The sequence below is a fragment of the Desulfoprunum benzoelyticum genome (assembly GCF_014201505.1).
Lineage (GTDB): Bacteria > Desulfobacterota > Desulfobulbia > Desulfobulbales > Desulfocapsaceae > Desulfoprunum > Desulfoprunum benzoelyticum.
The window spans coordinates 171034-395805 of sequence record NZ_JACHEO010000002.1; the positions used below are offsets into that span (position 1 = coordinate 171034).

205 protein-coding genes, 2 tRNA genes and 1 pseudogene (1 of these 208 only partly in view) are annotated in these 224772 nt (G+C 58.5%); 115 read left to right on the forward strand and 93 right to left on the reverse strand.

Annotation, left to right across the window (positions count from 1 at the left end):
* The 3 genes in view from HNQ81_RS03245 to HNQ81_RS03255 are tightly spaced (at most 52 nt apart) and all read left to right on the forward strand, a layout consistent with a single transcriptional unit that may run on beyond the window.
* Nucleotides 1-928, forward strand: the 3' portion of a protein-coding gene (locus HNQ81_RS03245; RefSeq protein ID WP_183348270.1) for an XrtA system polysaccharide chain length determinant. It extends 653 nt beyond the left edge of the window; the window shows 928 of its 1581 coding nt (coding positions 654-1581); its start codon lies off the left edge, out of view; its stop codon occupies nt 926-928.
* 26 nt (nt 929-954) lie between these two features.
* Nucleotides 955-1881, forward strand: coding sequence for an ExeA family protein (locus HNQ81_RS03250; protein WP_183348271.1), 927 nt, complete (start codon nt 955-957; stop codon nt 1879-1881).
* A 52-nt stretch (nt 1882-1933) separates the two neighbouring features.
* Nucleotides 1934-2851, forward strand: coding sequence for a polysaccharide biosynthesis tyrosine autokinase (locus HNQ81_RS03255; protein WP_183348272.1), 918 nt, complete (start codon nt 1934-1936; stop codon nt 2849-2851).
* 418 nt (nt 2852-3269) lie between these two features.
* On the opposite strand, the gene HNQ81_RS03260 is transcribed toward HNQ81_RS03255, so the two are convergent.
* From HNQ81_RS03260 to HNQ81_RS03285, 6 genes are all read right to left on the reverse strand, one after another.
* Nucleotides 3270-5075 (reverse strand): YgiQ family radical SAM protein, encoded by a 1806-nt coding sequence (locus HNQ81_RS03260; RefSeq protein WP_183348273.1) that lies wholly within the window; start codon nt 5073-5075, stop codon nt 3270-3272.
* Nucleotides 5075-5923, reverse strand: a complete 849-nt coding sequence (lgt, locus tag HNQ81_RS03265; RefSeq protein WP_183348274.1) for a prolipoprotein diacylglyceryl transferase — start codon at nt 5921-5923, stop codon at nt 5075-5077. The genes HNQ81_RS03260 and lgt overlap by 1 nt, the downstream gene beginning before the upstream one ends.
* Before the next feature lie 14 nt (nt 5924-5937).
* Nucleotides 5938-7827 (reverse strand): tRNA uridine-5-carboxymethylaminomethyl(34) synthesis enzyme MnmG, encoded by a 1890-nt coding sequence (gene mnmG / locus HNQ81_RS03270; RefSeq protein ID WP_183348275.1) that lies wholly within the window; start codon nt 7825-7827, stop codon nt 5938-5940.
* A complete protein-coding gene (locus HNQ81_RS03275) occupies nt 7820-9358 on the reverse strand; it encodes a TrkH family potassium uptake protein (protein WP_183348276.1) in 1539 nt (512 codons plus the stop codon). The genes mnmG and HNQ81_RS03275 overlap by 8 nt, the downstream gene beginning before the upstream one ends.
* A gap of 12 nt (nt 9359-9370) precedes the next feature.
* Nucleotides 9371-10714, reverse strand: coding sequence for a Trk system potassium transporter TrkA (gene trkA, locus HNQ81_RS03280; RefSeq protein ID WP_183348278.1), 1344 nt, complete (start codon nt 10712-10714; stop codon nt 9371-9373).
* 76 nt (nt 10715-10790) lie between these two features.
* Nucleotides 10791-11624 carry a class I SAM-dependent methyltransferase gene (locus HNQ81_RS03285; RefSeq protein WP_183348280.1) on the reverse strand — a complete coding sequence of 278 codons (834 nt, stop codon included), beginning with the start codon at nt 11622-11624 and terminating at the stop codon, nt 10791-10793.
* A 348-nt stretch (nt 11625-11972) separates the two neighbouring features.
* Between HNQ81_RS03285 and rpmH the strand changes: the two genes are divergently transcribed.
* From rpmH to mnmE, 6 genes are all read left to right on the forward strand, one after another.
* Nucleotides 11973-12110 carry a 50S ribosomal protein L34 gene (gene rpmH, locus HNQ81_RS03290; RefSeq protein ID WP_183348282.1) on the forward strand — a complete coding sequence of 46 codons (138 nt, stop codon included), beginning with the start codon at nt 11973-11975 and terminating at the stop codon, nt 12108-12110.
* On the forward strand, nt 12070-12468 hold the full coding sequence (gene rnpA / locus HNQ81_RS03295; RefSeq protein ID WP_240191773.1) for a ribonuclease P protein component: 399 nt from the start codon (nt 12070-12072) through the stop codon (nt 12466-12468). The genes rpmH and rnpA overlap by 41 nt, the downstream gene beginning before the upstream one ends.
* Nucleotides 12469-12501: 33 nt before the next feature.
* The gene (gene yidD, locus HNQ81_RS03300; protein WP_337833418.1) at nt 12502-12696 is read left to right on the forward strand and encodes a membrane protein insertion efficiency factor YidD; all 195 of its coding nucleotides are present in this window, start codon (nt 12502-12504) and stop codon (nt 12694-12696) included.
* 74 nt (nt 12697-12770) lie between these two features.
* Nucleotides 12771-14444, forward strand: a complete 1674-nt coding sequence (yidC, locus tag HNQ81_RS03305; protein ID WP_183348286.1) for a membrane protein insertase YidC — start codon at nt 12771-12773, stop codon at nt 14442-14444.
* Nucleotides 14445-14501: 57 nt separating this feature from the next.
* Entirely contained in the window at nt 14502-15509 is a 1008-nt protein-coding gene (locus HNQ81_RS03310; RefSeq protein ID WP_183348288.1) for a Jag family protein, read from the forward strand.
* Between the two features lie 62 nt (nt 15510-15571).
* Nucleotides 15572-16960, forward strand: a complete 1389-nt coding sequence (gene mnmE, locus HNQ81_RS03315; RefSeq protein ID WP_183348290.1) for a tRNA uridine-5-carboxymethylaminomethyl(34) synthesis GTPase MnmE — start codon at nt 15572-15574, stop codon at nt 16958-16960.
* 25 nt (nt 16961-16985) lie between these two features.
* On the opposite strand, the gene elbB is transcribed toward mnmE, so the two are convergent.
* Both elbB and HNQ81_RS03325 read right to left on the reverse strand, forming a co-directional pair.
* Nucleotides 16986-17648 (reverse strand): isoprenoid biosynthesis glyoxalase ElbB, encoded by a 663-nt coding sequence (elbB, locus tag HNQ81_RS03320; RefSeq protein WP_183348292.1) that lies wholly within the window; start codon nt 17646-17648, stop codon nt 16986-16988.
* Nucleotides 17649-18696: 1048 nt separating this feature from the next.
* Nucleotides 18697-20982 carry a tetratricopeptide repeat protein gene (locus HNQ81_RS03325; RefSeq protein WP_183348294.1) on the reverse strand — a complete coding sequence of 762 codons (2286 nt, stop codon included), beginning with the start codon at nt 20980-20982 and terminating at the stop codon, nt 18697-18699.
* A 257-nt stretch (nt 20983-21239) separates the two neighbouring features.
* On the opposite strand from HNQ81_RS03325, the gene HNQ81_RS03330 reads away from it, so the two are divergent.
* From HNQ81_RS03330 to HNQ81_RS03350, 5 genes are all read left to right on the forward strand, one after another.
* Nucleotides 21240-21959: a polysaccharide biosynthesis/export family protein gene (locus HNQ81_RS03330; RefSeq protein ID WP_183348296.1), complete on the forward strand. Its 720-nt coding sequence runs from the start codon at nt 21240-21242 to the stop codon at nt 21957-21959.
* Between the two features lie 38 nt (nt 21960-21997).
* Complete coding sequence (locus HNQ81_RS03335; protein WP_183348298.1) at nt 21998-23524, forward strand: outer membrane beta-barrel protein; 1527 nt, start codon at nt 21998-22000, stop codon at nt 23522-23524.
* Nucleotides 23525-23561: 37 nt separating this feature from the next.
* Complete coding sequence (locus HNQ81_RS03340; RefSeq protein ID WP_183348300.1) at nt 23562-24227, forward strand: exosortase C-terminal domain/associated protein EpsI; 666 nt, start codon at nt 23562-23564, stop codon at nt 24225-24227.
* Complete coding sequence (locus HNQ81_RS03345; protein ID WP_183348302.1) at nt 24224-25072, forward strand: exosortase/archaeosortase family protein; 849 nt, start codon at nt 24224-24226, stop codon at nt 25070-25072. The genes HNQ81_RS03340 and HNQ81_RS03345 overlap by 4 nt, the downstream gene beginning before the upstream one ends.
* Nucleotides 25073-25327: 255 nt before the next feature.
* A complete protein-coding gene (locus tag HNQ81_RS03350) occupies nt 25328-26152 on the forward strand; it encodes an XrtA system polysaccharide deacetylase (RefSeq protein WP_205240295.1) in 825 nt (274 codons plus the stop codon).
* A 140-nt stretch (nt 26153-26292) separates the two neighbouring features.
* Here HNQ81_RS03350 and wecB read toward each other — a convergent pair whose 3' ends face one another.
* Nucleotides 26293-27399: a non-hydrolyzing UDP-N-acetylglucosamine 2-epimerase gene (gene wecB, locus HNQ81_RS03355; RefSeq protein ID WP_183348304.1), complete on the reverse strand. Its 1107-nt coding sequence runs from the start codon at nt 27397-27399 to the stop codon at nt 26293-26295.
* 76 nt (nt 27400-27475) lie between these two features.
* Entirely contained in the window at nt 27476-28747 is a 1272-nt protein-coding gene (locus HNQ81_RS03360; RefSeq protein ID WP_244960468.1) for a TIGR03790 family protein, read from the reverse strand.
* Between the two features lie 141 nt (nt 28748-28888).
* Here HNQ81_RS03360 and HNQ81_RS03365 point away from each other — a divergent pair, with 141 nt between their 5' ends.
* Together HNQ81_RS03365 and HNQ81_RS03370 are read left to right on the forward strand one after the other, a co-directional pair.
* Complete coding sequence (locus HNQ81_RS03365; protein WP_183348306.1) at nt 28889-30202, forward strand: VanZ family protein; 1314 nt, start codon at nt 28889-28891, stop codon at nt 30200-30202.
* 1 nt (nt 30203) lies between these two features.
* Nucleotides 30204-31292: a CapA family protein gene (locus tag HNQ81_RS03370; protein WP_183348308.1), complete on the forward strand. Its 1089-nt coding sequence runs from the start codon at nt 30204-30206 to the stop codon at nt 31290-31292.
* A gap of 46 nt (nt 31293-31338) precedes the next feature.
* Here the strand turns inward: HNQ81_RS03370 and HNQ81_RS03375 are convergent, their stop codons facing one another.
* The 22 genes from HNQ81_RS03375 to HNQ81_RS03475 form a co-directional block, all read right to left on the reverse strand.
* Entirely contained in the window at nt 31339-32601 is a 1263-nt protein-coding gene (locus HNQ81_RS03375) for a right-handed parallel beta-helix repeat-containing protein (protein ID WP_183348310.1), read from the reverse strand.
* A gap of 44 nt (nt 32602-32645) precedes the next feature.
* Nucleotides 32646-33239 carry a tetratricopeptide repeat protein gene (locus HNQ81_RS03380; RefSeq protein WP_183348312.1) on the reverse strand — a complete coding sequence of 198 codons (594 nt, stop codon included), beginning with the start codon at nt 33237-33239 and terminating at the stop codon, nt 32646-32648.
* A gap of 72 nt (nt 33240-33311) precedes the next feature.
* On the reverse strand, nt 33312-34097 hold the full coding sequence (locus HNQ81_RS03385) for a M55 family metallopeptidase (protein ID WP_183348314.1): 786 nt from the start codon (nt 34095-34097) through the stop codon (nt 33312-33314).
* Nucleotides 34098-34213: 116 nt separating this feature from the next.
* Complete coding sequence (locus tag HNQ81_RS03390; RefSeq protein ID WP_183348316.1) at nt 34214-35587, reverse strand: phenylacetate--CoA ligase family protein; 1374 nt, start codon at nt 35585-35587, stop codon at nt 34214-34216.
* Between the two features lie 93 nt (nt 35588-35680).
* Nucleotides 35681-36688, reverse strand: a complete 1008-nt coding sequence (locus HNQ81_RS03395) for a polysaccharide deacetylase family protein (RefSeq protein ID WP_183348322.1) — start codon at nt 36686-36688, stop codon at nt 35681-35683.
* A gap of 118 nt (nt 36689-36806) precedes the next feature.
* Nucleotides 36807-38066 (reverse strand): carboxylate--amine ligase, encoded by a 1260-nt coding sequence (locus tag HNQ81_RS03400; protein ID WP_183348324.1) that lies wholly within the window; start codon nt 38064-38066, stop codon nt 36807-36809.
* A 73-nt stretch (nt 38067-38139) separates the two neighbouring features.
* Nucleotides 38140-39234: a glycosyltransferase gene (locus HNQ81_RS03405; RefSeq protein WP_240191771.1), complete on the reverse strand. Its 1095-nt coding sequence runs from the start codon at nt 39232-39234 to the stop codon at nt 38140-38142.
* 179 nt (nt 39235-39413) lie between these two features.
* Nucleotides 39414-40532 (reverse strand): glycosyltransferase family 4 protein, encoded by a 1119-nt coding sequence (locus HNQ81_RS03410; RefSeq protein WP_183348328.1) that lies wholly within the window; start codon nt 40530-40532, stop codon nt 39414-39416.
* 254 nt (nt 40533-40786) lie between these two features.
* Nucleotides 40787-42103, reverse strand: a complete 1317-nt coding sequence (locus tag HNQ81_RS03415) for an O-antigen ligase family protein (RefSeq protein ID WP_183348330.1) — start codon at nt 42101-42103, stop codon at nt 40787-40789.
* Between the two features lies 1 nt (nt 42104).
* On the reverse strand, nt 42105-43391 hold the full coding sequence (locus tag HNQ81_RS03420; protein ID WP_205240294.1) for a glycosyltransferase family 4 protein: 1287 nt from the start codon (nt 43389-43391) through the stop codon (nt 42105-42107).
* Entirely contained in the window at nt 43388-44779 is a 1392-nt protein-coding gene (locus tag HNQ81_RS03425) for a polysaccharide deacetylase family protein (RefSeq protein ID WP_183348332.1), read from the reverse strand. Before HNQ81_RS03425 ends, HNQ81_RS03420 begins: the two co-directional genes overlap by 4 nt.
* Before the next feature lie 12 nt (nt 44780-44791).
* Nucleotides 44792-46549, reverse strand: coding sequence for a carboxylate--amine ligase (locus HNQ81_RS03430; RefSeq protein ID WP_183348334.1), 1758 nt, complete (start codon nt 46547-46549; stop codon nt 44792-44794).
* Between the two features lie 9 nt (nt 46550-46558).
* Nucleotides 46559-48106, reverse strand: a complete 1548-nt coding sequence (locus HNQ81_RS03435) for an oligosaccharide flippase family protein (RefSeq protein WP_183348335.1) — start codon at nt 48104-48106, stop codon at nt 46559-46561.
* A 162-nt stretch (nt 48107-48268) separates the two neighbouring features.
* Nucleotides 48269-49663, reverse strand: coding sequence for an ATP-binding protein (locus HNQ81_RS03440; protein WP_183348337.1), 1395 nt, complete (start codon nt 49661-49663; stop codon nt 48269-48271).
* Between the two features lie 182 nt (nt 49664-49845).
* Nucleotides 49846-50064 (reverse strand): winged helix-turn-helix domain-containing protein, encoded by a 219-nt coding sequence (locus HNQ81_RS03445; protein ID WP_240191827.1) that lies wholly within the window; start codon nt 50062-50064, stop codon nt 49846-49848.
* A 224-nt stretch (nt 50065-50288) separates the two neighbouring features.
* Complete coding sequence (locus HNQ81_RS18010; protein ID WP_353740478.1) at nt 50289-50456, reverse strand: nucleotidyltransferase domain-containing protein; 168 nt, start codon at nt 50454-50456, stop codon at nt 50289-50291.
* 108 nt (nt 50457-50564) lie between these two features.
* Nucleotides 50565-50861 (reverse strand): type II toxin-antitoxin system RelE/ParE family toxin, encoded by a 297-nt coding sequence (locus tag HNQ81_RS03450; RefSeq protein WP_183348341.1) that lies wholly within the window; start codon nt 50859-50861, stop codon nt 50565-50567.
* Complete coding sequence (locus tag HNQ81_RS03455; RefSeq protein ID WP_183348343.1) at nt 50849-51034, reverse strand: hypothetical protein; 186 nt, start codon at nt 51032-51034, stop codon at nt 50849-50851. The genes HNQ81_RS03450 and HNQ81_RS03455 overlap by 13 nt, the downstream gene beginning before the upstream one ends.
* A 266-nt stretch (nt 51035-51300) precedes the next feature.
* Nucleotides 51301-51519: a winged helix-turn-helix domain-containing protein gene (locus tag HNQ81_RS03460; RefSeq protein WP_183348345.1), complete on the reverse strand. Its 219-nt coding sequence runs from the start codon at nt 51517-51519 to the stop codon at nt 51301-51303.
* A gap of 221 nt (nt 51520-51740) precedes the next feature.
* The gene (locus HNQ81_RS03465; protein WP_183348347.1) at nt 51741-52958 is read right to left on the reverse strand and encodes a TIGR04063 family PEP-CTERM/XrtA system glycosyltransferase; all 1218 of its coding nucleotides are present in this window, start codon (nt 52956-52958) and stop codon (nt 51741-51743) included.
* Nucleotides 52959-53068: 110 nt separating this feature from the next.
* Nucleotides 53069-54331 carry a TIGR03087 family PEP-CTERM/XrtA system glycosyltransferase gene (locus tag HNQ81_RS03470; protein WP_183348348.1) on the reverse strand — a complete coding sequence of 421 codons (1263 nt, stop codon included), beginning with the start codon at nt 54329-54331 and terminating at the stop codon, nt 53069-53071.
* A complete protein-coding gene (locus HNQ81_RS03475) occupies nt 54328-55323 on the reverse strand; it encodes a FemAB family XrtA/PEP-CTERM system-associated protein (RefSeq protein WP_183348350.1) in 996 nt (331 codons plus the stop codon). Before HNQ81_RS03475 ends, HNQ81_RS03470 begins: the two co-directional genes overlap by 4 nt.
* A 467-nt stretch (nt 55324-55790) precedes the next feature.
* Between HNQ81_RS03475 and HNQ81_RS03480 the strand changes: the two genes are divergently transcribed.
* Entirely contained in the window at nt 55791-57173 is a 1383-nt protein-coding gene (locus HNQ81_RS03480; protein ID WP_183348352.1) for a TIGR03013 family XrtA/PEP-CTERM system glycosyltransferase, read from the forward strand.
* A 175-nt stretch (nt 57174-57348) separates the two neighbouring features.
* Here HNQ81_RS03480 and HNQ81_RS03485 read toward each other — a convergent pair whose 3' ends face one another.
* Nucleotides 57349-57651, reverse strand: a complete 303-nt coding sequence (locus HNQ81_RS03485; RefSeq protein ID WP_240191824.1) for a HigA family addiction module antitoxin — start codon at nt 57649-57651, stop codon at nt 57349-57351.
* Nucleotides 57652-57662: 11 nt separating this feature from the next.
* Nucleotides 57663-57941, reverse strand: coding sequence for a type II toxin-antitoxin system RelE/ParE family toxin (locus tag HNQ81_RS03490; RefSeq protein ID WP_183348356.1), 279 nt, complete (start codon nt 57939-57941; stop codon nt 57663-57665).
* A gap of 441 nt (nt 57942-58382) precedes the next feature.
* Between HNQ81_RS03490 and HNQ81_RS03495 the strand changes: the two genes are divergently transcribed.
* Nucleotides 58383-58592 carry an addiction module protein gene (locus HNQ81_RS03495; RefSeq protein ID WP_183348358.1) on the forward strand — a complete coding sequence of 70 codons (210 nt, stop codon included), beginning with the start codon at nt 58383-58385 and terminating at the stop codon, nt 58590-58592.
* 550 nt (nt 58593-59142) lie between these two features.
* Here HNQ81_RS03495 and HNQ81_RS18015 read toward each other — a convergent pair.
* Nucleotides 59143-59289: pseudogene (locus HNQ81_RS18015) on the reverse strand (hypothetical protein); the annotation flags it as partial.
* A 178-nt stretch (nt 59290-59467) separates the two neighbouring features.
* On the opposite strand from HNQ81_RS18015, the gene HNQ81_RS03500 reads away from it, so the two are divergent.
* Nucleotides 59468-59758: a nucleotidyltransferase family protein gene (locus tag HNQ81_RS03500; RefSeq protein WP_183348360.1), complete on the forward strand. Its 291-nt coding sequence runs from the start codon at nt 59468-59470 to the stop codon at nt 59756-59758.
* A gap of 68 nt (nt 59759-59826) precedes the next feature.
* Nucleotides 59827-59889 carry a hypothetical protein gene (locus HNQ81_RS18020; protein ID WP_205240349.1) on the forward strand — a complete coding sequence of 21 codons (63 nt, stop codon included), beginning with the start codon at nt 59827-59829 and terminating at the stop codon, nt 59887-59889.
* Here the strand turns inward: HNQ81_RS18020 and HNQ81_RS03510 are convergent.
* Nucleotides 59861-60067 (reverse strand): hypothetical protein, encoded by a 207-nt coding sequence (locus tag HNQ81_RS03510; protein WP_183348669.1) that lies wholly within the window; start codon nt 60065-60067, stop codon nt 59861-59863. The two genes, HNQ81_RS18020 and HNQ81_RS03510, sit on opposite strands and share 29 nt — an antisense overlap.
* Nucleotides 60068-60174: 107 nt before the next feature.
* Here HNQ81_RS03510 and HNQ81_RS03515 point away from each other — a divergent pair, with 107 nt between their 5' ends.
* The 5 genes from HNQ81_RS03515 (at nt 60175) to HNQ81_RS03535 (ending at nt 62797) form a co-directional block, all read left to right on the forward strand.
* Nucleotides 60175-61395, forward strand: a complete 1221-nt coding sequence (locus tag HNQ81_RS03515; protein WP_183348364.1) for an AAA family ATPase — start codon at nt 60175-60177, stop codon at nt 61393-61395.
* Nucleotides 61388-61864, forward strand: a complete 477-nt coding sequence (locus HNQ81_RS03520; RefSeq protein WP_183348366.1) for a hypothetical protein — start codon at nt 61388-61390, stop codon at nt 61862-61864. The genes HNQ81_RS03515 and HNQ81_RS03520 overlap by 8 nt, the downstream gene beginning before the upstream one ends.
* Nucleotides 61865-61941: 77 nt before the next feature.
* On the forward strand, nt 61942-62235 hold the full coding sequence (locus HNQ81_RS03525; RefSeq protein ID WP_183348369.1) for a hypothetical protein: 294 nt from the start codon (nt 61942-61944) through the stop codon (nt 62233-62235).
* The gene (locus HNQ81_RS03530) at nt 62219-62548 is read left to right on the forward strand and encodes a helix-turn-helix domain-containing protein (RefSeq protein WP_183348371.1); all 330 of its coding nucleotides are present in this window, start codon (nt 62219-62221) and stop codon (nt 62546-62548) included. Before HNQ81_RS03525 ends, HNQ81_RS03530 begins: the two co-directional genes overlap by 17 nt.
* 12 nt (nt 62549-62560) lie before the next feature.
* Nucleotides 62561-62797, forward strand: coding sequence for a sugar transferase (locus HNQ81_RS03535; RefSeq protein ID WP_275888864.1), 237 nt, complete (start codon nt 62561-62563; stop codon nt 62795-62797).
* A gap of 461 nt (nt 62798-63258) precedes the next feature.
* Here the strand turns inward: HNQ81_RS03535 and HNQ81_RS03540 are convergent, their stop codons facing one another.
* Both HNQ81_RS03540 and HNQ81_RS03545 read right to left on the reverse strand, forming a co-directional pair.
* Nucleotides 63259-63567 (reverse strand): addiction module antidote protein, encoded by a 309-nt coding sequence (locus HNQ81_RS03540; RefSeq protein ID WP_183348375.1) that lies wholly within the window; start codon nt 63565-63567, stop codon nt 63259-63261.
* A gap of 2 nt (nt 63568-63569) precedes the next feature.
* Entirely contained in the window at nt 63570-64025 is a 456-nt protein-coding gene (locus HNQ81_RS03545; protein WP_240191823.1) for a type II toxin-antitoxin system RelE/ParE family toxin, read from the reverse strand.
* Here HNQ81_RS03545 and HNQ81_RS03550 point away from each other — a divergent pair.
* Nucleotides 64024-65241 (forward strand): molybdopterin molybdotransferase MoeA, encoded by a 1218-nt coding sequence (locus HNQ81_RS03550; RefSeq protein WP_183348378.1) that lies wholly within the window; start codon nt 64024-64026, stop codon nt 65239-65241. The genes HNQ81_RS03545 and HNQ81_RS03550 overlap by 2 nt on opposite strands.
* Nucleotides 65242-65245: 4 nt before the next feature.
* Here the strand turns inward: HNQ81_RS03550 and HNQ81_RS18025 are convergent, their stop codons facing one another.
* A complete protein-coding gene (locus HNQ81_RS18025) occupies nt 65246-65674 on the reverse strand; it encodes a nucleotidyltransferase family protein (protein WP_353740479.1) in 429 nt (142 codons plus the stop codon).
* A 163-nt stretch (nt 65675-65837) separates the two neighbouring features.
* Between HNQ81_RS18025 and HNQ81_RS03555 the strand changes: the two genes are divergently transcribed.
* The gene (locus HNQ81_RS03555) at nt 65838-66191 is read left to right on the forward strand and encodes a helix-turn-helix domain-containing protein (protein WP_183348380.1); all 354 of its coding nucleotides are present in this window, start codon (nt 65838-65840) and stop codon (nt 66189-66191) included.
* Between the two features lie 39 nt (nt 66192-66230).
* Nucleotides 66231-67226, forward strand: coding sequence for a Crp/Fnr family transcriptional regulator (locus tag HNQ81_RS03560; RefSeq protein WP_183348382.1), 996 nt, complete (start codon nt 66231-66233; stop codon nt 67224-67226).
* 409 nt (nt 67227-67635) lie between these two features.
* Here HNQ81_RS03560 and mutM read toward each other — a convergent pair whose 3' ends face one another.
* Both mutM and HNQ81_RS03570 read right to left on the reverse strand, forming a co-directional pair.
* Nucleotides 67636-68466, reverse strand: a complete 831-nt coding sequence (gene mutM / locus HNQ81_RS03565; RefSeq protein WP_183348384.1) for a bifunctional DNA-formamidopyrimidine glycosylase/DNA-(apurinic or apyrimidinic site) lyase — start codon at nt 68464-68466, stop codon at nt 67636-67638.
* Nucleotides 68459-69244 carry a 4'-phosphopantetheinyl transferase family protein gene (locus tag HNQ81_RS03570; RefSeq protein WP_183348386.1) on the reverse strand — a complete coding sequence of 262 codons (786 nt, stop codon included), beginning with the start codon at nt 69242-69244 and terminating at the stop codon, nt 68459-68461. Before HNQ81_RS03570 ends, mutM begins: the two co-directional genes overlap by 8 nt.
* A gap of 107 nt (nt 69245-69351) precedes the next feature.
* Between HNQ81_RS03570 and HNQ81_RS03575 the strand changes: the two genes are divergently transcribed.
* Nucleotides 69352-70110 (forward strand): CvpA family protein, encoded by a 759-nt coding sequence (locus HNQ81_RS03575; protein WP_183348388.1) that lies wholly within the window; start codon nt 69352-69354, stop codon nt 70108-70110.
* A gap of 38 nt (nt 70111-70148) precedes the next feature.
* Nucleotides 70149-70904, forward strand: a complete 756-nt coding sequence (locus HNQ81_RS03580; protein ID WP_183348390.1) for a UPF0280 family protein — start codon at nt 70149-70151, stop codon at nt 70902-70904.
* Between the two features lie 70 nt (nt 70905-70974).
* Here HNQ81_RS03580 and rfbD read toward each other — a convergent pair whose 3' ends face one another.
* Together rfbD and rfbA are read right to left on the reverse strand one after the other, a co-directional pair.
* Entirely contained in the window at nt 70975-71868 is an 894-nt protein-coding gene (rfbD, locus tag HNQ81_RS03585; protein WP_183348393.1) for a dTDP-4-dehydrorhamnose reductase, read from the reverse strand.
* 7 nt (nt 71869-71875) lie between these two features.
* A complete protein-coding gene (rfbA, locus tag HNQ81_RS03590) occupies nt 71876-72757 on the reverse strand; it encodes a glucose-1-phosphate thymidylyltransferase RfbA (RefSeq protein ID WP_183348394.1) in 882 nt (293 codons plus the stop codon).
* Nucleotides 72758-72874: 117 nt separating this feature from the next.
* On the opposite strand from rfbA, the gene HNQ81_RS03595 reads away from it, so the two are divergent.
* From HNQ81_RS03595 to HNQ81_RS03640, 10 genes are all read left to right on the forward strand, one after another.
* Nucleotides 72875-74233, forward strand: a complete 1359-nt coding sequence (locus tag HNQ81_RS03595; protein WP_183348395.1) for a phosphohexomutase domain-containing protein — start codon at nt 72875-72877, stop codon at nt 74231-74233.
* A gap of 355 nt (nt 74234-74588) precedes the next feature.
* Nucleotides 74589-75998 carry a mannose-1-phosphate guanylyltransferase/mannose-6-phosphate isomerase gene (locus HNQ81_RS03600; RefSeq protein WP_183348396.1) on the forward strand — a complete coding sequence of 470 codons (1410 nt, stop codon included), beginning with the start codon at nt 74589-74591 and terminating at the stop codon, nt 75996-75998.
* Between the two features lie 556 nt (nt 75999-76554).
* Nucleotides 76555-77751, forward strand: coding sequence for an ammonium transporter (locus HNQ81_RS03605; RefSeq protein ID WP_183348658.1), 1197 nt, complete (start codon nt 76555-76557; stop codon nt 77749-77751).
* Between the two features lie 84 nt (nt 77752-77835).
* Nucleotides 77836-78174, forward strand: a complete 339-nt coding sequence (locus HNQ81_RS03610) for a P-II family nitrogen regulator (RefSeq protein WP_183348397.1) — start codon at nt 77836-77838, stop codon at nt 78172-78174.
* 7 nt (nt 78175-78181) lie between these two features.
* Nucleotides 78182-80770, forward strand: a complete 2589-nt coding sequence (gene glnD, locus HNQ81_RS03615) for a [protein-PII] uridylyltransferase (RefSeq protein ID WP_183348398.1) — start codon at nt 78182-78184, stop codon at nt 80768-80770.
* 174 nt (nt 80771-80944) lie between these two features.
* Nucleotides 80945-82273 (forward strand): type I glutamate--ammonia ligase, encoded by a 1329-nt coding sequence (glnA, locus tag HNQ81_RS03620; RefSeq protein ID WP_183348399.1) that lies wholly within the window; start codon nt 80945-80947, stop codon nt 82271-82273.
* A 151-nt stretch (nt 82274-82424) separates the two neighbouring features.
* Nucleotides 82425-82898 carry a DciA family protein gene (locus HNQ81_RS03625; RefSeq protein WP_183348401.1) on the forward strand — a complete coding sequence of 158 codons (474 nt, stop codon included), beginning with the start codon at nt 82425-82427 and terminating at the stop codon, nt 82896-82898.
* A gap of 142 nt (nt 82899-83040) precedes the next feature.
* Nucleotides 83041-85371: a cysteine--tRNA ligase gene (gene cysS, locus HNQ81_RS03630; RefSeq protein ID WP_183348403.1), complete on the forward strand. Its 2331-nt coding sequence runs from the start codon at nt 83041-83043 to the stop codon at nt 85369-85371.
* Nucleotides 85372-85492: 121 nt separating this feature from the next.
* A tRNA-Arg gene (locus HNQ81_RS03635) sits at nt 85493-85569 on the forward strand.
* A 290-nt stretch (nt 85570-85859) separates the two neighbouring features.
* The gene (locus HNQ81_RS03640) at nt 85860-86063 is read left to right on the forward strand and encodes a hypothetical protein (protein WP_183348405.1); all 204 of its coding nucleotides are present in this window, start codon (nt 85860-85862) and stop codon (nt 86061-86063) included.
* Between the two features lie 44 nt (nt 86064-86107).
* On the opposite strand, the gene HNQ81_RS03645 is transcribed toward HNQ81_RS03640, so the two are convergent.
* A complete protein-coding gene (locus HNQ81_RS03645) occupies nt 86108-87376 on the reverse strand; it encodes a hypothetical protein (RefSeq protein ID WP_240191657.1) in 1269 nt (422 codons plus the stop codon).
* 615 nt (nt 87377-87991) lie between these two features.
* Here HNQ81_RS03645 and HNQ81_RS03650 point away from each other — a divergent pair.
* The 3 genes from HNQ81_RS03650 (at nt 87992) to HNQ81_RS03660 (ending at nt 89437) form a co-directional block, all read left to right on the forward strand.
* Nucleotides 87992-88570 carry a nitroreductase family protein gene (locus tag HNQ81_RS03650; protein WP_183348407.1) on the forward strand — a complete coding sequence of 193 codons (579 nt, stop codon included), beginning with the start codon at nt 87992-87994 and terminating at the stop codon, nt 88568-88570.
* Nucleotides 88571-88705: 135 nt separating this feature from the next.
* Nucleotides 88706-89275, forward strand: a complete 570-nt coding sequence (locus tag HNQ81_RS03655) for an O-acetyl-ADP-ribose deacetylase (RefSeq protein WP_183348409.1) — start codon at nt 88706-88708, stop codon at nt 89273-89275.
* Between the two features lie 72 nt (nt 89276-89347).
* Nucleotides 89348-89437, forward strand: a tRNA-Ser gene (locus tag HNQ81_RS03660).
* Nucleotides 89438-89615: 178 nt separating this feature from the next.
* On the opposite strand, the gene HNQ81_RS03665 is transcribed toward HNQ81_RS03660, so the two are convergent.
* The 6 genes from HNQ81_RS03665 to HNQ81_RS03690 all read right to left on the reverse strand — a co-directional run bounded on the left by HNQ81_RS03665 (nt 89616) and on the right by HNQ81_RS03690 (nt 96409).
* Complete coding sequence (locus tag HNQ81_RS03665; RefSeq protein WP_183348411.1) at nt 89616-90674, reverse strand: ABC transporter permease subunit; 1059 nt, start codon at nt 90672-90674, stop codon at nt 89616-89618.
* On the reverse strand, nt 90649-91662 hold the full coding sequence (locus tag HNQ81_RS03670; RefSeq protein WP_205240189.1) for an ABC transporter permease subunit: 1014 nt from the start codon (nt 91660-91662) through the stop codon (nt 90649-90651). The genes HNQ81_RS03665 and HNQ81_RS03670 overlap by 26 nt, the downstream gene beginning before the upstream one ends.
* Nucleotides 91663-91691: 29 nt before the next feature.
* The gene (locus HNQ81_RS03675) at nt 91692-93257 is read right to left on the reverse strand and encodes a sugar ABC transporter ATP-binding protein (RefSeq protein ID WP_183348415.1); all 1566 of its coding nucleotides are present in this window, start codon (nt 93255-93257) and stop codon (nt 91692-91694) included.
* Nucleotides 93258-93345: 88 nt separating this feature from the next.
* On the reverse strand, nt 93346-94452 hold the full coding sequence (locus tag HNQ81_RS03680; protein ID WP_205240190.1) for a DUF3798 domain-containing protein: 1107 nt from the start codon (nt 94450-94452) through the stop codon (nt 93346-93348).
* Nucleotides 94453-94469: 17 nt separating this feature from the next.
* Complete coding sequence (locus HNQ81_RS03685; protein WP_183348419.1) at nt 94470-95609, reverse strand: double-cubane-cluster-containing anaerobic reductase; 1140 nt, start codon at nt 95607-95609, stop codon at nt 94470-94472.
* Nucleotides 95610-95659: 50 nt separating this feature from the next.
* A complete protein-coding gene (locus HNQ81_RS03690) occupies nt 95660-96409 on the reverse strand; it encodes an acyl-CoA dehydratase activase (protein ID WP_183348421.1) in 750 nt (249 codons plus the stop codon).
* A gap of 521 nt (nt 96410-96930) precedes the next feature.
* On the opposite strand from HNQ81_RS03690, the gene HNQ81_RS03695 reads away from it, so the two are divergent.
* The gene (locus HNQ81_RS03695) at nt 96931-98163 is read left to right on the forward strand and encodes a glycosyltransferase family 4 protein (protein WP_183348423.1); all 1233 of its coding nucleotides are present in this window, start codon (nt 96931-96933) and stop codon (nt 98161-98163) included.
* On the opposite strand, the gene HNQ81_RS03700 is transcribed toward HNQ81_RS03695, so the two are convergent.
* Nucleotides 98111-99013, reverse strand: coding sequence for a protein phosphatase 2C domain-containing protein (locus tag HNQ81_RS03700; protein ID WP_183348425.1), 903 nt, complete (start codon nt 99011-99013; stop codon nt 98111-98113). The two genes, HNQ81_RS03695 and HNQ81_RS03700, sit on opposite strands and share 53 nt — an antisense overlap.
* Before the next feature lie 187 nt (nt 99014-99200).
* Between HNQ81_RS03700 and HNQ81_RS03705 the strand changes: the two genes are divergently transcribed.
* The 5 genes from HNQ81_RS03705 to yedF all read left to right on the forward strand — a co-directional run bounded on the left by HNQ81_RS03705 (nt 99201) and on the right by yedF (nt 104170).
* Nucleotides 99201-100250, forward strand: coding sequence for a GNAT family N-acetyltransferase (locus HNQ81_RS03705; protein WP_183348427.1), 1050 nt, complete (start codon nt 99201-99203; stop codon nt 100248-100250).
* A 9-nt stretch (nt 100251-100259) separates the two neighbouring features.
* Nucleotides 100260-101414, forward strand: a complete 1155-nt coding sequence (locus tag HNQ81_RS03710; RefSeq protein WP_183348429.1) for a hypothetical protein — start codon at nt 100260-100262, stop codon at nt 101412-101414.
* Nucleotides 101415-101815: 401 nt separating this feature from the next.
* A complete protein-coding gene (locus HNQ81_RS03715) occupies nt 101816-103093 on the forward strand; it encodes a double-cubane-cluster-containing anaerobic reductase (protein ID WP_183348431.1) in 1278 nt (425 codons plus the stop codon).
* A 119-nt stretch (nt 103094-103212) separates the two neighbouring features.
* A complete protein-coding gene (locus tag HNQ81_RS03720) occupies nt 103213-103452 on the forward strand; it encodes a hypothetical protein (RefSeq protein ID WP_183348433.1) in 240 nt (79 codons plus the stop codon).
* 97 nt (nt 103453-103549) lie between these two features.
* Complete coding sequence (gene yedF / locus HNQ81_RS03725; protein ID WP_275888808.1) at nt 103550-104170, forward strand: sulfurtransferase-like selenium metabolism protein YedF; 621 nt, start codon at nt 103550-103552, stop codon at nt 104168-104170.
* A gap of 37 nt (nt 104171-104207) precedes the next feature.
* Here the strand turns inward: yedF and HNQ81_RS03730 are convergent, their stop codons facing one another.
* The 5 genes from HNQ81_RS03730 to HNQ81_RS03750 form a co-directional block, all read right to left on the reverse strand.
* A complete protein-coding gene (locus tag HNQ81_RS03730; protein ID WP_183348436.1) occupies nt 104208-104678 on the reverse strand; it encodes an HAD family hydrolase in 471 nt (156 codons plus the stop codon).
* Complete coding sequence (locus HNQ81_RS03735; RefSeq protein ID WP_183348438.1) at nt 104675-105388, reverse strand: phosphate ABC transporter ATP-binding protein; 714 nt, start codon at nt 105386-105388, stop codon at nt 104675-104677. Before HNQ81_RS03735 ends, HNQ81_RS03730 begins: the two co-directional genes overlap by 4 nt.
* Nucleotides 105389-105395: 7 nt before the next feature.
* Entirely contained in the window at nt 105396-106286 is an 891-nt protein-coding gene (locus tag HNQ81_RS03740; RefSeq protein WP_337833417.1) for a PstA family ABC transporter permease, read from the reverse strand.
* On the reverse strand, nt 106274-106996 hold the full coding sequence (locus tag HNQ81_RS03745) for a PstC family ABC transporter permease (RefSeq protein WP_240191658.1): 723 nt from the start codon (nt 106994-106996) through the stop codon (nt 106274-106276). Before HNQ81_RS03745 ends, HNQ81_RS03740 begins: the two co-directional genes overlap by 13 nt.
* 137 nt (nt 106997-107133) lie before the next feature.
* A complete protein-coding gene (locus tag HNQ81_RS03750; RefSeq protein WP_183348442.1) occupies nt 107134-107964 on the reverse strand; it encodes a phosphate ABC transporter substrate-binding protein in 831 nt (276 codons plus the stop codon).
* Nucleotides 107965-108743: 779 nt separating this feature from the next.
* Between HNQ81_RS03750 and HNQ81_RS03755 the strand changes: the two genes are divergently transcribed.
* From HNQ81_RS03755 to HNQ81_RS03795, 9 genes are all read left to right on the forward strand, one after another.
* Complete coding sequence (locus HNQ81_RS03755) at nt 108744-109760, forward strand: transglutaminase-like domain-containing protein (protein WP_183348444.1); 1017 nt, start codon at nt 108744-108746, stop codon at nt 109758-109760.
* 45 nt (nt 109761-109805) lie between these two features.
* Nucleotides 109806-110330, forward strand: coding sequence for a hypothetical protein (locus HNQ81_RS03760; RefSeq protein WP_183348446.1), 525 nt, complete (start codon nt 109806-109808; stop codon nt 110328-110330).
* Between the two features lie 67 nt (nt 110331-110397).
* The gene (gene yedE / locus HNQ81_RS03765) at nt 110398-111489 is read left to right on the forward strand and encodes a YedE family putative selenium transporter (RefSeq protein WP_183348447.1); all 1092 of its coding nucleotides are present in this window, start codon (nt 110398-110400) and stop codon (nt 111487-111489) included.
* Between the two features lie 11 nt (nt 111490-111500).
* Complete coding sequence (locus tag HNQ81_RS03770) at nt 111501-111725, forward strand: sulfurtransferase TusA family protein (RefSeq protein WP_183348449.1); 225 nt, start codon at nt 111501-111503, stop codon at nt 111723-111725.
* Nucleotides 111725-112273: a putative Se/S carrier protein gene (locus HNQ81_RS03775; protein WP_420842279.1), complete on the forward strand. Its 549-nt coding sequence runs from the start codon at nt 111725-111727 to the stop codon at nt 112271-112273. The genes HNQ81_RS03770 and HNQ81_RS03775 overlap by 1 nt, the downstream gene beginning before the upstream one ends.
* A complete protein-coding gene (locus tag HNQ81_RS03780; RefSeq protein ID WP_183348453.1) occupies nt 112267-113148 on the forward strand; it encodes an NAD(P)H-hydrate dehydratase in 882 nt (293 codons plus the stop codon). The genes HNQ81_RS03775 and HNQ81_RS03780 overlap by 7 nt, the downstream gene beginning before the upstream one ends.
* Nucleotides 113141-114190 carry a selenide, water dikinase SelD gene (gene selD / locus HNQ81_RS03785; RefSeq protein WP_183348455.1) on the forward strand — a complete coding sequence of 350 codons (1050 nt, stop codon included), beginning with the start codon at nt 113141-113143 and terminating at the stop codon, nt 114188-114190. The genes HNQ81_RS03780 and selD overlap by 8 nt, the downstream gene beginning before the upstream one ends.
* Nucleotides 114191-114506: 316 nt before the next feature.
* Nucleotides 114507-115661: a cysteine desulfurase family protein gene (locus HNQ81_RS03790; protein WP_183348457.1), complete on the forward strand. Its 1155-nt coding sequence runs from the start codon at nt 114507-114509 to the stop codon at nt 115659-115661.
* 465 nt (nt 115662-116126) lie between these two features.
* Nucleotides 116127-116888, forward strand: a complete 762-nt coding sequence (locus HNQ81_RS03795; RefSeq protein ID WP_183348460.1) for an Lcl domain-containing protein — start codon at nt 116127-116129, stop codon at nt 116886-116888.
* Nucleotides 116889-116952: 64 nt separating this feature from the next.
* On the opposite strand, the gene HNQ81_RS03800 is transcribed toward HNQ81_RS03795, so the two are convergent.
* Nucleotides 116953-118119, reverse strand: coding sequence for an NAD-dependent epimerase/dehydratase family protein (locus HNQ81_RS03800; protein WP_183348462.1), 1167 nt, complete (start codon nt 118117-118119; stop codon nt 116953-116955).
* Between the two features lie 575 nt (nt 118120-118694).
* On the opposite strand from HNQ81_RS03800, the gene HNQ81_RS03805 reads away from it, so the two are divergent.
* The 11 genes from HNQ81_RS03805 to HNQ81_RS03855 all read left to right on the forward strand — a co-directional run bounded on the left by HNQ81_RS03805 (nt 118695) and on the right by HNQ81_RS03855 (nt 135966).
* Complete coding sequence (locus HNQ81_RS03805) at nt 118695-119705, forward strand: hypothetical protein (RefSeq protein WP_183348464.1); 1011 nt, start codon at nt 118695-118697, stop codon at nt 119703-119705.
* A 664-nt stretch (nt 119706-120369) separates the two neighbouring features.
* Nucleotides 120370-122226 carry an AMP-dependent synthetase/ligase gene (locus tag HNQ81_RS03810; RefSeq protein WP_183348466.1) on the forward strand — a complete coding sequence of 619 codons (1857 nt, stop codon included), beginning with the start codon at nt 120370-120372 and terminating at the stop codon, nt 122224-122226.
* Complete coding sequence (locus HNQ81_RS03815; protein ID WP_183348468.1) at nt 122223-124610, forward strand: 3-hydroxyacyl-CoA dehydrogenase/enoyl-CoA hydratase family protein; 2388 nt, start codon at nt 122223-122225, stop codon at nt 124608-124610. Before HNQ81_RS03810 ends, HNQ81_RS03815 begins: the two co-directional genes overlap by 4 nt.
* Nucleotides 124611-124646: 36 nt before the next feature.
* On the forward strand, nt 124647-125819 hold the full coding sequence (locus HNQ81_RS03820) for a thiolase family protein (RefSeq protein WP_183348470.1): 1173 nt from the start codon (nt 124647-124649) through the stop codon (nt 125817-125819).
* Between the two features lie 24 nt (nt 125820-125843).
* Nucleotides 125844-127622: an acyl-CoA dehydrogenase FadE gene (locus tag HNQ81_RS03825; protein ID WP_183348472.1), complete on the forward strand. Its 1779-nt coding sequence runs from the start codon at nt 125844-125846 to the stop codon at nt 127620-127622.
* 173 nt (nt 127623-127795) lie between these two features.
* Nucleotides 127796-128737 (forward strand): MBL fold metallo-hydrolase, encoded by a 942-nt coding sequence (locus tag HNQ81_RS03830; RefSeq protein WP_183348474.1) that lies wholly within the window; start codon nt 127796-127798, stop codon nt 128735-128737.
* Between the two features lie 10 nt (nt 128738-128747).
* Nucleotides 128748-130748: an oxidoreductase gene (locus tag HNQ81_RS03835; RefSeq protein ID WP_183348476.1), complete on the forward strand. Its 2001-nt coding sequence runs from the start codon at nt 128748-128750 to the stop codon at nt 130746-130748.
* Nucleotides 130745-131263 carry a DUF4442 domain-containing protein gene (locus HNQ81_RS03840; RefSeq protein WP_183348478.1) on the forward strand — a complete coding sequence of 173 codons (519 nt, stop codon included), beginning with the start codon at nt 130745-130747 and terminating at the stop codon, nt 131261-131263. The genes HNQ81_RS03835 and HNQ81_RS03840 overlap by 4 nt, the downstream gene beginning before the upstream one ends.
* A 57-nt stretch (nt 131264-131320) precedes the next feature.
* Entirely contained in the window at nt 131321-133030 is a 1710-nt protein-coding gene (locus HNQ81_RS03845; RefSeq protein ID WP_183348480.1) for an acyl-CoA dehydrogenase family protein, read from the forward strand.
* 24 nt (nt 133031-133054) lie between these two features.
* Complete coding sequence (locus HNQ81_RS17905) at nt 133055-134233, forward strand: 4Fe-4S dicluster domain-containing protein (protein WP_183348482.1); 1179 nt, start codon at nt 133055-133057, stop codon at nt 134231-134233.
* Between the two features lie 80 nt (nt 134234-134313).
* Complete coding sequence (locus tag HNQ81_RS03855) at nt 134314-135966, forward strand: fatty acid--CoA ligase (protein WP_183348483.1); 1653 nt, start codon at nt 134314-134316, stop codon at nt 135964-135966.
* A gap of 93 nt (nt 135967-136059) precedes the next feature.
* Here the strand turns inward: HNQ81_RS03855 and HNQ81_RS03860 are convergent, their stop codons facing one another.
* A complete protein-coding gene (locus HNQ81_RS03860; protein ID WP_183348484.1) occupies nt 136060-136458 on the reverse strand; it encodes a helix-turn-helix domain-containing protein in 399 nt (132 codons plus the stop codon).
* 473 nt (nt 136459-136931) lie between these two features.
* On the opposite strand from HNQ81_RS03860, the gene HNQ81_RS03865 reads away from it, so the two are divergent.
* The 6 genes from HNQ81_RS03865 to HNQ81_RS03890 all read left to right on the forward strand — a co-directional run bounded on the left by HNQ81_RS03865 (nt 136932) and on the right by HNQ81_RS03890 (nt 142991).
* Nucleotides 136932-138917 carry a heterodisulfide reductase-related iron-sulfur binding cluster gene (locus tag HNQ81_RS03865; RefSeq protein ID WP_183348485.1) on the forward strand — a complete coding sequence of 662 codons (1986 nt, stop codon included), beginning with the start codon at nt 136932-136934 and terminating at the stop codon, nt 138915-138917.
* Nucleotides 138918-138982: 65 nt separating this feature from the next.
* Nucleotides 138983-139756 carry an electron transfer flavoprotein subunit beta/FixA family protein gene (locus HNQ81_RS03870; RefSeq protein ID WP_183348486.1) on the forward strand — a complete coding sequence of 258 codons (774 nt, stop codon included), beginning with the start codon at nt 138983-138985 and terminating at the stop codon, nt 139754-139756.
* A 9-nt stretch (nt 139757-139765) separates the two neighbouring features.
* Nucleotides 139766-140683, forward strand: coding sequence for an electron transfer flavoprotein subunit alpha/FixB family protein (locus HNQ81_RS03875; protein WP_183348487.1), 918 nt, complete (start codon nt 139766-139768; stop codon nt 140681-140683).
* A 10-nt stretch (nt 140684-140693) separates the two neighbouring features.
* Nucleotides 140694-141005 (forward strand): hypothetical protein, encoded by a 312-nt coding sequence (locus HNQ81_RS03880; RefSeq protein ID WP_183348488.1) that lies wholly within the window; start codon nt 140694-140696, stop codon nt 141003-141005.
* A gap of 68 nt (nt 141006-141073) precedes the next feature.
* Nucleotides 141074-141487 (forward strand): acyl-CoA thioesterase, encoded by a 414-nt coding sequence (locus HNQ81_RS03885; protein WP_183348489.1) that lies wholly within the window; start codon nt 141074-141076, stop codon nt 141485-141487.
* Nucleotides 141488-141776: 289 nt separating this feature from the next.
* Complete coding sequence (locus tag HNQ81_RS03890) at nt 141777-142991, forward strand: OmpP1/FadL family transporter (RefSeq protein WP_183348490.1); 1215 nt, start codon at nt 141777-141779, stop codon at nt 142989-142991.
* 75 nt (nt 142992-143066) lie between these two features.
* Here the strand turns inward: HNQ81_RS03890 and HNQ81_RS03895 are convergent, their stop codons facing one another.
* On the reverse strand, nt 143067-143936 hold the full coding sequence (locus HNQ81_RS03895) for a radical SAM protein (protein ID WP_183348492.1): 870 nt from the start codon (nt 143934-143936) through the stop codon (nt 143067-143069).
* Between the two features lie 102 nt (nt 143937-144038).
* Here HNQ81_RS03895 and HNQ81_RS03900 point away from each other — a divergent pair, with 102 nt between their 5' ends.
* Nucleotides 144039-146063 (forward strand): FAD-dependent oxidoreductase, encoded by a 2025-nt coding sequence (locus HNQ81_RS03900; protein WP_183348494.1) that lies wholly within the window; start codon nt 144039-144041, stop codon nt 146061-146063.
* A gap of 84 nt (nt 146064-146147) precedes the next feature.
* On the opposite strand, the gene HNQ81_RS03905 is transcribed toward HNQ81_RS03900, so the two are convergent.
* The 6 genes from HNQ81_RS03905 to HNQ81_RS03930 all read right to left on the reverse strand — a co-directional run bounded on the left by HNQ81_RS03905 (nt 146148) and on the right by HNQ81_RS03930 (nt 151736).
* Nucleotides 146148-146645 (reverse strand): hypothetical protein, encoded by a 498-nt coding sequence (locus HNQ81_RS03905; protein ID WP_183348496.1) that lies wholly within the window; start codon nt 146643-146645, stop codon nt 146148-146150.
* A gap of 57 nt (nt 146646-146702) precedes the next feature.
* Nucleotides 146703-147182, reverse strand: a complete 480-nt coding sequence (locus tag HNQ81_RS03910) for a hypothetical protein (protein ID WP_183348498.1) — start codon at nt 147180-147182, stop codon at nt 146703-146705.
* A gap of 106 nt (nt 147183-147288) precedes the next feature.
* Entirely contained in the window at nt 147289-147603 is a 315-nt protein-coding gene (locus HNQ81_RS03915; RefSeq protein WP_183348500.1) for a hypothetical protein, read from the reverse strand.
* Nucleotides 147600-147989, reverse strand: coding sequence for a HEAT repeat domain-containing protein (locus tag HNQ81_RS03920; protein WP_183348502.1), 390 nt, complete (start codon nt 147987-147989; stop codon nt 147600-147602). Before HNQ81_RS03920 ends, HNQ81_RS03915 begins: the two co-directional genes overlap by 4 nt.
* 139 nt (nt 147990-148128) lie before the next feature.
* Nucleotides 148129-149931: an ABC transporter ATP-binding protein gene (locus HNQ81_RS03925; RefSeq protein ID WP_183348504.1), complete on the reverse strand. Its 1803-nt coding sequence runs from the start codon at nt 149929-149931 to the stop codon at nt 148129-148131.
* The gene (locus HNQ81_RS03930; protein ID WP_183348507.1) at nt 149928-151736 is read right to left on the reverse strand and encodes an ABC transporter transmembrane domain-containing protein; all 1809 of its coding nucleotides are present in this window, start codon (nt 151734-151736) and stop codon (nt 149928-149930) included. The genes HNQ81_RS03925 and HNQ81_RS03930 overlap by 4 nt, the downstream gene beginning before the upstream one ends.
* 255 nt (nt 151737-151991) lie before the next feature.
* Between HNQ81_RS03930 and HNQ81_RS03935 the strand changes: the two genes are divergently transcribed.
* The 14 genes from HNQ81_RS03935 to HNQ81_RS04000 all read left to right on the forward strand — a co-directional run bounded on the left by HNQ81_RS03935 (nt 151992) and on the right by HNQ81_RS04000 (nt 163927).
* Entirely contained in the window at nt 151992-152678 is a 687-nt protein-coding gene (locus HNQ81_RS03935) for an ABC transporter ATP-binding protein (protein ID WP_183348509.1), read from the forward strand.
* Complete coding sequence (locus HNQ81_RS03940) at nt 152678-155185, forward strand: ABC transporter permease (protein ID WP_183348511.1); 2508 nt, start codon at nt 152678-152680, stop codon at nt 155183-155185. The genes HNQ81_RS03935 and HNQ81_RS03940 overlap by 1 nt, the downstream gene beginning before the upstream one ends.
* A gap of 157 nt (nt 155186-155342) precedes the next feature.
* A complete protein-coding gene (crcB, locus tag HNQ81_RS03945; RefSeq protein ID WP_183348512.1) occupies nt 155343-155726 on the forward strand; it encodes a fluoride efflux transporter CrcB in 384 nt (127 codons plus the stop codon).
* A gap of 14 nt (nt 155727-155740) precedes the next feature.
* Nucleotides 155741-156058 (forward strand): DUF190 domain-containing protein, encoded by a 318-nt coding sequence (locus HNQ81_RS03950; protein ID WP_183348514.1) that lies wholly within the window; start codon nt 155741-155743, stop codon nt 156056-156058.
* Nucleotides 156058-157296: an MFS transporter gene (locus tag HNQ81_RS03955; RefSeq protein ID WP_183348516.1), complete on the forward strand. Its 1239-nt coding sequence runs from the start codon at nt 156058-156060 to the stop codon at nt 157294-157296. The genes HNQ81_RS03950 and HNQ81_RS03955 overlap by 1 nt, the downstream gene beginning before the upstream one ends.
* Nucleotides 157293-157970, forward strand: coding sequence for an arylesterase (locus HNQ81_RS03960; RefSeq protein ID WP_183348518.1), 678 nt, complete (start codon nt 157293-157295; stop codon nt 157968-157970). The genes HNQ81_RS03955 and HNQ81_RS03960 overlap by 4 nt, the downstream gene beginning before the upstream one ends.
* A gap of 13 nt (nt 157971-157983) precedes the next feature.
* Complete coding sequence (locus tag HNQ81_RS03965; protein ID WP_183348520.1) at nt 157984-159402, forward strand: sigma-54 interaction domain-containing protein; 1419 nt, start codon at nt 157984-157986, stop codon at nt 159400-159402.
* Between the two features lie 209 nt (nt 159403-159611).
* Nucleotides 159612-160010 carry a NifB/NifX family molybdenum-iron cluster-binding protein gene (locus HNQ81_RS03970; protein ID WP_183348522.1) on the forward strand — a complete coding sequence of 133 codons (399 nt, stop codon included), beginning with the start codon at nt 159612-159614 and terminating at the stop codon, nt 160008-160010.
* Between the two features lie 407 nt (nt 160011-160417).
* Nucleotides 160418-160837 (forward strand): DNA-binding transcriptional response regulator, encoded by a 420-nt coding sequence (locus HNQ81_RS03975; RefSeq protein ID WP_183348524.1) that lies wholly within the window; start codon nt 160418-160420, stop codon nt 160835-160837.
* Nucleotides 160834-161697, forward strand: a complete 864-nt coding sequence (locus HNQ81_RS03980; protein WP_183348526.1) for an ATP-binding protein — start codon at nt 160834-160836, stop codon at nt 161695-161697. The genes HNQ81_RS03975 and HNQ81_RS03980 overlap by 4 nt, the downstream gene beginning before the upstream one ends.
* Nucleotides 161694-162584 carry a 4Fe-4S binding protein gene (locus HNQ81_RS03985; protein ID WP_183348528.1) on the forward strand — a complete coding sequence of 297 codons (891 nt, stop codon included), beginning with the start codon at nt 161694-161696 and terminating at the stop codon, nt 162582-162584. The genes HNQ81_RS03980 and HNQ81_RS03985 overlap by 4 nt, the downstream gene beginning before the upstream one ends.
* A 34-nt stretch (nt 162585-162618) precedes the next feature.
* The gene (locus tag HNQ81_RS03990; protein WP_183348530.1) at nt 162619-162999 is read left to right on the forward strand and encodes a NifB/NifX family molybdenum-iron cluster-binding protein; all 381 of its coding nucleotides are present in this window, start codon (nt 162619-162621) and stop codon (nt 162997-162999) included.
* 25 nt (nt 163000-163024) lie between these two features.
* Nucleotides 163025-163384, forward strand: a complete 360-nt coding sequence (locus HNQ81_RS03995; RefSeq protein ID WP_183348532.1) for a NifB/NifX family molybdenum-iron cluster-binding protein — start codon at nt 163025-163027, stop codon at nt 163382-163384.
* Between the two features lie 69 nt (nt 163385-163453).
* Nucleotides 163454-163927, forward strand: coding sequence for an iron-sulfur cluster assembly scaffold protein (locus HNQ81_RS04000; protein WP_183348534.1), 474 nt, complete (start codon nt 163454-163456; stop codon nt 163925-163927).
* Between the two features lie 141 nt (nt 163928-164068).
* Here HNQ81_RS04000 and HNQ81_RS04005 read toward each other — a convergent pair whose 3' ends face one another.
* Nucleotides 164069-164818 (reverse strand): UPF0149 family protein, encoded by a 750-nt coding sequence (locus HNQ81_RS04005; RefSeq protein ID WP_183348536.1) that lies wholly within the window; start codon nt 164816-164818, stop codon nt 164069-164071.
* Nucleotides 164819-165086: 268 nt separating this feature from the next.
* Between HNQ81_RS04005 and HNQ81_RS04010 the strand changes: the two genes are divergently transcribed.
* On the forward strand, nt 165087-166511 hold the full coding sequence (locus tag HNQ81_RS04010) for a pyridoxal phosphate-dependent decarboxylase family protein (RefSeq protein ID WP_183348538.1): 1425 nt from the start codon (nt 165087-165089) through the stop codon (nt 166509-166511).
* Nucleotides 166512-166539: 28 nt separating this feature from the next.
* On the opposite strand, the gene HNQ81_RS04015 is transcribed toward HNQ81_RS04010, so the two are convergent.
* The gene (locus HNQ81_RS04015) at nt 166540-167967 is read right to left on the reverse strand and encodes a sigma-54 interaction domain-containing protein (protein WP_183348540.1); all 1428 of its coding nucleotides are present in this window, start codon (nt 167965-167967) and stop codon (nt 166540-166542) included.
* 477 nt (nt 167968-168444) lie between these two features.
* On the opposite strand from HNQ81_RS04015, the gene HNQ81_RS04020 reads away from it, so the two are divergent.
* The 4 genes from HNQ81_RS04020 (at nt 168445) to HNQ81_RS04035 (ending at nt 172169) form a co-directional block, all read left to right on the forward strand.
* Nucleotides 168445-169605 (forward strand): citrate/2-methylcitrate synthase, encoded by a 1161-nt coding sequence (locus HNQ81_RS04020; RefSeq protein ID WP_183348542.1) that lies wholly within the window; start codon nt 168445-168447, stop codon nt 169603-169605.
* A 177-nt stretch (nt 169606-169782) separates the two neighbouring features.
* Nucleotides 169783-170259 (forward strand): SET domain-containing protein-lysine N-methyltransferase, encoded by a 477-nt coding sequence (locus HNQ81_RS04025; protein ID WP_183348550.1) that lies wholly within the window; start codon nt 169783-169785, stop codon nt 170257-170259.
* A gap of 8 nt (nt 170260-170267) precedes the next feature.
* Entirely contained in the window at nt 170268-171464 is a 1197-nt protein-coding gene (locus tag HNQ81_RS04030; RefSeq protein WP_183348552.1) for a diaminopimelate decarboxylase, read from the forward strand.
* 156 nt (nt 171465-171620) lie between these two features.
* The gene (locus HNQ81_RS04035; protein WP_183348554.1) at nt 171621-172169 is read left to right on the forward strand and encodes a DUF2058 domain-containing protein; all 549 of its coding nucleotides are present in this window, start codon (nt 171621-171623) and stop codon (nt 172167-172169) included.
* A 9-nt stretch (nt 172170-172178) separates the two neighbouring features.
* Here the strand turns inward: HNQ81_RS04035 and HNQ81_RS04040 are convergent, their stop codons facing one another.
* Nucleotides 172179-172787 carry a hypothetical protein gene (locus tag HNQ81_RS04040; protein ID WP_183348557.1) on the reverse strand — a complete coding sequence of 203 codons (609 nt, stop codon included), beginning with the start codon at nt 172785-172787 and terminating at the stop codon, nt 172179-172181.
* The gene (locus HNQ81_RS04045; RefSeq protein ID WP_183348559.1) at nt 172711-173697 is read right to left on the reverse strand and encodes a metal-dependent hydrolase; all 987 of its coding nucleotides are present in this window, start codon (nt 173695-173697) and stop codon (nt 172711-172713) included. The genes HNQ81_RS04040 and HNQ81_RS04045 overlap by 77 nt, the downstream gene beginning before the upstream one ends.
* Nucleotides 173698-173823: 126 nt before the next feature.
* Between HNQ81_RS04045 and HNQ81_RS04050 the strand changes: the two genes are divergently transcribed.
* On the forward strand, nt 173824-175179 hold the full coding sequence (locus HNQ81_RS04050) for a DEAD/DEAH box helicase (RefSeq protein WP_183348561.1): 1356 nt from the start codon (nt 173824-173826) through the stop codon (nt 175177-175179).
* Between the two features lie 226 nt (nt 175180-175405).
* On the forward strand, nt 175406-177208 hold the full coding sequence (gene typA, locus HNQ81_RS04055; RefSeq protein WP_183348563.1) for a translational GTPase TypA: 1803 nt from the start codon (nt 175406-175408) through the stop codon (nt 177206-177208).
* A gap of 189 nt (nt 177209-177397) precedes the next feature.
* On the opposite strand, the gene HNQ81_RS04060 is transcribed toward typA, so the two are convergent.
* The 6 genes from HNQ81_RS04060 to glgX form a co-directional block, all read right to left on the reverse strand.
* On the reverse strand, nt 177398-177829 hold the full coding sequence (locus HNQ81_RS04060) for an NUDIX domain-containing protein (RefSeq protein WP_183348665.1): 432 nt from the start codon (nt 177827-177829) through the stop codon (nt 177398-177400).
* Nucleotides 177830-177992: 163 nt separating this feature from the next.
* On the reverse strand, nt 177993-178565 hold the full coding sequence (locus HNQ81_RS04065; protein ID WP_183348565.1) for a 5' nucleotidase, NT5C type: 573 nt from the start codon (nt 178563-178565) through the stop codon (nt 177993-177995).
* A gap of 12 nt (nt 178566-178577) precedes the next feature.
* Nucleotides 178578-179531, reverse strand: a complete 954-nt coding sequence (locus tag HNQ81_RS04070) for a ketopantoate reductase family protein (protein WP_183348567.1) — start codon at nt 179529-179531, stop codon at nt 178578-178580.
* A 5-nt stretch (nt 179532-179536) separates the two neighbouring features.
* Nucleotides 179537-180352: a DNA-binding protein gene (locus HNQ81_RS04075; protein WP_183348569.1), complete on the reverse strand. Its 816-nt coding sequence runs from the start codon at nt 180350-180352 to the stop codon at nt 179537-179539.
* 39 nt (nt 180353-180391) lie between these two features.
* Nucleotides 180392-180946 (reverse strand): GDSL-type esterase/lipase family protein, encoded by a 555-nt coding sequence (locus HNQ81_RS04080; RefSeq protein ID WP_183348571.1) that lies wholly within the window; start codon nt 180944-180946, stop codon nt 180392-180394.
* 147 nt (nt 180947-181093) lie between these two features.
* Nucleotides 181094-183217, reverse strand: a complete 2124-nt coding sequence (gene glgX / locus HNQ81_RS04085) for a glycogen debranching protein GlgX (RefSeq protein ID WP_183348573.1) — start codon at nt 183215-183217, stop codon at nt 181094-181096.
* 153 nt (nt 183218-183370) lie between these two features.
* On the opposite strand from glgX, the gene HNQ81_RS04090 reads away from it, so the two are divergent.
* The 3 genes from HNQ81_RS04090 (at nt 183371) to HNQ81_RS04100 (ending at nt 185980) form a co-directional block, all read left to right on the forward strand.
* Nucleotides 183371-184312, forward strand: coding sequence for an Lcl C-terminal domain-containing protein (locus tag HNQ81_RS04090; protein WP_183348575.1), 942 nt, complete (start codon nt 183371-183373; stop codon nt 184310-184312).
* A gap of 269 nt (nt 184313-184581) precedes the next feature.
* Nucleotides 184582-184977 (forward strand): response regulator, encoded by a 396-nt coding sequence (locus HNQ81_RS04095; protein ID WP_183348577.1) that lies wholly within the window; start codon nt 184582-184584, stop codon nt 184975-184977.
* A 46-nt stretch (nt 184978-185023) separates the two neighbouring features.
* Nucleotides 185024-185980 carry a YbgA family protein gene (locus HNQ81_RS04100; RefSeq protein ID WP_183348579.1) on the forward strand — a complete coding sequence of 319 codons (957 nt, stop codon included), beginning with the start codon at nt 185024-185026 and terminating at the stop codon, nt 185978-185980.
* A 304-nt stretch (nt 185981-186284) separates the two neighbouring features.
* On the opposite strand, the gene HNQ81_RS04105 is transcribed toward HNQ81_RS04100, so the two are convergent.
* On the reverse strand, nt 186285-187352 hold the full coding sequence (locus tag HNQ81_RS04105; protein ID WP_183348581.1) for a D-alanyl-D-alanine carboxypeptidase family protein: 1068 nt from the start codon (nt 187350-187352) through the stop codon (nt 186285-186287).
* Nucleotides 187353-187605: 253 nt separating this feature from the next.
* Between HNQ81_RS04105 and HNQ81_RS04110 the strand changes: the two genes are divergently transcribed.
* Nucleotides 187606-189303, forward strand: coding sequence for an AMP-binding protein (locus HNQ81_RS04110; protein ID WP_183348583.1), 1698 nt, complete (start codon nt 187606-187608; stop codon nt 189301-189303).
* An 8-nt stretch (nt 189304-189311) separates the two neighbouring features.
* Here HNQ81_RS04110 and HNQ81_RS04115 read toward each other — a convergent pair whose 3' ends face one another.
* The 5 genes from HNQ81_RS04115 to HNQ81_RS04135 form a co-directional block, all read right to left on the reverse strand.
* Nucleotides 189312-189944 carry a site-2 protease family protein gene (locus tag HNQ81_RS04115; RefSeq protein ID WP_183348585.1) on the reverse strand — a complete coding sequence of 211 codons (633 nt, stop codon included), beginning with the start codon at nt 189942-189944 and terminating at the stop codon, nt 189312-189314.
* A gap of 62 nt (nt 189945-190006) precedes the next feature.
* Complete coding sequence (locus tag HNQ81_RS04120) at nt 190007-192712, reverse strand: CBS domain-containing protein (protein ID WP_183348587.1); 2706 nt, start codon at nt 192710-192712, stop codon at nt 190007-190009.
* 91 nt (nt 192713-192803) lie between these two features.
* Nucleotides 192804-193892 carry a site-specific tyrosine recombinase XerD gene (gene xerD, locus HNQ81_RS04125; protein ID WP_337833419.1) on the reverse strand — a complete coding sequence of 363 codons (1089 nt, stop codon included), beginning with the start codon at nt 193890-193892 and terminating at the stop codon, nt 192804-192806.
* A complete protein-coding gene (gene rpsU / locus HNQ81_RS04130; protein WP_353740480.1) occupies nt 193801-193992 on the reverse strand; it encodes a 30S ribosomal protein S21 in 192 nt (63 codons plus the stop codon). Before rpsU ends, xerD begins: the two co-directional genes overlap by 92 nt.
* A gap of 208 nt (nt 193993-194200) precedes the next feature.
* The gene (locus HNQ81_RS04135; RefSeq protein WP_183348589.1) at nt 194201-195586 is read right to left on the reverse strand and encodes an FAD-binding oxidoreductase; all 1386 of its coding nucleotides are present in this window, start codon (nt 195584-195586) and stop codon (nt 194201-194203) included.
* Between the two features lie 123 nt (nt 195587-195709).
* On the opposite strand from HNQ81_RS04135, the gene HNQ81_RS04140 reads away from it, so the two are divergent.
* Complete coding sequence (locus tag HNQ81_RS04140) at nt 195710-196663, forward strand: D-alanine--D-alanine ligase family protein (RefSeq protein WP_183348591.1); 954 nt, start codon at nt 195710-195712, stop codon at nt 196661-196663.
* 38 nt (nt 196664-196701) lie between these two features.
* On the opposite strand, the gene fdhD is transcribed toward HNQ81_RS04140, so the two are convergent.
* A complete protein-coding gene (gene fdhD, locus HNQ81_RS04145; protein ID WP_183348593.1) occupies nt 196702-197469 on the reverse strand; it encodes a formate dehydrogenase accessory sulfurtransferase FdhD in 768 nt (255 codons plus the stop codon).
* 309 nt (nt 197470-197778) lie between these two features.
* Between fdhD and HNQ81_RS04150 the strand changes: the two genes are divergently transcribed.
* The 4 genes from HNQ81_RS04150 to mobB all read left to right on the forward strand — a co-directional run bounded on the left by HNQ81_RS04150 (nt 197779) and on the right by mobB (nt 203093).
* The gene (locus HNQ81_RS04150; protein WP_183348595.1) at nt 197779-198921 is read left to right on the forward strand and encodes an ABC transporter substrate-binding protein; all 1143 of its coding nucleotides are present in this window, start codon (nt 197779-197781) and stop codon (nt 198919-198921) included.
* Nucleotides 198922-198975: 54 nt separating this feature from the next.
* The gene (locus HNQ81_RS04155; RefSeq protein WP_183348597.1) at nt 198976-201414 is read left to right on the forward strand and encodes a cache domain-containing protein; all 2439 of its coding nucleotides are present in this window, start codon (nt 198976-198978) and stop codon (nt 201412-201414) included.
* 105 nt (nt 201415-201519) lie between these two features.
* Nucleotides 201520-202212 carry a response regulator transcription factor gene (locus HNQ81_RS04160; protein WP_183348599.1) on the forward strand — a complete coding sequence of 231 codons (693 nt, stop codon included), beginning with the start codon at nt 201520-201522 and terminating at the stop codon, nt 202210-202212.
* A gap of 212 nt (nt 202213-202424) precedes the next feature.
* The gene (gene mobB, locus HNQ81_RS04165; protein ID WP_183348600.1) at nt 202425-203093 is read left to right on the forward strand and encodes a molybdopterin-guanine dinucleotide biosynthesis protein B; all 669 of its coding nucleotides are present in this window, start codon (nt 202425-202427) and stop codon (nt 203091-203093) included.
* Between the two features lie 16 nt (nt 203094-203109).
* Here the strand turns inward: mobB and serS are convergent, their stop codons facing one another.
* Nucleotides 203110-204387 carry a serine--tRNA ligase gene (gene serS / locus HNQ81_RS04170; protein ID WP_183348601.1) on the reverse strand — a complete coding sequence of 426 codons (1278 nt, stop codon included), beginning with the start codon at nt 204385-204387 and terminating at the stop codon, nt 203110-203112.
* Nucleotides 204388-204551: 164 nt separating this feature from the next.
* Here serS and tatC point away from each other — a divergent pair, with 164 nt between their 5' ends.
* Together tatC and HNQ81_RS04180 are read left to right on the forward strand one after the other, a co-directional pair.
* Nucleotides 204552-205247: a twin-arginine translocase subunit TatC gene (tatC, locus tag HNQ81_RS04175; protein WP_183348602.1), complete on the forward strand. Its 696-nt coding sequence runs from the start codon at nt 204552-204554 to the stop codon at nt 205245-205247.
* A gap of 326 nt (nt 205248-205573) precedes the next feature.
* On the forward strand, nt 205574-205906 hold the full coding sequence (locus HNQ81_RS04180) for an FtsB family cell division protein (RefSeq protein WP_183348603.1): 333 nt from the start codon (nt 205574-205576) through the stop codon (nt 205904-205906).
* A 27-nt stretch (nt 205907-205933) separates the two neighbouring features.
* Here the strand turns inward: HNQ81_RS04180 and HNQ81_RS18030 are convergent, their stop codons facing one another.
* Together HNQ81_RS18030 and HNQ81_RS04190 are read right to left on the reverse strand one after the other, a co-directional pair.
* Nucleotides 205934-206146 carry an FmdB family zinc ribbon protein gene (locus HNQ81_RS18030; RefSeq protein WP_183348604.1) on the reverse strand — a complete coding sequence of 71 codons (213 nt, stop codon included), beginning with the start codon at nt 206144-206146 and terminating at the stop codon, nt 205934-205936.
* A 148-nt stretch (nt 206147-206294) separates the two neighbouring features.
* Entirely contained in the window at nt 206295-206666 is a 372-nt protein-coding gene (locus HNQ81_RS04190; protein WP_183348605.1) for a helix-turn-helix domain-containing protein, read from the reverse strand.
* 403 nt (nt 206667-207069) lie between these two features.
* Here HNQ81_RS04190 and HNQ81_RS04195 point away from each other — a divergent pair, with 403 nt between their 5' ends.
* A complete protein-coding gene (locus HNQ81_RS04195; RefSeq protein ID WP_183348606.1) occupies nt 207070-207876 on the forward strand; it encodes a uracil-DNA glycosylase in 807 nt (268 codons plus the stop codon).
* 124 nt (nt 207877-208000) lie between these two features.
* On the opposite strand, the gene HNQ81_RS04200 is transcribed toward HNQ81_RS04195, so the two are convergent.
* Together HNQ81_RS04200 and HNQ81_RS04205 are read right to left on the reverse strand one after the other, a co-directional pair.
* Entirely contained in the window at nt 208001-208573 is a 573-nt protein-coding gene (locus tag HNQ81_RS04200) for a hypothetical protein (RefSeq protein WP_183348608.1), read from the reverse strand.
* A gap of 25 nt (nt 208574-208598) precedes the next feature.
* The gene (locus tag HNQ81_RS04205; protein WP_183348610.1) at nt 208599-208997 is read right to left on the reverse strand and encodes a hypothetical protein; all 399 of its coding nucleotides are present in this window, start codon (nt 208995-208997) and stop codon (nt 208599-208601) included.
* 246 nt (nt 208998-209243) lie between these two features.
* Between HNQ81_RS04205 and HNQ81_RS04210 the strand changes: the two genes are divergently transcribed.
* The 3 genes from HNQ81_RS04210 to HNQ81_RS04220 all read left to right on the forward strand — a co-directional run bounded on the left by HNQ81_RS04210 (nt 209244) and on the right by HNQ81_RS04220 (nt 213377).
* The gene (locus tag HNQ81_RS04210; protein WP_183348612.1) at nt 209244-210560 is read left to right on the forward strand and encodes an FG-GAP-like repeat-containing protein; all 1317 of its coding nucleotides are present in this window, start codon (nt 209244-209246) and stop codon (nt 210558-210560) included.
* A gap of 192 nt (nt 210561-210752) precedes the next feature.
* Nucleotides 210753-211886, forward strand: coding sequence for a hypothetical protein (locus HNQ81_RS04215; protein WP_183348613.1), 1134 nt, complete (start codon nt 210753-210755; stop codon nt 211884-211886).
* Between the two features lie 126 nt (nt 211887-212012).
* The gene (locus HNQ81_RS04220; protein WP_275888854.1) at nt 212013-213377 is read left to right on the forward strand and encodes an MFS transporter; all 1365 of its coding nucleotides are present in this window, start codon (nt 212013-212015) and stop codon (nt 213375-213377) included.
* Here the strand turns inward: HNQ81_RS04220 and HNQ81_RS04225 are convergent.
* On the reverse strand, nt 213363-215210 hold the full coding sequence (locus HNQ81_RS04225; protein ID WP_183348617.1) for a hybrid sensor histidine kinase/response regulator: 1848 nt from the start codon (nt 215208-215210) through the stop codon (nt 213363-213365). The genes HNQ81_RS04220 and HNQ81_RS04225 overlap by 15 nt on opposite strands.
* A 242-nt stretch (nt 215211-215452) precedes the next feature.
* Here HNQ81_RS04225 and yoaA point away from each other — a divergent pair, with 242 nt between their 5' ends.
* The 3 genes from yoaA to HNQ81_RS04240 all read left to right on the forward strand — a co-directional run bounded on the left by yoaA (nt 215453) and on the right by HNQ81_RS04240 (nt 219548).
* Nucleotides 215453-217420 (forward strand): DNA repair helicase YoaA, encoded by a 1968-nt coding sequence (yoaA, locus tag HNQ81_RS04230; protein ID WP_183348619.1) that lies wholly within the window; start codon nt 215453-215455, stop codon nt 217418-217420.
* A gap of 28 nt (nt 217421-217448) precedes the next feature.
* A complete protein-coding gene (locus tag HNQ81_RS04235) occupies nt 217449-218447 on the forward strand; it encodes a polyprenyl synthetase family protein (protein WP_183348621.1) in 999 nt (332 codons plus the stop codon).
* Between the two features lie 138 nt (nt 218448-218585).
* Entirely contained in the window at nt 218586-219548 is a 963-nt protein-coding gene (locus HNQ81_RS04240; RefSeq protein WP_183348623.1) for a Gfo/Idh/MocA family protein, read from the forward strand.
* Here HNQ81_RS04240 and HNQ81_RS04245 read toward each other — a convergent pair.
* From HNQ81_RS04245 to mtnA, 5 genes are all read right to left on the reverse strand, one after another.
* The gene (locus HNQ81_RS04245) at nt 219542-219916 is read right to left on the reverse strand and encodes a diacylglycerol kinase (protein WP_183348625.1); all 375 of its coding nucleotides are present in this window, start codon (nt 219914-219916) and stop codon (nt 219542-219544) included. The genes HNQ81_RS04240 and HNQ81_RS04245 overlap by 7 nt on opposite strands.
* Before the next feature lie 146 nt (nt 219917-220062).
* A complete protein-coding gene (locus HNQ81_RS04250) occupies nt 220063-221352 on the reverse strand; it encodes an IMP cyclohydrolase (RefSeq protein WP_183348627.1) in 1290 nt (429 codons plus the stop codon).
* A gap of 107 nt (nt 221353-221459) precedes the next feature.
* Nucleotides 221460-222497 carry a bifunctional UDP-N-acetylglucosamine diphosphorylase/glucosamine-1-phosphate N-acetyltransferase GlmU gene (locus tag HNQ81_RS04255; protein ID WP_183348629.1) on the reverse strand — a complete coding sequence of 346 codons (1038 nt, stop codon included), beginning with the start codon at nt 222495-222497 and terminating at the stop codon, nt 221460-221462.
* Between the two features lie 208 nt (nt 222498-222705).
* A complete protein-coding gene (locus tag HNQ81_RS04260; protein ID WP_183348631.1) occupies nt 222706-223353 on the reverse strand; it encodes an L-fuculose-phosphate aldolase in 648 nt (215 codons plus the stop codon).
* Nucleotides 223354-223375: 22 nt separating this feature from the next.
* Complete coding sequence (mtnA, locus tag HNQ81_RS04265) at nt 223376-224509, reverse strand: S-methyl-5-thioribose-1-phosphate isomerase (RefSeq protein WP_183348633.1); 1134 nt, start codon at nt 224507-224509, stop codon at nt 223376-223378.
* Nucleotides 224510-224772 lie beyond the last annotated feature (263 nt).

Below are 224772 nucleotides of genomic sequence, written 5' to 3' on the forward strand. Positions count from 1 at the left end.
ACAGTACCAGGCCAAGCAGGAGAGCATTCAGGATCTCGAGAAGACGGCGGCCCTGGTCCAAGATCAGATAACTAACCTCCGCAGAATGATAACGTCCCAGACCGATCTGCTCGCGGCCGACGACACGAACTGGGCTGCCGGGGGGGGAATGCAGGACAGTTTGATCGAGCTCAGGGAAGTGTTGAAGAATCTCCAACTCAAGTACACGGAAAATCATCCGGAGGTCAAGCGAACCAAAAAGCGGATTGCCCGATTAGAACAAGAACTCGCGAATGGTGGAGGACAGCAGGCAGGGATTGGAGACGGTCCATCGGCACTGTCGCCGGATTCAACTGATCCGATCCTCCTTCAACTCAAGACCCAACTGAAGAACATCCAACTGAGTATCCGAAATATCGAAGCAGAGAAAGAATCGCTGAGAAAAAGCATATCCCAGTACGAGGAGTGGGTCGCTGCCGCGCCGGTACGCGAGGCGGAGTGGTCGGCCCTGACCCGCGAGTATGGCGAGTTGAAACGGCATTACGATATGCTCGTGTCTTCGGATCTCCAGGCCAAGTCGATGCTCAACCTCGAAAAACAACAGAAGGGCAGCCAGTTCAAGATCGTCGATTCCGCCCGGGTCCCGGAAAAGCCGATCAAGCCCGATTTTGTCAAGATCCTAGCCGTGACACTGTTCTGCAGTCTTGGCCTCGGTTTCGGCGTTCCCTTCGTCTGGGATTTCCTCGATCCGTCGTTCCGCGACCAGAACGACATCGAGACCTATCTCGGGGTGCCGGTCCTGTGCACCATTCCCCTGATCGAAACCGAACGCGAGAAAACCTGGGGCCGGAGAAAGTTCCAGATCGGGTTGCTGGCCGCGGTCGCAGCCTGTGCGGCGATCGCCGTGCTCTTTGCCTATTGCTGGCGGCGAGGCCTGATCGTCGTCTAGCCGGTACCATACTTCAGGAAGCCGCCATGTATCGACAACACTTTGGTCTGCTGCACAAGCCGTTTGAGCTGGTTCCCGATGCCGGGACCCTCTTCCTGAGCGAATCGCACAAGGAGGCCCTGTCGGTGCTGCGCTATGGTGTCGTCGCCAACAAGGGCTTTCTGGTTCTGACCGGCGGCATCGGTACCGGCAAGACCACGCTGGTCAATGTCCTGGCGGCAGGTCTCGATTGCCCGCACCACCTCTGCGTGCTGTCCAACCCCACCCTGGAAATCGCCGATTTCTACTATTATCTGGCATCGAAGCTGGAATTGCCGTTCGATGGCAACAAGGCCAAATTCCTGATCCTGTTTTCCCGGTTCATCGAGAACTGCCGGAAAGAGCAGCGCCGGGTCCTGCTGATTTTCGACGAGGCCCATGCCCTGCCGTTCGAGCTCTTTCAGGAAATCCGCTTCCTCGCCAATCTGCCGCCGGAGGATCAGGTCGCCCTCAGCATCTTCCTGATCGGTCAGCCGGAACTGCTCGACCGTCTGACCGACGAGCGACTGCTCCCGCTCCGGCAACGTGTCGCCATCCGCTTCCATATCGAACCCCTGTCGATGGACGACACCCGGGAGTACATTTTCTTCCGCCTTGAACGGGCCGGGGCGGTGAGGAGGCAGCTCTTTACCGAAAAGGCGTTGGAACTCATTCACCAGGCGACGGGAGGCAACCCCCGGCTGATCAACATCCTTTGCGACAACGCGCTCGTCAGCGCCTTTGCCGCCGATGCCCTGGTGATCGACGACGCAATCATCCGCTCCTGTGTCGCCGAGTTGGCGATCCCGGGAGAGCAGGCGTCTTTTTCGCTGCCTCAACCTGACCGACGGATGAAACCAGGATGGATTGCCGCCGGCATCGCCCTTCTTGCGGCTATGGGCCTTGGGCTGTATCTTGCGTATACCAACGGATAAATTCAACAATGGCAGCGCCTGATCTTATAGCGGGCTTGAACTGGAGAACAGCATGGGAAAATTTACGCAGGCCCTCGAGAAATCGGGAGCTGGCACTACCACTACAGAAGAACGGCGTGATGCGGAACAGCGCGATACGGAAAATCGCGGTGTAGCACGGGCTGCTGTCGAGCCGCGGGCGGAAGTGCAGACTGCTGCGCCTGCGACGACGCGACCATCAGGCCGATCAACGCCGCAGCCTTCCGGCCGGTGGGATGAACGGCTCAGCCAGGCCGTGAGTTTCTCGACCGAGACGGCCGAATCGTTTCGGGTCCTGCGCTCGCGGATTCTTCATCCCGATACCGGTACCGCCCCGTGCCGCACCATTATGGTGACGTCGACCGCCCCGAAGGAGGGGAAAAGTTTTGTCGCCGCCAACCTCGGCATCGTCATGGCCCAGGGGGTTGATGATCAGGCCCTGCTCGTCGATTGCGACCTGCGTCGGCCGATGCTGGCCAGTCTCTTCGGCCTGTCCCAACAGCAGGGGCTGTCCACCTTTCTGCAGACCGGGGGCGATATCGCCGACCTGATCGTCACAACCTCAATCAATAAGTTGAGCATCCTGCCAAGCGGCAAGCCACCCGTCAACCCGGCGGAGCTGCTCGGCTCGGCCCGGATGGACGGGCTGATCCGGGAGCTGGCGGAGGGATACGATGACCGCTTCGTGATCTTCGACACCCCGCCGATCCTCGCCGCCTCGGAGGTCATTGTGCTGGCGCAGAAGATCGACGGGGTGGTGCTGGTCGTGCGCCAGGGTGCCTCGAGCCGGACCCAGATCAGGAAAATCATCGACCTGATCGGCAAGGACAAGGTCATCGGCATCGTCTTCAACGGCTATGAACGCCGCTACCTCGAGGAGAAGATGCTCGGGCAGTATACCTACTACGGTTCCTATGATAAAACGGACACAGCCCAGCCTGGAGTAAAATGAAGGTCTGAACACCTTGCCATCTCGACCTTACCCGGCTGCCATTTCGACCTTTGCCCGCTGTTATCACGACCTTTGCCCGCTGCCATCACGACCTTTGCCCGCTGCCATCACGACCTTTGTCCGCTGTCATCTCGACCTACCCCCATTGTCATCTCGACCGGAGGGAGAGATCTTAAACAGCCCCTGGAGCAATTTTCAGCAGTAAAAAACAAGATTTCTCGCTTCGCTTCGAAATGACAGAGGGGGCGTGATCCCATCCTTCGCCCTACCGGGAACAACGAGATTTCTCGCTATCGCTCGAAATGACAGGAAAAAAGGTCGAAATGTCAGGGGTGGGTCGAAAAGACAGGGAAAAAGTAGAAATGACAGGGAGAAAGGAGCAAACACGATATCATTTCCGGTCGCGGGGGTGAAGTCGTCACCCCCGCGGTTTTCGGCGTGCCGGTCCTGCAGTTCTCAGATATTCCCTCTCGATGATCTCCCGCTGTTTTTTCCGCTCACTGCTATTTTTCGGCACGGTCAACGGTGCTTTGGTGTCGCGGCGGCGGCCGGTGACGTACATCGCGGTGGAGATCGTCCCCGGGGTCGGGGTGAAGTCCTGAAAGGCGCGGACCTGGAGGTCGAGGGCCCGCAGATCGTTGACCAGCTGCCGGACCTGGCGCTCGCTGCAGCCGGGATGGGCGGTGATGATATAGGGCGAAAACCGCAGATCCCGGCCGAGCTCGCCGGCAATCCGGCGGCAGGTCCGGATAAATTGGCGCAGCACGGCGTGCGGTTCCTTGTGCATCAGGGTAAGCAAGTCGGCATCGGTATGCTCCGGGGCGATCTTCAGCGCCCCCGGGGTATGGCGCTTTATGATCCGCCGCAACAGGGCCGGGGTCTTGAGCAGCAGTTCCATCCGCAGGCCGGAGGAGATGAAGACGTGTTCGACGCCGGCAACCCTGGCGACCTCGTGCAGCAGCTGCAGAAACTCCGCTTCCGCCACCTGGAGCTTGGGGCAGACCCGCGGGTAGAGGCAGTCGTTTCTGGCGCAGCCGCCGATCGCGCAGCTGGTGCCCCAGAGATTGGCGGTCGGCCCGCCGAGGTCGCTGATGGTTCCGCCGAAATCGGCCATCGCGCTCAGCTGTTGGGCCTCGCTGACGATCGACTCCCGGCTGCGGCTGATGACCTTCGGTCCCTGGTGCCTGGTGATCGCGCAGAACGAACAGTTGCCGGAGCAGCCGCGGACAATGGTGATCGAATCGCGGATCATCCGGTAGGCCGGGATGTCGGGGGCGGCGGGATGGGGCCGGCGGCTGAAGGGCAGGGCATAGAGGGCATCGAGTTCGCGGCTGTCGAGCGGGGCGGCCGGCGGATACTGGAGCACCCAGTGGCTCTGCTGGCGCTGGAGCACGATCGTGCCGGCGGCGGCCCGGGCATGGCGGTCGAGCTCCAGTTCCTGGTCGAGGAACAGGGCGGGATCGCGGCCGATGTCGGCCCATGACGGCAGGACCAGGTAAGGATCGCCCGGAGCGCCGGTGAAATCGGGCAGCTCCTGCTGCAGTTCTTTTTCGCTCAGGCGGCGGCAGGTGCCGGGGATTCCGTCCGGGATTGCCTCGCCGCCTGCGATCCGCTCGGCGATCTCCAGTACCGCCCTCTCCCCCATCCCATACACCAGCAGATCGGCCTTGGCGTCGGTCAGGCACGAGGCCCGCAGCTTGTCCTGCTTGTAGTCGTAGTGGATGAAGCGGCGCAGCGAGGCCTCGATCCCGCCCAGGACCAGCGGTGTCGCGCCGAAGGCGGCGCGGGCCAGCTGGGCATAGAGCAGGACGGCGCGATCGGGGCGGCGGCGGTTGGCCCGCGACCGTTCCTCCCCGCGCCAGGGGTTGCCGGCCGGGGAAAAGGCGTCGAAGTCCCTGACCTTGCCATTGCCGGAATAGTTGGCGACGATCGAATCGAGGTTGCCGCCGGTGATGCCGCAGAACAGGCGGGGCGGCGGGAACTGGCGAAAATCGTCGGGCCGGTCGTAGCGCGGCTGCGGCAGGATCGCCACCCGATAGCCCCGGCTGTCGAGGAGCCGGGCGATCAGGGCGACGCCGAAGGAGGGGTGATCGACGTAGGCGTCGCCGGTGACAAGGAGGATGTCGAGCTCGTCCCAGCCCCGCCGTCGGCATTCCTCCCAGTTGATCGGCAGGGGGCGGCGGTCGTCGGCATGGGTGACCGTGGGCTGCGGCGTCGACAGCATCAGGGACGTTTCCGATCGGAAGCGACGGCAACCGATCCCCCCCTGTTCTTCTCCTGCCGGACCCGCAACAGCCAGAGAAGCAGGCCGGCGATCACCATGATCAGGCTGAGGCTCTGGCCCATCGTCACCAGTCCGAACAGAAAACCGATCTGCGGATCGGGCTCCCGGAACTGCTCGACCACCATCCTGAATATCCCATAGGCGACAAGGAACAGGGCAAGAACGCTGCCGTGCGGCCAGCCCGGCCGCCGCTGCCACGGTCGGCCCTTGACCGCCCACAGCAGTACAAACAGTACGACTCCTTCGAGCAGGGCCTCGTAGAGCTGGGAGGGGTGGCGCGCCACCGGGCCGCCGTCGGCGAAGACCACGCCCCAGGGCGCAGCGGTCGGCCGACCGAACAGCTCGCCGTTGATGAAATTGCCGAGCCGGCCCAGGCCCAGACCGATGGGGATCGTGGCGCCATAGATGTCGGCGCCCTTCCAGAAATCGAGCCCATAGCGGCGGCAGAACAGCCAGCCGCTGATGATCAACATGATACAGGCGCCGTGGAACGACATCCCTCCCTCCCAGGTGGCGAGGATCTCCAGGGGATGGCGGAGGTAGTAGCCCGGGTTGTAGAACAGGACGTAGCCCAGGCGGCCGCCGATGATCACCGACAGGATCAGGACGAGGTTGAGGTTTTCAAAATGCTTTCCCAACTCCGTGTAGTGGTGGCGGCGGATCTGGTGCCGCACCAGGAAGTAGCTGGCGGTGAAGCCGAGGACGTACATCAGGCCGTACCAGCGGATCTGCAGCGGGCCGAGGGTGAGGAAAACCGGGTCGAGAGTGTGGACGAAGGGTGTCGGCATGGTGAATGAAGGGTTCAGTTCTGGGCCTTGAGCCGTTTGATGTGGACCTGCAGCACGGAAATGGCGGCCGGCGTGATCCCGGAAATGCGGGAGGCCTGGCCGAGCGAGCGCGGCCGCACCCGGCTGAGCTTCTCGACGACCTCGTTCGACAGGCCGGACAGGGCCTTGTAGTTTATGTCGTCGGGCAGCAGCAGCGATTCCATCTTGCGGAAACGCTCCACCTGTTCATGCTGCCGCTCGATATAACCGGCGAATTTGATCTGCAGCTGGATCTCGTCTTTGACCGGCGATTGCGCCAGCGCCGCGACATCCTGCTGTTCGGCGGGATCGAGCGGCAGGGCGGCGAGGTCGGCGATCGTCAGGCCGGGCCGCCGCAGCAGCTCGGTCAGACTGTTCTTCTGCTTGATCGCGGTCTGGCCCAGCGCCGCCAGCGCCGCGTTGACCGCGGCCGTCGGTTTGACGGCAACGGCGTCGAGCAGGGTCATGCCCGCCGCCATCCCCTCCTCCTTGTGGAGAAAGCGCTTATAGGACTCGTCGTCGAGCAGGCCGACCCCATGGCCGATCCGGCTGAGCCGGGTGTCGGCGTTGTCCTCCCGCAGCAGCAGCCGGTATTCGGCCCGGGAGGTGAAGAGGCGGTACGGTTCTTTGGTGCCGCAGGTCACCAGGTCGTCGATCAGGACCCCGATGTAGGCCTGGGAGCGGTCGAGGACCAGCGGCTCCTTGCCCTGGATGTAGCGGACGGCGTTGATCCCGGCCATCAGGCCCTGGGCGGCGGCCTCCTCGTAGCCGGAGGTGCCGTTGATCTGGCCGGCGAGGTAGAGACCCTCGAGCCGTTTGGTCGCCAGCGACGGGTGCAGTTCCAGCGGGTCGACATAGTCATATTCGATGGCGTAGCCGGGACGGATGATCTGGGCCCGCTCCAACCCCTTGATGCTGTGGACCATCGCGGTCTGGGTGGCGAGCGGCAGGCTGGTCGGCAGGCCGTTGGGGTAGACCTCGACCGTGTCCAGCCCCTCCGGTTCGAGAAAGATCTGGTGCCGCCCCTTCTCCGGGAAGCGCATGACCTTGTCCTCGACCGACGGGCAGTAGCGGGCGCCGATCCCTTCGATGACGCCGGCATACATCGGCGACTGGTCGATGCCCCGGCGGATGATCTCGTGGGTCCGCTCGTTGGTGTAGGTGATGTGGCAGGGCAGCTGCGGCAGGGTGTAGCGGCCACTGGAGGCAAAGGAGAAATGGGCCGGCGGGTCGTCGCTGTACTGGGCCTCGAGTTCCGAGTAGTCGATGGAATGGGCCGCCAGCCGCGGGACGGTGCCGGTCTTCATCCGGCCGACGGTGAAGCCCTGGTCCTTGAACCAGGCGGCGAGCCGGGTCGAGGGGGCGTCGCCCAGCCGCCCGGCGGCAAAGTTCTTCAGGCCGATGTGGACCAGGCCGTTGAGAAAGGTGCCGGTGGCGACCACGACCGCCCGGACCCGGATCTCCTGGTCGATCGAGGTCCGGAGGCCGACGATGCGGCCGTTGGCGACCAGCAGGCTGTCGACCGTGGCCTGGCAGAGAGTCAGGTTGGGCTGGTTCTCCAGCACCGCCTTCATCCGCAGGCGGTAGAGCAGGCGGTCGGCCTGGGCCCGTGACGAGCGGACGGCCGGGCCCTTGCTGGTGTTGAGGCGGCGGAACTGGATGGAGGTGGCGTCGATGTTCTTCGCCATTTCGCCGCCGAGGGCGTCGATCTCCCGCACCAGGTGGCCCTTGGCCAGGCCGCCGATCGCCGGGTTGCAGGACATGGCGCCGATGGTGTCGGCGTTGATGATGGCGACGAAGGTGCGGCAACCCATCCGGGCGGCGGCCAGGGCCGCTTCGCAGCCGGCATGGCCGGCGCCGATGACGGCGATATCATACTCATTCATGGAGGTTGTCTTTCGATGTGGTGATTCGGGCAGCAGGACCCGATTGCCTGTTGTCCAGGGAGAAGGTGCGAAGGGACGGCTTGCGCGCCATCCGCCAGAAGACCGGCGTCAACAGCACGACGACGGTGTAGAGTTCGAGCCGGCCGGCCAGCATGCAGACGATCAGGATAATCTTGGCCAGCTCCGGCAGGGTGCTGAAATTCTGGGTCGGGCCGACGATCTTGAAGCCGGGGCCGACATTGCTGAGGGTGGTGATGACCGCACTGGTGCCGGTGAGGATATCGACTCCGGTGGCGGTGACGACGATACTGGCCAGGAAAAAGAAGACCAGGTAGAGGGCGAAGAAGCCGAGGATGGCGATCAGGATCTCCTGGGGCACCCGTATCGCCCCCAGCTTGATGGTCTGCACCTGGTGCGGATGAACGAGACGGCGGAGCTGGAGCAGGGCGTATTTGAACAGCAGCAGGATCCGCACGCTCTTGATCCCGCCGGAGGTGGAGCCGGCGCAGCCGCCGATGAACATCAGGACGACGATGACCATCAGGCACACCGGCGGCCAGAGATCGTAGTCGGCGGTGCCGTAGCCGGTGGTGGTGACGAGGGAAGCGACAATGAACATCGCGTCGCGGAAATTTCCGAGGATATCATGGACCGGATCGGCCACGGTGACGGCGACTGTGATGATCAGGGTCGAGACGAAAACGATGGCAAGATAGAAGCGCAGCTCCTCATTCTTGAAAACGGTCCGGAAGTTGCCGGTCATGGCATGAAAATGGAGGGTGAAGTTGATCCCGGCGAGCAGCATGAAGACGATGATCACCCCCTCGACGTAGGGCGATTCGAAGTAGGCGATGCTTGCGGTATGGGTCGAAAAGCCGCCGGTGGCGAGCGTCGTCAGCGAGTGGCAGACGGCGTCGAAAAAGCCGATCCCCCCGGCCATGAGGAGAATCGTCTCCACCAGGGTGAAGAAGACATAGACGGTCCAGAGGATCCGGGCCGTCCCCTGGATGCGGGGGGCCAGCCGGTCCTTCGTGGGGCCGGGCATCTCGGCATGGAACAGCTGGGTGCCGCCGACCTTCAGCAGCGGCATGACGGCGATCGTCAGGACGATGATCCCCATGCCGCCGAGCCACTGGGTCAGGGAGCGCCAGAACAGCAGACTGTTCGGCAGGTCTTCGACGGTGACGAGGATCGTCGAGCCGGTGGTGGTGAACCCCGACATCGCCTCGAAATAGCTGTCGACAAAGGACGGGATCTCGCCGGAAACAGTGTAGGGGAGGGCGCCCAGGAAGGCCATCGCCAGCCAGCTCAGGGTGACGATGGCGAAGCCCTCGCGGTAGCCGAGGTCTTCCTCCGGCGGAAAGAGCAGCAGCAGCAGACCGCCGCTGCCGGCGCCGATCAGCGACGACAGCACGAAGGACCGGAGCATCCCGTCGTCGTAGTAGAGCGAAAAGGGAATCGGCACGATGAGGGTCAGGGACAGCAGCATCAGCAGCTTGCCCAGCAGGTTGAGTACACCGCTCGTCCGCATTGCCTGTTCTTCCTATTCGAAGTACTGCTCGAGCACTTTCACGGCGTCGCGGGTGAAGAAGACGACGAGATTGTCATCCGCCTGGACCCGGGTATTGCCGGAGGGAATGAGGATCTTCCGCCCCCTGACGATGGCGCCGATGATCGCCCCCTTCGGGAAGTCGAGATCCTTGAGGGCGACATTCTCAAAATTGCGGTTCATCGGCACCTTGATCTCCATCGCCTCGGCATCGCTGTTCATGATCGTGGCGACGGTCCCGACCGCTCCCCGGCGAACGAAGCGCAGGATCATGCTGGCGGCGACCTGGCGGGAGGAGAGGGCGATGTCGATGCCAAGCGAGCCGAGCAGTGGCACGAAATCGTGGCGGGTGATCTTGGTGATGCACTTTCTGGCGCCATGATATTTGGCGAGAAGACTCGACATGATGTTGTTCGAGTCGTCACTGGTCAGCGAGATCACCAGGTCGGCCTGGTCGATCCCCTCGTCGAGCAGGTCATGGGAGTCGAGCCCGTCGATGTTGAGGACGGTCGTCCGCCCCAGGTTTTCGGAGAGGAACTCGCAGCGCTGGCGGTTGTTTTCGACCAGAAAGACCTCGATGTTGAGGTCTTCCAGGGCCCGGGCGACGGCATAGCCGATCCGGCCGCCGCCGATGATGAAGACCTTGTGCGGGGTCCGGCTGCTGAGGTGGAAGAATTTCTCGACCCGGAAGATGTCCTCGCGCCTGACCATGATGTAAATCTTGTCGCCGGCCTCGATGGCATCGTCGCCGCGGGGGATGATGGTGTCCTTGCCGCGGATGATCGCGGTCATGATGAAGTTATGGGAACCGTGGACCTTCATCAGTTTGTTCAGCGTCATGCCGAGGCGGGGATTGCCCGCCTTGATCTGGTAACCGAGCAGCATCAGGCGGCCGTCGGCGAACTTGGCCATGTCGAAGGCGGCGGAGATGTGGCAGAGGCTGACGATTTCATCGGTCATCGCCTGGTCCGGGCTGATGATCATGTCGATGTCCAGGACCTTCGTGTCGGGGAACATGCCCTCTTCGAGAAAGTCCTGGTTGCGGACCCGGGCGATCCGGGTCTTGACGTTGTACTGGCTGGACATGATGCAGGCGATCAGGTTGACCTCGTCGCTGTCGGTGACGGCGATGAACAGGTCGGTCTTGGCGATCCCGGCCTCGGCGAGGATCCGGGCCGAGGCGCCGCTGCCGTGGATGGTCATGATGTTGAGATCGCGTTCGATCCGCTTGAGCTTCTTCTCGTCGGTGTCGATCAGGACGACGTCCTGGTTTTCCAGCGAGAACCGCTCGCAGATATGAAATCCGACCTGTCCGGCGCCGACGATTATGATACGCATGGGTGGAGACCTCGGGCGGCAGCGGCCGGGCCAGGGTTGGCGCCCTGCGGCCGGGAGGATGAACGATACAGCGGCATCATCGTTTCTTGTCCCACCAGATGCAGGCCCATTGCGGGCGGAAGCCGCGGTCGACAACGATCCGGCCATCGTCGCCGGGGCGGCTTTTTTGCGCCAGGTGCAGGCGGAGGGCCGATTCCTCCGCGGGCGACATGTCCCTGATCATCCAGCGATAGGAGTCCATGGCTTCGTCAAGATCGGCAAACGCCGTCTCCCGGTCAAGGCCGATGATGTCGACATTGGCATGGATCCCCATGGAGTAGAGGGTGTTGAGGACGTAGATGTAATCCGGTCCGCACTCGAACGGCCGGCCGACGGCGGCAAAGGCCTCGGGGTCGAAGGGCGTCGGGGCGATCCGGTCGACGATGATGACCAACTCCGCGGCATAATCGTCGAGACGCTGCAGGGCCGACCTGAGGTCGGCGACGGCCAGGGAGCGGGAGGCGATGGCGATATCGTGCCGCTGTATGCCCAGCGACGCCCAGTCGTCCTCCCAGCCGGCCTGGATGGTCGTGATGTTGGTGATGTCCGCCGCGGCTGCCATCTGCCTCAGGGCGGTCAGCATGCCGGCGGAAAAATCGATCGCGGTGACCGCGCTGACCTGCCTGGCGATCGGCAGGGCGAGGGTGCCCGAGCCGCAGCCGACATCGAGGACCGTCGCCGTCGGGGCCAGGGGGATATGGGCCAGGACCAGCGAGGCGAAGGGGGAGGACTGATTGCGGGCAGCGAAGGAAACGGCTTTTTTGTCCCAGTCGGCGGCGCTGCTGTTGCTCCATGATTTCCTGGAGCGGGCGTTGCGCCAGAGCTGGTCCCAGTCGAGGGCGGAGTAGGTGGCAAGGGGGTCTGCAGTCATAGGTTTTTTATGGGGACAACGGATGGCAACGAAGGGGGCGACAGGGAGTGGGTTCCCGGCATTGAGACGGAAAAACTGCACTCAACAGTAGCATACTGCAGGTTCTTGTGCAAGACGAGGGCAGTGGGCCTGGTGAAATTATTTGACAGTATTCGGCTTCTATGATTAATATACGTCTTTTGTAATTTTCTGATTTCCTGTCCTTCCCGTCGGAAGGTTCTGGTAACGGCAACAGTAGCGGCAAGAGATCTTCGGTCGGCAGAATACCTGCCGGACAGGCCGGCCGGGATCTTTATCACTTTCAAAAGCCCCATGGATCGCATGGATGTACAGCAGAGGGATTAACTCATGAGTAAACGCACCTTTCAGCCCAGCAACTTGAAATGCAAACGAACCCACGGTTTTCGCGAGAGAATGCGGACCCGTTCCGGCCGCGCCATACTCAATGCCCGGCGGGCAAAGGGGCGGAAACGTCTTTCAGCCTGATCCCTTGAAACAGCATGGACTTCCCAAGCAATCCCTGATTCGCAAGGGATGGGAGTTTGACAAGGTGTACAGTCAGGGAAAGCGCCTGCACGGCAAGGGGTTTTCGCTTATCTGCCGTGCAAACACCGAAGGGCGCAGCAGGATCGGCATCAGCGTGCATGGAAAAATCAGAGGGGCTGTGAAGCGCAACCGGATCAAGCGGATCATTCGCGAATCGTTCCGCCTCGACAGGGAACTGTATCCGCCCGCTGCGGATATCGTCTTCGCCGTTCGCCCTGATTTTTCCCTGTCCGCACCTGTTGATATCAGCCGGTTCGTGGCCTCACTCGCCGGCAGACATACGAACCGGGAGGTCTGAGTGGGCATTTCTCAGGCAGCCAGACGTTTCCTTGTGGTCCTCGTTCGAGGATACCAGTACCTCATCTCCCCGCTGTTCCCCCCATGCTGCCGCTTCACCCCTACCTGTTCCGCCTACGCAATTCAGGCAATTGAAAAATATGGAGTCTTCCGGGGTTCATTCCTCTCTCTCCGCCGCATCCTTCGCTGTCACCCTTTTTCCGAGGGCGGCTACGACCCTGTCCGGTAAAACCGCGTTGAATGTCGGCCCCCGGGCCGACATTTCACCGGTGTGCAGGCGGATCAACATCAGACGGTACATGCATGGATACCTATAGGGCCTTCGTGGCAATCATCATCTCCTTCGTCATTCTGCTCGGATATCAATATCTCTTTGTTGGATTCGGCAACAAATCCCCGGCGCCGGTGGAGCAGACGCAAGAGCAGCCGGCGGTCGTCGCCCCCGGGACGACGGCCGATACCGCCGCGGCGCCGACCGCGCCCCCGGCCGAAGCGGCAGCCGCGGTCGTCCCGACCCGGCCGAGTCGCCCGGCCCGGGAGATCATCGTCGAAACCGATCTCTACAAGGCGGTAGTGACCGAGGACGGCGGGGCGCTCAAAAGTTTCGTGCTGAAAGAGCATGCCGAGAGCATGGCCAAGGACTCGCCGGGCAAGGAACTGCTGATGGCCGCTGCCGACCAGGGAATGCCGTTGAAATTTTCATGGGGAAGTGCCGCCCCGGCCGACCTGCTGTATGACAGCGCGGCCCAGGAGGTCGTCTTCGGCAAGGACGGCAAGGCCGAGCTGATCATGAAGGCCGGCGCCGGCAACGGGCTGGAGATCGAGCGCAAATTCTCTTTTGATACCAAGAGCTACCTGATCGATCTGGCCGTCAAGGTCACCAACACCTCCAACCAGCCGCTGCAGGGCATTGCCCAGCTGCATCAGGTAAACAGCCCGTTCGAGGGGAAAAATGCCTCCAGCACCTTTCTCTTTACCGGCCCCTCCGCCTTCATCAACGGCCAGCTCCATGAAATCAAGGCCAAGGAGTTCGCCGACGGCGCCAAGACGATCTCCGGCAAGATCGAGTGGGCCGGGTATGCGAGCAGCTATTTCCTCTGCGGCATCCTCCCGGTGGCCGACAGCGGGGTCAACTTCACGATGCAGGGAACGGACGCCGTCGCCGCGACCACCGTTGCCGGCAACCTCGACACGCTGCAGCCGGGGCAGGCGAAAGAGTACGCCTACCGTGTCTTTTACGGGCCGAAGAAGCTGACGCTGCTGCAGGACCTCGGCTTCAACCTTGACAAGGCCGTCAATTTCGGCTGGTTCGACGTCATCGCCAAGCCGACGTTGTGGCTGCTCAACTTCTTCTATGGTTTCGTCCGCAATTACGGCATCGCCATCATCCTGGTGACCGTCCTGTTCAAGGCCGTGTTCTGGCCGATTACCCAGAAGGGTATGAAGTCGATGAAGAACATGCAGAAACTGCAGCCGAAGATGGTCAAGATCAAGGAGAAGTACAAGGACGATCCGGCCAAGATGAACCAGGAGGTCATGAACCTCTACAAGACCTACAAGGTCAACCCCCTCGGCGGCTGCCTGCCGATGGTCCTGCAGATTCCGATCTTCTTCGCCCTGTACAAGGTCCTGCTGCAGTGCATCGAGTTGCGCCATGCCCCGTTCATGCTGTGGATCACCGATCTGTCCGCCCCCGATCGGCTGTGGATCGGGTTCGATCTTCCCTATCTCGGCGGGCTGCCGGTCCTGACGCTGCTGATGGGGGCCTCGATGTTCCTGCAGCAGAAATTGACGCCGACGACGGCGGACCCGACCCAGGCCAAGATCATGATGTTTCTGCCCGTCGTTTTCACCTTCATGTTCCTCAACTTCGCCTCCGGCCTTGTGCTGTACTGGTTTGTCAACAACCTGCTGGCGATCCTGCAGCAGTACATGATCAACCGGACCAGCAAGCCCGTGCCCGAAAAGGCGCGATGAGCGGCCGACAGGCAGTGAGACTACGCTGAATCGAGAATAACCTGGAGCAGATATCCGATGTCGTCGAAAAAGAAAGATTATTATGGCAAGGAAGTTACGGATGCGATCAGGCAGGCCTGTGCCGAATTGAACGTGCCGCAGGAACAGCTGGATATCGAGGTCGTCGAGATCGGCTCGACCGGGATCTTCGGTCTGCGCCGCAAGAAGGCCCATATCCGGGCGGCGGTCAAAAGGATCGAGCCGGCAGCAGGGAGGAGCGCCGAGCCGGCAGCCGGCGTCGAGCCGACAGGTGACGTCGAACCGGTAGCGGTGAGCGTTGAGCCGGCAGCCAGCAGCGAGCCGCCGCCACCGCCGCCACCGCGTCCGCCGGCACGGAAAAAGGAAGAGAGACCGGTCGGGCGGCCGCGGAACGAGGCCCCGGCCAGGGAAAAGCCGGCGGCCGCGGCCGAAGCGGCCGTCGTCAGCCCGGCCGAGGAACCCGTCGATGAGATCCCGACGGAGGAGGAAGAGGCGGGTGAGGCCAGCGCCGAGGCGGTTGCCCTCGTTCAGGCGGAACTGACGACCCTTCTCGAGCTGATGAAGTTCCCGTCCCGGGTCGAGGTCGAGGTCCACGGCCTGGCGGTGGTCTGCACCATCCACGGCGAGCACGAGGCGGAGTTGACCGGCCAGGACGGCAAGATTCTCGACAGCCTCCAGTACCTGCTGCGCAAGATCGTGGCCCGCAAGACCGAGGAACGGCTGCGGGTCTCGATCGACGTCGGTGAATTCCGGCAGAAGCGGATCGAGGAACTGCGGGAAAAAGCCCTTGAACTGGCGGCCCTGGTCAAGGAGGACGGCAAGACTCAGACCATCCCCGGCCTCAATCCCTCCGAACGGCGCGAGGTCCACATGGCGCTCCAGGAGGACAAGGAGATCCGCAGCCGCTCCGTCGGCGAGGGCCTGTTCAAGAAAATTCTGATCTACAAGCCGGGCAAGGGCGGCAAGCCCGGCGGCCGCAAAAAGCCGGCCCCGCGGGGACGGAAAGGCCGGGGCAACGGCTCGCCGGCCGATGAGAATGAGAGTTGACCGGCGCGCTCTAACCTGATTTCATCGACTGCCGGTGCCGGTCACCGGTACGTGGTGCCGTGATGCCTGCAGACAGAACCGAGGACACCATCGCCGCCATTTCCACCCCGCCGGGGTCGGGAGGGATCGGCATCATCCGGATCAGCGGCGCCCAGGCCCTGGCGATCCTGCAACGGCTGTTCCAGCCCCATGACCGCGGCTGCCGCTTCCGCAGCCACCACCTTCACTATGGCCATATCGTTCAGCCAGGCGCAGATCGGATTCTCGATGAGGTCCTCGCCGTCTACATGCCGGCCCCCCGCACCTATACCCGCGAGGATGTCGTCGAAATCCACTGCCACGGCAGTTATCTCCTCCTCAGCCGGATCCTCGAGCTGATCCTGGCCGCAGGCGCTCGCCTCGCCGATCCCGGTGAATTCACCAAGCGGGCCTTTCTCAACGGCCGGATCGATCTGACCCGGGCCGAGGCGGTGATCGATATCCTGGCGGCGAAGACCCGCAAGGGCATCGACCAGGCCCAGGCCCAGCTGGCGGGGGCGCTGTACCAGCGGATCGAGGCGATCCGCCAGGGGCTGATGCAGATGAAGGCCTATATCGAGGTGGCGATCGATTTCCCCGATGAGGACGCGGAGATCGTCGACCTCGGCGGTCTGCAGCAGATTCTGGAGCAGCAGGTCGCCCAGCCGCTGCAGAGGTTGATCGCCTCGGCCGACCAGGGGCGGATCCTGCGCGACGGCATCTCGGTGGTCATCGCCGGGGTCCCCAATGTCGGCAAATCGAGCCTGCTCAACGCCCTGCTGCAGGAGGAGCGGGCGCTGGTGACCGCCATCCCGGGGACGACCCGGGATTCAATCGAAGAGTACCTCGACATCGAGGGCATTCCGGTGCGGATCATCGATACCGCCGGGATCCGCGATCATGCCGAGGAGGTCGAGGAACTGGGGATCAAGCGGGCGAAAGTGCTGCTGCAGCAGGCCGACCTCGTGCTGTTCATGGTCGACGGCAGCCGCGACCTGAGCGAGGCCGACCTCCGCCTTCACCGATTGGTGGCGGCCAAGCCGCTGATCGTCGTGATCAACAAGGCGGATCTGTGTCAGGATGGGGTCAGGGACTTTGCGGCGCAGGGAATCACCGGCGCCGCGGTGTGGATCTCGGCCCGGCGCCAGACCGGGATCGAGGATCTCAGGCGGGCGATCTTCGCCGCCGTGGTCGGCGGTCGCGACCAGTGGCAGGAGGACGGTTGCGCCCCCAACCTGCGGCACCGCCAGGCCCTGCTCCGGGCCGAGGCCGCCGGCAACCGCATTGCCGAATCACTGGCGGCAGGCAGCAGCTGCGACCTGATCGCCGTCGATATCCAGGAATGCCTGGAGCAGCTGGGGGAGATCGTCGGTCTCACCACCGCCGATGACATCCTCGACGTCATCTTCACCCAGTTCTGCCTGGGCAAATAGCTGCTCCCGCCGCCTCTTCAAACGCTTATTTCTCGATCATCTCCAACAGGGCCAGGACCAGCCGTTCTGCGCCCTCGCCGATCTGGTCCACCCGGGCATCGAGCATATAGCATGGCGTCGTGACGACCCGGTTGGCGGTATCGACGGCGATCTCGCCATGGGTGGTGTTCTGGTGGCGGCCCCCCATCCGGGTGATATGGCCCGCCGTTTGAACGTCGCTGCCGATTGTCACCATGACGTTGGGGAGGAGGCGGGCGAGGATGACCGGGGCGATGCACAGCGCCCCGATCGGCTTCTTTGCCAAGTACATCGCCTGGACCGCGGCGGCGACCGACTCATCGACCGTGCACTCGGGGCCGTCAAAGGCGTAGGTGCAGAGGTTCTTCGCCGCCCCGAAGCCGCCGGGCAGGATCAGGACGTCGTGGGCCTGGGCGTCGAACTGGGCCAGGCTCTTGATGTCGCCCCGGGCGATCCGGGCCGCCTCGATCAGGACGTTGCGCTCCTCCGCCATCTCCTCGCCGGTGATGTGGTTGAGGACGTGATGCTGTTTCTTGTCCGGGGCATAGCACTGGTAATCGGCCCCATGGCGGTGGATGGCCCACAGGGTCAGGGTCGCCTCGTGGATCTCGGCTCCGTCCTTGTTGCCGCATCCGGCGAGGATGACGGCGATCGATGGTTTTCTGCTCATGATGGTTCTCCTTCTTCATCTGACTCCGGCGGCAATCGGGCCGTCCGGCAGCTTTTGCTTCCTTCTGTTCCTGAACCACTTCTCATTTCTTGCCATCTCGACCTGCGCCTCTGTCATCTCGACCTTCCCGGTAGGGCGAAAGCCGTTATCCCGTCCCCGCTGTCATTTCGTTTTTTTCTCTCTGTCATTTCGAAGCGAAGCGAGAAATCTCGGTGTTCCCGTCAGGGCGAAGGTCGCGACGACACTTCCGCGGTCATTTCGAAGCGAAGCGAGAAATCTTTCTTTTCCTGGCCATGAGTCCTGGTCATGCCCTGTTTAAGATCTCTCCCGTTGGTCGAGATGACAGCGGGGGAAGGTCGAGATGGCCGGGCCAAAAATTGGAAAACAGCCTTGTTCCTGTCATTTCGTTTTCTTCCTCTGTCGAACATTTTTCTTGTCATTTCGAGCGAAGCGAGAAATCTCGGTGTTCCCGTCAGGGCGAAGGTCGCGACGACGCCCCCGCGGTCATTTCGAAGCGAAGCGAGAAATCTTTCTTTTCCTGGTCATGAGCCCTGGTCATGCCCTGTTTAAGATCTCTCCCGTTGGTCGAGATGACAGCGGGGGAAGGTCGCGATGGCCGGGCCAAAAATTGGAAAACAGCCTTGTTCCTGTCATTTCGTTTTCTTCCTCTGTCGAACATTTTTCTTGTCATTTCGAGCGAAGCGAGAAATCTCGGTGTTCCCGTCAGGGCGAAGGTCGCGACGACACCCCCGCGGTCATTTCGAAGCGAAGCGAGAAATCTTGTTTTTCCTGGTCATGAGTCCTGGTCATGCCCTGTTTAAGATCTCTCCCGTTGGTCGAGATGACAGCGGGGGAAGGTCGAGATGACAGCGGGGGAAGGTCGAGATGACAGCGGGGGAAGGTCGCGATGACAGCATGGGAAGGTCGCCATGACAGTGGGCGAAGGTCGCGATGACACCCCTCTCCGGCATTTCTCGCTAACGCTCGACAAAGAGACAGATCGAGATGACAAGGGTTGCAAGGCTTCATCACCACGTTATGCCGCCCTTCATTGTGCAGAAGACTCCCACTGCTTCAGCAAACCCTCCGCCTCACCCCGTTCCTTGAACTCCTCCTTCGTTGCCAGCGCCTTCTGCAGCGTCGCGATCGCCTGCTCCTTGTCGCCTTTGCCGTACTGGGCCTGGGCGAGATGCATGGTGATGACCGGGTCATCGGGGCGGTTGTCGAGGGCCAGCTGGAACTGGGCGATGGCCAGCGGGTAGGACTGACGCTTCAAGTGGACGAAGCCGAGGGTGTCGGCGATATGCGGCTCGTCGGGCATCGCCTGCTTGGCGAGCATCGCCAGGCGCAGGGCCTCGCCGAGATCGCCGTCCTTCTCCGAGGCGATGATCCAGGCGAGATTGTTGTTGGCGGCGGCGGAATTGGGGTCGAGCGTCAGGACCTTCTTGTACTTGTCCTTGGCCTCCTGGTGCTTGCCCTGGATTTCATACAAAGTGGCGAGCCCCATGTTGGCCGGCAGCGAATCCGGCTGCTTGGCCAGCAACTGCGACAGCTCCGCCACCGCCTGCTCGGTCTTGCCGAGCGAGGCCATCAGCCGGGCGGTGACGATGTACGGCTGCGGGTTGTTCGGCGCCAGTTCCTGGGCCTTGTTGAAGGCGGCGATGGCCTCTTCGTTCTTCTTCTGCCGGGCCAGCAGGTCACCGAGCAGCATGTAGTGGCCGCCGGCCTTGGGGGCCTTGGTGATATGCTCCTGAACGAAGGCCGTGGCCTTGGCCAGATCCTTGTCGGCCGTCAGGGCGGTCAGAAAGGCCAGGGCCCGCGAGTTGTCGGGAGTGGTCTCGAGAAGGCGGGCGAAGGTCTCTTTGGCCTTGTCCTTGTCCTTCAGGCCGAGGTAGGCGAGACCGAGGTTGCCGAGGAGATCGGGATCGTTCGGCACCTGTTTCAGCATGCTCTCGATCAGCGACACCGCCTCCTTGAACTTCTTGTCCTGGGTCAGGGCCTTGGCCAGGATCTTGGCGGCCGCGAAGTTGCGGGGGTCAAGCCGCAGGGCTATCGTCGCCTCCTTGCCGGCGGTCTCACTCTCACCCTTGATCAGGGCGAGCTGGGCGGCCAGCGCATGGTAGCGGCTGACGCCGGGACCATTCTGGACCGCCATCCCGATCGACTTCTGGGCCAGTTCACTCTCGCCGAGCCCGAGGTGGGCGACGGCAAGGTAGAAGTAGGGTTCGGGCCATTTCGGGTAATTGGTCGTCAGCGGCGTCAGGATGTCGACGGCGTCGCGCTTCTTGCCGTCCTTGAGCAGGAACCGGGCCTTAAGCAGGTTGGCGCCGCCATGGTCGGGATTCTTGGCGAGGATGCCGTCCATGACCGTTTTCGCCTCGTCGGCCTTCTGCCGATCGAACAGCAACTCGGCCAGGGCCGCCTGGTATTCGACCGTGTCCGGTTTGTCCTTCAGGGCGGCGCGGAGTTCCTGCTCGGCCTCCTCTCCCTGGTTCTGCGACTTGTAGAAATCGACCAGCATCAGCTTGAAGCGGACGTTGTCGGGTTCGAGGGCGATCGCCTTCTTGATCTCCGCGATCGCCTTGGCCGGCTCCTTCTTCGACTGGTACATCGACGCCATCATCAGATGCGACTGAGGGTCGTCCGGGAACTTCTCCTGGATCGTGGCCAGCAGTTTTTCCGCCTCCTCGTTCATCTTCTGCTGCTGGAACAGAAGGAGCAGGGTGCGGTAGTTGGCGAGTTTGTCCGGGCCCAGTTCGATCGCCTTCTCGAACATCGCCCGGCATTCCTGCCATTTCTGCTGGGCGCCGTAGATCCGGCCGCGGATATTGTAGAAGCGGTCGGTCTCGCGCTGCTTGTCCTCAACCTTGGCGACCGCCGCCTCCGCCTCTTCGAAGTTGCCGGCGATCAGCTCGATGTTGGCGAGCAGGGCCAGGGCATCGGTGTGCTGGGGATCCTTGGCCAGGACCTGGTCGACATATTTGCGGCTCTCGTCCTTGTTGTTGGAGAGCAGCAGGAATTCGGCGACCTTGATCGCGGCATCGAGGTTGTTCGGGTCGAGGCCGGCGGTCCGCTGCAACTCGGCGAAGGCATTGCGGGGATCGTTCTGCTGCAGGTAGAGGAGGCCGAGCTGGTAGCGGGCGTCGGCGAATTTCGGGTCGATCTGGATGGCGTTGCGCAGTTCGATGACCGCGGCGCTGTTCTCTTTCTGCTTGATATATTCCATGGCCTTTTGATAGTGCTTGTCCTTTTTGGCCTCGGGATTGGAGCAGGCGGCAACGGAGAGCAGCAGAATTCCGAGCAGGACAAAGAGCGGGAACCGGGGTGATTTCATAATCTGGGCCTGTGGTGGTGGGTGGATGTGTCGTTTATAGAAAAAATGGCTTGCCAAATGCAATAACAGAAGGCAGATATGACACCAGTGTATAAAAAAAACTCACGATTTCAAATTAAAAAGATTATTCTTCCGCCAATGCGATGTGTTTTGCTGGAAAATATTCCGGATATGCGGAATTCACAAGACGCCAACTGGTATGAATAGGTGAATCAAAAGATTTTTTCCCGCCAACTGAACATGATAAGGAGATCCCGATGAAGAAGATGGCCGCCGTCCTGTTCCTGATGTTCCTGTCTGCCGTCGTGATGCCGACGATGGTATTCGCCGCCCAGTCGACCGCCGATGTCCCGGCAACCGAAGAACTGAAGGCCAAGGCCCGGGCCGACATCCTGGCCGGAGCGAAGGAGGGCGCGGCGGGTACCGACTACCTGATCGGCGCCGGCGATATCCTCGGTATCAGTGTCTACGGCGAAGGCGACATGGCGGTGGCCCCGGTCCAGGGCACGGCGGGGGAAGAAGAGGGCGAAGGGGCCAAGGAAACCGGTAGCGGGGTCCCGGTCAGGATCGACGGCAAGATTTCCCTCCGCCATGTCGGCGACGTCGAGGCGGCCGGGCTGACCTTGACCCAGCTGGCCGATTACCTGAAAATCGTCTACGCCACGGTGTTTGATGATCCGGTATTGACCACGGTTTTGGTGCAGAGCAACAGCCAGCGCTATACGGTGATGGGCAAGGTGGCGACGCCGGGGGTCTTCCAGATCACCTATCCTGTCAATATCGTTCAAGCCGTCGCCCGAAGCGGCGGCTTCACCGAGTGGGCCAACTCGAAGATCACCCTGGTGCGCAAGGATGGCCCCAAGGACAAGCTGTTCGAGGGCAATACCTTCAAGTTCGATTATAACGGTTTCATGAAGGGCAAGAATCTGGAACGCAACATCCAGGTGCTGCCCGGCGACACCCTCATCGTTCATTGACGCAAGGGCAACAGAGAACTCTCACCGAGGTGGATAACATGAAACGATACAGCCTTCCTGTTCTGCTTGTCTTGTTCACCATGTACCCGTCGGTGGATGGCAATGCCGCCGTGGTTGCCGTGCGGGGAGGACTGAGTACCGGCGTTGACATCTACGACCGAAGTGACAAGGGATCTTCTACGGCTCTCGGGGAAGAGGGAGAGGCGGTCTCTGCCCTCATTGTCGAGGAAGATGACGAGGATGATTATCAGCGGATTTTTGTCCGGCCGTCGATCGCCATCGACAGGAGCACGGAGCGAAGTTCCCTTGTTTTCAGCTACCAACCCACCTTGTATTATGACTTCGACAACGAGGACGAGGATGTCAACCACGGTGCTTCCCTGTCTTTCCGGAACCAGATGAGCGAGGCCTGGACACTGTCGGTGATAGACAGTGTGCTGCAGTCCGACATCGCCGAAGATGTGGCGGTGACGGAGCCGATAGCGGCGACGCCGGAATCAGGGGCAACGGCACCACCGACGACCGCCGGGCTGAGTGAGAGCGATCGGATCTCGGACGAAGAGGGGCGACGGAAGTACACAACCAACACCCTGCAGGTTCTGTCCGATTACACCTATGGCCAGGGCAGCCTGTTCTCCATGGGGTATGCCTATAATATCCTGAGGAACGACGATGCCGGTGATGATGATTATCAGGATTTTGACCGTCATCAGGTCAGTCTTTCGCTGGCTCATCGCTGGAACAGGCTGTGGAGGTCGTCGCTGAGCGGGCAGTATGTGCGTGGACTCTTTGATGAACCTGATCGGGATATTGCCGAAACAGCTGCGGAAATACAGACGGTGGACGTACCGGAGGAACCGTCCGAAGATCTCGATGAATACGGAGCTGGAATGGGTGTTTCCTATGAAGGTATCGTTCATCAACCGTTAAGCCTTGCCTATGGGCTTTCAGCCTCTGATTACGATGACGAAACCCAGAACGACTCCGAGATCCACGACCTGACCTTCGGCTGGCGTTGGCATCGTTCTCCCCATGTCACCTACAACGCCGGAGCCGGTCCTTCCTATGCGAGGATCGACAGACAGGACGACACCTGGGGCTACAACGGCGAGATCGGTGCCGATTACGCCATCGAACGCGGCAGGTTCCACATTGCAGTGGAAAAGGGCATGGAGCGTCAAAACTTCAGCGGCGAGGTCGACGAAAATGGTCTGATCGATTACTGGGACGGCCGGGCCGATTTTTCCTATCAATTGTTCGAATCGACAAGCGTGGCAGTGTTTGCCGGTTATCGCTACGAAGACCAGGACGAGGTCGTCCCGGGAAGCGCAGCGTTACCGCCGCCGCCCGATGCCGCCCAAATGCTGGAAAACGACCTCGTCGAAACGGTGAACAGCCAACGGTTGTATGCCGGCTGCTCGGTCAGCTATTCCTTCCGGCAGAAATACAATCTCAATCTCAGCTACCGGTATACCGACCAGACCTCCGATGATCCGGGAGATGAATACGAAGCGCATCAGATCATGCTGACACTGTCCTATGCTACGGATTTCTGGCGCTGGTAATTCGAGCATATATTGGGGGCAATGAGCGGCTATAGCAATGGATAACAAAATTTCCACAGTAAGGATTGTCGTTGTTTTTGCCATGTTCGCTCTCACATGGTACTTCCTCCACTCCACTGCAGCAGTTGTTCCGGTAGCGATCAAAAAACCTCTTGCTTCCTTTCCGCACGTTATCGGCGAATATCGACTCGGCAATTCTTTTCAGTCCTCAGCGGATGTCATCGAGCTGCTCGGCGTCGACGATTACATCCAGTACAACTATGTTTCTGCCGCCGGAGAGCGGATCAATTTGTATGTCGGTTATTATCAGGCCGTTGGCGTTCACGGAGGCTATCATTCACCCAAAAATTGCATACCGGGTGGCGGCTGGGGGATCGACAAGGTCAAAACTGTGGAGCTCGAAAAGGGCATCGAAGGAAGGTCTCGAGCGACTGTTTCCGAGATGGTTATCCGCAATGGTGCGGAATACCAGGTGGTGCTGTACTGGTACCAGAACAGGGGCCGGATTATCGCTTCTGAATATTGGGAGAAAATCTACCAGGTGCTGGATGCCCTGTTGATGAGACGGCGGGACGGGACGTTTGTCCGGATCATGGCCTATGCCCCGAATGGCGATATTGCCGCTGCTGAGGCCAAGGTGAAAAAGTTTGCTGAGCACGTCATCCCGTTGCTTGAACATCACCTGCCGGGAGCGAGGATATGATGATCGGTGAAAAAACCATGGACAATCGATCTCCCTTGATCCCGCTTCTTCTCGTCCTGGGCGGGATCGTCGTCCTCTACTACCCCTTCCTGCAGACCCTCTTTGCCGACTGGGGCACCAACGATGATTACTCGCACGGCTATTTCATCCCGTTCATCTCCGCTTACATGATCTATTCGGTCAAGGACAGGCTGAAGGAAACACCAATTTCTCCGGACAGCAGCGGCATTGTCCTCATCGCCGCGGGTCTTGCCCTGCTCGTTGTCGCCAAGATCGGGGCCGAATATTTTCTCCAGCGATTTTCTCTGATTGTCGTTCTGCTCGGGCTTGTCCTGTTTCTGCTCGGCAGGCAGCATTTCAAAATGCTGCTCTTGCCGATTCTCTATCTTATCTTCATGATCCCGCTGCCGGCAATCATCTGGAACAAGATCTCCTTCCCGATGCAATTGTTCGGCTCCTATCTCACCGAACAGGTCATTCGCCTGTTGGGCATCCCCGTCTTTCGGGAGGGCAATATCCTCCACCTGACCGAAACAACCCTGGAGGTGGTGGCCGCCTGTTCCGGCCTGCGCTCGCTGGTTACCATGTTTGCATTGAGCGGTTTGCTGATCTGGATTTCGGATTTGAGTTCAGGCAGGAAGTGGCTCCTTTTTCTGGCTGCCGCACCGGCGGCCATTATCGCCAACATCATCCGGCTGACGACTACGGCAATGCTCGCATCGGTGTATGGCTCGGTGGTCGCCCAGGGATTCCTGCACGATTTTTCCGGCCTCTTCACCTTTGTTGTCGGCCTCGGCCTGCTGCTGCTTGCCAATAAGATTCTTAACAGAAAAACAACCCATTGAGAGATTTGTAAGACAACCAAACTGTTTGCGGGCAAATTCCCGGTAGGGCAAAGGCCAAGATGCCGCCCCCGCTGTCATTCCGAGCGTCAGCGAGAAATCTCGTTGTTCCCGATAGGGCAAAGGCCAAGACGCCGCCCCCGCTGTCATTTCGAAGCGAAGCGAGAAATCTTGTTTTTCCCTGCAAAGATTTCTCCATTGCAGTTGAAATGGGCAAACTCCAAACGTTAATTTTGAAAGTGACTCAAGTGGATCGTTATGAAACAGATTACCAACTACATGACGATCGATGTTGAGGATTATTTTCAGGCCGCCGCGTTTGAGAAGATTGTCCGGGTTGATGCATGGGACAGCTTTGAGTCGCGGGTAACGGCAAACACCAGGCGAGTCCTCGAGGTCCTGGCGGAGCATGACACGAAGGCCACGTTCTTTGTCGTTGGATGGATCGCAGAACATTTTCCCGATCTCGTCAGAGAGATTGCCGAGGCGGGCCATGTGATCGGCTGCCATAGCTATCTGCACCGGAAAATCTACACGATGACCCCGGATGAGTTTCGGGAAGATACAAGCAAGGCCAAATCGATTCTTGAGGATATTTCCGGTCAGCCGGTTCTCGGCTATCGGGCCCCCAGCTATTCGATCACCAGAAAATCCCTGTGGGCGCTGGACATACTGGCTGAACTCGGCTTCACCTACGATTCGAGCATCTTCCCGATCATGCACGACAATTACGGTATCCCGGATGCGCCGCGGTTTTCCTATCGGCACCCGGGGATGAACATGGTCGAGTACCCCATTTCGACGGCTCTGCTGCTGGGACGGAAGGTACCGGTCTCAGGCGGGGGATATTTCCGCCTGTTCCCATACTGGTTCACACGACGGGCTCTCGAGACGATCAACCGCAAGGAGAGCCAGTCGTTTGTCTTTTATCTCCACCCCTGGGAAGTCGATCCTGGTCAGCCGCGTTTCAGAAATGCATCGCGGTTATCACGATTTCGCCACTACAATCATCTGGAAGATACCGAAAGGCGATTCAGGAAACTGCTGCGTGACTTTGCATTCATACCTTTACCGGTAGAATGAACCTGATCGATTGTGACGAAGTCTTCAGAGAATGCAGGTCTGATGTAGTAGCCGCCAGGCTCGACAGGCGCTGACCCCGGTCGATGCCCTGGCGCAATTTCAGACCTGCCGGCCGGGCTGTGCAATCGGCAACTTTATGATCAGCACGGTTTTTCCAGCAGCACCTGGATAATTCTCTCCGCCGCATGACCATCCCATTTTTCCGGAACCAGTCCCCGGGGAATTTCTCCGTTCAGAATCCTGTGCGCCTGCTCGAGAATTTTTTCCTTGCTATTGCCGACCAAGGTGTTCGAGCCGACCTCGCAGGTGATCGGCCGTTCGGTGTTGGGCCGCATGGTGATGCACGGGATTCCCAGGACCGTGGTTTCTTCCTGCAGACCGCCGCTGTCGGTAAGAACGAAACGGGCGTTCATATTGAGATGAAGAAATTCGAGATACCCGAGGGGGGCGGTGATCCAAAGCCCCTGCACCTTCGGACCGGTACTGAAAAAACCATCCAGGCCGAACTGCCCGGCCATCTTCCTGGTACGGGGATGAATCGGAAAAACGATGGGGATTTCCCTGGCGATCTCGGCTAGAGCTTCGAGAATGCCGGTCAATACGTTCTTGTCGTCGACGTTTCCGGGACGGTGCATGGTCAACGTCGCGTAACCTTGAGGTGCTAGCCCGAGTTGACGGCCCAGATCGAGGGTCGCCGCCATCGCCCGGTGTTTGAGCAGAGTATCGATCATCACGTTGCCGACGAAAAATATCTTGTCGGCCGGGACCCCCTCGGCGGCAAGGTTTTCGTCGGCAAAATGGTCGGTGGTGAACAGATAGTCACAAAGGACGTCGGTACAGAGGCGATTGATCTCTTCGGGCATCGACATGTCGCGAGAACGCAGACCGGCTTCGACATGAGCGACCTTGATGCCGAGTTTTTTGGCGGTAATGGTACAGGCCATGGTCGAATTGACATCTCCCACCACAATCACCAACTGCGGTTTTTCCCGCAGACAGATTTTCTCGAACTCGACCATGATCCGCGCCGTCTGCTCGGCATGAGAACCGGAGCCGACCCCCAGGTTGATGTCCGGGGTCGGCATGCCGAGATCGACAAAAAAAGACTCGCTCATTTTTTCATCATAATGCTGCCCGGTATGGACCAACAGATGCTGGAAGTGGTCGGGGTACGAACGCATGGCCTCGATGATCGGGGCCATTTTCATGAAATTGGGGCGGGCGCCGACTACGTTGATGATTTTCAAGAAAACCTCCGAAAAGATAAGGGGTGTCGTGGAAACGCCGGGATGTTCCTTGTGAGCATGAAAAAACCGTTGTCTCTCATTCTTGCCGTCGTGGAAACGGCCGGTACAACGGATCTCCGACAAGGACCATCTGCCAGGACAGAAAGGGGAGACTGAAAAAATAGGATTCGACCAGAGTATGCGAGCCGTCCATGAGCAACCCGAAAAAAGCTTCCGGCGACGGGAACGCCTGAACATACGGTTCCCCCACTGGACCAAGCGTCGCCGCGACCCCGTCTTCCAGCATCCGCTTGCACCAGGCCTGACTCGAGCCGGGGCGCAGTGTCCCGCATTCACCGCTGGCAATGTGGTAGCCGACCGCGCCCCTTTGCCAGTCAAACGCATCGACATAGCGGGACAGACTGTACCAGCCGCAGTAGAGGGCGGCACCTGGAGCCTCTCCCGGTTGAAAGAGGGTCTGCCGGTCATCGACGATCACCGGCAACCGTCGAGATGCTTTCACCCCTGCCGCCGCCTGGTGGATGGAATTGTCATAGAAGGCGTAACCGGTCAGGGATTCTTGTTTTTCCGGCTGTTTCCAGCGGGCGTCGAAGTAGGCGGTTCCTATGAGGGTTGCCGTTTCTGTCGCCAGGCTATCGTCGATGATTCTCCTGACGACCTGCTCAGTCGGCCCGTCGAGACGGGCGATCATCAGCACCTCGTCCTTGCTTACCGGCAGTAATTGCCCTGCGGCGCCGAGAAAAAAAGGATTGACGACCCATCCATCCAACGGATAGATCTCGGCCAGCACCAGCGCCAATTCCGAATCAACCGCGGCCCGGTATTCCTTTTTGCCGATCGTGCGTATTTTTCTGTCGAGAACGGCAATTTTTCCATTGAGATCTACCGCAGTCGGACTTTTTTGGTCGTCTATTTCTCTCAACTGCGTCCGGATATCATTTTGTTCCGTCTGCAGCTGGGTGAGCTGTTTTTTTTCAGCCTTGTCCAAGGCCGGGGGCTCGACCTTGAGCGGCACCCCAAACATGGTGACGAGACAACGGACCGGAAGATGACCGGTCCTTTTGCGGAGAAATTTCCGGACCGGTTTGGCAATTTCTTCGTCGTAAACTTCGCGTGAGCAGAATTCTTTCTCGGTGGTATTGATTTTGACCAGATTCTCCCTGGGAATGCCGCGTTTTTCCATGTAGTAGCGAGCCAGGTCGACACCCTCCCCGATAAAGCGGTTGGCCACTACCACGACCTCGGCCGGTTCCAGGGCGACAACCGTGGTGGGAACAAGCACAGATATCAGGAAAACCAAACGGCAAAAATTTTTCATCGTCACCTGCCGGGAATAGAGCGTTATCATTCGTCCGGCTGCTCTTCTATCGTACAAGCGTCGGCGGAACGACACCGGAAAAAGCTTGCTCTCCCCACGTTCTCTGGTAGCCTGTCTACCGGACAGGGGACGCGTCGGCAATACCATATCAGACATTTTTCAAAGCTCCGGATGGACAGGTCTTCCACTTCCCTCAAGCTCCTTACCATCCTGGTACTCCTTTACGGCGGCTTGCTGATTTATGCCAGCCTCATGCCTTACAATTTTACATCAAGCGTGGACCTTAGCCAACTGTTCCATGTCAGGATCTGGAATTACTGGCCCTTCAATCCCTGGGCCCGCTTCAGCGGCTCGGATTTCCTCAGTAATCTGGTCCTCTATGTTCCTCTGGGATTTCTCCTGGCGACCAGGCTTTGTTTCACCCGCATTGGCCGGCTCATGAGCTTCGGCCTGACGGCCCTGGTCTGCTCCTGCTTGAGCGCAGGGATCGAAACGCTCCAGGGCCTGACAATCTCCCGTATACCGAGCGCCACCGACTGGGTGCTCAACAGTGTCAGCGGACTGCTTGGCGCCGGCGTCGGCGTGTTCCAGGGACAATCACTGTGGGACAGAACGACCTCGTGGCTCAAGGACCGCTGGCACAGTCATCCTCTCGACATTGTGACCCTGAGTTACATGGTTCTGCTGGCAGCCGACGCCTTGTCTCCTTTTCTGCCGACAATCCTGCTCTCGCAGGTTTGGCGCAACCTGGAAAATTCCCATTTCGGTATCGCCGAAGGGCTTGCCCAACATCCCTGGCACTGGTGGCTGATAACCCGAGCCCTGATGTACCTGATCCTGACTTTCCTGCTGGCGGCCTGGGGAGGAACCGGCCACCGCCAGCGGGAATGGGGCAAAGCCATGTTCCTGGCGATTTTGTTCTCTCTCGGCCTGGAGCTGATGAAACCCATGATTGTCTCCCGGGTCATCAATGTTGCCAATATCGCGATCGCCGCCGGTGGTGCCGCCCTCGCCGCCGGGATGGGATCGCTGTGCGCCGAACGGCTGTCCCGCAGGCGAAAGCTCGATCTTGCCATCCTGGCTCTGCTGGGCTACGAGTGCTATCTGGCCTGGACTCCGTTCAACTTTATCTGGAAGCTCGAACCGGCACTCCGAAAACTTCCCTCGGCAGTCGAGCTGCTCCCGCTTTATCACTACGCAATGGGGGCCTCTCTGAACCATGTCAGGCTGTTTGTCCAGGCTATCGTTTTACAGGGAATTCTGATATATCTGCTGAGGATGCGGTTTTTCCGGTTTGAACAGTGTCAGGCCCGACTTGCCCTGGCCGTGCTTCTCGCCGCCGTGCTCGGGTTTTTACTGGAAGGAGGGCAATTGTTCTTACCCTCTCGCACTCCGGCGATGACCGATATCTATTGCTTCATGATTGGCGCCGCCTGTGGGGCCCTGCTGCCTCGCATGCGCCAGCGTACAGAGGAACTTCCCTGATATGACGGAAAGCTCATCGACCACCATCCGCCTCGCCGCCATCGGCGATCTGCTGCTCACTACCCGGCCGGGCGAGGCTGTGGCGGGGCGGGGGTTGGAGGCCTTGTCGCCGGAAGTGCGCCGGCTTTTCGCCTCCTGCGATATCGTTGTGGCCAACCTCGAATGCACCCTGCCAGGACGAGACAAGGTCCCCACCGAGCCTCGGGTTTTCACCAGCGAAGACCAGGTGCGCGGGCTGGCGGCAGCCGGGATCAACGTGGTGACCCTGGGCAACAATCACGCCTTCGATGGAGGGGATGAAGGGTTTCAACGTCTTACGGCTGTGCTGGATTCCGATGACATCGCCTGGTGTGGCGCCGGATCCACAGCGGCTGACGCCGGCCGCCCCCTCCTGTTGCATATCAACGGTATCCACATTGCAGTAATCGGCGTCGTTGATGCCTCAAGCGGCATGTGTCGCTTTGCCGGTCCCGCCTCAAGCGGCGTCACTCGCCTCGACCGTGAAGCCCTTTGTCTGCAGATTGAAGCCCTGCGTCAACATGTGGACCATGTCGTCATCGTGCCCCATTGGGGGGAGGAGCGCTTCCAGATGCCCTCTCCCGCCCAGGTTGGACAGGCCCACGCTTTTATCGATGCCGGGGCGTCGATGATCCTGGGGCATCATCCCCATGTCGTTCAGGGCATGGAGTGGTACCGAACGTTCCCCATTGTCTATTCACTCGGCAACTTTCTGGCCAATCATGTGTATTGGGAAAATGGTGATTTTTTGACGTGGAACCATTACGAACGGACCGGCTGCATCCTGCTCGCCGAATTAGGTAAAGACAAGGTTCAAGAAGTGCGGCAGATTCCGGTATTCGATGATGGAGAGACCATCTCTCTCGACACCGAGGGGCAGGGAGAACGGTATCTCAACACTGCCAATCGGATGGTGCTCCACGGGATAACTTCTTCTCGCTACCGGCGCGAGAATTTTCGGGTTCGCTTCCTGTTGCCGATTGTCGCTCAGCTGCGGTGGAAAAATCTGCGTCGGTTGCGGCCGGCGCATTTCCGCAAGGCGTGGAGACTTTTTTCCAACGGGTTGAAATAAATTCTATCCGGAAGGAGTAAACTGCGTCGAAACACCACCACCGATGTCACCTGATAAAACGGTCCAAAAATTGAATGGCCGTTTTCTTCGGTGCAATCACCGGCGGTACCATGACGTCACCGAAATCCTGTTTCATCTGCCACGGTGCATATTCCCAAGGCCCCACCTGCTTGATGCGGGGATCGGTGCTCCCGGGCGTCAAGGGGCCTTCTCCCTGGTCGGCAATCATTGGGTCGAGGTCGTACATCCCGTCCTTCTCCGATGTCGGCAGGATCGGTTTACGGCTGCTGTCCGACCGAAACCAGGCGTTGTCTCGGAAGATGAAACTGTCTGGATCGGTCCCGCGCCCAACGTTGAACATTGTGCCGACCCGCTCATCGGTCACTACCATGTTGTTTGCAAAAAAGCCGTTGCCGCTCGGCTTGAATCGTTGGTCCTTGGTTTCCTGAAGGATGCGTCCGATCCATTTTCCCGGCAGGAAAAAGAGGTTGTGGTGCACTTGGCTGTCCTGGGCGGTTACCCACGCCACATGGGCTTCGCCGCCGATGAAGGTGTTGCCGGCGATGGTGACATCCCTGGCCTCATAGTCTGTAATGGCGGGTCGGAAATATTGCAGCCCAGTGGACCCACCCAGATTGATGGCCCGTTCGCCGGCATTGCGGAAAAGAGATGTCTGCACCAGAATGAAACGCGATCCCCCCTTGATCTGGATGCCGTTAGCATTGCGAAATCCCTTTCCCCCCAACAAACGGCACTTCTCGATCAGCCCATTCTGACAGCCCACCAAATCAATGGCCGAACCGCCCCAGCTGGCAATGCGACAGTCGCGGACGACAAAATGTTGAACTCCGGACAATTTCAGGGCATCGGCATTGCCCTTGGGTCCGATATTGCGGATCTCGAGGTTTTCCAAGAGCAGGTGGTGCGAGGGGGTTTCGACGTTGCCGCCATCGTCGATGTTGATGCCGTTTTTGGGAAACCCTTGAAAAATCAGATTGCTGAGTTTGACATACGAACAGTTGCTCAGCTTGGCCCCTTCGCCAAAACCTGTAAATACCGGTGGGTTTTCGGGATCAGTGCCGGAGATGACAATCGGGGCCGCAGCGGTACCGTGAATGGCTTCTAGATAAAAACCCTTCGAATACACACCGGATGCAATCAAGATTGTGGTTCCGGGCACGATCTGGAACAAAGCCTTTTTCAGTTCTTCGTGGTTGGTAACGGTAATGGTTTGTGGTGAGGCAAGTGCGCAGAGAGTCGACCAGAAAAAAAGAACGAGGGACAGAAATAATTGGAGATGGAGGCGCATGGGAGGGCTCCTTGGAGTGCTGAGTGCTGAGTGCTTTAGAGATTCTAATTGGAAAACGGTTTGTGAGGTTGTATTGGCTCGCCCACCATTATCTGCTGTTGGAGTTTTCTCAGTTTCCCGTCCCAGTGGGAATTCGTCGCAAGTCCCTTCCTTATAGCTTGCAGGGCCAAATCTCTTCTGCCCATCAAGGTATACGCTTCGGCAAGGTACGACCAGACTTTGCCATCTTCAGGCGCTTTTCGGAGAAAAGTCTTATAATCTTCAACGGCCTTCTGCATATAACCCAAGGCCATATAGCAATCAGCTCGAAACCGCACAGCATGCGGGTATCTTCTTCCCGCTCTGTTCATCACCACTGACAAATCTTTGAGTGCCCTTCCGTATTGTCCTGCCCGCCCCCAAACAGCAGCACGTCCGTAATATAATTCCGTATTCCCTGGGTACATTGTGATCGCCTGATTGTAAATCTTTAAAGCGGCCACGTTATTTCCCTGACGACTGTAGCTTTCAGCTTTACGGATAGAGGCATTCACTCTCTCCTTATTGGTACTGGCCAGGGAGGGATCAGCCCTCACCAACAGCCCGCCAAAGAGCAACGACACCAACGCCAACATAAAAATATTTTGTAACGAGCTCATACTAGAAATCCTTGTCTTATAACCTTTCAGCAAACCAACAAACTATCTACAAAAGAAAGTTTCTGGCTTTTTTCAGCATCGCCATTCCAACATCGTGCCCAGTTCTGTCTTCAGTTTGAGGCCACCGGCGTATCGCCATCCCTGTCGTCGAATCCGTGCCTTCAACCCCTGAATATATTTCTTGAATTCGATTTCAATCGCCACAGGATGTTGAAAGGTAAAGGCTTGCATCTCCCTCAGCCGTTCAACTGCACGACAAACCGTCTGATAAATTTCCTTCTCCACCACTACGGGGTGCTTGCTGTAGGCACAGTTGCGACCGTAACCTTTTTTCGTCACGACTGTCCCAATCCAGGGCATGAAGCGCGAAGCCTCGTCACATCCCTTATCGTCACTGGCAACCAGTATCAGCAGCACCCCCAGTTCCCCAGCCACCGAGGCGTCAAGGGCCATTTCGCCCACCTCCTGCCCATGCACGCGAATGGCGCGATAGGCAGCCGGGCTGTAGGTGTGAGCAAGGACGGCGTCAGGCGTCCCCTCCATGGCGTGATACCCAATCATCAGCACCCCGACGTAACTTTCGTCCAACTGGGGGAACCGCCGGCCGAATCTGGTCCCCAACACTACCTCGCAACGGTGATCGAGGCGGTCAAAAACTAGATTAGAGCCAAACCCGTGATTGTCCCACACTACCACTTGAGTCGCGCCGACGTCAAAAAGGGCCCGCGCCGCCGCGTCGGTTTCGCGGGTGGCTTGCTCCCGCGCAAAAACCATATCCCTGGAGTTGCTGAGTGCATGGCCAGGCTCGCCCACCACACAAGCCGGACCATCGCAATCAACGGCGATCATGAATTTCATAAACGATTCCCTATAAAGCGCTAAGGACTGAATGCTGGGGACTGAGCGCTGAGGACTGAGTAATACCAACACACCGCAAGGATCGATTTTTCAACTCAGTCCTCAGCACTCTGCACTCAAAACTCTCTCTTCCCATATAGTTCTTCCGCCACCTTGCTGATCACCGGCCGGTATTTGCCCGAGCGGGCCGGGGCGATGTCGGCGACGATTTCCACTTGAATCTTGTCGTCCCCACCCAGGCGTTGCGCGGCCTTTTTCTTCACCAGTTCAATGCCGTCCGCCGGGAAGCGGTCGTCCACCGCCAGACGGATAAGGATCTCGCCGAGTTTCTCCTGCACGACCTGGAATTTGACGATCCCCGGCACCGAGCGGGCGATGTAGATGAAGGAATAGCCGACTACCCACTTGCCGGCCTTGGTTACTACAAACTCGACCGCCCGGCCGCCGCTGATACGCACGCTGGAGAGGTTGCGCCCGCAAGCGCAGGGCTGCTGCGAAAGGGTCACGATGTCGCCGGTGCGGTAGCGAATGATCGGAAAGGCCGGGCCGACGATGTTGGTCACCACCAGTTCCCCCTCGCCGTCGGTCGGTTGGAGGGTTTCGGGATCGATGGTTTCGAGGATCAGCTGCTCGTCCATGCAATGCATGGTGCCGTGCTCGCACTCGTGGCCTATCAGTCCGGCCTCGCGCAGACCGTAGGAATCGCGTACCGGCACGCCGAACCCGTCGGCGATCAGTTGCCGGTCGACATCGGAGAGCATTTCACTGGTGGTGATGATCACCGTCAGCCCGCGTCGGTGCAACTCCTTCAGATCGAGGCCGAGGGAGTCTGCCATGGTCACGGTCAGTACGAAAGTGCTGGGATAACCAAAGATGCACCTGGGGCCCCAGGCCAACCAATCCGCATAGTTCTTTTTCAGTCGCTCCGGGTTGACTTCGAAGCCGTTGGTCAAACCGTCATTGATGAGCCAGTCGCGTATTCGCTTGATCCGGTCCTGTTTGCTGAGTTCGACTGGCGAGCCCCAGTAGTAAAGCTCCTTTTCCCCTCGACGGACCCCGACCCACTCGTGTCCCCGCATGCGCGCCGCGTTGATGTGCGCCTCGCGGGTGGATGAAGTGTAGAATTCGAGAGCCTCGTTGGTCGAGCCGCTGGTGCGCACCATCTGCACCCGCTTGCCTTCCTCACGCCAGACCATCTCCTCCCGGCGATGGCGCAGGGTATTCTTCTCCAGCAGGGGAAAGCGTCGCAGGTCGTCCAGAGAACGGATCTCCTCGGGGCGTATCCCGTGGGCATCCATCACCTTCCGCCAATAGAGGGTGTGTTCATAAGCGCTGCGGACCATCGTCTGCAACCGCTCCAGACGCAACTGTCGTAACCGCTCCGGCGACCAGCGTTCGCTTGCCAGCAGCTCGTCCAGAATCCGGAAACTGGAACGGCCAAGGGCGAGTTCCTGAAGATGAAACAGATTGCGCGCTATGATTGGGAGCATGGAATATCTCCTGGGTGATTAGGACTTAGTGCTGAGTGCTGAGTGCTGAGACAGTTCTACTCAGTCCTTAGCACTAAGTCCTTAGAACTGACTTTAATACCAATAAAAATTGTTCAATCCCTGCACGATCTTGCGAAGCATGGCCCGGGGTGGATTGTTGACCAGGCAGGGAGCCACCGTCTTCGGCTGGTAGCCCTCCTCCTGCACCAGCCGCCCGAGTTCGGCGAAGGTGCCGGGGGGATAAAGGCGGCGGTTATCGTCGAGCCATGCGCAGAAGCGCTCGAAGCGCCGCGTCACCACCCGGTTGAGCTTGCCGTCGCGGTACTGCTTATCCCGCACCTTGAAGAGGCTGAAACTGTGCAGGATCAGCACCGCGTCGCCCCCGGCGTCGCAGATCATCTGTACCGCCTCCCGGCATTCCTCGAAAGAGGAGCCCATGAGATCCACCGGCTTGGCCGGGTGCATGCCCGGCAGCTTCGGCTGCTCGTAGGCGGACAGGGCCACCTCCAGCACATCGCCGAACCACTTGGCGCCGTTATACCGTTCGGTTTCCCGAAACCGGCATTGTCCGCCGACATAGGGGAAGGTGTAGCTGCTATCGATCCACAGCCCCGCTTCCGCCAAGGCCGCCAAGGTCTCTTCCGAAGCGCCCATGTTGCCCGCCCGAAAAGCGATGGGGCGGGTGCCGGTCCAGGCCTCCAGCAGATCGGCGCCCCGCACGATCAGCTCTTTTTGCCATTCCCGCGGCAGATCGGCCATCTGGTCGGTTTGCAGGAAAGGATTGCCCGTCCGATGCAGACCATAATGGACATGATTGGGATGAATATGCAATTGCACATCCTGTCCATGTTCCACCAGATAACGGGCTACCGGTTCGGTTTCTCCCGGCCAGCCGAGGTCGTCGTTGAAGGGTTCTAGGAAAAAGGTGGCCTTGAGGTCATGCCGAGAGAGGATTTCGCAGATCAGCGGTACGCCCAACTGCCGCCCGCCATACTCACCCATCATTCCCAGCCGGGGCGGAATCGGACGCAGCGCGGGATCGCCCCAGGCACCGCCCATGGAACATTCGACATCGAAGGTTATAAAAACACCGGGAGACATGAAACCTCTCTTCGCCACGGACACACAGTTCCCGGCGGACAATTTCTTTGAAACACGCTATGTTTGTATCGTTTTTCCTTTTTTGTCCGTGTCTTTCCGTGTGGGTCCTTAGACCGTATCATGCCTTTCCTTCCGGATTCCCGATAATATCATGTCCACGAGCCCCAAGTTTTTTGACCATCTGTTTAAAATCGACCAAGAATGGTTTGATATCCGATAGCAGGAATGAATCATCCCTGGTCCAGGGGCCGCAGTTCCAAAGGAAAGTCGCCACAGCAACGACAGGATGAAGGGATGACTGACCGGGTGGCAACAGATCGCCTCGAAGATGACCCAGCAGCCAGTTGGCACTACCGCCAAGGATCCGGGAACGAAGTCCGACGCGATACGAATTCTTTGCCATTTTTTCCGGTTCGAAATGACTCTGCCACAACAGGAAAGGGGCTTCGAAGCCGGCCATGATCACCGTCGGCAGGCCGCCGCTGAAGCGCGGGTTGATTTCCAGAAAGATGTACTTGCCCGTCGCCGGGTCATAATGGAACTGGACGCCGGCAATCCCCTGCCAGTTCAAGGCCTGCAGTAACTTTACCGTATCGTCAATGACCGGTTGGTGATGGCAACTGACTCGCTGCACCGTCACCCCGCCGGCCAGTGGCATGTGGTGCTCGCCGATATAATCCCCTGTGCCCACGGGTTGTCCGTCGTGCATGAGGATCTGCACATGCTCCTCGACCCCGGGATGGTATTCCTGGACGATGACGTTGTCGGCAAAATTCCTGAACTGATTGTACCAGCGCTCCAAGGCTGTCTTATCTTCCGCGTAGGCGGTCTTCAACGGCATCTTGCCGGCGTCGATGTTCTGCCGGCGGGTGCGCAGTACTAGAGGGAATTGCAGCGCCATCCCGCCGTGTGCCTCCATCAGTTCATCGAGGCGCATCCCCTTGGCTACCGGAATCCCCAGATCAACGCAGAGGGTTTGCAGATAGTCCTTGTCCGTCGACTTGTCGAACAGTTCGCGGCTCGGCGAAAAAAGGTGTATCCCCGGCTCGAACCGCTCGCGCATCGAGATCAGGGCGTTGTGGTAGCCTTCGGAGACCGGCATGATCGAACCGACATCGAGTCGGTGGACCAGGGCTTCGATCTCGTCGGCGAACCCCGCCTCGCTCGGCCGATGCTCCAGCAGCCAGGCGCTGGCGGTATAACGGCTGTGCGCCGACTGCCCCTCGGGGGTGTTGACGATGGCATGCACAGTCAGGCCATTGCGGGCCAGGCTGCGCACCACCCACAACCCTACCTGGGTATCGCCGACAATCGCCAGTACCCGCCGTTTTCGATCCGGGTCGATCAGGGACGGGTTGATCGGTTTGGCACATTGCATAGGTGCTCCTATTCAGGCATCTCCAATATTTTCAGCGTATCTAATTCAATGCAAAAACAAAAGGGGGGCTTATTCATTTCGACGCGGTTCTTAGAACTTCTCTCACTTCTTCGGCTACCCCTTGCCAGCTTCGCACCTTGCTGACCCGCACGACCTCCTCGGCATGCCAGGCGCGGCTCAAGACCTCGGCGATGGCCTGCCATAACGGTTCGACCTGTTTAGCCGGAACGATCTGTCCCGCATGGGGGACGGGGAGGATATCAGGGACGGCGCCGACGTCGGTCGCGATAACCGGCGTCCCGCTTGCCAGGCTCTCCAGCACCGCATTCGGGCAGCCTTCCCGGTAGGACGCCAGGACACTTACATCGGCGGCGTTATAATACAGGGGAATTTTATCATAGGGTTGCCGCCCGGATAAAATCAACCGGTCTTCAACACCGACCGAGCGAGCCACCTCCCGCAACTTCTCCGGGGTGCCGCCCTGAGCCTCGCCGCCAACGACAAGAAGTTGAACATCCTTTGGTAGATGGACAAGAGCACGAATTACTTCGTGATGTCCTTTGCGGTGACCGAGATGCGCCACGGTGACCAGCAATCGCCCCTCTCCCGGCAGACCCAGCTGTTGCCGGCAATGCCGCCGATCACGAGGTTTGAAATGCTCCCGGTCGACGCCGTTGCTGATGACATGCAGGCGCGCGCGGGGAACTCCCAACTTATGAGCCTCTTCGGCCATTTTCGACGAGACGCTGATCACCGCTGCCGCCCCTTGCAAGGCCTTCGAACATTGGCGGGTCTGGGACGGCACTTTCAAGCATTCATAGATTTTTCCCCGCAAGGTGATGACGTAGGGGATGCCCAACTCCCGGGCGAGAACCGCCACTCCCACCCCGTCGGGCCAGACGAAATGGGCATCGAGCACATCGGGCCGCCACTCGCGGAGAAGATTCCTCAGCCAGGGCTTGAGACCGAGGGCGTAGAAGCTGGCGTCGGCGTTCTTGAAAAAGCGGGGAATGTAGAAAAAACGCGGACGATGAACGTGCAAGCCGCGCCAGGGTTGCGCCTGGGGATGGCCGCACTCCCTGGTAAGGCCGGGAAACCAGGGGACCGGAGAACAGACCCGCAGCTCTTCCAGGCGCGCCAGCGCCGCCAGCCGCTGATAGACGAACATCCCCCAGGTGGGATTGTCCTGATTTGGAAAACAGTATGAAAACGAGAGAATTTTCAACAGACCCCCTGAATATCACATTCTCAGTGCTGAGGACTTAGGACTGAGTGCTGAGTAAAAACAGCTTCCACTCAGCACTCAGCACTGATTTTTCCTAAGCACTCAGCACTAAGCCCTCAGCACTAAGCCCTCAGTACTTTCCCATACCATCCCACATACTCATCCACCATCCGCTCGACGCCGAAGGCCCGTTCCACATGCGCCTTTCCGGCGGCAGCGAGGTTTTCGGCCAGAACGGGTTCGGTGGCCAGTCGGGCCATGGCCGTCGCCAGTTGCGTCGGTTGCGCGGCGTCGACCAGCAGTGTTTGTTCGCCCACCGCGTCGGGAATCCCGCCAACCCGCGTTGCCACGACCGGCAGACCGGCCATCATCGCTTCGAGGATGACCATCGGCAGCCCTTCGCTGCGGCTGGAGAGGACGAAGGCATCGGCGGCGGCGTAGAGGGTGGCGGTGTCTTGGCGAAAGCCGAGAAACCGGCAGCGGTCCCCCACCTGCCGCTCGTCGATCCGGAGCAACAGCATGCGGCAGTAATCGCTTTCGTTCAGGGTGCCGGCAACGACAACCCGCGCATCCTGTCCCGGCGGCAGCAGGGCCACGGCGTCGATGAGGTCTTCGAAACCCTTTTCGGGGCGGGGATTGCCGACTGCCAGAAAGAGAAAATCCCCAGGATTGCAGCCAAACTCTGTGCGTACCCGTTCGCGGTTGGCGGAGTCACAGGGAGCGGCGGGCACTCCGTTGGCAATCACCTCAATCGGCTTCTGCCAGTTCAAATATTCCCGGTGACGCTGGGCGACCTTTGCCGAAACGGCGGAAAAAGCGGTGAGGAACCGGACAAAGAAACGGTTTCTCGACCTCAGGCTTTCAAAGCCTTCGTAGAGCAGGCCGTGGGCGGTAAAGAGAAGCGGCTTCCGCCCGGCCAGAACATTGGCGGCGGCGGCATAGGGGAGACTGGCGTAGTCGTGCACATGGATGACCGAGGGATTGAAGCGGCTCAGTTCCCGGTGCAGACGCCAGACCGCACCGAGATCCTTGCCGCTGAAACTGTTGAGGGCCACCAGACGCACTGCCGTTCCCTCGAATTCGGAAGCGAGCAGGCCGGGACCTTGCAGGCAGATGACCAGCACCGGGATATTCCGCGCCGCCAAGCCCCTGGCCAGATGCACGACCACCCGCTCCATGCCGCCGGGGCGGAGTTCGGAGAGGATCAGGGCGAGGCGAAGATTTGCGAATGAAGAAATCAAAAGAACCTCGAATCTTTGGACCAGAAAACCAGTCCCACGCAAAGACGCCAAGACGCGGTTAAGACCTTCAAAACTTAGGGGCCGTTACGAAATAACCGTTACATTTTTCACCATTTCGTTACGGCCCCTTATGCCGAAAAGGTATTTCTGCGTAACGGTTATTGTTTGACGACGGCTTAGAGTCGTATTGCCTTTACCACGTCTTTGTGGCTTGAGGGTGCGGAGCGAACGGGCGTAAGACACAGGTTGTTGGTTTACACCATCGGCCGCCCACCAGCCTGCACCTCCCCCATGATGTGATTATCGTAAGCACGGCGCAGACAAATCGGCAGCATGAGCAGCAACCAGACAACTTCGATATAAATCATGGTGATTGCGATCCCGCAGGTGAGAATGACAACCAGCGAAACAACCAGAGCAAAGTAGAATTGATTAAAATCTTCTGCTTTCTCCGCCACAAGATTAACTGCACCGTCATGCACTTTCTTCAGATTTCCGTAAGCCTGCCAAAGCAAAAACAAAAATAACGAAATTCCGACCACCCCCAGTTCGGCGGCGCATTTCACGTAGGTACTATGGGAATCCTTGCCTTCATACTCGGGGATATATTTGCCGATAGTCTGGTACCAGTTACCGGGCCCAATGCCAATCGGGTTGTTGGCAACCATCTTTGCCCCCGCCTTCCAGAGCTCAATCCGACTGGAAGTCGAGGAGTCCATGGACTGCTGATCGGTTGTAATCGTCAGAATCCGCTCAATGAAAAAAGCGTCGGATAGATAGAGGCCGCCAAGGCCGCCCAAGATCAGCAGCAAGATGATTTTTTTCCGCAGTTTTTTCGGGGCAAACCAGAGAGCCGCGACAGCCCCCATAGCCACCCCCAGAAAGGCCCCGCGACTGCGGCAGAGAATGATGGCGTTGGCGGTGAAGGCGCCACAGGCCAAGGCGTAGAGTTTAACGAGCCAATGCTTGCTGCGCAGAAACTGGATGCCGATGATCGGCAGGATCGCCGCCATGAACGCGGCAAAAAAGTTGGCTTCGTCAAAATCGGCCCCGCCAATCCCCTCAAGCCGCCCTCTGACAAAGCGCCCGTAGGGGGTCTGCCAGGCTTTTATGCCCAGAATCAAGCCGACCGTCGCCAGCACCCAGAACAGGCCGTTGAGTTTTTTGAGGTCGGTAATGACATGGGTCATCATCAGGGTGAAGATCACGATCTTGGTGAGTTTGAACGCAGGATGGTCAACACTCCCGTAACGACCGACGGTTTCGGGGCTTACAAAAAACAGCAGCCAGACCAAGGCTAAAAAGGCAAGCAACGTCTTTTCCTGCGGATAAAGAAGGGCGTCGCCGAACCGCAGTTTTTTCCACTGCAAAACTATGCCGGCCATGGTTGCCAGGGCCAGGGTGAACGATACGCGCAAACCCATATTGGCAAAGGGCTGCCCCCACCACTGCCCGCTGGGGTTGATGCAGTAATCGGCCAGATAACCGTAAATGCCGAGATGCGGCAAAAAAAACGCGCCGACAACGCAAAAGCCGAACAGGCCGATAAAGAGCAATCCCTTCGATGACATGCTAACGGCCCCCCGCCATAACGCCTACGCCAGAAACCAGCTTTTCCAGTTCGGCAACTTCAACCCGCATCCGCTCTTCCCATGTCCAGAAAGTTTCGGACAGCTTCTTCTGCGCTTGTCCGAGGCGCTCTCGCAACTGTTCATCCCGGCAGATTTCAGAGAGAAGGTTGCCCAGAGTTTCCGTATCGTCCTTTTCGGTCAACAGGGCATTTGCACGATGATGCAGCAGGTCGGACGTCGACGAGTCGTTGACCGAGACAACCGGCAGCCCGGCCCAGGCCGCTTCGTACAGGGGGTTGCATCGGTTAGTGACGTCGTTGGTCAGCATGAAAACGTCGGCGGTGTTCATCAGGGCCCAGATGTCGTCATGGGCCACGGCCCCCAGCCACACCACCTGATCCGACACCTTCAGTTCAGCGGCCAACGTGTGCAAATTCTCTTTTTCCGGGCCGTCGCCGGCAACCACCAGCTGACAATCCACGCCCGTCCCACGACAGACAGCCAAAGCCCGCAGCATCCGGTCGATGCGCTTCCAGTAACTCAGGCGGGAGCAGGACACCGCCCACCGGCTCTCCAATCTGAGGTTGAGGCCGAAACGGGCGACCAGATCGGCGCGGGTGACTTGTGGGGGCTGCGAAGGGGGTTCGACACCATTCTGCCAAAATCGGAAACGGTGGTCGGGTATTCTGAACTTGCGTGCCACTTCATCGCCTCGGGTACCGTCATTGGCGCAGATCAGCAACGCGGATGGAACCAGATAACCGGCGACGGCGGTCGGGTAGCGCAGGCTGACGAGAGGCCTGTTCATTAAATCGGCGAGGAAGGTGCCGTAAAGGCGGGTGACATTGGGCACCTTGAACCAACGGCCGAGCAAATAGCCAGCCAGCGCGGCGTATTGATTGTGGGCATAAACCAGTTGCGGCACGAACCCATTCCGCCGAACCTGCATGGCTTTCACCATCAGGCTGGTAGTCAATCCCAGCAGCATGGTGACATTCAAAATCCACCGAAAACCGAAAGGAATGGAATCCCCCTTGCCGCGAGCCTGTACCCGCAGTTTCTTTAACGGCAGCAACCATCGGCAGGGGGCGAAATGCAACACAAATCCCTTATCCGCAGGAACAAACATCGGCTTATCGTCATCGGAAAAAGGATCATATTTCGGTAACACCAGTTGGAGGTCATGCCCGGCTGCGAGGTGCCCCTTCAATGTTTCGCGGAGGGAGGGCATGCCGCCTTTGCCGTCCATGGACCAAACGGGAAGTGCGGAGATATGTAAAAAGTTCAAACTACTGCCCCCTTCGCCTGTACATCAGTCGTATTCAATTGGTGAATCATTTTCCGTTTGCGCTGATATTCACGGCGCCAATTGCCAAGCCTTTTCCGCAAATTTTCTTTCTCAGGAGGGCAATCGGCGACTTCCCCAACATTGGCAAAGGGAATATGCGACAAGCTGATTTTTTTATAAGAATCCAACAAGTCAAGACTGACGCCCGCCTGAAGGTCTTGCCCACTGACAAGGAACTTACAATCAGCTGCAACTTGAATGCTCCAATATACATCGGGACTCGCCCGGTAATGCGTGGCAAAGAGTCGGTTGCTCGCTTTGTCGAATTCGATGTTAGCCGTAGCACTGTCACGCCTGCGCCACCATGCGGCGATATCCGCCATATTGCCAGTACAAACGTCCTTATAAGACAGCGCCTTCTGGCAGATGCGCTTGACTAATTGAGGGCAATCACCTATGCGCCCTGGCATATCGGGATGGCCATAAATGAACATGGGCTCACAGGAATGATATTTCTTTTCCAACAATTGCTCGAAAAAACGGCCCACTTCTTCCGAACCGAGCTCAAAACCAAACTTGGGGAAGCGATCTCCGAGACAGTGAAAAGGGATCTCGACCATGCTGTAAGCTTCGGAATCATTCTTTGGCAGGAAAAAGGGGTAGTCATCATGACCGACACCAAACGAACTTGTGTATTGATACCCCTTTTCTTCCAATACCTCATACATCGATGGATGCCAGAAACTGGCTGGGCCGACAAATCCCTTAGGGATAACCCCCACTCTGGATAACAAGGCTTCAGTCAATTCAAGATTTTTTCGATTACGCTTTTTGTCGTTGAAGACATAATGTAGGAAGGTATGGTTGCCAACTTCGGTCTCCAAGTTAATGACTTCTTTTAAAAGGTGTTCTTTCCCCACATAGGCCTTTCCGCAAACGAACAAGGACAAACTCTTCGACCAAGGACGGATGATGTCAACGAAACGCAATAAACTCGCCTCATCGCCGGCATCCATATCTGCACGAAAGCTAAAAAAACTCCGACATCCATTCGGCCAATACCATTTCTGGATCAGCGGTATACCAGAAGATTTCAGTGTTTTAAAAATTTCGATATTTATTTCGTTATGTATTTTTTTTGTGGAACGAAGGGGCAAATTTTCCCAAATGAAAGATGGAAAAAACTCATTTAAGAAAATGTAATTTTTGTCAACATGGGAAATCTTCTGAATTGCCAATCTATGGGATGACATAGTGATTGCGTTAGAGAGAGCTTGTTTTTTGAAATCATTTAAGGAGTTCAAAAAACAAGTCCCATCGACCTGAAATAATTCCTTCAGGACACGACTATTCTCGACTTCATTCGATTTGAAACGATCCAAGACCATATATTGTCTTATTTAGAGAAGCTCCAATTTAATAAATTCTTTGCCGAAGATTACTCTCCTCCATAAATAACCAATTTCGGAACATCCTGTACTTTTCAAGGCTTTTATTTGATAGAAATTGTTTTTCCTAACGAAAGATATAATGCTCTTATAACCTTTCTCTAAAACAAATGACTCAACAAACTTACGATAATTACTGCTAAAACCTATATTTCGAAATTGTTCTAAAACATATGCACGGCAACTACAAATTTCATCGGATTGATACGCGGCTTTTTGTTTTTCTAGAAAGAATTTGTCTTTTTCTGTGAGCCAAAAAAAAGAACAGGGAGTATTTGGCGTATCTTTCACGTACCCGAGAATTAGAAAATCACCAGAGTTAATACGACTTAAGAGCGAGCCATAATCATTTTCATTATAGTGAGGTTTGAATCTGCGAATAAACTCGTGTATGTCTTCCGGATTAGCCTCTTTAAAAGATAATTTATCTACAACTGAGGGAAGATTATCCTTGTCAATATTCTTTTTAAAAATGATGTATTTTTCAGAAAAATAAAGTTTTCGCGACTTTTTCTTTGAAATCTTGATTATCCGATCAACCACGTTGGTATACTTTCTTTTAATTCGTCTAAATAGTTGGATCATAAATGGTAGCGGATCATCAACGGCAAATATCGCGCTTGTGACTGGCGGTCGAATTGACCATAACCATGCCCACAGCGAAAGATTGCCATTATTTCTATCTATCTTCGCTGATTCAAAATCTGACGACCACCTTATCCATCGTCTTGAGATCTTCTTTGGTATGAATTCAGAAAAAGGCAAACCCAAAGCATCCAGATAATTCATAAACGGTATAGGCAAACCATTCCCTTCGGCAAAACCATTATTCCAATCGAGCCTGCCAACAGTTGGTTCAATCAGGTAAAACTTCCCATCGCGGGGGTCTCTTTTCATTTCCATCGAACAAGGCCCAACAAAATTGATCCTTTTGAAGAACCGTGTTGTGATCTCCTCAACCTCCGGGCTGCTTACAACTTCGCAAGAAGAGGTGCTTCCGCAAAGGGGGGGGTATTGCCTGATCTTTCGGCCACACAATGAGGCGGCCAGCTTGGTATTTTTTTTGTAATATTGAAAACAGAAATATAGATCCGAATCACTGCCCGGAATATACTCTTGGATGATTGCCTGGGGCTGGTACTCGGAAAATTTCCCATAGCTCTCAAGCATCTCGTCGCTGTCCTTTGCAACAAACGCCTTACCCGAAACATTTGCTATATAGCTATCATTTCTATACTCAGGCTTGACGATGACGGGGTATTTCACATTGTCAGGCAATTGCGTAATTTCATCGAAATTTCTAATCGAGAAAGATTTTGGAACGGCCAAACCGAACTCTTCGGCCATTTGGAAAAAGGTGGTTTTGCACAAGGCCTTTTTAACGGTATCAGCGGCTGGCATGGCAAGGTGGTAATACTTTTTCACTTCTTCAAGCCTATCCGCTAAAGCGAGAACTGTTGCGTCCCGAACCGGAAACAAAACAGGCTTATCGGTAAAGCTCCCCCCCCGATTCACCAGTTCTTCAACAAGAGCGCTTTCACTCCCACAGAAAAACCATTTTTCAGAAATGAAACGACTGAATAGATTCGCCGACCTGTCCGTATCGGTAACGACAACAACTTCGACACCGCGTCGGCCAAGAGAACGAGCTATTCCCAAACCGTTACCACTGATACCAAGAACGATAGCTTTATTTTTATAATCAAACATATGACTCTCTTACAATTTAGTATATTTTACTCGTTTAAATTTAGTATTAATTTTTTTTCTGTAATCGTCTGGAAGCAAAATGAAATAAAACAAAGGCACCCATAACAATAAAAGGATGAACACGTGAGTGAAAAATAAAAGCCATGTCTCTGGGTACCAAATTTTTATAGAAAATGAACAAATCAACGAAAACAAAACTCCAGCAACAATACCAGGAATAACTGAAGATAAAATAAACCTACTTAAAGGGATATTGCCGTTTTTGCTAAGATGATATGGAACCAATATTGTTGGGACGAGAAGACGCCCAACAAGCGTCCCCAAGGCCACACCGGCCAAACCCAAGTCAAGGGCTAAAACGAAAAATATTGAAAAAAACAGGTTCACCAAAGCTTCAGTGAAGGTAATCGCTGCGTTAAACCTCACATATCCAAGCGCAGCAAGATAACCTTTACATGGATTTGTGAACAATACAGGGATATTTGCAATCGCAAGGACAGTCATAACCATCGCTGAAGATCGCACAGAATTTAAGTCGAAGTTGTCCTGCAACATCCATAAATTCACGAAAGGTTCTGAATAAAATGCGTAGCCGATGTAAATGACAAGACCAACACTGAGTGAAACACGGACTTGCCGATAAAAAAGATGTTTCGCTTCGCCATCAAGACCTCTCGCAATACTTTTCTGTATAGAAGGAAATATAGTGCTATTTATTATTTTAAGGAATGAATAAGTATATAAAATCAGCATTCCACCAACACTATATTCTCGAACTGCCGAAACACTTATAGCTAATCCGACTATGATAAGATCACTTTGTCCTATAATTTTGACCGCTGAATTTGAAATTGCAGCAGGGATTCCATAGCTGAACAGCTCTCGAAATCTTTTTCGTGTATACAAAAAAGGGAAAATCCTCAGCCCTTTATGAACCCAGCCGGCACAAATCCGGTTGCCGATAACCGCGCAAACATTCCCCGCCATAATGGCGAAAACCAACCCCCAAAGCCCCCACCCCATCCCTAGGACATAGACTGTCCCAACTGTGCGCACCAGTAGCACTACCATATCGACCCCACGAGCAATATCGAATCGATCATGGGCCGCAAGCACACTTGAATTAATGGCAGCAATTGCGGACAACCAGACATTTACCACCATTAACGGCAAAAGCACCCTGACCGTATCGTAATGTTCAGGGCCAATCTCTTTAAATAAAATCGGGAAGAACCACCCAAGGGATATCCCTACCACCAGAATCAACCCACCAACCAGACTAAAAAAACCAAATCCGGCACGGATGGTTTCATCCACCCCAACTGGATCGTCTTTCCCTAGATACAGTGCCACATGCCGCCCGACACTGGCCCGCACCCCCAGATCGAAGATCCCCATGTACCCGGTGAGAACACTGAGCAGACTCCAGATGCCGTAAGACACGGCGTCGAGCTTACCGACGATGTAGGGCGAGAGAAAGAACATCACCAGCAAGGTGCTGGCATGGCCCCCCCAGTTAAACGCCAGATTACGAAGATGTTTACGGGCACTGCTCATAAATAGTCAAAAACCTCATTCAGTCACGGACGTTCACAGACAACACCAGGCAAAAAACCAAATTTTGAACATCTTTTTCCGATCCGCTGAAGGCACGGAAGGCACAGAAAAAAGTCAAAAACCGAAAAAATTGCTTTTTAGGCTTCTCCCTTCCATTGATTTTCACCCTTCCACACAGTAATACCCCCCGGTCTTGGGTGGCCCTTTGAAAACGATGCGATTTTCCGCACGCAGATGCTTCAGCCAGCGCTCTATGGTTCGTTGTGGGATATTCAAACGTTCTTTGATAGCAGCGGAATTGACCCCGGGATTTTCTCTAACAAACTGCAAAACATCATTCACTCCGCCACTTACTCCGCCATTCACTCCGCCACTTACTCCGCCACTTACTCCGCCACTTACTCCGCCATTCACTCCCTCAGGCCCTTGGGTCGCCTGAGCGAAGGTTGCCAGCACACCACCGGACGTCTCTTCCAGTGTGAAAGAAACATCCGGATAGATTTTGAGCTCTTTACGGATCCGGATCAAACCGCTACCGTATTTTTCAATATTCTTAGTCAGATAGAATGCTTCGGCAAGCAGTTTGTTGCGGGTTTGCGATTGGTAGTGGTCCGTGGCCAACTCGGCAAGCGTCAATCCGCCATAGAGATTTCCCGGGCTGAAAATGGTCAACCGATCATCGTGGATTTTGACCTGAATGTCGGATGCGTTGGCATAATCCCTGTGCACTACGGCATTGAGCAGCGCTTCCCGCAGGGCTGGCAAGGGGTAAGCGAAACGCTCTTTACGCTGCAAGCCGCCATCGAAATGGAACGATACGCTGACATGAGAAACGATAAAGAGCATGGCCTGTTCGACGGCTTCGAACAGGGTGTCGGTGATCTGGCGATCATCGATGATCAGGGTCGGCGTCTTGAAACGGCCGATATGAATGTGGTGGCGCAGCGGCTTTTCCGCAAAGAGCAGCATGGCCGCCCAGGTCGGCCTGTTGTCCTTGATCAGTTTGAGCTTTTCCAGCGCCGACAGCGGCGAGTTGTCGAGGGTGAACCGCCCGCACTCGTTGACCGTGGCGATGAAGGTGTCGATTTTGTCGATGGACAGGGCATCGAGGCTTTCTTGCGCGGCCGGGTAGGAATCCCAGGAGAGTTGCAGGGATTGCATGTAAAGATTGGTAATCTCGGACAGCCCGAGCTGGTGGTTCGAAGAAGACACTCGCCGGAAATATTTCCCCTTGGTGTTGATGGGCTTCACCGGATATTCGTGAACACGCAGTATGACAACGGTCTTGCCGGCAAGGTCAAACGGCAGGATGTCCGGAATGATGGACGGGCTGGTGGCGGATTTGACCTGGCCGAGCCAGTCGTTGAGCGTTTCCTTGCCGACCGTTACCCCCCTGACCGCACCATCATCGGCAACACCCACCAGAACGGTTCCTCCCAGGGTGTTGGCGAAGACGACCAGGGTCTCGATCGTTTCCCGATCGAATGTAGAATTGAATTCTACAGTCAGAGACTCGCCTTGCTGGATCATTTCAAGGATTTTGTCGGTACCGTTCATATTTTACCTGTACAACGTCCTGAAATAGCCAAAATCAACCTTTAAACGTGGTAAGGGCGGATAATGAAGGATTGTAAATTTTCCAAAGCAAATCCGGTTTGTCCTGCTTTCATCCGAACATTTTAAAGCCTTTTCTGTCCACAAAACAACTGAAGATATTGAAAAAAATCAAAAACCGCAATCTATCCAGCGACAACCTGCCAATGCCCACCTTTGGCCGGGCCGACACGTTTGAGGTAGCCCTGCTCCTTCAAAAGACCAATTTGCTTTTCAACGGCTGTCGTACTCAGGCCAAGTTCCTGAGCAAGCTTTACAGTGGTGATCTCTGGATTTTGTTGAATCCGAGAAAGAATGGCATACCTGGTTTCACCCAACATTTCACCCAACATTTCACCCAACATTTCAACCAACTCGGGGGTATCCTGGGGGAATGCCTGTTCCGTTCCCTTATAACGAAAGACCATCCGCAGAAAGTTTTATACAGTCGATCGCCGTCGCTAGATATACGATTTTGTCTTTCACAGGGCTTTGGCCTCGTCGAGCACCCGCTGCCGCAGGTGTTTGTTTAATGGGCGGAAACTGACAACATCAACCTTACGTTCGAGGATTCGTGACAGCTCGTCAATCAATGCAATTTGGTCAAAGAGCGTCGAACCAGGGAGAAAATCGACCAGAAAAAATCGACATCGCTGGCGTCGTGATCTTCGCTACGTGCTACGGAGCCGAAAAGTCGAACATCCGTCGCATGATGCCGGCGAGCGGTGGTCAGAATCGTTTCTTTTTCTTGTCGCAGCTTTTAGTATAGTTGGCCCAAGCGTCATCCTCCTCTCTCGCCGTCATTTATCGCAAAACCTGCTCCGTCCACGGAAGTCACGGAAAAATCCGGAAACGAAACCTTGAATCAAGGCAAATACCGCACGATATCCAGTGCTCCATGAAAAACACCCAAAATCACAACATCCCTCCCGGTGGCCCAGAGATAGGCAATCCGGTAATGCCCATAAAGGAGGATTCTGATTTCGCCCTCGGGTTCCATCCGATAGCAATGGCCAACCCTTGGAAAATCTGCCAATATTTTTGCCTTCTGGACAATACCGGCAATAACCCTGGCGGCTGCCGGCGGGTTGTCTTCGGCGATATAATCGTGGATATCGCGCAGCCAACGTTCGGCTTCGGCCGTCCAGACTACTTTTGCCATGTACGAATCCGTCGCTCTAACTCATCCCCGGACAAAACCCGCCCTTCACGAAAATCCACCAGGCCCCGATTGACCATACGCTCAAAAGCCAATTCCCGAAAAATCTCTTCAAATGAGGCATCATCGGGTTGCGACTGAATAACTTCTTTCATACGCTCTTTTACCGTTGCCATAGATACTCTCCGCATTAATTCAAAAATGCCCTCAAAATTGTTTCCGTACTCTCCGTGTCCAGAACCAGCATTACAGTTTCTCTTCGCGCTCTGCGTCGCGATCCAACATTAGCCTATCAATCCAATAACTGGGTTTCCTCCGTTACTGAACCTTCATTCCTTTCCCCGATACTTGCACATAACCTCGGCGTTTATCCTATGCAAAACCAAGATCTTTACCGCAAAGCCTTTTTGTCCACAGAAAATTATGAAATCGCAGAAAAAAATCAAAAACCCACAATCAACCAGACAACAACCTGCCAATGCCCGCCTTTGGCCGGCCCGACACGTTTGAGGTAGCCCTGCTCCTTCAAAAGACCAATTTGCTTTTCAACGGCTGTTGTACTCAGGCCAAGTTCCTGAGCAAGCTTTACAATGGTGATCTCTCGATTTTGTTGAATCCGAGAAAGAATGGCATACCTGGTTTCACCCAACTTTTCACCCAACTCGGGGGTATCCTGGGGGGAATGCCTGTTCCGTTCCCTTATAACGAAAGACCATCCGCAGAAAGTTTTATACAGTCGATCGCCGTCGCTAGATATACGATTTTGTCTTTCACAGGGCTATGGCCTCGTCGAGCACCCGCTGCCGCAGGTGTTTGTTTAATGGGCGGGAACGGCTCATGTGTTGCCCTCCTTTCCCCTGTGCGCTCCGTGGACAAAAAACCTTACACCCCTCGCGCGACGCGGGCGCGGGCGTAGATGTCGTGGTAGACGGCGGTGGTCTTTTCCCAGGTGTGGTGCCGGGCCACCCAGTCGCGGCCCTGGCGTTGCAGGGTCTCGCGCAACTCGCCGTCGGTCAGAAGGTGTTTCAGCTCCCCGGCCAGGGCCGCCTCGTCGCCGGCTTTGAAGAGCAGGCCGGTCTGGCCGTGGCGGATCAGCTCCTTGTGGCCGCCGACGTCGGAGGCGACCAGGGCCTTGCCCATGGCCATCGCTTCCAGCGGTTTCAGGGGGGTGACCAGCTCGGTGAGGCGCATGGAGTAGCGGGGATAGGCGAGTACGTCGATCATCGAATAGACCCCGGGCACCCGTTCGTGGGGAATGCGGCCGGGCATGATGACGCGCTTGCCGAGTCCAAGGGCGGCGACCAGCTGCTTCAGCTCTCCTTCCATTTCGCCGCCGCCGACTAGAAGCAGCACGGCGTCCTGCTCTTCCTTGGCGATGCGGGCGAAGGCGCGCACCAGCAGGTCGAGCCCTTCGTAGCGGTAGAAGGAGCCGATGAAGCCGATGACCTTTCTGCCGGCCGGATTCCACTGGCGCAGATACTCGGCATCGGGCGGGACCGGCCGGAAATCCGTTATGTCAACGCCGTTGAAGACCGGGGTGATCTTCGAGGCGGGGATGTGGCGCCGCACCAGATCCTGTTTCAGGCCGTCGCAGAGAATCGCCACCTGGTCGGCGCGGGTGCAGACCATGGTTTCGATGCGCTGGGTCAGCTTGTATTTCCACGAGCCTTCGGCGTAGGTGCCGTGATCGACGGCGGCATCTTCCCAGAAGGCGCGGATTTCGTAGACCACCGGCAGCCCGAGCCTGCGCCCGGCCCACAGTGCCGGGAGGGCGTTCAGCACCGGCGAATGGGCGTGGATGATGGCGGGGCGCTCGGCCTTGGCGACCTCCAGAATCCGCCGGGAAAGGACGTGCATCAACCGGGCTTCACCGATGAAGGGCAAGGAAAACCCGGGAGTCGCGCCGCTGCGGTAATAGGTGAAGCCGTTGATCTCTTCCCTCCGGGGCGCTTCTCCCTTCAGGTCGGCCTCGTGCTTGGGCGAGGTGACGATCACCGGCTCAAATCCCATGTCCCGCTGGGCGCGGAACAGGCTCTGGCTGCGGAAGGTGTAGCCGCTGTGCAGCGGCAGGCTATGGTCGAGAACGTGCAGAATTTTCATCGAAAAACCTCAATAAAAGGACTGAGTGCTCAGGACTGAGTGTAAAGGCAGTGCTGAGTGCTAAGTAAAATGCTCACCCAACCTGCAACTCAGCACTCAGCACTCAGCACTCAGCACTCAGCACTGCCTTTACACTCAGCACTATCTTTATACCCAGCACCGCCTTGAATAACCTCATCCAACCGTTTCAGATGCGCGTCCCAGGAATGGGCGCGTTCCACGTAGGCGCGGGCGTTTTGGCCGATGGCCCGTTGCCGGACGGGATCGCGCAGCAGGTCGACAACCGCCCTGGCCATTGCCGCCGCGCCGTCGGCGACGACGAGGTCCTCGCCGATCACGGCTTTGAGCCCGGTCGCCGCGCCGCTTGTGGCCACAACCGGCTTGCCCATGGCCATCCCTTCGAGCACCTTGTTCTGGATACCCCGGGCGATCGTCAGCGGCACCACGCAGAGGGTGGCGCCGGCCAGATGGGTGCGCATGTCGGGGATGGTGCCGGTGACTTCGACAGCGGGGATATTCTTCAGCGCAAGCACGGCTTCGGTCGGGTTGCGCCCGGCAATGCAGAAGACGGCATCCGGAACAGCCTGTTTCACAACGGGGAAGACCTCGCGGGCGAACCAGACCGCCCCTTCGCTGTTGGGCCAGTAATCCATGGCTCCGGAGAAGATCAGCCGCGCCGGCGGCGCCGGATCGGTCGCGGAGACCGGCGCCGGGAAGAAATAGTCGAGATCGACGCCGTTGGAGAGGGCTTCGACCTTGTCGACCGGCCCGTATTTGACCAGCACGGCCTTTTCCTCCTCACTGACCACAAAGGTTCGGTCGAATGCCGCGACGATCCGCTGTTCAAAGGGGAGCAGCAACCGCGCCTCGCGCCGGTAAAGCCAGGCCATGGGACCGCGCTGCCTGGCGGCGTATTCCCGCCATTTCTCCGAGTCGATATCGACCAGGTCGGCGAGCAGCACGGCCTGTTGCAGCGCCGACAAGTGGCGGGAGCGGAAGACGTAATCGGCGGCGGAAGAACAGAAGCACAGCACCGCTGTGACCGAACGGCGATCGAGAAAGCCGTCGATTTCCCGTTGCAGCGCCCGGGAATAGAAACACGGCAGGGTGCAGGGACGGCCCGTCAACAGGGCGCCGACCGCCCGGGCCTTCATCGCCAGGGGCGGGCGCACCTGAAAGAAAACCTGATGTACCATCCCTTTGAGCGCACCGACATGGCGCACATCGGCGGGATCGTCGATCATGCAGGCCACCGTCACCCGATAGCTTTTCGCCAGATGCCGCACCATGTGATAGGAGCGGATCTTGTCCCCCTTGTCGGGGGGATAGGGAATGCGGTGGGCGATAAAGAGCAGGTCGGCTTTCTGCGTCATAGGGAAATATATTTCCTGATCCGGGGACCAAGCCAGTTGGCCCCGGCCTCGGGGAGTCTGCTCCACAGAGCAGCAGCCAGTTGTCGATTTTTGGAAGGCCCGGTCGGTTCCATTTCTTTTATTGGCGACGATTCTTCACCTGCTGCTTTGGGCTCATACCAGAAAAGCCGTTGCGGAACGGCGCCCCACTGTTGCTTGAACAGCCAGGTTCCCTCACCCGGTGTGGAACGCCCGAAGTCGAACCGCTTGAATCCGTTGTCGGCGGCAAAAGCAAGAAATGTCCAGTACAGCAGCATATTGGGATTTAACCGGTTAAACCGGCGTAACGACGATGCCCAGGGAATTGTAACGGTGGTCGAATGCAGCAGGAGAATCCCGGCGGCGGCGGGAGTCCCGTCGGGAGTATGCACCAGGGCAACCCGGATCCTTTCTCCGTACATCTCGACTATTGCTTCAATCCATCGACGGCTGTGAACCGGCGAACCCAGATCCCGCATGTTTTCAGCAAATATTTGATAAAATCCCGGCACCAGTTCTCCGGTTCCCATGCTGACGGTCAATCCGTCTCGAACCGGCTTTTTTATCTGGCTGCGCAATTTCGATTTCAATCCCGCCAGCAGTCGCTCGGAACTCTCCGGCAGTTCCAGTACCATGCGGACTTTTTCTGTTTGGTTGTTTCCGGCGAAGGAGAGTGGACAGACGGAACGAATCAGACAGTCGGAACCTTTTTCCCGGGCGGAAACCAAAGCCTCGTCTAAAAGTGCGTGAGCGACTGCATCGCTGTCGGCAAGTATTCCGCCAGCGTCACAATAGGGGAGGGAGATCAAACGTTTACGCAGCAGCGGAACGCGGAAATCGATCAAAGGGAATACGCCGCATACCTTCCCGCTGTCTTCCGCCAGCAAATACACCCGCCGGAAGCCGTAGGCCTGTTCAACAGCCTTGCCCCAGGCAAAAAGCTGGTAGGCCGTACCCGCGGGATGTGCGAGCACATACGTATCCCATGGATCTTGATCGGACTGTGTGGCAGGGCGTATGTGTATACGACTCATCAATGGGCATCTTGGGCGTTCTGTTAACAGTTTGGTTATGAGCCTTATCTGAAAATGATCAGTATGCCTGCAGGCTGAAAACTTTGATCCTCTTGTTTGATACTAGCTTTTAAAGGTAGTTTCCGCACTTTTTTTCTCCTGCTACTTCAGACATTTCTGGAACAGGAGTGATTCGGAGAGTTGCCCATCCGTCAAGGGGAAAGTCCTCTGCCGCCGGCAAAAGAAACAGGTTTCGACTCACAAGATCTCTTGAATCCAAAAATGCGAAAAACTCGGCAGTTAGCAAGGAGATGCCCCATCAAGCTTGTGCAATCCTTGACAGGTACACCTATCCCCTTGTTATAATGAATAGTCGTAATTTGTTGACAGCATGATGACCATGATAATCTTCCCGTGTGAGTGCATGTATGCCGATTATCTTCAATCGTTACTATTCCGGCAGGAATATGAGCTTCTTCTTTGGGGAAGGTATGCTCATGTGGCTGTCGATCATGGTCGTGCACTGGTTCTTCAAGGGAAACGTCATCTTTCGGATTGATTTCTTTGATTGTTTCCGGCAGGCGTTGATCGTCGTCATTGTCTTTCAGTTGTGCTTGTATTTCTTCGACCTGTATGACCTGAGCAAGGATACATCGATCCCCGACACCGTGACCCGGATCACCCAGGCCTTTGGTTTCGGCTGCATCATCCTCGGTGTCATCTATTTCGTAGTACCCGGTCTGCAAATCCCGATAACCGAGTTCTGGGCGGGGTATCTCGTTATCTGCCTGTCGATTGTCGCCTGGCGTTCCGCCTATTACTATGTTTTGCGCAAAAGAATGTTTGTGCAGGATATCGCCATTATCGGCACCGGCAAACTTGCCTCCGACATTGCAAAAGAAGTCCAGGATAAACGAGATGCAATATATAGGATATTGGCTTTCATTGGGCCGGATCGACCCGATTTCAACCACCTCGATGCCCCGGTTTTCGCCGAGTTGGGGGAGTTTCTTGCGACAGTCAACATCAAGAAAATCGCCCGTATCATCGTCGCCCCTGATGACCGGCGGGGCACAGTTCCGGTTCAGGATCTCCTGCGACTCAAATTGCAGGGTGTGGAGATAGAACAGGGTATTGCCTTTTATGAAGGGGCGGCGGGAAAAATCCTGGCCGAGAAACTCAATCCCAGTACAATCTTTTTTTCCAAGGGTTTTGATCTGTCACGGCTGAAACGGGCCATAAAGAGAACCATCGATCTCGTTGTCTCGGCGCTGCTTTTAGTTATGACCGCGCCGATCATTCTGATTTCGGCCATTATCATCAAACTTGAATCGGCCGGCCCGGTTTTTTACCTGCAGGAGCGGGTTGGGGAACACAGCCTGCCATTCAAGGTCATCAAGCTCCGTTCGATGCGCCAGGATGCCGAGAAGAATGGCGCTGTCTGGGCTTCCGTCAACGATCAGCGGGTGACCCGGTTCGGCGCCTTCATCCGTAAGGCCAGGATCGATGAACTGCCGCAGTTGTGGAATGTCATCAAAGGCGAAATGAGCCTGGTCGGCCCGCGCCCCGAGCGACCGGTTTTTGTTGAAGAGTTGGTGAAGGTCATTCCCTACTACAATATCCGCCATACGGTGAAACCCGGGGTCACCGGCTGGGCCCAGGTCTGTTATCCTTACGGCGCCTCGACCGAAGACGCCCTGAGAAAACTGGAATACGACCTGTACTATCTGAAGAATATTTCGGTGGCCCTCGATTTGTTCATCTTGTTCAGGACCGTCAAGACCGTGCTTTTTCAAAAAGGCGGGCGGTGATTGGGTTCCTCGTTCGGGGCGGAGTTTTCAGTATCTGGCTGTTGTTTTTCAATATCTTGGGGGTGCTCTCCCCACCTCGCCATTTACGGGATGACAAGATGAATTAAAATCACAATCAACTGGGTGGTGTTCCAGTTGGCCCCGTCTACACTTTTGAACTATCAGCGCCCTCGGATCACGCAGCCTGAAAGTCCCTGGGCTTGACAGTCTTCTCGATCTCTTCGCCCACCGCAGCCTGTGCCACCTTTACATCGTAACTGCTTTGCAGATTCATCCAGAAATCGGGCGAGGTGCCGAAAAATCGAGCCAGACGTAAGGCTGTATCGGCAGTGATGCCTCGTCGCTCACTCAATATCGCGGTGATCCGGTTGGCGGGTACATGCAGCGCTTTCGACAAGGCGTTGGCAGACACGTTCAGCTCTTCCAGTTCACCTTTCAGGATCTCGCCGGGATGGATTGGGCGCATCTTATTGGCCATGTTCATTTCCTTCAGAGGTAATCAACGATTTCAACGTTGTAGGCATCAACGTCTTTCCACTCGAAGCACACGCGCCACTGGTGGTTGACGCGAATACTGTATCGCCCGCCACGGTCACCGGTCAATGCCTCGAAGCGATTGCTCGGCAAAGCCATCAAATCATGGATGGTCTTGGCATTGTCCAAAATCTGGAGTCTTTTTTCTGCCTGTGCGGAACAGGATTCGAATTTCCTGACTCGTTTTCCTTCAAAGAGGGCTTGTGTATCCCTGCAGCGGAATGATTTGATCATAAATGACTGTAAGGTGTTTTATGTTGTACGTCAAGCGTACATCTATTTGAATATATACTATTACACATGCTGACTGTTGAACATATATGATACCTCCAACCCCTGACGCTTTGTACACACGGACACGCAGGGATGCTTCCATGCCTGTTTGAGATCTCTCACTGCGTTCGAGATGACAGAGGGGGAAGGTCAAGATGACAGCGGTGGAAGGTCGAGATGACAGCGGGCGAAGGCCGAGATGACGGAGCAGATAAGGGCGACAAGGCGGGGGAAGGTCGACCGACCGGCCTCGATGGAACAGGCGTTACGCTCTCCCGCCCAGATTCACGTGACACTCCACTTCGAGAGATTATAGTATTCACCACGCATCATATTCTATGATATGATTTCAATTCCGAGGGATTGATGGACTAATCATAGAATAACGGGAGGGAGGAGGTCATGCGCGGCAAAGATATACTGAAAGAGGCCTTAAACCTTGATCCGGCCGAAAAGTTTATTGTCGTTGAGGGTTTACTGAAAAGCCTGGATGAACCTGACTCTGAATTGGATAAGATATGGGCGGACGAAGCCGAAAGGAGATTGGAGGCCTATAGAGATGGGAAACTCAAAGGCATCCCAATGGAAGAAATCTTCAATCCACTGAAATGAAGGTAATTTTTTCTGAACTTGCCAAGTTGGAACTGGATGATGCCTGTAGTTTCTATGATCTCCAAATGTCTGGGCTTGGTTTAAAGTTCAAAGAGGAAGTCGGAAAGGCAGTCAGACGGATCGCGGAATTCCCCACGGCGTAGTCGATTGAATGTGGAGAAATTCGTAAGGGATTACTCCATATGTTCCCTTATAAGCCCCTTTATTCTATAGAAAAGGACCATATTTTCATTATCGCGGTGGCTCATCAGCATCGTAGGCCGACGTATTGGCAGGGGCGATGAGATCGAGATAAAGGGATGACTGTGTTGCCTCGTTGAGCGCCAGCGAAAAATCTCTTTGTTTCCGGAAGGTTGAAGATCATGATCCCGCCCCCCCCGTTGTCATTTCGAAGCGATAGCGAGAAATCTCGTTTTTCATGGCAGGAGATCTCTCACTGCGTTCGAGATGACAGGGAGGGAAGGTCGAGATGACAGGGAGGGAAGGTCGAGATGACAGGGAGGGAAGGTCGCGATGACAGGGAGGGAAGGTCGCGATGACAGTGGTGAAATCATTCTCCGGCCGGCCGAGTTTTGCGCTGCCTCGTCGAGCGGTTGATTTTTTTCGTCCTGCCCGCTGTCAGCACCTCCGGGAGGAGGTCGGGATGGCGATCGAGCAACTTCAACAGCAGGACGGTCGATTTGGCCGGTTGCCTGACGCCGCGTTCATACTAGTATTCACCACGCATCACACTCTATGATATGATTTCAAATCCGAGGGATTGATGGACAAATCATAGAGTAGCGGGAGGGAGGAGGTCTTGTGCGGCAAAGGCATATTGAAAGAGGCCGAGAAAATGAAACAGATATATGTACCTTTGACATCTTGAGGCGGCGATGAAGCAGAAAGAAATACTTGAAGGCTTGCGTGCTTATAAAAAGAGATTTTCAAAGCAGTACGGGATACTCGATATCGGTGTTTTCGGTTCCGTTGCGCGAGGTGACTATGACAATGAAAGCGATGTAGATATTGTGGTTCGCCTTCAGAAGCAGGATCTCTTTCTTCTTGCAGGATTGAAATATGATTTGGAAGAAACGTTTCATCGCCCGATCGATATTGTTGCCTATCGTGATACCATGAATCCTTTTTTAAAGAAGAGAATCGATAAAGAGGCCTTGTATGTATGACAAGGAATTGGCGTTGGAGATTCTGAGGCAGATTGAAGAGGCAGCTGGTTTGGAAAAAGGCGAAAGGAATGCGCGATATCCTTACCCATCATTATGCCGATATCAATGCTGAAGCAGTTTTTCATACCTGACGAGATAAAATTCCGCAACTCCTTCAAACGATAAAAAATATTCGAAACGACCAGGAAAAGGAGAGAGGTCCATTTTTGGAGCAACAATCCCAAAGGAAGAAATCTTCAATCCACTGAAATGAAGGTCATTTTTTCTGAACTTCCCAAGTTGGAACTGGATGATGCCTGTAGTTCCCATGACCAGGCCAACCCGTTGGTTTCTGCAGTGTGGGTTGCCGGTCAGGCCGATTGCCCCAACGTGACTGAAGTGCCTGGCATGAGCTAAAGCCTGAAGAGGGATACCCCATGAAACTCAAACACCTGACCCTGGAAAACTTCCGCGCCTGCGAACAGCTGGATCTCGAGCTGGGCAGCCGGCTCACGGTTTTACTGGGGAACAACGGCAGCGGCAAAACCTCCGTGCTGGACAGCATCGCTATCGGCCTGGGGGCGGTGTTGACGCACCTTCCATCCGTGTCCGACATAACCTTCAGGAAACAAGGTGATATTCGTCAGCAGCACAACCTGCTGGCGCCCTACACCCGCATCGGCCTTGAAATGTCCTCCGGTCTGCGGTGGGATCGAATCCAGCGGCGGGACAAAAGCCAGGCCACGGCCAAAGCTGTACCGCCGGCAACAGGGTTGAAAACACTGGAGTCCTATCTGGACGAAACCGTGATAAATCCCCTGAATGCCGGTCAGCCGTTTCAACTCCCGATGATGGCGTATTATGGGGTCAGCCGCGCAGTGCTCGAGGTGCCGCTGCGCCGGAAAAACTTTCCGAAAACACACACACGGCTGGAAGCACTCAGCCAGGCGTTGGCAGCACAAAGCAGCTTCAAGTTGGCATTCATCTGGTTCTACAACAAAGAAAATGAAGAGCATCGCCTGCAGAAAGAGCAGCGCAGCTTTGAGGTGACACTGCCGGAGCTGGATGCTGTGCGCCGCGCCATCGGCATCATCTTTCCGGACATCAGCAATCCCCACATCGAACTGAGCCCGCTGCGGTTTGTCGTCACCATCAACGGTGAAACGCTGGACCTGATGCAACTCAGCGATGGCTACAAGACGCTCCTGGGCCTGGTCATCGACCTGAGTATGCGCATGGGGCTGGCCAATCCGCATCTGACAGACCCGCTGAGCGCTGAAGCCATCGTGATGATCGATGAAGTGGATCTGCACCTGCATCCCTCCTGGCAACAGCGGGTGATGGCCGACTTGCTGCGGACCTTCACCCGAACACAATTCATCCTGACGACCCATAGCCCCTTTGTCGTTGAAGCACTGAATAATCATCTGAAACGTCACCGGTTGGGCAGCGGATTGACGGATGTTGATGAAATCGACAAGCTGCTGCCGCTGCCCGCTGATCAGGTTCGTGTGTACTTGATGGAGAACAGTACCCAAAGACCGTTGATCGACAGTGAAAGCGGGTTGATCGATGACACCCTGCTGGCGTATTTCAACCAGATCAATGTCTTGTACGACCGGATGCGTGATATCGAATGGAATCGGCGCAATGATTGACACGAACCCGTTCAGCCATTGCGAATGCAGGCGCATGGGCAATAGCCAAACTTTGTGCCGGTCTGAATTAACGCTTGAAGAACAAGGCAAAAAAGTCTGCCTGAGTGTTCGCGGGGGTGAGGAGGCCAAAGTTCTGGTGCTGGACGGCTGTGTGTTCACGGACAACAACCCGAAGTGCGATGCCTTGTATCTCTACAAAAGTCGCAATCGCAAGATTGCAGCGTTGGTGGAGCTGAAGGGCGCCGGCGATATCCCGCACGCCTTTGAGCAGCTTACATACACGAAGAGGCAACGGCCGGAGTATGCGCAACTGAAAAACCAGCTGGACCAGTCCGGGCCGGGAACGCTTTTTGAAAAATCTTTTATCGTGACGAACGGCATGCTGTCCAAACCTGAAATTGAACGGCTGGAGAACCAGCATCAAATACGTGTCAGCGCGGTACTGCACTCGGAACCGGGTAAGTTTTGAGCAGGCTGGCCACACCCTGGATCCTGTCTGGCTGATATGGGCGACGCGTGGACACATTAGTTGAACGTGGGTAAAAAATGATGAAATTAACCCGTATTCGTTCGGCCGATGAATCGTGTTTGTGGGCAAACCTGAAGGAGGCGTTGTATTCTTGTCGTTTCGAGTGTGTTGCCTTTCATCGCGACTTTCCCCCGCTGTCGATCGCCAGGGGGAACGCAGTGGATGAGGTCATCACCGTCGATCCCTCCGAGACCGAGGTCCCGGCCGGCCTGCTGAGGGACTGGTCGTTACCTGGTGTTGTTCGACTTGACGGCGAGGTGCGCATCGTCGAAATCCAGGAGGTAAAGAAACGCGATGAATGTACATACTGATATCCAGATCATCCACGACCGCAACGGTGCCCCCGCCTTCGTGGTGTTGCCGTATGCCGACTGGCTGGCCAGTCGCGACCGCCAGGAAAACCTTGTCCCCAACGAAGTCGTCAATCTCACCTTCGATCACGACTGGTCACCGATGCGCGCCTGGCGTGAACACTTCGGACTCACCCAGGCCGAGGTTGCGGCAAGGGCGAACATGACCCAGGGAGCCTACGCCCAGATGGAAAACAGCGCCAAACCACGCCGCGCCAGCCTGAAAAAGATAGCCGAGGCCATGGGGCTGACTGTCGAACAGCTCGATTTCTAAGTATCCCAGCCGCTGTTCCCCGTGCTGGCTCTGCTGATCAAGCTCGATTCGCCGTGGCCGATATTTTATGCCCAGCTGCGGATCGGCTGGGGCAACGTGCCGTTTCGGGCCTGGAAGCTGCGGACGATGGTGGACGGCGCCGACCGGAACAACGTCCACTGGACCACCGACAATGGCAGCCGGATCACCCGGGTCGGCCGGTTCGTGCGCAAGACCCGGCTGGATTGGGAGCGGATGATGGCTGCATGAGATCTCTCCCGCTGGTCGAGATGACAGCGGGGGAAGGTCGCGATGTCAGCCACTATCTGTCATTTCGTTTTTCCCCGCTGTCGAGCGAAGCGAGAAATCTCGTTGTTCCCGCAGGGCGAAGGCCATGATCCCGCCCCCGCTGTCATTTCGAAGCGAAGCGAGAAATCTCGTCTTTTCGTTGAGATCTGATCCTGTTGGAGATCTCTCACTGCGTTCGAGATGACAGCGGGGGAAGGTCGAAGTGACGGGCTGGGAAGTTTGAAGTGACTGGGGATATAGGGTTGGAAGGACAAGGTAGGCAGAAGTTCGATCTGGGAAAGGCTCGGTCGATAAGGAAAATCCGAGTATTATGAAGCCATAATCCGAGAAAAAGAATGCCAAATTCCGAGAAACACGAGAACATATTAGGCAAATACAAGACGATATGAGTAAAGCCTGTCATTTCCACGTTTTCTATGATGTCAATGGTCCGCAGTCTCCGGAGCGGAATTCTGCAGTAAGGTCATTTTACATCCCAGGGCCTCGATGACCTTTTTGATGGTATCGAATTTCGGTGTGCTGTTTGGTGACAGAGCCTTGTAGAGGTTCTGGCGGCTCAGGTTGCTCTTGCGGGCGATACTGCTCATGCCCTGGGCCTTGGCGACATTGCCGATGGCGGTGATCAACAATTCGGTGTCGCCTTGCTCAAAGGCTGCTTTAAGATATTCATGGATCATCTCGGGACTGTCCAGATATTCACTGGTATCCCATTTCCTTGTTGTTATTTTCATCTTTATGCCTCCAATTCGGTTAGTACGATTTTCGCTTTTTCGATGTCTTTCTGTTGGCGCGATTTATCTCCGCCACACAGGAGAATGACAACTTTGTCACCCTTGATGGTGTAGTAGGCGCGAAAGCCGGGTCCGAAGAAAAAACGCAGCTCAAATAAACCCCCACCCAAGTTTTTATGGTCGCCAAAATTGCCGAGTTGGATATGATCAAGCCGGCTGATAATCCTGGCTCGATGACGGACATCTGTTATCCCGGCGAGCCATTTATCAAAGATATTGGTGGTCTCTATCTCGTATCTCATGATGATACTGTCGCACATAAGAGACAGTTTGTCAATGCGTGGGACGCAACAACGAAAATGACGGTTTTGTCGTGACAGCGCTCCGGGCGGACAGCCGACGCCCCAACACATCAATTGCTGTCGTTTCCCGGCAGGAAGAATCTTACGTGATGCCATGTCCCTTTTTCCACATGTTGATGAACTCATAGCCGAAACTATCATCCCGCTGTCGGGGGAGATCTGCCCTGTCGTTGCGTCCCCCGGTCGGGTTGCTTCGCGGCCGCTTCTGGCCAGGGTTCCGCAGCCGGGTTATGATCAGGCGACCCGTGACGGTTTTGCGGTTGGCGCCGGTGGGGACAACGTTGTTGATGGCAGAAGGTTCCGTATCGACGGCGAGGCGCCGGCCGGGGACATTCAGCGGCGCGTCTTGGCTGCCGGCCAGGCCTGCCGGATCATGACCGGCGGCATGGTCCCGGACGGGGCCGAGCGGGTCGTGCCGCAGGAAGACTGTGTGGTCGATGGCGGCATGGTCCTGGTGTCCGCCCGGGGGCTGGCACGAAAGAAAACCTTTATCGACAGGCAGGGGAGCCAGGTCGCCGTAGGTGAGCTGCTCGTTGATCAGGGGAGCATCCTGCAGACTGAGGATTCTGCTCTACTGGCTTCCTGCGGCCATACAGAAATCGAGGTTTATCGTCGGCCGCGGGTCGGTTTCTTCTGTACCGGCAGCGAACTGGTCGAATCGGCGGCGCAATTGGTGCCGGGCCTGAAGGTCTCGTCCAACCGCTATCTGCTCGAGGGATTGATCCGTCAGTTTCTGGCCGAGCCGGTGAATCTGGGGGTTGTCCCGGATACGGCCGGGGCCCTGGACGAGATCCTGGCGAAGATCGAAACCGCCTCCCTTGATGCAGTGATCAGTACCGGCGGCATGGGGCCAGGCAAATACGACCTGCTGGAGGATGCCTTCCGCCGGGCCGGAGGCAAGGTTGTATCACGCGCGCTGGCGATGCGGCCTGGGGCCTCGACGCTGGTCGGCCGGTTGGGGCGGACGGTGTTTTTCGGCCTGCCCGGCCCGCCCGGCGCCGTCCGGACCCTGATGAACGAACTGGTGGGACCGGCCCTGCTGCAGCTGCAGGGGGTGGCGGATTATGCCCCGGTGACTCTGTCGGCCCGGCTGCAGCAGCGGGTAGAGATCAGAACCAGGGAGGTGCTGCAGATCAAGCCCGGTGCGTTGAACATGACGGCGAAGGGGCTGGAGGTTCGACTGGCGGGGCGGCTGGAGCCGCCGACGTGCTTTATCCTCTTCCCGCCGGGCTGCGGTGTTCTCGAACCAGCCACGGAGGTCGAGGTCCATCTCGCCTGGTCACCGGAGGTGGCGAGATTGTTTCGGGGATGATCCCCTAGGAGACTCGGACGGCCTCCCGCAATATTCCTTCCCGCAGCTGTTTTTTCAGTACACCTTCGGTGACAAGGTCCACTGGTTTGCCCAGAAGATCTTCCAGATACTGTTTCAGTCTGAGGAATTCGAATATTCCCGGAGTCTGGGAGAATTGTACAAGAATGTCGATATCGCTTTCTGCCCGGCGAGATCGTCGCTGGGACGATAGAAGGGGAGAATTTCTGGCAATACCTGTGCTTTGTGGTCCGCGAGGAATGCGCCAAGGTCGTCGAGGCGCTGAGGGGATCGGCAGGTCATGCAGGAATATGAGCTGTAGCTTGCTTGATACTATAAAATGGTATAGTATATGACATGGACAGTTACGTTTACCGGCAAGGCGAAGAAACAGGCAGATAGGCTTCCAATGAGAGTCCGGGAGGTGCTGTTTCAGTTAGTCAGTGAAATAGGAGCAAGAGGACCGGGCCAGGGTGATTGGCCTAACTATTCCAAACTGTCCGACGGTCGGCACCATTGCCACTTGAAGAAAGGAAAACCCTGCTATGTGGCGATCTGGAGAGAAGATAAAGGGCAAACTCGGATTATCGAGGTGATCTATGCAGGAACCCACGAAAAAGCACCATATTGATAACGAGATGATAACTCTGCGCCTCAAGGTCCATCGAAGGAATGCACCACAGGTCGAGGAGTTTGCACGCAAGATAGAAGCCGGCGAGGAACGCACCTACAGTATCGAGGAAGTTTTCCCCGATCTGATCGATAAGGGTGGCTTTGTCGCCCTTCGCGCCTACCGAACGCGAGAGGGGTTGACACAACGGCAACTCGCCGAGAAGACTGGCATACCGCAGCGGCACATCTCCGAAATGGAAAACGGCAAGCGAGTCATCGGCAAAGAGATGGCCAGGCGTTTGGGAACGGTGCTCGGAGTCGACTTCCGGGCTCTGCTGTAAAGATGTTGGATAAAAACAATTTCTTGAAAAGGTCAGGCCATGCCCGAGACTTCCGCCAGTTCCGCCTCGCTCTCCGCTGAAGACAAACGCCGCCTGGTCGGCAGGCTCGTCACCGAGATCGAGACCGCCCTGAAGGCCCGCGACTTCCTTCGCGCCGACATCCTCCGCAATCAGCTCATGGACGCCGATCCGATGGCCCTCAGCGAGATCATCAAGATCAACGGCCTGATCGAGGAGGCAAAGACCGCCGCCTTCGACCGCGACCATCTCGCGATCTGGAACAAGCTGTACGACAACCTCAGCGAGGAGGAGCGCAACGGCCTGTTCTACAGCATGAAGAAGATGGTGGTGCCGCCGAAGAAGCTGCTGTTCTCGCATGGGACCAGGAGCGACCGCATCTTTCTGATCGAGAGGGGCCAGGTGACGATCTTTTTCCCCAAGGATGGTCAGAATATCATCCTGGCCCAGATGGGACGCGGCGACATCCTCGGCGGCTGCACCTTCACCACCATCTCGCTGTGCCCAGTCTCGGCCGTCACCCACACCGAGGTCCACCTGATGTGCCTGGAGGGTGGCGCCACCCGGGAACTGGACGACAAATTTCCCGGACTGTTCGACAAGCTCATCGATTTCTGCACCGCCAGCGGCCGGGTCGACGAGATCGTCCGCAACAAGAAGATGGAAAAACGGGAATTCGTCAGGTATCTGGCGGAGGGGGTGGTGGCGGCGACCGTCCTGACCGCCGAAGGGCAGAAGACCGATGCCGCTTTTCGCGGCGACCTCACCAATATCTCGATGGCCGGCGCCTGCTTCGCCGCCCGGATCAGCAAAAAGGCGACGGCCCGAGCGCTACTGGCCCGGCACCTGCACCTGTCATTTGCCTGCGGCGTCAATGACAACCCGACCACCTTCAAGGTGGTCGGCCGGGTGGTTCGGGTCTCGTCGCACCTGTACGACGACTACAGCATCCACGTCCGCTTCACCAGGCAGCTGCCGGAGGAACTGATCGGGAAAATTGCGCCGGGGGAGGTGTGAGTGGAGGCTGGGGGGTTAAGCCGGTGTACAGCCTTCACCCTGTCATTTCAAAGAGAAGCGAAAAATCTCGTTGTTCCTGTTAGGGCAAAGGCCGAGATCCCACTCCCGCTGTCATATCGAAGCGAAGCGAGAAATCTTGTTGTTCCTTTGCCGGAGCTCATTCCAATCCCTGTTTAAGATCTCTCCCTGCGGTCGAGATGACAGCGGGGTAGGACGAAACGACAGAGGGACAAAGTCGAGATCACAGAACAGGAAAGGGTAAAAAGGCAGGGGATTGGTCGAGGCAAAAGTGGTGAAAACCCTCAAGGCCAGTGCATGAAGGCCGAATGCTTGTTCCCGTTAGGGCAAAGGGCGTGATGCCGCCCCCGCCGTCATTTCGAAGCGAAGCGAGAAATCTTGTCCTCGCAGCTCACTTCTGGCATTTCGAACAGAAATAACTGGCGCGGCCGCCGATCTGGACCTTCTCGATCGGGCGTCCGCAGGTCGGGCAGGGTTCGCCCTGGCGGTCGTAGACCTTGAAGTGGACCTGGAAATAGCCGCTTTTCCGCTCGGCGTTGAGGAAATCGCTGATCGTCGAGCCGCCGCAGTCGATGGCCTGCTGCAGCACCAGGCGGGTGTGCTGGACGATCCGCCGCCACGCCGCCGGGCTGAGCGTGGCGACACTGCGGGCAGGGCGGATGCGGGCGGCGAACAGGATCTCGTTGGCGTAGATATTGCCGATGCCGGCGACGGTTGTCGTGGTCATCAGGAAGGTCTTGATCGGCTGCTTCTTTCCCGCCGCTTTGTCGATCAGGTACTGGGCCGAAAAGCCCTCGCCGAGCGGCTCGGGTCCGGTTGCTTTGAAGAAGGTCTGGTCAAGAGCCGCTGCCTCCTCGCCGCTGAAGACGTGAATGGCCCCGAACCGCCGGCTGTCGTTGAGGCGCAGGTCGAGGTCGTTGTCGAGCAGCAGGCTGAGATGGTCGTGGCGGACGGCGGGGACCTCGAACGGGAAGAAGCCGAGCCTGCCGGTCATGCCGAGATGGATCAGCAGCCGGGCCCCGTTGTCGACGGTGATGATGAGGTACTTGGCCCTCCTGGCGACATCGACCACCGTGCGGCTCAGGATATGGCGGAACATCTCGGCAATCGGTATCCGGGTGCGCAGGTCCATGCCGCTGTGGCGGATCTGGACGATTTTCCGGCCGGTGAGATGGGGACGGAGACCTTGGCAGACAACTTCGACTTCCGGCAGTTCAGGCATGGGCGTTTCCTCCGTGGGTGAGTACGACGCTGAGACAGAGATCTTCGAACCGGGTCGTCAGGACCGGCAGATCCCGCGGCGATTGCGGGGCGGATGGGTCCTGACCGAGAACGAGCACGGTGCAGTCGCCGGTGGTCGCTTCGCAGCGGCGCAGGACCAGTTCGAGAAAGCCGGGCATCCGCTCCCTGCCGACCGCCTTGCGGGCCGCTTCCTTGGCCGTCCACAGCAGGTTGAGGCGGGGGATGGGCTGGAGATCGGGGAGATGGCGCTGCAGGATCTGCGCCTCCTGCGGTTGGCAGAAGCGGGCGCAGATGCGCTCCAGCGTCGGCGAGTCCTCCTGGATATCGATGCCGCAGGCCGCAGCGGCGACGAGGGCGGCGGCGTAACCGCCGCTGTGCGAGATCGACAGATCGATTCCGCTGACCGCGGCGAACGGGCCGGCGATCTCGGGGCGGCCGCTGGGCAGGTTGGCGATCATGATATCCCGGGCATCGGGGAGCGGCAGCTGCGGCAGAAACTTTCGGAGATATGCGCTGGTCGCCTGCTTGGCGCAGATCCGGCCGGTGAGCCACTGGGCCCGTCGCTTCGGCAGGGTGTAGGCGGCAAGGGCGGCCAGTTCCGGATCGGCCAGGACGACAGGGCCCGATCCCGGAGGTCGGGCCAGGTACGCATCGGGGTTGACGACCGCCGCCAGGGACAGGGCCGCCGGGTGATGAGAGAAGACAACGGGCAGGGTCTTTTCGAGCAGGGACAGGGTGGCGGCGGGAGATTTCGGCATCGGCAGAAGGTTAAAAACAACTTGCTATTTCAACGGTTTTTGCTAACTACTAAGAAAATTCGCGGTCTCAACACACATATGTGCACTATCCTGATTCAAGGTGATGTATGGAAATCGGCGCCAATCTGACATTGTACGATCTGCTGGTCCTGGGCCTGCTCCTCCTCCTCGTGGCGCGGGGGCTGTGGCTGGGCTTTCTCAGGCAGATCATCGGTCTTGTCGCCCTGTATTTCGGCTATATCGTCGCCAGTCAGTATCATGACAGACTCTTTCCCTTTTTACGAGATCTTTCCGGAAATCCCAAGGTTGTTTTCTTTGCCGCCTATGCCCTGCTGTTTGCCGCGACGTATATCGTCGCCGTGCTGGCCGGCAAGGGGCTGAACTACGTCATCAAGGTGTCGATGGCCGGCTGGTTCGACCGCCTGCTCGGCGGTGTCCTGGGACTGGCCAAGGGGATCCTGCTGGTGGTGCTGATGCACATGGTCCTCGGCACCGTCCTGGCGCCGGAAAACCAGCTGCTGCGCAACTGCGAGACCTGCGATGAGCTGAATGCGGCGACCGGGCTGGCCCTGGAGCTGATCCGCAACGAAGAGGCGCGCAAGGCCTTGATGCAGCAGGTCCCGGCGATCTCGGTCGATACCGTCAAGGACTATATCGCCCCCGGGGCGAAGGTGCCGCCGCCGACCTACCCCCCGCCGGAGGGCGCCCGGCCGGCGCCGGTCCCTCCGCCCCCGTCTCCCCCGGCGTCAAGTTCGACCGGCGCCGAGTCGCGAGGATCGTCCTTCTGGGATGAACCCCCGGCCGATAAGGCCGCCGTCGCCCCTTCGGCCCCCTCCCGTCCAACCGCACCCCCGCCGCAACCATAGAGTATGAGGTGGCCGGGGCTCTTCCTCGGCAGGTCAAGATGACAAAAGATCCCCACAGCTATCGGCAACGGGCGTATCGCCAGGTGCAGGCGCCGGCGGATCTCGTTGCCTCCTACGTCCGGGTGTCCGAAACCGATCTCCATATCCTCGCCGATCGCCCTGTCGAGCGGGAGGCCATGGAAACCGTCCTCCAGTGCCGGCTGGCGATCGAGAGCTATGCGGCGCGGCGCCCGGCATTTTTTTCTTCGCTTTTTCCCCTGCCGCCCGATCCGCTGGCTCCGCCGCTGATCCGTGAAATGCTGGCGGCCGGGGAGGCGGCAGGCGTCGGGCCGATGGCGGCGGTGGCCGGCGCCATCGCCGAACACGTCGGCCGTAGGCTGCTGGGGTGCGGGGTGCGGGAGATCATCGTCGAAAACGGCGGCGATATCTTTCTGCGCCGCCGGCGCGACTGCACCGTCGCGATCTTTGCCGGCCGGTCGCCGTTGAGCGGCCGGATCGGCCTGCGGATCGCTGCCCGGCAGATGCCGATCGCCGTCTGCACCTCGTCGGGAACCGTCGGCCATTCCCTCAGTTTCGGCGATGCCGACTCCGTCACCGTCCTGGCCGCATCGACGCCGCTGGCCGATGCGGTCGCGACCCGGCTGGGCAACGAGGTCGGGCGCGGCGGTGGCGGCGAGGGCGGGATCCGGCAGGCGTTGGAAGTTGCCGGCAGTTTTGCCGATAGCATCGGCGTGGTGGTGATCTGCGGCGGGTTGATGGGGGCGGTCGGCGATGTCGAACTGGTCCGATTGTAGCTGTGGCTGAAGCTTGAGCGGGCAACAGCGGCTACGGGCCGGGGCAGGGAACGAGCCTGCCGGCCGTGTCTTACTGCTGTCGCAGTGCCGCCCTCGCCTCGGCGATCAGGGCCTCCCGGAATTGGCCGACAAAGGTGTCGACATCCTGCTGCCAGGTCCCGAATGTGGAGATGCCGGCCAGATCCAGCCGGGTGTTGGCGAGGATCGAATTGGCCGGACGGTGGGCCAGGGTCGGGTAATCGGCCGTCGTGCAGGGCACGAGGTTGTGCGGCGCCCCCATGGCCTGAAGGAAGTAGCGGGCGGCGTCGTACCAGGTGGAGTGGCCGTCGCTGGTGGCGTGGATGACCCCGGTCATCTTCGTGTGCAGCAGTTTCTGGATCTGCAGCGCCAGGGTGTAGGACCAGGTCAGCGAGCCGTACTGGTCGTTCACGACCTTCAGCGGCCGCTCGGGATCGGCGAGCGCCAGCCGCAGCATGGTCTTGAGGAAATTTTTGCCGTAGGCCGAATAGAGCCAGGCGGTGCGGAGGATGATCGCGTTGCCGCCCTGGGCGGTGATGTACTCCTCGCCCGCCAGTTTGCTCCGGCCGTACTGGGACAGCGGGTTGGGCGGGTCGTCCTCGCTGTAGGACTGCGGCGCCGGTTTTCTGCCGTCGAAGACGTAATCGGTGGAGATGTGGATCAGCCGGCAGTTGCTCCGGCAGGCGGCGATCGCCAGATTCTTCGGCCCTTCGGCGTTGACCTTCCACGAAAGGTCGAGCTCGGTCTCGCAGGCGTCGACGGCGGTATAGGCGGCACAGTTGATGATGACCTGCGGCCGGACTTCGTCGATGTAGCGGTCGACGCTGGCCGGGTCGCCGATGTCGATCTGCGGGATATCGCACCCCAGGGTCTGGTTGTCGGCGGACAGAATGTTGCAGCAGTCCGAGCCGAGCTGGCCGCGGGCGCCGATGATCAGTATCTTCATTTTTTCCTTAACGTGCATTCTTCATCTCGGCCACGACATCGGTGATATACTGGCCGTATTGGTTCTTCATCAGATCGTCCGCGAGGTGGAGGAGCTGGTCGAGGGTGATGTAGCCGAGCTGGTAGGCGATCTCCTCGATGCAGGCGATCTTCAGCCCCTGCCGTTCCTGCACCGCCTGGACGTAGCTGGCCGCCTGCTGCAGCGATTCGTGGGTGCCGGTGTCGAGCCAGCAGAAGCCGCGGCCGAGCGGCTGGACCTTCAGGGTGCCGCGGCGCAGGTACTCGTTGTTGATATCGGTGATCTCGAGTTCGCCGCGGGCCGACGGCCTGACCTGCCCTGCGATGGCGACGACCTCGTTGTCGTAGAAGTAGAGGCCGGGGACGGCATATTTTGACTTCGGCCGCTGCGGTTTCTCCTCGATGCCGATGACCTGGTTGGCGGCATCGAACTCGACCACCCCGTAGCGTTCGGGGTCGCTGACCATGTAGCCGAAAATCAGCCCGCCGCTGGTCAGTTGCGAGCTTTCCCTCAGGATCCTGGTGAAGCCGGGGCCGAAGAAGATGTTGTCGCCGAGGATCAGGCAGACCGGATCGCGGCCGATGAATTCCTTGCCGATGATGAAGGCCTGGGCCAGTCCTTCCGGGCGCGGCTGCTCGGCGTAGCTGATCGCCAGCCCGAGCTGCGAGCCGTCACCGAACAGCTCGCGGAAGCTGGGCAGGTCGTGCGGGGTCGAGATGATCAGGATCTCCCGGATGCCGGCGAGCATGAGCACCGACAGCGGGTAGTAGATCATCGGCTTGTCGTAGATCGGGATCAGCTGCTTGCTGATGACCCTGGTCAGGGGATAGAGCCGGGTGCCGGAGCCGCCGGCGAGGATGATGCCTTTCATAATGCTCTTCGTTGCTGAAACGGTGGAAAGTCCTTGCTGCAGGCGAAATTGTCTTTTAGTATCGCCCAATAAGACTGTGAATATACCGAACCCCCGACGAAAAGGAAACGCAAAAAAATGGACTGGTCGCCGCCGCCGTGCTTCAAGGCCTACGATATCCGGGGCCGGGTCCCCGCCGAGTTGAATCCGCCGCTGGCCTACGACATCGGTCGGGCCTTCGCCGCTGTCCACCAGGCCAAGAAGGTCGCGGTGGGCCGCGATATCCGCCTGTCGGGCCAGGAACTGTCCCGGGCGCTGATCGCCGGCCTGACCGATATGGGGACCGATGTCCTCGACCTCGGAATCTGCGGCACCGAGGAGATCTACCACGCCGCCTTCAGCCTCGAGGGCGAGGGCGTCGACGGCGGCATCATCGTCACCGCCAGCCATAATCCCGCCGACTACAACGGCATGAAATTCGTGACCCGGGGGGCGCGGCCGGTGACCGGTGAGTCCGGCCTGCGGCAGATGGCCGAAAAGATCAGCCGGGGAATCCTGCCGCCGCCGACGGACTCCAAGGGGCGGTATGGAGAGCGGTCGCTGCAGGCTGAATACGTCCGCCACCTGCTCGGCACCATCGATTCCGCCGGCCTGCAGCCGCTGAAGATCGTCGTCAACAGCGGCAACGGCTGCGCCGGGGCGATCATCGACCTGCTGGCGCCGCAGCTGCCGTTCGACTTCGTCCGGCTCCATCATGATCCCGACGGCACCTTCCCCCACGGCGTCCCCAACCCCCTGCTGCCCGAATGCCGAGCCGAGACGGCGCGGCTGGTGCTGGAATCGGGCGCCGCTCTCGGCATCGCCTGGGACGGCGACTTCGACCGCTGTTTCTTCTGGGATGAGCACGGCACCTTTATCGAGGGCTACTATATTGTCGGCCTCCTCGCCCTGGAGATGCTGGAGCGGGAGGCGGGGGCGAAGATCCTCTACGACCCCCGCCTGACCTGGAACACCGAGGAGCTGGTGCGCGCCGCCGGCGGGGTGCCGGTCATGACCCGGACCGGCCACGCCTTCATCAAGGAGCGGATGCGCCGCGAGGACGCGATCTACGGCGGCGAGATGTCGGCCCATCACTACTTCCGCGATTTCGGCTACTGTGACTCGGGGATGATCCCGTGGCTGCTGATCTGCTCCCTGCTCAGCCGCCGCCGGGCCACCCTGTCGAGCCTGGTGGCCGAGCGGATGCGGGCCTACCCGGTGTCCGGCGAGATCAACTTCCGGGTTGGCGACCCCGATGCGGTCATTTCGACGGTGGAGCAGCGGTATGGCCACGGGACCATCGATCGGACCGACGGGCTCAGCATCGCCTTCGCCGATTTCCGCTTCAATATCCGCAAGTCGAACACCGAGCCGCTGCTCCGCCTCAACGTCGAGACCAGGGGCGATGCGGCCCTGCTGGCCCGGGTCCTGGCCGAGCTGCGGGGGCTGATTCATTGAAAATGGGAGTACTCCACCGGCAGGAAAGGACAAGATTTCTCGCTTCGCTTCGAAATGACAGGGGAAAAAGCTCGATATGACAGCGGGGGCGGAATCATGCCCTTCGCCCTGCCGGGAACGATGCGATTTCTCCCAGTCGCCTCGACCTGCCCCCGCTGTCATCTCGACCAGAGGGAGAGATCTTAAACAGGCCTTGGAATGATTCCCTACCGGAAACGACAAGATTTCTCGCTTCGCTTCGAAATGACAGCGGGGGCGGGCGTTTCGCCCTTCGCCCTGCCGGGAACGATGCGATTGCTCGCTGGCGCTTCGAAATGACAGAAGAATTCTCATATATCTTAGCAAAGGTTTGAACATGACATCCATCCAGCCGGTCATACTGGCAGGCGGCACCGGGTCGAGATTATGGCCCCTGTCCCGCGAACTCTACCCCAAACAGCTGCTGCAACTCATCGACCAGACCTCGCTGCTGCAGACGACCCTGCTGCGGGCCGCCCGGCTGCCGGCGGTACTGCCGCCGCTCATCGTCGTCGGCGAGGAGCACCGCTTCATCACCCGGACCCAGGTCGACGAACTGCAATGCTTTGACGAGTACACCATCCTCCTCGAACCGCTCGGCCGCAACACCGCCCCGGCCGTCTGTGCCGCCGCCGAATACAGTGGCCGCCACAATGCCGCCGGGACAGTCCTGCTGGTCCTGCCGGCCGACCACATCGTCAGGAATCAGCCCCGGTTCCAGGAAGTCGTGGCCGAGGCGGCGGAACTGGCGGGCCGCGGCGCGATCGTCACCTTCGGCATCACCCCGCAGTACCCGGAGACCGGCTATGGCTACATCGAGCGGGGAGAGCAGGGGGAGGTCGTGACCTTCAAGGAGAAACCGGACCGGTCGACCGCCGAACAGTATCTCGAGAGCGGCCGGTTTTTCTGGAACAGCGGGATGTTCGCCTTCACCGCCGAATCCTTCCGGGCCGAGATGGAAGAGCATGCCCCGGCGATTCTGGCGACCATGGCGAAGGCCGTGGCCGAGGGAGAGCGCGACGGCTGCTTTTTCCGCCTCGACCGCCAGCAGATGGAGCGCTGCCCCAGTGATTCCATCGACTACGCCTTGATGGAGAAGACCGCGAAGGCGGCGGTGGTGGCGGCCGACCTCGGCTGGAGTGATATCGGCTCCTGGCAGGCCCTGTGGCAGGTGCTGGACAAGGATGATGCCGGCAATGTCTGCCAGGGCGACGTCTATCTCCAGGACACGCGCGATTGCCTGATCCGCTCCGAGGACATGCTGGTTGCCGCGGTCGGCCTCGAGAATACGCTGATTGTCGAGACCGCCGACGCCCTGCTGGTGGCGCCGCTGTCGCGGGCGCAGGACGTCAAGCAGGTCGTCGAGCATCTGAAGCGGACCAGGCGCAAGGAGTTTTTCAGCCATTCCACGGTCTATCGGCCCTGGGGCTGCTACACCGTGCTCGAGGAGCAGCCCCGCTACCAGATGAAACGGATCACGGTCAACCCCGGGGCCAAGCTGTCGCTGCAGATGCACCATCATCGCTACGAGCACTGGGTGGTGGTATCGGGCACGGCCCGGGTGACCAACGGCGATTCGGTCATCCTCCTGCACGAGAACCAGTCGACCTACATCCCCGCCGGCACGGTCCATCGGCTGGAGAATCCCGGGGTCATCGCCCTCGATCTGATCGAGGTCCAGATCGGCAGCTATCTCGGCGAGGACGACATCGTCCGCTACGAGGATGTTTACGGCCGCCAGCAATGATGGCAAGCCGGTCCCTGGTCATCGGCTCCATGCCTGACCAGGGACCGGCATCGACCCCGCCGCGGCGCGACCGAACAGTCGCCTCCGGTTGCCGCCCGGTGAAGTGGAGCCCTACCTCTCCGTTCCCATTGATCACGGTGCAATCCACAAGGTGGAGCGCATCGCCCCTGGTCGCTCTTGTCGTTTCCGTTGCCGCCATGTCCTGAATTTCTGAAGACGGTTTCCGGGCCGCGTTGCGCCCGCTGGTTCCCCGGCGAGATCGGCCCCGATCGACAGTGGAAAGCGGTGGCTAACGGTGGAGCTAAAATATAAAAAATACAATATTGTAAAACAATATATAATAATATTACAAAAAAGTATAAATGGGCAGGCCGGATAATCCCGCAAACGATATAAAAAACCAGTAAAAAAAGTATATTGGGTTATAAATTCTCTTCAGGCACACTTCTTGTATTAAAGATACCAGCCGATTGAAAGAAAGTTCAATCGTGCCGTTCCCGCGACAACGGGATCTTTAATAAGAATGGAAAACAGCACAGAGGAGAAGTGTATGGAACTGAATACCGGAGATACCGCTTTCATGCTTATCGCCACGGCCCTGGTCATGTTTATGACCCCCGGCCTGGCCTTGTTCTACGGTGGTCTTGTCCGCAGCAAAAACGTGTTGGCAACGATCATGCAGAGTTTCCTCTGTCTGGGAATCGTGTCGCTTATCTGGGTGGTCTACGGCTATTCCCTGGCGTTCGGGCCCGATGTCGGCAATGTCATCGGCAACCTTGATTTCGTGTTTCTGAACAATGTCAGCTGGGAGACGGGGGCCGGCAGAACGATTCCCGACATCCTGTTTTGCGCCTTTCAGCTGATGTTCGCGATCATCACCCCGGCCCTGATCACCGGCGCCTTCGCCGAGCGGATGAAATTCCCGGCCTACCTGCTCTTCGTCGCCGCCTGGGTCAGCCTGGTCTACTTCCCGGTCTGTCACTGGGTCTGGGGCGGCGGCTGGCTGGCGGATCTGGGCGCCCTCGACTTCGCCGGCGGGACGGTTATCCACATCAATTCGGGGGCTGCGGCCCTGGTGTGCGCGATCGTCATCGGCCGGCGCCGGGGATATGGCCGGGATGCGATCCATCCCAACAACCTGCCGATGACCGTGCTCGGCGCCGCCATTCTCTGGATCGGCTGGTTCGGATTCAATGCCGGCAGCGCCCTGACGGCTGGGCCGATTGCCGCCCTGGCGCTGATGACGACCCAGCTGGCGGCCGGCGTCGGGGCCCTGGGCTGGGTCCTGGCCGAGTGGAAGATCCAGGGCCGGCCGACGACCCTCGGCGCGGCCTCCGGCGCCGTTGCCGGTCTGGTCGCCATCACCCCCGGCTGTGGTTTCGTGACCCCCGTCTGGGCGGTGGTGATCGGCGGGGTTGCCGGAGTCCTCTGTTATCTCGGGATTATCCTGAAGACCAGGATCGGCTATGACGATGCCCTCGATGTCGTCGCCGTCCACGGCCTCGGCGGGCTGTGGGGGGCGCTGGCCACCGGGGTCTTCGCCTCGGTCGGCGCCAAGGGCCTGCTGTACGGCAATCCCCATCAGCTGACGGTGCAGGCCATCGGCGCCGGGGCGGCAATCGTCTACTCGGTGGTCGTGACCTTTGTCATCCTGAAAGTGATAGACGCGATAGTTGGTCTTCGTGTAGATAGTGAAGGTGAACAGCAGGGTCTCGATGTCGTCGAACATAGTGAGGTAGGCTACAGCATCTGATGCGCCGGGACCTGCCTTGGAGCAGCAATTTTCCTCTCCCCTGTTCGACTCCATGCAGGGGAGAGTCCTTCAGAGAGGACGATTATGAAAAAGATTGAAGCGATCATTAAGCCGTTCAAGCTGGACGATGTCAAAGATGCCCTCAACGAGATGGGCCTCAAGGGGATGACGATCTCCGAAGTCAAAGGGTACGGCCGGCAGAAAGGGCACACGGAGATCTACCGCGGGGCCGAGTATGTCGTCGACTTTATCCCGAAGATCAAGATCGAGATCGTGCTGCCGGCGGATCAGGTCGACCTCGTCGTCAACAAGATCCGGGCGGCGGCCAATACCGACAAGATCGGCGACGGCAAGATCTTCGTGCTGCCGGTCGAGCGGGTCATCAGGGTCAGGACGGGCGAAGAAAACCGTGACGCGGTCTGATCGGTAGATGGCCGTTCATCTTCGCACCGAGCGCGAGGCCCTCGAGAAGCTCTGGGAGCAGGGGCTGAGCGGCAGGTCCCTGCTTCTGCACCATAGCCGGCTGGTGGACGAGTTTATTGTTGGTTGCTTTGCCGGCGCCGCCAGGAACCTGCCCCCCGAAACCGTCGCTCTCGTGGCCCTCGGCGGCTACGGTCGGCGCGAGTTGTTCCCGTACTCCGATATCGACCTGATGCTGTTGTACCGTCCTGATTTTCGTGACGGGGTCAGGGCGATTGCCGACGCCGTCCTCTACCCCCTGTGGGACAGCGGCATGGAGGTCGGGCATGGGGTGCGGACCGTCGAGGAATCGCTGCAGCAGGCCGGCGAAGACTACTTCTTCCTGGTGTCGATGCTCGACGCCAGGTTGATCGCCGGTTCGGCGGGGCTCTTCGGCAACCTGCTGTTGCGGTTCCGGGACGAGTATATCGAAGGCCGGCGGGATGTCTTTGTCGAGAAGATGAAGGAGCATCGCCGCCGCCGCAGACAGCGCTACGGTCATCACAGTTATCTCCTCGAGCCCCATATCAAGGAGGGCAAGGGCGGGTTGCGGGACGTCCAGGCGATGGTGTGGACGGCGAAGGTCGTCTTCGGGCTTTCCGATATCGAGGACATCTTCGACGCCGGTCTGCTGTCGCCTGAGGAACAGAAGGAGTTCACCGCCTCCTGGGACATGCTGATCCGCCTGCGCAACCGCCTCCATTACGTCAGCCGGCGCAAGAACGACCAGCTCTATCTCGAGCAGCAGGTCGAGATGGCGGAGGCCTTCGGCTATACGGGCAACGATGCGGTGCTGGCGGTAGAGAATTTCATGCGCGATGTCTATCGGCAGCTGCGGGTCGTGGCGGTGACGACCGATCTCTTCTTCGATCATGTCGACGAGGTCCTGGGACTTGCCGGCAAGGGGCCCCTGTCCGCCCCTGACAAAGAGATTGAGAAGGGGATCGAAATCCGGCTCGGCTCCATCCACCTGGTCCTGCCCCAGCAGCAGCTGGAGGCACGGCCGCACGTGCTGATGCGCCTGTTCCTGGCGGCGGCCCGGGCCGGCCTGCCGCTCCACCATCGGACCCAGAAGGTCGTGATGGCCAACCTGGCCCTGATCACCGACAAGATCCGGATGTCGCCAAGGATGTCGAAGGCCTTCATGGCGCTGCTGGTCGAGGCGGAGAACATCTTTCCGGTGCTCGAGACGATGCTCGAGACCGCCATGCTTCAGACCTATATTCCCGAATTTTCACGAATAGTGACCTTGGCCCAGCATGATGTCTACCATATCTACACCGTCGATCGGCACTCGCTGCAGACGGTTGTCGAGCTGCGGCTCGTCGCCGCGGAGCAGGAGACCGTTTATCGGCAGATCGCTTCGCCCCAGATTCTGTGCCTGGCGGCCCTGCTGCACGATATCGGCAAAGGGGCCGGGCGGGATCACAGCGAGGAGGGGGCCGGAATCGCTCTCGCCGTCGGCCGGAGGCTGGGGTTGTCGTCGGCCGAATGCGATCTGCTGAGTTTTCTGGTGCGCTATCATCTCTTCATCCCGGAAAACGCCCTGCGCCGGGATCTCAACGATGCCGCCTTCATTCAACGTTGTGCCGAGACGATCGGCGACATGGAGCGTCTGGCGATGCTGTATCTCCTGTCGATCGCCGATTCCCGCGCCACCGGACCGTCGGCTTGGAGTGACTGGAAGGCCACGCTGATGCAGGAGATGTTTCTGCGGGTCTTTCCGTATCTCGATTTCTCCGCCGGGCAGACCACGGATCTGGTGGAGATCGTCCGCCATGAGGAGCAGGGGGCGGATTGGCTGCGCGACCAGGTCGACGATCTGCTGGCCGGTGAGGCCCGCCCCCTGATCGATCTTGCCAGCCTGTCGTCGGATTACATCCTTAGTTTCGCGCCGGAGAAGGTCGTCGATCATGTCCGCCTTCACCGCGACAATTACCGCCTGCTGCGGCAGAAGTCGCTGGTCCTCGCCCAGGATCATGGCGATCTCTGGGAAATCCTGGTGCTGTCGAGCGACCGGCCGGGGTTGCTGGCGAAGATCTGCGGGGTCGTGACCCTCAACAATCTCGCGGTTGTCAAGGCCCAGATCTTTACCTGGGATGACGGCACGGTCGTCGATGTCCTCGATGTCCGTCCTGTCGACGGCCTTCGTTTTGCCGAGAAAGACTGGCGGGTCATGAACGCCGATCTCGATGCGGCGATCACCCATCGCTTCGACCTCGGCCATCGGTTGCTGAAAAAGCTGGCATCCGGGAACGGGCGGCGGTATGACCGCAGCGGCAGGATCTCGCCGCGAGTCATCATCGACAACGACAGTTCCGATGTCTATTCGGTGATCGAAATCCATTCGGCTGATCTTCCCGGCATGCTGTACCGGATCACCCAGACCCTTGCCGATTTCGGCATGAATATCCGCCGGGCGTATATCGCCACGGAAGTCGAACGGTTGATTGACGTCTTTTATGTCCTCGACGCGAAGGGGCGGAAGATCATCGATGCCGGAATCCAGCGCGAGGTTGTGCACGGCCTGCTCTACACCCTGGGGCTGAAGGAAGCGTAGACGGGAGCTTGCGGCCTGTGTGGGAGATGTTCCTGGGTCAAAAAATGACAATCATGTAATAAAAAATTATTTGTTTGTTGCAAAAAAGGTAATAAATGTTAATTTGGCATCAAGCGAACGCAGTCTGTTGCGATTGATGTCGGCAGTTCAAATCAAGATAAGGAGACGCACACAATGACCAGAGACGAGATACTGGAAATCATCGAGGACGAGAATATTCATTTTTTTCGCCTCCAGTTCGTCGACATCTTCGGCTTCATGAAGAATGTCGCCCTGCCCAAGAGCCAGATCGGCAAGGCCCTTGACGGCAATATCATGTTCGACGGCTCGTCGATCGACGGCTTTGTCCGCATCAACGAGTCGGACATGTATCTCAAGCCCGATTACAACACCTTCGCCGTGATGCCCTGGCGCAGCCGGAACGGCGTCGCCGCCGCCCGCATCATCTGCGATGTCTACAAGCATGACAATACCCCGTTCGAAGGCTGCCCCCGGGTCAACCTCAAGCGGGTGCTGGCCGAGGCCAAAGAACTCGGGTACACCATGAATGTCGGCACCGAGGCCGAATTCTTCCTCTTCGAGCAGGATGAGAAGGGCTTGCCGACGACGGTGACCAACGATGTCGCCGGCTATTTTTCCCTCGACCCGGAGGATAAGGCCAACGACTGCCGCCGCGAGATCATCGAGACCCTCGAGCAGATGGGTTTCGAGATCGAGGCCTCGCACCATGAGGTCTCCGAGGGGCAGCACGAGATCAACTTCAAATATGCCGATGCCCTGACCGCCGCCGACAACACCGTGACCTTCAAGTGGGTCGTCAAGTCGATCGCCCAGAAGTACAAACTCCACGCCACCTTCATGCCGAAGCCGATTTTCGGCATCAACGGCTCGGGGATGCACACCAACCAGTCGCTCTTCAATCTCGACGGCACCAACGCCTTCTTCGACGAGAGTGATCCGCTGCAGCTGTCCAAGGTGGCGTACGCCTACATCGCTGGGGCACTGAAGGGAGCGCGCGGTTTTGCCGCTGTCACCAATCCGCTGGTCAACTCCTACAAGCGGCTGGTCCCCGGCTATGAGGCCCCGGTGTACGCCGCCTGGTCGGCCTCCAACCGCTCGGCCCTGATCCGCATCCCGGCCTCCCGCGGTCTTTCGACCCGGACCGAGATCCGCTGCCCGGACCCGACCTGCAACCCCTATCTCGCCTTTGCGATGATGCTGAACTCCGGGCTCGATGGCGTCAAAAACAATCTCACCCCGCCGCCCGAGGTCAAGAAGGATATCTTCAAGATGACCGCCGCCGAGATGGTGGAGGCGAATATCTCCGTCATGCCGGGCAGTCTGAAAGAGGCCATCGATGAGTTGAAGGCCAATCCGATCTCGAGGCCGACTCTTGGCGACCATATCTACGAAAAATATGTTGCCGCCAAAGAGAAGGAGTGGGACAGTTACAGGATAGCCGTCACGGATTGGGAGATCCGGGAATATCTCTCGGTGTACTGATATTCTCTGACCCCGTTCTGGTCTGAAGCATCTGGCCCGCATGTCGTGATGATATGCGGGCCTTTGTCGTTGCTGGGCGCCGCTCAGGGTTGCCAATCTCCGGTTTTGCCGGTAAATGAAAGAGAAGAGATACCGGCGATATGGAGGAGCGATGCCGTCAATCAAAAAAAAGAGCCAGCCGGCCGTTGCCGACATACTGCCCCGCCTGGTCCGCCAGAACGGATGGGAGATCCAGCTCGATCTCCATTCCATGTTCGGCAACTGGTCGGCGATCGTCGATCCGGAAACGGCGGAACACTGCCGACCGCTGAAGATCAGGCGCGGGGTTCTGTGGCTGGAGGTGGAGAATTCGGCCTGGTTGCAGCAGCTGCGCTTTCAGAAATACCAGCTGCTGGAAGCGATCAATACGACTCTGACCAGATCGCGGATCGACGATATCAAGTATGTCCTTCCCGAGGGGAAACATGCGGTCAAAGAGCAGCCGGACGCCCCGGTGCGGTTCGTGCCGCCGCCGGCGGCGGAGGTCACGGCGTTCAGGGGCCGGATCTCGTTCATCGACGATGAGCAATGTCGGGAGGCGCTGTTCAAATTCTGGTATCTGGTCCGGGCCTGTCGCCGGAAATAGGTTCGCCGGGCCGCTGCAGAATTGACTTGACCGCTGACCGGAAAGCGGTATCTTCGTTGGCACAGTCCGGCAGTTCAGGGCGGATGCATCCGGCCGCAAGACCCCGTCTTTCGGCACTTATCGTTTTTTTCATGGTTGGAAAATGCCTTACTCTACTATTCTCGAAGCAATCGGCGATACGCCTATCGTCCGCATCAACCGTCTCTTTGGCAGTGATACCGTCTCCATTTACGGCAAAATCGAGTCGAGCAACCCCGGGGGCTCGATCAAGGAGAGAATCGCCCTGTCGATGATCGAGGCGGGCGAGGCGAGCGGCGAGCTGACCAAGGACAAGATCGTGCTCGAGGCGACCAGCGGCAATACCGGGATCGGCCTGGCCATGGTCTGTGCCGCCAAGGGATACCGGTGCGTCCTGGTCATGCCGGAATCGGCCTCGATCGAACGGCGCAAGATCATGCAGGCCTACGGCGCCGAGATCCTGCTGACCCCGGCCAAGCGCGCCACCGACGGCGCGATCGAGAAGTCCTATGCCCTGGTCAGGGAGTTCCCGGACCGCTATTTTCTCACCGACCAGTACAACAATGACGCGAACTGGAAGGCCCATTACAACAACACTGCCCCGGAGATCTGGCGCCAGACCGAGGGCAAGGTCACCCATATCGTCGCCACCCTTGGCACGTCGGGGACCGTCATGGGGCTGTGCGCCTGGTTCCGGGAATTCCAGCCCCATGTCGAGATCGTGGCGGTGGAGCCGTATCTCGGCCATAAGATCCAGGGGCTGAAGAACATGAAGGAATCCTACAAGCCCGGGATCTTCGACAAGAGCGTGCCGAGCCGCATCGTTCACATCAACGATGACGATGCCTTCCGCATGGCCCGCAGTCTCGCCCGTCAGGAGGGGATCCTGGTGGGGATGAGCAGCGGCGCGGCGATGTCGGCGGCGATCGAACTGGCCAGGGGGCTGGCTGCCGGGATGGTGGTCGCCATTTTTCCCGATGGCGGCGAGCGCTACCTCAGCACGCCGCTGTTTACGCCCCCGAAAAAAGTCGAGGAGAAAAAATCCCAGCTCAAGTTTTTCAATACCCTGACAAAGAAAAAGGAGGTGTTCGTCCCGCAGAAGGAAAGACATGTCACCTTCTATTCCTGCGGCCCGACGGCCTACGAACCGGCTAACCTCCTGCTCTGCCGGCGTTTTGTCGTCTCCGACCTGATCACCCGCTATCTCGAGGCCAAGGGCCTGACGGTGGAGTCGTATATGAATTTCACCGATCTCGACGACAACACGATCGCCGGGGCCGAGGCCGCGGGCCAGCCGCTGGTGGAGTTCACGCAAGGGTATATCGAAGATTTCATGCGTGATATCGATGCGCTGGGGGTAAAGCGGGCGACCGGCTATCCCAAGGCCTCGGAACACGTGACCGATATGATCGAGATCGCCCACAAGCTCATCCACAAGGGATTTGCCTATGAAAAACACGGGTCGATCTATTTCGACATCTCCAAATTCAAGAATTACGGTCGCCTTTCGGGGATCGATCTGAGCAAGATTCAACTGGGCAAGACCGTCGACCTCGATAACTATGAAAAAGACAATCCCCGCGATTTCACCCTGATGAAGCGATCGACCCTGGCCGAGCTGAAAAAAGGGATCTTTTTCGAGACCGACTGGGGCAACACCCGCCCCAGCTGGCACGTCGAATGCCCGGCCATGGCGACGTGTCATCTTGGCGAAACCCTCGATATCCATACCGCCAGCCGCAACCTGATCTTTCCCCATCATGAGAACGAGATCGCCATTGCCGAGGCCCTGACCGGCAAACCCCTGGCCCGTTTCTGGCTCCATTCCGAGCTCGTGCTGGTCGACGGCAAGATGATGTCGAACGACGCCGGCAATGCCGTCACCCTGCGCGACCTCCTCGATCGCGGATTCACCGCCCGCGAGGTGCGCTTCATGCTGCTGTCGGTGCATTACCGCAAACCTATCAATTTTTCGTATAAGCGCCTGGAGAATGTCCGTACGGCCCTGCGCCGCCTCGATGAGTTCACCTGCAGACTTCTCTGCCTGCCGGCGGGAAAGCCGCACCCGGAGATCACCGCCTTCGTCTCGGCGATGGAGGAGCAGTTTTTCGAGGCGATGGATGATGACCTCAACGTCTCCAAGGCGATGGGGGCGATCTACAACTTCATCGCCAGGGCCCATCCCGCCCTTCAGGTCAACAATCTCGATCTCGACCAGAAAAATTACATCCTCGACAGCCTTGACCGGCTCAACCAGGTGCTGCAGATCTTCCGCCTCAAAGGCTGCCAGCTGGTACCTGAGGTCAACGCCCTGATCCAGAAGCGCGAGCAGGCTCGCGCCGACAAGGACTGGCAGGCGGCGGACGCCGCCAGGGCCGAACTGGCGGAGAAGGGGGTCATTGTCATCGACACGGTCAACGGGCCGATCTGGAAGAGGGTGGCGGAGGTCGAATAACAGAATCGTGTTGATTTTTGGGGGTGTTTGGTTAATATGTCGTCCGTGATCCTGTAGGGACGATCATTCTTCCTTTTTTGTCGGCGGCACGTGCGCCGGCAATTCAAATTTGTACTCCATTGCGCCCGTAGCTCAGCTGGATAGAGCAACGGACTTCTAATCCGTAGGTCGCAGGTTCGAATCCTGCCGGGCGCGCCAATAAATATAAGGAGTTACGTCGATGCGGCGTAACCGCTTTTTCATTTTCAGGTCGATTTGTACAACCCCTGTACAACTTTTTCCCACTTTTCCCGGAGCGATAGTGCCTTGTAGGCAGCACTCCTGTCACGAAATGAATCTGTGCTTCGGCATCACCGCTTTCCAGGAATTACATCCATAAATACGAACACATAGGTCTAACACGCACAGTTCTGGTCCTACCCGGCCTGTCCTGTCCGAGTGAATCCCGCCACCAGAAATGCAAGGCGCTGAGGGTGTTGAGAAAATCGGTGGAATTCGCCAAGAAGTTAATGAAGCAGGGGATGCCTGAACTGATACACGCTATTGAGAAGGGAGCAAATCCAGCGGAAGCATCGGCGAGGTTGAATATGTCCAACAGCAGTGGCTGTAAAGATAACTTGCGCATCGAGCAGCCAGCCGTTTCTCGCGTTATATTCTTTTTTGATCTATCCTCGGTATCCCTTAAAGAGTAGATATTGATTGAGATTTGTCGAACCAGTGCGATTTGGCCCGCCGTTCAACCGAAGTAAAGAATGTTGACCAGATTGGCAATAAGCCACATGGCGACAACATAGTGAACGTTGTTCAACAGTATCGACCGCGGCGATACATGGTACCGGCCGGTCAAAACCAGGCCGACCCCGGATAGTGGACTGCTGCCGGTTGAGATTGCCCAGCTTGTGAGAAACAGGAACCCGAGCCGGGAATGATCGGGGTGCAGGGGCAACAACAGAGGGCTGACGATGGAAATACCGACCAGCGGGTGCACGCCAATCAGACCCAGGCCGATGAGCACTGCCGAGACCAGCGCAAACAGCCAGTGGCTGAATGTTTGCCCGGCGAAATTGAAAATTTCCGGATAAACATGGATGACCGAGGTGATACCAACCGAGAAGACTCCGGCGGCGAGAAAGAGGACAAACTGGCTGATCGTGGAGATGATCCGATTGGAGATAAAATCGTGGAGATTCGCCAGCCGCGGCCTGTTGCGCATCAGTAGAATCGCGGCCGGGGGCGAAATCAGGCAGATCAGCAGGATCATGCTGACCTCGGGAAAAAAATGGTGGCCGATGATTACCGCCACTGCGAGCAGAAGCGGTACAGCCAGGCTTTCCTTGCGCACCGGATAACCGGTGAATTCGCTCCTGCGTATAAACACGATCTCGCCAATCGAATAGCAGATTGCAATGCCGCACATGACGAGACCTGGCAAGAGCGTGCGGTAATATTGCATATCCGGGGCGTAGGTCAGGGCAACGCCGGCGGCGATAAAAAACGGCGACCACCAGGCTGCGGCACAGAATGAGCGGGCGAGCACAATCGTCTGTGCAATGGTCAGCGTGTTGTTGCGCTGCAGACGATCTCCAAAAACAAACAGAATCGAGAGGTTGATGACCGCACCCAGCAGATTGGTGCCGACCGCGGTGGTTACCATGGCCTGTTTTCCCTTTGGCAGGCTGTCATCCTCGACCGCGGGGTTGGTTAAGGCCAAAAAGGATACAGCGATAAACATCGGCAGTAACTGCAGATTTTGCGTCAAAATTTTTCCCCAGCCCAAGAATACTCCATGCCAGGCTGAGAATACTAAAGCAGAGATGCCGACGATAAGAAGGAAATATCCCTGGTTGCGTGAGGCTGCAGGAAGTCTGTTCCATTCCACGATCACTACCAGCCAGGCCATTATGGCAACCGCGATAAAAAGAGACGGGTTGATGCTGCTGATGAGAAAAAGCAGCAAGGTGGCGAGGATGAACCATCCGGTATAGCGTTGCAAGGCGGCAACCATGGTTGTCAATCAGGAACTGGAAGTTGAGGTGTGATGCTGATGCCGACAAAAACTGAAACTGGAGTTATAAATCTGCTCATGGAAGCAGGCAAGCAGGAAAACAGAGGTGGTTCCTTTGTTTGAACAACAATCAGCAAATCTTCCACGTAACGGCTTGTTCAACTTTTTGGGGCCATTTCTCTTTTCGACCGACCTGCGCCGATAAACTCTGTGGTGCTCTCGCGGTATCGTATCCCTTTGTATTGCGATTTTTTCCATTCCGGCATACCATCAGCTCGTTCATTTTATCGAATCCGTAGGTCGAAATCTGTACAACTCCTGTACAATTATTTTCGGGATAGAGCGTGAAACTCTGTCATGAGTGGTATCCGATAACCACCTGAAAGTCAGTAAATGGTGGTTTTCAGTGAAGATGCGGGAAAGCAGAAAAAAACACATTGCTAATCCGTAGGCCGCAGGTTCGAATCCTGCCGGGCGCGCCAGTTTACAGGGGTTTAAGACGATTTGACTTGGCCCTCATGCAACCATCGCCGATCTGCTCACGCGCCGGGGAGGCAGCCGGCTCTCCCAGATGTTCACGGCTTTCAGATGCCTGGCGGTAAAGAGGAGGCATACATGCTGAAGGATCTCGTACAGGCAAGTCGAAGTTATCGCCGATTTGATCACCACGCCCCGGTTTCGATCAACACCCTCGAAGAACTGGTGGGGCTTGCCAGGCTGTGCCCTTCGGCGGCCAACAGACAGCCCCTGCGGTTCATTCTGAGCACCGCTGCCGCCGACAATGAGGCGATTTTTGCCTGTCTGAAATGGGCGGCCTATCTTACCGATTGGGACGGTCCGGCGCCGGCGGAGCGGCCGTCGGCCTATATCGTCATGATCAATACGGCCAAGGAGTGGGAGTTCGCCAAATTCGACCTGGGCATCATGGCCCAGACCATGCTGCTGGGTGCGGCGGAAAAGGGGTTGGGCGGTTGCATGATCGGGGCGCTGAACCGGGAAAAACTGCGCGCCCACTTTTCTCTGCAACCGGAAATGGATGTCAGCCTGGTTCTGGCGCTCGGCAAACCCGTGGAGGATGTGCGTATCGTCGATGTCCAGGAAGGCGGCTCGATCCGATATTATCGCGATGATGCGGGGGTTCACTACGTGCCGAAGCGGGGCCTGGCCGAGCTGATCTTGGATAAACGCTGTTAACTCGAGGTCACAAGCACCTCTCATTGAACGACGTGTTGAAACTTCCGGGGCTGCTTCTCTCATGTGCACAATGATTGTCCTGTCGCCTTGTGATTGAAGAGTCAAAAAAACTGCCGCAACAACAGGTGGATGCGTATGAAAGCTGAAGATTGTATCGTTATCCAGAAGGTCGATATCACGACACTTGCCGTCGATGCCATCGTCAATGCGGCCAATTCGTCCCTGACGGGAGGCGGCGGTGTCGATGGGGCCATCCATCGGGTGGCCGGCAAGGAATTGCTTGCCGAGTGCATGAGGCTCGGCGGTTGTGCGACGGGATCGGCCAAGATCACCGGGGGGTATAATCTCCCGGCCAGGTACGTCATCCATACCGTCGGGCCGATCTGGCGGGGAGGCAAAGCGCAGGAGAGTATCTTGCTTGCCTCCTGTTACAGTGAGAGCCTGAAGATTGCCGAGGAAAAGGGTCTGGCGACGATCGCCTTCCCGGCCATCAGCTGCGGGGTGTACGGGTTTCCCATCCCGGCGGCCTGCGCCATCGCGATCGCAACGGTCTGTTCTTATCTCGGCACAGCCCATTCCCTGCAGAAGGTCATCTTCGCCTGCTTCAACGATGAGGTCAAAAACGCGTTGGAAAGAGCCCTGCGGGACCGGGTTGCGGCGACGATCGCCTCAACCGGGGGCCCTGGGAACGGCAGACCCCGATGATCTCGAAAACGACAAACGTCGTTCAATTTTCTTGAAGATTGTCGGCGTTGCTGGTATCAATATGCGCCGAGCGGAGAAGTGCCGGAGCGGTTGAACGGGACGGTCTCGAAAACCGTTGTGGGGGTGACTCCACCCAGGGTTCGAATCCCTGCTTCTCCGCCAGATTGAAATTCCAAGACGTCCGAAAACATCCATCAAACCCGTATCCAGCAATGGTTAGCGGGTTTTTTGTTTCCTGCAATATCCAAGGCTGTCCCCTGCAACAGACAAGCAGTTGTCGGCATACATGTTGGAGCAAGAGCCCGTAGCTGGTTCTTGCTCCAACAAATTTTTCGAGCCTTTATTTCCAGGGCCCTCGCGGTAATTTATCGCTATTCTTCGCATTGAGGACCAGGGCGACGGCGATCGTTCCATAGGCAACGAAGCTCCGGAAATATTCACCGAGGGCGGGGTTGCCGAAGAGATTCTGACCTGCCTGGGGCGATACCACGAACAGGGTGTGGAACAGGACGATACCGAACAAGGCATGACGGACCTTGGCCCTGGTGACAGTCGCCCCGCCGGCGAGCAACGCCGCGCAGGAAAAGATATCGGTGTTCAAGTGGGCGGTGTAGACATTGAGCATGCCGATATTCTGAATGAAAATGATGTGACCCAGGCAGGCGATGACGGTGGAGAGGATGATCGCCTTGATCCTGATCAGACGGGGATCGAGGCCAAGGGCCTCCACTCGGTTGCCGCTGAAACCGACGGCGGAGAAGTGTCTGCCGAGGCGGGTATGCAGGATATAGTTGACGCCCAGAGCCATGAAACAGACAACGAGCAGCATGAACAGCGGCACCTCGATTTCCCCGAAGCGCAAGACCCAGATGGAGTCGAGCAGGTTCCGGAAGCGATCGAGATCGACCATGTTGCGGATGCCGACTCCCCGCGACAGCATCATCTCGGGGTTGCGGGGGGTGATGATGGTGCCGTAGCCGACCATGAATATCAGCTGATACATACTGGTGGCGAGGAAGCCGATCAGGATGGTGGTGATCATCTCCCGTCCCCGGGCCCTGTTCAGACAGAGCCCGATCAGATAACCCAGCAGAATGGAGAGAGCGACTCCGACGATCATGATCAGCGCCAGGCTTTCCAGCCCGCCCAGTTGATAGTCGACGGCCAGGATCAGGCCGACCTGGGCGCAGATGGCACCGACGACGATGGCGAAATTGAGGCCCATGCCGGCGGTGATCGGAATGATCAGGGCGAGGACCATGACGCCGTCGCGGATGAAGCGGGTGATGACCTCGTTGCAGACGAAGACCGGTCGCATCCCGGAGACTGCAAGTGCCGTCAGCGAGAGGACGACGAAAACCGCCGTTACCGGATTATAATGTCTCAGAAGGCCTTGCATGGCGTCCTCCGTGGTGGAGCATGGCGAAGAGGATGACGCCGGTAGTCATCATCAGCCGGAAGATCTCGGCCATCTCCGGCACCAGCAGATCGTTGGCCAGCGGTCCGGAGAGGACATACATCGTGTGAAAGAGGAATGTGCCGGCGACGACCTGGGCAACCGTCGCCCGGCCGGTCGTGCTGCCGCCGATCAGGATGGCGGATGCTGCCGGGAAGGCCATCATCATCGGGGCGTCATACAGTTCGATGAAACCGTAGCTCTGGGCGTAGACGCAGATACCGACCGCACCGATGACGGTGGACAGGATGACCGCCAGCCGTCGCATCCGGTCGACATCGATCCCGCAGAGTCGGGCATACCCCTCGTTCTCGCCGATGGCGAGGATAGCCAGGCCTGGCGTTGTCTTGAAAAAGAGATGGACGAGGAGGCAGCACAGGCCGAAAAACAGCAGCAATCCGCAGGGAATGGTCAGCGGACCGATCTCCAACGGCATCCATGTATTGAGAATTTTAGCGAAATAGCTTTTCAGGCCGATGGTCGGCCGCATCCCTATGCCGCCGATCGGCCACAGCATTGCCGGGTTGGTGAAGGGGGCGGTCGCCCAGAAGAAATTTGTCAGCGGAATGAAGGAAAAGCCGATAAAGGTCGCGGTAATTTCCTCCCGGCCCCGGACTCGGTTCAGCAGCCGGCCGTAAACTTCACCAAGGCAGACGGCGATGACAGTGGAGAGCGCCAGGGCCATCGTGAACCCGAGAGAACCTGTCAGCCGCCAGTTGACCGTCAGGCACAGACCGAGCAGCCCGGCGACGATAGCCACCGGCAGCCCGAAATTGATACCGATGCCGACATTGAGCATCGGCACCAGCGACAGGACGAGCACCCCGTTCATTGCCAGCCTGACCAGGGCGTCATTGATGACCCACGGCAGCGGTATTTCCAGCAGCAGTGCCCCGCCTGCCATCGCGCACAGGAAAATGGCGATCACCATTTGGGGAACGTGACGGGCACGAACGATCATCAGTGCAGGACTGGCTTGCCGGAGATGGCCCGGGAAAACAGCAGGTCGTCGGCGGTCGGTTCGAGGATGGCATGAAGTCGTCCCTGGTAGAGGACGGCGATGCGGTCGCAGACCCGCCGCAGTTCTTCCAGTTCGCTCGAGGCGATGACGATGGTCGTTCCGGCGCGGTCGTTGATTGCCAGGAACATATCGAGGATGCGTTCTTTGGCAGCGATATCGACTCCTCGGGTCGGCTCGTTGACGACCATCAGCCGGGGCGAGAGGGTGAGGGCATGGGCGATCCGGACCTTCTGCTGATTGCCGCCGCTCAGTTCCCCCACCGGTTGGGCCGGACCGGTGCAGCGGATGTCAAACTCCCGTATGCAGCGTTCGCCATGCCGGCGGATGGCCCGGCGATCCGGCAGGCGCAGGCACCGCGGCAGCGAGGGGTGAAGGAAGCGGTTGTCATGCTGCAGGGCGGAAAAGGCGATATTGTCCATGATCGAATGCCGTGGCAAGAGTCCGAGCCGGTTGCGGTCCTCGGACAGGAAAAAAACACCGCGGGCGATCATCGCGGCGCTGGAGGATGGGGGGTTCGTCGCGCCATCCAGCTGCAGGCTGCCGCGGAAAGGGAGTTGCCCGATCACGCCGGCGCCGAACGCCAGTTTGCCATGTCCGGACAGACTGATGAGGCCGAGGATCTCGCCGCGCTGGACATCGAGGTCGAGGCCCAGCAGTTCTTCTCCGGCCATCGCGACCTGGAAATCCCGGATGGTCAGGATCGGATCGTCAGTCGGTCGGGAGCGGAACCGGCCAGCCTTGGTCACGCTTTCCCGGAGCATCAGGTGGGTGATGGCGCCAAGGGATGCCGTGCGGACATCGCAACAGCCGACAGTCCTGCCTTCCCGAAGGATCGTCAGACGGTCGCAGAGGCCACGGATCTCCGGGAGCCGATGGGAGGTGAAGAGAATGGCGACCCCTTTGTCCGCCAGGTGGCGCAGCGTCGCCAGGAAGTTTCCGGCGTCGGCGGTGTTCAGTACCGCGGTTGGCTCATCGAGGAGCAACAGTCTCAGATTGTCGCGGGAGATCTCCCGGGCGATTTCGATGAACTGCCTGATATTCAGGGCGAGGTTGCCGGTTTTCTGGCGCGGATCGATCTTGAGGTCGAGGTATTCGAGCGCCCGACGCGCCTCGTGGTCGTTCTTCCGCGGATCGAGCAGGGAAAAATCACGGGGAAAGAGCGTATCGGTGAGGGCAAATCCCTTTTCGCGGCTGAGCAGGATATTCTCGGCAACCGTCATTTCCGGGATCAGGGCGAACTCCTGGTGCACCATGCCGATTCCGGCTGCGATCGCCTGGGCAGGAGACGTGAAACGAAAGGGCTTTCCGTCGAGAAAACAGCTGCCATTGTAACCGCCTGTTTCGTGGATGAATGAGCTGCCGAACAGGATATGGAGCAGGGTGCTCTTCCCCGATCCGTTCAGGCCGATCAGGCCGTGAATTTCCCCGGCGGCGATGCTCAGGCTTACCTCACTGAGGGCCGAGTGAGGGCCGAAGGTTTTGCTGATTCCTCTGAGTTCGAGCATGCAGCCGGCTGTTCTCCTCCGGTGCGACCCCGCAGAGCGAAGGCCACACCGGGCTGGAGATCTGATTGAATGGGACGTGGCAACCTGATCAATAGATGATCGAATCCATGATGATCAGGTAGTAATTGTCGATTTCCGGTTTCATCTTGTTGAAGGCGACCTCGACCCCGGCGACTTTTTTGGCGGTCTTCTTCATTTCCGCCATGTCGTAGTTCTTGACCTTGCCTTCGATCTTTTCGATGGCCAGCTCGGTGGAGAATTCCGGGAAGAAGTAGCCTACCGGCACGGGCCAGGTGGAGAGCCGGCCGGTCATCCCCGCAGCGGCGGCCTTTTCCTTGATCGTCGCATTGATCTTGTCGAAATTGCCTGCGTCTTCCTTGGGGATCGCCAGTTCCATTGCCGCCGGATAGCCCTGGGTCGGGGTCGGGCAGCACTGTTCGGGCATGATGAACTTCAGCTCCAGGGCCTTGGCGATGATTACGTCCTGCATCGGGCAGTTGGTGCCGAAGACGGCGGTGTCCTTGCCGTACCTGGCGATCTGGCGTGGAATGTCCTCCTGCAGGAACTGCAGCATCGGCGACGGTCCGGCACCGGTGGTCGGGTCGGGGGTGGTGACCTCGACGAACTGCATGCCGAGTTTCGCGCAGGTCGCTTTCATCATGTCGTGCCGTTTGGCGATGACCTCCTTGGCCATGTGGGTCGGGAACGAGTAGTGAATGAAGGTCTTGGCCCCCATCTTCTGGGCCTTGGTCGGGATGCTGATACCGCGCTGGACCCAGTCGGTGTCAAGCGCCAGATCGACATACTTGGCCATCATGTCGGGATCGTCCCAGATCGGGGCGGTTATCACCACCATCTCCGGGCGTTTTTCCTTGATCTTCTGGATGGCCGGGAGAATGCCGGAGTAGCCGGCGCAGATGACGATGGCCTTGACCTCGGGGTCGTCGCCGAGGCCGAGGATCTGGGTGATGGCGGTCTCCTGTTCTTCGCTGAAGTTGTTGGGGAGAGTGATATGCCTGATCATCCCGGGATGCTTGGCGGCGGTGCGCTCCGCCCCGCGGAACTCGTCCTCGCTGGCGGACAGGGTCGGCGTGACGATCCCGATCTTGTAGGTCCCGGTCGCAGCCGCTGTGCCTGCCAGCAGGCACAGGGACAGGATGAGGATGATGGTGGTCATGGTCAGGTTGCGCAGCATGTGTTCCTCCATTGAGATTAGTTGAGCAGTTCGAGAAAGGCCTCGATCCGGGTCTTCAGCTGTCCGGTATCGTTTTCCGAATAATCGGTGATCACGTGCAGGTATGGCAGGCCGGTTGCCTGGACGCATTCCTCCACCTGGAAGGATTCCACGTTATAGGTGTGGCAGCCGTCCCAGGTCAGCTCGACCACCCCGTCGATGCGGTAGTCGCGGATGATGGCCAGCAGCAGGTCGAGCCGGGCCTTATTCGGGGTCATGCAGGCACAGGGGATGCTCAGGTAATTGGCGGCGAGATTTTTCAGGGGGTCTCCCTGTTCCGGCACCAGGCCGCCAACGGTCTTCAGCCCACCACAGCTCTCCATGGCCACCACGATCCCGCCGCAGTCCTCGAGGAGATGGAGAACTTTCCGGTTGGTGGTTGGGCAGCCGGTCAGCAGAATGCGCGGCCGGCCGGCAACCGAGGCGATGTAGTCGTCATCCTTGTCGCGCTCCTTGATCTCGCCGAGCGCCGCCGTGATTTCAGCTATCCGGGTCTCGAGATTCAGTTCGAATCCGGCGACCGAGGTGACCGTGTCCAGTTCCCGGCCGGACAGCAGGGGGATTGGGCCGGTGTTCAGCAGAAACGCCTCGTGCACGATCGTGCGCAGCCGGTTGTACAGCCTGATCTGCTTCCTGATGGCATCGTCGGTGATAACGGTTCCAGTTTCTTCTTCGAGGATGACCTTGATTCTCCGCAGTTCGCCGAGCCAGTAGGCATGGCTTTCGGCGGTGGCCGAGGTCTGCGGCAGCTGCAGCAGGTACAGGGGACGCTTGCGGCCGAGGAGTTCGAACATCTTCTTCTTGCCATCGCAGGTGGCATCGGCAATCAGCAGGTCGGTGGCCCGGAAGTAGGGGCAGCTGTCACCGATGGCATGGCCGTAGCTCGACTTGATCAGGGCGCAGAGGTTGCGGGGCAGATGCTGCTCGGCAAGCGGGATCGGGAAGTCGGAGCCGGAGCAGAGGGCGACCGGGATCGCGCCGGCGGCCGCGATCAGCTCCTTCGGGGTGAAGGCGCAATAGACGCCGACCACCTTCGCCCCGGCGGCGCGGGCCGTCTCGGTGTCGCGGATCACCCGTTCTTCGATGCCGCCGAGGTAGTGATCGTCATATATGGTCATGCCGTACCTTTCGTTGGAGTTTGGTGTCGCTGATCCGAACAACCCGAACATCAGGCGCCTTCCTCGAGGAGCAGTGCCGCGCCGAGGGCCCCAACCATCTGCGGGTTGTCGGGGACGATGACCGGCACCTGCAGATCTTTTTCCAGCAGATGCTGGATGCAGCTGTTCCTGGCCACCCCACCGGCGAAAAAGATCGGGCCGCCCGGCCAGAGTCGCCGTATCATTCCCGCTGCGCGCTTGACCACCGCCAGGTGCAGCCCGAGGGCGATATCTTCGCGATTTTCTCCCCGGCTGATCAGCGAGGTGACTTCCGATTCGGCAAAGACGGTGCACATGGCGTTGATGGTCAGCACCTTGCCGGCCTTCAGGGCGGAGGGGCCGAATTCTTCGAGGGAAAAATTCAGGGCCTCGGCCATGACTTCGAGGAATTTGCCGGTGCCGGCGGCGCAGCGGTCGTTCATCTCGAAGCGCTGGACCTTTCCCCCCGGGCCAAGGATGATGCACTTGCTGTCCTGGCCGCCGATATCGAGGATGGTCGTCGCCTCGGGGAAAAGATGGCGGGCGCCGCGGCCGTACGCCTTGATCTCGGTCACGGTCTTCGCGTCATAAGCGACTTCGAACAGATTGCGGCCATAACCGGTGGCCATGATCCGGTCGAAACTGACGCCTGCCAGCACGTTCTCGATCTGCCCTCGAGGATCGAAGGTTGTGGGGGCCTGACGAATCTCTCGAATTGCCCCATCTTCAATGACCACGCACTCAATCGTTCGCGATCCGATGTCTATCCCTGCGCTGAGCATAGCTGTATCCGTTTTTTGGCTCGTGTCGATGGTGAGCTGCCGTTGTCGGTGGTACCAGCTTCAGGTCTTCCTTTTGGCGAGGGGCAGTTGCCCCGCCGCACCGGGCCAGGGGGAAGACCTTGGCGTTGGCATTCAGCAGACAGTGACAGACAATCAGGATTTTTTTGCTGCGATGCATTGTTTTCCCATCATGGTGGAGATCGGTGTGGAGAAGGACTTAGCATAAGATGCAACGATATGTCCAATTGTCAATTTGTATGATTAAGCACGGAACGATCGGAAGAGTTGAGTTGGAAAGATGCTCGGTCGGCAATGATGGGATTGGCGCTTCGGGGTGGATAGACGAGGATGATATGGATGGTGCCGCTGACGAAATCGGAAGAAGAGATGGAACACGATCAACTCATTAGATAATTCGATTTGTCAAAGGGAGGTTGGTCCATTATGTACGGGGTAGAGATACTGTGACAGGACTGCCCTTGCTGTGTTGTCAGTCACCCCGGCCTCCTTCTGGATCGTTCATGAATATCCTCCATGTCATAAGTCAGCACCCGGCAAGCACCGGCAGCGGCATCTACCTGCAGAACCTGCTGCGCCAGGCCGTTGCTGCCGGGCACCGCAATTTCCTGGTCGCCGGCATTACCGCCGGTGCCATCCCGGTTCTCGACGGGATCGACGGCCTCAGTTGCCGCTTCGTTGCCTTTGATGGCGGTGATCTTGAGTTCGTCATACCCGGGATGAGCGATGTCATGCCGTATGCCAGTTCGTGCTTCAGCGAGCTGACTGCGAATGAGATAATCAGGTATCAACGGGTATTCGCAGAGAGAATCAACGAAGTGGCGCACTCTTTTGCCATCGACATGGTTCACAGTCATCATCTCTGGCTGGTCAGTGCCGTCGCCAGGCGGACATTGCCGGATGTGCCGATGGTAACCTCCTGCCACTCGACGGATCTGCGCCAGTTTGTCAAATGCCCGCATCTGCGGGACAAAGTCCTTGGAGGGTGCAGGAAAATCGATCGTATACTCGCCCTGAGTACTGGACAGGCGGACCAGATCGTCAGCCTGTACGGGATTGATCCAGAGCGGATCGATGTCATCGGTTCCGGCTTCGACGATCACCTCTTCACGTTCAGCGAGAAAACGGGGCAGGGACCGGTGCAACTGCTCTACGCCGGGAAACTGAGCTACGCCAAGGGTGTCGACTGGCTGTTGCGGGTGTGCGCCGGCCTTGATGTCGATGATGCGCACCTGCATCTGGTCGGGGCCGGTTTCGGGGAGGAAGGTGAACGGTGTCTGGACCTGGCCCGTCGGTTGGGGAAGCGGGTGACGGTGCACGGAACGCTGAGCCAGCCGCAGTTGGCTGAGCTGATGCGGCGTTGCCATGTCTTTATTCTGCCCTCTTTCTACGAGGGGCTGCCGCTGGTCCTTCTCGAGGCGTTGGCCTCGGGTTGTCGGATCGTCACCACGGCGTTGCCCGGCTGCCGTGAACTGCTGGCCGGCGCCGCCGCCGATCTGGCCGCCTTTGTCGACCTGCCGGCAATGGCGACGATCGACCGGCCGGACCCCGGCGATTGGAACAAGCTGGATGGCCGGCTTGAAGGGAGCATCAGAGATATGGTGCGCCGTGTCGCTGTTTCTCCCACTCCGTCATTGCAGGAGATAACAGCCATCATCGGCAGGGCGAAATGGGGACTGGTGTTCAGCAGGATTGAGGCAGCTTACACTCGGGCGAGGCACCGCCATCAACCGTAATGGCGATTGCGGCAATGTCGTCATGCATCTTGAAACGGGGATAGCAACGGCAGACCGGATCCCTCTGCTGCACAGTGCGGACATGGTTCCGGATGGCGCTGAGGCCGCCACGGCAGTACATATCGGCGAAGGATTGCCAGTCGGTAACGCCCGTGGGATCGGCCTTGGGGAGCATCAAACCGTCGGTGAACAGCAGGATATCGGCAACGCCGGCGAGGCTGTGATGTCCGTGCCGGAGAAAGCTCATCGCTTCCGGTTCGCCGTTGAGCACACCGTAGCTCACGTTCATCTGCAGCCGAACCTTGGCGATCTGCTCGGCAAGCTGGGAATGGATGGGCTGGCCGGAGTCGGGTGACTGTTGCCAGAGTGTCAGGGTTTCGCTGTCGATATCCAGTTCCGGGGAAAGCAGGCTGTGGCTGCCGTCGTGATGCAGTAGCATGATCATGCAGTCGCCGGTGTGGCAGTATTCGAAGGATGATCCGTGCAGGCGGATGGCCGCGAGACTGGTCGACCACAGGCGGAGCCGCTGGTCCGATGGAATGCGGTCGTGCCCCTGGGCAGTGCGGATGCGATAGTTGGCCACTTCGGCGGCCTGTGCCAATGGGCCGACATGATGACGGAAGGTCTCTGCGGCGATACTGGCGGCCTGGAATCCGCCCGAGATGCCATTCCGAGCGTAACTTTTCTCGAGGCTGGTCGCTCCATCGAAGACGCCACAGAGATTGCCCTCGCTGAGCAGGACATCCTCGTTGCAACTCCCACTGCCTTGTTCGTGGATGGTCGTCATGGTAAAGGACGGTGACGATGCGACCGGAAATGAAGTGGCGAACTGATCGGTTGATAGGTACATGTCGATCCCATGGTTGAGTCAATTTGATAATCACTTTAATGTTGAACGGGCAGGAGGACAAATCTCTTGTTTCGATAGGTGGCGGCCGTTGCATCGGCTCAATGCATACCAAGGATCGCGATTGCGTGGGACATGATGAGCTCAAGGCTTATCAGCGTTTTCAAAGTCGGCATGGGTGGTTTTTTATATGATTGAAATTGTAGAAAATCCATGTCCTGAGGGTTGGCGTGATTACTGCGCCCGGCATCCGTCGGCGCAGTTCGCTCACCTCTGGGAGTGGGCGACGGCCCTGGCCGCCGTTTATGATCTGCCCGCATTTTTTCTGCTTGCCCGCCAGACCGGGATGCCGGCAAGCCGCGCAGGTCTCCTCCCGCTGGTACACTTTGCTCCCCCCGATGGCCCGGCCCGCCTCATCTCGTTACCGTATACCGACGGGGCGGGAATCCTTGCCGACGACCAGGCCGCCGGCAACCAACTGCTGGCTGCCGCCCTTGACCTGGCCGAGAAACTTGACGCGCCTCATCTCGAACTGCGGCAATACGGGCAGGCTTCGTTCGATCCCAAGATAGCTGAACCCACCTGGCTGTATCACGCCCATGCCTTCAAGGTCGGACTGCAGCGCCCTCTTCCTGCCGCAACGGCCGCGTTGTGGGACGGTCTGGCGGCCAAGGTCCGGAACCAGGTGCGCAAGGCCTGGCGCTGCGGTTGTGTCGGGCGGGTCGGTGGCATGGAACTGCTCGATGATTTCTATGCCGTCTTCTCGGAAAATATGCGCGACCTCGGATCACCAACCCATCCGGAGAACCTGTTTCGCCGGGTCCTGGCCGAGCACCGGCTCGGGGCCCGCTGCCTGGTCATCTATAATCAGGATCTCCCGGTGGCGGCGGCGCTGGTTTTCACTCTGGGCGACACCCTCGGCAACCCCTGGGCTGCCTCGTTGCGGAGGTATCGCCCTCTCTGCCCGAACATGCTGCTCTACTGGCTGATGCTGTGCCAGGGGGTTCGCAGTGGCTGCCGTCGTTTCGATTTCGGCCGTTCCTCGCAAGGAACGGCGACCTGCCGGTTCAAACTGCAATGGGGGGCGATGATGACACCACTGACCTGGCACGTTTTTTCGCGGCCGGCCCATTGCTGGCACCCGGCTGACGAGACACTGGTCGACGAAGCCTGGAAAAGCATGGATCTGGCCGCTTCGCGCCTCCAGGGACCGGCGATCCGCCGCTGGATCAGTCTTTAAGGGGCGGCGATGATACTCCATCAATCCGAAGAATGTACTGTCGCCCTGCCGCTGCCGCTCTTCCTCGTGGTTGAGGATGTCGGCTGGTGGGAAGGGGAGGATGGTTCGGGCCACAACGAGCCCTATCGTAACGCCTTGTGCCGCCGCCACTGTCTGGCGGATTACCAGGCCCTGGTCGAGTTGTCCGAGCGGTTGTCAATGCGCATCGTCATCGCCATGGTGATCGGGGAATGGGATCGAACCAATCTGCTCAGAGATGTTGCCGGGGCGACCTGGATGGGCCGGGCCTGGGACAATCGCCGCAATCAGGGGCCCTGGCTGGATCAAACGGCCGACTATCTCCGCAGTTGTCAAAAAAATCTCGAGCTGGCGGTGCATGGCCTGTGCCATGAGTTCTGGCACAATGGCAAGATGCAGCGGGCCGAATTTCATGACAATGACGGCTATATGCGGCCCCGGGAGATTGTCGTCAACCATCTCCAGGCCTATGCGACAATCCTTGAGCAGAATGGTTTCCTGGATTTTCCGCGGCTCTTCGTCCCTCCGGCCCTGAAACATAGTTTCGGCAACGGTGAGGACTCGATGCAGGCGGTGCTGAAAAACTTCGGTATTACCCATGTGACGACGAGATTTGCCAAAGCACGGCAATACAGCCCTCCAATTCATGCCAGGATCACCTGGGAATGCGGGGTGGCGATACTCGAACGCGGGCTTTCGCCGGTGGCATGGCACCAGATGGCGGCAGTCCCGGAAACGCTGGCGCTCAATCCGGTAGTCGCCCTGCACTGGGGCAACCTGCTGCACGCCGATCCCGAGCGCAATGGGGAAATCATCGCGCGGTGGGCGGCAAGGCTTCTCGCCGAGGCCACAGGCTTCAGGAGGATGCTGTCCGCAGATGTGGCCGATTGCTGGCGTCAGGCCGCTGTCTATTACTGTGCCCGTGTTCGCCTGGATGACCGGGCAGTAGTCATCGATCTCCGAGGCCTGTCACCGCTTCCCTCGCTCAACGGTCCCTTTTCTTTGAAAATAAAGGAAAAGCGTCAGAAAGCATGGCGGTGCAGCGGCGCAGAGGTCATCAGCTGCCGCACCGACCAGGATCGCATCAGCACCGTCAGGCTTCAGCCTCTACCTGGATGTCTGGAGATCCGTATCGATCTGTTATGAGCGAGCGTTTTCCCGGTTCTGCAGGGCGGCAATCCTGCCGCCGGATTTGACACGCCATTCCCCTCCCTTTCCCGTCGATCAAGAGTCCTGAATCCCCCCTGGTACTGCCGGCAAATTGATTCCCGGAAGCATGTATCCCTCGTTTCTCCCCTTTCGATACAAGGGAAAATGGCAATGACTGGTGGGTTTATTATAGAAATTATCTATTTGACATATCTTATTAAACTCATAGAATCGAATGGTCTGCCATCAAGGGTAATGCATGAGCATACACCGCTGAAGTGTTATGAGCAGTTCCAAGCACTCCTCGCGAAAGTTTGATCGGCAGACCATGCTCATATGTCGATCAGGGAAAAGAATGCCGAATTCCATCGGAGCCAGAGTGAAAAGGGGGAAAGAAGATGAGTGACGATTATCGATCGATGTGGGCTGATCTCGGACTTGATCTGGCAGCGCACGATATGCTGCTCGGTGTTCTGGGTGAGGCGTACGGCAAGATGTATCTGACCCAGGCCAACCGCCCTGCGGGGATGAGTTATTTCGATTTTGTCATGAGTGAGGTGCATGGCCTGCGTATCAAGGAACTCATCGATGAAAAAAAGGCAGGCCGCAAGATCATCGGTTCATATTGCGTATTTGTGCCGGAAGAGATCGTCCTTGCCGCCAACGCCACGCTCGTCGGCCTGTGTTCAGGGGCCGATTTTGCCATGGAGGAAGTGGAGAGACTGCTGCCGCGCAATACCTGCGCCTTGATTAAATCGGCCTTCGGATTCAAGCTCGGCAAGGTCTGTCCGTACCTGGAGAGCGCCGATATGATTGTGGGCGAAAACACCTGTGACGGCAAGAAGAAGGCCTACGAATCATTGGCGCAACTGGTGGATAACCTCTATGTGATGGATCTGCCGCAGGTCAAATCCGACAAGGGCCGGGATCTGCTCAAGGCTGAATATCAGCGTTTTCAGAAGGCCGTCGAAGAGCTGACCGGTTCCCCGATAACCGTTGCTTCATTGCAACAGGCGATCCGGACGGTCAATGCCAAGCGTGCGGCCATTCATCGGCTGTCGACCCTGAGGAAGGCCGATCCGGCACCGATTTCAGGCATGGATGCCCTGTTGGTCAATCAGGTCTTTTTCTATGATAATCCTGCCCGCTTTACCGACGCTGTCAATAAAATCTGTGACGAACTGGAGCAGCGCATGAAGGCCAAGTCAGGCGTTTTTCCGACAAAAAATCCCCGTGTTATCGTTGCCGGCTGTCCTCAGGCGGTGCCTAACTGGAAATTGCCGATGCTCGTCGAAACCGCCGGTGCGGTCATCGTCGGCGAGGAGTCCTGTGTCGGCGAGCGGGGAACCCGTAACCTCACCGACGAAGCCGGCAATTCGGTGGATGAACTGCTCGACAACATCGTTGACCGCTATTTCCAGATTGACTGCGCCATTTTTACCCCTAACCGGGATCGGCTTCATCATATCCTGGAGATGATCGAAAAGTATCAGGCTGATGGCGTGATTCATTATGGGCTGCAATTCTGCCAACCCTACCTGATGGAGGCGTTGCCGATTGAAAAGGTTCTGGCGGAGAAAGGAGTGCCCTGTCTGCGCATTGAAACCGATTACAGCATGGAGGATATCGGGCAGTTGAAGACCCGGATTGAGGCCTTCGTCGAACAACTCAGTTGATCGACGTCTGCTGCTCGATGCTGCGGTTGGCCTCAGCAAGAGATCAAGCGGTAGAGACAAAAAAGGCCGTTTGCGGACCGGTGACGGCACCTCATTCGAAGAACATGCCGGGATGACAAATGAACTTTGTATTTATCTGCCCTGAGACAAACGCCATCTTTGCAACAGAAGATTTTTCGCTGGCGGAGAATCATGGTGTGCAAACGGACCACAATGGCGGCAAGGTGTTGCATGCCACTGTGGTCCTGAACTCGCCATGCCCGTATTGTCGGAAGATCCACAGGTACAGAGCCAAGGATCTGGCCTGCCCCTTTCATGCCAACTCGGGGGCATCGATTCAATTGGCGGATCATGACTGATCCCGTAACGGTGGAAACACGTTACCCGCCAATGATCTGAAGGTTGACGGATGTGGAATTTACAAAAAAACGTTTATTGTCAGGCAAATAGAGAGGTATGGAAATGGCAAGGACACTCGATGCCCGGGGGCTGGCATGTCCGGCGCCGGTTCTGATGGTCAAGGATGCAATAGAAAAGGAAGACCTTCTCGAACTGACCGTCATGGTCGACAATGAGGCTTCACTGGAGAATGTGACCAGGTTCTGCGAATCGCGGCAGTATGCGGTCACGAGCACCAGCCAGGGTGATGGGTATGTGCTGGCGGCCCATCGCGAACAAAACGCACCGACAATCACAGGGAAAGATGATGCTGGAACAGATTCGCCTCCAGTCACGAGACCGAAAACCTTCATTATGGTGGCCGGTGACAAGTTGGGGTCGGGCGATGACGAACTCGGCCGCAAACTGATGCTCAGTTTCATAAAAACCGTCAAGGAAATGGAAGATGACCTCTGGCGGCTGGTGTTCGTCAACAACGGGGTGAAACTGACGATTGATACCTCTCCGGTTCTCGCAGATCTGCAGGCCTATGAACAGGCAGGTCTCGTCATTCTTGTCTGCGGCACCTGCCTTACCCATTTCGATCTTATGGAGGCGAAAAAGGTTGGCCAAACGACCAACATGTTGGACATTGTTACGGCCATGCAACTGGCCGACAAAGTCATAAGCATCGGCTGAATAGCCAAGCTGAAAATCGATGGAGAAAAACCGGGCTTCAGCAGCGCAGGGTGGCCGTAATACGCTGGGGATGCAACAGGAGATTCAACGCATCGATAATACTCGGAATAACGATATCCGCAGCGACAAGCGCCGGCGGTGCGGCCCCTTCCTGTTGGAACACGGCGATTCCCAGGCCAGCCTCCTTGAGCATGAGCCGATCGTTGCGGCCGTTGCCGATACAGACTGACGCCTTGCTCCCCAGGCGCCGCACATAACCGACCTTGCCTTCCCCTTCGTTGCCCGGAGACAGGACATGGACCGTGAAGGCGTAGCCGGCAAAGGCATGGCGTACACTGCCGTAGGTGTCGGCGGTAACAATATGGATCTGGAGATGTTCGGCCAGGAGTCCGAGGAGCTCGGCAACCCCGCTGATCAGCCGACCATCAAATGCCAGGGTGCCGTTATAATCGAGGACGAGGTGCTCCAAGCGCAGCTGGTCGAAACCAGGGATGTTGATCTCGATCATGCCTTCTCCCCCTTTCTGACCAGCGTGCCGTTGTGCAACTCGATGACAGTGTCGGCGATCCGCGTCACCTGGTTGAGATAATGGGAAACGAGCAGGATGGTGCAGTTCTTTTTCAGTTCCAGGAGCAACTCTTCGATTGCCGCGGCGGTGGCGTGATCCAAGGCAGAGGTTGGTTCATCGAGCAGCAGTACTTCCGGTTGCAGAATCAGGGCTCGCGCAATGCACAGCCTCTGCTGCTGTCCTCCCGACAGATCAAGGGCGGAGGAATGAAGCCGGTCATGCACCTCGTCCCAGAGTCGCGCCTTCCGCAAACAATCCTCCACCTGGGCCCTGATCGTCTCTTTTGTCAAGCCTCCCTTGAGTTGTAAGGGGAAGGCGACATTCCTGTAGATGCTCATCGGCAGCGGGTTGGGAATCTGGAACACCATGCCGACCTGCCTGCGCAGCCGGGTGACCGGGTAGCCCTCCCGGTAGATATCATGAAAACTGCCGTCGAAATTCATTGCAACCGTTCCCTGCAGGCTGCAGCGGGGAATGGCTTCCCAAAGGCGGTTCAAAGTCAGCAGAAAGGTGGATTTGCCCGAGCCTGACGGCCCGACGATGGCGGTTATTTCCCTTTCGGCGAACTCAATCGAGGTTTTATGCAGAATCGTCCTGCCATTATAGGAGAAACAGAGGTTTTCCGTTCTGATTTTGACCGCTTTTTCCATTGCGACACTATGCCCTGTACAATGCGTGATATGAGACCTGCCTCTTGATGACGAAAGCCGTCAGAAAAAGAACCATGCAGATACAGAGGAGAATAATCGCCGCCCCGTATCCGGTCGCCAGTTCCTCCCTGTCGGTATACTGGGAGGATATATAATAGATGTAAAACGGCAGGGCCTCGTAATGGGAGAAGAGGGAGCGGGGTACCCCGGCAGAGGCGACGACCCCGGTCAGCATGATCACCGCGGTATCTTCCGCGCATCGTCCGATCGCCAGTATGACCCCGCTGACGATCCCCGACAGGGACTGCGGCAGGAGGACATGGGTGATATTCTGCAGTTTGCTTGCCCCGAGCGAGAGCGCAGTCAGTCTGGCGGACAGCGGCAGCCCCTCGAGGGCCATCTGGGTGGTGCGGATGATGTAGGGCAGCACCAGAAACGCCAGGGCGATACTCGAGATCAGCAGGCAGGGATGAATGGAGCCGGGGAAAAGCCGGTTCAGGAATATGGCTGCGGAAAAGCCAAACAGGCCGACGACGATGGAAGGCAGACCGGCCAGGATGTCGAAAAAGAGATTCAGGAATGCCTTGGTCCCTGCCCCGGCATACTCGGCCAGGTAGATTCCGGAGGCCATCCCGATGGGAATCGCCCAGCAGACGGAAAGAACAATGAGAGACAGGGTGCCGACCACGGCGGGAAACAGCCCGTTGAAGACATGGCGCTTCATGAGCAGGGCGTCGAGCGGGGGAGTGGCGCCGAAGATCAGGGAAAGACTGATGCTTCTCCATCCGTGGACGAACAGATATCCGATAACCGCGATGACCGCCCCGAGAAGCAGGACACCGCAAAGCCAGGAAAATACCAGCACTCCCGCTTCCTGCAGTCGTCTCACCTCGCCCACCTCTCTCTCCCGACCCCCAGCAGGCGGACAGCCATCACTAAAATGGTGGTGAAGAGATAAAGAAAAATGCCGCAGGCGAAAATCGCCTTGAACTCCAGACTTTCATAATCCGCGGCAAAAACCAGGGCGATGTGCGAGGTCAGTGTCCTGGCGGAGTCCAGCAGCGAGTTTGGGGTCTGGACGGCGTTGCCCGCGATCATCAGGGCGATAAGGGTATCGCCCAGGGCCCGCCCGAGAGCCAGTGTAAAACCGATGACGACCCCGGGCCAGGAATTGGGCAGAGTGACATGGAAAAATTTCTGGATCTCGGTCCCTCCCACCGCCAGCACCGCCTTTCCATAGGAATCCGGAACCCGGGCGAAACTTTCGCAGAAGAACAGGATCATGGTAGGCGAAACCAGCAGGGTCAGCATCAGCGCCGCTGAAAGCACGCACATCCCCGAACCGGCGGCAAAAAATTCACGCACCAAGGGGACCAGAAGAAAAATGCCGACAAAACCGTAAATGACGGTAGGGATGCCGGTCATCATTTCCACCATTTTCCGCAGGAGCCAACTGACCGTCCCCCTGCTCACCACACTGATCAGGATCGCACAGCCCAGGCTCAACGGAAAGGCAAAGAGCATGCTGAGCAGGGATATGGCCAGGGTTCCGACAATCATCGGTTGGATGCCGAATTGGCCAAGGTGGGGCGCCCACGGTTGGGTCATGATGGAAAAAATTCGGCCCTCCGCCAGGAGCGGAAGGCCGAGTGCCAACATGAATCCGAAAATAACGACGGTCAGCAATGCACTGAAATATGCCGAAAAAACAAAGAAAATCTCGACGGCGTGTTCCTTGGTCCGCCTCATTGTACCGAAATGAAGCCCTTCTCCACGACGATCTGCTGCCCTTCCTCGGTAAACAGGTAATCAATGAATTTTTTTACCAGGCCGGCCGGCTCGCCCTTTGTGTTGCTGAACAGACCGCGGGCGACAGGATATTTCCCTTCCTTGACATTCTCCATGGATGGCTCGATGCCGTTGAAGGCCACCGGGGCCACTGTCTCGTCGATGTGCCCCACGGAAACATAGCCGATACCGTAGGGATCCTGGGATACCGCCCCCTTCATCGCGCCGTTGGAAACGATAACATTGGCGGTGGCGGCGATATCGCCCTTCTTCAGGGCTTTTTCCCAGAATACCTCGCGGGTGCCACTCGCCTCGTCCCGGGTATAGAGATTGATCTGCTTGTCATCTCCTCCGACCTCTTTCCAATTGGTGATCTTGCCGGCAAAAATCGCCGCTGCTTGATCCTGGCTGAGGGAACGGATTTTGTTTGCCGGATTGACCACAATGGCAACTCCATCAATGGCCCATTTGAACATCTGCAGGCTGTATTGCTTCACCTCGTCTTCCGTGGGAGTGCGTCCGGTGTTGCCTATGTCCACCAGTCCCTCTCCTACCTGCTTTACACCAACGCCGGATCCGCCGCCGGCGATGCTGATCTGGATATCCGGATTCAACCCCATGATGCGGGCCGCCGCCTCCTTCATCACCGGGATGTGGGCCGTACCACCGGCGATCCTGATCTCACCCTTTTCCCCTTTGAAGGCATCAAGTGCCGCAGCAAAGGCCCCTGAACAGAAGAACAAAGACAGCGCCACCAATGCAAAAACTGCAGTTACTCTTGTTTTCATTTTTCCCCCATTCGATAGAGTTATCAACTATTTAACAGAAAAATTATAATTCAATCTCAATATTTACGTCTTTCCAGCTTCGCCCATCTCCGCAATTAATTTATTGTATTTTATTACATAAGAATCTCGTCACGATTTCAATAACTGGACAAGTCAATTTTGAGACAACAGTACAACGTCAAAAATCAACAGGCGGAAATCTTTTATAAGGGAAAAAAATGATGCATTCAAACAGGAAATTTCTATTAAAAAAACGATTGCTATCGTTATTAACGATATAAGGCAGTTTTTTCGCTATAAAATGACCTGCAACAGGAGGTTCGAAAAGGATGATGTGACTCAGGGGTTACGTGGATTTTTCTCAGAAAACCAGCATGTTTTGCGGCAGAAATGCGAGTTGGAACGACTCTTGGGGGAAAAAACTGCATGGCTGATGTCCTTACCATGAAGGCTTGTATCGTTGGTTGTCCAATTTTTCCAGAGTGGTTTTTTGAACGTGTGCGGGGCCAGGTCGCTTGGAAGCCGAACATCATCAACTGAGTATTTTACACATGGGATCATTTCTTTTTTTGTTTGGAATAAGTCAAGGCAAAGGGATAAAAGCCAATCCCAAACAGAGAATTAATAGGATATTCCTGTTTGACAGATCTTAAAGCCGAATAGTATCTTTTCCCGGAAATGGTGATGGGAAGAATCCGTTGCTGTTTTTTGTTTGGGAAGCCCTGATGTGATTGATCAGTGCGCGAAAAAATGAATCTTCAACTATTGGTGGGAATTTTATGAAGAGAACGCTGTCGGTTGTTCTTGTTTTCATTCTGGCCCAAGTGGCTTCCGTCGCCTTGGGCGCGCAAAGCCATTCCGGGGTCGTCACTCTGAACGTCGATCTCTCCAGCCAAGCTCATGGCCAGGAGGCCAGGCTGTGGATACCCTATCCGGTTTCCGATGGCCATCAAGTGATCTCCGACATCCAGGTCGTCGGTGATTATGCATCTTCTGGAGTGTATACCGACCGCACTTTCGGCACCCCCATACTCTATGCCCAATGGCCGAAAGAGGCGAAAAGCCGCACGTTGACCTTTTCCTTTGCCGTGGAACGCCAGGAAATCCGCCAGACCGGCTTTCCGACCACCGAGCCGGCATGGAATCCCGCCGATTATGCCGAATATCTGAAACCGACCAGCCTCGGCCCCGTCGACGGCGAGGTCAAGAAGCTGGCGGATTCGATCACTGAAAACAAAACCACTGTCCTGGAAAAGTCCAGGGCCATCTATGACTGGATTGTCGACAACATGTACCGTGATCCCGAAACGATCGGCTGCGGCAAGGGCGATGTCTGCCTCCTGCTGAAAAAACCCGGTGGCAAATGCACTGATATCTCCTCTGTGTTCATCGCTCTGTGCCGCGCCGCCGGGGTACCGGCTCGAGAAATATTCAGCGTCCGGCTCGGCAAAAAAGCCGAGGAGGACATCACCACATGGCAACACTGCTGGGCAGAGTTTTTCCTCCCCGGTTACGGCTGGGTCACTGCTGATCCTGCTGATGTCCGCAAGGCCATGCTCGTCGAAAAACTCGAGCTCGACAACCCGAAGTCCAAAGAATACCGGGAATTTTTCTGGGGCGGCATCGATCCCTACCGGGTGGTTCTTGCCCAGGGACGTGATGTGCAGCTCAACCCGCCCCAGTCAGGACCGGCCCTCAACACCTTCGGCTATCCCTATGCCGAGGTCGGCGGCAAGGTCCTGGATTTCTACAAATCTAAGGAATTTGTCTACAGCTACACATTCAAAGAAAAATAATTTTCATCCGGTAATCCCTGGATTTGCCTTGCCGGGAGACAACATATGAAGACAGTATTCATCAGCCCAAAAGTTGAGCGCAGAATAGAGGAACTCAGGAATGCCGGCAAAGCTGGAAGGAATGTAGCGCATAAAGCTGCGGGCATCATTGAAAGCCTGACCTCGGGCGAACTCAGCAGTCACCGGGATGCCGCCAACAGTTACACCCGGAAAGGCGAAAAAAGGATCAGGAAGTCCCGCAAATTCGCATTGGGCTTCGGGTATCGCCTGATAACCTTGCAACGTGGCGCCAAGTTTTTTGTCCTGTTATTGGGAACCCACGATGAGAGTCAGCGCTGGCTGAACAACCACCGCCGAATAAAAGAAATTCATGTTGGCAAAGGTGAGCGATACGAAATAGCAGTTGATTCTTTATCCAAGGAAATTGCAGGTTTCACGGATTCTGCAAAGTGGGAGGTGGACGACGAAGAGGACATCCTGGCAAATCTCACAGACCAAGATCTGCGCCGGGTGTTTTGCGGACTGGTGGAAGGGGCGAGAAAGCGGGTCTTGAAGGCTCAAGGTTTTTGAAAAAGAGGGTCTGATTGGCCTTACAATACGGGCACCATTAACACAGAAGGCGGAGAGGAAAACATTGATGAACGGGAAAAACATTTTTGCGACACGATGGGGAATCATAGGGGTAGGCGCTTGCATCGGCATTCTGGCCCCGTTGTTGCAAAAGCTGGGCAATCCGGGCAATATGGGAATTTGCGTGGCCTGCTTCGAGCGTGATATCGCCGGCGGATTAGGCCTGCATCGGGCAGCGGTGGTGCAGTACATCCGTCCCGAGATTATCGGCTTTGTGCTGGGGGCGCTCGTCGCCGCCTACCTGTGCAAGGAGTATCGACCGAGAGCTGGATCAGCACCCATCGTCAGATTTGTCCTTGGCGTGTTTGCCATGATCGGTGCCCTGGTTTTCCTCGGGTGTCCCTGGCGGGCGATGCTCCGTCTGGCCGGCGGCGACGGCAATGCCATCCTTGGACTGGCGGGACTGACCTTCGGCATCTGGATCGGCACGTTGTTTCTGAAAAACGGCTACAATCTCGGTCGCAGTCAGACAACCCATACCACAGCCGGGTGGATGCTGCCGTTGATCATGATCGGTTTCCTTGTTCTGCTGCTGATATTCCCCCAGATCGAGGGTCAGGACAAGAATGGGGTACTCTTTTACAGCCTGAAGGGGCCAGGCTCCATGCATGCGCCCCTGCTGGTGTCACTGGCCGTGGGACTCGGCATAGGTTTTCTGGCTCAACGCTCCCGTTTCTGCACCATGGGCGCCATCCGTGACGTGGTGCTCTTTGGGCAGACGCACTTGCTTTCCGGCTTGCTCGCCCTGCTGGTTTCTGCCTTCCTGACCAATCTCGCGCTCAGCCAGTTCAAGATGGGGTTTGCTGGTCAGCCGGTAGCCCATACCCAGCATATCTGGAATTTCGCCGGCATGGCCTTGTCCGGGCTTGCTTTTGCCCTGGCCGGCGGGTGCCCGGGGAGGCAGCTTTTCCTTGCCGGTGAGGGTGACGGGGATGCGGCGGTATTTGTCATGGGAATGATTGTCGGCGCCGGTATTGCCCATAACTTCGGGCTGGCAAGTTCACCCGAAGGCGTTGGCGCATACGGGGTCCCCGCAGTCATAGTCGGATTCCTGGTTTGTTTATTCATCGGGTTTACCATGAGAAGAAAGAGCGCATAAGGAGGATAACAATGGCGGCAACAGTCGATGCTAGGGGCCTTTCATGCCCTCAACCGGTGATAATGACCCTGGATGAAATCAAGAAGGGGCAAAGCAATGAAATCATCATTCTGGTGGATACCGATACCTCAAAGGAAAACGTAACGAGGGCGGCAGAGAGCCAGGGATTCACGGTCGATAAAGTGACTTCCGAGGGAGAAGGGTATCGTATCAGTATAACCAGGGGCCAGGCGTGATCGATTTTTTGCGAAAGAGAAAAGAGGGGCGTGTCACCAAAAAGAACCAGGGCGCATCAGCTGGTCGCGGGATTCTGGTTTTCGAAAATACCAGCGACGTGATTCAGGCGGAAAATGTTCTGAAGAAAGCGAACTGGTCGGTTCGGGTGATGGGTCCGCCTCCGGAGATTCGAACCGGCTGCGACCTGGTCATCGAATTTCCGCTGATCGAAGAACTGAACATCAGGCGGGAACTCAAACAGGTCTGCATTGAGCCGCTTTCGGTCGTGCCGGTCACGGCCCCGTTGCTGGAGCCCGTCGACCTTTTTCAGACCAAGGATTTCGGCGATTACCTGATGGTGCGGGCGGCCAATATGAAAATCACCGTTGCAAAAAAAGATTTTACAATAGTGAATATTTCAGGCGGTGGGTGCCCGGACGTGCCCTATTTGGCCCAGGAAATGGTGGGGAAAACCTTGGCGGATGCTCCCCGACCCAGGGATTTGGGGCATACCCTTTGCGGGTATGCCCTTGAACTGGCGTACGAGGAACTGCGTCGAAAATGGTAGGCATTGTCGGTACAGTCCCAGACCTGCAGTTTCCGCTTTGCCACGGACCGGCTAAGCTCATCGGCGGCCGGCTGAACATCGGCGGCCGGGACATCCCCGTCAACCGGGGTACGCCCGCCCTCCTTGCCGCTGCTCTGAAGGCGGCAGAGTGGGCTGGCAGTCGGGAGATATACGCTTTTTTGGTCGGGGATATCGGCCTAGGCGAGGGAAGCCGAAAACTGTATGCATTTCTTGTCGACCACTTGGCGGAATACAGTTTTGAGGTCCTGACCTTCCATTATGTCCAGCCGGATGTGGATTGGCACGCAAAGATTCTTTTCGCCATCGAATCCATGAAGCAGCGGCCGATACTGATTGCCGATGCCGGCTTCATGTATGCCGCCAAAATGAGCGGCCAAGCCGCCAGCTATGATTTTTTCACCCCCGATGTCGGCGAGTTGGCCTTTCTTGCCGATGAACTCGCGCCGCACCCCTTTTACACCCGCGGCTTTATTCTGCACCAGAACAATCAGGTGCCGGACCTGATCCGTCGGGCTTACCAGCACGATAACGCAGCTGCCCATCTTGTGGTGAAAGGCCAGCCAGACTATATCACACAAGGTAACGAGGTATACGCAACGGTCGATCACCCCTCCTTTGCCGCCATGGAAGCAATCGGCGGTACGGGCGACACCTTGACCGGACTGCTGACCGTATTGTGCAGCGCCAGATTCGAGTTGACGGAGGCAGCGGTACTGGCCGCCAGGGTCAACCGTTGGACCGGCGTCTTTGCCGACCCGAATCCGGCAACGCAGATTATCGAGCTCATCGAGACTATTCCTCGCGCCCTGACAGGGGTGATGGAGCATTCACACACGGAGAAGCCCCATGGCTGAAGTCAAAAAAACACGGCTGACCGAGACGGTAACCGGTTCCGGCTGAGCCTCCAAGCTGCCTCCAGGGGACCTGGACAGGGCATTGTGCGGCTTGGTGTTTCCTACGGACGAAAATGTGCTCATCGGCCTGGACCGTGCGGATGATGCCGGCGTGTACAGAATTACCGATGAGATCGCACTTATTCAGACAGTGGATTTTTTTACGCCCATCGTTGACGACCCGTACTGGTTCGGCCAGATTGCCGCCGCCAATGCGCTGAGCGATGTCTACGCCATGGGCGGCGTCCCGAAGACCGCCATGAACCTGGTGGCGTTTCCGGCAAAGGAAATGGATCTTTCCGTGCTGCGGCAGATCATCCAGGGCGGCATCGACAAAATCAAAGAGGCTGGCGTCGTTCTCCTCGGCGGCCACAGTATCGTAGACAAGGAACTCAAATACGGCCTATCGGTGACTGGGGTCATTCATCCTGACCGGGTGCTGGCCAAGAAAAATCTGCGATCGGGCGATCGGCTGGTACTGACCAAGCCGCTTGGCACCGGGATCATCAATACGGCCATCAAGGCTGCCCTGGCCTCTCCCGAACTTACCGACAAGGTGACTCGCTTCATGGCCGCGCTCAACCGGGATGCCGCCCGGATCATGGCCCAGTTCGATATCGGCGCCTGCACTGACGTAACCGGCTTCGGCCTGCTCGGCCATCTGGCCGAGATGGTCTGCGGATCGGGTACGAGCGTGCGGGTGGAGTCCGGCTCGGTTCCGGTTATCACTGAGGCGCTGGAATTTGCCAGCATGGGGTTTGTCCCCGCCGGGGCGTACAACAACAAAACATTCCGGGAATATATGGTCTCCTTCGCCGAAAACGTGCCGCGCACGTTGCAGGACATCTGTTTCGACCCCCAGACCTCAGGGGGGCTGCTGATCAGCGTCAGTGAAACACATGCCCTCGCGCTGGTGCAGGCATTGAAGGCCGGCGGCATAAAGGACGCCGCGCTGATCGGTGAGGTCCTTGCCTACCCGGAAGAGAAAATATGGGTGGTGTAAATTTTAAGTTAGCTGCAACTGCAACGCTATACCAGATCAGGTGCAGTCCGGTGATGGCGCATGAGATAACACATCTACAAGGGAGGCAGAGATGAAACTCGGGGCTCGCAAAAGAATCCGCGCCAAGTAGCACGGATTGCGGCATCCACCTGCGTTTCACCCCGGACATGCGGGACCGGATCGAAAACGCCCTGAGCGGTAGACTGGAACGGTTTCAAATTTTCATCCCGGAGCCATGAAAAAGCTGCCTTCGACACCCTTTCACATCATGACCCTCAAACATAATCAGCACAGATCCTGAATACATGGAGGCTGCATGACCCACCCCATTTACCTGGATTACAACGGAACCACCCCCCTTGATCCCGAAGTGTACACCGCCATGTGGCCCTTTTTTGAGACAGAGTTCGGCAATCCGTCAAGTTCCCACTGGTACGGGATCAAGCCGAGGCAGGCCGTGGAGGCGGCCCGACGGCAGGTGGCCGCTCTGCTTGCCTGCCAGCCCGAGGAGGTTTTCTTCACCTCCGGCGGCACTGAATCGAACAACCACGCGATCAAGGGCATGGCCCGGGCGCTGAAGAACAGAGGCCGCCATATCGTCACCAGTACCATCGAACACCCGGCCGTACTGGAGGTATGCAGTTATCTGCAAGGGGAAGGCTTTGCAATCACTTTCGTGGATGTTGACAGCCAGGGGATGCTCGACCCAGAGTGGATTCGGCAGGCCCTGCGTCCCGATACCATCCTGGTTTCCGTTATGCATGCCAACAACGAAGTGGGTACGGTGCAGCCCATTGCCGCAATCGCCGAGCTGGCCAGGACACGCGGCATTGCCATACACACCGACGCGGCGCAGTCGCTGGGCAAAATACCGGCCGATGTGCAGATGCTGGGCGTTGATCTGCTCTCTGTTGCCGGCCACAAGCTGTATGCGCCCAAGGGAATCGGCGCCCTGTATCTGCGCAAAGGATTGACTCCGGAAAAATTCTGCCACGGCGCCGGTCAGGAAAAAGGTTGGCGGGCCGGCACGGAAAACGTGGCGGGGATCGTCGGGTTGGGCAAGGCCTGCGAAATTGCCGGCAGAGACCTGGCGACAAGCATGACCCGCATGCAGGACCTGCGTGACCAGCTGCATAAAGGTATCGCCGCACGAGTGGCCGATGTCCGTCTCAACGGGCACCCGGACCACCGGTTGCCCAATACCCTCAGTCTGTCGTTCAGGGGAATCGAGGCCGATCGGCTCCTCGAGGAAATCGGTCTTGACGTGGCTGCTTCGGCTGGAGCCGCCTGCCATTCCGGTACCGTCGCCATCTCGCACGTGCTGGCGGCCATGCAGGTGCCTGCCGATTGGGCGCAAGGAACCCTGCGGTTTTCTATAGGCCGTATGACCACTGTCGCGGAAATCGAACGGGCCGCGGATGTGGTAGGTGCGGCAGTGGCCCGACTGCGCAAGGTTGGCGGAATCATCTGAGACCTCCCTCAACTCAGCACTGATTCCAGTTGACTTCAAGATGGTTCCTGTCCAAGGTCAATCGGTTGAATTTCCGATTGCTTGTTGTCGATAGGCAAGGGCTGAAACCCTAAACTCCAGAGAAATTCAGAAACGCAATCTTCGGGTCATCTTCGATGGATGGCACTACCATCCTGCTGCTGTAGTACATCCAGCAGTTCACTTTGTTGGTATGTGCGAAGGTGAAAATATAAATAATATTGAAATATCGATATATTGAATATTGTCTTCGAATCCCTGCTTCGCCGAAATATGATTCAATGGTATTCGCCAACGACCGAAGAACCCGCATCCAGCAATGGTCTGCGGGTTTTTTGTTGACCGGCGGGCTGCAGGGTGATTTGCTGATGTTCACTCGTTGCTGATATCTTGTAGACGCAGTTCCTTTATGGGCGATCACGGACAACTATTACACAGGTGAGGATCATGAAAAACAGATCGATATGGGTACTGATACTGTTCCTGCTGATTGGTCTCGGGGCCTGCGGCGGCAATCAGTCGGCGGTCGAGGGGAAACTGGTTGACTGGAACGGCAAGCCGGTCGCCGGCGTGAAGATCTCCGCCAATCAGGTGCAACCCCTCAAAGGCTATGCCCGATTGGAGGCGGTGACCAGGTCCGACGGCACCTTTCGGTTGGACGGATTATATCCATCGTCGAAATATGTACTCAAACCCCAGTCCGACAAATGGACCTGCAATACCGCGGTCGAATTGGCCAGCGCCCCGCAGGGCGAGACGGCCCTGCTGCCCGAACCGATCAAGATCACCGAGGCCTTTTTGAAGGAAGGCGGTATCCCGGTGGTCGATCTTGCCACCGGAGCCACCCGGTTCACGGTTTCTGCGGACGGGGTGATAGCCGACTTCAGCACCGGCCTCGAATGGGTAATCGGTCCGGATCAGGATACCAGTTACGCCCAGGCCGAGCAGTGGGTCGCCGGATTCACAGCAGCCGGAGGCGGCTGGCGGCTGCCGACGAGGGCGGAATTGCAGGGCCTGTATCAGCCCGACGCCGGTGAACGCAACATGGCCCCGGCGTTCAAGACGACCGGTTGGTTGCTGTGGGCGGAACCGCGGGACGCCGCCTCGGCGTGGGCCTTCAATTTCAAGAATGGCAGCGAGTACTGGTACTACCGTGATTCCTCGGACGGCAACCGGGTGTTCGGGGTGCGCGCCAAGCCGAAGCAATGATGGCAATCGCCGGGCCTCGGCTATGCCCCTTCGGCTCCTTGTCCGTAGAAGAAGTGAGGCCTTCTTACTGCATCGGTGCTGCTTCCTGTGACCCGTTCCTCTGTCTCTTCATGTCCGAAAACGGGCCGATCCCCTGGGAATGGACCGTTTCGAGGAGGAGTTCAGGGGTATGGACGAAGGCGTGGCCGAGCGCTGCCTCCTTTTCGACGCAATCCTTGAAGGTCTTTATCAGGTTCTCGTGACTCCAGCGGGTCAGGTAATAGACCAACAGGTCGGGCAGGCGGGTGAATATGGTCTCATTGGGCATCGGGTCGACGAAAGACGATTCCTGCAGCCGTTTGCTCGCCAGGGTCTGCGGTTTGTAAAAATTGTCGAGAAACATCAACTCGGGCGGCATGTTCGCCTTCAGGCCGATGCGGCGGAGCATTCTGAGGAGGACATTGAGCCCCTTCTGACCGCTTTTCGCCATCCAGTACGGCACATAGACCTCTTTGGGCAGGCTCAGCTGCAGATACGATTTGATCGTCAGTATCAGGGTTGCCAGGTCGACCGGATTTTTATCGACGAAATTATAGGTCCGGCCGCTGAATTCGGCCCGGTTCGCCAGGGCATGGTGGATGAGGAACGGCAGCTTCCGGGCGTTGCTGTACGAATGGAAGGTGTGCCGCTTGGTGAACAGGGCCGGCATCGCTTCATCGGCGATGGAGAAGAACATCCGGTGAAACCCCTGGATCTTGTGGTCATGGGCGCCATAGACGATGGCCAGACGGATGCAGGTGTAATCGAGTCCCTCCTGTTCGGCCATGCGCCGCAGGGTCAGCTCGGCCATCAGTTTGGATTTGGCGTAGTTGCCGAGGTTGGGCGAGAGGGGCAGCGTGTCCTCTTCCCGCAGGTTTTCACCGGTCGGCATGGTTGCCGACGAGCTGATATGGATATAGGGGATGTTGAGGGCGGTCGCGGCCCGGGCGAGATTGACGGGACCGAGATAGTTGACCTCATAGGCCAGTTGACCGTCCGCCCCGAGACTGGCCATGGCGGCATTGATGACGAAATCGGGATTGACGTCGGTCAGGTACTGGCGGATATCCTTATCGTCGCGGATCGATAATTTTTTGCTGCTTGGGGCGCGGATATCGATCGTCTCGGCGTATCTGGTCTTGTAGAAGTTGACGATCGTGCCGCCGATGAGACCGGAGCCACCGATCAGGACACCGATTTTTTTGTTGCCCATCTATGTATTCCTCGCTTCAGTAACAAATCCGGGACCGGCCGGAACCATCCGGCCTCCGATGAAGAGTTGGATGCCCCATGTTGTCGAGCAGCGCAAAGGCGGGCTTGCCCTGCCGCAGGACCGGCTATGACCTGTACCGCTCTTGCTGTGCAATTACCCTGGCGTGTCGTTTTGCCGAAGGGCAATCTATCGTTTCTGATGATCTGGATATGCTGCGTCCATCCGCATGAAAGCCCCCTCGAACGGAGTGCCGTGGCGCCAGGCGGCTATCGCCGTCGCTTTGAGCCGGCAATGAAATGCAGAGAGGGTATTTCAGTTTTTTATAATACAGCTTGCTGCCGGTTTTGAGAAAAAGAAATACGGTACGCGGTGAGAAAAAACGGTGGTGGGAGCCATTGCCGGCGGCCGGCCATTGCGCGGATTGCCGCAGTCATAGTCGTGGCGGTGCCGGGCGCCCCTTGATTTCCGCCCGGGGATGGCGATCTTTACTTTCAGGATCTGACTGAAGGGTGCGGCCGATTCGACCGGGACGCCGGCCGGTTCGATGGGCAGCCACAACCGCAGCGTGAGGGGCGATGTATCTTGCCAAAATCCGCCAGGGCCAGGAGATACGGTATGTGCTCCGCCAGTCCTATTTCGATCGGCGTCGGGACTGCTTCGTTTACCGGCAGATTTTTGATCTCGGACCGCGACCGGATGATTATATCGAGCATACCGGTCAATGGTCGCCGTCCTTCGATGAAAAATTGGAAGAGGCGGTCGCCCGGGCGGAGCCCGGCAGGATGGCAGCGGTGCAATTGGAACAACTGCTGTGGCGGTTTTTCACCACTGCGGAGCAGGAAAGGCTCAATCGCCATTCACGGCGTCAGCCTGTCAAGCTCATGCCCTTTACGGCGGAGGACGAAGAGCGACTGCGCCGGGAAATCCATCTCTTTGATCGTCGGCGACTCTATGGCCTTCGTTACGGGGCAGTCGATCAGACCCGCATTGGTCGTCTGCCCAAGAAGCTGTGCCGCCCCCTGTTCGGTCAGTGCCGGGATGAACGGGAGTTCTACTTTGCCGAGCAGGAAAAGGTCCTTCGTCCCCTCGAGTACCGCACCTATGTCTTCGCCGTATTCGACCTGCAACGGTTCTTTGACCAATCCTTCGCCCGTTTTCTGCCGCAGGCCCTGGATCAGGACGTGATGGCCGACCGCCTGATCGATGAAATATGCCGGTTGAATGGCGATGAGGGCTTCTGGGGGGAGGTCCGGGAGCAAGGGAGTCTCCATCCCCACCTCCAGCGCTATCTGGTGATGTTCTTCGATCACGGGTATCCGCCAAGGGCGTTCATCGATGATTTCGCCCGGGATTTTATCAACCGGCACCGACAGTTCCGCTGGCCGGAGTGGAGACCGGAGGATGCGACGGAGGTTGCCGCGATCTTCGGCCGGACCCTGGAAGAACTGCGGTCGATGCCGACCAGGGACCTGGCTCGTCTCTTCCGCCAGAAGGCCAAGGAACTGCACCCGGATGCCGGCGGTGACCACGAGCGCTTTGTCCAGCTGAACGAGGTGTACGAACGGGTCAAAAAACGGTTCGGGTGACCATGACGCCAGGTGGGCGAGGTGTAGCCGTGTGCCTGCCCATGGCGGTCATGTTGGGGGCGACGCCGCTGGTTCTGTGGTCCAATGAAAGGCCACGGTGAGGTCAGCCGGTCGACCCCGGGGAATGCCTCTACCCATGATGTCGCCGATCCGTCGGCATGCCAGCCCATGCGATGGCATCGATTGTGCCGAAATATTCGGTATCAATACGATTTTCAATCAGATAAGTTGAGTTGCCGTCGTCCGGCCGAGGTCCTTTGCGACCGCTTCCGCCGTGTCGGCCGCCAGGGCGACAGCCATGATCGGGACCAGCGCCGGCCGCGACAGGGAAGGCTGCGGGCAGGGTCATGGTTTACGTAAAACGTTTTGGGGAGCCTCGGAATAAAATTCACTGGCGAGGACGGGCAGCGACGATTTTTTTCAGACCGGAATCACCGGCGCCATCAGTCCAACACTAACAAATTTCACGGAAAACAAAATTTTACGATGCTCTCTGAAGGGACTGAGTGGTTCTTTGAAAAGCAAATTTTCCGAGGAACAAAATTTCAATAGAGGTTGACTTAAACGTAAGGGTAAGGTATAGGAAAAAAAATGCACATGATTTCTTCGGCATTGTTGTGAGGGTGGTAGTCTCAGAGCGCCATTTTCTTTATGGAGAAAATCCATGGACCTTCTCTCGTACCAGTCAATTCCCGCGATTCTCAGGGAAAACGCAGTAAAGTTCGGCGACAAGACTGCCATCTCCTTCAAGAAGAATGGTGTCTATACCTCCCTGACCTATGCCCAGTTCTACGAACGAGTGCTCCTGCTTGCCCGCGGGCTTGGCAAGGTCGGCGTGCAACGGGGTGACAAAGTGGCGGTTTTTTCGGAAAACCGTCTCGGCTGGGCCATCTCCGATTTCGGCATCCAGAGCGCCGGGGCGATCACTGTCCCGATATACGCCACCAACACCGGCAAGCAGGCGGCATACGTCATCAATCACAGCGAAGCCAAGGTCGTCTTTGTTTCCACCAAGGCCCAGTACGAGAAATTGCTGTCGGTTCGGGACACGATCCCGAATGTCGAATTGATCGTCTCCTACGAGCGGTATATCGGCGACCGCACGTTCCCGGCCTTCACCCAGAATCAGCTGTCCGAAATCGAGGCGCCGCTGACGGCGGAGGAGCGGAATCGGATCGAACAACAGATCGACGCCATCCGCCATGACGACATCATCACCATTATATATACCTCAGGGACGACCGGGGTGCCGAAAGGGGTTATCCTTACCCAGGGTAATTTCCTCTGCGACTGCGACTACGGGATGCGTCAGCTCGGCGGTCTCGGCAGCAACGAGACCTTCCTCAGTTTCCTGCCCCTGAGCCATGTTCTGGAACGGACCGCCGGCTACTATGCCGCCCTGCTCAGCGGCAACCATATCGCCTTTGCCGAAGACGCCAAAAAAGTCATGGAGAACATGGTGGAGATCCGGCCGACGGCGATGGTCAGTGTCCCGCGACTGTTTGAGAAGATCCACTCGCGCATCCTCGACAGCGTCCACCAGTCGAGCCCGTTCAAGCGCAACCTTTTCCACTACGCGCTGAAGATCGGCGGTGAGTATGTGCGGACGAAATATATCGACAAGAAACCCGTCGGCCTCCTTGGTCTGCAATACCGCTTTTTCGATCGCCTCGTGTTCAGCAAGGTCCGGAACCGATTCGGCGGGCGCCTGCGGTTCTTCATCAGCGGCGGGGCCCCGCTCGACAAGACGATCAACGAATTCATGTGGATCCTCGGGATGCCGGTCTTTCAGGGCTACGGTCTGACCGAGACCAGCCCGGCGGTCACCCTCTGCTCGATCGATGATATCCGATTCGATTCGGTCGGCAAGCCGCTGCACAAGGTCGAGTTGAAACTGGCCGCAGACGGCGAACTGATGATCAAGGGGCCGATGGTCATGCAGGGATATTACAAGAACGAGGAGGCGACGAAGGAAACCTTCGAGGACGGCTGGCTGAAGACCGGCGACATCGCCACGATCGACGCCGACGGCTTCGTCTACATCATCGACCGCAAGAAGGAGCTGATCGTCACCGCCGGCGGCAAGAACATCGCACCCCAGCCGATCGAGAACGACCTGCGGCTCGACAAGTACATCTCCCAGGCCATCGTCTTCGGTGATCGCCGGCCATATCTGGTGGCAATCCTGACCCCCGATATCGAGCGGCTGCTCGATTTCGCCAAGGAGAAGAAGATCCAATATCTCGATTTCGACGAGCTGGTCAACAACGATAAGGTCAAGCAGCTGTTCAGCGCCCGGGTCGAGGCGATCAACAAGCAGTATCCGCCCTACAAGACGATCAAGCACTTCGCCTTGGTCGCCCGGGACTTCTCGATCGAGGGCGGCGAACTGACGCCGACACTGAAGCTCAAGCGCAAGGAGATCTTGAAAAAATACGCAGACATCGTTGAGGAACTGTACACAAAGAATGAGAGCGTTCTCGTCTTTCACCCGAAATCAACACATGGAGAAGAACAATGAGGCAGATCAATAGAGCCGCGGTCCTGGGTGCCGGCGTCATGGGCGCCACCATTGCCGCCCATCTGGCCAATGCGGGAGTCGAGGTCCTGATGCTCGACATCGTCCCCAGGGAACTGAACGAGCAGGAGGCGGCCAAAGGGCTGACCCTGGAGAGCCCGGCGGTCCGCAACCGCATCGCCGCAAACGGCCTCCAGGGACTGATCAAGATGAAACCGGCGCCGTTCTACCTGCCGGAATACCTCAACCTGATCCAGGTCGGCAACCTCGAGGACGACCTGGCCAAGCTGGCGACCTGCGACTGGATCGTCGAGGTCGTGGTCGAGTACATGCCGATCAAGCTCGAGCTGCTGCAGAAGATCGCCCCGCACATCTCCGCCACCGCGGTCCTCAGCACCAACACCAGCGGCCTGTCGGTCAACGAGATGGCCCAGGTCCTGCCCGACGACCTCAAAAAGCGCTTTCTCGTCACCCACTTCTTCAACCCGCCGCGCTATATGCGTCTGATGGAGATCGTCCCCTGCCGGGAGACCGATCCCCAGGTCGTGCAGGACCTGGCCGATTTCCTCGCTACCCGTACCGGCAAGGGCATCGTCTACGGCAAGGATACGGTGAACTTCATCGCCAACCGCATCGGGGTGTATGCGATCTACAAGGGCATCCAGCACATGATGGATCTCGGCATGACCGTCGAGGAGGTCGATGCGATGGCCGGCCCGGTCACCGCCCGGCCGAAGAGTGCGGCCTTCCGCACCGCCGACCTGGTCGGTCTCGATACCCTGGCCCATGTCGGCACCAACTCCTACAACCTGGCGCCGAACGACGAGGAGCGCGAGGTCTTCAAACTGCCGCCGTTCATGGCGAAGATGATCGAGAATAAGCAGCTCGGCAACAAGACCAGACAGGGTTTCTACACCAAGAAAACCGTCGACGGCCGCAAGGAGATTCTCTATTTCGACTATACGACCGGCGAGTACAAGCCGATCGCCAGGCCCAAATACCCCTCGGCGCTGCTGGTGAAACAGATCGACGACCCCGGCCAGAAGGTCAAGACGGTCCTCGGGGCCAGGGATACCGGGGCCGAATTCGCCTGGCGGAGCATCCGCGACACCCTGATCTACGCGGTCAACCGGATCCCCGAGATCGCCGATGACGTCGTCAACGTCGACAACGCGATGCGCTGGGGCTTCAACTGGGAGATCGGGCCGTTCGAGATGTTCGACGCCATCGGCGTCAGATCCTTCGTCAAGCGGGCCGAGGCCGACGGCGTCAAGGTCCCGGAGCAGCTGAAGAAGGTTGAGTCGTTCTATCGCTACGGCGAATCGGGCCGCAAGGAATTCTACGATTTCGCTACCGAGGGCTATCTGCCGGTGCCGGTGAAACCGGGCCAGATCCGCCTGGAGATCCTCAAAAAGGCCGGCAGGGTCGTGGAGAAGACCGCCAACTGCTCGGTGGTCGATCTCGGCGACGGCGTCTTCGGTTTCGAGTTCCACTCGAAGATGAACGCCATCAGCGGCGACATCCTCGCCATGACCCACAAGGCGGTCAAGCGGGCCGAGCAGGAAGGGGTCGGCCTGGTCATCGGCAACCACGGCGCCAACTTCTCGGTCGGGGCCAACCTGATGATGCTGGCCGTCGCCATCGCCGAAGGGGCCTACGATGACATCAACATGACCATCCGCTCGTTCCAGAAGGCGACGATGGCGGTCAAGTACGCCAAGGTGCCGGTCGTTGCCGCCCCGTTCAACATGGCGCTGGGCGGCGGGTGTGAGTTCTGCCTCCATGCCGATGCCGTCAATGCCTATGCCGAGACCTATATGGGTCTGGTCGAGATCGGCGTCGGCCTGCTGCCGGCCGGCGGCGGCACGAAGGAGATGTGTCTGCGGGCGGTCGAGCTGGCGCAGCAGTACAATACCGATCCTCAGCCGTTCATCTTCAAATATTTCGAGCAGATCGCGGGTGCCAAGGTCTCCATGGGGGCCGCCGAGCTGTTCAATATGGGCTATCTGCGGCGGGGTGACAGCATCACGATGGATATCGACCGGCTGATCGCCGATGCCAAGCAGAAGGTCCTGGCCCTGGCCGTCAACTACCGGCCGCGGCTTCCGGCCGTGAATATCCCGGCTCCCGGCCGCGGCATCGCCGCCAGCATCAAGAGCCAGTTGTGGAACATGATGATGGGCAAGTTCATCACCGAATACGAGTTGGAGATGGGAACCCTGATCGCCCAGATCATCTGCGGCGGCGACGTCACTGCCGGCACCCTGGTCTCCGAGGACTACCTGCTGCAACTGGAAAGAGAGGGCTTCCTCAAGCTCTGCGGCAACAAGAAGACTGTCGAACGGATCCAGCACATGCTGAAGAAGGGCAAGGCCCTCAGGAACTGATTGAGCCGATAACGTATTCCTACAGAGAGGATAGATATGAAAAAAGCATATATTCTGGCAAGTTACCGGACTCCTGGCTGCCGCGCCAAGAAGGGCAAGTTCAAGGACGTACGGCCTGACGATCTGGCCACCCTGGCGATCAAGGGACTGGTCGAACGATCCGGCATCGACCCGGCTACCGTCGACGACGTCTACATCGGCTGCGCCTTCCCCGAGGCCGAGCAGGGCATGAACCTCGGCCGCATCGCCGCCCTCAAGGCCGGCCTGCCGGTGGAGGTGCCGGGGCAGACCATCAACCGTTTCTGCTCCTCCGGCCTGCAGACCATCGCGATGGCGGCGGAGCGGGTCATGCTCGGCTTTGACGACTGCATCATCGCCGGCGGCGCCGAATCGATGTCCAGCGTGCCGATGGGCGGGCTGAAATACTCCGCCAATCCGGGAATGATGGTCGATTGGCCCGAGTCGTACTCGTCGATGGGAGTGACCGCCGAACTGGTGGCCGAGCAGTACGGCATCGACCGGGCGATGATGGACACCTTTGCCGCCGCCAGCCATCAGAAGGCCGCCGCGGCGATCGCCGAAGGCCGGTTTACCGATGAGATCATCCCGGTGGAGATCGAAAAAGAGACCCTGGTCGGTGGCAAGATCAAACGGGTCAAGGAGCTGGTCTCCGTCGACGACGGCGTTCGCCCCGGCACCACGGTCGAGACCCTGGCCAAGCTGCGACCGGTGTTCAAGATCGGCGGCCCGGTGACCGCCGGCAACTCGTCGCAGACGACCGACGGCGCCGCCTTCTCGCTGGTGGTGTCGGAGGAGTACCTGCAACGGCTCGGCAAGGACCCGATGGCCCGTTTTATCGCCTTTGCGGTCAAGGGCGTGCCGCCCGAGGTCATGGGCATCGGCCCGATCGCCGCGATCCCGGCGGCGCTGAAGCTGGCCGGAATGAAACTGGAAGACATCGACCTGTTCGAGCTCAACGAGGCCTTTGCCGCCCAGGCCCTGGCCTGCATCAAGACGCTCGGCATCAATCCCGAGATCACCAACGTCAACGGCGGGGCCATCGCCCTCGGCCACCCCCTGGGCTGCACCGGCGCCAAGTTGACGGCGACCCTGCTGCACGAGATGGGTCGGCGCAAGTCCCGGTACGGTATCGTTTCGATGTGCATCGGCGGCGGCATGGGCGCAGCCGGAATCTTCGAGAGACTATAAATTCAAATTACAGGAGTTACCACCATGGCGGCACATATAGCAAAAGGCGGCGAGTACCTGATCGCCGAAACGGTCTGTACTGATATCTTCACCCCCGAGGATTTCACCGATGAGCAGCGCTCGATGGCCGATACCACCGAGCAGTTCGTGGCCAATGAGATCATGCCCAATATCGACGAGATCGAGCACCAGAATTTCGCTCTTGTTGTCGAGAAGATGAAAAAATGCGGCGAACTCGGCCTGTTGATGATGGATGCGCCGGAAGAGTACGGCGGTCTCGAACTCGACAAGGCCTCGACGATGCTCGTCGCCGAAAAGATATCCTATGCCGGCTCATTCTCGGTATCCTTCTCGGCCCACACCGGCATCGGCACCCTGCCGCTGATTTACTACGGTACCACGGCCCAGAAAGAGAAGTACCTCGGCAGAATCATCAGCGGTGAGTGGTGCGCCGCCTACTGCCTGACCGAACCGGGTTCGGGCAGCGACGCCCTTGGCGCCCAGGCCACCGCCATCCTGTCGGAGGACGGTAAGCACTACATCCTCAATGGTACCAAGCAGTTCATCACCAACGGCGGCTTTGCCAACCTGTTCACGATCTTCGCCAAGATCGACAAAGAGCATTTCACCGCCTTCCTGGTGGAAAAGGATTTCCCCGGCCTCGTCGTCGGTCCCGAGGAGAAGAAGCTGGGGATCAAGGGGTCGTCCACCACCCAGATCATCCTCGATAATTGCAAGGTGCCGGTGGAGAACCTGCTCGGCGAGATCGGCAAGGGCCACAAGATCGCCTTCAACGTCCTCAACGTCGGCCGCTTCAAGCTCGGGGCCGCGGTCACCGGCGCCGCCAAGATGGCCCTTTCGGTCGGCATCAAGTACGCCAACGAGCGGACCCAGTTCAAGCGCCGGATCAGCAGTTTCGGCGCCATCGCCGAGAAGATCGCCGATCTCAACGTCGACATCTTCGCCTCCGAGTCCCTGGTCTACCGTCTTGCCGGACTGCTCGACCGCAAACTCGAGACCATCGAGAAGGGAGGGGCGAACTATTATGACGAGTACCAGAAGGGGATCGAGGAGTATGCCTCCGAGTGCGGCATCGCCAAGGTCTTCTGCAGCGAGGTCCTGGCCAGAACCGTCGATGAGGTCGTCCAGATTCACGGCGGCTACGGTTTCGTCAGCGACTACCCGGCCGAACGCTTCTACCGCGACGAGCGGATCAACCGGATCTTCGAGGGCACCAACGAGATCAACCGCCTGCTGATCCCCGGCATGATCCTGCGCAAGGCGATGAAGGGCGAACTGCCGCTGCAGGCCCATGCGATGAAGGCCTTCGAGTCGCTGATGACCCCGAGTTTCGAGGAGATCGACGAGGATCAGCTCTTCGCCCGGGAAAAGGCCCTGCTGAACAATCTCAAGACATTGTTCCTGATCCTGTCCGGCATCGGCGTCCAGAAGTATATGGACAAGATCGCCGACGAGCAGGAGATCCTCATCGCCGCCGCCGATATGGCGATCCAGATCTTCGCTCTCGAGAGCGCGGTTCTGCGGGCCGAGAAGATCTATGCCGCATCGACGGCCCGCAAGCAGGAACTGCTGCAGGCGGCGGTCAAGGTCTTCGCCTTCACCGCCACCGAGGCGGTCGGGACGGCAGCGAAGAAGGGCGCGTTCTACATCGAGGAGGGCGACAACCTGACCATGGTCCTGTCCGGCATCCGGCGTTTTGCCAAGTATGACGCCACCGGCCTGCTCGCCGCCAAGCGGGCCCTGGCCAAGGCCGCCTGCGAGGAAGAGAAGTACCTTTTCTAGTCCCTGGGGAATATGCTCGACATGGATTGATACAGCATATTTCGTGAATGGGCCGGTCCCGCCCGTCGGGGCCGGCCCCTGCAAGCAGCCCGGGCACCGGTTACTCCTCCACGCGCCGGTCCCGGGCTGTCTTCAGGAATTTGTCCCTCTCGCAGATGCGGCAGCAGACACTGATGCAGATCATCCAGCACACCATCAACACTCCCTATATCGTCGGGCCGGTCCACTGCTATACGGCGGAACTGGGCGGCGACCTGGTCCTGTTCGACACCGGCCCCCCCACCGAGGAGGGCCGGCACTATCTGCAGAAGCATGTCGATCTTCAGCGTCTGCAGCACATCATCGTCACCCACTGCCATATCGACCACTACGGCCAGTTATTCTGGCTGTCGGAGCAGACCGATGCGGCGATCTATCTGCCCTACCGCGACAGCCTCAAGGTCGGCGACGAGCGGTTGATGGAACGGATGAGCGTCCTGCTGACGGAGATGGGGTTCGATGCCGAATATATCGCGTCGTTGCAGGAGTTTCTGCAGCGCAACGTTCTCTTTCCGCCTTTTCCCGAGGACTGTCTGATCGTCGAGCACGATTTGCCGGAGCATCTCGGCATAACGGTCCTGAACTGCCCGGGTCACTCGCAGAGCGACCTGGTCTTGGTCGGCGACGAGTGGGCGGTGACCGGCGACATCCTGCTGCGCGGCATCTTCCAGTCGCCGCTGCTCGATATCGATCTTCAGAGCGGCGGTCGCTTCCGGAACTACGAGGCCTACTGCGCAACGCTGCTGAAGCTGGCCGACCTGCGTGACAAGCGGATCCTGCCGGGGCATCGGTACACGGTCGAGAGCGTCGATACCTGCATCCGCTTCTATGTCGCCAAGATGCTGCAGCGGGTCGAGCAGCTGCGGCCCTATCGCCGTGAGGAGAATATCGCTGCGATCATTGAGAAGCTTTTCGGGGGGACGATGACCGAGTTGTTTTATGTCTACCTCAAGGCCTCGGAGATCGTTTTCATGAAGGATTTTCTCGAACAGCCGCAGCAGCTGCGGGAGTCGCTCGAAGCGATCGGGCTGTTCGATGACATGGCCGAGCACTTCTGTCGTGCCGTCGGCCTGTAAGGAGACACACATGTCCGATTCCCTGTTTACGCCGATCGCGATCGGCGGCCTCTCCATCAAGAACCGCATCCTCATGCCGGCGATGCATATGAATATGTGCCGGAACTTCGAGGTCAGCGACCGGCTCATCCGTTTCTATCGCGAACGGGCCGAAGGCGGCGCCGGGGCGATTGTCGTCGGTTATGCCACCGTTGATGAATATTCGGGGGGGCCGGGCAATATCGGCTGTCACCACGACGATCACATCCCCGGCCTGACGCGGCTGGCGGCCGCAATCAAGGAAGGTGGGGCCCGGGCGGGGATCCAGTTGAACCACGCCGGTCGCTACAACCCCTCCTTCTTCCTCGGCGGCCGATCGGCGGTGGCGCCGTCGGCGGTGCCCTCGCGCCTGACCCGCGAGACTCCGCGGGAATTGAACGGCGACGAGATCGCGGCGACGATACGTCGCTTTGCCGACGCCGCCGGGCGGGCCAGGGAGGCGGGGTACGATCTGGTCGAACTCCTGGCCGGGACCGGCTACCTGATCAGCTCCTTCCTCTCGCCGCTGACCAATAAGCGGGAGGATGGCTACGGCGGCAGCCTCGAGAACCGGATGCGGTTCGGACTCGAGGTGCTGGAGGCGATAAAGGCGCGTCTTGGCGGAAAGGTTCCGGTCATCGTCCGGGTCAACGGTAACGACTTCATGGAGGGCGGCATCGGTCGTCCCGAGCAGCAGGCCTTTGCCGCCGCCCTGGTCGCCGCCGGCGCCGATGCCGTCAGCATCAACGTCGGCTGGCATGAGGCCCAGGTGCCGCAGATCGTCGCCAAGGTGCCGCGCGGGATCTTTGCCTACATGGCCCGCGACATCAAAAAACAGGTGGCGGTGCCGATCATTGCCGGCCACCGGATCAACGACCCGCAGACCGCCCGGCGCCTGCTGAACGAGGGGTTCTGCGACCTGGTCGCCGTCGGCCGGGCCCTGATCGCCGATCCCCGTTTCCCGGAAAAGGCGGCGGCCGGTCACGACGACCGGATCGTCCACTGCGTCGCCTGCGCGCAGGGATGCTTCGACCATATCTTCAAGAACAAGGCGGTGGAATGCCTGTGCAATCCCCGGGCCGGCCATGAGAACGAGGAGATGGATCCGGCCGCCGTACCGAAGCAGGTCATGGTGATCGGCGGCGGCGCGGCCGGGATGTTTGCCGCCATTGCCGCCGCCGAAAAAGGCCACAGGGTGACCCTGCATGAAGCCGGCCTGCGGCTGGGCGGTCAGCTGCGTCTGGCCGGCCGCCCTCCCGGGCGGGAGGAGTTTCTGGTTCTCGCCGATGACCTGGAGCGGCAACTGGCCACAGCCGGTGTCGAGGTCAGGATGCAGTCGAGCGTCGATCGCCGGCTGCTTGAGCTGCAACGTCCCGATGTCCTGGTCCTGGCCACGGGCGGCGAGCCGATCGTGCCGCCGATCCCCGGCGTGGACCTGCCCCATGTGGTCCAGGCCTGGGATATCCTTGCCGGCACCCGAGCGGCGGGACGAACGGTGGCGGTCCTCGGCGGCGGTGCGGTCGGGGTTGAAACGGCGCTGCTGCTCGCCGAGGAGGGGACGCTCTCCGGCGACGAGTTGAAATTCCTGCTGGTCCACGGGGCCGAGAAACCCGAAGAACTGCTGCGGCTGGCCACCGAACACGACCGTGAGATCCAGCTGATCGAGATGACCGGTGCGATCGGCGCCAACTTCGGTAAGACCACCCGCTGGGGTATGCTCCAGGACGTCGAACGCTATGGCATCAAGCCGCTGGTCGGGGCCAAAGTCCTGGCCATCACCCCGACCGGCCTGCAATTTGAGCAGGGAGAGCAAATCGTCGACCTGGAGGTCGAGACGGTCGTGCTGGCGGTCGGCACCAGGGCCCGCACTTCCCTCCAGCAGGTCGCCGAGGAACTCGGGCTGCGCTGTCTGGCGGTAGGTGATGCCGTGACCCCCGGCACCGTGTTCGAAGCCAGCCATCAAGGGTGGCAGGCCGGGAGGACCATTGAATGAACGGTTTCGCCCTGCTGCCGAAACTGACCGCCCGGGCCAAAACCTCTCCCGGGTGGTTGCGGCTGCTCAACCTCCTGCTCGGCCGGATCATCCCCTTCAACCGGCCGCACGGGTTTGTCATCGAGGAACTGCGGGACAACTATCTGCGCACCACCGCCCCCTATCGCCGCAGCAACCACAACCATCTGCGCGGCATCCACGCCTGTGCCATCGCCACCATCGCCGAGTTTTCCGGCGGCTACCTGCTGCTCAGCCGCCTCGACCCCCGGAAGTACCGGCTGATCATGTCGCGGATCGAGGTCGATTATGTCTACCAGGCCAAGGACCGGATCGTGTCGGAAAGCGATCTGCCCGAGGAGCGGCTGCAGCGGGAGATCATCGAGCCCCTGCAGGAACAGGAGGCGGTCACCATCCGGATGGAGAGCCGGATCAGCGATGTCCAGGGCAACCGGATCGCCACCGCCGTCACGATCTGGCAGGTCAAGGGCTGGGACCTGGTACGGACCAGAATCTGAACTCAACCAGAGATGGGTGGCGGCCCGGCTGAAGCTGCTGCCGAAAGGAGAATGACAATGCTGCTGTTCAACCCGCAAGACTACCACCGCGACCATGCCGACCCGGAATCGCGGCAGCTCGTCGAGAAAACGATCGCCTTCTTCGAGAACAAGGGCCTGCGCCGGATCAAGGAGGATGACCAGGCGATGGTCTGGTATGAAGATTTCCTGAACTTTATCAAGGAGGAAGGGATCTTCGCCAAGCTGCTGACCCCGGTCGCCTACGCTGAGGGAGACCCGGGCCGGCGCTGGGACATGTGGCGGATCAGCGAGTTCAACGAGGTCCTCGCCTTTTACGGTCTCTGCTACTGGTACGCCTGGCAGGTGACGATCCTCGGCCTGGGGCCGATCTGGATGGGGAGCAACGAGGGGGCCAAACAACGGACGGCACGATTGCTGGCGGCGGGCGGGGTCTTCGCCTTCGGCCTCTCCGAGAGGGCCCACGGCGCCGATCTCTACTCCACCGAGACGACCCTGACCCCGGCCGGCGACGGCCGCTGGCTGGCCAACGGTTCCAAATACTATATCGGCAACGGCAACTGCGCCGCTCTGGTCTCGACCTTCGGCAGGATCGCCGGGACCGGCGAATACGTCTTTTTCGTCGTCGATCCGCAGCAGCCGCAATACCAATGCGTGAAGAAAATCGATACCTCGGGGGTCCGCCAGGCGTACGTCGCCGAATACAGCCTGCACGATTACCCGGTGGGTGAGGCCGACATTCTGTCCCGCGGCGAACTGGCCTGGAACTCGTCGCTCAACACCATCAACGTCGGCAAGTTCGAGCTCGGCTGCGCCTCGATCGGCATCTGCACCCATGCCTTCTACGAGGCCCTCAACCATGCCGCCGGCCGCAATCTCTATGGCCGCTACGTCACCGATTTTCCGCATGTCCGGCGTCTCTTCACCGAGGCCTACGCCCGCCTGACGGCAATGAAGCTCTTCGCGATGCGGGCCGCCGATTACATGCGGGCGGCGAGTGACGACGACCGCCGCTACCTCCTCTTCAACCCGATCGTGAAGATGAAGGTCACCGGTCAGGGGGAGAAGGTCATCGCCCTGCTGCACGAGGTCATCGCCGCCCGGGGATACGAGCAGGACACCTACTTCGAGATGGCCCTGCGCGATATCGGCATGCTGCCCAAGCTCGAGGGCACCGAGCATGTCAACATGGCGCTGATCATCAAGTTCGTCAAAAACTACTTTTTTGATCCCCGGGACTATCCGGAGGTGCCGCGGCGGGCCGAGGCCGGCGACGACGGCTACCTCTTCCGCCAGAGAACCGGCGCTCTGGCGCAGGTGCGCTTCCCCGATTACCGGCTGGCCTATGCCGGCGTCGAATCACTGAACGTCGCCGTCTTCCGCGACCAGGTCGAGCTGTTCCGCCGCCTGCTGCTGCAGGCGCCGCCGACTCCGGAACAGGTCGGCAATATCGACTACATGCTGGCCGCGGGCCAGCTCTTCACGCTGATCGTCTATGCCCAGCTGATTCTGGAAAACGCCATGATCCATCAGCTCGACCCCGATCTCCGCGACCAGATATTCGCCTTCCTGATCAGCGACTTCTCGACCTTCGCCCTGCAGATGAATCTCAATTATGAAAATACGGCGGAGCAGGGAGCAATCTACTCCTCAATGATGCAAAAACCTGTTATGAACAAGGATTCGGCGGCCCGCGTCTGGGCAGAGCAGGTCTATGCCCTGCGGGACCGCTATACGATGCATGAATGATAGCAACAGCAAGGGGATACAGGCGTGGGTCACCATCATGAAGGCAAGAGCGATATCGTCCCGCTGATCGACCGGCTCAACCGCTATCCGATCGGATTGCCCGACAGCGAGACCCTGCGCCGGATCCTGGCGATCCTTTTTTCCGCCGACGAGGCCTACGTCGCCTCCCGTTTTCCCCTCACCGAGGCGACACTGACCGAACTCGTGCGGGCGACCGGCTGGGAACGGGAGCGGCTGACTCCCGTCCTCGAGAACATGGCCGACAAGGGCCTGATCATGGATCTGGTGTACGGCCATCGCACCTATTACCTGCTGCTGCCCGGGCTCATCGGTTTCTTCGAGTTCACCTTCATGAAACAGCGTCAGGACCTGCCGGTCGCGGAACTGGCCCAGCTGATGCATGAATACCTGTTCGAGGACCCGGACAACCGGATGGGCCGGGAATTCTTCGGCGGCGCCACGCCCTTGACCCGGGCCCTGCCGTATGAGGAGCATATCCCGGTCGAATCGGTCGTCACCACCTGGGAAAGCGCCCGCGAGATCATCCGTCGGGCCGGGTACGGCGCCGTCGGCATGTGCTACTGCCGCCACAAGAAGGAACATCTCGGCAAGACATGCGACAAGGGGGCCCCGACGAGGGAGATCTGCATCTCGCTCGGCAGCGCCGCCCGGTTCATGGTCCGTCGCGGTTTCGCCGAGGAGCGCTCGGTTGCGGAGCTGCTGGCGGTCATCGATCGGGCCAGGGACCTGCGTCTGACCCACATCACCGACAATATCCGCCACAAACCCTCCTTTATCTGCAACTGCTGTTCCTGCTGCTGCGAACTGCTGGGCGGGGTGATGCGGGGCTTTCCGAACGGTATCGCCAAGAGCGGGTACACCATTGCCGGCGACACCGAAAAATGTCTCGGCTGCGGCCTCTGCGCCAAGGCCTGCAATGTCCAGGCAATAGAGGTGGTCGGCGGCGACAACGGCAGCAGAAAGAAACGGATGCAGGTCAAGGCCGGCCACTGCCTGGGGTGCGGCGCCTGTATCCCGGCCTGCCCGACGGGGGCGCTGTCGTTGGTGCCGGCCGCCCGGGCACCGGTGCCGGAGAAAAAGAAGGATCTTTTTGTCCGGATACTCAAGGACAAAAAACGGTTCTCCCCCTACGTCGTCGCCGGCATGAAGGCCAAACTGGGGCGGATGTTCGGCCTGGGATGATCTTCTTGGCCGGGAGCCAAGGAATACAGGCGCGAGAGTTGGTCTCGCGTTAAGACACTATTGATTCAGAAGAGGATATCATGACAGAGCGAACGTATGCTGCCGGCCAGGCCTACACCTACCCCCTCATCATCAAGAAACTGCTGCAGACGGCGTTGGTCAACGCCACCGACGAGGAGATTGTCTACCGCGGCGAGCAGCGTTATTCCTATCGCGATCTCAACACCCGCATTCACCGGCTGGCCGGCGGGTTGACCGCACTGGGGTTGAAACCGGGCGAGGTGGCGGCAGTCTTCGACTATGACAGCCCCCGCTATCTCGAATGCTTTTTCGCCATCCCGATGATGGGATCGGTGCTGCAGACCGCCAACTGGCGGTTGTCCACCGACCAGATCGTCTACACGATCAACCACGCCGAGGCCTCGGTCATCATCTTCAACAGTGATTTCATGCCGATAATCGAGGCGATCAGGCCGGCGTTGACCACGGTGCGAAAGTACATAATGATCCGTGAAGGGGAGAGTACGGCCGATGCCTTCCGTTTTGACGGCGAATATGAGGCGATGCTCCAGAGTGCGGACGATCATTTCGATTTTCCGGACCTGGATGAGAATACCCGGGCCACGACCTTCTACACCACCGGTACGACCGGCGACCCGAAAGGGGTTTACTTCACCCACCGTCAGTTGGTGCTGCACTCGATGTCGCTGGCGATCGCCGCCGGCAGTTACGACAACGAGGGGCGTTTTCGCTCGAACGACGTCTACATGCCGTTGACCCCGATGTTCCATGTCCATGCCTGGGGCGTACCCTACGTCGCGACGATGCTCGCCACCAAGCAGGTCTATCCCGGCCGCTACGAGCCGAAGAAGATCCTCGAGTTGATTCGGAGCGAGAAAGTCACCTTCTCTCACTGCGTGCCGACGATCCTGCAGATGCTGATGACCGATCCGGACTGTCGTTTGACCGATATGTCGAACTGGAAGGTCATCATCGGCGGCTCCAAGCTCTCCAAGGGCCAGGCCAAGGCCGCCCGCGCCCTGGGGATGACGGTGTTCACCGGCTACGGCATGTCAGAGACCTGTCCGATCATCTCCCTCGCCCTGCCGAAAAAATACATGGCCGATTGGGACGATGACCGAATCCTCGATGTTATCACCAAGACCGGCGTCCCGATTCCGCTGGTCGAGATCGAGGTCGTCGACGAGGAGGACCGGCCCAAGCCGCACGACGGGGAGACCTCCGGCGAAGTGGTGTTCCGGGCGCCGTGGCTGACCGAGGGCTACCACAAATCACCGGAGAAGACGAGGGAGTTGTGGCGCAACGGCTATCTGCACTCGGGCGATGTCGGCCACATCGATGGCGATGGCTACCTGCAGATCACCGACCGGATCAAGGATGTCATCAAGAGCGGCGGCGAGTGGGTCAGTTCGCTCGATCTCGAGAATATCCTCAGTCAGCATGAGGCGGTTCTCGAGTCGGCCGCCATCGGCATTGCCGACGCCAAGTGGGGCGAGCGGCCGCTGATGCTGGTCGTCCTCAAGGATATGTTCAAGGGGCAGGTAACCGAAGGGGATTTGAAGGCCTACATGAAACAGGCGGTGAAAGAAGGGCGTCTGCCCGGTTATGGTGTCCCGGACAATATCGTGCTGCTGGATGCCCTGCCGAAGACCAGTGTCGGCAAACTCAACAAGAAACAGATGCGTCTCGATTTCACCGGTCCTGTGATGTAGAAGGGAGAGCGAACTGCGACCGCCCGGCGGGGAGGATTCCAGGGGAATCCACGTCGCCGGGCGGCATAAGAAGTGCGCGCCGATCCGCGGTCGTCAGTTCGTATCGGCCTTGGCGAGCAGGTCGGTGATACGAACCCGGTATTCGACAATGTCCTGACGTAATGACGAAAGACTGGCGATCTTGTCGTCGACCTTGGCGATGTGCTGATCGAGGATCTCGATCAGTTTCGGGGTGATGGTTTTGAAATTCTGGGCGTTTATATCGAAAATATTGGACAGTTCCTGGATCTCTTTGAGTGAAACGCCCATATCTTTCAGTTTGAGGATGAATTTGAGGCGCAGGATGTCGTCTCGGGTGTAGGTTCGGGTCCCGCCTATCAGTCGGTTCGATTTGCCCATGACGCCGATCTCTTCATAGTAGCGGATGGTACGGGTGGTGATCCCGAGTGTTTTTGCCAGTGCGCCGATTTGGACTGATTCTTGGGAATTCATGATCTTTCCTTTCAGGAGTTCACGCTCCGGCATCTCTGTATGGCAGCGTCACAGCAAACCTCAAGAGCCTGTCTCCAATGAAGGTCGCTGTTCCATACGATGTTTTACCTTTACGTAATCTATGGACTCACCATAGCATGCTTTTTCCTGGTATGTCAAATTTTTTATTTTTTGAAAAATAGAGTTAAACCATGGAGATGGTTTATAAAGTCAAAGAATGGAGGGAAAAATCTTGACCCTTACGTAAACTTTAGATATATAGGCAAAAGAATAAACCAGATCCCCGCGGCGCACGATGTTCGGCATGGAAGGAAGGAGTTTGCCGTCACAGAAGAACGGCGGATGAGGCGTGACGCCAAAATCGCCGGGATCCACGCACAAACAGGCGAGATCCGGCGGCAGGTCATCGGCACGGCCCTGACCCGCTGAAGGCGGCAACGAGAGGAATGAACGGTTCGATGATGGAGACAACGATGGAATTCACACGTGAGATTTACTGGAATGTCGGCCATGGCGCGGCTACCCTGGTGCCGATGTACCTGCTGGTAATCATCGCCCTGGCGGTACTGGTGTATGGTTTCCGGCAGCGGATGGCGGTATACCGGCAGGGCCTGCCGCTCGATCGCACCGACCAGCTGGGGGAGCGGGTGGTCGCGATGCTGAAGAATGTCCTGCTGCAGACGAAGGTCACGCGGGTCCTCTGGCCCGGCCTGCTGCACGGCCTGTTCTTCTGGGGCTTCTTCCTGCTGCTGATCGGTACGACCCTGATCGTCATCCAGGCCGATTTTACCGACCTGCTGTTCGATATCAAGTTCCTTACGGGCACCTTCTACAAGATCTTCTCGATCGTTCTCGATCTCGCCGGCCTGGTCGCCATCGTCATGCTCGGCGGGCTGCTGTTCCGACGCTACGTCCTCAAACCGGAGGGGCTGATCACCAAGCCCGACGACGCGATCATGCACGGCCTGATGCTGACCATCCTGATCACCGGCTTCGTCATCGAAGGGGCGAGGATGGCGGTCACCGAAATGGGGACGCCGCTGGCCCCGTGGTCGCCGGTCGGCATGGCCTTTGCCGGTCTGCTGTCGGGGGCCGGGGAAGAGACCCTGCTGACGATTCACAAACTGACCTGGTGGTTCCACCTGCTGCTGGTCATGGTCTTTATCGGGCTGATCCCCTTCACCAAGTTCCGCCACATCCTGACCACCAGTGCCAACTACCTCTTCGCCGATCGCGGGCCCAAGGGCAAGCTGGTCAGCCTCGACCTCGAGAACGAGGCGTCCGAGACCTTCGGCGCCACCAGTCTCAAAGAGTTGACCTGGAAAGATATCTTCGATGCCGACGCCTGCACCCTGTGCAAGCGCTGCCAGGACCGCTGCCCGGCCTATGCCACCGGCAAGCCGCTGTCGCCGATGACGGTCGTCAACCAGATCGGCGAGGCGGCCTTCACCGCCCCCGACAGCCAGCTGATCGAGCTGATCGGCCGGGATGTGCTGTGGTCCTGCACGACCTGCCGGGCCTGCCAGGAAATCTGTCCGGCAGCGATCGAGCATGTCGGCAAGATCGTCGAGCTGCGGCGGAGCATGGTGCTGATGGAGGGTGAATTCCCCGGCGACGAGGTCATGGCGGCGATGGAGGCCACCGAGGTCAACGGCAATCCGCTGGGCATCGGTTACGCCTCGCGCGGCGACTGGGCCGAGGGCCTGGGAGTCAAGACCGTCGGCGAGGACGGCGATGTCGACATCCTCTACTTCGTCGGCTGCTACGCCTCCTTCGACAAGCGTAACATCGCCGTCGCCCGCAGCTTCATCAAGCTCTGCCAGGCAGCCGGGGTGAGGGTCGGGATCCTCGGCAAAGAAGAGAAATGCTGCGGCGAGCCGATGCGGAAGATGGGCAACGAGTACCTCTACCAGACCCTGGCCACCGAGATGGTCGAGCTGATCAACGGCAGCGGGGTGAAGAAGGTCGTCACGACCTGCCCCCACTGCTACAACACCCTGGCCAAGGACTACCGCGATATGGGGCTGGAGGTGGAGGTCGAGACCTATACCGTCTTCCTGCAGGGGCTGCTCAATGCCGGCCGGCTGAAGATTGAGGCTCAGGGCCTGACCTGCACCTACCACGATTCCTGCTACCTCGGCCGCCACAACGATATCTACGACCCGCCGCGGGCCCTGATCCAGGCGGCCGGCGGCACGATCGTCGAGATGACGAAGAACCGGGCCGAGGCCTTCTGCTGCAGCGCCGGCGGCGGCCGGATCATGGCCGAGGAGAAGCTCGGCGAGCGGATCAATATCCGCCGGGTGCAGATGGCGACGGCCACCGGGGTCGGGGTGCTGGTGTCCAATTGCCCGTTCTGCCTGACGATGTTCGAAGACGGGGTCAAGGGAGCCGGTGTCGAAGAGTCGCTGCGCCCCCGGGATATTGCCGAGATTCTGGCGGAACGGATCGCGAAATAGGTTGCCGGCCGCTGCCGGCGACATCAAAAAAGGGAGCTGTCCCACGAAGAACTGGAGGAGATACAATGAAGATTCTGGTGTGCATCAAACAGGTTCCGGACATGGAATCGAAATTCAAAGTGGCGGCGAGCGGCAAGTGGTATGACACCGCCGATCTCGCCTGGCGGATGAACGAGTATGACGAGTATGCGGTCGAACAGGCGGTGCAGGTCAAGGAGCAGGTGGGGGATGCCGACCTGACCGTACTCTGCATCGGCGGCGAGCGGGTCAAAGAGACGATGAAGAAGGCGCTGGCGATGGGTTGCGATCGCGGGGTCCATGTCGCCGACGACAAGGCGGCGGAGAAGGAGCCCTTCGAGATTGCCGGGATCATCGCCGAGTTTGCCCGGGACAAGCAGTTCGATCTGATCTTTACCGGGATGCAGTCGCAGGATCGCGGCAGTGCCCAGGTTGGGGTGCTGACCGCGGAGATGCTGGGGATTCCGAGCATCTCGACGATTGTCCAGTTCGCCTACGCCGACGGCCGGATCGAGACCAGGCGTGAACTGGAAGGCGGGGTCAAATCGATCGTGAAGGCCGCGGCTCCGGCCCTGGTGACCTGCCAGCTCGGCCTCAATACCCCCCGTTATCCCACCCTTCCCAATATCATGAAGGCAAAGAAGAAGGAGCTGCTGTCGCTGCCCGTGGCCGACCTGTTGAAGGTCGATGCCCGCCAGGAGACGGGGAAGATGTACTTCCCGGTGAAGAAGGGCGGCGGACTGGTGCTGGAAGGAGAGATCGGGCAGCTGGTCGACCAGCTGATCCAGATACTGAAGGAAAAAACCGGCGTTCTGGCCTAGGAGGGAACGATGAAGATATTGCTTGTTGCGGAATACAGGGATGGCAAGCTGCTGGGCAGCGTCAACGAACTGATCGCCTTTGCGGCGAAGATGGGCGCCGACAGCGCGATGTTTGTCGTCGGCAGCGAGGCGGCGCTGCCGGCCTACGCCGGAAAACTCTATCTGGCCGATGCGTCGGCCTGCGGCGAGTTCAATCCGGATGTCCACAAGCAGCTGTTGCTTGATGTGGTGGCGAAGGAGCAGCCGGAGATGATCGCCTTCAGCCATTCGTCCTACGGCTGGGACCTGGCGCCGCGGCTGGCCTTCGCCCTGAAGGCGGCGCAGGTGTCGGAGGTCGTCGAGGTCGAAGACGGGGTGCTGGTGGTGCCGGCGTGCAACGCCAAACTGCGCCGTACCGTCGCCTCGAAGACCGGGCTGACGGTGGTGACCCTGCAGGCCGGGGCCTTCGGCCTGACCGAGGCGCCGTCCGGCAGCCCGACGGTCGAGAAGGTCGGCGTCGCCGGTGGCGGCAGGCTCGAATTCGGCGGCTATGAGGCAGCCGAGGCGGGCGGGGTCGATCTGACCAAGGCCGAGATCATCGTCAGCGCCGGCCGCGGCATCGGCAAGCCCGAGAACGTCGAGATGATCGCCGCCCTGGCCAAGGCGTTGAAGGGCGAATACGGGGCGAGCCGCCCGGTCGTCGACTCCGGCTGGGTCGAGCACAAGCGCCAGGTCGGGACCACCGGCCAGACGGTGACGCCGAAGCTCTATCTCGCCTGCGGCATCTCCGGGGCGATTCAGCACCTCGCCGGGATGAAGAAATCGGAGTTCATCATTGCCGTCAATACCGACAAGGATGCGCCGATCGGCGATGTCGCCGACGTCCTGGTGGTCGCCGATCTCAAGCAGTTCGTGCCGCTGCTGACCGAGAAGATCAAGGCACTGTAAGGAGACCGGGATGCTTGAAGAAATATTCGAGCGGCTGCCGGAGGTCTTCGTCCCTGGTGTCGTCGACGCCCCGGTCAGCTTTTATTTCACCCTTGGGGAGACGAAGCGGACGGTTGTCGTCTCCCCCGATGCCTGCCGGGTCGAGACGGGAAAGACAGTCGAAAATGCCGACTGCGTCTGCAAGACCAGCCCGGAATTCTTTCTGCGTATCTGGCAGGACGACTATCGGCCGGGGATGAAAGATTTTTTCTCAGGCACGATCAAGTCCAACAATCCTGGAGCATTGCAGTCTTTTCTGCGCTGTTTCGGTAAAAAAGCCTGAAGAGGCGGCGGCAGGACGGGGACACCGCCTGCCGCTGTCCATGCAAGGAAAATGGAGGGTTCAGCAGGATGGAATACCTGACGGAAATCAAGGTGAGAGGGTATCACGCCGACTTTTACGGCCATGTCAACAATGCCCGCTATCTCGAATTTTTCGAGGAGGATCGCTGGGCGCATCTGGAATCGAACATCGATCTCATGGAATGGGTGGCGAAAGGCCAGATCTTTCTCGTCGTCAATATCAATGTCAATTATCGCAAGGCGGTCGGTGTCGGTGAGATCATCAATGTTTCGACCGAAATCGAGAAGATCGGCAGCAAGAGCGCGGTGCTGCTGCAGAAAATCGTCCTCAAGAGGACAGGGGAGGTTGCCGCTGACGCCAGGATCACCTTCGTGATCGCCGACCGTTCCGGTCGGGCGATGGCCCTCGAGGGTGAAGTGCGCGAACAGATTGAAAGGCTGGGAAGCAGTGTGCTCAACTGAGCGCATGAACTGTAACGATGCACGGACTGAGCGGTTGCCGGGCGGTTGTATGATGTTTCGGACGGATATTGCTCCGACAAGAGCAATTGTTGTTGACAGCGAACCTGTCGGTATATTACACAAACGTAAAGGTAAACTAGTGCAGCGTAATTTCGTATAATTATGGATTCATGTACAAAACTGTCGCCATACGGTGATGGTTGAGAGCGAGGAGGAGGCAGTATATCGACAGGGGGTGTTTACCGCTGAGGTGGACACGTAAAATGAACCCGCTCAAGGGGAGAGAAGCATGAAGAAGACAATTTCTGCATTGGCACTGGTCTCATTGTTTACCGCAACTGCCGCATTGGCCTCAGGCTACCGGATTCCGGAGCAGTCGGTCGATTCCTCGGCCAAGGCCGGAGCCAACGTGGCTTCCGCCAGTCGTGCCGACGCGGCGTATTACAATCCGGCCAACATGTCCTGGCTCAGCGATGGCTGGCAGGCACAGGCCAACCTGACCTATATCCATCTGACGCCGATCTCGTACGAGGATTACCGGTCACCGTACTTCGATTCCGAATCAGAGGACGAGAATTTCCTCTTGCCCACCGGTTTTCTGGTCTCCCCCTTTTATGGGAATTTCCGATTCGGTCTGTCGATCACTGCCCCCTATGGTCTGGCCAAACGCTGGAACGATCCGTACCCACGGGCGACTGCCGAGGAATTCTCTCTCACCGTCATAGATTTCAACCCGACCGTCTCTTACAGGATCAACGACATGGTCTCGATCTCCGGCGGACCGCGGTTGCTCTACAGCGAGGCCAGGGTGGAGACCGATGCCCGGTATGTGGGAACCCCCGCCGCCATGACAGTCGATGGGGATACCACGGAGTGGGGGTATAACCTCGCCGTCGCCGTCAAACCTTCCGAGGACCTGAATTTTTCCGCCACCTATCGGTCCAATGTCGACCTCGATTTCGAGGGTGATGTCGACCTCTTTCTCGGCAGGACCCTGCCGACCAGAGATGGTGAAGTCTCCATCCCGGCTCCGGCGGTCCTGACCATTGCCGCCGCCTTCAAGCCGGCTGAAGCCCTGACTGTCGAATTGTCCTGGGATCGCACCTTCTGGTCGGAGTATGAGGAACTCGATTTCGATTTCTTCCCGGCCGTAGGTTCTCCTTTCGAAACTCCCAAGACGAAAGACTGGGACGACAGCAGCGCCTATCGCATCGGTCTCAGCTATCAACTCGACGAGACCTGGACCCTGATGGGCGGTATCGCCTATGACGAGACTCCGGTGCCGAAGGAGACCCTCGGGTTCGAGTTGCCCGACTCCGACGCCTGGCTGTTCTCGGTCGGAACCCAGTATAAGGTCAACGAGAAGATGGATGTTGGTATGGCCCTCCTCTATGACTACAAGGAAAAACGTGAAGTCACGGTTACGCCGCTTGGCACCGCTTACGGCGAATTTACCGACGCCTCGGCGATCCTGATGACCGTTGGCCTGAACTACAAGTTCTGATTTTTTTCAACGGCAACAAAAAAGCCCTTGCCGCCTTGTGCTGCAAGGGCTTTTTTTGTGCGGGAGGGAGATGTCTCAGAGACCGCGCATGTATTCCGGTTTCAGGCCGATATTGCCCTTGAGGGCCATGTCGATCAGGTTCAGGGTCTTAGCCTTGTCGTGCGGCAGATGGGCCTTGATCGGCAGGTAGTTGGAGGCGTGGTTGGCGTGGAAGTAGCCGTCGCTGAGATTGGTCGCCGCCAGCATCCGCCGCAGTTCCGCCAGCATCCCGTCCGGACTGGGGAGGACGAATCGGCCCTCGCGCCAGGCGGAGTGGAGCGGTGTTCCCGGGAGCAGCATCAGGCTCAGCACCCCGACAAACTCGGGGTCGATCGCCGATAGTACCCGGCCGGTCTCCTCGGCATGAATCGCTGAGCGTCGTTCCTGGGCGATGCCGAGCAGGACGGTGATCGACAACTGGATCCCGGCGGCGCGGACCTTGCGGCCGGCCTGTATCATCTGGGCCGAATCCGCCCCCTTGATGATCGCCTGCAGGGTGGCGTCGTCTCCCGATTCGAGCCCCATGTAGGCGATGGCGAGGCCGAGGTCGCGCAGTTCCTCGAGCTGTTCGGGGGTCTTGCTGCGGATGCTCCTGGTGTTGGCGTAGGTGCCGATCCGGGTCACCCAGGGAAGTCTGTCGCGGATGGCCGTCAGCAGGGCGACGAGGCGCTTCTGGGGCAGGATCAGGGCGTCGCCGTCGCAGAGGAACAGGCGATTCTGGCGGCGGCAGTGGGTTCGGGCGAACTCGAGATCACTTTCGATGGTCGCCTCGTCCTTGAGCGCAAAGCGGGTCCCCTTGTACAACTCGCAGAAGGTGCACTTGTTGTGCGAGCAGCCCCTCGTGACCTGCAGCAGGATGGAATTCGCCTCGCTAGGGGGGCGGAAGATGTTGCCCTGATAGTCCATATCTGTTCCTTGTTGTTATCCGGGTATCGATGTTCTGCCGCCCAGTCTGTTGGGTGGCGTGTTGCCGGTGATGGTAGTTTTGCAATTGACGGAGATGAGCATATGCATACCACAGATTCTGCTTTTCCTCACCTGTTTCGGCCTCTTGACCTTGGCTTCATCACCATCCGCAACCGGGTCCTGATGGGATCGATGCATACCGGACTGGAAGAGGAGCCGGACGGATTCAGGCGCATGGCCGCCTATTTCGGCCTGCGGGCCGAGGGCGGGGCCGGTCTGATCGTCACCGGCGGCGTCGCCCCGAACCGCTCCGGCTGGGTCGCACCCTTTTCGATCCGCCTGGCGTCACCGTCACAGATCAGTGGGCATGCGTTGATCACCGAGGCGGTCCATCAACAGGGCGGGGCCATCTGCATGCAGATCCTCCATGCCGGCCGCTACGGCTACCACCCGCTCTGTGTCGCTCCCACGAAGCTGAAGGCGCCGATCAACCGTTTTGCGCCCTGGGCTCTGAGCCGGCGCGGCATCAGGAAGACAATCGACGATTTCGTCCGTTGCGCCGCCTTGGCGCACCAGGCCGGCTACGACGGGGTCGAGGTCATGGGCTCGGAGGGCTACCTGATCAACGAGTTTATCGCCGCCAAGACCAACAAACGCACCGACGAGTGGGGCGGCTCCTTTGCCAACCGTATCCGGTTGCCGTTGGCCATCGTCCAGGGCATCCGCGAGAAGGTGGGGGAACGGTTCATCATCATTTACCGCCTGTCGATGCTTGATCTGGTCGACAACGGCAGTTCGTGGGAAGAGGTCGTCGAACTGGCGGTGGCGATCGAGAAGGCCGGGGCGACTCTGATCAACACCGGCATCGGCTGGCATGAGGCCCGGGTGCCGACCATCGCGACCATCGTCCCCCGGGCGGCCTTCACCTGGGTCACCCGGCGCCTGATGGGGGCGGTGAAGGTCCCGCTGATCACCAGCAACCGGATCAACACCCCGGAGGTGGCCGAGGATGCGCTTGCCTCCGGGGCGGCGGACATGGTGAGCCTGGCCCGCCCCTTTCTGGCCGATCCGTTCTGGGTCCGCAAGGCCGGTGAGAACCGGGCCGACGAGATCAACACCTGCATTGCCTGCAACCAGGCCTGTCTCGACCATATCTTCACCCGCAGGACGGCCTCCTGCCTCGTCAATCCCCGCGCCTGCCATGAGACGATCAGACCGTTCGCCGAGGTTGGTTCATCGAAGCGGGTCGCTGTCATCGGCGGTGGGCCGGCCGGCCTGTCCTGCGCGGTGACCGCCGCCGCCCGGGGGCATCGGGTCACCCTGTTCGAGGCCGCCGGAGAGATCGGCGGCCAGTTTCTGCTGGCCCGGGCAATCCCGGGCAAGGAGGATTTTGCAGAGACGTTGCGTTACTTTCGGACGCAGCTTGCCAGGCTCGCGGTCGAAATTCGCCTGTCAAGTCGGGCGACAGTCGAAGATGTGCGGGAATACGACGAGATCGTCATCGCCACCGGGCTCCGGCCGCGGCCGGTGGCGATAAAGGGGGCTGACCTGCCCCATGTTCACGGTTATGCCGAGGTCATCTCCGGCCGGCAGGCGGCCGGCCGGAGAGTCGCCATCATCGGCGCCGGCGGTATCGGTTTCGATACTGCCGCCTTCCTCCTTGAACAAGGTGCGGCCGGCGCCGGCATCGATGGTTTTCTCGATGCCTGGGGGATCGACCGCCAGTATCGGCAACCAGGCGGCCTGAAAAAGCCGGTGTGGCCCGAGCCGCGACGTGAGATCCATCTCCTGCAGCGCAAGTCGAGCAAGCCGGGAGAAGGGCTCGGCAAGACCACAGGGTGGATTCACCGCGCACTGCTGAAAAAGAGCGGGGTCAAATTCTGGAGCGGGGTCGAGTATCAACGCATCGACGGTCGGGGGGTGTGGATCCGCCATGGCGGCGAGGAAAAACTGATCGCGGTCGATACGGTGGTGATCTGTGCCGGCCAGCTGTCTGAACGGGGGCTGGAACAGGAACTCGCGACCGCCGGCCGCAAATGCCATATTATCGGCGGGGCGCTGGAAGCGGGGGAGCTTGACGCCGAGCGGGCGATCCTGCAGGGGATGGAACTGGCCGACCGACTGTAACCCCGGCCTGTCGCCGCCGCCGGCGACCGTGCCGGAACCACGCGGTACCGGTGCAATCGCCGGCGCCTGGAAATGGTCCGGGGCTCAGAAGTCGACGCTCTCCTGCCGCTCCCTGGCGAGCAGCAGCTGTTCGCAGCGTTGGGCATACCGCTCCTCGCTGGCCAGTATCTCCTGTTCGAGTTCCCGGCACCTCTTTTTCTGGACATCCTTCTTCCGCTTCAGGCCCCTGTCGGGATTCTTTTTCATCTCCCGTTTGATTTTCTTCAGTTTCTTCCACTGGCTGCGGTAGCGGTCGAACAGGGCTGCCCAGCGCTTCTCCTCGTCATCATCATAGGCGACGATGCCAAGCTGGTCGGCACTGTAGGCGATGGAGAGCGGGGTCTCGCAGAACCGGCATTGGCCCTCCTGGATGAAACAGGTATGCGGCTCATATCTGCCGTCGAAACGCTTTCTCGCGGAAGCGTCGTATTGAAGGCTGTAGGATTTGTCGCAGACGGGACAGAAAAAATAATATGTCGCCATTCCCCAGATCTCGCCTTCGCGCTGTGCGATCGTGTTCTTGCCGCTATTTTTTTTGGCCATGCTGTACCTCCGGGACAGGCCCGGTCGGAGTATTGGACGGGGGCGCCGCTTCAGGATTCAGAAGGAAACACTGTCCTCCAGTCGGCGGGCGGTCATCAGCTGGTGGCATTGTTGAAGATATGCCTCGTTCCTGGTGCTCATCTTCATCTCCAGCCGTTTCAGCTTCTGTTTCAGTTGGGATCTCTTCGCCTGCAGTTCGGCGGTCGGATTTTCTTTCAGCAGCTGTTTGATCTTTTTCATCTGCCGCTGCCGTTTGTCATGCCTGGCGGCGTAGCGGCGGCGGCGTTCCTCGGCCGCCGCATCATAGGCGAGGATACAGAGATGATCGGCATCATAGGCGAGGTAGAGTGCTGTCTCGCAGTACAGGCAGCGCCCCTCCTTGATGAAACAGGTGTATTCGTCGTATTTGCCGTCATAGATCTTTCTGCCGGAGACATCGTAACGGATGCGGTACGGTTTGTCGCAGACCGGGCAGGAGAAATAACAGGTCTCAGGGATGCCGATTTCCTGGTCCAGGCGGGCAATGTCGTCGATCATCGTATATCTCCCGGGGTGGTATATTTGTAGAGTTCTCTATTGTAGCGAAGAAAAGGTGCCGCGGTCAATCGGATGTCGGCATAAACGGCGCTCCGCCGGCATCGGCTCATTGTTTGCCGGGGGGATTTGGACCCGCATCGTCTTCGCTCCCCTCCCCCTTCATCGCCTGTTCCGGCCCTGGCGGCGGAACCTGACCCTGACCGTCGTCGTACAGGCGGGCGGCGGCGAGGAGCAGGAAGCCGATGGTGATGATCGGGGCGAGGAGGGCGAAAAAACCACTCATCGCCGCATAACCGGCGGCAACGGCGAGCCCGGGTGCGACGTGCTTCACCACGGCGTAGCTGATGATCGCCATCAGCACATAGCCCCACCAGGAAATCCTGGAGCAGAGCGATGCCAGGCCCCGTGATGAACCGCTCATAGCTCGTCCAGCACGAGCGCGGCCATCTCCCGGACCTGCGGGTTGGGATCGGCAAGTCCGGATCGCACCAGCTCGATCGCCTCCGCGGTGCCGATGATGCCGAGGATGCTGACCGCTTCGCCGCGCAGCAGCGGCTCTTCGCTGTGAAGCGCCCGGCGCAGGGAAGGGACGGCCAGTGCCAGCTCCTCCGGCTGCAGGCTCTTCAGTTCTTCGAACAGGATCGAGATCCCGAGTCGGACGGCGAAGCGCCGGTCGGCGAGGATCTCGCCGGTCCAGTCGTAATAGCGGGGTTCCCGGCGGAACATGGCGACGATATTGTCGACATGGCCCATATCGAGGAAATCGGCGATCACCCGCTTCAGTTCTTCATCGCTGACCTGGTTCATGCTGCTCCTGCACTGTTTTTTCCCCTTCTCAAGGTCTTTCCGCCATCTTATCACTGTGCTGGGAAACATCGGTAAAGGCAAGGGAATTCTACCGCTTGCAGAAGGAAGGGGGCAATTGCGCGGTGTTATGTGGGCCGGCCTACTCCCCGTTGCCGTTATGGCGGTCCATGGCCACCAGATCGGCATAGTAGCCGCCGGCGGCCATCAGTTCGTCGTGGCTGCCCTGCTCGACGATGCGGCCATGCCGCATGGCGATGATATGGTCGGCCCGGCGGATGGTGGAGAGGCGGTGGGCGATGACCAGTGAGGTCCGTCCCCGGAAACTGTCGGCGATCGCCTCCTCGAGGATGTTCTCCGATTCGGTGTCGATGGCGGCGGTGGCCTCGTCGAGGACCAGGATGGCGGGGGCGCGACAGAGGACCCGGGCGAAGGCCAGCAGCTGTTTCTCGCCGGAGGACAGTTCATGGCCGCCCTCGCCGATGAGGGTGTCGAGACCGCGCGGCAGCCGGCCGACAAAACGCGCCATCCCGGTGCGGGCGAGGATTTCTTCAACCTCCTGCCGGCTGCGGCCGCTGTTCATGACGATATTGGCGAGCAGGCTGTCCTGGAGGATCAGCACGTCCTGGAGGACGACGCCGACGATCGTGCGCAGGTCGGCGAGGGCGAGGCGGGCAATGTTCATGCCGTCGATGGTGATCGCGCCGGCCTGCGGTTCATAGAAGCGCAGCAGCAGGTTGACGAGCGTCGTCTTGCCGGAGCCGGTGGTGCCGACCAGGGCGACGGCCTGGCCGGGCCGCAGGGTAAGCGACAGGTCGTGAAGGACGGGTTGGTGCTGGTCGTAGCTGAAGCGGACCTTGTCGAACCGCAGTTCGCCGCGGATGGCGGCCGGTCTGGCGATCGGCTGGTCGGGTTCGGCGATCCGGCTGCCGGTGTCGAGCAGCTGGAAGATCCGTTCGGCCGAGGCCATTGCCGACTGGACGATGGAGTATTTCTGCGACAGTTCCCGCAGCGGCTGGAAAAACAGGCGCATGTAGGAGATGAAGGCCACCAGTTCGCCGAGGGTGAGGCGGGAGCGGATGATCTCGCCGCCGCCGTACCACAGGATCAGGGCGGTGGCGAGGCTGCTCATGAACTCGGTCATCGGCATGAAGGTGCCGAAGAGGCGGATCAGGCTCAGCGTCCGTTGAAGATAGCCATGGCTGAGGTCCTCGAATTCCCGGCGGCTCTTGCCCTCCCGGCCGAACAACTGGAGGATGCTCATGCCGCTGATCGCCTCCTGGAGGAAACTGTTGAGCCGGACGAGCTGGTGGCGGATCGCCCGGAAACAGGCCCGGGCCAGACGGGCGAAGAGGATTGTGATGAGGGCCGAAAGGGGGACGAAGATCGTCATCAGCAGGGCCAGTTCGACGTTCATCAGGAACAGCAGGACGAGGATGCCGAGCAGGCGCACCATTTCATTGAACAGGGTGACCATCACCGAGGTGAACATCTCGTACATGTTCTGGATGTCGTTGGTCAGGCGGGTGACCAGGCGGCCGGTGGGGTGGTCGTTGAAGAACTGCAGGTCGAGGCGGAGGACGTGGGCGAACAGGTCCTGGCGGATGCGGTGCATGATCGACTGGCCGATCCACTCGAGGACGATGGTCTGGACAAAGGTCGTGGCGAAGACGAGGATCACCAGCAGTCCATACCACAGCGAGGTCGTACCCAGGCCGGCGAGGCGGGCGGCGCCGTCCAGGTCCGTCGCCGTGATATAGCCGTCGATGCCGCGCTGCAGCAGGGCAGGCAGGGCCAGGGTGCCGCCGGTGACGAAGAAGGACAGCAGCACCGCCCCGGTAAGGGCCGGCCAGTGGCGGGTGCTGTACCTGAGGATGCGGCCCCAGATGCGGATATCGCTCAGCGATCCGGCCCTGCCGTCTTCATCGTAGCCGAAATCCTTCATCCTGCCGCCCCCTTCTCATCGGCCTGGGGCCGCATCTGCTTGTCGTACATCGAGCGGTAGAGGGTACTGGCGGCAAGGAGTTCGTCGTGGCCGCCGGCACAGACAATGCGGCCCTCGTCGAGGACGACGATCCGGTCGGTGAGGGACAGCATCTTGATCCGGTTGGAGACGATCAGCACGGTCCTGCCGGCGAAGCGCTGCCGCAGACCGGCGAAGACCTCGTGCTCGGTGGCGACGTCGACCGCCGACAGGCCGTCGTCGATCACCAGCACCGGCCGATTGCAGAGCAGGGCCCGGGCCAGGGCCAGACGCTGGCGCTGGCCGCCGGAGAGCTTGACCCCGCGCTCGCCGACCAGGGTGGCGTAGCCGTCGGGCAGATCGCGGATCTCGTCATCGATTGCGGCGCTGCGGGCGGCCTCGACGATCTCCTCTTCCGTCGCCTCCGGCCGGCCGAGGGCAATGTTGGCGGCGACGGTGTCGGAGAAGAGGATCGGTTCCTGGCCGACATAGGCGATATGGGAACGGACAAATGCCGGCGCCAGGGTGTTGACGTCGCGGTCGCCGAAGAGGACCCGCCCGTCCGGCACCGGATAGAGGCGGGCGAGGAGCCGGCACAGGGTCGACTTGCCGCTGCCGGTGCGACCGGTGATGCCATGGATGCCGGGACCGATCTCGAGATCGATGGCGTCGAGGGCCGGCGGCAGGTCCGGGGCGTAGCGGAAGGTCAGGTTCCGCAGGCTGAAGGACGGCCGGACCAGCGGCGGTTCGCCGGAATCGGCGATATCGGGCAGGGCCGACTGACTGATCAGCAGGTGGTGGATGCGGTTGAGCGAGGTCAGGCCGCGCTGGACGATATTGGCCACCCAGCCGATGGCCATCATCGGCCAGACCAGCATCGCCAGGTAGGAGATGAAGGCGACGAAGTCGCCCATCGTCAGGACCCCGGTGATCACCAGCCGGCCGCCGACGAAGAGGATGATCAGCATGCCGAGGTTGCCGGCCAGGGTGGCGATCGGGCTGATCAGCCCCTGGATGACGGCGACGGCGATATTGCTCTTCACGTACTGACGGCCGAGGCGGTCCAGCTGTGCGGTCTGGAACCGCTCCATCGTATAGGCCTTGATCAGGCGGATGGAGATCACGGCGGAGCGGGAGAATTCGGTGAGCAGGGAAAACTGCTCCTGCACCGTCGTGAAGCGATGGTGCAGCCGGCCGGCCAGGATGCGGGTGAACCAGGCGAGAAAGGGCATCGGCAACAGGGCCAGGAGGGTGAGCTCGACGTGGATATGGAGCATGAAGATGATGGTCGCCACCGACATCACCAGGGCGTCGGCCGCCGCCACCACCCCCATGCCGCAGGCCATCTGGACGGCGGCGAGGTCATTGCTCGAGTGGGCCATCAGATCGCCTGGGGTGTGGCGCTCGAAAAACGGGGCGTCCATTTTGAGCAGATGCGAGAAGATGCGGTTGCGCAGCGATTCCTCGAGCAGGCGGGAAAAACCGATGATCAGATAGCGCCAGACAAAGCGGAGGCCGGCGACGGCGAGGGCGATGGCGATGACCAGAACGGCCAGCCGCAGGAGATCGTCGCGGCTGATGGTGAGCGCGGCGAGGCCGTCGACCCCGTGCTTGATGATCCGCGGGATGATGAGTTGGAGAAAATCGACGACCAGCAGGGCGGTGAGACCGACCGCGAGGCGCAGCCGGTGCCGGGTGAAGGAGGGCCGGAGCAGGTTCAGAAGCTGGGAGAGGCCGGCCCGGGTCGGGCGAGCCGGCCCGGGTCTGTCTAAAGAAGTCGTTTCCACGGAGAAATCTGGGCACCATGTAGCGGGAGAGGCGGAAAGAATCGAAACAGACCGTCTCGATGATGCAGCGGCCCATTGGCTCAGCTATAACAGACAATGGTCTGAAACCCAAGGGGAAAGCGCGGCAGCGGATGAGGGGGCACGGCAAATGGCCCTTCGCGGCGATGCGGGGGTCGTTTTTTTCGATCAGGATGATTATGCTTTTCCCCACGCGGCGACAGGCGCTGTCAATATTCCGAAAAGGCAGGAGCGGCAATGGCGGAGATCATCATCGAGACCAGGGACCTGGAGAAAATATATACCATCGGCGAGCGGCGTGAACATATCTTGAGAGGTGTCAGTCTGCAGATCGAGGCCGGGGCGTTCATCGTCGTCGCCGGTTCGTCCGGCAGCGGCAAGACGACCCTGCTGAGCCTCCTCTCGGGCCTGGATCGACCGACGGCGGGAACGATCCTGCTGTCCGGCCGCGATATCACCGGGCTGAGCGAGGATGAACTGGCGCCGATACGCAATGTCGAGACCGGCTTCGTTTTCCAGGCCTTCCACCTCGTGCCGTCGTTGACCGCCGCCGAAAATGTCATGTTCCCCGCGGAACTGCGTGGCGACCGCCAGGCTGGAGCCAAGGCCGAGGCCCTGCTGCGGCGGGTCGGCCTGTGGGAGCGGCGGGACAATTATCCGCAGCAGCTGTCGGGGGGCGAGAAGCAGCGGGTGGCGATCTGCCGGGCCCTGATCAACCGGCCGAAGATCGTCTTTGCCGACGAGCCCACCGGCAATCTCGATTCCGAGAACAGCCGCGGCATCGTCGATCTGCTGGCCGGTCTGCACCGGGAGGAAAAAACCACCCTTGTCCTCGCCACCCACAGCCCGGAGATCGCCGCCCGCGCCGACCGGATCATCGTCCTGCGCGACGGCCGGATTGTCGAGGGGCAGGAGGGGATCTGATGCTGCACCGCCGCTTCCTCCTCCGCGAGCTCTGGCAGGGCCGTAAACAGGCCCTGATCTTCATCTTCTGCGTCGCCCTGTCGCTGGCCACGACCGTTGCCCTGAACGGCTTTCGCCGCGACATCGATCACAGCATCACCGGTGACGCCCGCGCCCTCCATGGCGGCGACGTCATCCTCCATTCCCACTACGAGCTGTCGCCGGGCCTGCGGCGGGCGATCGACCGCCTGCAAAGGCAGGGAACGATTGCCGCCGCCGTCGACACCTATGGCTTCTACTCGCTGATCCGCAGTTCCCAAGGGCAGCAGACACTGTTCGCCAATCTCAAGGTCGTGGGCGAGGGCTACCCGTTCTACGGTCGAATCGACCTGCAATCGGGGCGGCGGCTGAATCAGGCGCTGAAGGCGGGGGAGGTCGTCGTCGCCCCCGAGGTCCTGCAGCGGCTGCAGCTGCGGATCGGCGACGTGATCGACGTTGGCGAGGCCCGGCTGCGGATCGCCGATGTCGTGACCTATGAGTCGGCGCGGCCGGTCGACCTGTTCAGTTTCGGGCCGCGGGTCTTCGTCGCCGGCGCCGATCTGGCGGCCCTCGATCTGATCAAAAAGGGCAGCCGGGTCAACTACGAAACCCTGCTCAAGGCCAGCCGCGACAGCGCGGTCGAGCCGTTGGCGACGGAGCTGCGGGCCGCCTCCATCGCCGGCCAGGAGCGGGTCGAGACCTTCCGCACCGCCGGGTCGCGGATCAAGCGCTTCTTCGACAACCTCCTCTTCTTTCTCTCGCTGATCTCGCTCTTCACCCTGCTCCTCGCCGGGATCGGGATGCAGAGTTCGCTCACCGCCCTGCTGCGGGAAAAGGAGACGACCCTGGCGATCGTCAAGGCATTGGGGGCGACCAGGGGGTTTCTCTACCGCCATTATCTCCTCCTGGCCCTGCTCCTCGGTATGATCGGCAGCCTGGCCGGCAGCCTGGCCGGGCTGGTGCTCGAAGGCTTTCTGCCGCGGCTCTTCACCGGCCTGCTGCCCCCCGGCAGCGACGTCGAGATCTCCACCCTCGACCTGGTGCAGGGGATGGGGCTGGGCCTCGCAGTTGTGTTTTTTTTCACATTCCTGCCGCTGTCGCGGCTGAACCGGGTCAAGCCGACGGCGATTTTCCGGCGGGAGGAGAGCGACGACAATCGATCGGTCGTCTATTACCTCACCCGGGCAGTCGGTCTGGTCCTCCTCACGGCCCTGGTCGTCCTGCAACTCCGGGATCTCGAGATCGGCCTGTGGTTCGTTGCCGGCAGTCTGGCGCTGATCCTGGTGGTGTCAGTGCTGACCCGGCTCGTCCTCCGGCTGAGCCGGAGGCTGTCGCCTCGGTCGCTCGCCCTGCGGCTGGCGGTCCGCAGCCTGGTCCGGCCGGGCAACGCCACCCGCGCCATCGTCGTCACCCTGTCCTCGGCGCTGGCGATCCTGCTCGCCATTTTCCTGCTGGAGCGCAACCTGCGCCAGACCTTTATCGATTCCTACCCGGCCGCGGCCCCGAACCTCTTCTGTATCGATATCCAGAAAGATCAGCGTGACGGCTTCCGCGCCCTGGTCGGCGACGATGTCGAGCTCTTTCCGGTGGTGCGCGCCCGCCTGACTTCGATCAACGGCCAGGCGGTCGTCCGGGAGAAGGGCGAGGCGCCCCGCGGCGACAGTCTGACCCGGGAGTTCAACCTGACCTATCGTGACGAACTCCTGGTCGATGAGGAACTGCGGCGCGGGGCCAGCCTCTTCCGCGTCGCCGGAGACGGGAGTGTCGGCCTGCAGGTGTCGATCCTCGACACCGTCGCCGAGATGGGCGACATGCAACTCGGTGACGTCCTGCGCTTCAGCATCCAGGGGGTGCCGCTGGAAGCCGAGGTGACGAGCATCCGGACCAGGACGAGGTCCAAACTCTATCCCTTCTTTTACTTCGTCTTCCCGCCCCAGTACCTTCAACAGGCGCCGCAGACCTATTTCGCCGCCCTTCATCGTGACAAGGCCGAGATTCCCGGGCTGGAGAGTCGGATCGTCACCGCCTTCCCCAATGTCAGCGTCATCAACATGGCCGCCAGCGCCGCCGAACTCGGCGGCCTGATGCACCGGCTGGCCGGCATCATCACCTTTTTCGCCGCCTTCTCGCTGCTGGCCGGGGCCCTGATCCTGGTCAGCTCGATCCTGGCGACGCGCCTGGCCCGGGTCCGGGAGGCGGTGTACTACAAGATCCTCGGCGGCCGCTCCTCCTTCGTCCTCTCGGTGTTTTTTTATGAAAATCTGCTGATCGGGCTGACCAGCGCCGTTTTTGCCGTCGTCCTGGCCCAGGCGATCAACTGGGCCGTCTGCCGCTTTGTCCTCGAGATCGCCTTCAGGGCGGACTGGACCGCGACGCTGGCGGTGATGATCGGGACGGTCGTGCTGGTGATCCTGCTCGGCGTGCTCAGTTCGGTCTTCATCCTGCGCCAGAAACCTGCCGATTTCCTGCGCCAACAGGGAGGAGAATAGCGGCGATGGGTCCCGGCGGCGACCGCGGCCTTTCCGGGAGGCCGCCCTTGATTTCAGGTCGTGCTGCTGCTACAGTCGAAGGGGTGCCGGACCGGGTGTAGTCCCGCCTTCGGCTCGGTCTTCATGCGGCCGACCGCAACGAATCCTGAGGACAGTCATGCTTTATCCCATCATCGCCATCAGCGTCGGGGCCTCCGCCGGAGCGGTGCTGCGCTGGTTGCTCGGCCTGGCCCTCAACGCCGTGTTTCCGACCATTCCGCTGGGGACGCTGGCCGCCAACCTGATCGGCGGCTATCTGATCGGCCTGGCGATGGCCGTGTTCACCGGTCTGCCCGGTCTGGCGCCGGAATGGCGGCTCCTGGTCATCACCGGCTTTCTCGGCGGGCTGACGACCTTTTCCACCTTCTCCGCCGAGGTCACCGTCCTGCTCCAGCAGGGACGTTATCTCTGGGCCGGGGCGGCGATCTCCGTCCATGTCGCCGGCTCGCTGCTGATGACGATGCTCGGCCTTGCCACCGTCGTGCTTTTACAACGTATCTGATCAGGAGAGAGCGCATGCTTGGATTCCAACTCACCTTCTTTACCCAGCAGGACCGCAAGCACCATGGCGTCCCGCTCGGCCAGTATCTGCTCGCAGCGGCGCAGGATCTCGGCATCAATGGGGCGACCCTGATTCCGGCGGCGGAAGGTTTCGGCCATGACCGCAAGATCCGCTCGGCGCATTTCTTCGAACTGGCCGAGCAGCCGATCGAGGTGACGATGGCGGTCAGCGGCGAGGAGGCGGATCGCCTGTTCGCCCGCTTGCAGGACGATGCGATCGATATCTTCTATATCAAGACCCCGATCGAGTTCGGCATGACCGGAGAACGCTGATGTTCGGCACGCTGCGCCGATTGCCCCAGGCGGTATGGCTTGTCGGCCTGATCAGCCTGGTCAACGATGCGGCGTCGGACATGCTCTACCCCCTCATCCCGCTGTATCTCGCCTCGGTGTTGATGGCCGGGCCGAAGGCGCTCGGGATCATCGAGGGCATAGCCGAGGCGACGGCCAGCATCCTCAAGCTGTTTTCGGGCATTATCGTCGATTACACCCGCCGCTCGAAGGTCTGGATCGTTTTCGGCTATGCCCTGGCCGGATTCGGCCGACCGTTGATCGCCTTCATCTCCAGTTGGCCGTTGCTGCTTGCCATCCGGTTTGCCGACCGGGTCGGCAAGGGATTGCGGACCTCGCCGCGGGATGCCCTGCTGGCGGCCAGCGCCGGCCCGGATATGCGCGGCCTGGCCTTCGGCCTGCATCGGGCGATGGACAACGCCGGAGCGGTGCTCGGCCCCGTGGTGGCCGCCCTGCTGCTGGGAATAGGGATGTCGCTGAAGGACATCTTCCTGTGGTCGGTTGTCCCGGCGGTCCTGTGCCTGGGCCTGGCCTTGAAAATTCGTGAACCTGAAAAGATTCCCCGGGGCCCGGCCGTGGAAATTTCCTGGCGGCTGCACGACATGCCGCCTGCCTTCCGGCGCTACCTGGTGATCGTCGGCATCTTTGCCCTGGGAAACTCCTCGAACATGTTTCTCCTGCTGCGGGCCCAGGAACTCGGGGTGCCGCAGGCCCAGGTGCCGCTGCTGTGGGCCGCGGTCTCCGCCGTGGCGATGCTGTTTTCGACGCCGCTGTCGGCGCTGTCGGATCGCTGGGGGCGGGTTCGGCTGCTGCTTGCCGGCTACCTGGCCTATGGGGTATCGTATCTGGCGATGGGGCTGATGCGCGGCAACGGCCTTGGTCTGTACGCCCTGTTCGCCTTTTACGGTCTGTTCATGGCCGCTACCGAAGGGGTGGAGAAGGCGATGGTGGCCGATCTCGCCCCCGAGGGCCGGAGAGGAACGGCCTTCGGCTGGTTCAACCTCATCGCCGGCCTCATGCTGCTGCCGGCCTCGATTCTGTTCGGCTGGCTGTACGAGCGGTTCTCGTCGCTGTCGGCCTTCACTTTTTCCGGCGGCTGCTCGATCATCGCCGCTCTGCTGCTGGTTTCATGGTTTCGCCCCGGGAGGCAGGGGAAATGGGGGGAAGATTGCCCTTGCAACTCTGACGCCAACATCACCAAGAGAGAACAACGCATATGAAGATGGAGATTTTTCTGGCGCTGATCGTCGTTTTCGGATTCCTCGTCGCATCGTGCCGTGATGCCCCTGAGCCGCAGACGATTGAGACGGAGCAGGAGACGGCCTCCCTGACCATCGCCGCTGTCGGCGACAGCCTGACAGCGGGCTACGGCGTTGCCGAAAGCGAGGCCTATCCGGCCCTGGTGGAGACGGCGTTGCGGGCTGAAGGAATGCAGGTGCAGGTGGTCAACGCCGGGGTGAGCGGCGAGACGACGAGCGGGACCCTGGCCCGGCTCGACTGGGTGCTGACCCTCGCCCCCGACATCGTCATCCTCGAAACCGGCGCCAATGACGGTCTGCGCGGCCTCGACCCCGCCATGGTGCGGGACAACCTGCGGCAGATCGTCGACATCCTGCAAGGCAAGGATATCGTCGTCGTTCTCGCCGGCATGAAGATGGTGTGGAATCTCGGCCCGGCCTACACCGGCGAGTTCAACCGCATCTATCCCGACCTGGCGGCCGAAAAGGAACTGATCTTCATGCCGTTTTTTCTGCAAGGGGTGGCCACCGATCCCGCCCTCAACCTCGACGACGGTATCCACCCCAACCCGGCCGGGTACCGGATCATTGCCGGCAATATCCTCCCCTTCGTCAGGGAGGCGATCGCCGTCGCCGGCAGCAACGCAACCAGGTAAAGATCCCGGGGCCATGACCACATCGAAAACACCGGACAGCATCACCAGCATCGCCACCGAGGTTGTCCTCGAGAGCATATCGGACGGGGTCTTCACCGTCGATCATCAGTGGCGGATAACCTCGTTCAACCGGGCGGCCGAGGAGATCACCGGCGTTCCCCGCGACGAGGCCGTCGGCCGGTACTGCTGGGAGGTCTTCCGGTCGAACATGTGCGAGGGCGACTGCGCCCTCAAACGGACGATGAAGGAGGGTAAATCCTTCGTCAACTCGTCGACCTATATCGTCAACAGCGACAAGCGGCGGATTCCGATTTCGGTGTCGACGTCGCTGCTCAAAAGCGCCGACGGCAAAGTGCTCGGCGGGGTCGAGACCTTCCGCGATCTCAGTGTGGTCGAGGAACTGCGGCGGGAACTGAGCGGGTGCGTCCAGCTCGGGGACATGGTCAGCCGCAACCGGACGATGAAAAAGATCTTCTCGATCCTGCAGCAGGTCGCCCGCAGTGACAGCACGGTGCTGATCGAAGGGGAAACCGGCACCGGCAAGGAGCTGCTGGCCCGGGCCATCCATACCCTCTCGGACCGCAGCGCCAGGCCATTCGTGGCCATCAACTGCGGCGCCCTGCCCGATACCCTGCTCGAGTCCGAACTGTTCGGCTACAAGGCCGGGGCCTTTACCGGCGCCGATCGGGACAAACCGGGGTTGTTTGTCGCGGCGGAGGGGGGAACGATCCTGCTCGACGAGATGGGCGATACCAGCCCGGCCTTTCAGGTCAAGCTCCTGCGCGTTCTCGAGGAGCGGGAGTTTCAACCCCTTGGCGGGATCGTCAACGTCCGGACCGATGTCCGGGTCATCGCCGCCACCAACCGCGATCTGTCGCAGATGGTGGGGGACGGCATGTTCCGGCGCGACCTGTTCTATCGTATCAATATCATCCACTTGCATCTGCCGCCGCTCAGGGAGAGGCGCGAGGATATCCCGCTGTTGATCGAACGTGTCATCCCCCGGCTGAACCGCCTCAAGGGCAAGGCGGTCAGCGGTATCGACAACGAGGCCCTGGCGCTGCTCATGTCGCATGATTATCCCGGTAATATCCGGGAGCTGGAAAATATCATCGAACATGCCTTTGTCCTCTGTGCCGACGAAATGATCGGCGTCCGCCACCTCCCCGCCGGTATTGTGACGCTGGAGGACAGCCGGAGGGGTGAACGACCGGCGGTGACGACCGGGGAGATTCCGAAACTGGAGCAGGCGATTCGCACGACCGAGGCCGAAATCATCCTCGAAGCCCTGAAGCGCAACGACTATAACCGCCGGGCGACGGCCGAGGAGTTGGGGATGCACAAGACCACCCTCTATCGCCGTCTTCGGACTATGGGTATCAAGCTCCCCGACCGTGACGGCCGATCGGTCCGTCAGCATCTCGCCAAATAGATGCATGGTTGCATTTGTGTGCAACGATATGCAACGATAAGAATTGCATTCCTGCTATCTTTTCACTCCGGTGTTTTTCTGTAATCACACTCCCATCCCATCTGCAACTCTCCATTTTTAATCAGAATCATTGGAAATCGAAGTGGATTCCCGATTCTGGCACGCCTCTTGCTGTGCATATGTCAATAAACTAACGAAGGGGATCGGCCATGCGTGTAGCCATGACAGTCTGGGGAGACCGGGTTTCGCCGGTGTTGGATTGTGCGCGGACTCTGCTCGTCGTTGAGATGGCGGGAAGCAAGGTCGTTGAGAAAGCGTTGGAGTATGTCGAGGCAGGATATCTCCCCGGGATGATACGGATTATCAGGAAACATGGGGTCCAGGTCCTGATCTGCGGGGCGGTTTCGCAGGAACTGGCCAATATCATTGAAACCTGTGACGTCGAGTTGATACCTTTTCTTGCCGGTGATGCGGAAACGATCCTTGAGACCTTCGCCCGCGGGCAATCAATATCCGCCTTTGCCATGCCGGGGTGTCGATGTGCAGGAGGATGCAGAAGGCGCAATGATTGGAGCACGCTGAAAACATCGGGAGATCGCTCTCGGTGATCAGTGAATCACAAACCCAGAGGAGGTCGGAACATGCCGGGAATGAATCGGAAAGGGGGATGGAACGTGCCGGGAGCAACTTTCGATGAACGAGAGGGGGCACGACCGATGACCGGCGGAGGGCGCGGGATCTGTCGGAGAAGCCTTGATGCTGCAGCGCAGTGGAGAGAAATGAGCCAGCGCGGCGGTCGGGGGCAGGGAACCTGCCGGGGCCAGGGGGGTGGTCGAGGGCTTGGGCTCAACGGCCTGGGCGGCGGGATGGCTCCTGGTGCGGCAGGGTGTGTCCCAGAAGGGAGTGGTGCCGGGGATGGAGTGTCGTCAGGACAGGGTGCGGCGAGCCAGCGGGCGCTGGAGGCGATTATGACAACAGTTCGGCAACTGGAAGAAAAAAACCGGAAAAGGGAAGAATGAGCGTGAATACGATGCGGCGCATTGTGCTGGCCAGCAACGAACATGAAAGTCTGGCGAGATTTGTGGCAGGTCTGGGGCAGAATAGGGAGGTAGAGATCATTGGGGTCGGTACCGCTGCCGCCGCCCTCGATGCCGTGCAAGGAAAACCGGTGCATCTGGTGGTGGTGGGAGAAAAACTTGCGGATACGGATCCCATCGATTGTGTCAACAGGCTCGTTCGGCTCAATCCGATGATCAATTGTGCGATGATCAGCGCCTTGGCGGCGGATGACTTTCATGAGGCGACGGAGGGGCTTGGAGTGTTGATGCAGCTTCCGCCCAATCCTTCCGGCGATGATGCCGCCGCCCTGATGGCGAAGGTGGAGATGTTCAGTGCTCTGCTCGATTTGAATACCGTACAGGGGGCGCGGACATGATCATCAGTGTGGCAAGCGGCAAGGGCGGTACCGGCAAGACGACGGTTGCCACCAATATGGCGATAAGCATGAAAGGCGAGTGCACGCTCCTCGACTGCGATGTCGAAGAGCCCAATGTCCATCTCTTTCTCCATCCGCTCATCGAGCGCAGTGAAACGGTGACGACGTTCATTCCTGAGGTGGTTGAAAGCCGGTGTACCTGGTGCCGCAAATGTGCCGACATCTGCCGCTTCCGTGCCATTGCAGTGGTAGGGAAGAAAGTCCTTGTTTTCCCGGAGCTGTGTCACAGTTGCGGCGGCTGTCAGGTCGTCTGTCCGGAGCAGGCGATAGCTGATGGCAGCCGGGAACTGGGTGTCGTCGAATGGGGGACCGGCGCCGGGGTGCCGGTGGTCCAGGGGCGGATCAGGGTCGGCGAGGCGATGGCGCCGCCTCTGATCCGAAAAGTTCGCGCCGCGGCAGACAGTGACGGGACCGTCATCATTGACGCCCCCCCGGGGACCTCGTGTCCGGTCATCGCGGCGATGCGCGGGGTCGACTTTGTCCTGATGGTGACCGAACCGACACCGTTCGGGCTCCATGATCTCGAGCTTGCGGTCGGTGCGGTGCGACTGCTGGATATCCCCTGCGGCCTGGTCATCAACCGGGCCGACATGGGGGATGACCGGGTTCGGCAGTACGCCCGCCGGGAGGATCTGCCGATCCTGATGGAAATTCCATTTGATCGCCGCATCGCCGAAACCTATTCCCGGGGCGGAATGATTGTCGAGGAAATGCCTGAGTGGAAAGAGAAATTCAAGAGTCTGTTTCGGCAGATCGAGGGAAGGGTCAAGGCGACACCAAGGGGGAGGACAGCGCAATGAAAGAGCTGGTAATCGTCAGCGGTAAGGGCGGCACGGGCAAGACCAGTCTGACCGCTGCTTTTTCCTGCCTGGCCGGACGCCATATTCTCTGCGACGCCGATGTCGATGCGGCCGACCTCCATCTGTTGCTTGCGCCCGAGGTCGTACAACGGCACGATTTCATGGGTGGCGGCAAGGCGGTCATTGACCCCGAACGTTGCAACGGTTGTGGCCAATGTCGCGATCTCTGCCGGTTTGAGGCCATAGACGGGGACTTCATCGTCGATCCGATCGCCTGTGAAGGCTGTGGTGTCTGCGTTGATCTCTGCCCGGCAGAAGCCATCGATTTCCCGATCCAGAAATGCGGCGAGTGGTTTGTCTCGGATACCCGCATGGGGCCGATGGTCCATGCCCGGCTCGGGATCGCCGAAGAGAATTCCGGCAAGCTGGTCAGCTGTATCCGCCGCGAGGCCCAGCGACTGGCAGATGAACAGGATCTGGAGATCATCATCACCGATGGGCCTCCCGGAATCGGTTGTCCGGTCATAGCCGCCATCGGCGGCGCAACCGCCCTGCTACTGGTCGTCGAGCCGACGGTTTCCGGATTGCACGACATGTCCCGGCTGGTTGATCTTGCACGGCATTTCAGGGTTCCCTGTCTTCTCTGCATCAACAAGTTCGACCTCAATCTGGAGATGACCCAAAAACTGGAAGATGAGGCCAGGGAGCGGAAGATGCAGATCGTCGGCCGCGTCCCGTTCGATCCGCTGATCACCGAAGCGATGATCGCGGCCCGGAGCGTCATTGAATATCAGCACGATTCCCGGATTGCCGTGGCAGTGCGGGAAATATGGCACAATATCGTCGCTTCGCCGGCGATGAACAGTCTTGGCATACGGATAATGTAGTCACATCAACACAACAACAAGGAGAAACAACAACATGGCACGGGTACGTATAGCAATTCCTTCTGAAGGCGAGGGTGGCCTCGACGGCATGCGGTCGGGACATTTCGGACATTGCGATGTCTTCACCTTCGTCGATCTCGAAGACGGGGTCATCAAGGAGGTGTCGACCATTCCCAACGTTGAACATACCCAGGGCGGCTGCATGGTTCCGGTCAGCCTGCTGGCCCAGCACAAGGTCAACGCCCTGGTGGTCGGCGGCATCGGCATGCGGCCGCTGATGGGTTTCCGGCAGGTCGGTATCACGGTCTTTCATGAGGACCAGCGGGCGGCGATCAGGCCGGTCGTCGAGGATCTGATCGCCGGCAAACTCATGGTGATCGAGGACAATCAGGTCTGTGGCGGCGGCAATCGTTGAGTGGACCGAGCATAAGGAGAAAGACATGAAAATCGCGGTGACATCGATGGGCCGGGATCTCACCTCGGCGGTTGATCCCCGCTTTGGCCGCGCTGCCTATATCCTGATTATCGACACCGATACGAAGGATTTCAAGGTCATTGACAATGCGGTCAATGTCAGTGCCTTCAAGGGGGCAGGCATCCAGGCGGCGACGATGATTGCGGAAGCGGGGGCGGAGGTGTTGTTAACCGGATATTGCGGACCGAATGCGTTCCAGACCCTGGAGGCGGCCGGCATCAAGGTCGGCAGTGATATAAGCGGGACGGTGGCGGATGTGGTCGTCGCCTTTGTCGAAGGAAAGATCAACTATATTGCAACGGCCAACGCCGAGGGGCATTGGTAATCTTTGATCCTGCCGGCCTGGCTTCGTGCGTTGGGGTCGGGTCGGGCAGAGCAGGGGTGGTGAGTGAAAATGGCGATCGATGATGATGAGTTCGAGGCTGCGGTAGCAAAGATTCAGCAGGAGGTCTTCAGCGACGTCCGTCGCGCTTTCGGTGATGTCGGTTTTGAACGCTGGCGCAAGACCCGGTATCACGGGCGGATGCATGATGCCGACAGTTTTGCCCGTATTCGCGGGGCGTGCGGCGATACGATGGAGATCTACTTGAAGTTCCGGGACGGTGTGGTGCAGAAAGCCACCTATTTTACCGACGGTTGCGGATCGAGCGCGCTCTGCGGATCTTTTGCGGCAGAGCTGGCCATGGGCAGGAATCCCGATGAGGTCTGCCGTATCACCGGTGCGGATGTGCTGAAAGAACTCGGCACCTTCCCCAAGGAAGAGGAGCACTGCGCGGCCCTGGCGGCCGAGACCCTGCAGGAGGCCCTCCATCAATACATGCTCAACCAAACGGAGCGAAGGAGTCGAGAAGCCGTAAAAGGCAGTTGAGCCTGAAGTCGTCGCGGCCGCTTGCCGGCAGGATCAGCGCTAACGGTGCTGTTACAGTTCGTTGATCCTGCTGCAGTCCTCCCCGCCAAACCGGTCGCAATCGCCTCCGGCGCCTGTTCTTCCCCGTGATTTTCCCAAATCCTACCTGTGCGACCGCGGGAACCGGCCGCGGATGAGCCTGCCCATTGTCGCCGGCGCCGTTGCTTTCTCCCCGGGCGCCCCCGCCTCTCCAATCTCTCCCAATCCCTTTGTTCTCATTGCATCCAGGAAACCGGCATACTTCTGCAACTGGTCGATCGCCATCGGCAGGGTAAACAGGAGCACGGCCAACTGCCGGTCCGGGGTGTCACCTGGAGCGGAATCGGTCTCGGTAACGGCCTCCTTCATGATCTCCTGCGGCAGGCGGTCGAAGACAACGTTTCTGATCTCGGGTGCCAGCAACCCCTCGACCACCATCAGGCTGGAGAGGACATCGTGGATCATACCCGGCGGCAGAGATGATGATTCTTCCGGTTCCCAGATGTCGGGGCGCAGGGATAAAGCCAGGTCGAAGCCGAAAGTCCACTCCAGAATCGCATCGAACGTTTCAGCCCTGGAAGAAAAGATATCGAAAGGAAAGACGAGGCTGCCGGCACGGAAGGCGGTGTTGAAGGTCTTCTGGATCTGGATCAGGCCATCGCAGGTCTCCCGGCCCTGGTCCATGGAGGGAAATTCCGGTGTTTTACCGGCGAAGATCAACGGTATCCATTCGCTCGGCGGCAGAATCTCCGGGGTAATGGCGATACCGTAAAGAAATCCGGTCAACTGGTCATAGGACAGAGCATTTCCAAGCTCAGATGCCAGCTTGATGAATTTCTTCAATATTTTCTTGTTGTCCTCAGTGATCAACACATCCTGTTGCCGCCCTTGGGTGAAAAAGCTTTATGGGTCACGCCAGCCTTCGCTCAGGTTTAAAGGACAGTGCCGGGAAAGAAAAGGAAAATCCGTAGCCGCTGCCCCTCTCGGCACCGGCAATCTTCCTCTGGCGGGACGGCGCCGTGCAGGATTTTTCAGCTTGTTCCGGCGTCCGCAGAAAAATGCTGGGATTGAGCGGTGGAGGCTGGTAGAATTGCCGTCTTTGCATCCAGTGATGGTCGTACCGCAATCAAGTGAGGTAGGTATGGAAGAGAACGAGGTGTTTTCGCAACTTTTTGCGATTGTTGAACAATATTACAGAGAGCAGCGGTCGGGGACCTTTCTCGATTACCATAATCCGGAAGAACTCACGAATCTGCTGCAGCTCGACGATCCTGAAGGCAAAGAGAACTGGGAGAACCTTTTCGGCTGGGTCGACAAATACCTGCGCTATGCGGTGAAGACCAACCACCCGTCGTTTGTCAACAGGATGTGGAGCGGGGCGAGTCTGCCGACCGTCATCGGCGAGATCGTCACCGCCATCTCCAATACCTCGGCCTGCACCTACGAGAGCGCCCCGGTCTCGACGCTGTTCGAGAACTATATGATCGACCGTATGCTCGATATCGTCGGTTTCACCGGCGGCCAGGGGCAGATGACGACCGGATCGAGCAATGCCAACATGATTGCGATGATGTGTGCCCGCAACCTCTACGACCCGGCGGTAAAGGAAGAGGGGGTCAGCAGGGGCAAGCTCGTCGCCTATGTCAACGCCGATGCCCATTATTCAATGGATCGGGCGGCCAACATTCTTGGCCTGGGCCTGAAGCAGCTGGTCCGGGTCCCGGTCGATCATCGCGGTCGCATGGATGTCGATATCCTGGCGCAGCGGCTGGCTGAGACCGAAGCCCAGGGAAGGCAGCCGTTTTTCGTCGCCGCCACTGCCGGGACGACGGTACGGGGGGCCTTCGACCCGATCGAACCGCTCCTTCCCTTGCGGGCCAGGTACGGTTTCTGGCTCCATGTCGACGGGGCCTGGGGGGGAGCGACGGTGCTCAGCGAGACTCTGCGTCGCCGCTATCTGCCGGGGCTGGAAAAGGCCGATTCCTTTACCATGGATTTTCACAAGATGCTCGGTTCGTCGCTGATCTGCAATATCCTGATGCTGAACCGGGGGGAGAATATGCTTCGGTCGTCCCTGGCGGCCGGCGACGGCAGCTATCTCTTCCGCGACGATGGCGAGGACGGTCTCCTCGATCTCGGCCCTTCATCGCTGCAGTGCGGTCGCCGGGTCGACAGCCTGAAATGGTTTCTCGACTGGAAGTTCTATGGACGGGCCGGCCTGGCTGCTCGGATCGAGCGGTTTCTCGAGCTCTGCGGCTATGCCGAGCAATGTCTGGGCAGACACCCGGAGTTGGAACAGATGGCCCCGCGCGAGTCGTTCAATCTCTGTTTCCGGTACCGCTGGCCCGAGGCCGAGGCGAACCGGTTCAACCTCGCCCTGCGCACCAGACTGTATCAGCGAGGGATCAGCATGATCGGCTGCGCCTATGTCGAGGGCCGCCTCCTCCTGCGGCTGCTGATTACCAACGTCTCAGTCGACGAAGGACATGTCGAGAGGTTCTTTGCCGATCTGGTCGGCGCCGGGCGGGCGCTGGCGGCCGAATGGATGGCGGGTACGTCCGCCTGACGGGTGGTGATCCCGGCGGGGAAGGCACTCAACCGGTTTTTTTCTTGAAGTCCTCCTTGTTCAGTCCCAGTCGTTTCATCTTGTTGTAGAGTCCTCGCGGGTTCAGCCCGGCGAGCTGGGCAGCCCGGTTGATCCGGCCCTGGCTCTTGGTCAGCACCATCCGGAGGTAGAGATCCTCGACCTCATCGGTGACCTCCTGCTCCACCTGGGACAAGGTCTTGCCCTTCCAGTTGCTGGGCGCGGTCTTTTCCCCGTTCGAGTGGGTGAGGGAGAAAAAATCCTCGCTGTGAAAGACGCCGGGCAGATCCTGCAACGATATCTCATCGGTCTTGCACAGGAGCATCGAGCGCTCGATCACGTTCATCAGCTCGCGGATGTTGCCCGGCCAGTCGTAGCGACACAGGGCCTTCATCGTCGGTTCGGAGATCTGGCGGACGTCCCGGCCGATCTTGTGCTTGTAATGCATCAGAAAGCGGCGGGCGAGGGCGGGGATATCCTCGCGTCGGTACCTGAGCGACGGGATGTGCAGGGTGACGACGGAGAGACGGTAGAAGAGGTCCTTGCGAAAATTGCCCTTGACGACCTCTTCTTCGAGGTTGCGGTTGGTCGCGGCGATGACCCGGACATCGACCCAGGTCGATTTTTCGGCCCCGATCGGTCTGATCTCGTAGTCCTGCAGGACCCGCAGCAGCTTGGCCTGGAGATGCAGCGGCATCTCGCCGATCTCGTCGAGGAAGATCGTGCCGCCATGGGCCTGCTCGAAGGCGCCCCGCCGCGAACGAGTGGCGCCGGTGAAGGCCCCCTGCTTGTGGCCGAACAGTTCGCTCTCGAGGAGCTGTTCCGGCAGGGCGGCGGTGTTGACGGCGATGAAGGGGCCCGCAGCCCTCGGGCTTTCGGCGTGAATGACCTTGGCCAGATGTTCCTTGCCGACCCCGGTTTCACCGGTTATCAGGAGCAGGGAGTCGCTGGGGGCGACCTGCTGCACCTCGTTCATGAAGATCTGCATGATCTCGCTTTTCGTCTTGAGATCGTTGATCTTCGGCTTGGCCTGGCCCCGGTGGTCGAACCGTTCGAGCTGGAAGAACTGACGCCGGGACTCGAGGGTCGCCTCGATGGCCTCGCTCAGGCTCTTGATTGAAATGCCGGAGAAGAGCACGGCATCGGCGCCGGCAGCCACCAACTGCGCCTGTTTTTCGGCGGAGTCGATATCGTGGAGGATGACCGTCGTCGGGTTTTCCGGGAGGTTGTTGAGGGTGGAGATCCCCGACTCGACGGGCTGGGGGATCAGGGAGTCGCTGATGACGATGATATCGCCGCAGCTCTGCACGACCTTCTGCCACGGGTTTTTTTTGTGACCGAAGGATTCGATCTGCACATCGGCCACCATTGAAATAGTGTTTTCCAGCAGTCTCTGCAGTTCGGTGTTCTTCAGGGCAAAAATCAATCTGGTGAGCATGATATCCTAAAACGGTATTTCAGTTCCTGAAATCGGGGCGTAAACCAGGGTCTTGATAAAAACGGTATACAGATACCGATAAAATTCACCAGAATCCCTGGCGGAGGTGGTTCGCATCGCAGGAATATTTGTTATTATATGCTGATGTCGAACCGAAAAGGTATTGTATTGTTGCGTTGATGACCGAATCCGGTGTTTCAAAAATACAGATTATTGGTAAAGAAAACAAGTTGGTAAAGCAGTAAAGGAAGCACAGTGCCGAAATTTCTCCGCCGAGAGGCTGAAAGGCTGTGCTTTCCGAGGTGGAAAATGTTTGAAATCGGGTAGATACGTATGTGAAACGGATCTGGCACCATATATGCTAAAGGCGATCCCGGTGCCAGAATACTATGAACGGAAAAAGAGAGCCCTGCCGGCTGGAAACGATCGCCGGTGTGTGTCACGGCAGGGTGATCAATTGGTTACAGGAATGTTAACATGGCAAAGAACTGCATCAAGGAACCGGAAGTGAAACAGACGTCGGAAGCGGGGCTTGCCGACGTCGTGGCCTGCCAGTCGGATATCTGCTTTATCGACGGCGACAACTGCCGCCTGGTTTATCGCGGCTATAACGCCATCGATCTGGCGATGAACAGTAATTTCGAGGAGGTCGCCTACCTGCTGTGGTACGGCTGTCTGCCGAGAATTACCGAGTACAAGGCCTTCCTCGCCGGTTTCACCGGGTCGATGGCCCTGCCCAGCAACACGGTCATGATCCTGCGGATGTTCCCGAAGTCAGTGACGCCGATGGAGGTGCTCCGCACCGCTGTCTCCTCTCTGGGACACTGGGATCCGGACAGCGGCAACACCGCCCTCGATGCCAGTCTGCGCAAGGCCCAGCGCCTGACCCTGCGCATGCCTCTGCTGATCGCCGCCCACCAGCGTCTCCGCGAGGGGAACGAGCCGATCAACCCGATTCCCGGCCAGGGTATTGCCTACAACTTCCTGTATACCCTGAAGGGCAAGGTTCCTGATCCGAAGATCGTCGAGGCCTTCGATATGGCCCTCATCCTCCATGCCGACCATGAGTTGAATGCCTCCACCTTTGCAGCCCGGGTGACGGCGGCAACCATGGCCGATATCTACTCCTGCGTCACCAGCGCCATCGGGGCCCTCAAGGGACCGCTGCACGGCGGCGCCAACATGGAGGTGATGCAGTTGATCGAAGAGATCGGGACGCCGGAGAACGCCGAGCCCTACATTCTCGACAAACTCGAGAACAAGGTCAAGATCCCCGGCTTCGGTCACCGGGTCTACCGCTGTGAGGATCCCCGGGTCGCCGTTCTGCGCGACTGTGCCGAATCGATCTCGGAACTGGCCGGCGAGGGCAAGAATTATGCGATCACCCGGGAAATCGAGCGCGTCGTGCTCGAGAAGACCAAGGTCTATCCCAATGTCGACCTCTATACCGCCTCGCTGTACCATGCGATGGGGATCCCGACCGAGCTGTTCACCCCGATCTTCGCGATCAGCAGAGTCGTCGGCTGGACCTCGCATATCCTCGAACAATGGTCGAACAACCGCCTGATCAGGCCGCGGGCGGAATATACCGGCCCCCGCGACCTGGTCTACTCGCCGATCGACCAGCGGACGAGGTAGGACAGGGGTATTTTACGACAGCGATGGGATTGAAGGCAGCCGCGCCGGGTTTGCAAACGAATGTGCAATGAATGTGTGTAATCACGCTGGAAGAACCGGTGGCGTCCACCGGGTTCGAATCGGCAAAGCTGCCTGGCTCTATCCAGGTATTCTCAACATGGAGAGTAGTGAGAAGCAATGTACCCATCGCATTTTGGCAGCAATGTGCTGTTTCCGCGCCGGCAGGACTTCGAGGTGGTGGTCAAGGATGAAGTCGTCGGCAAGGGGGTCGTGGCCCGCAGAGGTTTTGCCAGAGGAGATCTGATTGCCGCCCTGGCCGGCGAAATCATTGATGACATCCGCCAGCACAGCCTGCAGATCAGGCCCGGCGTCCACCTCTACGACGTCTATTTTTCCGGTTATTTCCTGCACTCCTGTTCGCCGAATGTGCATCTCGACATGGACAATCTGGTGGTCCATGCCATCAGGGACATCCGCCCCGGCGATTACCTCTTCATGGACTATGCCCAGACCGAGGATGTGCTGTTCAAACAGTTTCCCTGCAGCTGCGGCTCTGAAAACTGCCGCGGCTGGATCACCGGCCGAAAAGAGCAGACTGCCGGCTATATTGCCGAAAACCTGACAGATATCCCAATCAACAAGATCGTCGGCTGAAGGCGGCCATGAACGGATGGTGGGAGCGCGACGATCTGCGCTATGCCGCTGACCGCCTGATCTTTGCCGGCCGGGTGGCGGCGGATCTGGCGCATCAGTACGGCAGTCCTTCTTTTTTTTACAGTGCCCGCCGGGTGGCGGCGAACATGGCCCGGCTGCATGGAGTTCTCGATGCGGCCGGTTTCGCCGGTCGGCATCGCCTCAACTATGCGATGAAGGCCAACCGTTTCGCTCCGTTGCTGACCTGGATGAAGACCAGCGGCCTCTGCCGCATCGACGCCTGTTCCCCGCAGGAGGTGGAGCATGCCGTCGGTTGCGGATTTTCCCCGGCCGAGATCTCGTTCACCGCGACGAGTCTCTCCGACCGGGATTTCGATCGGTTGTCACGGCTTGACGGCCTGGTCATGAACTGCGATTCCCTCCATTCGATCCGGCAATGGGGGGAGCGCCGGCCGGGGCGGAAGATCGGCCTCCGGGTCAATCCGGCGGTCGGCGTCGGTCGGGCCGACAACGAGATGCTGCAGTACAGTGGCGGTCGCACGACCAAATTCGGGCTCTACCGGGAACAGTTCGCCGAGGCCCTCGAACTGGCGGCACGGTATGGCCTCACCATCGAGCGGATCCACTTCCACACCGGTTGCGGTTATCTGACGCCGCAGTTGAACGCCTGGGAAAAGGTCGTAAAGGAATGCCTGTGGTTCGTCGACCGGATCGCTACGGTCACGACCGTCAATGTCGGCGGCGGTCTCGGCGTCCCTCATACCGACCGGGACCGTCCCCTCGATCTGTCGCTGTGGGCGGCAATCCTGAGCCGGCATTTCCAGCAGCGGCGGCTGCAGATCGAAGTCGAACCCGGAGATTACCTGGTCAAGGATGCCGGGTTGCTGCTTCTCACGGTCAATGCGGTGGAAAAGAAGAAGGACACGGTCTTTGTCGGCGTCGATGCCGGCTTCAACATCGCGGTCGAACCAGCGGTCTATGGCCTCCCTTTTCAACCGGTTCCGGTCTGTCGCCGGCCGGGCGAACAGCGGTGCACCCTGGTCGGCAATATCAATGAGGCCCTTGACGTCTGGTACGCCGATGTTGCGATGCCGCCGGTAGCATCAGGCGATTTCCTGGCCCTGATCAATGCCGGGGCCTATTCGGCCTCGATGGCCTCCAACCACTGCATGCGCGGCGAGTTCAAGGAATTTCTGCTTCTCTGAGACGCTGTCGGCGATCCGGTCAGCGGCAGTGCTTGCCAGAATCGTTGCAATTGGTTGATCCGTCACCTAGAATGAGTCCCGGAATGGTCGGCGGTGCATGGGCACTGTCCCGTTGGTAAAGTCAAGGCAGCAGGGGAATCGAAGGAGATGTCATCGATGGGAAATTCATTTCGGGAACAGTTGCTGAAACTGGGCCTGGTCGAGAAGAAACAGGTCGATCAGGTCAAGAAGAAGCAGTACCTGACCAAAAAACAGCAGCAGAGAAGCCGGGCTCAGGAAATCGTCGACGAAAACAAGGCCTTGGCCCTGCAGGCGCAGGCGGAGAAGAAGGAAAGGGAGCGTCTGCGTAACCAGCAGCGCGAGGAAGAGCTGCGGCGCAAGCAGGAGGCGGAGCAGGTCAGGCAATTGATCGCCAGCCACTGCCTGGCTCAGGACCGGCAGGGAACGGCCTTCCGGTTTGCCGACGGCGGCAAGGTCCAGCGGATCTTCGTCGCGGCGGCGATGGTGGACGGCCTCAGCCGGGGGTTGCTGGCCATCAGCCGTTCCGGTCCTGCCTATGAGGTCATCCCGGCGGGCATTGCCGAGAAAATCATCCGGCTCGATCCGGCGGTCATCGTCCTGTGGAACAGGGATCCGAAAAATGCTGCAGCGACCGCCGACGATGCCTACGCCGGCTACGAGATCCCTGACGATCTGGTGTGGTAGGGCAAGGGGCTATCTGGTGCTTACCTCCGGCAGCAGGCTGAACTGCAGCATGTCCCGGCGGGCCTCGATGTTGACGAATTTCATCCCGATGATCAGGGTCTTGCCGCCGCTTTTGGCCACCAGCGGTTTCATGTCCTGCATCGAGACCGGAAATTCCCGGCCGTTGAGCAATGACACCAGGGCCTGGCCGAGATCGCCCTTGCCGCCGTTCTGGGTCGCGTTCATCCTGTCGACCACCGGCTTGATATAGAGGATCTGGCGTTGCCGATCAAAACGCAGGCGGGCGTTGCAGTTGAAATCGAGTTCGACCTCCCCGACCTTGAGATTGATCTGGTGACCGGCCAGTTCGGAAACGATCCGCAGGTCGCTGCCGGCCACGTGCAGCCGACAGGAGAGGTGCCTGTCGCCGAACTGCAGGTCGTCGATGCGAATGATCCTGATCGTTCCCTGGAGTCCTTCCGATCTGGCATCGATGTCGAGCGGCAGCACCGCCTGGACGGTCCTGGCCATCACGCTTTCCGGGAGATTGAGGGTGATCGTTTCATCCTTCTGGGCCAGGCCGTGACCCGGGAGGAGAAGGGGAAGGAGGAGAAGGATCGCCTTGAGCACCGTCTTCATGATTGTCATCCTTTGTCTGGTGGGGGATACGAGAAAATAACGATAGTATAATCGTTTGCAGTATCAGAACACAAGCCAGAATAATCCCCAGCATCGAGGCCGGGTTGCGGATCCGGTTGTGCAGCCGGTAGTCGGTGACCGCCACGGTATCCGCGGCGACGAATCGGCCCCGGATCGACACCGATCCGGATTGGTCCGGGGTCGTTCCCTCCAACCTGATCGTCTCGCCGCTGAAGATGGTAACGGCCCGGGTCGCCCGATCATAGGTCGTGCGATCGAATTCAACATACTTTCCGGGGCGGGCTGTTTTATCTTTCAGGGTATGGAGAAAGTGGAAATCGGTCTGTTCGAGATTGTCGAGAAAAAGGAGGGGACTGGCCAAGTAGAGAAGAAGACAGGTCGCGGCGGCGGCAATCCGGCCGGGGGGCATGGCGGCGGCCCAGATCGACTGGCGGACAATCCGCGGCCAGCACCACAGCAGCGTGATCAGCCCGGCGACCGTCAGCGGGGTGCCGAGGGGATGGTCGAGGTCGAACAGATGGAACTGCTGCGCGGACCAGTCGAACGGCGCCAGGAGGTGGACGCCGTTGGCCCATTTGACCTGGGTCGCATCGAGCAGCAGGTGGAACAGGCAGTTGCCGGAAAGGATGGCGAAGGTCGCCGCCGGCCGACGGGAGAACTGGGCCACGACGGCCGACAAAAGAGTGCAGAAGAGGAGGCTGGCCTGGATGGTGGCGTAGAGCCTGATCGTGTATGGCGCCGCCAGTCCGAGGGTGAGAGATGCCCGGAGCAGGATCCAGGGGATGTCCGGAATGATGCAGCCGACCACGACCCACGGCAGGACCTTGTCCGATAACGCCGCCCTGTGCACCGGTGCCTGCAGGGCGATATGGCAGAGTGTGTTTGGCAAGCCCTTGTCCTTCGGGTAAGATGGTGTTGACAGCGGCCACTGGACCTCCGCGGCGGTGCCGGCATCCAGGCGATAGTAGCCAATTCATCGACAGAGCACAAGCGACCTTTGATCGCCACCCTCCCCATGCAAACGCCGATCCTCACCGTGTCCGCCGACTGCCTTCTGGCAGGAATCGACACTGCTGTCGAGCTGGAACTCAAGCGGCTGCTGACCATCGATAACCCCCGCTACGTTGCCGCCAAACGCTATGGCCGGTGGATCGGCAAACGGCTCAAGCCGACGCTGGAATACTATGTCCCGGTTCCGGGTGGTCTCCGTTTTCCACGCGGATTTTCCAACCAGGCGATCCTGCTGTGCCGGCAATTGATGGGCTGCTCGCCGGAGATTGTCGACCACCGGCGCCTGCTGCCGGAGATCGATTTCCATTTTTCCGGCGCGCTGCGGTCCTACCAGCAGGAGGCGGTCGAAAACGCCCGGCGGCGATCTTTCGGCGTTATCGAGGCCGGGACCGGCAGCGGCAAGACGATCATGGCCCTGGCCCTGATTGCCGAGAGACGGCAGCCGGTTCTGGTTGTCGTCCATACCCGGGAACTGCTCTACCAGTGGCGGGATCGGGCCTCTGAATTTCTCGGTTGTCCGGTCGGGCTGGTGGGCGACGGGCATTTCGTCGTCGAGCCGTTCACCGTGGCCATTGTCAATTCGGCGCGCAAACACGTGGCGGCGCTTGTCCCTCATTTCGGCCACCTCGTGGTCGATGAGTGTCACCGGGTCCCGGCGGCGCTGTTCACCGATGTCGTCTCGCATTTCGACAGCCATTACCTCCTCGGTCTCTCGGCCACCGCCTTTCGCAGCGACGACGGCTTCACCCGGTTGATCTATTATTTCATGGGCGACAGGATTCACAAGGTCGATCAGGGGGAACTGGAGGCCAGCGGCGCCGTCCTCAGGCCGCGCCTGATCCAGCGGGAAACGGCGTTCACCTTCAGCTATCGCGGCGACTACCAGGCCCTGATCAGGGCGCTGGCCGGCCACGAGGGGCGGAATCTCCAGATTATCGAAGATATCTGCCGGACGGTGGCGGAACCGGATGCCGGAACGGCACTGGTCGTCTCCGACCGCGTCGGCCATTGCGAAATCTTTGCCGATGAGCTCCGGCGCCGCGGGATCCGGGTAGAACTGCTGACCGGGCAGGTTTCCCAGGAGAGGCGCCATGCCGTGGTCGCCGCAGTCCAGAACGGCGAGCTCCAGGTCCTGGTCGCCACCCTGCAGCTGATCGGCGAGGGCTTCGACTGTCCCGGTCTCAGCAGCCTGTTCCTGACAACTCCGATCACCTTCGAGGGCCGGCTGCTGCAGGTCATCGGTCGGATCATGCGGCCTGCCGCCAACAAGGAGGCGAGGGTCTACGATTACGTCGACGGAGCAATCCCGGTGCTGCAACGATCGGCCGTATCCCGCCGCAAGGTTCTGAGCCGGTTGTAGGCAGAGGAGCAGGGTGCGCCGATTCAACGTCCATTCGGCTTTTTCTTGCCATCCCGAAATCGTTGGAGTAATATTATTCTCTTTTTTCTTTGAAAATCCGTACTGGCGGATTTGAATCCCGGCACCCCCTGTCCAGGTGAGTGCTTTTTTTGTTGTATCATCTCCCAACATGACCTCGCCGCCGCAGAACGCAGTGGGCTCTGCAACTTCTTCAGGATAATGAGAAATGGAACAGGCAAAGATACGCAACGTGGCGATCATCGCCCACGTTGATCATGGAAAGACCACACTTGTTGATCAATTATTTAAACATTCCGGAATGTTTCGTGATAATCAGCAGGTGTCGGAGCGGCTGATGGACTCGATGGATCTCGAGCGGGAACGCGGCATCACGATCACCGCCAAGAACGGCTCCTACCAATACAAGGATTTCTGGATCAACATCATCGATACCCCTGGTCATGCCGATTTCGGCGGCCAGGTCGAGCGGGTATTGCGGATGGCCGACGGGGCCCTGCTGCTGGTCGATGCCCAGGAGGGGCCGATGCCGCAGACCTATTTCGTCCTCAAGAAGGCCCTGCAGAACCATCTGCCGGTCATCGTCGTCATCAACAAGATCGACAAGCCGGCGGCCCGCTGCGACTGGGTCGTCGACCAGGTCTTCGACCTCTTCGTCAAACTCAACGCCCCCGACAATATTCTCGATTTCGCGGTCGTCTACGCCTCGGCCAAGGGGGGGTACTCGATGCTCAGTCTCGAAGACGATATCGAGACCCATCGCAATATGGACAGTGTGTCGGAGATGATCGTTGCGCATATCCCGGCCCCGAAAGGGGCGAGCGACCAGCCCCTGCAGATGCAGGTCGGGACCATCGAATACTCGCCCTACCTCGGGCGCCTGGGCATCGGCAAGGTCGTCAACGGGACGATGTCGATCAACCAGCCGATCGTCGTCGCCCGCCGCGACGGCTCGATCAAGCCGGTACGGATCTCGAAGATCTTCCGCTTCCAGAGCTCGGAGAAGGTTGCAGTCGACACGGTCGGAGTGGGGGAGATCGTCGCCATCGCCGGGATGGAGGACGTCACCGTCGGGGTGACCTTCACCGATCCGCTCGATCCCCGGCCGCTGCCGCTGATAACGATCGATCCGCCGACCATCTCGATGAACTTCATTCCCAACGATTCGCCCTTTGCCGGCAGAGAGGGGAAATTCGTGACCTCGCGGCATATCGAGGAGCGGCTGCAGCGGGAGGCGCTGGCCGATGTCGCGCTCCGCTACGAGTCCCTGAGCGATGCCGTGGGCTTCAAGGTTTCCGGCCGGGGTGAGCTGCACCTGTCGATCCTGATTGAGAAGATGCGGCGTGAGGGCTATGAATTCCAGGTCACCCGGCCGCAGGTCATCATGAAGGAGGACGAGAACGGCCAGTTGTTGGAACCGTACGAACGTCTGAGCGTCGATGTCGATGAGCTCTATCAGGGGGCGGTGATCGAAAAGCTGGGCAAGCTCAAGGGCCAGATGGAGGAGATGACCACCGCCAACGGCATGGTGCGCCTGGTGTTCGTGATTCCGACCCGCGGTCTGCTCGGTTACCGGTCGCAGTTCATGACCGACACCAAGGGCATGGGGATCATGAATTACGTCTTTCATGAGTACGGTCCCTACGCCGGCGACATCGTCAACCGCGTCAACGGGGTGTTGGTGGTCAAGGAACCCTGCACCGCCGTCGCCTATGCCCTCTTCAACCTCCAGGAGCGGGGCCGGCTGTTCATCAATCCCGGTGTCGCCCTGTACCAGGGGCAGATTATCGGTGAGCATTGCCGCTCGGTCGATCTCGTCGTCAACCCGGCCAAAGGCAAGAAGCTTACCAACATGCGGGCCTCCGGCTCGGACGAGGCGGTCATCCTCACCCCGCCGGTGCTGATGAGCCTGGAGGATTGCATCGCCTATATCAACGACGACGAACTCGTCGAGGTGACGCCGGAATCGATCCGCCTGCGCAAGAAGGGCGGGGTCAAACTCAAGGCCTGAGGTGCGCCATGAAGGCGTTGCTTATTCTGCTCTGTTCGGTGGCGATCGGCATCGCCACCTTCGCCGTCATCGCCAGAAAGTACGGCAGCGACTGCATCCCCTGACTGCTGCTGTATGGATCCGTGGGCACGGGTCTGCTGGCGTTCTGGCTGCTGCAGATGATCTTTTAGGCGGTCTTTTTTCCGTCCCTCACCTGCCTGCCGCTTTTGCCGCATAGTAGTCGGCAAGGATCAGGGCGTGGTCAAAGGCCAGCTGCGGCAGATCTGTGCTGGTGCAGAGGGCAACTTTGCCGGCGTCGTCGCCGGCGACCGGATCACCTTCCGCCCTGGCGATGAAGACGGTCGAGGCGCTATGCTGGCGGGGATCGCGCCCCGGGGCGGAGTAGGTGTGGAACTGCCTGAGGTCGGTGACGGCGAGCCCTGTCTCTTCCTGGGCCTCGCGCCGGGCCGCCTGTTCGTAGGATTCCCCGTAATCGACAAAACCCCCGGGCAGAGCCCAGCCGTAGGGCGGATTTTTCCGCTCGATCAAGACGATCCTGTCACCGATCTCGATGATGATATCGACGGTCGGGATCGGGTTGCGATGGACGGTGATAGGTTGATGGCAGTGGGGGCAGTGCATCGTAGTCATCCTTCTTCGGTTCCGAATCAAGCGTTGCCTGTCATCCTTTCAACGGCGGGAAGGTCCGACGACTCAGGGTGGCGCAGGCCGCCAGCGCCCGGGTTTGTCCTGTCTTCTCATGGCGCCCGTTGTCATTGTATTTGAAATTACTCGTAAAATAGAGCTACAGGGTGATCAGTTGTCGTATTTCCTGCCAGCTGGTCACTGATCGCAGGTCCTGCCGGCCCTGGTTCCAGGGCTGAGAAAAGATCAGCGGGGTGATGTTTTCGACCGCCAGCTGGCGGCAGGTCTCAGGGCGATCGTCGACGAAATAGCGGAGGCCGTGTTCGTGGATATACCGGGCCTTGTCGTCCGGGTCGCCCATGGCGATCAGGTTGATTGAACGGCTCGCCTTCCCGGAAAAGTGCGCATCAATCCAGTCCCTGGCCGGCTGCAGCAATGGGCGAGCGGTGATGATCGTCACCGGGGCGGCGGCCGCGAGCTCGGTCATGACCTCGACCGCCCCCGGCATCGGCAGCAGACCGGTGCCGAGCGAATCTTCGAGAATGTCGGTAAAGATCCGCTCCACCAGCGGCATCGGGATATCGAGACAATCCTCGACACGGAAGGAGGTGATGTCGGCCAGGGTGAACGAGCAGTAGTCGTGCTCTTCACAGGCCAGACGGATGAAGGTGGCGGCGGTGTCGGCGATGACGCCGTCCAGATCGAAACCGATCTCGTGGGGGAGGATCTTCATGGCGGTTGGTTGTCAGTGGGGTGCGGCGTAGCCCGCTTCGATCGCCCTGATCTGCTCGACCAGGCGGAGGTTCTCCGGTGTTTCCAATCCGAGTGATCGCCCTTCCCTGACGATGGCGCCGTTGATGGCGTCGATTTCCGTCCGTCGCCTGCGCCGCACATCCTGCAGCATCGAGGAGATGTTATCGGCCGTTTTTCTGCAGACCTCGACAGTGGCGGAATAGGGATCACCGGTGACGACGATGCCCCCGGCGCGGGCCACCCGCTCGGCCTCGGCCACCGCGGTCCGCATCCGCTCGACGATGCCGGGGAGGGTGAGGAGGTCGCCGTTGGCACAGCCATGGATGGCGGTCAGGGCGTTGATGCCGACATTGACGAAAAGTTTGGCCCAGAGGCGATGAAGGATGTCGTCGGTCATGGTCGTGGTCAGTCCACCGCGGCTGCAGATCGCCGCCGTCTGGTGGAGGAGCGTGGTGCTATGGGCATCGGCCGGCGATGGGAAGCCGAGAAACGTGGCCCCGTGACCGGCGTGGCGGACATGGCCCGGGTTCAGCAGTGTCGCTCCTTCCGTCGTCGTGCCGTAGGCGATGGCCGCTTCGCCGGCTGCGTCACCGCAGTCGAGGTGGGCGATCCCGTTCTGCAGGAAGAGAAGGACTGTCCCCTCGGTTAGGAGAGGCCGGCAGGATGCAAGGCTCGCGAGGACATCGTAGGACTTGACGCAGAGGATGACGACATCGGCCGGTCCGGCGGTCTCCGGATCCGCCGTCACGGGAATCGGGAAACGGCGGCGATTCCCATCCAGTTCGCAGCAGATGCCCTGGCGGTTGAGGAGGTCGGCACGGTTGCGATCGTGGTCAAGCACTGACAGCCGGGATCCGGTTCCTTCCATTCCCCTGCTGAGGGCGGCGACAACAAGGCAGCCAAGTGCGCCCGGTCCGACGACAAGGAGGTGGATGTCCGGTCGCATAGCTGTCAGGGGAGGAATTTTGCATCCTCGACGATTGCGGCATAAGCGTAGCCGGCTCCAAAGTCCTTGTCGGCAACCATTGTTCCTTCAGCGGTGACGACCGTCCCCTCGGTCGGGGTTGCGGCGGTGGTGACGACGAGGTCGTGGGTGTTGGTCAACGGGTCGCCGGAACCGTCCTGCAGGTGGACCCAGTTGCGGCCCATGATGTTCATGTTGATCTTCATGACCTTGCCCTGTACCCGTACGGTTTTGCCGTTCAAGTCCTTGGCTTTGAGGAATATTTCGTGCACCGTGTATCCATTGGGGCCACTGGCCTTGTCGACCGCGATTTCAGCGAAGGGGACGACAGCCCCGCCACTGCCTCCGGAAGTCGACGCCGGCGGCGCTTCGGCGGTTTTTTCGGCCTCGACCGCCGAGGCGAACGAGCCTTTGTCGCCGGCTGGCGCTGACGTCGCCGGGCCGGTCTTGTCCCCGGCGGGATTGCCGTCAAGACCGGGTGAGAAAACGAGGGCGGCAAAGGTTCGGTCCAGAGTTTTGCTGTGAAAATCCTTCATCGTCATCCCCGCCTGGTAGCTTACGGTTTGGCCGGTCTTGACGGTCGTCTCGGGGATGGCCACCCAGGTTTTGTCCTTGCCGGACTCGACCAGCAGGTAGGTATATCCTCCCGAATTCATTGTCTCGATGATCTTGCCTTGGCCGGCGGCGCCGCTTCCGGCGTCGGTTGAGGGAGTCGCCGCTGTGGCCATGCCGGCGAGGGCGAGGGTCAGGAGGACAAAAAAAGTGCACACCGAAATACGTTTGCCGTGGAAAAGTTGTCTCATTGCGTTCATCGTGGATATGAAAAGAAGAATGGTTGTACCTTACTCATCATCATGTTCGATGAGGAAGGCGATATGTTCGAGCAGGGTCCTGGCCCAGATTTCATATGCCTGGGGGGTCAGATGGACACCGTCTTCTTGAAACAGGTCTGCGTCCGACTGGATGAACTTGGAGCAGACATCGAGATAGCAGCTGCCCGTCTGCATCGTCATCGCTTTGATATCAGCGTTGATCGTGGCAATCTCCGCAATGCTTGGAAAAAATCGCCGCATCGGCAGGAGACTGGTGACGATGATCTCGGCGGCTGGAAAATCCCCGCTGAGTTGGACGACTATACGACGCAGGCAGTCGACGAAATCGAGCTGCCCCTCGAGGGCGTCGTTGGTGCCGATCATGATCAGTATGGCGGCCGGCGATCCCACGTGCTCGCTCAGATCCGGCAGGGAGGCGAGGAGATCGAAGGCGGTGGCGCCGGGAACGCCGTAGTTCAATACCTTGCAGAAAGGTATCCGACGCTGCCAGTTATTGTCGGCGACGAGAGAATCACCGAGAAGGAGGAAGCTGCCGGTTGCGGCCTGACTGGTTCGGGTGAACATGTCGGTGTCGACAATATGCTACTATTATTGAAAAAATAATATTTGACGAGAAATAACACACCGCACTACATTACCATGCTCGTCAGTTTCCCGCCAAAGGTTTTCTCGCCTCCCTGACGGGATGGGGGGCAGCTGCCGAGACCGCAGTCACGTTCCGGGCCTGGACTGCAGCACCACGACCGACTGGGGAAGTACGGCGAGAACCTGGCCGCTGTCGAGAGGCGGATGGAGACCGGGATCGACAAAGTCGTCCGGTGCGGCGGCGGAGGTGTCGATGATCCGGAACCAGGCACGACCGACGGTGTCTTCGGGGGGGCCGGGGAGGGTGAAAGACAGTGTTTCCTCGCGACTGCCGTTGATCATGATGAAAAAATCATCGTCGCGGATCATGCCCTGCCGTCGGCCATGAAGGAGAAAGGCGAGCCCATGACAGTCCGGGGCCCAGTTCGGTTGCCCGGGTTCGAGGTACTGCCAGGTAATTTCCGGGGCATGGTCGGTTTCCGGATCTGCTTCGTGGTGGCGGAAAAATTCCTCACGTCTGAAGACCGGATGCTTCTTTCGCAGATCAATGCAGCGCCGGAAAAACCGGAGCAGATCTTTGTTTTTGTGGGCGAGACTCCAGTCGATCCAGCCGATCCGGTTGTCCTGGCACCAGGCGTTGTTGTTTCCCTGCTGGCTACGGCCGAACTCGTCGCCGGCAGTGATCATCGGAATCCCCTGGGACAGGAGAAGGATGGTCGCCATGCTCCGCATGCGCCGGAAACGGAGCTTCCGGACCGGCCGCGGGCCAGGGTCGCCCTCGAAACCGCTGTTCCAGCTGAGGTTGTGATTTTCGCCATCACGATTGTCCTCGCCGTTGGCCCGATTCCGCTTCTTCTCGTAGCTCACCAGGTCGTACAGGGTGAAGCCGTCATGGCTGGTGATGAAGTTGATCGAGCTCAAGGGGCTGCGACAGCTGGTTTGATACAGGTCGGAACTGCCGGCGATGCGGGTGGCGAGCCGGGTGACCATGTCGTCATGACCGGCCATGAAGGCTCGGACGTCATCACGAAAGCGGCCGTTCCACTCGGCCCAGCGACTGTCGGTGGAAAAGGAGCCGACCTGGTACAGACCGGCGGCATCCCAGGCCTCGGCGATGATTTTGGTATCTCTGAGTACCGGGTCTTCGGCGATCATCTCGATCACCGGCGGGTTGGCGAGGACCTGGCCGGTACGGTCCCGGCCGAGGATCGAGGCGAGATCGAAACGGAATCCGTCGACGTGCATCTCGATGACCCAGAAGCGAAGGGCATCGCGGATCAGGCTCCGGACCACCGGGTGATTGCAGTTGAGGGTGTTGCCGCAGCCTGAGAAGTTGAGATAGGTCCGGTTTTCCTGGTCGAGAAGATAGTAGATGGGGTTGTCGATGCCGCGGAAGCTGCTCGTCGGGCCGTCGTATCCTCCTTCGCCGGTATGGTTGAAGACGATATCGAGGAAGACCTCGATTCCGGCCTGGTGCAGGCTTTTGACCATTGATTTGAATTCATTGACATGGTTGCCGCAATCGGCGGCGTACCCCGATTTGAGCGCGAAGAAGGAAACCGGATTGTAGCCCCAGAAGTTTTTCAGTGGTTCGGAACTGTCGGGATCGTGGAAGACGATATCGTTCTCATCGAATTCCGTCACCGGCATCAGTTCGACGGCGGTGATGCCGAGGGCCTTCAGATACGGAATTTTGTCGACGATCCCGAGATAGGTGCCGGGGTGGGAAACGCCGGCACTGGGGTGCCGGGTGAACCCCCGTGGGTGGAGTTCGTAGACCACTGTTTCCGGCAACGGCGTTTTCAGGGGCCGGTCCCCTTCCCAGTCGAAATCCTGCCTGGCCGGGGTGCTGCAGGACGGGGCCCTGCCGTAGGCACATTTTTCTCCCCATTTTCTCGGCAGAAGGCGGGGGCACAACGGATCGATGAGGAGGGTGTCGGGATCGTAGATAAGCCCGTTATGCGCCGGTGAAAAAGTCCCGTCCATGCGATAGCCATAGGTGAACTGGTCCAGAGCGGTTTCGAGCCTGATATGCCAGATGTCACCGGTCCTGTTTTCATCGGGATGCAACGGGATTTCATGGCGATCGTTCGTGGCCCCGGTAGCTGAGGTGAAATCGATGACGAGGACCACCCCGGCGGCGTGGCGGCTGAACACCGCGAAATTGTATCCTCCCTCTGGAGAAGGTGAAACACCCAGCGGAACCGGGCTGCCTCTTTTTTTTCGAAAAGGGGGAGGAAGACTGGACATATATGATAATTATTCCTATTATTAAGAAATGCAGAGGACCGGAAAAGTGCGCGCGCTGGAAGTGCTCCTGCATCATACACTACAATATGCTTTGGAATAAAGTATTTCAGAAGGACGGCGCTCCTGATGGAATCACACAGTGGAGAAAATACCATGGGAACGTTTCATCGACTGCAGTTCGGCCAGCGAACGATCAGCTCCATCGACTGGGAGATGAGCCCGGATCTCAGTTTCGGCACCTACGAGTCCTGGGGTGGAAGGGAGAGGGTGCGCAATAACAAGGAATTTGTGTATTATTTCTTCATCGACAACTGGGGAGAAGAACCGAAACTGTGCCTGATGGAGCGAGCCGTCAAACATGCGAGAATTATCGCTGAAATCAAGGCTCCGGCGGAACTGGTGAGGAGATGCGTCGAAGGCCAGGGGCTTTCCTCGCGCTTCGAAAAGAGCTACGCCATCAATGACCAGGTCAGGCAGTGGCTGGTAGAGAATGTCCTTGAAGGCGGGGATGGGTCGCTGATTGTCCCGGTGGAGGAAAAAGTCGATATTGAGGACATGGGCCCTGCGCTGCCGTCTCGTTCGGCGGTCGACAGGCTGCAAGATATGATCATGCTGCCCGCCGTTGCTCTGGATATCAGGGATGAAGAGGCTGCTGCCATCGTCAGAAGGTGGAATTTTTATGATGCCGATCTCAATGGGCGGGGCCGGTTCGACAATCTGCTCGTTGATGGCGATGACGGCCGGATCGCGATCGACCTGCGGACTTCGTTGATGTGGCAGCGGCAAGGGTTCGATATCGCTTCCTATCGGATGATACAGAAGAGTGTGGACGAGGCCAATGAACAGGGGCTTGCCGGCTTCCATGATTGGCGTTTGCCGACCCTCGAGGAAGCGATGTCGCTGATGGAACCGCAACGGAATGACAAGGGCCTCCATCTCCACCCCTGTTTTTCGCGGGAGCAACCGTTCATTTTTGTCGCCGCCCGGAGAAAGCCGAGTGGGCACTGGTTTGTCGATTACAAGCAGGGGCGCTGTTTCTGGTCATCCGCGACCATCCCCGGCGGCTTTGGCAGGCTCGTACGCTCGCTGGATTGAGAGTGTGCAGCCGTGGGGAGAGAGGTGACTGGGGTTGGCCAATACATTCTCTCGCCTCCCTGCAAACAATACAGGCGGTGTTTCCGCTGCCCGGTGGCGGTTTCTGATACGGTGATCCTGGTTGTTTTCGTTCCCAGGATTGGGTATGAATGATGAAGGATTGGAAAAGAAGCCGCTGCAGGTGTTTTTGTCTCATACCTTTTGCGGTAGGCCGTATACCGCTGTAGCGGCAGGTTCGGAGATACGGTTTTTTACCGGAATGGAATAGAATGCAACACATATTGATTATCGATGATGAAGAAACATCTCTTGATATTCTCCGACAGATTCTGGAGATCGACGGCTATGACGTCGTCGAGGCCAGGAATGGGCAGGAAGGGATCGAGATATTTAGAAAACAACCTTTCGATCTCGTCATTACCGATCTGGTCATGCCGGTGAAGGACGGATTGAAAACCATTCTCGAACTGCGTCAGACCGATCCCGATATTCCAGTCATCGCCATCTCCGGCGGAGGAGTCATCGACAAGGAGAGATATCTCAGTGTGGCCGGATATATCGATCGGGTAACGACCCTGCCGAAACCGTTCAACCGCCTTGATCTGGTGGATGCCGTCCATCGGCTGATCAAGCCGGTATCTACCTCAAATACCCTGCCTGCCTGAAGATTTCCCGGGGGCGGGCCTGCTTGGATACGGAACTATGGAGCTGATGAAGGAAGAGAACGGAAAATTGAAGATCGGTGTCAGTGCCTGTCTTCTCGGCCAAAAAGTTCGCTATGATGGCGGGCACCAGCTCAATCACTTCATCCGTGATATCCTGGGGCAACACATGGAGCTCGTGCCGGTATGTCCCGAGGTGGAATGCGGTATGCCGGTGCCGAGAGAGGCGATGCGTCTCATAGGTGATACGGACAACCCCAGGCTCATTACCCGCCGGACCGGAATCGATCATACCGAAACGATGTCGACTTGGGCGGAGGCAAGGGTTCGGCAGTTGGAGAGCGAAGGACTCTGCGGCTTCATCTTCAAGAAAGGCTCGCCGAGCAGCGGCCTTTTCCGAGTCAAGGTCTACAGTCAGGATGGAGTGCCCCACGGTGCCGGAGTCGGCATGTTTGCCCGGACTTTCGTGCGTCATTTCCCCCTGCTGCCGGTCGAGGAGGATGGGCGGCTCAATGATGACCGGTTGCGAGAGAACTTTATCGAGAGCGTCTTCGTCCACCGCCATTTCCGCGACCTGGTCGCCGGGTCGTCCGGCAGAGGGGCGCTCGTCGACTTTCATGCCCGGCACAAGCTGCTCCTTCTTGCTCACAGCCAGGAACACTATCGCCGAATGGGCCGATTCGTGGCTGACCTGCCGGCAGACCTGCAGGAGGCGTATCGGGAATACGGCGTCCTTCTTGCCGAGACATTGCGAGTTCTGACCACACCGAAAAAGCATTGCAATGTTCTGCAGCATGCTCTTGGCTATTTCAAAAAAGATCTGTCGGCGGATGAGAAACAGGAGATGCTGGAGGTCATCGATGCATACCGCAACGGCGACGTGCCGTTGATCGTCCCGATCACCCTGCTCAATCATTTCGTCCGCAAATACAACCAGCCCTATCTGCGGCAGCAGTACTATCTCCACCCGCATCCCCTCGATCTCCGCCTTCGCAGTTACATTTAGGAGCCGTTACGGAATAACCATTACCTGTTCAGCCGATTCGTTACGGTCTCTTCTGCCGGTAACGACGCTTCGCTGGTACGATTGATTCCATACAACGGCTTAGCCGTTCCATCCATCACCCCGGGACGCAGTCCGTTCGAGCGTGAACGCTGCCCCGAAGATCAGGGTTGGGGGCGAGGGAATTGCCGGCCCTTCGGGCGTCGGGTTTTTCCTGAAAATGACAGGAATGCCGGGATTATGGCGGTGCGGCGGCGGTTCGGGAATGATCGGCTGCCTTCAGGATGACTGGGATCGACGATGGGGATCAGGGGGTTGATCGGGCAACGAGTTCATGCCCCGCAATCGTCGATGAGGAGGGGGCCGCGACGAGACGTTCCTGCAGCGAAAATCCATGCTGGACCAGTTTTTTGACATCGGCCCACATCGTTTCACAGCCCATGACGGCGATGACGATCTCCTGGTTCCCACGCTTGAACTTGCCGACATAGGTCTGTCGGGCGGCATTGGTGAAACCGGTCTTGCCGCCCTGGGTGCCTTCAACCTGCCACAGGGCCTTGTTGTGATTGCGGAGCAGGCTGCCATAGCTGGTTTTTACCTTGACCTGCTTCATCCGGGAGGCGAAGGCCGGATCCTGCATGAAATGCCGGAACATGACGGCGAGGTCGCGGGCGGTGGAGGTCTGCCCCTTGGCGGTAAGGCCGCTGGCGGTCTTGCAGACCGTGTTCTTTGCCCCCCACTCCCGGGCTTTTTCGGTCATCATTCTGGCGAAGGACGATTCGCTGCCGGCGATTTTTTCGGCCAGGGCGACGCTGGCGTCATTGGCGGAGGCCAACAACACGGCGTTGATCAGATCGTTAGCCTGGTAATGCTTTTTCGGATTGAGGTCGACCTTCGAGCGCGGCTGGTCGGCGGCCCGGCGGCTGACGGACACCTGCTCGCTGCCGCTCAGGGATTTCAGCGCGATCATGCCGGTCAGGATCTTGATGGTGCTGGCGGGTTGGCGCGGGTTGTCCGCATTTTTGGCGTAGAGGGTTCTGCCGCTTCTGCCATCGATGATGATGGCGCTTCGCGCCGATATGAGTTTGCCGATCCTGCTGTTGTCGACAGGGGACGTGGTCGATTTTTTCCGCGGACTGGAGACCGCCTGGACCTTTGCGGGCGCAGGACATTCGGTCGAGCGCAGTACCTGTTTTACCTTGCTGATATCGTTGTATTTGCCGAGAACAACCACCGTCGATGTGCCGGCGGTTCGTTTTTTGACGTATTTTTTCTTGGTTGCGGCATCTGCATGACTGGTGAGACTGAACAGGGTTATGACGGTAAAGAATAACAATGTAAGCAGGGTTGTGCCGAGGATGGTCAATCTATTCATAATCTCTTGAGCGTTGGGGGTTCATACCTGGGAATGAATGATGAATGTCTCATAATTTGTAGCTGGACGATATGGCAAAGTCAAGTATTTTAAAGACTTCAGCGTAAAGTGTATCCTCAGCCAGGACGGTAGTAGGCGTTTGACCGGGGTGGACAGTTTGTGTAGAATTCGGATACGGTTATGGGACGACGGCAATGATGCCCCTTGGGATGAGATATGGAACAATCTGTATACAATATATTGAGGTGAATAGATGACGGATGCAACGGAAGTGCGGATGACGCTGAACTATGTCCTGGATTCGAGTTGCAGCAAGTATGGCGATACCCCGGCTATAGGCATGGCACTTGAACCGGCGCTCACCTATAACGAGGTTCATGCCCGAGTTATTGCTCTGGCGTACCGGATGCAGCGGGAGGGTGTGGGGAAAGGTGATCGGATCGCCATTCTCGCGGAGAACTCGCATAACTGGGGAATCGCCTATTTCGCCGCGGTCCGACTGGGGGCGGTGGTGGTCCCGCTGCTGCCGGATCTGCCGGAAAGCGACGTCCGCCATATCCTCGGTGAGATGCAGGTGAAGATCCTCTTCACGACGCAGCGGCAGGTCGATAAGATCGTGGAATTGAAGAGCGGCGGGCCGGGCAGGATCATCACCCTCGACGATCATGTCCCTGATCTCGAACTGCTGGCGGTGGTGACGTATGCCGACTACCTCGCGGGGGCGCAAACAATCCTGGCTGAATCGGCCGAATTACCTGTCTTTTCCGATGTCGACCAGGACGATCTGGCTGCGATTCTCTATACTTCGGGCACATCCGGCTACTCCAAGGCGGTGATGCTCAGTCATAAAAATCTCACCTCCAACGCCTACGCTGCATCGGGCCTGATGGCCATCCCCCCGGGGTCGGTTTTTCTCTCCATCCTGCCGATGTCGCATACGTATGAGTTTACCTGCGGTTTCATCCTGCCGTTGATCACCGGCAGCCGCATCGCCTATGCCGGCAAGAGCCCGACGCCGGCCATCCTGCAGAAATTCTGTCAGCATGAAAAACCGTTGGTTATTTTCGCCGTCCCTCTCGTCCTCGAGAAGATTTACAAAAAACGGGTCCTGCCTCAGATCGGGAAGAGCCGATTGCTGACCATGCTGTGCAAGACGTCCTTCGGGCGTCGGCTGATCCATCGCAAAATCGGTCTCAAACTCCTCGATTTCTTCGGCGGCAACCTCAAACTGATGGGCATCGGCGGCGCCGCCCTCAATCCCGAGGTCGAGACGTTTCTGGCAGAGGCGAAATTTCCGTATCTGGTCGGATATGGTCTGACCGAGTCCTCGCCGCTGCTGGCAGGAGGACCGGCCGGAGATGCAACCATTACGGTCGGATCGACCGGGAAACCGCTTCCCGGGGTCAAGATCAGAATTGCCGACCCGGCCGCAGATACCGGCATCGGTGAAATCTGCGCCTGCGGGCCCAACATAATGCTTGGTTACTACAACGACGGGGAGGCCACCGCCGAAGTCCTGTCGCCCGACGGCTGGCTGGCGACCGGCGATCTCGGTTTCATCGACGACGCCGGCAACCTCCACGTATGTGGTCGTTCCAAGAATGTCATCGTCCTGCCCAACGGAGAAAATGTCTATCCCGAGGCAATCGAGCACAAGATCAACAGCTACAACTGGGTCGTGGAGGGACTGGTGCTCGAAAACAACGGCAGGTTGGAGGCTTGGATCTATCCGGATTACGAGGTGATCGACGAGGAAACGGCAGGACGGTCGAGGGCCGAGCGGCGGGAGTACATTGACGGACGGCTCGAAAGCACCCGGCGCGAATTGAACGAGCAACTGCCGTCGGCGTCACGGATCACGAAAATTTTCGAACGCCGGGAACCGTTCGTCAAGACGGCGACGCACAAGATCAAGCGTTACCTCTACGACAGTCACAGCTCTCTTGGTTGATCCTGCGGTCAGGAGAGGAGAAGGCTGTGGGCGAAGTCGATGATCGGCGTGATGATCTTCGACAGGATGCCAGAGAAGGCAAGGACCAGGATAAGGATAAAACCGAAGTGTTCAAGCCGGGAATATGCCGCCGCCAGATTCTGCGGCAGGATGCCGCTGAGGATGCGGCTGCCGTCGAGCGGCGGAATCGGTAGAAAGTTGAAAATGCAGAGCACCAGGTTGATCCAGACGCTGGCGATCAGCATGGCCTGGAACGGGATCAGGACAGCGGTGACAAGCGGAGTGGAGGGCAGCACCTCCATCAGCAGCCAGACAGCCTTGGTGGCGATGGCGCTGACGACGGCCACGATAAGATTGGTCGCCGGACCGGCCAGGGCTACCCACAGCATGTCCTGGCGCGGGTTGCGGAAGTAGGCGGCATTGACCGGAACCGGCCTGGCCCAGCCGATCTTGATGAGAAAAAAGGCGATGGTGCCAAGCGGGTCGAGGTGTTTGAGCGGATTGAGCGTCAGCCTTCCGGCCATTCTTGCCGTCGGATCGCCGAGGCGGTAGGCCACATAGCCATGCGCGAATTCGTGGAGGGTGAGGGCCAGCAGCAGGGGTGGGGCGATGATGATCAGCTCGGTGATGAAATTGTTCATGAGATGCCTGGAAAAATGAATGCAACTACCGGCGCGGCGACATCGCCTGCCAATCAGTCACTCTAAGCATGCGGGCCGGCAGCGGCAAGGGAGTCCGGGGGGTAGGTCCGGTGGAGGAGGGCGATTTCTTCCTCGCGATTGTGGACCCGGTCGTCCAGTCGGGCGTCGAGGAGGTCGTTGAGGATCATCTTGAATTCCGGACCCGGCCGGTAGCCGAGGGCCATCAGGTCGTCACCCGTCAGGTCGGTTCGGATGTAGCGCAGAGCCGTGACGTAGTTCGATGCCGCCTTTTTCACCTGGTTTTTGCGGGCCAGGGCCATCAGATACAGTAGTCCTTCGATGCTCAGTTCCTTCAGAAGCCAGTAGATTTCACTGTTGGCGATGATTTCCCGTCGCGACAGCAGGTTGGCTGTCTTTTCGGCATGGGTTTTCTGCCAGATGAGGCGGTCGGCAATTTTCTGGGGAATCTGGAACCGGCTGCAAAACGCGGTCAGCACCTCATCCGGGGATCTGCTCATGATGGCAAGCAGATAAACCATCCAGTTGTGGCAGGGTTCATCGAGATAGAGCAGGCGAAACCAGGAGATGGCCCTCTGCGCCTGATGCAGGATATGGAGAAAGCGGCGGTCGACCTTCAGGTGGGGTTTGAGTTCCGGCCAGAGGAAGGGGAAGAGATTGAACTCGGCCAGGCGTCGGATGGCCGGGACGGGGTCCTCCTCGGACAGAATCTGTTTGAGTTCGGAGAAAAATCGGGGATCGTCGGTTTTGCCGAAGAGCTGCATGCTGACCGCGTTATGCATCAACCGCCGGGTATGGGGGGCGATCTCGAAGGCCATGCGCGCCTCGAAGCGAATGGCCCGGAATATCCGGCTGGGATCTTCGACGAAGCTGAGATTGTGCAGGACCTTGATCGATCGTTGGTTGAGGTCGTTCTGGCAGTTGAAGAAATCGATCAGGGTGCCGAAATGCTCGGGGTTGAGCTGGATCGCCATCGCGTTGATGGTGAAGTCCCGACGATAGAGATCGAGCTTGATCGACGACAGTTCGACGGTCGGCAGCGCCGCCGGGTATTCGTAATACTCGAGCCGGGCGGTGGCGACATCGATCTTGGTACCGTCCGGCAGCATGATCATGGCGGTGCCGAAGCGTTCATGGGTCTTGATCCGGCCCTGTAATTTCCTGGCAAGGTTCTTGGCGAATTGGATGCCGTCTCCTTCGATGACGATATCGAGATCGAGGTTGTTCTTTTTGAGCAGCAGGTCGCGGACGAAACCGCCGACGGCAAAGGCGTTGAACTGCAGTTCGTCGGCGGCGAGACCGATCTTCTGCAGCAGTTCGATCATCGGTTTGTTGAGGCACTCGATGATGATCGTGTTGAGATTGCGGTTGCGCTCGAGTGACGGGTGTTCCGATTCGTGCAGCAGGTTTTTGGGCAGGTGGGCGGGGTCGTTGACCAGGCGGTTGAGCAGGTCGGTGCGGGTGATGATGCCCTGGAGTACGCCGTTGTCGACGATGGGAATGAGACGCTGGCGATGCTCGATGATCAGTTCCTGGATGTCGGCGAGGGTCGCGTCGGGAGGCAGGGTGGCGATGTCGGATGTCATGTAGGCGCTGACCGGCAGGTTTCCGAGATCGTGGTGGATGGCCTTCTCCACCACCATGCGCGAGATGAACCCGAGGATTGACCGGGGCGGAGGGGTCTTGTCGGCTTCTGCGATGACGAGCGGCGACAGGACCGGCATGGCGGTGATGCTGTAGCGGGTCAGGATCTCATTGGCCTCGGCGATTGTCGTGTCGGCGGGGATGGTAATGGCCGGCTTCGACATCATCTCCCTGGCGATCGGCTGCGGCAGGACGTGGCGGTGCAGGATATGGATGAGTTTTTCCTGGGCCTCGGTCAGGGTCATGTCGCGCAGGGTGGCGGAAGCGGCGGTGGCATGGCCGCCGCCGCCGAGATCCCGGGCGATGATGCCGACGTTGACCTCGGCGATACGGCTGCGGGCGATCAGGTAGATGCGGTCGGCCATCGAGATCAGGGCGAACAGGGTGTCGAGGTTCTCCATGTGCATGAATCGCCGGGCGATCATCGCGAAGTCATCGACATAGGTCGGCAGCGACAAGGTGACGACGACGATCGGGATCCCCTGGATGGTGTACTGGATCGCCGTCTTCATCAGGCTGTGGAGCAGCTCGACCTGGGTGGAGGTCAGGTCGTAGGTGATGAACTGGGCGATGATATCGAGCTTCGCCCCTTTTTCCAGCAGCCAGGCGGCGGCGATGAGGTCGTCGGGGGTGGTGGTCAGATGGGTCAGCGAACCGGTGTCTTCGTAGATGCCGAGTCCGAGTATGGTCGCCTCTTCGCCAGAGATGCCGATGTCCCGCTTTTTCAACTCGTCGATGAGGATGGTCGTCGTCGAGCCGACATCCCTGGTAATCTCGAGGTCGCCCCGCATGTCGCCGGCGGTGGCGGGGTGGTGGTCGTACAGGTGCACCTTGATTCCTGGGTTGGCAAGGCAGGCGGCGAGGTGGCCGATGCGTTCGGACGATCTCGTATCGACGACAATGAGCGTCTCGACCCTGGTCAGGTCGATGTTCTTGGCCTTCTGGAATTCGTAGCGGTAGAGCAGGGTCTGTGAGATGAATTCCCTGACGTTTTTTTCCTGCGATCCGGGAAAGATCAGGAGGGCGTCGGGATAGAGCTTCTGGGCGGCGATCATCGAGGCCAGGCTGTCGAAATCGGCGTTGAGGTGAGAGGTGATAATGCGCATCGCAGAAGGAGTCAGGCTGGTTGTTGACGGTCGGTTCGAGTGAAATATCCTGTTACTGTATACCAATACAACCATCAATAGCCACGGGAAATCAGCCTCGGGGATGGTATTTGCGGTGGATCGATTTCAGTCGATCCTGGTCGATATGGGTATAGATCTGGGTCGTGGTGATATCGGAGTGGCCAAGCATCATCTGCACCGAGCGGAGGTCGGCGCCATGGGCGAGGAGATGCGTGGCGAAGGAATGGCGGAGCATGTGCGGCGAAATATCCTTCGTGATCCCGGCGGCGAGCGCCGTTTTCCTGATGATCTGCCAGAACCGCAAGCGGGTCATGGCCGTGCCTCTGGCGGTGACGAAGAGAGCATTGCTGCGCCGACCGCCCAGGATCAGCGGCCGACCCTGGCGGAGGTAGTTTTCGATCTGTTCCCTCGCCTGGATGCCGAAGGGTATGAGCCGTTCCTTGCCGCCCTTGCCGAAGACCCGGACAAACCCCGAGGCGAGATTGCAGGCGGCAAGGGGCAGGCCTACCAGTTCCGAGACGCGCAGGCCGGTGGAGTAGAGGAGAAAGATCATGGCGCGATCGCGGCAGGATAGAGGCGAGGTTACCGCCGGTGGCGCCAGCAGTCTGTTGACCTCGGCCAGGGACAGGGCCTTGGGCAGGATCTGCCCGCTTTTCGGCAGATCGATAATCGCAAAAGGGTTGCGCTGAAGGTGGTCTGCTCGAACCAGGAAGGAGAAGAAATGCCTGAGGGCGGAGATGCGGCGGGCATTGCTGCGATGGCCGATACCGTGTTTTCGGGCCTGTTCGAGAAAATCATGGATGACGGCGATATCGACCAGTTCGAGATCGGCAATCGACGAGCGCCGGATAAAGTTCAGAAAAAAATCGACGTCGGCGGCGTAAGCCTTGACGGTGTTTTCGGCTAGACGCCTTTCGGAGATCAGGTAGTGCAGGAATGATTCGGCGGCGGCAGAAAGATGGTCGGGAGGGCGCGAGGGTTCGATAATCTGATGAACTGTGCTGCCGGAGGTTTTGTCCCGGTTTATAAAGTCCGGTGCGGGACCGGACCTTATAAGCCGACGGGAATCAGAGTGATTTTCTGATGCGATTGAACTTGCGGAGCTTTCGGCGGGCCTCCGCCTCTTTGCGACGCTTTTTGACGCTTGGTTTTTCGTAATACTCCCGGCGTTTCAGTTCTCGTTTGATGCCGTCAATCTGCAGTTTTTTCTTCAGCTGTCGGATGGCGTACTCGAGATCGCCGCGAACTTCAACTTCAATCATCTGGGGGCTCCGTTGAACGAATTGATTTCCTGGACCTGACGGTAATATCCAACAAAAGCCAGTCAGGCCAGACACATTTTCATGACGAGAATCTTCTTATATAAAAAGTGGAACATTTTCTGTCAATGCATTTCTTGACCAAAGGGTGCCGTTGTTCCAGCCGATCCGGCCCTCCATTTCCGGCGGGATGACTGGAAATTGGCGATTACACTACGCCTTCGGGAAAGATCTTGCCTGGGTTGAGGATGTTGTGCGGATCGAAGAGCTGTTTCAGATCTTTCATCAGCCTGATGGTCGCATCATTGAGCTCGAGTGCCAGAAAAAGGGCCTTGCTGAGTCCGATGCCGTGCTCACCGGAAAGGGTGCCGCCCAGGGCGATCGCCTGGCGGAACAGGCGCTCCTTGGCCGATTCGCCGCGCCGCAGCTGTTCCGGGTCGTCCTTGTCGAGCATGATGTTGACATGGATGTTGCCGTCGCCGGCATGGCCGAAGGTCAGGATCGTCAGACCAAGTTCCGCCGACAGCCGCTCGGTGAAGGCGACGAGGTCGGGGATGCGGGTGCGCGGCACGGCGACGTCTTCACTGATCTTATGCGGACTGAGATTGAAGGTGGCGGGCGAAATCGAACGCCGGGCCTGCCACAGTTCATCAACCTCGGTCTGGCTGGCGGCATGGTGGCAGTGACAGTCCGGTTCGGTGGCGAGCAAGGCCTTGAGCCGGGCCGTCTGGTGGTCAACGGTATCGCGGTCGCCGTCCAGTTCGATCAGGAGCAGGGCCTCGGTGCCTGGTGGTGGTGGCGTCGACAGCCGGTCGGTAACGACCCGGATGGCGGTCCGGTCCATGTATTCAAGGGTACAGGGACGGATGTTGCTGTTGAGGATTCTGGCCACCAGGGCGGTGGTGCTGGCCAGTGATGTCGAGGTGACGAGGAATGTCTCCTTGTGCTCCGGCAGGGGGAGGAGGCGGAGGATGAGCCTGGTGATGATCCCCAGCGTCCCCTCGGAGCCGATGAACAGCCGGGTCAGGTCATAGCCTGTCACCCCCTTCTCGGTCCGGGTCCCGGCGGTGACGATATCGCCAGAGGCCAGCACCGCCTCCAGGCCGATGACGAAGTCCTTCGTGACCCCATATTTTACGGCTGACGGGCCGCCGGCGCACTCGGCGGCATTGCCCCCGATCGTGCAGAATTTCAGGCTGGCTGGATCCGGGGGGTAGAAGAGCCCGAATTTCCGGACCGCCTGCTGCAGGTCGCCGGTGATGACCCCGGGCTCGACGATGGCGATCTGGTTCCCGGCATCGATCTCGACGATATGGTTCATCCGGCTGAGGGCGAGGACGAGGCCGCCGCGGATCGGTACTGACCCGCCGGTCATGCCGGTGCCTGCGCCCCGCGGCACGACCGGAAACCCGTATTCGGAGGCCAGGCGCATGATGGCTGCGACCTCGGCGGTTGTCGCCGGAAAGGCTACGGCCTCGGGGAGAAAGATTTTCCCCGCACCGTCAAAGGAATAGCAGTGCAGGTCTTCCCGCCGCGTCGTGCAGAAGGCGGGACCGACAATAGCTGAAATTTTTTTAATGATAATCGGGTTCATCGGGGTAATATACAGATGGTCCGGTCGTGAGGTGGAGCCGGCGGGGAACACCGGAACGTGGTCGGCCCGGTGCTGCGGATCGTGGTTGAGAACTCGTATCGATTAACATAAGGATTGTCGGCAATGCAACAACAAAAGATGCGGATAGCCCTTCTCGCCGGCGGCACGTCGGGTGAGAGGGAGGTATCGTTGAATGGGGCGGCGGAAGTGGAAAGGGCACTCGATCCAGGGCGGTTCCAGGTCAGAAGATACGATCCCGCCTGTGATCTGGCGAAACTGGTGGGTGATGCCGGCGAGATCGATTTTGCCTTCATCCTGCTGCATGGCCTCAACGGCGAAGACGGGACGGTGCAGGGGATGCTCGATCTGCTTGGCATCCCCTATCAGGGGTCAGGCGTGCTCGGCAGCGCCGTTGCGATGGACAAGTACCTGTCCAAGGAGCTGTATCGGCTTCATGGTCTGCCTGTCGCCGACTGTGTCGTCACCCGACCGGGGGGGGGCGACAGCCTCCAGGGGATCGTCGACCGGCTTGGCCTGCCCCTGATCGTCAAGCCGGTCCGCGAGGGCTCGAGTCTGGGATTGACGATCGCCGGGACGGTCGAAGAGCTGCGGACAGGGATCGAGACGGCGCAGAAACATGACCGGCAGGTCATGGTCGAGCAGTATATCAAGGGGCGTGAGATCACCGCCGCCGTCCTCGGCAACGACAACCCGACGGCCCTGCCGCTGATCGAGATCATCCCCGGCGACGGCTTCACCTTCTTTGATTACAAGGCGAAATATCAGCCGGGGGCCTCGCGCGAGATCTGTCCCGCCCCGCTCAGCCCCGAGCTGACGGCACAGGCGCAGCGGTATGCCCTGGCCGCCCATGCGGCCCTGAGGCTGCGGGGATATTCCCGGACCGACATGATCCTCGACGAATCCGGACGGTTCTTCCTCCTCGAGACCAATACCATCCCGGGGATGACCGCCACCAGCCTGATGCCGCAGGCGGCGGCCAAGCATGGGCTCGATTTCCCGCAGTTTCTCGAGCGGCTGATCGAGTTGGCGGTCGAGGACCGGCAGGCGCAGGGATAGTTCGCCGGCTGAGGCAGGGACGGCCGTGTCCGCTGCCGTCAGACGACGATTCTTTCCGGGGCGTTGAAGACGTTGAGGCGGTCGGGTCGGGCATAGGCCCCCAGTGTCAGTCCGGCCTGCCGGGCGATGGCCAGGCCGAGCGAGGAGGGGGCCGTTCGCGACAGCACGATCGGGATTCCCATCCGAGCGCACTTGAGCACCATATCCGAAGTCAAACGACCGGTCGTATAGATTGCCCCCCTGACCGGCGCCTTGCCGAGGAGAATGGCCCCCAGTACCTTGTCGACGGCGTTGTGGCGGCCGACATCTTCGTAGTATACCAGTATCTCCCCATCGGCCCAGAGGCCGCAGCCGTGGACGCAATGGGTCTCCTGCCCGAGGGTCGAGATCCGGGGGGCCTGGGTGATGAACTCGCGCAGTTCCTCGAACGGGAGGGCGTAGTTCTGCAGCGGGTCGAAGGCCCCCTCCAGCATTTCCCGCGGTATCTTGCCTGTGCCGCCGCATCCGGAGGTGATGATGACCTCTTTCGGGCGGGTCGATACGACATCGGCATACACGGCTATCCTGCCTTCCGGGCAGACGATGACCTCCTTTACCTCCTCCGGCCTGCGGATATAGCCCTGGCCGAAGAGAAAGCCGACTCCGAATTCGGCCAGGCCGACAGGCAGAACCATCGAGGCGCCGATGGTTTCGTCGTTCAACGCCACGGTATACGGTGTCTCAATGGCCAGTTGCTCTTCCTGCTGATGGCTTCCCTGGGAGGTGATCACCGTCGTCAGGTGGGTCAGGGTGACGTTGTTTTTCATGACAATGCGGTCGATGGCTTGAATGATCTCGGGGATGCATCGAGGGGATGCTCTCGGCGAAAAGAATGTACATCCTATAGAGAGTCGGTTTCGATTTCAACTGTTTCCAATGGCACACTCCGTCTTTTCGCGATTTTTTCTTGGGAGTTGTGCCCCTCCGATGGATATTGTAATCTGGAGACCGTGCGGCGCCTTTGGCGCATCAAACGGTCAAATCTGCGGGGAAGGGATTCGAGACGATGCCGGGACAGTCGGGGGGAGAGTGCGATGTTGCTCGCTGACATCATCAGGACGTTGATCAGGAGAGGAATGATGATGACAATCATCCTCGCTCTGGTGTCTGTTCTCCCTGCTGCGGTGCGGGCGCAGGTCGCGCATGAGGAGCAGGTCCCCATCGTCCTGGGACAGTCGTGCGTCCTGACCGGTCCGTCCAAGAATCTCGGCCTTGAATTACGGGCGGGCCTGCTGGCTGCCTTTTCCAAGGTCAATGATGATGGGGGCATCGGCGGCCGGGATATTCTGCTTGTCAGCCGCGATGACGGCTATGAGCCAGATCGCGCGGTCCGCAACACCATGGCCTTTATCCAGGATGAGTCTATCTTCATGTTGATCGGCGAGGTGGGGACGCCGACCTCCAACGCCGTTCTCCCGTTGATAGAGGAGTACAAGATTCCGTTTTTCGCGCCGTTCACCGGCGCCGAGATTCTGCGCCAACCTTTCCGGCAGTACGTCATCAACGTTCGTGCCAGTTATTATCAGGAGATGGAGAGACTCGCCTCCTATCTCATCGATAAGAGAAATATCCGCAAAATCGCTTGCTTCTATCAGGACGACAGCTATGGTCTCGATGGACTGAAGGGGATCGAACTGGCCCTGGCGCGACGTGGCCTGCAACTTGTTTCGAAGGGGAGCTATGAACGCAATACCGTTGCCGTACTGCGCGGACTGACCGATGTCCTGCAGGCCGACCCGGAGGCGGTGGTCCTGGCCGGGACCTATTCGGCCTGCGCCGAATTCATCAAGCTCAGCAAGACCCGGACCTCCAAACGGCTGCTGTACTGCAACATCTCCTTTGTCGGCACCGACAGCCTGAAGAACGCCCTTGGTCGTTACGGCAGTGATGTATTCGTTTCTCAGGTCGTCCCTTATCCGCTCGACACCGAGGTCCCTCTGATCCACGAGTATACCGAGGCGATGGAAAAGTACCAGCACGACGCCCCGATCAGTTTCACCTCGCTCGAAGGGTATATGGCCGGCAAATTGTTCGCGCAGATTGCGACCATGGTGCCGGGTGAGCTGACCCGGGAAAAGTTCATTGCGACGATGGAACAGGTTGGGACCTTTGACCTGGGGGGAGTGACCCTGCAGTTCGGGCCGAAGGACCATCAGGGCATGGATACGATCTATCTGACCGAAATAAACCCCGATCTGAAAAAGGTCGTGAAGGAATGAAGACGGCGATGGCGATCGACCAGCCAGGGTTGAGGCATCCCGCCGGGTGAATCGATGACTGCCGGATCTCGACGTATCTCCCTGTCCTCGGCGCCGTTTTACGCCTCTCTCGTCGTTATTTTCTCGCTCGGCCTGTTTACCGGCACCTTCTGGGCGATCAACGAGTACCAGGCCTACCAGGAGAGCATCAGCTATATCCGCAGCAACTACCAGAAACAGTACCGGGACCGGTTGCAGGAGGAAATCGGCGGGGTCATGGACTTTATCCAGTACAAGCGCTCCCAGACCGATATCCTGATCGAGAACGAAATCCGCCAGAAAGTCCAGACCGCGTATACGACGGCCTCCCATATCTACAGCCAGTACAAGGATGAGAAGAGTATCGATGAACTCCGGGTGATGGTGCTGGAAATCCTCCGTCCGATCCGCTGGAACAACGAACGCGGCTATTATTTTGCCGGCAGGATGAAGGACCAGGTCATCGATCTCTTCGCCGACGACCCCTATTTTGAAGGGAAGAGCAGGGCCCGGTTCGAGAAAGAGACCGGGATCGATGTCATCGGCGATATCATCAAGATTATCGAAGAAAAAGGCGCCGGCTTGTATCGCTATAACTGGGCGAAGCCGGAGTACATCGGTTCAAGCTACCAGAAGGTCTCGTTCGTCAAATATTTCCAGCCGTTTGATTGGTTCATCGGTGCCGGGATCTATATCGATGACATGGAGAAGCTGATCCAGGAGGACGTCCTGGCCCAGGTGCAGAAGATGCATTTCGGACGGGATGGCGAGGTCTTCGGATTTCGCTACGACGGGACCATCATCTGCAACCGGGACGAACGGCTGATCGGCCGCTCGATCAAGGACCTGATCGGGGACAAGGGAGAGCCCTTCGGTGAGGAGATGTGGAAGGCCGGCATCAGCAGCGACCATGAGGATTATGTCAGTTATGCCGTATTGAGGCCGGCTGAGGGGAAGGTGTATCAGAAACTGAGCTATGTCAAGGCGTTCAAGGAATGGGGCTGGGTCTTCGTCGCCACCATGAACATGGATGAGATGGAGAAGGCCATCGTCGATGAAACCAGGACCTATATCCGCATCGCCTTCAAGAACGCCTTTCTCTTTGTCCTGCTGTTCATGGTCGCGGTTTCGCTGCTGTTGCTGATCGCCTATTTCTATTCGCTGAAGATAAAGCAGGGTATAAGCCTCTTCACCAATTTTTTCCGGGAGGCGGCCGATTCGAAGGTGAAAATCGAAAATACCGATCTGGCCTTCGCCGAATTTGAAGATCTCGGCAACCTGGCGAACCGGATGATCGATGACCGCATCCAGAAGGAATTCCTTCTTCATCGAGACGAACTCCGGCTTGATACCCTGCTGCGCCTGGGGATGATGGAAAAGTATTCCCTGCAGGAAAAATACGATTTCATCATGCAGAGGATCGTCCAGATTACCCGGAGCGAGGCAGGCTACCTGGCGCTGGTCAATACCGGCCAGACCCGGCTGTCGCTGTGCAGTTTGTTCTCGAAAAACCAGCATGGGGAGGCGGCTGAGCAACCTTGCCAGCTCAATGATTCGAGGCGGGTTGAAGATGGCGGGTTGCCCGGCAATGCGGTGCGGCAGAAGAAGGCGATCATCAACAATGATTGCGAGGGAAACGATAATGGATGGATCTTCCCCTACCAGTTGCAGGTCCGGCGCCACCTCGATGTACCGATATACAACAACGGCAGGATTGTCGTCGTTGCCGGCGTCTGTAACAACAGCTCGGATTATGATAATTCGGATATCAGACAGATGGCGATGCTGCTGGAGGGCATGTGGCTGCATGTGCTGAAAACGTCCTCCGAAATCGAGATGGCGCGGCTGGAACGGCAGATCATGGCCGTCAGTCTCGAGGAGAGGAGCAAGGTGGGACGGGATCTCCATGACGACCTCGGCTCCCATCTCAGCGGCGTCGAGATGCTGGCCAAGGTCCTGCAGAAGAAGCTCGAGGCCGACGCCCCGGACAAGGCCCGTCAGCTCCAGCGCATCCGCAACCTGATCCAGGAGGCGATCGAAAAGACCAGGCGCCTGGCCCGTGGGCTGTATCCGGTCCATATCATCGAACAGGGACTCGAGGCGGCGATCGAGGAGCTGATCGTCGAGGTCGAAAGCCTGTTCTATGTCGAATGCACGCTGTCGTTCAACAGCCCCAAGGATGCCATCGACAACAACGAGGCGACGCATATCTACTACATCATTCGTGAGGCGGTCTTCAACGCCGCCCGGCATGGTAAGGCGAAGAATATCATGATCACGATTTCCAAGGGTGCCGGCCACCTGAGCGTAACCATCAGCGACGACGGCGACGGAATAGCCGAGGCCGCCCAGCACCAGGGGATGGGCCTGCACACGATGAAGTACCGGGCGAAGGCTATCGGCGCCTCTCTGTCGATCACGCCTGGCGAGCATGGCGGCACCGTCGTGTCCCTGGCCGGTGAGGGCCAGGGATGAAAGGATTGCTGCAGGTGTCGACTATGGATGTTGAGCGTGTGGCGGCCGAATGAATTTGAAGGGTATCGGCAACTCGCCGATGTATCGTGTTTGTGAGGGAAACGAATGGCTAAGATACTGATTGTCGATGATCATCCGGTTTTTCGCATGGGGATGGAGGAATTGCTGAACCAGGAGGAGGACTTTACCGTCTGCGGGGTCGCTGAGGATATCCGGTCGGCAAGAAGGGAACTGATCGACAAGAAGCCGGACCTGGCAATCATCGATATCTCGCTGGCCCAGGAAAATGGTCTCGATCTTGTCAAGGAGATCGCGAGTGGCCACCATTGTGTGCTGGTCCTCGTCCTCTCCATGCATGATGAATCGGTCTGGGCCGAACGGGCCATTCGGGCCGGGGCTCGAGGTTATGTCATGAAAAAGGAGGCCTCGGAGTCGATCATTGTCGCGATCCGCAATATTCTGAAAGGAAAAATCCACGTCAGTGCGAACATGATGTCGCATCTGCTCGACAAATTCCAGGTCAATCCCGATTTTCAGAGCGTGCAGTCGGAGGAGGTGCTTACCGACAGAGAACTCGAGGTGTTCCGACTCATCGGGCATGGTCTGTCGACCCGGGCCATTGCCGACCAGATGAAACTCAGCATCAAGACCATCGGGACGTACAGAGACCGGATAAAACAGAAGCTCTGCCTGAAGAGTGCCGTGGAACTGACCAGGCGCGCGGTGCTGTGGACGGAAAAGGAGAATTTCAGTAAAGACACCTCCGACAGCGTGAGGGAAATACCTACAGAAACTTAATATTTCAGCCTACGGCAAAATAGGCTCTTCTCTGATTTATTTCGTTTACATTCGAAGTACACTCGTTTCGGTTCGACAGGAAGCCGTCTTCACTCGTCTGCCAAGGGGCGCTTTTTCCCTGGACGTCATGAGTGCTTTCTTTCCCCCTCGGTGGCGGGAAAATGAGACAGTCGTTTGCATCCAGCAGTATCGGTTCATTTGGAAGGGGAGATATGACGCCAATCGTCACCTTTATCGGCTGGCATGACAGCGGCAAGACGACGCTGGCAAGTCAGGTCGTCAGTCATTTGAAAGCGCGGGGATACCGTGTCGCAGTCATCAAGTCCAGCAAGGAAGCGGACGTCCCTTTCGATACCCCGGGGACGGACACCGCCAAGCACAGAATGGCCGGGGCTGACTCGGTGATGTTCGTCGGGCCGGACAAGATGGTGTTGCAGACCGCAAACGAAAACCTGCCTCTGGTGGTGTTGGCGTACAAATATTGCGCCGATGTCGATATCGTCATCGGCGAAGGATTCAAGGATGCACCGAAAGTCGCCAAGATAGAAGTGCTGCGGGACCGCGCGCGGATGCTGCGCAAAAAAGTCGGTGGGGTCCTTGCTGTCGCGACGGACCTGGATGATGTGGAAGGAGGAAATATCTTCCGCCTCGATCAGAGCCTGGAACTGGCGCAGTTCATTGAGAAACGGTTTCTGCTGGGGCAGCGCAACGGCCAGGACAGAGCCGTTCTCTTCGTCAACGGCAGAAGGATCGCTTTGAAGAATTTCGTTCAGGATGTCCTGGCAAGCACCGTGCACGGCTTTGTCGGTTCGCTGAAATGCGTCGACCAGATCGAAGAGATCGAAGAGATCGAACTCCGCATCCGCCTGCCGAAGACCTGAGTCGCTGCTGCCTGCGTTAAAATCGCTCTTCGAAATACGGTTTCAAAACTTCAGGCAGGACGATGTTGCCATCTTCCTGCTGATAGTTCTCCAGGATCGCCAGCAGTGTCCGGCCGACCGCCAGTCCTGATCCGTTCAGGGTATGGAGCAGTTTGCTTTTCTTCTGCCCGTCCGGTCGGTAGCGGATTGATCCGCGGCGCGCCTGGAAGTCGAGAAAGTTCGAGCAGGACGAGATCTCCCGGTAGGTTTCCTGACCCGGCAGCCAGACCTCGATGTCGTAGGTCTTGGCGGAGGAAAAACCGAGATCGCCGGAACACAGGCTGACGACCCGGTAATGGAGGCCGAGCAGTTGGAGAACCTCCTCGGCATCGTTGAGGAGCCTTTCCAGTTCCAGCATCGATGTCTCGGGGGTGGTGAACTTCACCAGCTCGACCTTGTCGAACTGGTGCTGGCGGATCAGACCGCGGGTGTCTCGGCCGTAGGAGCCGGCCTCGGATCGGAAGCATGGCGTATAGGCGGTGTAGTAACGCGGCAGATCCCGTTCCTCGAGTGTCTCATCCCTGTGGATGTTGGTGACCGGCACCTCAGCCGTCGGGATGAGGTAGAGATCCCAGTTGTCGATCTTGAACAGGTCTTCGGCGAATTTCGGCAGTTGGCCCGTTGCAGTCAGCGAGGCGGTGTTGGCCATGAAGGGTGGAAGCACCTCGGTATATCCATGCCGTTGGGTGTGGAGGTCGAGCATGAAATTGATCAGCGCCCGCTCGAGACGCGAGGCGAAGCCTGTCAGCAGGGCGAAGCGAGCCCCGGCCAGTTTGGCGGCCCTGTCGAAATCGAGAATGCCCAGTTGCTCGCCGAGTTCCCAGTGCGGTTTGGGAGAGAAGGTGAAAGCGGGTTTCGTGCCCCAGGTTCTGATCTCGATATTGTCGGTTTCGTTCTGACCGATGGGAACACTGTCGTCACAGAGATTGGGGATAGCCATCACGATATTCTGCAACTGCTCTTCGATCAGGGACAGGTCCTGGTCGAGATCCTTGATCCGCTGATTGGCGTCGCGCATTTCGACGATGAGGGCCTCGGCCTTGGCCGCGCCTTCCCCTTTTGCCTGTTTCAGCACCGAGATTTCTTTGGAGACCGTGTTGCGACGGTTTTTCAGCCCCTCGACCTCGGCCAGGAGTGACAGTCGCCGCTGATCGAGGGCCGCGAATTGATCCAGTGTATCCGGCGCCTGTCCGCGACGCGCCGTCTTATCCTTGACCAGATCAAGATTTTCCCGTATGAATCGCAATTCGAGCATGGCTGTAATATGGGTAAATGGTTCACAGGAGAGGGGTTATTTTTCTCCCCTGTTTATCATGGCCGGGTACTGAACGCAACCTCTATCAAATTGCATTTCCGCTCTGCTTTTGCTATGCTGCGAAGCTCAGCGCCCACTTTTCCTTCCTGAAGAGCCGCACATTCATGGCCCAGACAAGCCCTCTCGTCATCATTCTGCTCGAACTTCGTCGGACGATCAGGACACTTCTTCTGACGATTTTCTTCCTGACGCTGGTCATTTTCATCCTCTCGCCTTCTCTCTTAGATAGAGTCCAGTCCCACCTCGCCGAGGAATTGTATTTTTTCTCTGTCGCCGAGCCGTTTCTCTCCCATGTTAAATTGTCTCTGTTTGCTGCGCTCTACGGATTGATACCATGGGCGGCAACCCTTTTCTGGATGGCGCTTGGCAAGCCCTTCAGCGTGCGGAGACGAGATACCGTCCTGTTCGTGGTTTTTACCTGCCTGTTGTTTTATGCCGGGACCCTGTTCTGCTATTTCGTCACCCTGCCACTGGGCATCAAATTTCTGCTGGGGTTTGGTTCGGCGGAACTGCAACCGGTGATATCGATCAGCAGATTCGTCAATTTCAGCACGATATTTATCCTGGCCTTCGGCGGGATATTCGAACTCCCCCTTCTGATGATATTCTGTGCTCGCGTAGGAGTGTGCACACGGCAGTTTTTTGAACGGCACCGGAGAGTGGCCGTGCTGGTCATTGCCATCATTGCGGCAATGTTGACCCCAACCCCCGACATCGTCAACATGCTGATGATGGGCGGTCCTCTCTATCTCCTGTATGAAGCCGGGATCGTTGCCCTGATGCTGATGCGGATCAGATAGGATGCCGGCTCGGAATATCTTTGCCGTGGCGAAATCTTTACCATGTGGCTGCCGCTGCAGTGCCGGGTGACTGCCGGGATGGAAATGAAGATGCCGCCGGCGTTATCCCGGAACACCGGTATACCGTTGACCTTGACGAAATCTGCCGGCTCCCGGGGAACGCCGTTCGGTGATCAGGTCCGAGGATCAAATCTTCTCGACGTTTCCGGCGATTTCTGGTCTCTTAGACTATGGATTCGTGAAAACAACGAGCCGGCACGGCAGACGCTGGCGAGGGAAAATCGATGTTCAGGAATTGGGTTCGGGATGGATACAAGGTTGATTCAATGAAAAAATATCTGAGACTCTACTTGTCCCCATTACAGGAAAGGTTGGTTGTCAGGATTGTGGCCGTCCTGCTCGCGGTCGCTCTCGCCTGGATCATCTTTGCCCCGCGCTCCGGGGTTCTTGCGTATCTGCAGCAGCGTTCAAAATTGCACGATCTTCGGGAAAAGACGGTCTTTCTTGAAAAGAACAACGAGAAACTTGAAAAAGAGATAGACAGGTTGCGCGATGACCCTGCCTATCTTGAAGAGGTGGCACGGCGTGAGCATGGTTTGTTGAAAAAAAACGAATACATATACGATTTTTCTCAACAACGGAAAAAAGATTCTAAATGAACCGGACCGGATCACGTTTTATTGCGCTCAGGAAAATCCGCCTCTTGGGTTGCATCCGGATTGAGCGCCTGTCGGTGCCGATGACACTGAACGGAGCCTGAAGCTGCTGCCGGAGAGGATTTTCCTGACATTTGTACCCTTGCAGTGGCTGCAGACAACCTTGTCACTTTTTGTGGCAGATATTACCAAGGTCTCAAAGATGGTGGTGCAATCATTGCACTGATATTCATAAATGGGCATTCGTCCTCACTCCTGTTTGATTCATTTTGGTGATCGGGTATCGCTTGATATTATAGTTAATGCTTAAATAGAAGGCAATCTTTCGGTGCAAAAATATTTTACCGGAGCCTGGCGGGGGTGAAAACGTCTTTCGGTGAGAAGATGTCGGTTATTCCAGGAGCGAGATAAAGATCGGGCAGGCTTTGCAGATTTCGAGTTTGTTCCTGCTATTGGATTGCTGAGTGCACTGGCACAGTGTACCATTCAGGAACCAGCAGAGATGACCGCTTTGAAATTCCCAGGCTGGGCAGCGATCTCGCTCAGAGCACTGTTTTTTCTCCCAGCACGGAGTCCGATTGCTTGTTCTTCCGCGCTGATTGATGAGGAGAAAGAAGAGTTGGCGTTCAATATGGGTGGGAACTGTTCGCCATCCTTGCTCGTAGCTGTGTATGGTTTTGAGCGACATGCCCAGCAGTTCGGCGAGCTGTTTCTGGGTCTTGCCGAGCTTTTTCCTGAATAGTCCGAATTCTTCCTTGTTCAAGGCAACTGGTCCTCAAGAGATTTGAGTGCAGACAGATAAATGGCCGGACTGTCGGATATATCAAGCTGGAAATGATTGTATAAACAATGCTTATCGTACCATATGGTCCGGTCTTTGGTCTCTCGTTTTTTCAAAATCAATCTGAGAAAATGTTCTGTGATTCTTTTATGACCAAAAACGCAACTTTTCAGGTGACGGCCCAGGCGCATCTTTCTGTGTCTTATATTGAAGGCTTGCGAGCAAGTGCTCCAGGAATATGAGGTGTGGCTCCGGTGATGAAATAGATGGAGACATCGGTGCAGTTGAAAGATTATCAAATAAACTACAAATCGTTACATAATAGCATTCTTATGCTTTCAAACAGTGTGAACACCGGTAACAATTGCCGTCAGCGGAACGATAGATGCGCTTATCCGAATACTTACAACAATTGAACACACTGCTGCAGTATCATCGCAGTTCCGGGATAACTCATTATCCGCATGATGGGGGAATAGAACAATTTTTACGAGCGGGAAGTGGAGATCAATTTCACCCGCCTCCGGCTGATGGCGGGGCTTGTGGTCCAAAAGAGTCATCCTCCCGGCTCTCGGTTTCGGCTGAGGTGAAAGAGGGCTTGACGGATGTCGATGCAGTCCTTGCCGCTCTCGTCGAGGAAGTTGCGGTATGCCGGGCCTGCAGTCTCAGTCTCCATCGTTCCACCGTTCGGGTCGGGAAAGGTGGCAGGTCCAGGGTGCGTCTGATGATTGTTGGTGATTGGCTCAGATGCGGAAGCGATACTGGTCTCCCTGATTCAGTGCTGTTCGGCGTTGAAGAAGATCGGATGGTTGCCCGGATGCTCGAGGCAATTCACCTGCCGCTGGAGAGCGTTTATATCTCCAATGTTATCAAGTGTGTGGTTCCAGAAACGTGCCAACCCACAGCTGACCACATACGAACCTGTGTGTCGTATCTTCAGAGACAGGTCGCGCTGTTGGAGCCCGAATGTATCTGCGCAATGGGATTGGTGGCGGCAAGGGCCCTTGTAAACGGTTCATTGCCGCTTTCACAACTCAGGGGGCGTCTGCACTCAATTGTCAATGGGAGAGGGCGGCAGGTGCCGGTGATGGCAACCTATCATCCATCGTTTCTGTTGAAAAATCCGGAGATGAAAAAGGCCGCCTGGATCGATCTTCAGGGGATCGGAAGACGGCTGAAACTGCTGCCATAATGGAAAAGAGGTATCGGCCATCAACAGGCGGTATAAGACCCGTTCCGGATATCGGGTGATAGCTCAAAAAAAAGCCTCTCACTGACAGGAGAGGCTTGTGGTGACGGTCGAGCATGAGGTCTGGTCAGAAACTCATTGTCAGTTGATTGCTGATCATGATGATGCTTTCGACGTCCGTGTACGTATTGCGTTCCTTGAAAATGTCCCCGGTGTCCATATAGCCGAAATGCATTTCGTATTGCAGATTGCCGAACATCTTGTAGATCACGCCGAGGTTTGCTTCCCAACTGGATTTATTTTCCGCGGTGTTTATTTCCCAACTGTTTTTCGTGACACCGACGACACCTTGGATGGCGAGTTTCGACAGGGGCGAATATTCGGCGACGATTGCAATCCCGTTGACGGGGCCTTTTTCGTCGGTTGTCCCAAAAGTGACATCTCTGAACCGATCGGCGCCGAGCACATCGGCCTTGGTGCTGGTGATCAGAAGCGGCTTGTATCTCGATGAACTTACAGGTGAAAAATCCTGAAAATCGACGGCTGTTCCAAGGTTGTAGGTTGTAACCTTGTACAAACTGTGAGTGGGCGGCTCTTCCGCCTGTATGGTTGGCGCTGCTGCCATCAGAAAAGCAAGGGCGCAGAGCAATTGGAAAGAAAATTTCATTGTTTTCATCGTTGGCAATTCAACTTGGCCCATCTCTATCATGCTCGGGTACAAATTATTATACTTCGAATATGCGCTGTTTGACGATGAAAGTCAAGGTTAAAGTATCGCCCGCTTCGATCCCTGCTGCTTGTTCCGAAGGATCGCGCCCCATCGCCGGATGTGGCAGAACTGCAGGGATTGCGAATTGATGACCTGTTGCGGGCGACAGGAAAGTACGATATAGGTATTTTGTCGCGTCATTAAAAGGTGTGAGGCGAAGCAGGCGACGGATGAACAACGAAAACAGGTGATTTGTATGCTGAATAGATTTCGTGGAATTATGGTGTGTATGCTGATCCTTTGTGGTGGTTCGGCGGCTTTTGGCGAGGAGGGGGCCGGGACTTCCCGATTTCTTTTTCTTCCCTTTGACAGTAGTGCCGCTGGAAAATACGCATATCTCGCCGATGGTGTTCATTCCATGCTGGCGAGCCGATTGGCTGCCAAAAGTGGGGTGAAACTGGTCGATTCATCCGTTCATGCAATGGATTTAAAGCAATTGGAGACGACCGGGGGGGATAGGCAGCAGGCCGCCGCTGTGTTTGCCAGGTTGCAGACAGACTTTCTCGTGTCCGGAGCAGTGTATGCAACCGATTCGGGATTGAACGTCCAGGCGGTGGTCTCTTCGGCCGAGTCGACGGTGGAACCCCGGAGTTTTACAACTGTGGCTGAAGGTGAAGATCAGATCATCTCGGCAATCGGAACGCTCGCCGACGACATTGTCGACAAGGTCATCAATCGGCAATCCCCTGAATCCAAACAAATAGTGGATGCGGAAAACGAGGGGATGGCTGGATTTCAGACAGAGCATCCGGAGAAACAGTACAAAAAAGGATTGTATGGAGGGGGATCGATCGTCAGCAGCGAGGGGAGCGAAGTCAAGGTTACGGCGAAAGGGGTGAAGAGGAGCGCTACGATCCCGGTGGTGATCGTCGGGATGGACACCGGTGATCTCGATGGTGACGGCGTGGTTGAGATTGTCTTCGTTTCCAGCACCAAATTGCAGATATTCCGGTATAGCGAGTCAAAATTCGAGAAGATTGGCAGTCATTCCTTCAGGCCTACCTACAAAATACATGCTGTTAATGTCGCTGATCTTGATCGGGATGGAAAGGCGGAGATATATATAAGCGCGAACGAGCAGTTCAGGGTCGCCTCGATGATTCTGCGATGGTCGGCTGCCGATGGTTTGAAAGTTGAGCAGGACAATATCCCCTGGTTCCTGCGGCCGCTACATCTGCCTGGAGAAGGGATGATCCTGGCTGGACAAATGTCAAACAGCGATCCGGCCACCGGTTTTGTAGCGCGAGGGATTTACAGGCTGGTAAAAAATGAGGACGGCAGAATCCATCGCGGCGCCAAGCTTCCTGTTCCCGTGCGGGTCAATCTGTTCGATTTCGTCTGGGCCGATATCGATGGAGACGGGACCAGCGAACTTGTGACGATCGATCGGAATGAGAAGATCCTGGTCTACGATGACAAGAGTGAGCTGACCTGGGTCAGTGAGGGCAATTATGGCGGCAGCAGAAATTATTTCGGCCCGGCGAGATCCGAGGGTGAGGGAGGCGGCTCACACAATGTCGGGTCGGTGTCTACAACTGACAGGGATCTCGCTTTTATTCCGACGAGGTTGGTAGCCGGAGATATTGACGGCGATGGCAGGCAGGAGGTCATCATCGGCAGAAACAAGAGGCAGACGCCGTTTTTTCTTCGCAACTTCCGGGAATACGACGGAGGAAGTATCGCCTGTCTCGGCTGGAGCGAGTCATCACTGATCGAGGTATGGGCCACCAATACTATTCCGGGGTATATCAGTGATTACAGTTTCATGCTTGCCAAAGACACCGGAGCGAAGACCGTTGCCGAGGGGACGAAGGCACAGCTGTTTGTCGGTCAGGTGCCGGACAGCACCTTTCTGGGATTTCTGGCCGCAAAAGAGAGCAAGATCCTGGTGTATGAAATCGAACTGCCGGAAAAGTAACGGAGGATGGGTATAAATTTTTTAACTCATGGTTAAAATTACTTGACACGGGGGATGATCAAGTATACAAACTGATAAAGCTTTTTCTCTTTCTTTTGGTGCAAAACCTTACTGTTGTGCCGGTTAGAATGAGAAGGATTTTCGTCAGCCCCAAATCAATGGGGGAAATACAGCTATAAAGGAGAAAATGAGATGAAGAAATTAATTGTTGCCGCAGCCGGCTTGATGCTGGTAGGTACCATGGTTTCAAACGCCTCGGCAGAGGCCGGCGTAAGTTTCAAGGGCGACGCCCGTGCCCGTGGTCTGTATCGGCAGGATTACAATTTGACCGATTCCGACACCAGCCAGTGGCAGTCCCGCGTCCGCCTGATCTTCCAGGGCGAGTCGAAGGGCGGCGCCTACGCCAATGCCCGGGTCCGCTTTGCTGATTCTACATGGGATGGGACCCAGAAGACCCGCGCTCTGGGCGAGGGTTCCAATATCTATACCGATTGGGCCTATGTCGGCACCCCGATGGGACCACTTGCGATCGAGGCCGGTCTTCTGCCCTGGAACCTCACCAAGTTTTCCCAGTGGGACCAGCGTGTTGATGGCCTCAACGTCAAGTATGTCAACGACATGACGACCGTCATGGCCTTCTATCAGAAGATGGACGAGTTTGAAACTGATAACGTCAATGATCTCGTGGATGACGATGACATGGATCGTTACGGTGTTTATGTCAATCAGAAGTTTGATGGTGGTTGGGCAGTTGCCGGTTCGGTCCAGATGGTGAATGACGACCAGGCAACTGACCGTGACGGCGTTATCGTTCTTGCCGAGGTCACCGGCGCAATCAACAACGTTGCCGTTCTTGCCGACGCCCACTGGCAGGAGGCCGACGTGGCTCTCACTCCTGATGATCCTTGGGGTCTCTACGGTCAGGCCGTTATGCCGGTTGGCGCCGTCAACCTGCTTGCAGGCGTTGGTACGACCCAGGACGGTTTTGTCGCTGACGGCGATTTCGGTCCCTTCATCATGCTGAGTGATGTCAGCAGTATCGCCACCGCATACGGTATCGGAGCGTTCGGTGATACCACTTTTGCCGCCTTGTCGCCGAGCATGAAGGTTACCGAGCAGCTGACCCTCACCGGGGTTGTCGCTTATGCCGACATCGATGGTAATGGCGCTTATGCTGATGCTGATTCCGCCTTTGAAATTTCAGGTAGTGCCGCCTATGCGGTAACCGATGGCGCCACACTGACCGCTGAAGCTGGTTATCTTGACGTTGACGGTTTTGACGAGCCGGCTATCGGTGCTGGTCTGATTCTCGTTATCGGCTTCTAATTACGATTTCAGAAACCTGAAGTAGAAAATCTGAAGCGGACCTCCTTGTGGGGTCCGCTTTTTTGTTTTGTCTGTATGGCATGGAGTGATGCAACGGTGAACCCCAGGCGATGGCCCTATTTTTTGATGGTGGCTGCAGGCGTCCTGATCTCGACGATGGACAGCAGCATGATCAATGTCGCCCTGCCCAGCATCATGCGTTCTTTCTCCACCTCCCTTCCGGCGACTCAACTGGTCGTTCTCGTCTACCTTTCGACCATCACCATCACCCTCGTCGTATGGGGCCATCTCGCCGATATCTACGGCCGAGGCAAAATTTTTCTTCTCGGCATCCTGATCTTTTCCGGTGCCGCTCTTGGTTGTTTTGGAGCCGGTTCCCTCGGCCAACTGGTAGCCTGGCGCAGTCTTCAGGGGGCCGGGGCGGCGATGATGATGTCGTCAGGACCGGCGATCATCAAGATGGTTTTCCCCCCCGACCAACTTGGCCGTGGGCTGGGGCTCGTCGGGCTGGCCACATCATGCGGGCTGATGAGCGGTCCGGTGGTAAGCGGATTGCTTATTCAATATGTATCGTGGAGGGGAATATTTCTGGTGACGTTGCCGCTGAGCCTGGCAATGTTCGGTGTCGGGAGATTTTATCTGCGGCTCAATCAGGATGTGCCGGCGGCAAGACTCACCCGCAGATACGATTGGAAAGGGTTTTTTCTGTGGGCGGTGGCGATTTTTCTGTTTGTAAGCTTGATCAGTTTTTACGAACTCATGCCACTTCAGATAATCGCATTGATTTGCATTTGCCTTCTCTTTGTCCTGGCTGCATTTGTCCTGGTTGAAAGAGAGGTTGAAGACCCTCTGATACCCTCTATCCTCTTTCGGCGAAGGTATTTTTCGACTGCCACGATTACCGCGGCTTTGTCGTTTGCCGTGCTTTTCATCGTCATCCTCCTCATCCCTTTTTTTCTTGACTACATCCTCAAACTGCCGGCCGACCGTATAGGTCTCGTCATGCTCGCGTTGCCATCCAGCCTGGTCATTGTTTCACCTCTGGCTGGGTGGCTCTACGATCACATCGGGGCGAGGATACTGACAACATCGGGGTTGGCCGTTTGTTGCCTGGCGATCCTGTCAATGGCAGGATTTGATACACAAACCCCTCTGATTGAAATTTTTTTTAAATTATCGCTTCTTGGCGCAGGGCAGGCAATTTTTTTATCGCCGAACAGCGCTTCGATTCTCTCCAGGGTGGAAGAGCGATATACCGGTGTTGCCTCAGGGATTCTCGCCACCGCCAGAAATCTCGGCATGCTGGTCGGGGTTGGTTTGGCAGGGTCTGTATTTTCACTGTTTTTTGCCCGATACAGCGGTGGGGGTAGTCTGCATACATTCCAGGCAGAGCACGTTTCCCATTTCCTTCTCGCTCTGCAATGGACATTCTACCTGGCAGCGTCACTGTCGGCCGCCGGTTGCGTCCTTTCGAGCTTAAGGAACAGTTGACGAAAATAACGGAAGGGTAATAACCGCGATCATCCCCCCTGTGGAGTGCGGTCTGAGTTGCAGGCTGCCCCGGTGTAAGGTCAGGATCCGTTGGACGAGTGCCAACCCCATTCCGGTCCCGTACACCTTGGTGGTGTAAAAAGGATCGGTCACGTGCTGGAGGGCTGCTTCTGATATTCCGACGCCGGTGTCTTTGATGCTGATCTGACAAGATTCGTTTTTCTGTACAACCCTGACTGTCAGGGTCCCGCCATCGGGCATGGCTTCAATGGCATTGCGGATGAGGTGGAGCAGGGCAAGTTTGATGCGGGTGGCGTCGATTTGCACGATGATGTCATCATCCGGGAGATCGAGATCATAGGTGATGTTGGCCTTTCTCATCATCAGGTAGAAGGCCATGAGACAACGACGGATCAGCGGATTGACAGGTTGACTGGCAAGTTCCAGTTTGTGATCCTGGGCGAAGCTCAAAAGATCTTCGAGAATTGTTTCAATCTTCGAGGCTTCTTTGGTTATGATGTCGAGAAAGTTGATCGTGTAGGGATCATCACTTTTTCTGGCAAGGAGACGGGCGGTGCCACCAATGGAGGTGATAGGGTTACGAATGGCGTGGGCGAGTTGAGCCGACATGTGTCCAATCGCCGAGTATTTTTCCGCCTCGACCAGGAGATCCTTGCTGTGTTCGAGTTCCTGGCTGACGAGTTCGAGTTCGTCGATCTTCTGGAGCATGTCCTTGTAGAGGTGACTGTGTTCGATCGCCAGACTTGCCTGGCTCGCGAAAATTTCGAGAGAACTGATATCATCGCCGGTAATGGGCTTGTTGGTAATGAAATTGTCGACGATGATGACGCCGAGTGAGCGGCTGGGAGAATACAGGGGGACTATGACAAAGGTGTTCTCCTGGAGAAGCTGCAGCAACTCCTCGGGAACATGGGCCTCCTCGGCCTTGGCGGCGGTGACGAGGATACTCTTGCGCCGCCTGGCGGCTTTGATCAGAACATGGTCACGGTCGGAGGATGGTATCTGTAATAACTGGACGATTCGGTTGACCTCGACATCCCTTTCTTGGTATTCGCCTCGCCAATGGGCTATTATGTCGGGAAGATGCAGATTCCGTTCCTTGATCGAGTTCCATACCCTGCCTGCGTCCTCACGATTGGAAGGACCGATGGCGATTCGTCCCTGGAGGATATCACCGCTTTCATTGAACAGAGCGAGAAAGGCACGGTTGAACTGAAGGCCTTCCTCGGAAGTGATGCCGACCAGGATGGCCTGGAGGATTCCGGTGAGTTCCACCGTCCCGAGGTATGCCGAATTCATCTCCTGGTTGAGCTGGTGGAGGAATTGCAACCTGTAATTGGTCGCTTCCAGTTCCCGCTGAAAAATGCGGTTATCGATGGCCAACCGTCTTTTTTTCAGGGTGTTGTTGACGGTATAGTTGATCTGATCCATGGTCACGGGTTTGGTCAGATAGTCGTCGGCTCCGCGCCGAAGGCAGTCTAACGCCGTCTGCAGATCGAACGAGCCTGTAACCATGATTATGCCAAGGTCCTGATAGTTGGCGACGAGATCGTCGAGAATCTCATTGCCGTCACTATCGGGGAGTCCGATATCAAGGAGAACCAGAGCGACCTTTCTGTGCTGAAGATGGGTATACAGCTCTTGGGCCGAGCTGGCCTGAAAAACGGTGAACCCCTGTTTGGTAAGGTAATGGTTGAGGAGGAGGATAATTTCCGGCGAATCATCGACGATGACGACACACTCATCGGGCTCGACGAGGGCAGTGGTAGGCAGTGAGGCACGTGTGTCTTTGCGTGAAAGAAGCTCAACCATGGATGGGTGTTGGAGCCGAATTCGATACCGTGGAACAGGGGCCGGTTCGAGTCCCTGCCGGGCAATTATTGAAAAAATATCCACTCATATATGGATCATATATGCCATTTATGACAGGTCTATCCGAAAATGAAAAGAAAAAATGCTACTCATCAGATCCAAGGTACCTTTAAGGATTTATTCAGAAACCGCAAAGCGAAGAATAGTCGCTGATTCTTGATCCCTTGCGGCTGGGAGGTAGAATGAGGGAAATATTTGCCTGGAATGGTGTGCTGGCGAGCCAACTGGAGTATTTCGAGGCCCGGTCCGGCCAGTTGTCGATGGCCGAGGCGGTGGCCGATCTGCTCCGGGACGACAGCGAAGACATATCGCTGCAGTCGGCCCGGGTGCTGGTCATCGAGGCCGAAACCGGGATCGGCAAGTCCCTGGCCTACCTGATTCCGGCGATCCTGTCGGGTCGAAAGATCGTTGTCTCGACCGCTACTCTGAACCTTCAGGATCAGATCCTCAACAAAGAGATACCGCTGATCGAAAAGGTGCTTGGACAGCAGGTCCCGGTCCTGTGCGTCAAGGGCCGGCAGAATTACCTCTGTCATTATCGCTGGTTCCAGTATCGGGCAACGATGCGGATGTCGCTTCTCGACGATCCGGAAGGGGACAAGATCGAAAAGTGGCTGGAGGACACCGCAACCGGCGACCGGTCCGAACTGGCATGGCTCCCTGACAGGTCGGCGCTCTGGCCGAAGATCTCGGCTCAATCCAGTCAGTGCCTGGGGAGTGATTGCCCGGAATCGGCCTTCTGTTTCATCAACCAGCTGCGCAAAAAAGCGGGATCAATGCGTCTGCTCATCGTCAACCATCACCTGTTTTTTTCCGACCTGGCCCTGCGCAGCTCAGGATTCGGTGAGGTGCTGCCGCGCTATGAAGGGGTGATCTTCGATGAAGCCCACCATATCGAAAATGTGGCAACCCAATTTTTCGGGCGGACGTTCAGCCAGTTCCAGCTCCTCGACCTGTTTGCCGACCTCGAACGACAGGCCGAACTGGATCTTGATCCGGCTGCTGTTGATGCCCTGCGCAAAGCGGTGCAGGGACTGTCCCAGCGGCTGGATCATTTTCTCCGTCTCTTCCCGCAAGAGCGGGGGCGGTACCATCTCGACGCCTTGGTAGAGCGGATTTCGGATGCTGTCTGGCGAAGTGAGATTGACCAGTTATCGCTTTCTCTCAAGCGCCTGCAGGCGCAGATTGCCCCCTATGATGGCCATGGCGAGGGCTGGGGAAATTTTGACAAGCGGATAGTGGAGTTGATGGAGAACCTGCAGCACATCGCCCTGCCGGCAGAGACGGGGGCCGCCCGGTATGTGCACTGGTATGAAAGGCGGGAGCGGGCGATCACCCTGTCGGCCACGCCCGTCGAAATCGCCGGTCATCTTCGGGACAACCTCTACGGTGCAGTTCGATTCTGCGTCATGACCTCCGCTACGCTTTCATCCGGAGGATCGTTTGATTATGTCAAAGACAGACTCGGGCTTGATGACCAGGCTGAATATTTGCGGTTGTATTCACCTTTCGATTATCGAAATCGCTCACTGATCTATGTCCCGGAATCGAGCTTTCCCGAACCGACCGCCCGCCAGTATCCGGAAAAGACCAGCGAGCGGGTGCTCGATATCCTCCGGATCAGCCGCGGCCGGGCGCTGCTTCTCTTTACCAGCTTGAAGGCGATGGACCTAGTGGCGGATTTTCTTGACGGCCGTTTGAACTATCCTGTACTTGTACAGGGCAGGGCTTCCAGGCAGAATCTGCTCGATACCTTCCGCCATACGACCGATTCGGTACTGCTGGCCGTCGCCAGCTTCTGGGAGGGCGTCGATGTGGCCGGTGAATCGTTGAGCTGTGTGATCATCGACAAACTGCCGTTCGAGGTTCCGTCCGATCCGGTGCTCCAGGCCAGGATACGCACCATCAGTGACAATGGCGGCAACGCCTTCTTCGATCTTCAGGTGCCACGAGCCATTCTCAGCCTGCGGCAGGGGGTGGGCCGGTTGATGCGGTCGGCAACGGATCGGGGAGTGATCGCCATCCTCGATGTTCGGCTCTTCTCCAAAGGGTATGGCCGGACATTTCTCAAAAGTCTCCCGCCCGCGCCGGTCGTTCGCTCCCTGCAGGAGTTGTCGCGATTTTTCGGTGATGAAGGTCGGGTAGTGTGATGCATAGGGTAATTGGAGTGATATGTCTATGTCGGCGTCAGAAATGGTGATGAAAACGATCAGCAGCGAATCAGGTCGGGTGGATGCAGCCATGCGGTCCGATCTGGAGGGGTTGGCGCCGGAGGTTGACGATCTTCTGATGAAGGTCCTCCAGTACTGCCTGTTCAATGGCGGCAAACGGATCCGCCCACTGCTGGTGGTGCTGGCGGCACGGATCTGCGGCCGGCGCGATCCCGGGATCTATCAGCTGGCCCGGGCCTTCGAATACCTGCATGCGGCGACCTTGATGCACGACGATGTGATCGACAACGCCGACACCCGGAGGGGGAAGCCGGCTGTACATATCCGGTTCGGCATTGTCGCGGCCATTCTCACCGGCGACTTTCTTCATGCCAGATCGATGGCGATCGTCGGCGCCCTGGCGGGGTCCGAGGCCCTCAGCGTCTTTTCCGAGGCCGCCGGGAAGATGGTTGACGGTGAATTTCTGCAGATGCGCAATGCCGCCTGTCTCAACCTGTCGGAAGACGATTATCACCATGCCATCCTTGGCAAAACCGGCATTCTGATTTCCGCCGCCTGTGAGGTCGGTGCGGTATGGGCCGGGGCCGGCAGTGAGGAGCGTGTGGCACTGCGGGAGTATGGCATCTGTCTGGGCAGCGCCTTCCAGATGATCGATGACCTGCTCGATTACCAGGGGGATCGGGGAAAGACTGGAAAACAGGTGGGAAACGATCTCGCCGAGGGAAAAATGACCCTGCCGCTGATCTTGACCGTCCAGCACGCCGACGGGCGGGATCGCGCTCGTCTGCAGGAGATCTTCGGCGATGAGATCGGGCGGCGCGAGGGACTGGAGGAGGTCAGCGGCCTGATCGCGAAGTATGACGGCTTTGCACTGACCCGATCCAGGGCGGAACAGATGGGGGCATTGGCCCTGTCGCGGCTTGATCTCTTTCCGGACGAGACGTGTGCGGAGGAGAAGGCGGTACTGCAAGGCCTGGTAGATTTTGTCCTCAAGAGAGAAAAATGAGGACTGGGCTGGCCGGACAGTCCGGGAAATTCCCCAACCGGTATCTATAACCAAGGAATCGGGCCGGCAGTATCGAGACCAGACACAGCGGCGGCAGACTGATCCTGACCGAATCCACGACCGTCGGACGAGAAACCGATGAAGAATATTGCCATACTGGGAACAGGGCGCCACGGGAGTCGGTATGCCGGGCATATCGCACGCGATATTAAGGGGATGACGCTAGCCGGGATCTGGCGACGCAGCACGGAAGGGAGAGCCCAGGCGCAGCGATGGTCGACCACCTTCTGCCCGGATTGGCGGGAACTGATCGTCTCTTCCGGTGTCGATGCAGTTGTCGGGGTCGTTCCACCGGTATTGAATCCGGCTATCGCCGCCGCCTGCGCCTGTGCCGGCAAACCGCTGCTGCTGGAAAAACCGCTTGCCCGCAACGTCGGCGAGGCCCGTGCCATCGTCACTTCGCTTGCCACGGCCGGGGTGCCGCTGACCGTCGGCCAGACCCTGCGCTATAATCCGGTGATCGGAGAGTTGCGGCGACAACTGCCGGAGATGGGCCGGCTGTATGGGTTTGCTGTCAACCAGCGGCTGGAGCCGTCGACACTGGACTGGCATGATGACCGGGACACGGCCGGGGCCGGAGTGCTCTTCCACACGGCGGTCCACGTATTCGATGCAATGCGGCTGATCACTGGTCTGAAGGTCCGGCGGGTCATGGCCCAAGGCAGGCTGGTCCATGCGGCGGCCCTTGAGGATCAGGTGCTGGTCATCGCCGAACTGGAGAATGGAGTCATCGGGACGGTCGATGTGAGCAAGGTTGGCCGGGCCAGGACGGGCCGTTACGAGTTCGTCGGCGCCGACGGCCAGCTGCATGGCGAGCAGATCCACGCCTTCACCGAGGTGATCCGGGGCAACGTCGTGCAATCACGACGTGAGTTCGCTCCGATCCCCACCGTTCTTCAGCTGTTGCGGGATTGGCTGAAATTTCTGGAAGGAGACGGCGACAACCCGGTAACCGGGGAGGAAGGGCTTTACGCCGTCCAGGTCTGCGAGGCCTGCCTCGTGTCGCTGCAGGAGGGGGGGCGCTGGGTGAAGGTTCAGTAAGGGAAGAAGATATCGACGAACGCCAGCACCCAGAGGACGAGGGCGAGAAGGAGCGAGAACAGGACGGCGGCGCTGCCCATGTCCTTGGCTCTCTTGGCATAGATGTTATATTCTGGTGAGACCAGGTCAACAACCGATTCGATCGCCGAATTGAGCAGCTCGACAATCAGGACCAGGGTGTTGACGGCCAGCAGCAGGCCTTTGAACAGCAGCGGCAGGGGCAGGAAATAGAGCAGCGGCAGGAGGAGGACGTAGAGGAGCGACTCCTGGCGGAAGGCCGCCTCATGCCTGAAGGCGGCGCTGATGCCGTCGGCGGAGTAGGTGAAGGCGGCGAGGATGCGGGCGATTCCGGTTTTGTTGGCTTTCATCTCTCGGGCAGATCATTCGATCGGCGCCGGCGGCGCCAATCCGGAGGTGGAGAAAGGGGCAAAAAAAAGGTTGGAGAGCGAACCTCCAACCTTTTACCTACTTTGCGTCAATAACGCATTTGTTTTCTTTTTTTCCGGTAACTGTTTCAGTGCTTGAACGACCGCTGGCCGGTGAACATCATCGCCACCTGCGGCTCCGCCTCGTTGCAGGCCTCGATGGTCTCGAAATCCCGCATCGAACCGCCGGCCTGGAGGATTGCCGACACTCCCTGCCTGATGCCGACATCGGCGCCATCGCGGAAGGGGAAGAAGGCGTCGGAAATCATCACCGACCCGGGAATCCCGCCCTTGTCTCGCCGCACCTGGATATCGATCGCCTCTTTCTCCGTCTGATCCCGTTTTCCCCTGCTGACAGCCAGGTCCAGGTCGGCATAGGGAATGCCATACGTATCGAAACAGAGGATGTCGGCGTACTTGATATAGGCCTTGTGGACGGCGATTTCGGCCACCCCGACACGGTCCTGCTCCCCGGTGCCGATCCCGACGGTACAACCGTCCTTGACATAGAGGACGGAGTTGGAGGTGACACCGTGCTCCACCGCCCAGCCGAAGAGCATATCGTCGATCTCCCTCTCGGTTGGCTGCCGGTCGCAGCGGTATTCCCGGCCCTGCCAGGCGGCAACGGCCGGTTTCAGGTCGGCCGGAGTGCGGATGGAGTTGACGGCGGACTGTTGAACGATGATGCCGCCATCGATCAGACTCTTGAAATCGACAAAGCGGAATTTCTCGAATTCGGCGAGGCGGTCGATCGCGGCAATCTTGATGATCCGCAGGTTCTTGCTCTTTTGGAGGATGTCCAGGGTCCCCGCCTCGAAATCCGGGGCACAGACCACCTCGAGATAGTTGGCGGCCAGCAGCTCCGCAGTGTCCTTGTCGCAGGCCCGGCTCATGACGACTGCTCCGCCGAAGGCTGCGATCCGATCGCAACGGTTGGCCCGGTCGAAGGCGTGGGCCAGCGTCTCGCCGTAGGCGGCGCCGCAGGGATTGTTGTGCTTGAGGATGACGGCGGCGGGACGGTCCATCAGGTACTTGAGGATGTTGAGGCCGTTATCGATATCGGTCAGGTTGATCTTGCCCGGGTGCTTGCCTACCTGAAGCATGTCCTCGACCGTTATCGCCGAGACGAGCCCGTTGCCCGGTTCGATGAAGGCGCAGTCGCCGAGGACCAGGTTGCCGTTGACCAGCTCGTACAGGGCCGCCTCCTGGTCCGGGTTCTCTCCATAGCGAACACCTCTCTCGTCGACTGAGCCATCTCCCTGCGGAATTTTCCAGGTCTTCTTGCGGTAGACCAGGGACTGGCCGTCGAAGGAGATGGTCATCTCCATCGGGAAATGATCGCCAAGTATCGTTGAATACATCGATTTCAGTGTACTCATATCTCATTCTCCGGTATCGATTTTCAGGTGATGTTGGTTGGGCTCCGAACAGCACCGGGGGAATCTCGTGTAAGGTGCTGCAGTTGTATCAGAGACTCGTTTGAAGATCATGGGGTGGATTGTTTGAATCCCGACAATGTCGTATGCGGTGCGATAACGGCCCGTGTCTCCAGTTTGCAATCGGAAAGGCAACTGTAGGCCCCGATCCGTACCTCGTCTTGCAGCAGGCAGTCGTCGAGGATGACGCCAGGTTCGATGTGGCAGAATCTGCCGATCCTGGTTGCGCCACGGATCTGAGTCCCGGGGTGCAGGACGGTGTCCGCGTTGATGACGGCTTCGTACGAGACAAATGTCGTTTCCGGGCTCAGCATCGTCACTCCCTGCAGCATGAGATCCCGATTGCGTCGGGACTGCAGTTCCCGGTGGGCCTCGGCAAGTTCGATTCGGGAGTTGACGCCAAGCACATCGCCGGGATGCGGGGCGGTGAACCCATGGACGCTGCGGCCGTCAGCGACAGCAAGGGAGATTAAATCGGTGAGGTAGACCTCTCCCTGACTGTTGTCGGTTCCGACCTGGTGCAGGGTCTGGAACAGGAACCGGCTGTCGGTGAGATAGATCCCGGCATTGATTTCTCGGATCGCCCTCTGTTCCGTCGTTGCGTCCTTTTCCTCGATGATGGCGGTGATTTTGCCGTCGGCTCCATGGAGAATTCGCCCATAGTTGGTCGGGTTGTCGAGGATGGTGGTCATCAGGGTGACGGCGGCGCCGCTCTCCTGGTGGGCGGTGTACATGTCGCCCAGGGTCTGGGGGCGGATCAGCGGTGTGTCGCCGCAGAGGATCAGCACGGTCCAGTCGCTGCCTGTCAGCGATCGTTCGGCTGCCAGAACCGCATCTCCCGTTCCCCGCTGCTGTTCTTGTACAACGCTATCGACCTCGAACCCGGCCAACGTTGCCTCGACCGCATCTTGCTGGTGGCCGACAACGACAAGCGTCCGCTCAGGGTGCAGCGGGGCGATGGCATGGAGAACATGATGGAGCATCGGCACCGCCATGACTTCATGGAGCACTTTGGCTCTGTTTGATTTCATCCGGGTGCCTTTGCCGGCAGCCAGGACAATCGCGGCAAGTGGGTTTGCTCGAACCATCGGCACTCCGTCGTCGTTGGATATTCCCTGCGAGTGGGTTGAATCGGAATCTTTTCGAAAATGAAACTTTACCTGATCGGCTCGAGTGGCGTCAAGCGGCCATTTCCACGACGCTGGATGTGAGCAGCGGGTTGCAGAACGGCAGGCGCTGAGAGGCAATCAGGGGCACGGTGCGATTGACGCAGGGGGTGTTTCAATTGTCGCCGAATTATTTCTGACCATAGGATGAGAACAACGCCGTCATTTTCGCCATCTCGGCATGATCGAGGATATTCGGTTGGCCGACACACTTGCTGCGCCAGTACAGTTCGGCACAGAATTCTGTCTCGCAGGCGGTGGCATAGGCAGTGTCAAGATCCGGCCCGGCCGCGACGAGCCCATGGTTGGCCAACAGGGCGGCATTGCGATCGGTCATCGCCTCGAGGGCGTTTTCGGCCAAGGCGGTGCTGCCGAAGGTTGCATAACGGCTGCAGCGGACACTCTCACCGGCCGGGGTGAGCATGTAGTGGATGGCCGGCAGGTCCCACCCGAGGCAACTGAGAACGGTCGAGAAGGTCGAATGGGTATGGACTACAGCTCCGATATCATCCCTATGCTGGTACAGAATGAGGTGAAGCGCCAGCTCGGAGGATGGTTTTCTCGTACCGTCGTGAACTTGGCCGTCAAAATCGACGACCACGATATCGGCGGGTTTGGTGGCACGATAGTCGAGACCGCTGGGGCTGATGGCGAGCAGTCCCAGCCGGCGGTTGCGGATGCTCAGGTTGCCGCTGGTGCCTCTCGTCATCCGTTCTTCGACGAGTTTGCGCCCGAAGCGGCAGATCAATCGGCGTTCGTGGTCAAGTAGAAGTGCCATATAAGATCAATCTCGGAGGTAGTCATGGCTGAGGGACTGTCCCTCTATGCTCGGGAAACAAGGACAGTGTACCTTCCTCCGAGGCCGGACAGATTCCCCGTTCGGTGATCAGGCCGGTGACAAGTCGTGCCGGAGTGACATCGAAGGCGTAATTGGCGACCGGACTGTTCTGCGGGGTAATCAGAACCGAGGTGAGCCGGTCCTCGGCCAGCCCTTCGATATAGCGGACTTCCTCTCCGTCCCTCTGTTCAATGGGAATGTCTCTCACCCCATCGCGAACCGTCCAGTCGAAAGTCGAGGAGGGAAGGGCGACATAGAAGGGAATGCCGTTGTCCCTGGCGGCAAGAGCCTTGAGGTAGGTGCCGATCTTGTTGGCGACGTCGCCGGTGAACGTCGTGCGATCGGAGCCGGTAATCACCAGATCGACCATCCCGTGCTGCATGAGATGGCCGCCGGCGTTATCGACGATGACCGTATAGGGGATTCCCTGTTGTTGCAGTTCCCAGGCCGTCAGGCTGGCGCCCTGGTTGCGCGGTCGGGTTTCGTCGACCCAGACGTGTACATCGATCCCCTGCCCGAAAGCGGTGTAAATCGGAGAGGTCGCGGTACCGTAGTCGACAAAGGCGAGCCAACCGGCATTGCAGTGGGTGAGAATATTGACCGTGGCCCCAGCCTTGCTGTTGCTGATCCCGGTAATGATTTCCGCCCCATGGCGACCGATGCGGCGGCAGAAATCGGCATCTTCATCGGCGATGGCATGGGCTGAATCCAGGCAAATCGCGATCTTGTCCTCGACACTAGCGCCGGATGCCGAAATGCCGTCGAGAATTCGCTGTACAGCCCAACTCAGATTGACGGCGGTCGGCCGAGTGGCAATCAACATCTCGGCCGATCGGGCCATATCAACCATGAAAGAATCGAGCGAGCTTCGATCTGCGGTAAGACTGGCAAGGTACATCCCAAAACCGGCAGCTGCACCAATCAGACCGGCGCCGCGCACATGCATATCGGTAATTGCCCTGGCCATCTGGTCTGGTGTGGAGAGGGATTCGACAATGAAGCGGTGGGGAAGATAGCGCTGGTCGATAATCTTGACTACGCCTGCATCTTCCTGGTCCAACCAGATTGTACGGTACGGTATTCCTGCGACGTTCATGAGCAGATGCAATGAGAAAAGATTTACAGTATCGATATGGCTGAAATAAGTCTAAAACTGATAGAGATATACTGCACATTGATGTATCGAGCACCAGAAAAGGTGCAAAGAAATGTGTGAAGAGTCCGGGTGAGGGAACAGGAGGGGGAGGAAAAAAAATGGCGCTGGGGGAGGCGGGAGTGGTTAGAGAAAAAGGGAAAGGGCCCTGACAGGATGGATGTCAGGGCCCTTTGGGGCAAGGATTCGGCGGCGACCTACTCTCC

Coding starts and splice junctions, on each gene's coding strand:
- HNQ81_RS03250 (WP_183348271.1), top strand. CDS start 955: ATGTATCGACAACACTTTGGTCTGCTGCACAAGCCGTTTGAGCTGGTT.
- HNQ81_RS03255 (WP_183348272.1), top strand. CDS start 1,934: ATGGGAAAATTTACGCAGGCCCTCGAGAAATCGGGAGCTGGCACTACC.
- HNQ81_RS03260 (WP_183348273.1), bottom strand. CDS start 5,075: ATGCTGTCGACGCCGCAGCCCACGGTCACCCATGCCGACGACCGCCGC.
- lgt (WP_183348274.1), bottom strand. CDS start 5,923: ATGCCGACACCCTTCGTCCACACTCTCGACCCGGTTTTCCTCACCCTC.
- mnmG (WP_183348275.1), bottom strand. CDS start 7,827: ATGAATGAGTATGATATCGCCGTCATCGGCGCCGGCCATGCCGGCTGC.
- HNQ81_RS03275 (WP_183348276.1), bottom strand. CDS start 9,358: ATGCGGACGAGCGGTGTACTCAACCTGCTGGGCAAGCTGCTGATGCTG.
- trkA (WP_183348278.1), bottom strand. CDS start 10,714: ATGCGTATCATAATCGTCGGCGCCGGACAGGTCGGATTTCATATCTGC.
- HNQ81_RS03285 (WP_183348280.1), bottom strand. CDS start 11,624: ATGACTGCAGACCCCCTTGCCACCTACTCCGCCCTCGACTGGGACCAG.
- rpmH (WP_183348282.1), top strand. CDS start 11,973: ATGAGTAAACGCACCTTTCAGCCCAGCAACTTGAAATGCAAACGAACC.
- rnpA (WP_240191773.1), top strand. CDS start 12,070: ATGCCCGGCGGGCAAAGGGGCGGAAACGTCTTTCAGCCTGATCCCTTG.
- yidC (WP_183348286.1), top strand. CDS start 12,771: ATGGATACCTATAGGGCCTTCGTGGCAATCATCATCTCCTTCGTCATT.
- HNQ81_RS03310 (WP_183348288.1), top strand. CDS start 14,502: ATGTCGTCGAAAAAGAAAGATTATTATGGCAAGGAAGTTACGGATGCG.
- mnmE (WP_183348290.1), top strand. CDS start 15,572: ATGCCTGCAGACAGAACCGAGGACACCATCGCCGCCATTTCCACCCCG.
- elbB (WP_183348292.1), bottom strand. CDS start 17,648: ATGAGCAGAAAACCATCGATCGCCGTCATCCTCGCCGGATGCGGCAAC.
- HNQ81_RS03325 (WP_183348294.1), bottom strand. CDS start 20,982: ATGAAATCACCCCGGTTCCCGCTCTTTGTCCTGCTCGGAATTCTGCTG.
- HNQ81_RS03330 (WP_183348296.1), top strand. CDS start 21,240: ATGAAGAAGATGGCCGCCGTCCTGTTCCTGATGTTCCTGTCTGCCGTC.
- HNQ81_RS03335 (WP_183348298.1), top strand. CDS start 21,998: ATGAAACGATACAGCCTTCCTGTTCTGCTTGTCTTGTTCACCATGTAC.
- HNQ81_RS03340 (WP_183348300.1), top strand. CDS start 23,562: ATGGATAACAAAATTTCCACAGTAAGGATTGTCGTTGTTTTTGCCATG.
- HNQ81_RS03345 (WP_183348302.1), top strand. CDS start 24,224: ATGATGATCGGTGAAAAAACCATGGACAATCGATCTCCCTTGATCCCG.
- HNQ81_RS03350 (WP_205240295.1), top strand. CDS start 25,328: ATGAAACAGATTACCAACTACATGACGATCGATGTTGAGGATTATTTT.
- HNQ81_RS03360 (WP_244960468.1), bottom strand. CDS start 28,747: ATGATAACGCTCTATTCCCGGCAGGTGACGATGAAAAATTTTTGCCGT.
- HNQ81_RS03365 (WP_183348306.1), top strand. CDS start 28,889: ATGGACAGGTCTTCCACTTCCCTCAAGCTCCTTACCATCCTGGTACTC.
- HNQ81_RS03370 (WP_183348308.1), top strand. CDS start 30,204: ATGACGGAAAGCTCATCGACCACCATCCGCCTCGCCGCCATCGGCGAT.
- HNQ81_RS03375 (WP_183348310.1), bottom strand. CDS start 32,601: ATGCGCCTCCATCTCCAATTATTTCTGTCCCTCGTTCTTTTTTTCTGG.
- HNQ81_RS03380 (WP_183348312.1), bottom strand. CDS start 33,239: ATGAGCTCGTTACAAAATATTTTTATGTTGGCGTTGGTGTCGTTGCTC.
- HNQ81_RS03385 (WP_183348314.1), bottom strand. CDS start 34,097: ATGAAATTCATGATCGCCGTTGATTGCGATGGTCCGGCTTGTGTGGTG.
- HNQ81_RS03390 (WP_183348316.1), bottom strand. CDS start 35,587: ATGCTCCCAATCATAGCGCGCAATCTGTTTCATCTTCAGGAACTCGCC.
- HNQ81_RS03395 (WP_183348322.1), bottom strand. CDS start 36,688: ATGTCTCCCGGTGTTTTTATAACCTTCGATGTCGAATGTTCCATGGGC.
- HNQ81_RS03400 (WP_183348324.1), bottom strand. CDS start 38,066: ATGCAATGTGCCAAACCGATCAACCCGTCCCTGATCGACCCGGATCGA.
- HNQ81_RS03405 (WP_240191771.1), bottom strand. CDS start 39,234: ATGTTCGTCTATCAGCGGCTGGCGGCGCTGGCGCGCCTGGAAGAGCTG.
- HNQ81_RS03415 (WP_183348330.1), bottom strand. CDS start 42,103: ATGTCATCGAAGGGATTGCTCTTTATCGGCCTGTTCGGCTTTTGCGTT.
- HNQ81_RS03425 (WP_183348332.1), bottom strand. CDS start 44,779: ATGGTCTTGGATCGTTTCAAATCGAATGAAGTCGAGAATAGTCGTGTC.
- HNQ81_RS03430 (WP_183348334.1), bottom strand. CDS start 46,549: ATGTTTGATTATAAAAATAAAGCTATCGTTCTTGGTATCAGTGGTAAC.
- HNQ81_RS03435 (WP_183348335.1), bottom strand. CDS start 48,106: ATGAGCAGTGCCCGTAAACATCTTCGTAATCTGGCGTTTAACTGGGGG.
- HNQ81_RS03440 (WP_183348337.1), bottom strand. CDS start 49,663: ATGAACGGTACCGACAAAATCCTTGAAATGATCCAGCAAGGCGAGTCT.
- HNQ81_RS03445 (WP_240191827.1), bottom strand. CDS start 50,064: ATGTTGGGTGAAATGTTGGGTGAAATGTTGGGTGAAACCAGGTATGCC.
- HNQ81_RS03450 (WP_183348341.1), bottom strand. CDS start 50,861: ATGGCAAAAGTAGTCTGGACGGCCGAAGCCGAACGTTGGCTGCGCGAT.
- HNQ81_RS03455 (WP_183348343.1), bottom strand. CDS start 51,034: ATGGCAACGGTAAAAGAGCGTATGAAAGAAGTTATTCAGTCGCAACCC.
- HNQ81_RS03465 (WP_183348347.1), bottom strand. CDS start 52,958: ATGAAAATTCTGCACGTTCTCGACCATAGCCTGCCGCTGCACAGCGGC.
- HNQ81_RS03470 (WP_183348348.1), bottom strand. CDS start 54,331: ATGACGCAGAAAGCCGACCTGCTCTTTATCGCCCACCGCATTCCCTAT.
- HNQ81_RS03480 (WP_183348352.1), top strand. CDS start 55,791: ATGCCGATTATCTTCAATCGTTACTATTCCGGCAGGAATATGAGCTTC.
- HNQ81_RS03485 (WP_240191824.1), bottom strand. CDS start 57,651: ATGGCCAATAAGATGCGCCCAATCCATCCCGGCGAGATCCTGAAAGGT.
- HNQ81_RS03490 (WP_183348356.1), bottom strand. CDS start 57,941: ATGATCAAATCATTCCGCTGCAGGGATACACAAGCCCTCTTTGAAGGA.
- HNQ81_RS03495 (WP_183348358.1), top strand. CDS start 58,383: ATGCGCGGCAAAGATATACTGAAAGAGGCCTTAAACCTTGATCCGGCC.
- HNQ81_RS03500 (WP_183348360.1), top strand. CDS start 59,468: ATGAAGCAGAAAGAAATACTTGAAGGCTTGCGTGCTTATAAAAAGAGA.
- HNQ81_RS03510 (WP_183348669.1), bottom strand. CDS start 60,067: ATGGGAACTACAGGCATCATCCAGTTCCAACTTGGGAAGTTCAGAAAA.
- HNQ81_RS03515 (WP_183348364.1), top strand. CDS start 60,175: ATGAAACTCAAACACCTGACCCTGGAAAACTTCCGCGCCTGCGAACAG.
- HNQ81_RS03520 (WP_183348366.1), top strand. CDS start 61,388: ATGATTGACACGAACCCGTTCAGCCATTGCGAATGCAGGCGCATGGGC.
- HNQ81_RS03525 (WP_183348369.1), top strand. CDS start 61,942: ATGATGAAATTAACCCGTATTCGTTCGGCCGATGAATCGTGTTTGTGG.
- HNQ81_RS03530 (WP_183348371.1), top strand. CDS start 62,219: ATGAATGTACATACTGATATCCAGATCATCCACGACCGCAACGGTGCC.
- HNQ81_RS03540 (WP_183348375.1), bottom strand. CDS start 63,567: ATGAAAATAACAACAAGGAAATGGGATACCAGTGAATATCTGGACAGT.
- HNQ81_RS03550 (WP_183348378.1), top strand. CDS start 64,024: ATGTCCCTTTTTCCACATGTTGATGAACTCATAGCCGAAACTATCATC.
- HNQ81_RS03545 (WP_240191823.1), bottom strand. CDS start 64,025: ATGGCATCACGTAAGATTCTTCCTGCCGGGAAACGACAGCAATTGATG.
- HNQ81_RS03555 (WP_183348380.1), top strand. CDS start 65,838: ATGCAGGAACCCACGAAAAAGCACCATATTGATAACGAGATGATAACT.
- HNQ81_RS03560 (WP_183348382.1), top strand. CDS start 66,231: ATGCCCGAGACTTCCGCCAGTTCCGCCTCGCTCTCCGCTGAAGACAAA.
- mutM (WP_183348384.1), bottom strand. CDS start 68,466: ATGCCTGAACTGCCGGAAGTCGAAGTTGTCTGCCAAGGTCTCCGTCCC.
- HNQ81_RS03570 (WP_183348386.1), bottom strand. CDS start 69,244: ATGCCGAAATCTCCCGCCGCCACCCTGTCCCTGCTCGAAAAGACCCTG.
- HNQ81_RS03575 (WP_183348388.1), top strand. CDS start 69,352: ATGGAAATCGGCGCCAATCTGACATTGTACGATCTGCTGGTCCTGGGC.
- HNQ81_RS03580 (WP_183348390.1), top strand. CDS start 70,149: ATGACAAAAGATCCCCACAGCTATCGGCAACGGGCGTATCGCCAGGTG.
- rfbD (WP_183348393.1), bottom strand. CDS start 71,868: ATGAAGATACTGATCATCGGCGCCCGCGGCCAGCTCGGCTCGGACTGC.
- rfbA (WP_183348394.1), bottom strand. CDS start 72,757: ATGAAAGGCATCATCCTCGCCGGCGGCTCCGGCACCCGGCTCTATCCC.
- HNQ81_RS03595 (WP_183348395.1), top strand. CDS start 72,875: ATGGACTGGTCGCCGCCGCCGTGCTTCAAGGCCTACGATATCCGGGGC.
- HNQ81_RS03600 (WP_183348396.1), top strand. CDS start 74,589: ATGACATCCATCCAGCCGGTCATACTGGCAGGCGGCACCGGGTCGAGA.
- HNQ81_RS03610 (WP_183348397.1), top strand. CDS start 77,836: ATGAAAAAGATTGAAGCGATCATTAAGCCGTTCAAGCTGGACGATGTC.
- glnD (WP_183348398.1), top strand. CDS start 78,182: ATGGCCGTTCATCTTCGCACCGAGCGCGAGGCCCTCGAGAAGCTCTGG.
- glnA (WP_183348399.1), top strand. CDS start 80,945: ATGACCAGAGACGAGATACTGGAAATCATCGAGGACGAGAATATTCAT.
- HNQ81_RS03625 (WP_183348401.1), top strand. CDS start 82,425: ATGCCGTCAATCAAAAAAAAGAGCCAGCCGGCCGTTGCCGACATACTG.
- cysS (WP_183348403.1), top strand. CDS start 83,041: ATGCCTTACTCTACTATTCTCGAAGCAATCGGCGATACGCCTATCGTC.
- HNQ81_RS03645 (WP_240191657.1), bottom strand. CDS start 87,376: ATGGTTGCCGCCTTGCAACGCTATACCGGATGGTTCATCCTCGCCACC.
- HNQ81_RS03650 (WP_183348407.1), top strand. CDS start 87,992: ATGCTGAAGGATCTCGTACAGGCAAGTCGAAGTTATCGCCGATTTGAT.
- HNQ81_RS03655 (WP_183348409.1), top strand. CDS start 88,706: ATGAAAGCTGAAGATTGTATCGTTATCCAGAAGGTCGATATCACGACA.
- HNQ81_RS03665 (WP_183348411.1), bottom strand. CDS start 90,674: ATGCAAGGCCTTCTGAGACATTATAATCCGGTAACGGCGGTTTTCGTC.
- HNQ81_RS03670 (WP_205240189.1), bottom strand. CDS start 91,662: ATGGTGATCGCCATTTTCCTGTGCGCGATGGCAGGCGGGGCACTGCTG.
- HNQ81_RS03675 (WP_183348415.1), bottom strand. CDS start 93,257: ATGCTCGAACTCAGAGGAATCAGCAAAACCTTCGGCCCTCACTCGGCC.
- HNQ81_RS03680 (WP_205240190.1), bottom strand. CDS start 94,452: ATGCTGCGCAACCTGACCATGACCACCATCATCCTCATCCTGTCCCTG.
- HNQ81_RS03685 (WP_183348419.1), bottom strand. CDS start 95,609: ATGACCATATATGACGATCACTACCTCGGCGGCATCGAAGAACGGGTG.
- HNQ81_RS03690 (WP_183348421.1), bottom strand. CDS start 96,409: ATGCTCAGCGCAGGGATAGACATCGGATCGCGAACGATTGAGTGCGTG.
- HNQ81_RS03695 (WP_183348423.1), top strand. CDS start 96,931: ATGAATATCCTCCATGTCATAAGTCAGCACCCGGCAAGCACCGGCAGC.
- HNQ81_RS03700 (WP_183348425.1), bottom strand. CDS start 99,013: ATGTACCTATCAACCGATCAGTTCGCCACTTCATTTCCGGTCGCATCG.
- HNQ81_RS03705 (WP_183348427.1), top strand. CDS start 99,201: ATGATTGAAATTGTAGAAAATCCATGTCCTGAGGGTTGGCGTGATTAC.
- HNQ81_RS03710 (WP_183348429.1), top strand. CDS start 100,260: ATGATACTCCATCAATCCGAAGAATGTACTGTCGCCCTGCCGCTGCCG.
- HNQ81_RS03715 (WP_183348431.1), top strand. CDS start 101,816: ATGAGTGACGATTATCGATCGATGTGGGCTGATCTCGGACTTGATCTG.
- HNQ81_RS03720 (WP_183348433.1), top strand. CDS start 103,213: ATGAACTTTGTATTTATCTGCCCTGAGACAAACGCCATCTTTGCAACA.
- yedF (WP_275888808.1), top strand. CDS start 103,550: ATGGAAATGGCAAGGACACTCGATGCCCGGGGGCTGGCATGTCCGGCG.
- HNQ81_RS03730 (WP_183348436.1), bottom strand. CDS start 104,678: ATGATCGAGATCAACATCCCTGGTTTCGACCAGCTGCGCTTGGAGCAC.
- HNQ81_RS03735 (WP_183348438.1), bottom strand. CDS start 105,388: ATGGAAAAAGCGGTCAAAATCAGAACGGAAAACCTCTGTTTCTCCTAT.
- HNQ81_RS03745 (WP_240191658.1), bottom strand. CDS start 106,996: ATGACCCAACCGTGGGCGCCCCACCTTGGCCAATTCGGCATCCAACCG.
- HNQ81_RS03750 (WP_183348442.1), bottom strand. CDS start 107,964: ATGAAAACAAGAGTAACTGCAGTTTTTGCATTGGTGGCGCTGTCTTTG.
- HNQ81_RS03755 (WP_183348444.1), top strand. CDS start 108,744: ATGAAGAGAACGCTGTCGGTTGTTCTTGTTTTCATTCTGGCCCAAGTG.
- HNQ81_RS03760 (WP_183348446.1), top strand. CDS start 109,806: ATGAAGACAGTATTCATCAGCCCAAAAGTTGAGCGCAGAATAGAGGAA.
- yedE (WP_183348447.1), top strand. CDS start 110,398: ATGAACGGGAAAAACATTTTTGCGACACGATGGGGAATCATAGGGGTA.
- HNQ81_RS03770 (WP_183348449.1), top strand. CDS start 111,501: ATGGCGGCAACAGTCGATGCTAGGGGCCTTTCATGCCCTCAACCGGTG.
- HNQ81_RS03780 (WP_183348453.1), top strand. CDS start 112,267: ATGGTAGGCATTGTCGGTACAGTCCCAGACCTGCAGTTTCCGCTTTGC.
- HNQ81_RS03790 (WP_183348457.1), top strand. CDS start 114,507: ATGACCCACCCCATTTACCTGGATTACAACGGAACCACCCCCCTTGAT.
- HNQ81_RS03795 (WP_183348460.1), top strand. CDS start 116,127: ATGAAAAACAGATCGATATGGGTACTGATACTGTTCCTGCTGATTGGT.
- HNQ81_RS03800 (WP_183348462.1), bottom strand. CDS start 118,119: ATGGGCAACAAAAAAATCGGTGTCCTGATCGGTGGCTCCGGTCTCATC.
- HNQ81_RS03805 (WP_183348464.1), top strand. CDS start 118,695: ATGTATCTTGCCAAAATCCGCCAGGGCCAGGAGATACGGTATGTGCTC.
- HNQ81_RS03810 (WP_183348466.1), top strand. CDS start 120,370: ATGGACCTTCTCTCGTACCAGTCAATTCCCGCGATTCTCAGGGAAAAC.
- HNQ81_RS03815 (WP_183348468.1), top strand. CDS start 122,223: ATGAGGCAGATCAATAGAGCCGCGGTCCTGGGTGCCGGCGTCATGGGC.
- HNQ81_RS03820 (WP_183348470.1), top strand. CDS start 124,647: ATGAAAAAAGCATATATTCTGGCAAGTTACCGGACTCCTGGCTGCCGC.
- HNQ81_RS03825 (WP_183348472.1), top strand. CDS start 125,844: ATGGCGGCACATATAGCAAAAGGCGGCGAGTACCTGATCGCCGAAACG.
- HNQ81_RS03830 (WP_183348474.1), top strand. CDS start 127,796: ATGCAGATCATCCAGCACACCATCAACACTCCCTATATCGTCGGGCCG.
- HNQ81_RS03835 (WP_183348476.1), top strand. CDS start 128,748: ATGTCCGATTCCCTGTTTACGCCGATCGCGATCGGCGGCCTCTCCATC.
- HNQ81_RS03840 (WP_183348478.1), top strand. CDS start 130,745: ATGAACGGTTTCGCCCTGCTGCCGAAACTGACCGCCCGGGCCAAAACC.
- HNQ81_RS03845 (WP_183348480.1), top strand. CDS start 131,321: ATGCTGCTGTTCAACCCGCAAGACTACCACCGCGACCATGCCGACCCG.
- HNQ81_RS03855 (WP_183348483.1), top strand. CDS start 134,314: ATGACAGAGCGAACGTATGCTGCCGGCCAGGCCTACACCTACCCCCTC.
- HNQ81_RS03860 (WP_183348484.1), bottom strand. CDS start 136,458: ATGAATTCCCAAGAATCAGTCCAAATCGGCGCACTGGCAAAAACACTC.
- HNQ81_RS03865 (WP_183348485.1), top strand. CDS start 136,932: ATGGAATTCACACGTGAGATTTACTGGAATGTCGGCCATGGCGCGGCT.
- HNQ81_RS03870 (WP_183348486.1), top strand. CDS start 138,983: ATGAAGATTCTGGTGTGCATCAAACAGGTTCCGGACATGGAATCGAAA.
- HNQ81_RS03875 (WP_183348487.1), top strand. CDS start 139,766: ATGAAGATATTGCTTGTTGCGGAATACAGGGATGGCAAGCTGCTGGGC.
- HNQ81_RS03880 (WP_183348488.1), top strand. CDS start 140,694: ATGCTTGAAGAAATATTCGAGCGGCTGCCGGAGGTCTTCGTCCCTGGT.
- HNQ81_RS03885 (WP_183348489.1), top strand. CDS start 141,074: ATGGAATACCTGACGGAAATCAAGGTGAGAGGGTATCACGCCGACTTT.
- HNQ81_RS03890 (WP_183348490.1), top strand. CDS start 141,777: ATGAAGAAGACAATTTCTGCATTGGCACTGGTCTCATTGTTTACCGCA.
- HNQ81_RS03895 (WP_183348492.1), bottom strand. CDS start 143,936: ATGGACTATCAGGGCAACATCTTCCGCCCCCCTAGCGAGGCGAATTCC.
- HNQ81_RS03900 (WP_183348494.1), top strand. CDS start 144,039: ATGCATACCACAGATTCTGCTTTTCCTCACCTGTTTCGGCCTCTTGAC.
- HNQ81_RS03905 (WP_183348496.1), bottom strand. CDS start 146,645: ATGGCCAAAAAAAATAGCGGCAAGAACACGATCGCACAGCGCGAAGGC.
- HNQ81_RS03910 (WP_183348498.1), bottom strand. CDS start 147,182: ATGATCGACGACATTGCCCGCCTGGACCAGGAAATCGGCATCCCTGAG.
- HNQ81_RS03915 (WP_183348500.1), bottom strand. CDS start 147,603: ATGAGCGGTTCATCACGGGGCCTGGCATCGCTCTGCTCCAGGATTTCC.
- HNQ81_RS03920 (WP_183348502.1), bottom strand. CDS start 147,989: ATGAACCAGGTCAGCGATGAAGAACTGAAGCGGGTGATCGCCGATTTC.
- HNQ81_RS03925 (WP_183348504.1), bottom strand. CDS start 149,931: ATGAAGGATTTCGGCTACGATGAAGACGGCAGGGCCGGATCGCTGAGC.
- HNQ81_RS03935 (WP_183348509.1), top strand. CDS start 151,992: ATGGCGGAGATCATCATCGAGACCAGGGACCTGGAGAAAATATATACC.
- HNQ81_RS03940 (WP_183348511.1), top strand. CDS start 152,678: ATGCTGCACCGCCGCTTCCTCCTCCGCGAGCTCTGGCAGGGCCGTAAA.
- crcB (WP_183348512.1), top strand. CDS start 155,343: ATGCTTTATCCCATCATCGCCATCAGCGTCGGGGCCTCCGCCGGAGCG.
- HNQ81_RS03950 (WP_183348514.1), top strand. CDS start 155,741: ATGCTTGGATTCCAACTCACCTTCTTTACCCAGCAGGACCGCAAGCAC.
- HNQ81_RS03955 (WP_183348516.1), top strand. CDS start 156,058: ATGTTCGGCACGCTGCGCCGATTGCCCCAGGCGGTATGGCTTGTCGGC.
- HNQ81_RS03960 (WP_183348518.1), top strand. CDS start 157,293: ATGAAGATGGAGATTTTTCTGGCGCTGATCGTCGTTTTCGGATTCCTC.
- HNQ81_RS03965 (WP_183348520.1), top strand. CDS start 157,984: ATGACCACATCGAAAACACCGGACAGCATCACCAGCATCGCCACCGAG.
- HNQ81_RS03970 (WP_183348522.1), top strand. CDS start 159,612: ATGCGTGTAGCCATGACAGTCTGGGGAGACCGGGTTTCGCCGGTGTTG.
- HNQ81_RS03975 (WP_183348524.1), top strand. CDS start 160,418: ATGAGCGTGAATACGATGCGGCGCATTGTGCTGGCCAGCAACGAACAT.
- HNQ81_RS03980 (WP_183348526.1), top strand. CDS start 160,834: ATGATCATCAGTGTGGCAAGCGGCAAGGGCGGTACCGGCAAGACGACG.
- HNQ81_RS03985 (WP_183348528.1), top strand. CDS start 161,694: ATGAAAGAGCTGGTAATCGTCAGCGGTAAGGGCGGCACGGGCAAGACC.
- HNQ81_RS03990 (WP_183348530.1), top strand. CDS start 162,619: ATGGCACGGGTACGTATAGCAATTCCTTCTGAAGGCGAGGGTGGCCTC.
- HNQ81_RS03995 (WP_183348532.1), top strand. CDS start 163,025: ATGAAAATCGCGGTGACATCGATGGGCCGGGATCTCACCTCGGCGGTT.
- HNQ81_RS04000 (WP_183348534.1), top strand. CDS start 163,454: ATGGCGATCGATGATGATGAGTTCGAGGCTGCGGTAGCAAAGATTCAG.
- HNQ81_RS04010 (WP_183348538.1), top strand. CDS start 165,087: ATGGAAGAGAACGAGGTGTTTTCGCAACTTTTTGCGATTGTTGAACAA.
- HNQ81_RS04015 (WP_183348540.1), bottom strand. CDS start 167,967: ATGCTCACCAGATTGATTTTTGCCCTGAAGAACACCGAACTGCAGAGA.
- HNQ81_RS04020 (WP_183348542.1), top strand. CDS start 168,445: ATGGCAAAGAACTGCATCAAGGAACCGGAAGTGAAACAGACGTCGGAA.
- HNQ81_RS04025 (WP_183348550.1), top strand. CDS start 169,783: ATGTACCCATCGCATTTTGGCAGCAATGTGCTGTTTCCGCGCCGGCAG.
- HNQ81_RS04030 (WP_183348552.1), top strand. CDS start 170,268: ATGAACGGATGGTGGGAGCGCGACGATCTGCGCTATGCCGCTGACCGC.
- HNQ81_RS04035 (WP_183348554.1), top strand. CDS start 171,621: ATGGGAAATTCATTTCGGGAACAGTTGCTGAAACTGGGCCTGGTCGAG.
- HNQ81_RS04040 (WP_183348557.1), bottom strand. CDS start 172,787: ATGAAGACGGTGCTCAAGGCGATCCTTCTCCTCCTTCCCCTTCTCCTC.
- HNQ81_RS04050 (WP_183348561.1), top strand. CDS start 173,824: ATGCAAACGCCGATCCTCACCGTGTCCGCCGACTGCCTTCTGGCAGGA.
- typA (WP_183348563.1), top strand. CDS start 175,406: ATGGAACAGGCAAAGATACGCAACGTGGCGATCATCGCCCACGTTGAT.
- HNQ81_RS04060 (WP_183348665.1), bottom strand. CDS start 177,829: ATGCACTGCCCCCACTGCCATCAACCTATCACCGTCCATCGCAACCCG.
- HNQ81_RS04065 (WP_183348565.1), bottom strand. CDS start 178,565: ATGAAGATCCTCCCCCACGAGATCGGTTTCGATCTGGACGGCGTCATC.
- HNQ81_RS04070 (WP_183348567.1), bottom strand. CDS start 179,531: ATGCGACCGGACATCCACCTCCTTGTCGTCGGACCGGGCGCACTTGGC.
- HNQ81_RS04075 (WP_183348569.1), bottom strand. CDS start 180,352: ATGAGACAACTTTTCCACGGCAAACGTATTTCGGTGTGCACTTTTTTT.
- HNQ81_RS04080 (WP_183348571.1), bottom strand. CDS start 180,946: ATGTTCACCCGAACCAGTCAGGCCGCAACCGGCAGCTTCCTCCTTCTC.
- glgX (WP_183348573.1), bottom strand. CDS start 183,217: ATGTCCAGTCTTCCTCCCCCTTTTCGAAAAAAAAGAGGCAGCCCGGTT.
- HNQ81_RS04090 (WP_183348575.1), top strand. CDS start 183,371: ATGGGAACGTTTCATCGACTGCAGTTCGGCCAGCGAACGATCAGCTCC.
- HNQ81_RS04095 (WP_183348577.1), top strand. CDS start 184,582: ATGCAACACATATTGATTATCGATGATGAAGAAACATCTCTTGATATT.
- HNQ81_RS04100 (WP_183348579.1), top strand. CDS start 185,024: ATGAAGGAAGAGAACGGAAAATTGAAGATCGGTGTCAGTGCCTGTCTT.
- HNQ81_RS04105 (WP_183348581.1), bottom strand. CDS start 187,352: ATGAATAGATTGACCATCCTCGGCACAACCCTGCTTACATTGTTATTC.
- HNQ81_RS04110 (WP_183348583.1), top strand. CDS start 187,606: ATGACGGATGCAACGGAAGTGCGGATGACGCTGAACTATGTCCTGGAT.
- HNQ81_RS04115 (WP_183348585.1), bottom strand. CDS start 189,944: ATGAACAATTTCATCACCGAGCTGATCATCATCGCCCCACCCCTGCTG.
- HNQ81_RS04120 (WP_183348587.1), bottom strand. CDS start 192,712: ATGCGCATTATCACCTCTCACCTCAACGCCGATTTCGACAGCCTGGCC.
- HNQ81_RS04135 (WP_183348589.1), bottom strand. CDS start 195,586: ATGAACCCGATTATCATTAAAAAAATTTCAGCTATTGTCGGTCCCGCC.
- HNQ81_RS04140 (WP_183348591.1), top strand. CDS start 195,710: ATGCAACAACAAAAGATGCGGATAGCCCTTCTCGCCGGCGGCACGTCG.
- fdhD (WP_183348593.1), bottom strand. CDS start 197,469: ATGAAAAACAACGTCACCCTGACCCACCTGACGACGGTGATCACCTCC.
- HNQ81_RS04150 (WP_183348595.1), top strand. CDS start 197,779: ATGATGATGACAATCATCCTCGCTCTGGTGTCTGTTCTCCCTGCTGCG.
- HNQ81_RS04155 (WP_183348597.1), top strand. CDS start 198,976: ATGACTGCCGGATCTCGACGTATCTCCCTGTCCTCGGCGCCGTTTTAC.
- HNQ81_RS04160 (WP_183348599.1), top strand. CDS start 201,520: ATGGCTAAGATACTGATTGTCGATGATCATCCGGTTTTTCGCATGGGG.
- mobB (WP_183348600.1), top strand. CDS start 202,425: ATGACGCCAATCGTCACCTTTATCGGCTGGCATGACAGCGGCAAGACG.
- serS (WP_183348601.1), bottom strand. CDS start 204,387: ATGCTCGAATTGCGATTCATACGGGAAAATCTTGATCTGGTCAAGGAT.
- tatC (WP_183348602.1), top strand. CDS start 204,552: ATGGCCCAGACAAGCCCTCTCGTCATCATTCTGCTCGAACTTCGTCGG.
- HNQ81_RS04180 (WP_183348603.1), top strand. CDS start 205,574: ATGAAAAAATATCTGAGACTCTACTTGTCCCCATTACAGGAAAGGTTG.
- HNQ81_RS18030 (WP_183348604.1), bottom strand. CDS start 206,146: ATGCCCATTTATGAATATCAGTGCAATGATTGCACCACCATCTTTGAG.
- HNQ81_RS04195 (WP_183348606.1), top strand. CDS start 207,070: ATGCGCTTATCCGAATACTTACAACAATTGAACACACTGCTGCAGTAT.
- HNQ81_RS04200 (WP_183348608.1), bottom strand. CDS start 208,573: ATGGGCCAAGTTGAATTGCCAACGATGAAAACAATGAAATTTTCTTTC.
- HNQ81_RS04205 (WP_183348610.1), bottom strand. CDS start 208,997: ATGAACACCATCGGCGAGATATGCGTATTTTCCAGCGGCACTACTGTC.
- HNQ81_RS04215 (WP_183348613.1), top strand. CDS start 210,753: ATGAAGAAATTAATTGTTGCCGCAGCCGGCTTGATGCTGGTAGGTACC.
- HNQ81_RS04220 (WP_275888854.1), top strand. CDS start 212,013: ATGGTGGCTGCAGGCGTCCTGATCTCGACGATGGACAGCAGCATGATC.
- HNQ81_RS04225 (WP_183348617.1), bottom strand. CDS start 215,210: ATGGTTGAGCTTCTTTCACGCAAAGACACACGTGCCTCACTGCCTACC.
- yoaA (WP_183348619.1), top strand. CDS start 215,453: ATGAGGGAAATATTTGCCTGGAATGGTGTGCTGGCGAGCCAACTGGAG.
- HNQ81_RS04235 (WP_183348621.1), top strand. CDS start 217,449: ATGTCGGCGTCAGAAATGGTGATGAAAACGATCAGCAGCGAATCAGGT.
- HNQ81_RS04240 (WP_183348623.1), top strand. CDS start 218,586: ATGAAGAATATTGCCATACTGGGAACAGGGCGCCACGGGAGTCGGTAT.
- HNQ81_RS04245 (WP_183348625.1), bottom strand. CDS start 219,916: ATGAAAGCCAACAAAACCGGAATCGCCCGCATCCTCGCCGCCTTCACC.
- HNQ81_RS04250 (WP_183348627.1), bottom strand. CDS start 221,352: ATGAGTACACTGAAATCGATGTATTCAACGATACTTGGCGATCATTTC.
- HNQ81_RS04255 (WP_183348629.1), bottom strand. CDS start 222,497: ATGGTTCGAGCAAACCCACTTGCCGCGATTGTCCTGGCTGCCGGCAAA.
- HNQ81_RS04260 (WP_183348631.1), bottom strand. CDS start 223,353: ATGGCACTTCTACTTGACCACGAACGCCGATTGATCTGCCGCTTCGGG.
- mtnA (WP_183348633.1), bottom strand. CDS start 224,509: ATGAACGTCGCAGGAATACCGTACCGTACAATCTGGTTGGACCAGGAA.